The following is a 230,686-nucleotide window of genomic DNA, read 5'->3' on the forward strand; positions in this document are numbered from 1 at the left end:
TCGATCTTCATCAACATCGGGATGTGGTTTGAGCGCTTCGTCATCGTGGTGCCGTCGCTGTCACACGACGTTGAGCCGTGGCAGTGGAGCACGTATATGCCGACCTGGGTGGACTACGGCCTGCTAATCGGCTCGTTCGGCTGGTTCTTTATGTGGTTCCTCCTCTTCGTGAAGCAGCTGCCGATTATGGCCTTGGCCGAGATCAAGGAAATCGTGCCGCCGAAGCTGAAGAAGTCCCACGCGCACCACGGGGGGCACTGAGATGTTCCGTGGCATCGTAGGCGTCTTCCACGAGCTCGACTCGACGACCGACACGATCGAGGAGCTCAAGCACAAGAACATCGGCAAGCTCACGGCGTACTCGCCGACGCTGCGCCACGAGCTGGAGCACGCGATTGACCCGCCGATGAGCGGCGTGCGCAAGTTCACGCTCTTCGGTGCGCTGGCCGGCGTGAGCTTCGGGTACTGGCTGTCCATCTGGGGCTCGATGTACTGGCCGCTGGTCGTCGGCGGCAAGGCCATCGCCACCTGGCTGCCCTACACGGTGTTCGGCTTCGAAGTGATGGTGATGGTCGGGGCGCTCTCGACCGTCTTCGGGATGTTCTACCTGGCGGGGATTCCGCGGCTGGTCGACACCGTCGGCTACGACCCCCGCTTCAGCGCTGCCCACTTCGGCGTCTGGTGCGAGTGCGCACCGGAGCAGCAGGCCGAGGTGGAAGCCATTATGCGCCGCCACGGGGCGGTGGAGGTGCGCGGTGAGCGCTAAGGTCTCGATGCGCGTCCTCGCGGCGCTCGTCCTCCCGCTGGCCCTCGCGGCCTGCGACCCCAAGGACTGGATCACCGATATGCAGCAGCAGCCCTCGGTGAACACCTGGCAGAAGTTCTCGATGGACGCCGCCGCCGGCGACACCATCGCCTTCCGCGGCCAGCCGCAGGGCTCGGTGCCCGTCACCGGCGTCACGGTGGCCGAGTGGGAAGTGTCCTACACGCCGTCGATGCAGGCGGTGGACTCGCTCTCGCGTGTGCCGAACCCGGTGGCCGTCGACGCCCGTTCCATCGCCAACGGCTATCGGCTTTATCAGGTCAACTGCGCCGTCTGCCACGGCGACGCCGGCGACGGACGCGGCACGCTGGCCACGGTCTCCGGCATCGCCTTCGTGCCTGCCATCAACGGCGCCGCGACGCAGGCGCGCAGCGACGGCTACATCTGGGGAATGCTGCGCAACGGGCGCGGCCTGATGGGCAACTTCAACCGCATCCCGGAGCGCGAGCGCTGGGACGTGGTCAACTACGTGCGCGGCCTCCAGGGCCGGTACCCAGTCCCGACGGGCATCACCCTCAAGCCGGGCGAGGCGGCCGCCTTCAGCGGCGTCTCCGCGGTCGCTCCGAACGTGCCACACGCCTACGTCCGTCCTTCCACCGCCGGCATCGTCCCCAAGGCTCCCAAGGCCGCGGACGAGCACGACGATCACGAGGGGCACTGAGCTATGAGCCACCAGCACCATTACTCGCCGCCGCGCGACCAGTTCATCGACGTCCTCCGCACCAAGCAGATGCCGGATGGGCTCAAGAAGATCTCGCTCGGCTTGGCCGTCGCCGGCCTCGGCCTCTTCGCCTTCGGCGCCTTCACCGGCGAGTCGAGGGCCTGGCAGGCCTTCCTGATGAACTGGTTGTTCTTCACCGTGATCGCCTCGGCCGGCGTGATGTTCGTCGCCGTGCAGCGCATCGTCACGGCGCGCTGGTCGCGCGGAATCATCCGGTTCCTCGAAGGCTTCGTCGCCTTCCTGCCGTTCGCCGCCATCGGCCTCCTGCTGATCATCTTCTTCGGCAAGGGGCACATCTATCCGTGGTGGGACAAGGTCGGTACGGGCTATCTGATCCCCGAGAAGGAGCTGTACTTCAACCACGGCTTCTTCTACCTGCGGTCCATCGGCATCTTCGGCGCGCTGCTCGCGCTGCAGCTGTGGTACATCTGGACCTCGCTGCGCCTCGACGTCGGCGTGACGCCGGAGTACGGCGCCGCTTGGGCGGCCGGCCTGCGCGCCAAGATGCGCGCCGGCTTCGGCGAGGAGCGGCGCGAGCTGCACTCGACGCACTCGCTGCAGGGCAAGCTGGCCGTGACGATGGCGCTGGTGTTCGCCTTCGGCTGGTGCGTGCTCGCCTGGGACCACTCGATGTCCCTGGACTACCACTGGTTCAGCACGATGTACGGCTGGCAGTTCTTTATGGGCGGCTGGCTCGTGTCGCTGATGATCCTCGCCGTCCTCCTGCGCTGGTGGAAGGGCCAGTTCCCCGAACTGCCCGAGCTGATCACCGAGAAGCACTACCACGACGTCGGCAAGCTCTGCTTCGCCTTCACGGCGTTCTGGGGCTACCTGACCTTCTCGCAGTTCATCATCATCTGGTACGGCAACCTGGCTGAGGAGACGCACTGGTTCACGCTGCGGCTCTCGGGCGTCTGGAGCACCACCACGATGCTCGCGGCCGTGCTGACCTTCATCGTGCCCTTCGCCGGCCTGATGAGCGTCAAGGCCAAGCTTTGGAGCCCGACGATGATCCTCTTCGCGGTCTCGTCGTTCACCGGCCTCTGGCTCTCGCGCTTCATCGAGATCTATCCGTCCATCTACGGCAGCGGCGCCACGACCCTGCCGTTCGGCATCTGGGAGATCGGCATCTTCCTCGGGATGCTCGGGCTGTTCGCCTGGAGCTACGCGCAGTTTATGGACGCCTTCCCCAAGGCTCGCGTGTTCCTGATGACCTCGCCGTACCGCGACGAGGTGCAGGTCCCGGTCGATCCGGAGACGATGGAGCCGCTGCCGGCGCACGAGTAGCCGGACGGATGACGAATGACGAATGACGGAAGGGGTGCGAGCCAAGTCGCCCGCATCCCCTTTCCGCATCCGTCGTCCGTCGTCCGTGGTCCGTGGTCCGTCATCCGTCCCTAACCAAACCTTCCGTCTTCCGCCTTCCGTCTTAGTATTATCCGGTATGGGGCGTTAGCTCAGCTGGGAGAGCACCTGCTTTGCAAGCAGGGGGTCGCCGGTTCGATCCCGGCACGCTCCACTCCGTTTCGGCGTTCACTACAGGGTCGCGTCGGCAGTCGCCGATGCGACCCCGTGCCTTTCACCCGGAGTGCATTTCGATGTCCTTGACCGTCCCGGCGGTTGGCGCACCCGCCCCCGACTTTACGCTCGATGCCACCGACGGCTCGCGCGTCTCGCTCGCGGCGTACCGTGGCCAGCGGAACGTGCTGCTGGCGTTCTTCCCGCTGGCCTTCACGTCCACCTGCACGGCCGAGCTCTGCGCGTTCACCGACGACTTCGATGTCTTCGCCGAGCAGGACGTGGTCGTCATTCCCATCAGCGTCGACGCCGTGCCGTCGCTGAAGGCCTTCAAGGCGCAGTACGGGATGAAGGTCGAGCTGGCCTCGGACTTCAAGCGCGAGGCCTCGCGTGCCTACGGCACGTTGATGGAGCATACGTTCTTCTCCAACCGCGCGTACTTCCTCATCGACAAGCAGGGCATCCTGCGCTGGCGCTACGTCGAGGAGACGCCGGGCACGCGACGCGAGAACGCGGAAATCCTGGCGGAGATCGCGAAGCTGAAGGCGTAGTGACGGATGACGGATGACGGATGACGGAGGACGGAGGACGCAGGACAGGCAGCTTCCGTCCTCCGTCCTCCGTCCGGTATTACGCCTTCACCTCAATCCGCCGCGCCACCGGCACCTCGGCCTTCGGCACCGTCACCGTGAGCACGCCGTGCGCGAAGCGGGCCTCGATGCCGTCCTCGCGGACGTTGCTCGGCAGGCGGAAGCTGCGCTCGAAGCTCCCAGTCACGCGCTCCAAGCTGATCCAGCGGCCCTCCTGCTCGTCGCGGCGGGTGGCGGCCTTCTCGCCACGGATGCGCAGCACCTTCTGCTCCGCCGTGACCTCGACCTGCTCGGGGCTCACGCCCGGCAGCTCGAGCTCGAACTGCCACGCGTCCTTGGTCTCGTGGATGTCCACCGCCGGCGTCCAGCTGGCCGGGGCAGGGGCGGCGCGGAAGAACGCGTCGTCGAAGAGGCGGTCCATCTCGCGGCGCAGGGAACCGAGGGGGGCCAGAGTCGTGCGATACACCATTGTGCAATCCTCCAGGATGGGGCTCAGTCAGGGCGCGGGCACGGTCGCCCGCTCGCCCGCTCGCCCCTCCACTCGCGCAACGGTCGTGCCGCGCCGCTGATGCCGACCTGACCGGCCGCCCTGCCGCACCGACACGCAAGGCTGTCAGCTCGACGCGCGCCACTGGGGATTTCCCTTGTTCGACCCTCGGCCGGGCCGTAGCTTCCGTCCAACCAAACCCCATCCGTGTCCACCCCTCCTGCCCCCGAGATTACCGGCGAAGGCCGGGCTGCCCGCGCCCTCTCGGCCCTGGCGGGCATCAGCGCCGAGCTGGCCTCGGCGCGCGCCTTGGAGAACACGGTGGACCGCGCGCTGGCCACGTTACGCGGCTTTCTTGAGGGCGAGCAGGTGTCGCTGTGGCTGCACACGCCGCAGGGGCTGTCGATGTCCTGGTCCGCGGGCAAGGACACGACCAGTGAGGAGGACGTCCGCAAGGGCCTGCGCCTGGGCGACTCGCTGCAAGTGGTGCGCGATCTCGAGGTGGCCCCGATCATCCTCGGCGACCGCCGCGTGGGCGCGTTGGTCGTGCGGACCTCGCGTGCGCTCGGCGACGAGGAGCGGATGCTGCTGACGGCATTGGCGAATCTCTTCGCGCCGGAACTGGCGCACGCCGAACGCTCACGGCAGCTGGAAGTGGAGGTGGCGGCGCGGACGGCCGAGATCGAACGCGGGCGTCGCTTCACCGAAAAGATCATCGACTCGCTGCCGCTCGGGTTGTACGTGATCGATCGCGAGTACCGCATTCAATCGTGGAACCGCAAGCGCGAGACCGGGATGCAGGGCGTCTCCCGCGAGGAGGCGCTCGGGCGCACGATCTTCGAGATCCTGCACCGCCAGCCGGCCGAAATGCTGCGGCGCGAGTTCGACGACGTGTTCTCCACTGGGCGGATGCAGGAGTACCAGATGGAGTCGGTGGCGTCGGGCGAGGCGCGCACCTACCGCATCACCAAGATTCCGATGCGCCTCGGCGACGGGCCGGTGAGCCACGTCATCACGATCGGCGAGGACGTCACGGACTGGAAGGAGGCGCAGGAGCGCTTCTCGCAGGCCGAGAAGCTGGCGGCCATCGGGCAGCTGGCGGCCGGTGTGATGCACGAGATCAACAACCCGCTGGCAACGATCGCCGCCTGCGCCGAGTCGCTGGGGTACCGCATCGAGGACCTCGAGAAGAGCGGCGTGACGCTGGCGCCGGAGACGCACGACTTCCTCGGCATCATCGAGAACGAGGTGGTGCGCTGCAAGCAGATCGTGGACGGCCTGCTCGACTTCTCGCGGCCCAAGCAGGCGCGCAAGGAGCGGGTGAACCTCAACGACGTCGTCGAGCGCACGTTGTTCCTGCTCAAGCACCACGTGCGGTTCAAGAAGCTCACCGTGCAGACCGAATTGGATCCGACCATCGGCCGGGTGCCGCAGGCCAACTCCGAGCAGCTCGTGCAGGTGCTGATGGCGCTGCTGATCAACGCGATGGATGCGATGGGCGAGAAGGGCACGGTGCGCATCGTGACGCAGGCCGGCTCCGATCCGAAGCGCGGCGCCATCCTCGAGGTCATCGACCAAGGGCACGGGATCGCCAAGGGAGAAGTCGCCAAGATCTTCGAGCCGTTCTACACGACCAAGGCGCCGGGGCAGGGGACGGGCCTCGGGCTCTCCATCTGCTATGGCATCGTGCAGGAGCACGGCGGCGTGATCGAGGTGGACAGCACGCTGGGCCAGGGCAGCACCTTCCGTGTGGTGTTGCCGGTGGTGGCGCTATGAAGGTGCTGGTCATCGAGGACGATCCGACCGTGGGCCAGTTCGTCAAGCGCGGCCTCGAGGAGGCGCGGTGGACGGTGGACCTCGTCGCCGACGGCGAAGAGGGCGAGCAGTTGGCCAAGAACCAGCCCTACGACCTTGTCGTCCTGGACCTGCGCCTGCCGGGGCGCTCCGGGCAGCAGGTGCTCCGCAACTTGCGTGCGCGCGGCTTCGAGAAGCCGGTGCTCGTCCTGACGGCGCAGGACGCGGTGGATGCCAAGGTCGAGACGCTGCGCGCCGGCGCCGACGACTACGTCACCAAGCCCTTCGCCTTTGAGGAGCTTCTTGCGCGGGTCGAGGCCCTGGCGCGGCGGCCGCGCAGCATCGTCTCCCCGAAGGTCACGCTGGCCGACCTCGAGGTGGACCTCGATGCCCGCGAGGTCCGTCGCGCCGGCGAGCCGATCGAGCTCACGCCGAAGGAGTTCCTGGTCCTCGAGTACCTGGCGCGGCACGCGGGGCGCGTCCTGAGCCGCACGCTGATCACCGAGTACGCCTGGGGCTACCACTTCGATCCCGGCACCAACATCGTCGACGTGGTCATCAACCACCTGCGCAAGAAGATCGACGCGCCGCACGACAAGAAGCTCATCCACACGGTGCGCGGCGTCGGATACGTGCTCAAGTCGTGAAGTCCATCCGCGGGCGGCTCACGATCAGCTATGTGGTGGCCCTCACGGCCACGCTCGTGATCTTCGCGGGCATTCTCTGGAGCGCCACGCAGACCGCTGCGACACGTTCGCTGCAGCGCCGCGCCGACCTCGTCGCCGACCTGGCGACCATCGTGCTGCAGCAGGGCGCCTCGGACATCGCCGTCGTCATCACCGAAGACTCGCTCGTCGGCCAGAAGCTCGAGCCGCGCATCCGGCGTTCGCTGGACCTGCTGCCCGGCTACGTCATCATCGCGGACTCTGCGCGCGTGCTCTACACCAGCCCGGCCGTGGAACGGCTCAGCTTCAACGACCGCAACCGCCTGGTCAGCTCGGTGTTCCGCCGCACGCCGGAGCAGCCGGCGGCCAACGTGCGGATGGACTCGACCGCCAACGTCTTCATCGTGGCGCATTTCGAGCGCCCGAGCCGCCGCATCCCCGTGGCGCGGGTCGTGGCGGGTGAATCGGTGGCCGAACTGGCGTGGAAGGACAGCGCGCTGTTCCTCCCGATCCTCGTGACCTTGCCGCTGATCCTGGCACTCTCGGCGCTGGTGAGTTGGTTGCTGGCGGGCAGCGCCTTGCGGCCGGTGGACCGACTCATCTACGACCTCGAGGCCATCCAGGACGGCCGCTCGCTCCATCGGCGGTTGCACGTGGACGTCGAGGGCAACGAGATCGATCGCCTGGCAATGACGTTGAACGCGATGATGGCGCGCCTCGAGGGTTCGTTCGCCGCCCTCCGCCGCTTCACCGCCGACGCCAGCCACGAGCTCAAGACCCCGCTGACCGTGCTCCGGGCCGACATCGAGCGGGCGATGCAGTCCCCGCACGCCGCGGAGGACCAGTTGCCGGCGCTGGAGGAGGCCCTGGCCGAGACGCGCCGGATGGCGGACTTGGTCGATTCGCTGCTCACGCTCGCCCGGGCCGACGAGGGGCGCTACGACCTGCACCGCGAGCCGGTGGCCTTGGCCCCGCTCGTGGCCGATGTCGCCGAGACGGCCCAGATGCTCGGAGAAGCCAGCAACGTCAGCGTCGAGCTCGAGCGGGCGGATAACGTCACGGTGGAGGGCGACGTGGTGCGCCTGCGGCAACTCTTCCTGAACCTGGCCAGCAACGCCGTGAAGTACTCGGGGGCGCAGGGCAACGTCAGCATCGCGCTCGAGGACCGGGGTGACCACGTGGCGTACGTGGTGAAGGACAGCGGTATGGGCATCGCGGCCGCCGACCTGCCCTACATCTTTGACCGATTCTGGCGGGCCGACCGGGTGCGCTCGCGCACGGGGGAGCGCGGTGGGGTGGGCCTGGGGCTGGCTATCGCCCAGTGGATCGCCCACGCCCACGGGGGCTTCATCTCGGTGGGCTCTCGGTTGGGGCGCGGGAGCACCTTCACCGTGCAGTTGCCCCTGCGCCCGTCCGGGCGCCCCGGTCCCGGGCCAGCGAATCCTCACGGTCGGTTAAGCGAAACTTAATCTTTTCCCGATTCCCTCCTCACCCGAGGCGGGTACGTTCATTCACGGTGGACGCCGGAGGTTCCGGACGTCTTCACGCGATTGTTCACGTCTTGCGGAGTTTGCGCGTGTTCAACAACCTGCTCGAGACAAAGGCGGTCAAGCAGCGCTCCATCGGCGCCTCGATCTTCTCGACGGTCTTCCACGTGGCCGTCATCGCGGGGTCGATCATCGCCACGGCCAATGCCGGCAAGGTCGAGGAAGAGGAAGTCGTGCAGAAGGTGGACTTCGTCGAGGTGAAGAAGGACGAGCCGCCTCCGCCGGAGCCGGATCGTCCGCCCCCGCCGCCGGACGTCGTCGCGGCGCCGCCGCCGCCGAAGGGCTTCCAAGTGCTCTCGGCCCCGGTCAACATTCCGGACGTCATCCCCGAGATCGACCTGTCCAAGGCGATCACCAACGAAGATGACTTCTCCGGCCGCGGCGTGGCCGGTGGCGTCGCCTCGGGTGTCGTCGGGGGTACGCCCATTATGCAGGACCAGGCGTACTTCGACTTCCAAGTCGAGAAGCCGGCCGCCTCGGCGCCGGGTTCGCCGGGCCCGCGGTATCCCGACATCCTCCGCTCGGGCGGTGTCGAGGGCGAAGTCCTCGCCCAGTTCGAGGTGGACACCACGGGGCGCGTGAACGTCGCGTCGTTCCGCGTCCTCCGCTCGTCGCACGCGCTGTTCGAACAGGCCGTGCGCAGCTCGCTTCCGCAGATGCGCTTCCTGCCGGCGGAGATCGGCGGGCGGAAGGTGAAGCAGCTCGTCCAGCAGCCGTTCGTCTTCAATCTCGCTCGCTAGTCTCACCAGTGTTCGACCACTTCTAGGAGATTTCTCGCAATGGATATGTCCATCGGCTACATCTGGGAGCACAGCCCGCCGTTCGCCAAGGGCATCTGGCTCGTGCTCGCGGTGATGTCCCTGTGGTCCCTCTCGACCGCGTTCGGCAAGTGGTGGAACCTGCGCAAGGCCCAGAAGGAGACGCTCAAGTTCGCGCCCGAGTTCTCGCAGTTCCTCGAGGAGGACAACCTCACCGAGGCCATCAACCTGGCGCAGACGTACAAGAAGTCGCACGTCGCCCGCGTCCTCGGCGGCGCGCTTGACGAAGTCAAGCCGCTCATTATGGACGGCTCGGTCACGGTCAGCGACATCAACTCGGCCGAGCGCGCGGTGGAGCGCAATATGCTCGTCGAGATCGTCGCGCTGAAGCGCGGCCTCGCCATCCTCGCGACGGTGGGTTCGACGGCGCCGTTCGTCGGCCTGCTCGGCACGGTGTTCGGCATCATCAACGCCTTCGCCGCGATGGGCAGCTCCGGCTCGACCGGCATCGCCGCCATCACGGTCGGCATCGCCGAGGCACTGATCGCCACGGGCTTCGGCCTCCTCGTCGCCATCCCGGCGGTGTGGGCGTTCAACTACTTCCAGACCAAGATCGACAATCTCACGGCCGAGATGACGTACGTCTCCAAGGAGATGATCGACTACCTCATCAAGGGCGTCTCGGGCGAGTTCGGCCGCAGCCGCTTCACCCGCGAGTTCAACACGGCCGCCCAGAAGGGGTCGTCCCCGATCTCGCAGTAAGCCGCTGACCCCCTAGGAGGGCACGCGTATGGGTATGTCCGTAAGCACGGGGAGCGGCGTCAAGGCAGAGCCGAACGTCGTCCCCATGATCGACGTGATGCTGGTGCTGCTCATCATCTTCATGGTCGTGACGCCGGCGATTGCCGCCGGCTTCACGGCCGAGCCCCCGAGCGGCATCAACCTGAAGTCCCATCCGGAAGCGGATGAGGACCAGGTGCTCGGCATCGACAAGTACGGCAACTATTTCCTGAACAAGCAGCAGATCGCGAACGAGTCCCTGGCCCAGCAGCTCGAGGCCATCTACTCGGTGCGCACGATCGACCAGATCCTGTACGTCAAGGCCGACAAGAATCTCGAGTACGGGCGCATCCTCGAAGCGATCGACATCGCCTCGAAGAACGGCGTCCGGATGGTCGGCGCCATCACTGATCAGGTCCCGGGCACGGAATCCACCGTGGCTGGCGACGAGATCAAGAAGCCCTAACCGGAGCGACCTATGGGAATGAGCGTCGGCGGGGGCAGTTCCAACCTGAATAACGAGCCCAATGTCGTGCCGATGATCGACATTATGCTCGTGCTGCTGATCATCTTCATGATTATGCAGCCGATGATGCGGAAGGCCGTGGACCTGCAGCTACCGGACCCCACCCCCGCGGTGGTGACGGCGAACCAGGCGAGCGACCAGATCGTGCTGGAGATCCTGGCGGACGGTAGCTTCGCGATCAATCGTGAGCCGCTCACGCTCGATCGCCTCGGCGCGCGCCTGACCGAGGTCTACGAGAATCGCCCGGACAAGATCATCTTCGTCAAGGGTGACCCGACCGTGAAGTACCAGGATGTCATCCACGCGATGGACATCGCGCGTGGAGCCGGGGTGAAGGTCATCGGCATCCCGCCAAAGGACACGAAGTAAGCGTTTCTGGGGTATCATCACGGCGGGCGAACCTTTCGGGGCTCGCCCGCCGTATCCTTTCCTGTGACCGTGGCCCATCGCTTGCCTGACTTCGATTCGCAGCCGCCGCCGGCCAAGCGCCCCCTCCGACCCCTGCACGGGATCCCGGAGCCGGAACGGCGTACGCGTACTGGATGGGTGGCCTCCAGCCTCTTCCACCTGTTGCTTCTTGTGGGCCTGCTGCTGCCTCCCTTCGTCGGCAAGCTGCTTGAGGATCCTGGCGCCGCTGGGGCGGGGGGGGCCGGCCCGGCCGGCGGCGGCGGCGGAGGCACCGGGGGTACGGGGGGCGAGATCACTCCCGAGCGCATCCGCTATATGCAGGTGCAGTCGGCCCCCAGCGCGCCCCCTCCGCCGGCCGTCACGACTCCGACGCCCACTCCGGTGCCGCCCCCGCCGCCGGAACCCGAACCTGAAGTGGTCCCAAGCCCGGACGTGGCCGAAATTGCGGTGGCCGCGCCGGGCACGACCATTCCCACCCCGGGCACGGGCGGCGGCTCCGGCACCGACGGCTCGAGCGGTACCGGGCCGGGGAGCGGCGGCGGCGTCGGCAGCGGTGTCGGCACGGGACGAGGGTCCGGACTGGGGCCTGGCACCGGTGGCGGCGGTGACCAGATCTTCCCCCCGACGGTCACGAACCTGGCCATCCTGCCCATTCCCGTCCCGGCCCGCGTGCGGCCGTATCGGCTAGTCGCCCACTTCGAGGTGGACGAGCGCGGCAACGCGCGCCTGCTGGGCTTCAATCCCTCGCGCGACCGCGCCTACAACCAGAAGATCCGCGAGATGCTGAGCGAGGTGCGGTTCCGCCCCGCCACCCGCGCCGACGGCACGCCCGTCCGCGACACGGCCGTGATCACGGCCGAAGCGCCGTAGCGCACAGCGCTCGCGCGCCGAGCGCCGTAACCAGAAAGTCGCTGGCATCGCGACTGGTTCACCGCCCCGGCACGGGGTAGTTTCCGCAGAGCCTTTTCCCCCTATCTGCGCGCACGCCGTCTGTGCCGCGCCCGGCCACCGGCCGCGCCCCTTCGAGGACTGAGACCCCCCAATGGCTGAGTCGATCGGCAATTACGGCAAGGGAATGAAGCTGCACACCAAGATCCTCCTGGCGCTGCTGGTCGGCGCCACGGCGGGCATCACGGCCAACCTCACCCTCGGCGGCGACGACGGTCGCGTGGTCTGGGTGAACACCTACCTGGCCGGCCCGGTGGGGCAGGTATTCCTGCGGATGCTCTTCATGATCGTGATGCCGCTGGTCTTCTCGTCCATCGCGCTCGGCGTGGCGGGCCTCGGCGATCTCGGCAAGGTGGGCAAGGTCGGCGGCAAGGCCATCGGGTACTTCTTCACCACCACCTTCCTGGCCGCCACCTTCGGCCTGCTGGTCGTGAATTGGGTGAAGCCGGGGCAGGGACTGCCGGAGGAAGTGAAGACGGAGCTGATGGCCACCTACGCCGAGGACGCGGCGGGGAAGGTCGAGGCGCAGTCGACCGGCGGCTTCGGCATCAACACCTTCGTGAACATCGTCACGCGCAATCCGGTGAAGTCGGCCGCCGACACGGATATGCTCGGGATCATCTTCTTCGGCATCATCTTCGGTGCGGCGCTGACGCAGCTGCGCCCCGAACGTGCCCAGCCGATGATCAAGGTGCTGGAGGCGCTCAACGACGTCGTCATCGTCATCGTCGGGATGGCGATGCGGCTGGCCCCCTACGGCGTCGTGGGCCTGATCTTCGGGGTTACGAGCCGCTTCGGCTTTGCGCTGCTCAAGCCCCTGGGCGGCTACGTGTTCGTGGTGATGTTCGCCCTGCTGGCGCATATGTTCATCAACCTGTCGCTCATCCTGCGCTTCGTGATGGGCCTCAGCCCGCGCGTGTACTTCTCGCGCATCAAGGGCGCGCTGGTGACGGCGTTCTCCACCAGCTCCAGCTCAGCCACGCTGCCGGCCGCGCTGCGCGCCTCGCAGGAAGGCCTCGGGGTGCCGAAGCAGATCGCCGGCTTCGTCCTGCCGCTGGGCTCGACGATGTGTATGAACGGCACCAGCATCTTCGAAGGCATCACCGTCATCTTCCTCTGCCAGGTCTTCGGCGTGGACCTCTCGCTGGGCGGGATGGTGATCGTGATCATTATGTCGGTGATCACGGCCATCGGCGCCGCCGGCGTGCCGGGCGGCTCGATTCCGCTGCTGGTGGGCATCCTCGCGATGATGGGCGTCCCTGGCGAAGCCATCGCCATCGTGCTCGGCGTCGACCGCATCCTGGATATGACGCGCACCGTGGTGAACGTCGCGTCGGACATCTCGTCGACGACGTTCGTGGCCAAGAGCGAGGGGCTGTGGACCGCCGCCGACGTGCCGGCGGAGGCGCCGACGGCGGCTTAGGCCTTCAGCGCCGCCGTGGCCAGCTTCACCGCGCCACGGGCCGGCACCACGTCCTCGGCGTGCAGCGCCGCGCCGGGGACCGCCGACTTGAGGCGGTGCTCCACGAGACGCCGCAGGAAGCCCCCGCGCGCGAGCATTCCGCCCGCCAGCGCCACGGGCACGGCCGCGCGCTCGTCCACGAAGAGCTGACGCGCCAGCGTCCGCACGTGCAGCACCAGCTCCTCCGCCGCCACCGTGCAGATGGAGTTCGCCCGAAGGTCGCGGTCCGCGGCCAGCGTCGTGACGTGCGTCGCCAGCGCGGCCAGATCCTTGGGCGTGGCCTTCGCGGCCCAGGGGATGATGTCGTCGATCGACTCGAGCTCCAGCGCCGTCATCAGCGCGCCGGTCAGCCGCGACTCCGGCTCGCGCTCGTCGGCGCTGGAGGTCACCACGCTGAGGGCCCGGCGCCCGATCCACGCGCCGCTGCCTTCGTCGCCGGCCACGGGGCCCCAGCCGCCGCAGCGCCGCAACGTGCCGGTGGGGCCGCGGCCGAAGGCCACCGATCCGGTGCCCGCAATGAGCAGGATGCCGGCCCCTTCAGGGCCGAAGGCATCGGCCAGCGCCACCTCGGCGTCGGGCACGACGTCCACCTCCTCGGCCAGCGACTGGTTGCGCAGGGCCCGCAGCAGCGCCTTCTGCTCCTTCTCGCGACCCGTGCCGGCCACGCCCGCAACGAGCTGCTGCGGACGCTCGGTGATCTCGGCCTGCGTCAGCGCCTCACGCACGAGATCGGCGATGACCTCCGCCGAGGCGATGGCGCCGCCCGGCGTCACCGCGCTCGCGTCGCCGGTGACGGACGCGAGTTCCTTGCCACGCTGCGTGGCGACGATCACGTGGGTCTTGCTACCACCACCATCCACACCGACGACGTACTGGGCCATTGCGGGCGATTCGTTGCTGAAGGACGAGTCAGGGCGCGCGCGGCGCCGCCGCGTGCGTGAAGGACGATGCGATGCCCACGGCGAGCGTGACGCTGGTGCCGATGAGCACGAACCACGGCCAGGCGATGCCGGTCTTGCCGAACACCACGAGACCCATCGTAAAGATACCTACGCCCATCCCCAGCAGGGCATCCCGCTGCACGGCGCGCGGCCAGAGCATCGCGAGAAAGAACCCGCCGAGCAGTCCGCCGTACGTGAAGCTGGCGATGGACAGCGCGATCACCACCACCGGCGTGCCCTCGGCGCGGTAGAGCAGCGCGCCGCCCACGAGCACGACGGCCCACGCCAAGGTGAAGAGCCGCGAGAGGCGCAGGCTCCGCGCGCCGTCCGGCCATCCGCGCAGCGGCACGTAGAGATCGTGCAGCGTGGCCGCGGCCAACGCATTCAGCGAGCCCGAGACGGTGCTCATCGCCGCCGCGAGGATGGCGGCGATCACGATGCCCGTCATCACCGGCGGCATCTCGGCGATGATGAAGGCTGGGAAGATCCGGTCCGGGGCGGGGAAGGCCGCGCCGCCGTAGAACGACCACAGGCCGATGCCGATCATCAGGAACAGCGCGAACTGTGCGATGACTACCACGCCACTGCCGATCAGCGCGCGGCGCGCATCGCGCAGCGAACCAGCGGCCAGCAGCCGCTGCACGATGATCTGGTCCGCGCCGTGCGAGGCCATCGCCAGGAAGCCGCCGCCGAGCAGGCCGGCCAGCACCGTGTGGGGCCGGTCGAAGCCCAGGTCGAAGTCCACGAGCTTGAGCTTGCCGGCCGCCACCGCGTCCCCGAGGATGCGGGACCAGCCGCCCTCCACGCCCGCGCCCAGCAGCCAGAGCGCGCCGGCGCCACCCAGCAGATACACGCCCATCTGCACGACGTCGGTCCACACCACCGCGCGCATCCCGCCGTGGTAGGTGTAGATCAGCGTCGCCACGCCGAGCACGAGGATGGCGGCGGGCGCCGCGAACTGGCTCGGCAACACGCCGGCCAAGATCAGCGCCACGGGAATTGACGTCGCGAAGAGGCGCACCGAGTCTCCGAAGGCGCGCGTCACCATAAAGGTCACCGAGGCCAGCCGGCGCGTGCCGAGACCGAAGCGGCGCTCCAGCAGCGCGTAGGCCGTCACCAGCTCGCCGCCCACGTAGCGCGGGAGCAGGGTGTAGGCGATGACGATGCGGCCCAGCAGGTACCCCGTCGCCACCTGCAGGAACGAGAGGTCGCCGAGGTAGGCGAGGCCCGGGATGCTGATGAACGTGAGGGCGCTGGTCTCCGTGGCGACGACCGAGAAGAGCACGGCCCACCACGGGATGGCGCCGCCGGCCACGAAGTAGTCGCGGGAGTCCTTCTGACCGCGCCCCAGGCGCACGCCGAGGGCGGTCGTGCCCACGAGGTAGAGGACGAGGACCACCCAATCGAGGGCGGTGAACGCAGTGGCGACGTCTTGCATCGCGGCAATATGGCGGGAAAACAGAACGGGCGCCCCTCGGGGCGCCCGTCACTGTGCTGCGTGATGCCGAATCAGGCCGAGAAGCTGGACCCGCAGCCACAGCCGCCGGTGGCATTCGGGTTCTTGAACGTGAAGCCCGAGCCCTGCATCGAGGTCACGTAGTCGATCGTGACGCCGCTCAGGTACTGCATCGAGAACGGGTCCACGAAGAGGTTGAAGCTCCCCTGCGGCAGGACCGTGTCGTCGTCTGCGGGCTTGTCCTCGATCAGGAGGCTGTACTTGAAGCCCGAGCACCCGCCCGGCTGCACAGCCACGCGCAGGCCGCCGACCTCGGGGGCCACGTTCTCGGCTTGCATAAACTTCTGCACTTCGGCGCCAGCGGCGGGCGTGATGGTAACAAGGACTTCCGGCGTGTTCATCGTGCTCATCGGGATCCCTCCTGGGGTTCCAGGTCCGGCGGCGACCGCCGCCGCGACTGACTAATCCTGAATATAGGGTTCGGGGTTCCGGTTACAAGTCAGGGCGTTCCCCGCGAGGCGCTGCGGGCGGCGGCGGCCGCCCCGGTCGTGACGTCGGCGATGGTCGTGCGGACCGGCCCGATCCGGGAGTTGGCGCGGCTCGGATTCACCCGGTTCGTCAGGAGCAGCACGAAGATGTCGTTCGACGGGTCCATCCAAAGCGAGGTCCCGGTGAAGCCGGTGTGGCCCACGGCCGGGCTGCGCATCCGCGTGCCGGCGGAGTTGGTCCCGTTGGGCGTCTCCCAGCCCAAGGCGCGGTGCGAGATGGTGGAATCGGCGACGCTCGAGAAGCTGCGCAGGGTCTGCGGCCGTGCGATGCGCACGCCGCCGAGCGTGCCACCGTTGAGCCACATCTGCGCGAAGCGCGTGAGGTCGTGGGCGGTGCTGAACAACCCGGCGTGCGCCGAGACGCCGCCGAGCCGGAAGGCGTTCTCGTCGTGCACCTCGCCGCGCAGGTGCCGGCCCCGCCAGGGGTCGCGCTCGGTGGGAGCGATGCGCGCGAGGTCCTCCGCGGGCGGGTGATAGCGGGTGTCGTTCATTCGCAGCGGGCCGAACACCGCGCTGGCCAGGTAGGCGTCCAGCGACTGTTGCGCCACGCGCTCGATGACCCATCCGGCCAGCATCGCGCCGAGGTCAGAGTACACGTAGCGAGCGCCGGGCAGCGTATCGAGCGGCGTGGCCAGCACCAGGCGGCGCGCCTCCGTTTCCGTCTCACTCTCGAGCCACAGCGTGCGGTGCGCCGGCAGGCCGCTGGTGTGCGTGAGCAGGTGACGGACGGTGACGCGTTCCTTGTTGGCACCGGTCCACTCTGGCAGGTAGCGCTGTACCGGCGCGTCGAGCTGCACGAGGCCTTGCTCGACCATCTGCATCATCGCCGTGGTCATTCCCACGACCTTCGTCAGCGAGGCGATATCCCAGATCGTGTGCGCATCGGGTGCCGGGGCATCAGGCGTCCAGTCGAGCTTGCCGACCGCGACCTCGGCGACCACCTGCGTGCGCGTGCCGATGACGGCGATGGCGCCGGGGAAGACTGAATCACGGACCGCGCGGGTGAGGACGGTACGCACCGAGTCGGTCACGCGCGCGGCCCACGCCGGCAGCGGGCGCTCGTATGGCTGGCCGGCCGCGAAGTAGCCGGGCAGGGACGTCGGCGGCACGCCGCGGAAGGGGCTGCGCCCGGTGATGGCCCGTGCGGCGGCACGCTCCATCGCCTCACCGCGGCCGTAGGCCGCCACGAAGCCGGAGACGCGCGGAATCTCGCGGAGCACGTACGGGCTCGAGAACGCGACCACGTTGACTGGACGGAGTGCCGCGATGGAGTCGATCCACTTGGCCACCGGCTCGGCGATGGCGAAGCGGCCTTCGCCCTCGATGGTCCGCACGAAGGTTGCGATGACGACGCGCTCGGCGCCGTTGGCGCCGTTGCCGGCACGGAGCAGCGAATCGAGCCGGGAGCGCGGCGTGGCCGGCGTGATGCGCGCGCTGCGCATCGTGAGCAACGCGCTGCGCAGCTCCGCCGTGAAGGTCCGTCCGGCGAGGACGTCGTTCTCGCCGGCGTAGGTCAGGACCAGCGTGGGCTCGGCGGTGGCGAGGGGCAGGGCCCGCGCCGTGTCGCGTAGCAGCGTGATGGCATCCTCGGCGATGCTGAGCGCCCGCTGCCGGTGGGCCCTCTGGCCGACGATGTCGCGCAGCGAATCCAGCGGGACGATGGGCCGTTGGATGGCGCCGGTGCGCAGCTTGAGCGCGAGGATGCGCCGCACGCTCTCGTCGATGCGCGCGGCGGGGATGTCACCGCGGTTGACCGCGGCGACGATGGCGTCGATCGCCACGGGCACGTCCGGCGGCATCAGCAGCACGTCGGCGCCGGCCTGCACGGCGAGCACCGCGCTGCGGGCGTTGTCATAGCCTTGGCCCACGCCGCGCATATCCATCGCGTCGGTGACGACGAGGCCGCGGAAGCCGAGCGAGTCGCGCAGCAGGCCGGTCATAATCGCCGGGGCGAGCGTCGCCGGCGTGCGGTCGAGCGTCACGGCCGGCAGGGCGATGTGCGCGCTCATCACCGCCGCGACGCCGGCGTCGATGGCGGCGCGGAAGGGCACGAGCTCCAGCGCATAGAGCCGCTCGGGCGAGGCGTTGATCACCGGCAGCGCGTTGTGCGAATCGGTGTCGGTGTCGCCGTGGCCGGGAAAGTGCTTGAGCGTGGCCGCCACGCCGGCTTCCTGCACGCCCTCCACGAAAGCGGTGCCCATCGCCGCGACCAAGAGCGGGTCCTCGCCGAAGGACCGCACGTTGATGACGGGATTGGCCGGGTTGTTGTTTACGTCCACGGTCGGCGCGAAGGCGAGGTGGATGCCGACCGCGCGCGACTCCTCGCCGGTGATGCGGCCGGCCTCCCGTGCGTGCTCGATTCGCCGGGTGGCGCCGATGGCCATATTGCTCGGCAGCACCGTCGCGCTGCCGGCGGCCAATGTGCCGGGCGCGAATACGCCGCCCTCGAGGCGCCCCAGCCCGGGCTCCACGTCCGATGTCACGAGCAGGGGCAGGGACGACTGCCGCTGCAGCGCATTGACCTTCTCCGCGACTTCGATCGGCGAGCCCAGCGACATCACGACGCCGCCGACCCTGTCACGCCGGATGCGCTCGACGGCCAGGATGAACGAGGAATCGCTCGAGCTGGTATAATCCCCGAGCACCCAGATGAAGACCATCTGCCCGACGCGTTCGCGCAGCGACATCGCGGCGATGGTCGTGTCGATCCAGCGCTCGGCTTCGTCGGGCAGGGGCTCGGTCAACGACGGGCGCAGCGTGTGGATGGACCAGGGCACCGCCACCGGTTCCACATCCGGGACGGTGACACGCTCGACGACGCCCGGCGGCGGGGCAGCCGGAGTGAACGGGACGCACGAAACCAGGGTGAGGCCCAGCAGGGTCGCACGGAGGAAGCGGTGACGCATCACAGGGCAGGGCAGGTGGGAGTGAGGGCGATGCTGGTGCTGCTGGGGCTGGCGGCCTGTGCGCCGGCGCCTCGGGCGCAGGACGCGAGGCCCTCGCGGGCGGCGGCGGAGCGCGTGCGCCCCGGCGTCACCGTGCTGATGGAAGACTCGCTGGCATTGCTCGCAGGCAAACGCGTGGCCGTGCTCACGAACCAGACCGGTGCGGACGCGGAGGGGCGTTCCGTCGTGGATCTGCTCCACGGCGATCCGCGGGGGAAGCGAGCGAACATCACGGTGGTGCGCTTGTTCTCGCCGGAGCACGGCATCCGCGGGACGGCCGACCGGCCCGACCTGCCCGACGAGGTGGACGCACGCTCTGGCCTCACGGTGCACTCGCTGTACGCCCGCGAGACGATCCCGCCGCCGGACTCGCTGCTGCGGGACCTCGACGCGCTGGTCTTCGACCTGCAGGACATCGGCACGCGCACTTGGACGTATGTCGGCGTGATGGTCTATGCGATGCGCGCCGCGGCGCGCGTGGGAATCCCGTTCGTCGTGCTCGACCGCCCCAATCCGATCACCGGGCGGGTGGAGGGGCCGTTGCTGGATGCGGCGCTCGCCAACCCGGAGGACCCGACGCCGGAGCGGCGCGGCAAGGCTTACGCATTATACCCCGCGCCCCTGCGGCACGGTATGACGATGGGGGAGCTGGCGCAGCTGTTCGCCGGTGAACTCGGCATTCCGGTGCAGCTGCACGTGATTCCGGTGGCCGGCTGGCGCCGCTCGATGTGGTGGGACGAGACCCGCTTGCCGTGGGTGGTGCCGTCGCCGGCGATGGTCTCGCCGCTGAGTGCGCTGCTGTATCCCGCGCTGGTGGCCTTCGAAGGCAGCAACCTGTCCGTGGGCCGAGGGACGGACGCGCCGTTCCAACGCGTCGGCGCCCCCTGGCTCGACGCGCCCGCCGTGGTGGAGTTGCTGCGCGACCGTGGCCTCATCGGTCTGCGCTTCGAGGCCGAGCGTTTCACGCCGCGCGAGCCCACGGACGGCAAGTTCGGCGGACGGACGATTCCCGGCGTGCGCATCTACGTGGACGACCGCGACCGCGCCCAGATGGCGCGGCTCGGCGCCTCGCTGTTCTGGGCCATCGCGGAGGTGCACCGCGATTCCCTGCGACTCACCGCCCGGAGCTTCGACGAGCGCTTCGGCACCGCCCGCGTTCGCGAGTCGCTGCTTGGCGGCGGCGATCCGGACGAGGTCATCGACGCCTCGTTGCCGTCCGTGGTAGGCTGGCAGCAGGGCACACGGCAATACCTGATCTACCGCTGAGGCCGGCGATGTTCCTGCGCGTCTGGCACGCCATCCGCGAGGGCTACCTGCGGTTGACCGAGCCGTTGGCGGCGTGGTGCGTGCGAGTCGGCATCTCCCCGAACGCGCTGACGGTCGCGGGGACGCTGTGCTGTGCGGCGACGGGCGTGCTGTTCGGTGCCGGGTGGATCCGCGCCGCCGGCTGGACGCTGGGGCTGACGGCGTTCTTCGACGTGATCGACGGCGCGGTGGCCCGGCGTTCGGGGGCGGCGAGCGTGTTCGGGGCGTTCTTCGACTCCACGCTCGATCGCGTGGCCGATGCCTTCCTCTTCGGCGGCCTGGCGTGGTTCTTTGCCGCGCCGGGCCCGCATCGCTCGCTGCCGATGGTCGGCGTCGCGCTGGTGGCGCTGAGCGCCGTGCAGATCACCTCGTACACACGGGCCAAGGCGGATGCCCTCGGCGTGGACCTGAAGGGCGTCGGCGCGCTCGAACGCCCCGAGCGCATCACCCTGCTGGCGGCGCCGCAGGCCTTCTTCGGCCTGATGTTCGCGGGGTGGGTGCTGCGCGGGGTGGTGATCCTGTTGGCCGCCACGGCGGTCTGGACGGTGATCCAACGGGTGCGGCACGTCGCCCAGCGCGCGTAACCTCGCTATTTTGTTGGGGTTCGCGGTTTCCCCCGCCCTGAAGGAGCTCCGGATGTCCCTCGCCCGTTTCCGCTGGACCCCGATCCTGGCCGTCGTCGCCGCGGTGGCGCTGCAGGCCTGCGCCGCCCCGCCGGACGACCGCGGCCTCGTGCGTCTCTGGACCGACGACTTCGAGGTCCGCCTCAAGCCCGACGTCGTCCCGCCGCGGGCCCTGGAGCGCATCACGTACACCATCACGGTGCACGACAAGAACACCCGCGAGCCCATCGTGAACGGCGAGGGCCAGATCTTCGCCACCAACGCCGACCGCCACACGGTCTACAACGGTCTCGTCTACGGACCCGAGGCCGGCACCTATCGTGCCACCATCACCTTCATCACCGCCGGCGACTGGGCGATGGGCTTCCGCTTCCGCCGCGATTCCACCAAGGCCCTGCAGCGCACCGAGGATTGGCGCCAGCAGGTGAGGAACGAGGCGCCGCCGGGGCAGTGAGTTCTCGACGGATGACGGATGACGGATGCTACATCCGCGCCGGAGTCCACTTCGCAGTGCTTTCGAAAGCATCCCTCATCCCTCATCCGTCCTCCGTCTTAAGATGAAGCACTTCCACCGCACCTCCCTCCATCCCGACGTGATCCTCGCCACCGCTGACGCCTTCTTCCCGACCGTCGGGATGATGCCGGCCGCGCAGACGGCGCGTTCGCGGACCTTCAAGGGCTCGGTCGGCACGCCTGAGGTCCCGTCCACGCTCACGGTGAGCGTCCGGATGGAAGGCGGCCACTACGTGTTCGTCGAGGCCGAGACGGACCAGATGGGCGAGAGCCGCCTCGACCGCAACGTGAAGAAGTTCTTCGTGTCGTTGCACACCCAGGTGGACCCGACGCACACGTTCGCCCCGGCGTACTGAATGGCGCGCAAGGCGACCCGCCCGGCCAAGGGCGGGCCATCGGTGCATCTGGGGGAAGCGTTGCCGCTCAAGCGGAAGCTTGAGCTCTACTACTGGATGCGGCTCACGCGCACGCTCGAGGAGCGGCTCGTGGCGCTCTACCGCCAGACCAAGGTCGTGGGCGGGCTCTTCCGCTCGCTCGGGCAGGAGGCCGATGCCGTCGGGTCCTGCTACGCGCTCGAGCAGCGGGACGTGATGTCGCCGCTCATTCGCAACCTCGGCGCGATGCTCGTCAAGGGCGCCACGCCGGTGGAAGTGCTCAAGCAGTATATGGCCAAGGGCGACTCGCCCACGCGCGGCCGCGAGCTCAACATCCACTTCGGCGACATCGGCGAGGCCGGCACGACCCGTGGCTTCCTCGGCCAGATCTCGCCGCTCGGCGATATGGTCCCGGTGATGGCCGGCGTGACGATGACCTTCAAGATGCGCGGCGAGGATCGCGTGGGGCTCGTGTACGTCGGCGATGGCGCCACGAGCACCGGCGCCTTCCACGAGGGCATCAACTTCGCCGCCGTGCAGCGCCTGCCGCTGGTGGTGGTCATCGAGAACAACGGCTACGCGTACTCCACGCCGACATCCAAGCAGACGGCCGCCGCGCAGTTCGTCGACAAAGCGATCGGGTACGGGGTCACCGGCGAACAGTGCGACGGCAACGATGTGCTCGCCGTGTACGACTGCACGAAGCGTGCGGTGGATCGCGCACGGGCCGGCGAAGGCGTGCAGCTGCTCGAGCTGATGACCTACCGCCGCAAGGGCCACGCCGAGCACGACAACCAGTCCTACGTGCCCGACGGCGAGATCGAGCGCTGGGCGGCCGAGAACGACCCGATCGACCGCTTTGTGCGCGTGTTGCGTGACCGCGAGAAGGTCGCGCAGGCGACGTTGGATGAGATCGACGCGCGCATCGCGCAGGAAGTCGACGCGGCCACCGACGTCGCCGAGGCGTCGCCGTTCCCGGAGCCGCTGGATGCGATGATCGGGGTCTACGCCGACCCGCCGGTGGAGAAACCGCTGTGGTTCCGCGAGGGCGCCGACACCTCCTCCCTCGGCAAGGAGCGCGCCGAGGGCTGGGGCACCTGGGACGCCGCCAAGGGGGCGCCGTAGCGATGGCCGAGATTACCTATCTCGAGGCCATCCGCGAGGCGCTCGACGAAGAGATGGCGCGCGACAAGAACGTCTTCCTGCTCGGGGAGGACATCGGCGCCTACGGTGGTGCGTTCAAGGTCACCGACGGGCTGATGGCCAAGTACGGCGAGGAGCGCGTCGTCGACTCGCCCATCAGCGAGATCGCGATCGTCGGCGCGGCGGCGGGTGCGGCCCATATGGGGATGCGCCCGGTGGTGGAGATGCAGTTCATCGACTTCATCGCCAACGCCTACGATATGCTCACCAACTACGTGGCGACGGCGCGCTACCGCGCCTTCCTGCCCACGCCAATGGTGGTGCGCGGCCCCAGCGGCGGCTACGTGCGCGGCGGCCCGTTCCATTCACAGAACCCCGAAGCCGGCTTCATCCACACGCCTGGCCTCAAGGTGGTGTACCCGGCCACCGCCGAGGACGCCAAGGGCCTGATGAAGGCTGCCATCCGTGACGACGACTGCGTGCTGTTCTTCGAGCACAAGTACCTGTACCGCCGCGTGAAGGGCACGATGCCGGCGGGCGACCACGTGGTGCCCATCGGCAGGGCCCGCGTTGCGCGCGAGGGCCGGGATGTCTCGATCATCACGTACGCGGCGACGGTGCATAAGTCGCTCGAGGCCGCCGAACGCCTGGCGGCCGAGGGCATCGAGGTCGAGGTGATCGACCTGCGCTCGTTGGCGCCGCTCGACGACGAGGCCATCTTCACTACCGTGCGGAAGACCAACCGCGTCCTCATCGTGCACGAAGACACGCGCACGGGCGGGATCGCCGGCGAACTCACCGCGCGCATCAACGAGAGTTGCTTCGCGTACCTGGATGCGCCCGTCCTGCGCGTGACGGCGCACGACATTCCGCTGCCGTACGCGCCTGCCTTGGAGGATTTCGTGCTGCCCCAGACCGACGACATCGTCACCGCTGTGCGCCGGGTGGTGGCCTGGTGACGACACCCCCGACCCCCCCCGGCGGCTACGAGCCGCCGTCCACCGCCCGGCAGGCCGCCATCGGCTGCTTTATGGCCTTCATCGGGTTCTTCTCGGGTGGAATGATCGGCGTGCTGGTCAGCAAGGCGGTGGCTTTCTTCACGAAAGCCCCCCGCTGCGACGGCATCCCGACCTGCGACTGGTACATTTATATGTTCGTCGGTGGCGCCCTCGGCGCCCTGACGCTGCCGTGGCTCGTGGTCTCGGCGCTGCGCCAGCCGGCGCCGCCGAAGCCTGAGTCTCCTGACCGCAAGTTCTGACCTGAGGGTGATCGGATAATGGCCCGTGTTGACGTGATTATGCCCCAGATGGGCGAGTCCATTGCGGAAGGCACGCTGTCGCGATGGCTCAAGAAGGTGGGCGACGAGGTGAAGCGCGACGAACCGATCTTCGAGATTTCCACTGACAAGGTTGACGCGGAGATTCCGGCGCCCAGCGCCGGCGTGCTCGCCGAGATCATTGTGCACGAAGGCACGACGGTGCCCGTGAATGCGGTGGTGGCGCGCATCGAGACGGAGAAGGGCGCGGCGATCGCCCCGGCGGCGTCCGCTCCGGCTCCTGCCGCAGCGGCACCTGCATCGGCTCCTGCGGCTGCTCCTGCCACGCCGGCACCCGCCCCGGCTCCCTCGGCCGCAAGCCGTCCGGCGGCCGCAGCGGGCTCGTTCGAGGATCGCGTCCGCACCAAGTCGTCGCCGCTGGTGCGCCGGATGGCCGCCGATGCGGGCGTGGACATCAGCGCGCTCAGCGGCTCCGGCATCGCCGGCCGCGTCACCCGCAAGGATCTCGAGGCGCACCTGGCGAGCGGCGCGCAGCGTACGGCGTCGACGGGCGGCGCGATGCCGGCGGGACTGCCCTCCAGCATCGTCACGCCGGCCGTGGCCCACGGCATCGATCCCACCTTCCACCCGTGGCCGGGTGACGTCGTGGAGCCGATGTCCAAGATCCGCCGGCTCACCGCCGACCATATGCGCCAGGCCAAGCAGGTGGCGGCACACGTGACGAGCTTCTTCGAGATCGACCTCACCCGCATCGCCAAGCTGCGTACGCAGCAGCGCGCCGCGTTCGAGGCCGAGACCGGCCAGAAGCTCACCTACCTGCCGTTCATCATCCGCGCGGTGGTGGAGAATCTGCGCCGCCACCCGGTGCTCAATGCCACCGTCAGCGGCACGGACGTCATCCTCCGCAAGCGCTACAACATCGGGATCGCCGTGGCGCTGGAGCCCACCGGGCTGATCGTGCCGGTGCTCAAGGACGCCGACGGCCTCAACCTGACGGGCCTGACCCGCGGCGCCAACGACCTCGCGGCGCGCGCGCGCGGCAAGAAGCTCTCGCCGATGGACGTGCAGGACGCGACATTCACCATCACGAACCCGGGCGTGTTCGGCTCGCTGTTCGGTACGCCGATCATTCCGGTGGGCACGACGGCCATCCTCTGCCTTGGCGCCATCGAGAAGCGGCCCAAGGTGATCACCGGCGCCGATGGCGAGGACACCATCGCGATCCGTACCTGCGCGTACTTTTCATTGTCGTTCGATCACCGGGTGGTCGACGGGGCGGACGCCGACCGCTTTATGGCCGACGTCAAGAAGACGCTGGAGTCCGTTTCCGGCTGATGCCTCGGGCCCTGACCATCCACCGCAGTGTGGTCCCACCCGCCGAGCGCGCGAAGTACTTCGAGCGCCTGCGGGCCCGGGAGCAGCATTACGTCGGGATGGGTTGCCGCTTCTGGGTCTTCGAGGAGCAATCGTTGCAAGGGGCGTTCGTCGAGTTCTGCGAGGCGGACAGCGCCCAAGCCCTTTCTGCCGCACACGCGGCCGCGCCGGATCCCCTGCGGGATCCGTCGCGCATCTACACGCAGGTGGAGCTGACCTAATGCCGACGCGACGCATCGTGATCGAAGGCCGGACCTGGCAGGTGTATCCCTCGGGCTACGTGACGCAGTACGACGCCGACGAGTTCGGCCTGATCTTCGTGGCCGGCGCCGCCGACGAGCGCGAGGTGCGTCTGACGCGCTACTCGCCACCGGCGCGACGCGCGCGTGAGCAGGCGCTCGCCGAGCTGAGCGACGCCGACCTCGTGCGGCTCTTCGGCGAATCGCAACCGAGCGCGACGTCGCCCGAGGCCGGGTACTCGCGGTGACCGACACCGCGGACGCGGGCGCGCCCGCGTCCTTCGTGGACCTGCACGCGCACTCGACGGCCTCCGACGGCGCACTGCCGCCGACGAAGGCCGTCGAGGCCGCGCACGCGGCGGGCTTGGCGGCCTTCGCGCTCACCGACCACGACACGCTGGCCGGCATCCCGGAGGCGCAGGTCGCCGCCGATGCCTGTGGGCTGCGCCTCGTGCCCGGCGTCGAGCTCAGCGTGCACCTGGGAACGGAAGAGGTGCATCTGCTGGGTCTCCACATTCGGGACGTGGCGGCGCTGCAGGAGCGTCTCGAGATCTACCGCGGATTCCGCCGCCGCCGCGCGGAGGAGATGGTCACGCGGCTCGTCGCGGCCGGTGTGCCGGTGACCGTCGACGCGGTCCTCGCCGAGGCGGCGGGCGGCGCGATCGGGCGGCCGCACGTGGCGCGCGCGCTGCTCGCGGCCGGGCACGTGCGCGATATGCGTGAAGCCTTCGACAAGTGGCTCGGCGCCGGGAGACCGGCGTACGTGGACAAGGAGCGCCTCGACATCGCCGATGGCATTCGCCTCATCCACGAGTCCGGCGGCATCGCCGTCTGGGCGCATCCGGGCAACGACGGGCGGCGTGAGCAGGTGGAGCCCTTGGTGGCCGCCGGACTCGACGGCATCGAGGTGCGGCACCCCAGCCACTCGCGCGAGGATGAGCTGCGCCTGGCCTCGCTGGCGGCATTCTTCGGCCTGGTCGTCAGCGGTGGGTCGGACTGGCACGGGGCGATGCACGGCGGCCGCGTGCTCGGCGCGATGCAGGTGCCCTACAGCTGGATCGAGTTGCAGGACCGACGCGTCCGCGAACGCCGCGGCCAGCTGGGGCAGTAGGCGCGATGGCCGCCACGACGCGCGTCGCGCTGGTGACCGGCGCGGGGCAGCGGGTGGGCCGCGCCATCGCGGCGGCGCTGGCCGAAGACGGTTGGGCGATCGCCGCGCACTACCGGCAATCGCGCGAGGGCGCGGAGGAGCTCGTTGCGAGCATCCGCGCGCAGGGCGGGGAGGCCGAGGCCTTCGGCGCGGACCTCAGTGATCCCGCCGCCTGCGAACAGCTCGTGAACGACGCCTACGATCGCTTCGAGGGCCTGACGCTGCTCGTGAACTCGGCTGCGGGAATGCAGAAGACGCGTCTCGGACACACGACCGCCGCCGAGTTCGATGCCATCGTCGGCCTCAATCTCCGCGCACCGTTTCTGCTTGCGCAGGCCGCGGCGCGGTTGATGCCGGCCGGTGGCTGCATCGTGAACATCGCCGACCATATGGCGGAGGAGCCGTGGCCGGACTACAGCGTCCACGGCATCGCCAAGGCGGGTGTGATTGCGATGACGCGGCATCTCGCGGCGGCCCTGGCGCCGGACCTGCGCGTCAATGCCATCGCGCCCGGCTTCGTGCTGGCCCCGCCGGGGATGCCGGAGTCGGCGGTCCAGCAGTTCGCCGAGCAGACGCCGCTGCAGCGGGTCGGTGATCCGGCCGACGTGGTGCGGGCGCTGCGCTACCTCGTCAGCGCCACGTTCGTGACTGGCGAGACGCTCTTCGTAGACGGCGGTCGCCGCGTCCGCCCCTAGCGAGGCCGCGCCGCAGCGCTACGGCGATATCATCGTAGTCGGCGGGGGCTGCTACGGCAGCTACTACGTGCAACAACTTGCGCGGGCCCGCGACGCCGACGCCGTCACGTGGCAGCGGCTCATCGTGGTGGATCGAGATCCCGACTGCCGGGTCGCGGCCAGCAGCTCAGCCGTGCCCGGTCTTGAGGTGGTCGTCCGCGAGTGGGGTTCGTTCTTCGCGTCGTACCTCGCCGAGGCGAGCGCGGCGGCGCCGCGCACCGACGCGCCCGAAGACGCCATCGTCCCCTCGCCGCTGATGCCGCACCTGATGGCGCAGTGGGTGATGAGCCGCGCACGGGCGCGCTGGCCCGGCCGGCCGATGCGCTTCACGCCAGTGGGCGGCGGCGTCGACGTGCCGTGGCAGCGTGCCGGCGATGACGGCACGCACTATGTGAGCTTCGCGACCTGGGAGTGTCCGATCAACTGCATCGAGCCGCGGCTGTGCCCGCACACGCGCGGGCCGCGCGCGTGGAGCCTGCCGCCCACGGTGCGCGCCTTCGTCGAACGCGAACGCCTGCACGGCCGGCGAATCGACGGCCCGGCGCTGTTCCATTGCGTGCATCGCAGCTACGGCGTGGGGATGTTCGGGGTGGCCGATGTGCTCGCGGCCGACGAGCTGGTGGCGCAGGCTGCGGCCGGTCGCGGCGCGGCGGTGCTCGTCGGCACGGTCTCACACTGCCACGGCGCGCTGGCCGTGCTGGAACTCGCGCCGCCGGTGCCGGATACTTCGCGCGGACCCTAGATTTCCGCGATTCGACCCCGGAACCGAGGACAGGCAGTGGCGACGTTCGAGTACGAAGTGGTGATCATCGGCGCTGGCCCGGCCGGAATGTGCGCGGGGCTCTACGCCGGCCGCTCGATGCTCAAGAGCGTCGTGCTGGAACGCGGCTTCCCGGGCGGCGAGCTGCTCAACACCGAGGTCATCGAGGACTACATCGGCTTCGAGCACATCCTCGGCCACGAGCTGGCGACCAAGTTCCAGAACCACGCCGAGAAGTTCGGCGCCGAGATCCGCACCTCGACGCCCGTGGAGTCCGTGCAGAAGGCGGCTGACGGCCGCTTCGACGTGACGGTGGAGAACGGCGACGTGTACCGCGCGCCGGCGGTGATCGTGACGGCCGGCGGCACGCCGATCAAGCTCGGCGTGCCCGGCGAGCTCGAGTACGCCGGCAAGGGCGTGAGCTACTGCGCCATCTGCGACGGCGCGTTCTACAAGGGCCACACCATCCTTGTGGTGGGCGGCGGCGACGCGGCACTGGAGGAGGCGGACTTCCTCACGCGCTACGCCGAGAAGGTGTATCTGGTGCACCGACGCGACGAGTTCCGTGCGTCCAAGATCGTGCAGCAGCGTGCCTTCAAGAATCCGAAGATCGAGCTCATCACCGACACCGTCGTCGACGAGATCGTCGGCGCCGACGGCCTGATGACGCACGCCAAGATCCGCAACGTGAAGACCGGCGCCGCCAGCGACCTCGCGGCCACCGGCGCGTTCATCTTCATCGGCTTCACGCCGAATACGGGGATGATCAAGGAGCACGTGAGCCACGACAGCTCCGGCTACCTGATCACCGACGCGAATATGCAGACCTCGGTGCCCGGGCTCTACGCGGCGGGCGACGTGCGGGCGCAGCTCACGCGGCAGGTCACGACGGCGGTGGGTGACGCGACGACCGCCGCCATCGCGGTCGAGAAGTTCCTCACGGCGCGCAAGAACGGGCAGCCTACGCCGCCGCCCGTGCCGATGCTCGTCCCGCAGCCCGCGTGATCGACGTCCACGTCCGTGTCGTCGGGGCCTTCCAGGAGAACACCTGGTTCCTGCACGACGCGGCCGCCCGCGAGGTCGTGGTGGTGGATCCCGGCGCCGAGCCGCGCACGCTGGCGGCGGAGATCGAGCGACTGGGCGCGCGCCTCGCGGCCATCTGGATCACGCACGCCCACATCGACCACATCGGCGGCCTCGCGGGACTCAAGGTACTCTGGCCCGAAGCTCCGGTGTACGGGCATCCGCTGGATGCGCCGCTCTGGGAGCACGCGCCGCGCATCGCCGCCGGCTACGGCCTGCCCTTCGACGCCACCGAGCCGCCGGACCGCGCACTGGCCGACGGTGAGGTGCTCGAGTTCGGCGGGGAGTCGTTCGCGGTCTGGCACCTGCCCGGTCACGCACCAGGGCACGTCGCGTTCATCTCGGCCTCGCAGTGCTTCAGTGGGGACGTGCTCTTCGCCGGCTCGGTGGGCCGCGTCGACTTGCCGCTCTGCGATCCCGCCGCGCTGGAGCGTTCGCTGGCCAGGCTGACGGCGTTGGATGACGCCGTGACCGTCTTTCCCGGGCACGGGCCGCGCACCACGATTGGGCACGAGCGACTGCAGAATCCGTTCCTGAATGGCTCGTTGCGCCTGCGCGGCGCGGCTGCCGGGTGACACGTTCGCCCCGCGATTGGGTAGAATACCGGGTGTCGCGGTCTTCTTTGTCTCCGTTGAGATTCACTATGCGCTTCGTCCGTCCGGCCGTCCTCCTGCTCGCCACGTCGCTCACCGTCGGGTGTCTGGGCATCGATTCACCGTCCGCCGATCGCGTCGGCCTGCTGACGTTGCGTACGCACGATGGCGGGGGCAACGACGTGCTCCGCGCCGTGGGCATCTTCTACCACGTGCCCGGCCTCAGTGCCCGGCGTGTGCGACCGCAAGCCTGCGCCAACTTCGCGTACGCCCCGGATCCCGAGTCACCGGTTTCGACCAGCGTCGTCACACTCGACGCCGGCCTGGCGGTGGAGTTCACCACGAAGGGGGGTGGGGAAAGCGCGATTCGTAGCGCGACCGGCAGCTTCCTCGCGTACAACTTCCCTTCTGGCGCGTCCATCCCGCTGGTGCCGAACGATACCGTGACGGTGTCGATTCCCGGCGCGCTCGGCGGCTTCGAACCGATGCTGTTCCGGATGCCGGTCGCGGATTCGTTCACGGCGGCCGACCCCGCGCTCGACTACGTCCAGAACGAGGACTTGACCCTCACGTGGACGCCGCCCGTCCACGAGGGGTCGGTGATGGTGATCGGAATGCGCTTCAGCAACAACGCGGCCTCCATCATCCCGAACGTCGAACTGGCCTGCGTGTTCGTGGACAATGGGACGGGCGTGATTCCCGGGCAGACGCTCTTCAACTGGTCGCAGTCCAATCCGGACAGCCGGTCCTACTCGTATATGCGGCTGCGCGACACCGTCGTGAACTTCGACGAGCGCACCTACGTGCGGTTGCGCTCGCAGTATGAGGTGCCGCGACCGGCGTTCCCGGGCGCACCGTGATGCGGTCCTGATGGGCACGCGGCGCGAGGTCCGCATCGAGCGGGACCCGTTGGGGGACGTCGAGGTCCCCGCGGCCGCCCTCTATGGCGCGCAGACCGCCCGCGCGCTGGCCAACTTCCCGATTTCGGGGCTGCGCCCGGATCCTGCCTTCGTCAACGCCGTCGTGCGCATCAAGCGTGCGGCGGCGTCGGTGCATCGGGACACCGGGCGCCTCGACGCCGCCCGCGCCGACGCGATCATCGCCGCCGCCGACGCGGTCCTGGGCGGGGCGCACCGCGAGCAGTTCGTCGTGGACGTGTACCAGGCCGGGGCGGGCACCTCGCTGCATATGAACGTCAACGAGGTGCTCGCGACGCTGGCCTCTCGCGCGCTCGGCGGCACGACGGTGCACGCCAACGATCACGTGAATATGGCGCAGTCCACCAACGACGTGATCCCGACGGCCATCCGACTCGCGACGCTCGAGTGCCTCCGCGGCGCGCTGGCCGACGTGGAATGCCTCGCGGCGTCCTTCCGCGCCCGCGCCGCGGAGTTCGACGGGCTCGTGAAGGCCGGACGCACGCACCTGCAGGACGCGATGCCCATCCGCCTCGGACAGGAAGTCGGGGCCTGGGCTGGTTCCATCGAGCGCGGCGTGCGGCGCGTGCGCGAGGCGGCGGAGTATCTGCTCGACCTCGGCATCGGCGGCACCGCGGTGGGCACCGGCGTGAATGCCGAGCCGGTGTATGCCGAGCGGATGGTCGTCGAACTCACCGCCCTCACCGGCCTGCCGCTGCGCGAAGGGGCGGACCGAGTGCAGTTGATGCAGAGTATGGGCGACGTCGCCGCGGTCTCTGCCTCCTGGCGTGTGCTGGCACTGGACCTCGGCAAGATTGCCAGCGACCTGCGCCTGCTCGCGAGCGGGCCCCGCACCGGGCTCGATGAACTCCGCCTGCCGGCCGTGCAGCCGGGCTCCAGCATTATGCCGGGCAAGGTGAATCCCAGCGTGCCCGAGATGGTGAACCAAGTCGTATTCCAGGTCATCGGGCACGACGCGACCGTCAGTGCCGCGGCGGAGCAGGGCCAGCTCGAGCTTAACGTGATGATGCCGGTCATCGCGCACAACCTGCTCTCGGCCATCCGCATCCTCGGCAATGCGGCGCGCGTGCTCGACGAGCGCACGGTGCGCGAGATGCAACCGAACGAGGCGATGCTGGCGCATTGGGTGGAGCGCTCGGCCGCGCTGGCCACGGCATTGGCGCCGAGCATCGGCTACGCCGCGGCCGCGGCGCTCACGAAGCGCTCGGTCGAGACCGGCGAGTCGGTGCGGGACCTTGTCGTGCGCGAAGGTCTGCTCTCGGAGGCGGAGGCAAAGCGCGTGCTGGACCTGCGGCGGCTCACCGAACCGGGCGTGCCCGGTGCCGATGCCTAGCCGACAACGCTTGTCCCGTTAGCGTCGCGGGGCCATCTTAAGACCTATGCGAATCACGACCTGGGCCGAGTACGGCGTCATCTGCGCGCTGCACCTCGCGCGCCGTACGGACGAAGGGCCGGTCACCGGACGTGACGTGGCGGCCAAGGAACGCCTGCCGGGCGATTACGTGGAGCAGATCCTCCTGCGCCTGCGCCGTGCGGGAATCGTCCAGAGCACGCGCGGCGCCAAGGGCGGCTACGCGCTGGCCCGCCCTGCGACGGAAATCACGGTGCGCGAGATCATCGCCGCTGCCGAGCTCGTGACCTTCGACCTGCACTGCGAGACGCATCCGCTCGACTCCGAGCGCTGCGCACAGGCCTGCGACTGTAGCATTCGGCCGGTGTGGATGATGCTGCAGAGGCGCATCGACGAAGTGCTGGACTCGGTGCGCCTGGCCGACTTGCTCTCGGCGGAGGCTGAGGTGCGGCAGAAGGTCGGGCTTCCCGTGCTGCAGGGGTGAGGACGATGGCGCTTCCGTTCACGTCGGCGTGGCGCGCGTCGAAGGAGCGGGAGCGGCGTGCGCAGGCGGTGGCCGCCGGTCTCGGTCGCGAGCCGGAATCAACCGATGTCGCGTGGCTGGCCGAAGCGGCCGCCGGCGGCGACGAAGACCACGCCCGCTGGGAACTGCGCTATGCGCGCGCGGCCTTGGGCCTGTTGATGGCGCAGCGAGAGGCGCTCGACGACCGGACGGCGGCGGAGATTGCAGAGGCGATTGGGCGGATGCTCGAACGCGACCCCCGCATCGTGGAGGACCGCCGCGAGCTTGCGGTGCAGCAATTCAACGGTCGTCTGCTTGCGTACCGCGAGGCGATGAACCTGCGTGGGGGGCCGATTTCGGCGGCCGATGCGGTCGGGCGTTGCCTGCTGGCGTTCGCGAGTGATGGGGCGAGGACGGCGGGGGCGCCGCTCGGCTACGCGATTGAGTTGCTGGAGCGGTATGGGGGGGAGGCGACGGAGCTGTTGGGGGCGGTTTATGGGCGGGTGACGCTGCCGGAGGATGTGCCGCCTTCGGTTGTGAGGAGGGAGGGGGGAGGGGGGTGACGGCGGGGAGTCGGGAGAAGGGAGATGGTCGGGAGAAGGGAGGGGGGGGAGATGGGAACAGCGGTGCTGCAACGCGAAAAGGCCGCCCTATGGGCGGCCTTTCGCTTGTTGGTGCTCAGTGCAGTGCAGTGCGGTGTGGAGTGCCGAAGGGGGGACTCGAACCCCCACGGGCTTGCGCCCACTGCGCCCTGAACGCAGCGCGTCTACCAATTCCACCACTTCGGCTGGGAGCAGGAACCTACCGGAGGCCGATACCCAAGTCAACGCTGAATCGTCATCATTCGAGCAACGTGCGCACCACACCTGCCCCCGACGACGCGATCGAACCGATCGCGCGGAACAAGCGCGCCCGCCACGACTATGAAATCCTGGAGACGTGGGAGGCGGGGCTTGTCCTAACCGGGACCGAGGTCAAGGCACTGCGGGACGGACGGGCGCAGATCACCGATGCCTATGGCATCGTGAAGGACGGCGAAGTGTGGCTGCTGAACGCGCACATCGCGCCGTATGAGCGGGGAAACATCTGGAATCACGAGCCGACGCGGTCGCGCAAGCTGCTGCTGAACGCCAAGGAGATCCGCGCGCTGATTGGCGCGGTCGAACGGAAAGGGCTGACTCTGGTGGCACTCGACCTGTACTTCAAGCACGGACGCGCCAAGCTCAAGCTGGGGCTGGCGCGCGGCAAGAAGCTCCACGACAAGCGCGCCGACATCAAGGCGCGCGACGATGCGCGCGATGTGCAGCGGGCATTGCGGAGCGCGCGTCGATGAAGCTGCTGCTCGCGCTCACTCTCGCGGCCGCGCTCGGCGGCGCCTCGGGTGGCCCGGCGGCGAGCCCGCCGCCCGGCGATGCCATCCGGGTCCGCGGCGTCGCGGGCGATACGGTCGTGAACTTGCTGCCTAGTGGCGGCGGCGGTCGCGTGCGCCTCGACGTGATGGCCCGGCTGCTTGGCGGACGCCTCGACTCGATCGGCCCTGCGCGCTGGCGCCTGACGCTCTCGGAGGCCGGTATCGAGTTGCAAGAAGGGATGCCCTTCGCCGCGTACAACGGCTTCGCCCTGCCGCTCGTGGAATCGGTCATCGTCGCCGACGGCGCCCCGCACGCGCCGCTGCAGCTCTTCAGCGAGATCATTCCGCGCTTTGGTGTCGGCGTGCTGTGGGATCGCACACGCTGGGAGCTGCGCCTGTTCCAGAGCATCGCGCGGCAGGTGCCGGCACCGAGCGGCACGACGTCGCGTCCGGCGACTCCCGTCGCGCCGACGGCGAACACCACGCCTGCGGCGGTGCCGCAGGCACCTCGCGACACACCCCCCGCAGCGCCGGCTGTCGCAGCGCCGTCTCCCGGCGCCGCCTCGCCCGCTCCCGCCGCGACCACGCCGTCACCGGCCGCGCCCGTGGTGACGTCACGCCCAGCCGTGCCCTCGCCCGACGCGCCGCCAGGCCTGCTGCGCAAGTACGTCGTGGCCGTCGATGCTGGCCACGGCGGGCGCGATCCGGGCAACCCGGGTGTGGTCCTCAACGGCCGCCGCGTCAACGAGGCCTTGCTCACGCTGGCGATGGCCAAGCGGCTCGAGAGCGAACTGCGCTCGCGTGGGCTCGAGGTCGTGATGACCCGTGACGAGGATCGGCTGGTCCCGCTGGAACAGCGCGGCCCCATTGCCAACGGGCGTCGCGCCGATCTGTTCATTTCGCTGCACACCAACGCGGCCAATCCCAATTGGCGCAACGGCAGCGCCGTGCGCGGCGTGGAGACGTACTTCCTGGCGACGGCTCGCACCGAGGACGAGCGGCGCGTCGCCGAGATGGAGAACGAGGTCGTGCGCTTCGAGGTTGAGACCAGCCCCGACGCCGGCGATCCGTTGGGGTTCATCTTGAACGACATCGCGCAGAACGAGCATCTGCGTGAATCGGCGGACCTCGCCCAGTTGGTGCAGGGTGCACTGGCCGCCAAGCACCCCGGGCCGAGTCGCGGGGTGAAGCAGGCGGGCTTTATGGTGCTGTCCAAGGCCTTTATGCCGGCGGTGCTCGTCGAGGTCGGCTTCGGCACGAATGTCGACGATGCGCGCTGGATGGCGAGCGTGGCCGGGCAGCGCGAGATCGCCGAGTCCATCAGCGACGCGGTGTTCGAGTACCTGCGGCACTACGAGCGGCGCACCCGCACGGCGGGTCGTTGATGTCCGCGCGCCTCGAGGTCAGCGCCGCCGGCCTCAGCTTCCAGAATCCGATACTGCTCGCCGCCGGGACCGCTGCCTACGGGCGCGAGCTGGCCGATGTGATGCCGCTGGAGCGACTCGGTGGCCTCGTCACCAAGGCGGTGAGTCCCGAGCCGCGGCCCGGTGCGGCGGCGCCGCGCGTCGGCGACTTCGACGGCGGGATGATCAACGCCGTCGGGTTGGCAAACCCGGGGATGGACGCGGTCAAGCGCGAGGACCTGCCGTGGCTGGCGGCGCACCTGCACGCGCCGCGGGTTCTCGTGAACGTGGTGGGGAAGGTCGCGGAAGACTTCGGCACGGTGGTCGCGCACCTGGACGATGCTCCGGGCTTCCAGGGCTTCGAACTCAACGTGAGCTGCCCCAACGTCAAGCAGGGCGGGATGGAGTTCGGTGCCGACCCGCAGGCGCTGCAGGCGGTGATTGCCGGTGCGCGCGCCGCGACGACAAAGCCGCTGTTCGTGAAGCTCTCTCCGACGCTGCCCCAGATCGGCGACGTCGCGAAGCGCGCCGTCGACGCCGGCGCCGACGGCATCACGGTGATCAACACCATTCCCGGTTTGGTGGTGGATGTCGAACGCCGCCGCCCGTTGCTGGGCTTCGGCAGCGGCGGCGTCAGCGGCCCCGGCCTGCTCGCGGTCGGTGTGCTCGCGACCTGGCGCGTGCGGCAGGCTGTGCCGGTGCCGATCATCGGCGCCGGTGGCGTCCAACGCGCCGAGGATGTGCTGCAGTTCGTGATCGCAGGAGCCAGCGCCGTCGCCATCGGCACGGCCGCACTCGCCAACCCCAAGCTCCCCGCGCGCATCGTGGCGGACTTGGAGCGCTGGTGCGACCGCCACGCCGTCTCCCGCCTCGCGGACCTGGTCGGCACATTGGAGTGGCCAGCGAAATAGCGGAGTCCGACCGTCTCCCCTCTCTCCGCCATCTCCCGTCTCCCCTCTCCCCGCCGTCACCCGCCTCCCCCCTCCCGTCTCCCGGCCTCCGTGTGCGCGCCCAGCCAATTATCGCCCTCGACGTCCCCACCCTCGCCGCCGCCCAAGCGCTCTGCGCTCGGCTCGGCCCGCAGGCGGATTTCGTCAAGGTCGGCCTCGAGCTCTTCACCGCCGAGGGCCCACGCGTCGTGGAGTGGCTGCGCGGGGAGGGGAAGCGCGTGTTCCTGGACCTCAAGCTGTACGACATCCCGAACACCGTGCGCGGGGCTGCCCGCAGTGCGGCGCAGATGGGCGTGTCGCTGCTCACGGTGCACGGCTACGGTGGCGCCGCGATGGTGGATGCGGCGGTGGACGGTGCCGGCGCCGAGACTGGCATCCTCGTGGTCACCGTGCTGACCAGCTTTGACGCGTCGGCGTTGGGCGTGGCGCTGGGCCGCGAGGCCCCGGAACTCGGCGGGGAGGTGCTGCGCCTCGCCCAGCTGGCGGATGCGGCGGGTGCGCACGGCATCGTCTGCTCCGGGCAGGAAGTGCGCGCGGCCCGGGCGAGCTACCCCAAGCTGCGTCCCCTGGTGCCGGGTATCCGCCTGGCCGGCGGCGCCACCCACGACCAGGCGCGGATTGCGACGCCGGAGAAGGCCGCGGAGGATGGGGCGGCGTACTTGGTGCTGGGGCGGGCGGTCACGGAGGCCGCATCGCCGGCTGAGGTGCTCGCCGGGATTCTGGCGACGCTCAGGTAGCGGACGGACGACGGAGGACGGACGCTGGAACGGCGGTGGAGAGCCTCCGTCATCCGTCTTCCGTCATTTCCGTACACGTCAGTCATCCCCCTTGTGTCAAGGGGTTCGGCCCGCTATCCTACGGGTCTGCCCCAAAACGGGCAGTATCAACGATTTCCGTTCATCCGTTCCTGTCGGGGTCCCCGTGAAGGTTCGTAGCAGCGTCAAGCCGATCTGCGAGCATTGCAAGGTGGTGAAGCGTGCAGGTGTCACGCGCATCATCTGCAAGCGCAATCCCAAGCACAAGCAGCGTCAGGGTTAAGAGACTATGGCTCGTATTTCCGGCGTGGATCTTCCGCGCGACAAGAAGGTCGAGATCGGCCTGACCTACATCTACGGCATCGGGCGCGTGACTGCGCGCCGGATTCTCGAGGCGGCCGGGGTGAACCCCGAGCAGCGCATCCGGGATCTGTCGGACGCCGACGTCAACAAGCTCCGTCAGGAGATTGAGAAGTCGATGCGCGTCGAGGGTGCGCTCCGCACCGAGATCGCGATGAACATCAAGCGCCTGATGGACATTGGCTCGTACCGTGGCCTGCGCCACCGTCGTGGCCTGCCGGTCCGTGGGCAGCGTACGCACACCAACGCCCGCACGAAGAAGGGGCCGCGCCGCGCGATCGCGGGCAAGAAGAAGGTCACCAAGTAATGGCTATCGGGAAGAAGACCAAGCGCGTGGTGGACGCCGAGGGTGTGGCGCACGTCAACGCGACGTTCAACAACACGCTGATCACGATCACGGACGCCCACGGCAACGCCGTCGCGTGGGGCACGGCCGGCAAGGCCGGGTTCAAGGGCTCCAAGAAGTCCACGCCGTTCGCGGCGACGGTGGCCGCCGAGCAGTGCGCCCGCGAGGCGATGTCGCTCGGCGTGCGTCGTGTCCACGTGAAGGTCCAGGGCCCGGGTTCGGGCCGCGAGTCGGCCATCCAGGCGCTCGCCGCCGCCGGCCTCCAGGTCAAGTCCATCAAGGACGTGACCCCGATTCCGCACAACGGCTGCCGGCCGCCCAAGCGCCGGAGGGTCTAACCGATGCGTTATACAGGTCCCAGCTGCCGGCAGTGCCGGCGTGAAGGTACGAAGCTGTTCCTCAAGGGCACGAAGTGCTTCACCGAGAAGTGCCCGGTCGAGCGCCGTCCGTACGCCCCTGGCCAGCACGGCCAGAACACGGCCCGCCGCCGCAAGGTGAGCGAGTACGCGAAGCAGCTCCGTGAGAAGCAGAAGATCAAGCGCATCTACGGCGTGTCGGAGCGTCAGTTCCGCAACACGTTCGAGAAGGTGTCGACGCTTCCGGGCGTGACCGGCCACAACCTCCTCGCGGCCCTCGAGAGCCGCTTGGACAATATGGTCTACCGGATGGGCTTCGCCCCGAGCCGCAAGGCCGCGCGCCAGCTGATCCGTCACCGCCACATCGAAGTGAACGGCAAGTCCGTGGACATCCCGTCCTACGCGGTGCAGCCGGGGCAGGAGATCAAGATGCGCCAGGCCTCGCGCGAGCTCGTGCTCGTGAAGGAAGCGCTCGAGATCGCCGCCCGTGGCCAGGCCCCGACGTGGCTGGCGGTGGACAAGGACACCTTCTCCGGCCGGATGCTCGAGCGCCCGCAGCGGGCGATGATCCCGATCGCGGCGCAGGAGCAGCTGGTCGTCGAGTTGTATTCGAAGTAAGTAGTCGAGACTTGGGACGTGAGACCTGAGACGTGAGAGCAGCCTCTCAAGTCTCCCGTCTCAAGTCTCACGTCTGTAGCGTGGCTCCCTGACAGTCTTACGAGCGTACCGCGGGTCAGGGCCGGGGTACGGCGTCGGTGGCACGTGAAGCCATCGTGACTTTTCTCACCTAAGGATCCCAACGATGTCCCAGACGATCGATCTCCGCGGCCTTGTGCGTCCGCAGCTCGTCGAGATGACGAAGCGCGACGACAATGCGAACGTGGCGGAGTTCCGGCTGCAGCCGCTGGAGCGCGGCTTCGGCCACACGCTCGGCAACGCGATGCGCCGGATGCTGCTCTCGAGCCTGCGCGGCGCCGCCGTGTGGGGCTTCCGCATCGATGGCGTGCTGCACGAGCACCAGACCATCCCGGGCGTCGTCGAAGACGTCCATCAGATTATCGCCAACCTCAAGACGCTGACCCTCGCGCTCGATGACGACGTCGAGGACGCGATCCTGCGCCTCAAGGTGACCAAGTCTGGCGCGGTCACCGCGGGCCAGCTCGAGTTGCCCGGTGGCGCCCGTGTCATCAACGCCGCCCACCACATCCTCACGCTGCAGGACGATCGCGACCTGTCGATCGAGCTGTACGTGAACAAGGGCCGTGGCTACGTCGAGGCCGAGCAGCACCCGGCCGACCGCTCGCTGCCGGTGGACCTGGTCCGCATCGACTCGATCTACTCGCCGGTCAAGCGCGCCAACTTCGCCGTCGCCGAGACGCGCGTGGGCCAGCGCACCGACTACGACCGCCTCTCGATGACGGTCGAGACGAACGGCACGCTGTCGCCGGAGCAGGCGGTGAGCTATGCCGCCGCGCTGGCGCAGACGCACTTTCAGTACTTCGCGTCCTTCGGGACCCACACGGCCGCCGCGGTGGTGGTGCCGGGGGCCGAGGGCTCCAGCGACGCGGCGCGCCTCGCCGAGCTGCTGCGCACCCCGATCGACGACCTGCAGCTCTCGGTCCGCTCGGTGAACTCGCTCAAGAACTCGAGCATCCGCTCGCTCGGCGACCTGGTGCGGCAGACGGAAGCGCAGATCCTGCAGGTCAAGAATTTCGGCAAGAAGTCCCTCCAGGAGATCGCCGACCTCCTCGAGAAGGAAGGACTCAATTTCGGGATGCGGTTTGAGGAGTCGACGGATGGGGTGCGCGTGGCCGATTGGGGCACGCCGCCGAGCCGTGCGGCCGCTGCTGCGCCTGACGACGACGAAGAGGAATAAGCACGATGCGTCACCGTAAGGCTGGGCGGAGCCTCCGCCGCACGTCGGAACAGCGCCTCGCGCTGCTCCGCAACCTCGCGACCTCGCTCATCGAGCAGGGCGCGATCGAGACCACTGAAGCCAAGGCGAAGGAGCTCCGGCCCTTCGTCGAGAAGCTCATCACCAAGGCCCGCACGGGCACGCTGCACGCGCGCCGGCTCGCCGGCAAGCACGTGCAGAAGCGCGACGCGGCGGACAAGCTCTTCCAGGAGCTCGGCCCCAAGTTCGCCAAGCGGGCCGGTGGCTACACGCGCATCCTGAAGACCGGGCACCGCAAGGGTGACGGGGCTGATATGGCGCGCATCGAACTCGTCCAGGACTGATCCGATGGCCATCCAGCGCAATATCTGCTACGTCTGCTCCAAGGGCGTCGCCCACGGCAACAACGTCTCGCACGCCAACAACAAGACGCGTCGCACCTGGAAGCCCAACCTCCAGGTCGCCCGCATCGTCGAAGGCGGCAAGACGATCAAGATCAAGGTCTGCACGCGCTGCCTGAACGCGGGCAAGATCCAGCGGGCGCCGCGTAAGGCCGTCACGGCCGTTTGAGTCCGACCGCTCGATGAGTGTTTGGGCGGGGAGAGCGTTTCGGCGCTCTCCCCGTCTTGCTAGGGGACGGATGACGGACGACGGATGCTGGTTCCGTGCGCCCGCAACGTCCATCGCGAAGGACTAGCTTCCGTCATCCGTCATCCGTCCGAGTTCAGGAATGAAGACCGCCCTCATCACCGGCATCACCGGCCAAGACGGCTCCTACCTCGCCGAGCTCCTGCTCGCCAAGGGCTACCGCGTCGTCGGCATCGTGCGCCGCTCGTCGACCACGCCCTACGAGCGCATCGCGCACCTCGTCGACCGCGTCGAACTGCTCTCGGCGGACCTGCTCGACCAGACCTCGCTGATGGACGCGATGGACGAGGTGAAGCCGGACGAGATCTACAACCTCGCGGCGCAGAGCTTCGTGGCGACGTCCTGGACGCAGCCGGTGCTCACCGGGGAGTTCACCGCCATCGGCGTGACGCGCCTGCTGGAGGCGATGCGGCGCACGGTGCCGAAGGCGCGCTTCTACCAGGCCTCGAGCTCCGAGCAGTTCGGGAAGGTCGTCGAGACGCCGCAGAAGGAGAGCACGCCGTTCTATCCGCGCTCGCCCTATGGCGTGGCCAAGGTCTACGGGCACTGGATCACGGTGAACTACCGCGAGTCGTTCGGGCTCTACGCGGTGAGCGGCATCCTCTTCAACCACGAGTCGCCGCGGCGCGGCCTGGAGTTCGTGACGCGCAAGGTCACGGACGCCGTCGCGCGCATCAAGCTGGGCCTCGCCGACGAGCTGCGGATGGGCAACCTCGATGCGCGTCGCGACTGGGGCTTCGCCGGTGACTATGTGGACGCGATGTGGCGGATGCTGCAGCAGGACGCGCCGTCCGACTACGTCATCGGTACCGGGGAGACCTGGACCGTACGGCAACTGGTGGAGGAGGCCTTCGGCTACCAGGACCTCGACTGGCAGCGCTACGTGCAGCAGGACCCGCGCTTCAACCGGCCCGCCGAGGTGGATCTGCTGGTCGCCGATCCGTCGAAGGCCAAGCGCGAGCTCGGCTGGGAGCCGACCGTACGCTTCCGCGAGCTGGTGCGGATGATGGTGGACGCCGACCTGGCGCGGCATCGCGCGGTGCAGGCGAAGGGCTGACGGTGCGCGCACTCGTCACGGGGGCGGCGGGATTCGTTGGCCAGTGGACCTGCCGTGCGTTGCTCCGTGAGGGTTGGGAAGTGGTCGGCGTCTCGCTGGAGGGGGCGCCCACGGCGGGAATCCTGACGGCGCCCGAGCGCGGCGCCGTGCGCTGGGAGGCGATGGACCTCTCGCCGCAGGCCAGCGCGGGCTCGCGCGTCCTGGCCCTGCTCGACGCGGCGCCACCGGACGCCGTCCTTCACCTCGCGGGCATCGCCTTCCAGGCCACGGCAGCGGCCGACGTCGAACGCGCCTACGCCGTCAACGTCGGGGCGGCGACGGAGCTGCTGCGCGCCACCGCGGCCGCGCGCGCGGCTGGCACCGCCGATCCGGCGATCGTCATCGTGGGCAGCGCCGAGCAGTACGGCGCGCAACCGGCCGAGGCGATGCCGCTTGCCGAGACGGCCGCCTGCGAGCCCAAGACCGTCTACGGGGCCACGAAGGTGGCGCAGGAGCACGCAGCGCTCGGCTTTGCCCGCGAGGCGGGCCTGCGGGTGGTCTGCACGCGCTCGTTCAACCACTCGGGCGCCGGGCAGGCGGCCAGCTTCCTGCTGCCATCGCTGGTGGGGCGCGCCCGAGAAGCCCGCCGCACGGGCCAGCCGGTGCGCATCGGCAACACCGACGTGGTCCGCGACTTCCTGCACGTGGAGGACGTGGTCTCTGCGTATATTTCTCTGGTTTCGCGCGGGCACCCGGGCGAGGTCTACAACGTCTGCAGTGGGATTGGGGTCCGCGTGGGAGAACTGGCGGCCGAAGTGCTGGCCGCGGCGGGCGTGCGCGCCCCCCTCGAGGTGGATCCAGCGCTGCAGCGCGCCGTGGACGTCCCCGTGCTGGTCGGCAGCAATGCCAAGCTCCGCGCCGCGACCGGTTGGACCCCCGTGAAGTCCCGCACCGACATCATCTCCGACTTGCTCGATGCCGCGTCGTAACGATATCCATCGCATCCTCCTCATTGGCTCCGGCCCGATCGTCATCGGACAGGGTGCCGAGTTCGACTACTCCGGCACGCAGGCCGCCAAGGCGCTTCGCGAGGAGGGCTACGAGGTCATCCTCGTGAACTCGAACCCGGCGACGATTATGACGGATCCGGAAGTCGCGGACCGCACGTACATCGAGCCGGTGACGCCGGAGTACGTGGAGCTGATCATCGAGCGGGAGAAGCCCGATGCGCTGCTGCCGACGATGGGCGGCCAGACGGCGCTGAACGTGGCGATGGCGCTGCACGAGCGCGGCGTGCTGGAGAAGCACGGCGTGGAGCTGATCGGCGCGAACGCGCGGGCGATCGCGGTGGCCGAGGACCGCAAGCTCTTCGCCGAGGCGATGGCCGAGATCGGGCTCAAGTGCCCGGAAGGCAAGATCGCGACGACGTGGGAGGAGGCGCTGGAGATCGCCGAGTGGACGGGATTCCCGGCGATCATCCGGCCGGCGTTCACGCTGGGTGGCACCGGCGGTGGCATCGCGTACAACCGCGAGGAGTACGAGCGGATCGTGAAGTACGGGCTCGACCAGTCGCCGATCTCTCAAGTGCTGATCGAGCGCTCGCTGCTCGGCTGGAAGGAGTACGAGCTCGAGGTGATGCGCGACGCGCAGGACAACGTCGTCATCATCTGCTCGATCGAGAACCTCGACCCGATGGGCATCCACACGGGTGACTCGATCACCTGTGCGCCGGCGATGACGCTGTCGGACCGCGAGTACCAGGTGATGCGCGACGCGGCGCAGGCGGTGATCCGCAAGATCGGCGTGGCTGCGGGCGGCTGTAACATCCAGTTCGCGGTGAACCCGGCGGACGGCGAGATGGTCGTCATCGAGATGAACCCGCGCGTGTCGCGCTCCTCGGCGCTGGCGTCGAAGGCGACGGGCTTCGCCATCGCGCGCATCGGGACCAAGCTGGCGGTGGGCTACTCGCTGGACGAGATCCCCAACGACATCACCAAGACGACGCCGGCGAGCTTCGAGCCGGTGCTCGACTATGTGGTGGTGAAGGTCCCGCGCTTCGCGTTCGAGAAGTTCCCCGGTGCCAACACGACGCTCACGACGCAGATGAAGTCGGTGGGCGAGTCGATGGCGATGGGGCGCACGTTCAAGGAAGCCTTCCAGAAGGCCCTGCGCGCGCTGGAGACCGGGCGCGCCGGCTGGGTGGTCGGCGAGCGGCCGGTGGACGACCGCGTGGCCGACGACTCGCTCGATGCGGTGCGTGCGGCGCTGCCGGTGCCGGTACCTGAGCGGATGTTCCAGATCAAGCGCGGGATGCTGCTCGGGATGACCGTCGAGGAAGTGCAGGAACGCACGGGAATGGATCCCTGGTTCCTGCGGCAGTTCGAGGAACTGCTCACCGCCGAGCGTGCCTATGCCGCGGCTCAGCAGGTGGACGCGCGCCTGGTGCGGCGGATGAAGCGGATGGGCTTCAGCGACCGCCAGCTCGCGGCGCTGCGGGGCGAGACGGAGCAGCAGGCGCGCGAGCGCCGCTGGGCGCTGGGCGTGCGGCCGGCCTACAAGATGGTGGATACCTGCGCCGGCGAGTTCCCGTCGAACACGCCGTACCTCTACTCGTCGTACGACGAGGAGAGCGAGGCGCCGCGGACGGGGCGGAAGTCGGTGGTCATCCTCGGCAGCGGCCCGAACCGCATCGGGCAGGGCGTGGAGTTCGACTACTGCTGCGTGCGCGCGGCAATCGCGCTGCGCGAGGCGGGCTACGAGACGATTATGGTCAACTCCAACCCGGAGACCGTCTCGACGGATTACGACACCTCGGACAAGCTGTACTTCGAGCCGCTGACCTTCGAGGACGTGCTGGAGATCGTGGACCGCGAGCAGCCGGTGGGCGTGATCGTCCAGCTCGGCGGGCAGACGCCGCTCAAGCTGGTGAAGCCGCTCGAGGCCGCAGGCGTGACGATCCTGGGCACGTCACCGGAAGCGATCGACATCGCCGAGGACCGCAAGCGCTTCGAGCAGCTGGCGCGCGAGCTGGGCGTGCAGCAGCCGCCCAATGGCACGGCGACGAGCGTGCCGGAGGCGGTGGCGATCGCCGAGCGCATCGGCTACCCGGTGCTGCTGCGGCCCAGCTACGTGCTGGGTGGCCGCGCGATGGAGATCGTGTACGACGAGCCCAGCCTGCGCGATTACTTCCAGCGCGCCGTGCGCGTGAGCGAGGACCGGCCGGTGCTGGTGGACGCCTTCCTCGAGGACGCCTTCGAGGCGGACGTGGACGCGCTCAGCGACGGGACGACGGTGGTGATCGGCGGCGTGATGGAGCACATCGAGGACGCGGGCATCCATTCCGGCGACTCGGCCTGCGTGCTGCCGCCGTTCTTGATTGGCAAGGAGCACCAGGACCAGATGCGCGCGCACACCATCGCCTTCGCCAAGGCGCTGGGCGTGGTGGGCCTGATCAACGTGCAGTACGCCATCAAGGACGGCGTGGTGTACGTGCTCGAGGTGAACCCGCGTGCCTCGCGGACGGTGCCGTTCGTGTCCAAGACCATCGGGAAGCCGCTGGCCTCGCTGGCGGCGCGGGTGATGCTTGGCGAGACGCTGGAGCAACTCGGCTACACCGAGGAGATCGTGGCGCCGTTCGTGAGCGTGAAGGAGGCAGTGTTCCCCTTCACCAAGTTCCGCGAGTTCGACCCGATTCTCGGCCCGGAGATGCGTTCGACGGGCGAGGTGATGGGCATCAGCGACAGCTTCGGGATGGCGTATGCCAAGGCCGAGCTCTCGGCCGGCAACGGCCTGCCGCGCGAGGGGCAGGTGATGCTGACGGTGAACGACCGCGACAAGGCCAAGGCGGCGACGATCGCGGCGCGCTTCGCGAAGCTCGGATTCGGGCTCGTGGCCACGGAGGGCACGGCGCGGCATCTGGAGGGCGAGGGCATCGCGACGACGCGCGTGTTCAAGGTGAGCGGCGGCCGTCCCAACGGCATCGACCTGATGGTGAACGGCGAGCTGCAGTTGCTGATCAACACGCCGCTGGGCAAGCGGGCGCAGAAGGACGACTACTCGATGCGGCAGGCGGCGGTGGCCAACCGCGTGCCGTATACGACCACGCTGAGCGGCGCGAGCGCGGCCTGCGAGGCCATCGAGACGCTGCGCACGACGAAGCCGAGCGTGAAGAGCCTGCAGGAGTGGCAGGGGATGCGCGGATGAGCGCGCCCTTCGTGCACGAGTCGTCCTACGTGGATGACGGCGCGCAGGTCGGCGCGGGCACCAAGATCTGGCATTTCTGCCACGTGATGCCGGGCGCGGTCATCGGCAAGGACTGCAGCATCGGGCAGAACGTCGTGGTGATGAACGGCGTGTGCGTCGGGGACCGCGTGAAGATCCAGAACAACGTGTCGCTGTACGAAGGCGTGACGCTCGAGGACGATGTGTTCTGCGGTCCGTCGATGGTATTCACCAACGTCGTGAACCCGCGCAGCCACGTGTCGCGCAAGAATCAGTACCGGCCGACGTTGGTGAAGCGCGGCGCGAGCATCGGCGCCAACGCGACGATCGTCTGTGGCGTGACGCTGGGCGAGTACGCCTTCGTGGGCGCCGGTGCGGTGGTGACCAAGGACGTTCCCGCCTACGCCGTGATGACGGGTGTGCCGGCGCGGCGCAGCGGTTGGGCCTGCGCCTGCGGCGAGATGCTGCGTGGTACCGGGCCGACGTACCGCTGTGCCGCCTGCGGAACGGCGTACGAGCTGCGTGGCGACGCGCTGCAGCCGACGGGCCGATGAGTACGCCCATCCGCATCGCGCTCGTGGGCTGCGGCCGCATCAGCGCAAACCATCTCGAAGCCATCGGCAAGATCGACGGGCTGGCGCTCTCTGCGGTCTGCGACGTCGTGGAGACGCGCGCCCGCGGCACCGGCGAGCGCTGGAACGTGCCGTGGTACACGAGCTACGAGACGATGCTGGCCGAGGCGGACTGCGACGCGGTGGCCATCGCCACGCCCAGCGGGCTGCACCCGTCGCAGGGCGTGCTCGCGGCCAAGGCCGGCAAGCACGTCATCTCCGAGAAGCCGATGGCGATCACGCTGGCCTCGGCCGACGCGCTGGTGCAGGCCTGCGACGCGGCCGGCGTGCAGTTGTTCGTGGTGAAGCAGAACCGGCTGAACGCCACGGTGCAGCTGGTGAAGCGCGCCCTCGACAAAGGGCGCTTCGGGCGGCTCTTCCTGGCCAACACCACGGTCCACTGGGCCCGCCCGCAGGAGTACTACGACCAGGCGCCGTGGCGCGGGACCTGGGAGTTCGACGGCGGGGCGTTTATGAACCAGGCCTCGCACTACGTGGACCTGATGCAGTGGCTGGTGGGGCCCGTGGAGAGCGTGGTGGCCAAGACGGCGACCTTGGCCCGGCGCATCGAGGCCGAGGACACGGGTGCGGCGGTGCTCAAGTTCCGCAACGGGGCCTTGGGCGTGATCGAGGTCACGATGCTGACCTACCCGAAGAACCTCGAGGGCTCGTTCACGCTGATCGGGGAGCGCGGCACCGTGAAGATCGGCGGGACGGCGGTCAACAAGATCGAGCACTGGGCCTTTGCGGACGCGGACCCGGACGACGCCGAGGTGGACCGGGTGAACACCGATCCGCCGTCCGTCTACGGCTTCGGGCACGAGCCCTACTACCGGAACGTGCTCCGGGTGCTGCGGGGCGAGGCGGTGCCAGACACGGACGGGCGGGGTGGCCGGAAGTCCCTGGAACTGATCCTCGGGATCTACGAGTCGGCCAAGACGGGCCGGGAGGTCCCCCTCCCCCTGCGCGCGACGCTGTAGAGGGCCGGTTTCGGGGCGGGGGATTCGTTGACTATGTCGCGGCCCCAAGCGAACTTACAAGGCTCGCGCGGAGGTCCGCGCGGGCCTTTCTTCTGTCCCCAAGGTGCGATTCCGATGGCTGTCCCTCTTCTTGACCTGAAGGCCCAGCACGCGACCATCCGCGACGAGGTCGTCGCCGAAGTGATGAAGGTGGTGGATGCGCAGGCCTTCATCCTCGGCGAACCCGTGCAGAAGCTCGAGTCCGAGGTCGCCGCGCTGTCGCAGACCAAGTACGCCGTGGGTTGCGCCAACGGGACCGACGCGATCCTCATTGCGATGCGCGCGCTGGACATCGGCGCCGGCGACCAGGTGGTGACGACGCCGTTCACGTTCTTCGCGACGGCGGGCACGATCCACAACGTCGGCGCGACGCCGGTGTTCGTGGACATTGACCCCAAGACCTACAACATCCGCCCGGACCTCGCGGCGGCGGCCGTGACGGCCAAGACCAAGGCCATCATCCCGGTGGACCTGTTCGGACAGATGGCGGCCCTCGAGGAGATCCGCGCGCTGCTGCCGGGTATGCCGATCATCGAGGACGCGGCGCAGAGCATCGGCGCGCGCCGGAAGATCGGCGGCGAGTGGACGATGGCGGGGCAGGCGGCGACGATCGGGACCTTTTCGTTCTTCCCGTCCAAGAACCTCGGCGGCTACGGCGACGGCGGGATGATTGTCACGCAGGACGAGACACTGTTCAAGCGCTTGATGCGCCTGCGCACGCACGGGTCGGTGCAGACGTACTTCCACGAGGAAGTGGGCTACAACTCGCGGTTGGATGCGCTGCAGGCGGCGGTGCTGCTGGCCAAGCTGCCGCACCTGGCGGCGTGGAGCGCCAAGCGTCGCGAGAACGCGGCCTACTACACCCAGGCCTTCGCCGACATCGCGGACATCGTGCCGCCGCACATCGACCCGGCCAACGAGAGCATCTACAACCAGTACACCATCCGCGTGCCCAAGCGGGACGCCCTGAAGGAGCATCTCAAGGCCAAGGGCATCGGGCACTCGGTGTATTACCCGCTGCCGTTGCACCTGCAGCCCTGCTTCGCGTACCTCGGCTACAAGGCCGGGGCCTGCCCGGAGGCGGAGAAGGCGGCGGAGGAAGTCGTGTCGCTGCCGGTGTACCCTGAACTGACGCGGGCGCAGTTGGACGAGGTCGTGGCGGGCGTGCGCTCGTTCTTCGGCAAGTAGCACTCAACACATCCAAGATGACTGACACGAAGTCGACGCTGCTCCGCAAGATCGACGACCGCTCGGCCGTGGCCGCCGTCATCGGTCTGGGCTACGTGGGACTGCCGCTGGCGATGGAGCTCTGTGAAGCCGGGTTCCAGGTCGTCGGGTACGACGTTAGCCAACGCGTCGTGGACCTCCTGACGCGCGGGGAGTCGCACATCCAGGACGTGCCGAAGGCCCAGGTCGCCAAGCACGTGAAGAGCGGCAAGTTCGCGGCGACGACGGATGCGGCGCGGCTCACGGAGGCCGATACGATTTCGATTGCGGTGCCGACGCCGCTGGCGAAGACGCGCGACCCCGATATGTCGTACGTCGTCGCGGCTGCCGAGACCGTGGCCGCGCGCGCCCGCCCCGGCCAGCTCATCGTGTTGGAGAGCACCACGTACCCGGGCACGACACGCGAACTGCTGCAGCCGCGGCTCGAAGAGATGGGCCTGACAATCGGGGAGGACGTGTTCCTCGCGTTCTCGCCGGAACGCGTGGACCCCGGCAACCCGACCTGGCACACGAAGAACACACCCAAGGTCGTGGGCGGCATCACGCCGGCCTGCAACGAGGTCGCGGCGCGCTTCTACTCCTCGACCATCGACACGGTGGTGCCGGTGACGTCGCCGGAGGCGGCCGAACTGGTGAAGCTGCTGGAGAACACGTTCCGCTCGGTGAACATCGGCCTCGTGAACGAGATGGCCATCGTCTGCGAGCGCCTCGGCGTGGACGTGTGGGAAGTGATCGACGCGGCTGCGACCAAGCCGTTCGGGTTTATGAAGTTCACGCCGGGGCCTGGCATCGGCGGGCATTGCATCCCGCTGGACCCGCACTACCTCGCGTGGAAGATGCGTTCGCTGAATTACAAGACGCGCTTCATCGACCTCGCGAGCGAGGTCAACTCGGCGATGCCGGACTTCGTCGTCGAGAAGGTCGCGCACGCGCTCAACGAGGACCGCAAGGCGGTGAACGGCAGCCGCATCCTCGTCCTGGGCATCGCCTACAAGAAGGACATCGACGATATGCGGGAGTCGCCGGCGCTGGACGTGATGCGGCTGCTCGAGGCGCGCGGCGCCTTGGTGGTGTACCACGATCCCTTCGTGCCGACGTTCCGCGAAGACGGGCACGAGGCGTGGAGCGTGCCACTCAACAAGGACGAGCTGGCCAAGGCCGACGCGGTCGTCATCGTGACCGACCACACGGACTTGGACTACCAGTTCGTGGTCGATCACGCCACGCTGGTCGTGGATACCCGGAATGCCCTGGCCCGCGTGACGCCCTCGAAGGCGCGCGCAATCCCGCTGACGGCACAGCGCCGTCCGATCACCCCTGACCGAGCGAGTTCGTGAAGATCACCGTCATCGGCACTGGATACGTCGGCCTCGTCGTCGGCGCCTGCCTCTCGGAAACCGGCAACGACGTCAGCTGTGCAGACGTGGACCAGAACAAGATCGACGGGCTCAAGCAGAATGTCCTGCCCATCTACGAGCCGGGCCTCGAGGAGTACGTCGAGCGCAACCAGGCGGCCGGACGGCTGAGCTTCACGACGGACGTGCCGGCGGCGATCCGCGACGCCGAGGTGATCTTCATCGCCGTGGGGACCCCACCCGATGAGGACGGCTCGGCCGACCTCAAGCACGTCCTGGCGGTGGCCGACAGCATCGGCAAGCACGCGGCGCGCGAGGTGGTGGTCGTGACCAAGTCGACGGTTCCGGTGGGCACCGCCGAGAAGGTCGCGGCGGCCATCCGGCCGAACGCCACGGTGACCTTCCATATGTGCTCCAACCCGGAGTTCCTGAAGGAAGGCGCGGCGGTGGACGACTTTATGAAGCCGGACCGCGTGGTCGTCGGCGTGGAGTCGGACTTCGCCCGCGAGCGGATGGGCGAGCTGTACGCGCCGTTCGTGCGCACGGGCAAGCCGATCATCTTTATGGACATCCCCTCGGCGGAGATGACCAAGTACGCGGCGAACGCGATGCTGGCGACGCGCATCTCCTTTATGAACGAGATCGCGAATCTCTGCGAGAAGGTCGGCGCCAACGTGGACCTGGTGCGCAAGGGCATCGGCTCGGACTCGCGCATCGGTCCGGCGTTCCTGTTCCCGGGCCCGGGCTACGGCGGCAGCTGCTTCCCCAAGGACGTGAAGGCGCTGATGCGCACCTCGGAGGAGCAGGGCGCGCCGATGGGCGTGCTCAAGGCCGTGGAAGACGCCAACGAGAAGCAGAAGCACCGGCTGTCGGAGAAGGTCCGCGCCGTGCTCGGCGCGAACCTCAAGGGCAAGCGCATCGCGCTCTGGGGCCTGGCCTTCAAGGCCAACACCGACGATATGCGCGAGTCGCCGGCGCTGGTGCTGATCGAGGAGCTGCTGGCGGCCGGCGCGACGGTGGTGGCGCACGACCCCGCCGCGATGCACGAGACCGAGCGCCGGATCGGCAAGCGCATCGAATACGCGAAGACGAACCACGACGCGGTCAAGGGTGCCGATGCGCTGGTGATCGTGACGGACTGGAACGAGTATCGCTTCCCGGACTTCGAGCGCCTGAAGCGTGAGTTGAAGGCCCCGGTCGTCGTGGACGGTCGCAACCTCTACGATCCGGCCAAGATGCGCGCGTTGGGCTTCACCTACCGGTCCATCGGACGGGGCCGCGAGTGAGGGTCCTCATCACGGGCGCGGCGGGCTTCCTCGGTTCCCACCTCTGTGACCGCTTCCTTCGGGACGGTCACGAAGTGGTGGGGCTCGACAACTTCCTCACCGGGCATCCCGAGAACATCGCGCACCTGATGGGGCAGGAGCGGTTCCACTTCCTGCGGCACAACATCTCCGAGTACACGTACATCGCCGGCCACCTCGACGGCGTGCTGCACTTCGCCTCGCCGGCCAGCCCGGTGGACTATCTGCATATGCCGATCCAGACCCTGAAGGTGGGCTCGCTCGGCACGCACAACGCGCTGGGCATCGCGCTGGCCAAGGGCGCCAAGTTCCTGCTGGCCTCCACCAGCGAGGTCTACGGCGACCCGCTGATCCACCCGCAGCCCGAATCGTACTGGGGCAACGTGAATCCCGTGGGGCCGCGCGGCTGCTACGACGAGGCCAAGCGCTTCGCCGAGGCGATGACGATGGCCTACCACCGTGCCCAGGGCGTGGAGACGCGCATCGTGCGCATCTTCAACACCTACGGCCCGCGGATGCGCCCGCACGACGGGCGTGTGGTCTCGAATTTCATCGTGCAGGCCCTGCACGGCGAACCCCTCACGCTCTACGGCGATGGTTCGCAGACTCGCTCGTTCTGCTATGTGGAGGACGAGGTCGAGGGCATCTACCGCCTGTTCAACTCCGACGAGCGGATGCCGGTGAACATCGGCAACCCCAACGAGTTCACGGTGCGGCAGTTGGCCGAACTGGTCATCGAGCTGACGGGTAGTACTTCCACGGTCACCTCGCTCCCGCTACCGGCTGACGATCCCAAGGTCCGGCAGCCGGACATCACCCGGGCCAAGGGCATCCTTGGCTGGGAGCCGAGTGTCCAACTACGTGAAGGCCTCCAGCGCACGATCGAATACTTCCGCGGCCTCGAAGGCTCGCCGCGCCTGCAACCCCCGACGTAATGCCTCGCTTCCGCTCCACCCTGTTCCTGCTTCTGGTGATTCTCGCCGCCGGGGCCTGCTTCCGCAGCTTCAACGTCCGTCGCTACCCGACGGCGACGGCCCTGTTCGCCGCGGGAATGGAACGCTTCGAGAAGAAGAAGTACTCCGACGCGGTGCTGGCCTTCGAGCGCCTGACCTTCGACCTCCCGACGCGCGACACGCTGCTGCCCATCGCGCATTGGTACCTCGGGCAGTCGCGCCGCCTTAGTGCCGAGCGCCTGCTGGCGGCGCAGAGCTTCAATCGACTGGCGGAGCAGTTCCCGAATCACGAACTCGCGGACGACGCGATGTGGATGGCGGGTGTCTCCTACCGCGAGCTGTGGCGGCGACCGTCCCTGGACCCCCAGTACGGCATCCTGGCGCAGGCGCAGTTCCGCCTGCTGCAGGGCGTGTTCCCGAACTCGCCCTTCGTGGACTCCACCGTCATCGCGCTGGAGCAGCTCGATGAGTGGTTCGCCGCCAAGGACTACGAGACGGGAATGCACTACGTGCGGCGCAAGGCCTACGACTCGGCGATCATCTACTTCCGCGACGTGGTGACGAACTACCCCAACTCGGACAAGGCGCGCCAGGCGATGCTGCGGCTGGTCGAGGTGTACCGGTTGCCGGCGCTGAACTATCTCGAGGACGCCGAAGAGGTGTGCTCGGCGCTGCGTGCTGGATTCCCGACCGACGCCGATGTGCTGCGCATCTGCAAGATGCCGACAGCCGCGACGCCGGCTGGCGGGGCCTGACCGCGAGGCGTGGCCACGCGCATCGGCATCTTGGGCGGGACCTTCGATCCGCCGCACATCGGGCACCTGTTGCTCGCGCTGGATGCCGTCGAGGCCCTCGGATTGGACCAGCTGGTGTTCGTCCCGGCGGCGCGCCAGCCGCTGAAGCAAGGCGTGCCGATGACGGCCGCCGAGCACCGGCTGGCGATGGTGCGGCTCCTGGCCGCTGCCGACTCCCGATTCCACGTGGATGATTCGGAGGTCACCCGCGGCGGGTTATCTTTCACGATTGATACGGTGCGGGGCCTCAGGACCGCGCATCCAGACGCCGAGCTGTTCCTGCTGATGGGAGCAGACACGGCGGCGACCCTGCCACAATGGCGCGAGACCGAGGCATTGGCCTTGCTCGTGCAGGTGGCTGTAGCGGGACGCGGGGACGGACCGATGCCGAAGCCGGCGGGGTTCCGTGTCCAGCCGCTGCCGTCACGTCGCGTGGACATCTCCGCCACGGAGATCCGCGTACGAGTCGGGGCCGGGCGCAGCATCCGGGGCTTCGTGCCGGATGCCGTGGCCGACTACATCGCCGCCCACGGGCTGTACCGCACTACCACCGAGTGACGACAGAATGCTGAAGAAGCTTTTCGGGGCCGTGTTCGGGACCCGCCACGAGCGTGAACAGAAGCGCGTCCAGCCGATCGTGGACGAGATCAATTCCATCGGCGAGCGGCTGAAGGGGCTGCGCGACGAGGAGATCCAGGCGCAGACGGCCAAGTTCCGCGCGATGATCACCGAGCGGACGGCCGACGTGCAGGAGCGGATTGCCGAGCGCAAGCGCCAGAAGCACGAGGCGGCCGAGGCGGCCACGCGCGATGCCATCGACCTGGAGCTGGTGGGGCCGGACGGCCGCGGCGGCCTTGAGGGCGAGTACCGCGAGCTGCTGAGCGAGGTGCTGGACGAGTTGCTGCCCGAGGCCTTCGCGACGGTGCGCGAGGCGGCGCGTCGCCTGGTGGGCAGCACGGTCTCGGTGACGGGACACGACCTCACCTGGGATATGGTGCACTACGACGTGCAGCTCATCGGCGGCTACCAGCTGCACGTGGGGCGCATCGCCGAGATGGCGACGGGCGAAGGCAAGACGCTGGTGGCGACGTTGCCGCTGTACCTGAACGCGCTGCCGGGCCGCGGGGCGCACCTGGTGACGGTGAACTCGTACCTGGCGCGCCGTGACTCGCAGTGGATGGGCCACCTCTTCAAGTGGCTGGGCCTGACGGTCGGTTGTCTCGACGACACCGAGCCGGGCACGCCGCAGCGCGTCGCCGCCTACGGCTGCGACATCACCTACGGCACGAACAACGAGTTCGGCTTCGACTACCTGCGCGACAATATGGTGGTGGCACTGGACCAGCGCGTCCAGCGCGCGCACGTCTACGCCATCGTGGACGAAGTCGACTCGGTGCTGATCGACGAAGCGCGGACGCCGCTGATCATCTCCGGGCCGGTGGGCAACCAAGGCGACCAGGCCTACGCGCTGCACAACGCGGCCGTGTCGCGCCTGGTGCGCCGGCAGACGGAGCTGGCAAACGACCTCGTGGCCAAGGGCGAGAAGGCGCTGTCCGCCGGGGACCAGGACACGGCGGCGCTGTGCTTCTACAAGGCGCGGATGGGCAGCCCGAAGAACAAGCGCCTGCTGAAGGTGATGCAGGAGACGGGCGTCAAGCAGCTGATCCTCCAGCAGGAGCTGGCGCACCTGGCGGACCGCAAGCAGTCGGCGGCCAAGCAGCAGTTCCGCGACATCGAGGACGACCTGCTCTTCGTGCTCGACGAGAAGGGGCACGCGGTGCACCTCACCGACGCCGGCGTGGACTTCCTCTCGCCGTCGTCCCCGGACGAGTTCGTGCTGCCCGACATCTCCTCGGCGATGGGGCGCATCGACAAGGATGAGACGCTGGACGCCAAGGGCAAGCTCGAGGCGCGGCGGAACATCGAGACCGAGTACGCCGCCAAGAGCGAGAAGCTCAACATCATCCACCAGCTGCTCAAGGCGCACGCCCTCTACGAGAAGGACGTGAACTACGTCGTGCAGGACGGGCAGGTGCTGATCGTGGACGAGTTCACCGGCCGCACGATGCCGGGCCGCCGCTGGAGCGAGGGCCTGCACCAAGCGGTGGAGGCCAAGGAAGGCGTGCAGGTGAAGGGCGAGACGCAGACGCTCGCGACGATCACCATCCAGAACTACTTCCGCCTCTACGAGAAGCTGGCCGGTATGACGGGCACGGCGGAGACGGAGGAGGGCGAGTTCTTCCAGATCTACGGGCTGGAGGTCGCGGTCATCCCGACCAACCGGCCGATCGCGCGCGACGACCGGCAGGACCTCATCTACAAGACGCGGCGCGAGAAGTACAACGGCATCGTCGAGGAGACGCGGCGTCTGCACCAGCTCGGCTTCCCGGTGCTGGTGGGTACGGCCAGCGTGGAGGCCTCGGAGACGCTCTCGCGGATGTTCCAGCGCGCGGGCCTGCCGCACAACGTGCTCAACGCCAAGTTCCACCAGCGCGAGGCGGAGATCGTCTCGCTGGCGGGCCAGCCGGGCGCAATCACGATCGCGACGAACATGGCCGGCCGCGGCACGGACATCAAACTCGGCGAGGGCGTGCGCGCATCGCGTCCGTCGGTGGTGAAGGACCCGAACGGCCGCGACGTGGACGTGAGCGAACCGGGCGGTCTGCACATCATCGGCTCCGAGCGGCACGAGTCTCGGCGCATCGACCGCCAGCTGCGCGGGCGCGCCGGCCGCCAGGGCGACCCCGGTGCCTCGCAGTTCTTCCTCTCGCTGGAAGACGACCTGATGCGCCTGTTCGGGTCGGACCGCATCGCCCGGCTGATGGACGGCCTGGGGGCGCAGGAAGGCGAGGTGCTGACGCACCCGCTCATCACCCGCGCCATCGAGCAGGCCCAGAAGCGCGTGGAGCTGCAAAACTTCCAGCAGCGCAAGCGCCTGCTCGACTACGATGACGTGATGAACCAGCAGCGCGAGGTCATCTACTCGCTGCGCTCTTTTGCGCTCGAGGGCGGCGAAGAACTGAAGGGCGAGGCCGAACGGATGGTGACGACGGCCGTGGCACGGCGCATCGAGACCGGCCTGGCGGAGTACGAGACGCCGGAGGACTGGGACATCGAGCTGCTGCGGCAGGACCTGATGATGCAGTACCTGCTGCGGGTGCCGGGCTTCGAGGAAGACGGCCGTCGCGCCGCGACGTCGAAGGAGGCACAGGACGAAGGCGCCGCCGAGGCGCTGAAGGCCTTCCACGCCAAGGTCGAATCGCTCGGCGAGTTCGGCGGGCGCCTGCTCGCGCTAGTGATGCTCAGCGTGCTGGACGAGAAGTGGAAGGACCACCTCTACGACCTCGACCAGCTCCGCGCCGCGATCGGCTACCGCTCCTGGGGGCAGAAGGATCCGCTGGTGGAGTACAAGGCGGACGCGTTCTCGATGTTCGAGGACCTGATGCGCGACGTCCAGCACACCTTCGCGGAGCGTTTCCTGAAGGTGCAACTGGTGTTCGAGCCGCCGCCGCAGCCGCTGCCGCCGGTGATCACGTCGACGTCGGGGCCGTCGGAGTCGGCGCCGTCAGCGGCGGCGGATCCGTTCGGGGTGCCGCAGGCACCGCAGGCGGCGCCTGCTCCGGCGGCGAAGCGGGAGTCGGAGTATGCGAACGTGGGGAGGAATGATCCGTGTCCGTGTGGGAGTGGGAAGAAGTTTAAGAAGTGTCACGGGGCGTGAGAGAGGGAGAGGGGAGGGGGAGAGGTGGGTGAGGGCGGGGAGATGGGAGATGGGAGATGGTTGGGAGAGGGGAGATGGTTGGGAGATGGGAGATGGGTGGGAGAGGGGACAGGGTTGGGAGATGGACGCGGGGAGAGGGGAGGCGTGATTGCGCGCTTCTCCTCTTCTGCGTCTTGAGTGCGCGGTGCGCGTATCGGCAAGAAATCGGTGATGGGCTGTGTGGCGGGGCAGATATTCTCGCGGGATGACTTCCGTCCTCGACTTGCCTCCGCAGGACCGGCCGCGGGAGCGGCTGCGCGCGCTTGGATCGCAGGCGCTCACCACCTCTGAACTCCTTGCCCTGCTGCTCGGAACCGGCGTGGGCGGTCGGTCGGCGGCCTCGGCGGCGGAGGCGATACTGCAGCGCGCCGGAGGATCACTACGGCGGTTGGGACAACTGCCGGTGGCGACGCTCACCTCCGTGCACGGGCTGGGGGAGGTGCGGGCGCTGGCGGTGCACGCGGCGTTGGAGCTGGGGCGGCGCCTTGCCGCCGAGTCCAACGACGACGGCGAGCCGCTGCGCGGGCCGCGGGACGTGTGGCGCTACTACGGCCCGCGACTCGAAGGGCTGACGGTGGAGGAGTTCCACGTGGCCGTGCTCGATGCCCAGCACCGGTTGGAGCGCGATGTGCTGGTGACGCGCGGCATCCTCAACTCCTCGCTGGTGCACCCGCGGGAGGTGTTCCGGGAGGCGATCGCCGAGCGGGCGGCGAGCATCGTGCTGGTGCACAATCACCCCAGCGGGGACCCGACGCCGAGTTCGGACGATCGGGCGATTACGACCCAGCTAGTGGCGGCGGGGCGGTTGTTGGATATCCCGATTCACGATCACGTGGTGATTGGACGGGGAAGGTTCGTCTCGTTTGCGGAGATGGGGTTGTTGTGACGAGACGGAAGAGGGAAGACGGAAGACGGAGGTCAGAAGTCAGAAGCCGGGAAATGGGCGACCCACGCGCAACGATGCGTCGCGGACGTGGTCCTCTCAATCCGCCATCCTCTCATCTCCCGATCCAGTGCGTCCACTTCACCGTCACCACATTCGTCCCGGTGCTGCCGAGCAGTCCACTGCCGTGCGGAGAGAGACCCTGCTGCGTCGGGTCGCCGTCGTGGTCGCGGGCCTGGGTCCAGACCAGGAAGAGCGTTGAGCTGGGCCGGTACTCCCAGCGCAGTACGGCGTTGCCGCGGAACTGGGCGCGGCCAAAGCTGGGATCGGTGACCGTGACGGCGGAGCTGCCGCTGCCGAGTGTGACGCGCCCGTCGGCGTTGCGCTGCACCTCGGATGCAGGGTAGCGGCGCAGGCGGTCAGCCCAGGTACTCGCACGCGGCGCGACGACTTCGTCGAACGCGGCGATGCGTCCCGCGGCGACGAAGGGCTGCGCGTAGAGCTGCAGCGAGACGTTGGGCGTGAACGAGAAGTTCACGCGGGAGGTCAACGACAGTTGCCGCTGCTGCAGGTCGCCGACGACGGAGCGCTGGGCGCCATCGGCGGAGGTCGCGTTGCCGATGAATTGCCAAGGCAGGCGATTGCGGGCGATGAGCGTCCCAAGCGTGATCTCCGCGCGGGGGGACGGACGGAGGGTGACGTCGGGCGTAACGTTGTGCACGTATCCGTCGGCGCCGCTGGCCCGCAGGTAGAAGTGGCCCACCCCGAAGCTCGCGCGTTTGCGCGGGTCGCTGGCATAGCGGACGAACAGCGACTGACGGGTGGGGATGAGCAACGCGGGTCCGCCGCGCAGCATATGCGTGGCCAACGCCGAGCCGTCGAGTCCGTACTCCGCGGTGAGCGTGCGGAAGCTCTGGAACTGCGTGCGCCCGAAGAGCCTCGCCCCGCGCAGCGTGTTCTCGCCGGCCGTGGTGACCTGGTACCACGAGTTGAACCACAGCGAGCGCGTCCGCGTTCGGGGGGTCTGTTGTACGGATTCGTAGCCGAGCCATCCTCCCGTGTGGAGCATATCCGCCCGCGCCATCAGGCCGAGGTCGTTGGCCTCGAAGCCCGGCGTCTTGAGCGAGGAGCCGAGTCCGGCCCGGAAGTTGCCGCCGGCGGTCTTGGCGATGGAGACGTTCGCTGCGAGCCCGACGAGCGAAGTCGCGGACGAGTCCACGGCTAAATGCCGCGCGTCTGAGCGCTGGTACAGGCGGGTGATGCTGCGTTGTGTCGCGGTGATGGCGGTCGCGGTGCCGCGCACCTCGCTCCCCACGAACGCGCCTTCCACCTGCCAGCGTGCGCCCGCGAAGCGTCGGCGCATCGTGACGCCCCCCACGAGCGCCCCGCTACGCAACGAGGTGAGCGGCGTCCCGTCGAGTCGCCGGTGTGTGGACGTCGCGAAGAGGCCGACGGTGCCTTCGCCGCCGCTGACGTCACGCGCGAGTCGCAGCACGCCGTAATGCGTCATCGGTTCGATGACGCTGCTGCCCGGCCCGCCTGCGCCATCGACGAACTGCACGCGCGTTTCCTCGGTGAGCGCCGAGAGTGCCCCGATGGCCCAGCCATCCCGCGTCTTGCCCGAGAGCTTGAGCGCGCCGAGCAGTCGCGTGGCATCCACGCGCTCGCCGTGGGCGGCGTTGCCCGGCAGGCTGCCCTGGGGGCTGCGCCCGATGCGACGCGAGTAGAACAGTTGATCGCGGCCGGCGATCCAGCTCTGCGTGGAAATGTCCTGCTGGAAGAGGTCGCCGCCCTCGACAAAGAACGGACGGCGTTCGGCGAAGGCGACCTCGATGCCGCTGAGGTTCACGAGCCCCGGATCCGCCTCCACCTGGCCGAAGTCCGGGAGGATGGACGCCGAGAGCGTGAGATCGTTGGTGACGCCGAGCCTTACGTCGGCGCCCACGCTGCGCGCGACGCGATCCTGCCGGAAGAATGGGTTGCCGGGCTGGGCAGGCGCGTGGGTCAGCGAGCTGAGCGTGAACGGCATCAGCTCCACGCGGCGCATCCGCGACGGTGGTTCGATGCCGGTGAGCGTGCCGAACCGGGACACGAAGCCGCCGAGTGCCGGCGTGACGAGCGTCCACGACGAGCGCTCGGCGCGGCGCGCGAGGTCGCGGGCGAACTGGATGCCCCATTCACTCGTTTCGCGGCTTGCGTCGAAGCGCAGTTGCGAGAGCGGGATGCGGAACTCGGCCGTCCACCCGCTCGCGTCACGGCGCGCGGCGCCATCCCACACGGCATCCCACCCGAGGTCCTCGCTGAACTCGTTGTCGCCGGAGATGTAGGAGTCGCGCTTCACGCCGGCCGGGTTGAGCCCGAAGCGGAATGCCGTCCGTCGATCCTGATACGAATCGATGATGACGTGCACCCAGTCGGAGTAGCCGTTGAAGTCACGGCGGGCGAGCGGGGCGATGATGGAGTCGGGCGCGCTATCGTCCATCCTCAGCGCGACGTAGAGTGCCTGATCGTCGAAGAGCACCATCGCGCGAGTTGGTTGGGTCGCGGCGGCCCCGGGCTGCGGCGACGACTGCACGAAGTTCGTGGCGACGGCGGCCGTCTCCCACTCGGCGGCGTCGAGGACGCCGTCGATGCGGACCGGGTTGGCGCGTCGGCGTGCCGCGGTGCTGCGCCCTTCGATGGGGCTCGCCGCGCTGGCTGCCGCGCGACGCAGGTCGCGATCCGCCGCGCTGGCACTTACGAGCGTCGGCGATTGTGCGTGGAGCGCGACCGAGAGGACGAGCTGCATCGAGAGGGCGCTGACGGCGAGAACGGAGGGTTTCTGCACGGTGAACCGGAGGGAGATGAGTCTCCGGCATCGTACAGTCCGCCCGTGGCGTTGTGGTGGCCACCGCGCGAAGGGGCGGTGGGGAGGATGTCAGCGCCGTGTCAGCGCGCAGCGCTACAGCGCGAGGCGGTATCCGGCTTTCCGCACCGTGATGATGTGTCGTGGCTCGCCGGGATGCGCTTCCAGCTTGCGGCGCAGTTCCATCACGTGTGTGTCCACCGTGCGCGAGACGATGCTGGCATCGTAGCCCCAGACTTGGCGCATCAGGTCATTGCGCGAGACCACCGTGCCCGCGCGGTCGAGTAGCGCGATGAGCAGCTCGTACTCCATCGGCGCCAGCGCCACCGCCCTGCCGGCGCGTGTGACGGCGCGGGCGGCGCGGTCGACCTTCACGTCACCGAAGCCGTCGATGCCGGGAAGCTGGCCGAGTTGCGCACGCCGCAGCAGGGCCTCGACGCGGGCCATCAGCTCGAGCACGCCGAAGGGCTTGGTGACGTAGTCATCGGCGCCGGAGCGCAGGCCGAGCACTTTGTCGGATTCCTGGCCACGGGCCGTGAGCATCAGTACCGGGGCACGGAAGCCGGCGTCGCGGACGGTACGCAGCACGCGGTAGCCGTCCATCCCGGGGAGCATCAGGTCGAGGATGACCAGATCGGGTTTCCACTGGAGGATGTGTTGGACGCCGCTCGGCCCGTCCTCGGCGACGCGCACGTCGTAGCCTTCGATCTCGAGGTTATTGCGCAGGCCGAAGGCGAGGTCCGGATTGTCTTCGACGATCAACACCCGACCTCTCACGCGGCCGCTCCGCGACGAGGCAGTTCGACGACGAAGCGCGCGCCGCGTCCGGACTCCGGTGTCTCGATCCAGGCGCGGCCCTCGTGCGCAAGCACGAGCTCGCAGACCACTGCGAGGCCGATGCCGGAGCCGGCGACGGCGGAGTTGACGTCGCGCTCGAGGCGCTGGAAGGCCTTCCAGATGCGCACGCGATCCGAGGCCGGGATGCCCGGGCCCTCATCTTCGACGCTGACGCGCACCGCGTCGCCTACGCACTTCAGGGCGACGTGGACGGCTTGGCCGGCAGGGCCGTACTTCACCGCATTGTCGAGGAGATTCAGCACGATCTGTCGCAGCGCTGCGGGGTCTACCTTGGCGATGGCGTCCTCGGCGAGGGCCGACGTGACGCTCACCTGACGGGCGCGCGCCACGGGCTGGAAGACCTCCACCGTCTCGCGCAGGAGCGGCGCCAGCGGCTGCTCCGCGCGCGAGAGCACGACGGCCTGCCGCTCGGCGCGCGAGAACTGCAGGATGTTCTCCACCAGATGCGAGAGCCGACGCGCCTCTTGGTCGATGATCTCGAGCGAGCGTGTCCGTTCGGCGTCGTTGCGGACGCGGCCGAGCAACAGCGTCTCGGCGAACATCCGCAACTGGGCCAGCGGCGTGCGGAGTTCGTGGGAGACGGAGGCGATGAAGTCCGTGCGTAGCCGTTGCAGTTCGTCTTCGCGACGTAGGAGCATCGCACCGCCCAGCACGAGGGCCAGCGCCAGCGTGAGGGAGGCGACGACCAGCGGGAGGTTGGAGCGCGGGAGCCCTTCGGGGTACACCACTTCGGCGATGTCCGGGCGCAGCGTCACCCGCGTGTCGACGCCGCCGAAGGCATCGAGGAGGTGGCCGGCCACGTAGTCGCTCGCGTAGTGGCGGCGTGACTCCGCCACCAGGCCGCCGGCCGCGTCGCGGACGACGACGCTGAAGATCGAGTCGTTCGGCAGGCCCCGCGTGATGTTGGGCGGCAGCACGTGGCCCACCGAGATGATCTTCTCGTAGATCGGCCGAGCGATGCGCGCGAGGCAGAATTCCGCGCCGTAGGCCGCGAGCTGGTTGCCAGCCTCGTCCCACTTGACGGTCAGGATGATGCTGCGCCGCTCCCCGCTGACGCTTCCGCTGAGCGCGGAGTAGGTGAAATCCCGACCGTGGCCGGTCGGAGCGTAGGCCATCACCGTGTCCTTGATCCACGCGGCAAAGGCCGGCGTGAACGGGGGACCGGCGGTCTCGAGCCGACCCGAGCGAAGGTCCACGCGGAAGACCGACGCGTCGCTGTCCGGGTCGCAGCGGTAACTGGGCTTGAGCGTGCTGACCAAGACCTCGGCCCCCGGCAGCCGGGCGCCCGCCGGCAGCGGCGCCGCGGGGTTGACCGGGGAGAACATCCAGACGAACTGCGCGTACAACTGCTCCTTGACGGAAATCGCAATCTCCCAGGCCGCGAAGCCGGCATACTCGCGCAGCGTCTGGACGGCGTCCCAGCGCCGGCGGTGTGCGGCGTCCCAGGCCCGGTAGGCGAGGAACCCGGTCAGCCCGAGGCTGATGGCGAGGATGACAAGCAGGGGGCGCGAGTTGCGGCGCATACGTGAGGGAAACTAGCGCGGCAGGCGCCGGGTAGAGTCAGGGAACTGTCAAGAATGAGGAGCGAAAGGGAAGCGCGCGGCCGGGAGGAGCGAGGCGAGAAGGGTGGAGGGGTCGAGGGCGAAGCGTCCCCGCTCCTCCCCCGTGTTCCCGCACGCCTTCCGCCTCCCTCCTCCAGCCCCGCGCCTTTCCCTCGCTCTCCGCCCCTCTATTATTCGCTTGTGACCACCCCCGTCCTCTCCGACATCATCCCCGGCTGGGACCTGGCTGCCGACGCGGCGTCAGCGCGCTTGGACGCGGACCTGTTGGCCAGGGCGTACCGCTTTTCGGAGAAGGCACACGCGGGGCAGACGCGGCGCAACGGCGACCCCTACGTCACGCACTGCGTCGAGGTGGCCAAGATCCTCGCCGAGCTGCAACTCGATTCCATCACCGTCGCCAGCGGGCTGATCCACGACGTGGTGGAGGACACGGCGTACTCGGTTGAGGATGTGGAGCGTGAGTTCGGGCGCGAGGTGGCGCAGATCGTGGACGGCCTCACGAAGATCGGCCACCTCCCGCTGGCCTCGCGCGAAGAGCGGCAGGTGGAGAGCTACCGCAAGCTGCTGCTCTCGGTGGCCAAGGACGTGCGCGTGATCCTCGTGAAGCTGGCGGACCGGCTGCACAATATGCGTACGCTGGAATGGATGCCGGAGGAGAAGCGGCAGCGCATCGCGATGGAGACGCGCGACCTCTACGCGCCGATGGCGCACCGCTTCGGCCTCAACTCGCTGAAGGCGGAACTCGAGGACCTGGCCTTCAAGTGGCTGGAGCCCGACGAGTACCGGGCGCTGGCGAAGATGGTGGCGCAGACGCGGGCCGACCGCGATGCGCTGACGGCTGAGATGGCCGAGCCGCTGGAGCGGCGGCTGCGCGAGGCGGGCGTGGTCGTGTACGAGGTCAGCGGCCGCCCCAAGCATCTCTGGTCCATCCAGAAGAAGATGGAGAAGCGCGCGAAGCCGTACGGGGAGATCTACGACCTCTACGCCATCCGCGTGCTGGTGGAAAACATCCCCGAGTGCTACCACGCGCTGGGCGTGATCCACGGGGCGTGGACGCCGCTGCAGGAGCGTATCAAGGACTACATCGCCTCGCCGAAGAGCAACGGCTACCAGTCATTGCACACGACGGTGTTCGGCCCGCGCGGCACGCTGTTCGAGATCCAGATCCGCACTCGCGAGATGCACCGCACGGCGGAGTACGGCATCGCGGCGCACTGGGTGTACAAGGGCGATGCCAAGGGCGGCAAGGACCTGGATCGCCACCTGGCCTGGTTCCGGCAGGTGCTGGAACTGCAGCTCGACGCCGAGACGCCGGACCAGTTCCTCGAGTTCCTCAAGCTCGACCTGTACCAGGACGAGATCTTCGTCTTCACGCCCGGCGGCGACGTGATCCAGCTGCCGAAGGGCGCGACGCCAATCGACTTCGCCTTCGCGGTGCACACGCAGCTGGGCCTGCACACGCAGGGGGCGCGGGTGAACGGGCGCATCGTGCCGCTCTCGCGCGAGCTGCGGAACTCGGAGACAGTGGAGGTCATCCGCTCGCCCAACGCGCGGCCCAGCCGCGACTGGCTGGCGCACGTGCGCACCGGCCGCGCGCGGCACAAGATCCGCCAGTGGCTGCGCAACGAGGAGCAGAAGACCTTCATCACGGTGGGGCAGGAGATCCTCGAGCGCGAGCTGCGCCGCCGGAAGCACGCCAAGCTGACGGAACCCGAGCTGCAGCGCGGCGCCGAGGCGCTCAAGCTCAACGGGCCGGACCACATCCACGCGAGCATCGGATCCGGCGACATCACGGTCACGCAACTGCTGAAGGCGATCTATCCGGACCTGGACGAGTCCGAGTCGACGGCGATCAAGCCCAGCCCCATCGAGCGGCTAATCGACCGGATGCGCGGCCCGCGGCATTCCAAGGGCCTGCGCATCCAGGGCGCCGACGGCCTGCTGGTGCGCTACGCCCAGTGCTGCCAGCCGGTGCCGGGCGACTCGGTGGTCGGCTACGTGACCCGCGGGCGCGGCGTGAGCATCCATCGGCACGACTGCCCGAACCTACTCTTCCTCGTGCACGAGCCCGAGCGCCGGCTCGAGATCGACTGGCAGGAGACGGCGGGAGAGCGCTTCGTCGTGCGGCTGGCGATCGAAGGCAGCGACCGCCGCGGACTCTACGCCGACCTCGCGGCGGCCGTCAGCGGCACGGGCACGGACATCCGCTCGCTGGAACTGCGGACCACCGACGGCCGCGTCAGCGGCAGCGCCATCGTGGAGGTCGAGAACCTCGCCCATCTCGAGCGCATCATCAAGGCGGCGCGGCGGGTGAAGGGCGTGAGCGAGGTGGCGCGGCGGGAGCGCCTGTCGGCGGACGAGGACTGACGCTTTGGTGCGCTCCGGCGGAACGGACTGACGCTCCGGTGCGCTCCGGCGGAACGGACTGACGCTCCGGTGCGCTCCGGCGGAACGGACTGACGCTCCGGTGTGCCGGCGGGTTCCGGCGTACGCGCTACGCGGCCTGACCGCTTCGCGCACGGCCGCTACGCGCGCACGCCGGAGCCCGCCGCTCGGTTAACTTTCCGGCTGGCCCGAACGCAGATATGCGCACGCAGCACGCTTCCGTCCTCCGTCCTCCGTCTTCAGTCCCGAGCCCCCAATGCACAGCGCCCTCCTCCACAGCCACAACCTCCTTCGCTGGGTGGTGCTCGTCCTCGGCGTGCTGGCCGTTGCGCGCGCCGTCGCCGGCCTCGGCGGCACGCTGTCCTACGACCGCGCCCGGCGCGCCACCGCGATGTTTATGGGCAGCGTGCACCTCCAACTCCTGCTCGGCCTGCTGCTCCTGATGCAGAGCCCGCTCGTGAAGGCCGCGATGCGCGATATGGAGATGACGATGAAGGACGCTGCCCTGCGCAAGGTGGTCGTGGAACACCCCACCCTGATGGTGATCGCGGCCATCGTCGTCACGATCGGGGCCATCGCCGCCAAGAACCAGAAGACCGATGCCGCGCGCCACAAGTTCGGCGCGATCGCGATGACGGTCACGATGCTCATCATCCTGGCCGGCATTCCCTGGCAGCGCGCGCTGTTCCCGGGGATGTAATGAGGACGGATGACGAATGACGGACGCGACCAGCATCCGTCATCCGTCTTCCGTCCACTATCCGCATGGCCGTCTTCGACCTCAAAGCCCCCTTCTCGCCTGCTGGCGACCAGCCCCGCGCCATCGCGGAGCTGGTGGCCGGGCTGCGCCGTGGGGACCGCTTCCAGACGCTGCTCGGCGTGACCGGCTCGGGCAAGACGATGACGATGGCGAACGTCATCGCGCAGTGGGGGCGCCCCGCCCTGGTGCTCTCGCACAACAAGACGCTGGCGGCGCAGCTCTATGGCGAGCTCAAGGGCTTCTTCCCGAACAACGCGGTCGAGTACTTCGTCTCGTACTACGACTACTTCCAGCCCGAGGCCTACGTCCCGTCCTCGGATACGTACATCGAGAAGGATTCCTCGATCAACGAAGACATCGACCGGCTGCGGCTACGCGCCACGTCCAGCCTGATGGAGCGCGAGGACGTCGTCATCGTCGCGACGGTGTCGGCGATCTACGGCCTCGGCGACCCGGAGACGTACCGCACGAATATGGTGCAGTTGCACGTCGGACAGTCCATCGCCCGCGACGACATCCTCAAGGCGCTGGTGGCGATCCAGTACGGGCGCAACGACGTGGCCTTCGACCGCGGCACCTTCCGCGTGCGTGGCGACACGGTCGAGATTCTGCCGGCCTACGAGGAGCAGGCGGTGCGCATCGAGATGTTCGGCGACGAGATCGAGAAGATCAGCAAGATCGATCCGCTCACCGGCCAGACCATCGCGACGCTGCAGCGCACGGCCGTGTACCCGGCCAAGCACTTCGTGACCGACCGGCCGACGATCAAGCGCGCGGTGCAGGAGATCCGCGCCGAGCTGGCGGAGCGCCTCGCGGTGCTGAAGGAGGCGGGCAAGCTGCTCGAGGCGCAGCGGCTGGAGAGCCGCACGAACTTCGACATCGAGATGCTGCTGGAGATCGGCACCTGCCCGGGCATCGAGAATTACTCGCGCATCATCGCCGGGCGCCCGCCGGGCGCGCGGCCGGCGGTGCTCTTCGACTACTTCCCGGACGACTTCCTCGTGCTGGTGGACGAGTCGCACGTGACGCTCTCGCAGATCGGCGCGATGTTCAACGGCGACCGTGCGCGCAAGACGACCTTGGTTGAGTACGGCTTCCGCCTGCCCAGCGCGCTGGACAACCGGCCGCTGATGTTCGACGAGTTCCTCGGGCTGACGCCGCGGGCGATCAACGTGAGCGCCACGCCCGGCGACCTCGAACTCAAGCTCAGCGACGGCGTCGTGGTGGAGCAGGTGATCCGGCCCACCGGCCTCGTTGACCCGACGATCGAGATCCGGCCGGTGAAGGGGCAGGTGGACGACCTCCTGCACGAGATCCGTCTCCGTGAGCGCAAGGGCGAGCGCGTGCTCGTCACGACCCTGACGAAGCGGATGGCCGAGGACCTCGCGGACTACCTGTCGCAGGTCGGCGTGCGCGTGCGGTATATGCACGCGGACATCGATACGATCGAGCGAATGGAGATCGTGCGCGGCCTGCGCCTCGGCGAGTTCGACGTGCTCATCGGCATCAACCTGCTGCGCGAAGGCCTGGACCTGCCGGAAGTGTCGCTGGTGGCGATCCTCGATGCGGACCAGGAAGGCTTCCTGCGCTCGGACCGTTCGCTGATCCAGACGGTGGGCCGCGCGGCGCGGCACGTCGAGGGCAAGGCGATCTTCTACGCCGACCGCATCACCGGCTCGATGCAGCGCTGCCTCGACGAGACGGCGCGTCGCCGGGCCGCGCAGGAGGCCTTTAACCGCGAGCACGGCATCACGCCGGCGGGCGTGCACAAGTCTCTGGATCAAGTACGCTTCTCGACGCGCGTGGCTGACGCGCGCGAGGGCAGCGAGCAGCGCGACGCGGACCGTTCGCGCGGCAAGAAGCAGAAGAAGGTGGCCGAGGCGCAACGCGCCTACGGCACCGACGACCTGCCGGGGCTCGTGGCGCGCCTCGAGGACGAGATGCGCAGCGCCGCCAAGAACCTGGATTTCGAGACGGCGGCGCGACTGCGCGATGAGCTGTTCGACCTGAAGGTCGCGATGGGCGAGGGTGCCGCCAAGGGCGCGCGTGCCAAGCGCTGAGTTCACGCGCGATGCGCTGCGCGACTGGGGCCGCGCGCTCGGGGCTCGCCTGCGAGCGCCGACGCTGGTGACGCTCCGCGGCAATCTCGGTAGCGGCAAGACGACGCTGGTGCAGGCCATCGCTGAGGGACTCGGCGTCACGGACGACGTTACCAGCCCGACCTACGCGTTAGTGCACCACTACGCAACGCCGCAGGGGCCGGTGCACCACCTCGACCTCTACCGCCTGCGTGATGCTGCGCAGATGGCGCAGCTTGGCTGGGACGACTTGCTCCGCGCCGGGGGAATCATCCTCGTGGAGTGGTCTGAGCGCGGGGGCGACGCGGTTCCGCAGGCACAAGTGGCGCTTGAGCTTGCTCACGTGCCGGGTCGAGCGGACCTGCGGCGCCTCACGTGGGAGGAGCACGCGTGACGCTGACGCTCGCAATGGACGCGGCGGCGGGCCCGGGCAGCATCGCCGTGCTCCGCGATGCGGAACTGCTCGCCTCGCGCGATGTGGTGATGCGCAACGAGACCGAGGAACGCTTTTTCCCGGCGGTGCTCGACGCGCTGGCCGAGGCGCGCTGCACGCTGGCTCAGCTCGAGCGCCTCATCGTCGGGGCGGGGCCGGGCAGCTTCACCGCGCTGCGTGTGGTCGGAGCCACGGCGAAGGGAATCGCGCAGGCGCGCGGCATTCCGATCTATGCCGTGCCGTCGCTGTCGCTGATCGTTGCGGGCGATGCCGCCACGGCGCGGGAGGGCACGCGCTGGTTGGCCACGCTCGACGCGCTGCGCGGCGAACGCTATGCCGCGTTGGTGGTGGTCGGCGCGGAGGGCGCGATCCTGCGCGTGGAGCAACTGGGATTGGTTCCTGCAGCCGAGGTCGCGGTCCGCGCGGCCGAGCTCGAAGCGCTGCCGATCGGTCCGGACGAGGCGCACGTCGCCGTGCCGCACGTACGAGGCGTCGTGCGTTGCCTCGCCTTGGCGCTCGCTGGAGGAGCCGTCCCCTTGGCCAGCTGGGAGCCGATGTACGGGCGCCTCGCCGAGGCACAGGTGAAGTGGGAGGCCGCGCACGGGCGGTCGCTGGGATGAACGATCCGTCACCGCTGCGCATCCGCGCGCCGCGTCCAGGCGACGCCGCGCGAATGCACGAGATCGAGTTGGCCTGCTTCTCGGATCCGTGGCCGGCCTCGACGTTCGTGGCGATCTGTGCCGGCGAGGTGATGTCTTGCGGCGTCGCCGACACGGGCGCCGAGAATGCTCCCGGGGTCGCTGCGTCCGTGGCGGGTTACTGGGTCGGCCAGCGAATCGACGACGAGGCGGAGCTCACGAACCTGGCCGTGGACCCTGTGTGGCGCTCGCGACGCATCGGCCGCCAACTGCTCGAGCATTTTATCGAAGCGGTGGGCGGCACGCAGCGCACGACGATCTTTCTGGAAGTGCGCGCCAGCAATGCACCGGCGGTCGCGCTGTACCTGCACTTCGGCTTCGAGGCGCTCGATCGCCGCCGGGGCTACTACTCCAATCCGACCGAGGACGCGATCGTGATGGCCCGCCGTCCGCGCGCGCTGCCGATTGGCCTCGGCCGCCCGTCTCCATCAGGGGAACGCGGTGTTTAGATTTCGCGCGAAGCGCTTTGATGCCTGCAGTGTCGGACGTGGCCCCCAGATTGCCGCTCCCGACTGACCCATACCAGGAGGCCCCGTGAGCCGCAGTCTGAACAAGGTGACCCTGATCGGCAACCTTGGCGCCGATCCGGAGATCCGCACCACCCCCAACGGCAGCAAGGTCGCGCAGTTCTCCCTCGCCACCGGCCGCCAGTGGACGTCCGCGTCCGGCGAGAAGCAGGAGAAGACGGAGTGGCACAAGTGCGTGGCCTGGAACGCCAAGGGCCGCAACACCGGCCTCGCCGACGTGATCGAGCGCTACGTGAAGAAGGGCGACAAGCTCTACGTCGAGGGCGAGATCCAGTACCGCCAGTACGAGGACAAGGACAAGCAGACGCGCTACGTGACGGAGATCAACGTGCGCGAGATCCTGCTCCTCGGCGGCGGCAAGGGCGGCGACGGCGGCTTCGAGTCCTCGCGGCCGGCCAAGGCAGCCAGCGGCAAGGCCGCCGACAGCGGCTTCTCGGACTTCCCCGAGGCGATGGATGGGGACGACGATCTTCCGTTCTGAGTTTTCGGTGCAGTAGGGCTTGAGAGAGGAGAGAAGGGAGGGGGGCGGCGGTCGGAGCAGGGGAGACGGGCGGCGAAAGCCTTCCCACCTGCTGGCCGCCGCCCCCTCTCCCGTCTCCCCTCTCCCAACCACCCCTCCCCTCTCCCGTCTCCCCTCTCCCAACCATCTCCCATCTCCCAGCCGTCTGCCCTCTCCCCCAACCATCTCCCATCTCCCAGCCGTCTCCCCTCTCTCCCCCCATCTCCCCTTTCCCAGCCGTCTCCCCTCTCCCATCTCCCCGTCCTCACCCGCCTCCCCCCTCCCGCCTCCCAGCCCGCCCCCCCTCCCAACCCAGCCCCCCCTGTTGCACTTTCCCCAACAGTTCGTCCTCCCCTGAGATAACCCCGGCGCCCCCCAGGGCCGCCGGGTTGCCGTGCCGCGGTTGACTTCGGTCCTCCGCACCTGTCGTGTCTTCAACACGGTTCGGTCTATGCTTCCGATTCGACGTCTGCTTCCGGCCGCCCTTCTCGTGCTCACGCTCGCGCCCGCCTTGGCGGTGGCGCAGGGTGAGTCCCGCACGCATACCGTGCGCAAGGGCGACACGCTGTGGGACCTCGCGCAGCAGTATCTCGGCGACCCCTTCCGCTGGCCCGAGATCTACCGGCGCAACCAGTCCACCATCCAGGATCCAAACCTGATCTATCCGGACCAGGTCATCGTGATTTCGGGTGAGGTGGTGGCGACGGCCGGCACGCCAGCCGACACCACGGGCGGTATGCCGTCCGACACGGCCGCTGGCGGCGTGGGCGAGGTGCCGGGCGATACGACCGATATGGAACCGTTGCTGCCGCAGGTGCCGATGGCGCCGCCCGCGATGACGATCTTCAATCCGGCTCGCTACCGCGTGGTGCGCGGTGAGCGGGAGGCGCTGCGCATCCGCAGCTCCGCGCCTGCGGTGCGCCCTGGCGACTTCCTGCAGGCGCCGTTTATGTGGGACCCGAACGGCGTGGTCGGTGCCGGCACACTGGGTGAAGGCAGTTCCACCGATGGCATCGGGATCACCAAGACGCAGCGGCCAATCCAGTATATGGAGGAGGTGTGGGTGACGGTGCCGCAGGGGGCGGCGGGTGCCGTGGATGATCGGTACCTGCTCGTCCGTTGCGGTCCGGTAGTGGAAGGTCAGGGCCGGGTGGTCGTACCGACCGGCGTCGTGCGGGTGCTCCAGTCGGCGGCTGACGGACGCGCGCGCGCAATCTTGGTCGCCAAGTTCGAAGATGTGTTTGCCGGGCATCTGGTGATGCCGTTGGACACGCTTGAAATGGAGCCGGACGTGCGACCCGCACGGGTCGAGTTCGGTCTCGCGACGAAGATTTCCTATCTGTACGGCGACCCGGTGCTGCCGCCGGTGGGCCACCAAATCATCTTTGCGGCGACGGCGCGCGACGGCATCGTGCCGGGTGACCAGTTGACACTGCAGGTGCCGGCCAACACGTCTGCGGCCGGGGCGGTACTGCCGGCGCGGGATGTGGCCGTCGCGCAGGTGACGCGCGTGACGCCTTGGGGTGTCAGCGCAATCATTGTCTCGCAGACCGACGGCGGCATCAAGACCGGAATGGCGGCGCGCGTCACGGCGAAGATGCCCTGACGTGGTGGTGGGAACGACGTCCCCCTGCGGCTAACTTTGGGGGATGACCACCAAACGCGCCCTTGTGACGGGGGGAGCCGGCTTCATCGGCTCCCACGTCGCCGACGCCCTGCTCGCCGACGGCTGGCAGGTGACCGTGCTCGACGACCTCTCCAGCGGCAAGCGCACGCAGGTGCCCGCCGGCGCGGAGTTCGTGCAGGCCGACATTCGCTCGGCCGAGGCCTCGACGTTGGTGCGCAGCGGCCGCTTCGACCTGCTCTGCCATCTGGCCGCACAAATGGACGTGCGCCGTTCCGTGGCCGACCCGGGTTTCGACGCCGACGTCAACGTGCGCGGCTCGCTCAACCTGCTGGAGGCCGTGCGCGCGAGTGGGTTGCCGACGCGCGTGCTCTTCGCATCCACCGGCGGGGCCGTCTACGGCGACTTCGTCCAGCCGCCGAACCTCGAGACCTTCGAGAAGAATCCCGAGAGCCCGTACGGCATCGCGAAGTTCGCGGTGGAGCTGTACCTCGCGTATTACGCCCGCGTGCACGGGCTCGACTATGTGGCGCTACGCTTCGCGAACGTGTTCGGCCCGCGGCAGGACCCGCACGGCGAGGCCGGCGTCGTCGCGATCTTCTGCCAGCGCCTGCTGGCGGGGCAACCGCTGACCGTGTTTGGTGATGGCGGACAGACGCGCGACTACGTGTTCGTGGGCGACGTGGCGCGTGCGCACGTGCTCGCGGCGCGGCGGGCGGCGTTGCCCAGCGGGCGCGTGGACGAGCGCGGCATCAACCTCGGCACCGGCCGCGAGACCTCGGTGCTGGAGCTGGCGCAGGCGCTGATGCGCGCCGCCCGGCGTGAAGTCCCCTTGCAGCACGCCCCGCCCCGCGCGGGGGAACAACGTCGTTCCGTCGTGAGTATCGCCAAGGCAGCCTCCGTCCTCGGGTGGGCACCCGAGATCGGCCTCGAGGACGGACTTGCCCGCACCTTTGCCTGGTTCGCCACCCAGTGATGATCCTTTCCCTGCTGCAGATCCGTTCCGCGATCCCGTCGACGCGTTTCGAGCTGGTGCTCAATGCCAGCGACGAGACCAAGGTCGTGCTCGTCGTGCTCGTCGTGCTCTCGCTGCTGTCCTGGGCCGTGATGCTGGCCAAGTGGCTGGCCTTCAAGAAGGCCGAGGGCTCGGGCCGTGCGTTTATGGCCGAGTTCCACAAGTCGGGGAAACTCGAGGCCGTGGCCTCGCTGGCCAAGCGCTCCAAGCCCAGCGCGTACACGCGCGTGCTGCAGCGGGCGCTGCAGTTCCTGCAGGAGACGGGCCTGGTGCGCGGCGAGGACGGCCAGCCGGCGCAGCTCTCGGCGTCGCAGGTGCAGGCGCTGCGCCTCGTGCTCGACGCCGAGACGAATTCGGAGCGCGAGCGTCTCGGGACCTGGATCCCGACGCTGGCGATGATCGGCTCGGTCAGCCCGCTGCTGGGCCTGCTCGGCACGGTGCTGGGCATCATCGAAGCCTTCCTCGGCGTGGCGCGCGGCGGCTCCGGCAATCTGGCGGCGATCGCGCCGGGCGTGGCCGAGGCGCTGATCGCGACGGCGACCGCGCTGGCGGTCGCGATTCCCGCGTACTTCGGCTACAACATCTTCGCGGCGCGGTTGAATCGCTTTGACGGCGAGCTGGACGGCTTCGGCACCGAAGTGATCGCCCTGATGGCGCGCGAGGGCCGCCTCTAGGATGCGCCGCCGGGGCCGTGGGGAGCGCACGCCGCTGCAGGCGGAGATCAACGTCGTGAGCCTGATCGACGTGATGATGCTCCTGATGATCATCTTCATGATCACCGCGCCGATGATGCAGGGCGGGGTGGATGTGGAGTTGCCGCGCGCGGCGGCGCGTCCGCTCAATGCGCAGGCGGCGCTGGTGGTGAGCGTGACGCGCGACGGCCGCATCTTCGCCGACGACGTGCAGCTCTCGCTGAGCGAGTTCCGCGGCACGTTCCGCACCCTTGCCGACCAGGCGGGCCAGCGCGGCGTGTACCTGCGCGCCGACCAGGGCGTGCCCTACGGCCGCGTGGTGGAGGTGCTGGCGATTATGCGCGGGGCCGGGGTGGGGAACATCGGCCTCGTCGCCGAGCCGGAGGACGTGCGTCGGTGAGCGTGGCCAGGCGCCCCTCGGACGGGATGGGGTCGGCGCTGTTCATCAGCGTGGTCCTGCACGTCGCGGTGGTGCTGCCGTTCGTCGTGTGGAAGGCCGCGCCGAGCGCGCCGTTGCCGCCGATGTACAAGGTGGACTTGGTGGCGGCGCCGCCGGGGCCGCGGCAGGAAGGCGTGGTGCGCGAGACGCCGCCCACCGCCGAGCCCACGGCCAAGGCTCCGCCCAAGGCCGAAGCGCCGGATCCGGTGAAGACCGCGCCGATCAACCCGCCGACGCGTCGCGCGCCCACGCGCGCGACACCGAACATCTCGACGAAAGCCACCGAGCGCGTGGATGCGTCCAGGGCTCCCACCGCCGGCGGCGGCGAGACCGGCGGCACCGGAACCGATGTGGCGACCGTGCGCACGGAAGGAATCGAATTCCCGTTTCCGGGGTACCTCCAGAACATCGTGCGCCAGGTGGCCTTGAACTTCAATCCGCGGAATCCCGGGGCGCTCAAGGCCGAGGTGTTCTTCTTCATCCGGCGCGACGGCAGCGTCACCGGATTCCGTTTCATCACGAGCAGCGGAAACTTCGCGTTCGACGTCGAGGCGCAGGGCGCGGTGGAAGCCGGCTCGCGTCGCTTTGGCCCGCTGCCCGCCGACTTCACTGATGACATCCTGCCGGTGACCTTCTCCTTCGATCCCGACCGCCTGCGATGATGCGCCTGTTCCGACTGTTCGCCTCCGCCGCGGCGTTGCTCTGCTGCATCGTCCCCCACGCCGAGGCGCAGGAGCAGGGTGTGCGCATTGGCCTGACTTACAACGCGGGGACGCGTCCGGGGCTGTACATCCTGCCGCTGCAGGGCGCCTTCGGGGACTCGGTCCGGAGCATCCTCGCGCGGGATCTTGACTACGGCGATCGCATCTCGGTGATCGCGCCGGATTCGGGGGCGCCGGTGACGGGCGCGCTGAACTATCCGCTGTTCGCGCGGCTCGGCGCGGCGGCCGTCCTGCGCCTGCAGCAGACGATGGGCGGGGCCTGGAACGTAGAACTGCACGAAGTGGGCGCCTCGCGCATCCTGCATCGCAGCGAGGCGCGCTTCGCCGCCGACCCGCTGTCGCCGGCGTGGCGGATGGCGGTGCACGCCCTCAGTGACCAGATCGAGGAGTGGGTGACCGGGGTGCGCGGCGTCGCGGCCACGCGGATCCTGTTCAATCGCGCCGAGGGGCTGTGGATCGTGGACTCGGACGGCGCCAACGCACATCCCGTCGCGGGCGTGAGCAGCGCGTTGAGCCCGGCGTGGCACCCGAACGGCCGCACCGTCGCGTACCAGACGTACGAAGAGGACGGGTCGCACGTCTACGTGCGGGAGCTCAGCGGCGGGACGCCGCGACGTGTCTCGTTCGCAGTCGGTGTCAACATCACACCCGCCTTTTCGCCGGACGGCAAGAGCGTGGTCTTCTCGCACGGCAGCGATGCGACGGACCTGTGGCGCGTGGAACTCGCGGGCGGAGAAGGCCCGGTGCGCGTGACGGTCGGGCGCGGCTCGGAGAACCTCTCGCCGAGCTTCTCGCCGGATGGCCGACGTATCGCGTTCGCGACTGGGCGACTGGGGCGTCCGGAGATATATATTACGGACGCCGACGGGACGAATCCGCAGTGGCTTACGACCACGGGGTTCGGCGATCAGTCGTATCGGGCGGATCCGGCGTGGTCGCCCGACGGCCGCAGCGTGGCGTTCCAGACGCAGATCGAGGGGCGCTTCCAGGTGGCGACGATCAATTTGCGGGACCGCAGTGTAAAGCAGCATACGATCGAGGGGGCGAACGAGCAGCCGTCGTGGGCGCCGGACGGCCGGCATCTCGTGTTCACCTCCACCCGTGGGGGCTCACGGCAGCTGTGGGTCCTCGATACCGAGTCCGGCCGGATGCGTCAACTGACGCAGGGCAGCCCCGCCCGGATGGGGGCTTGGTCGCCCCGCCTGGATGGGACGCAATAAGGGGCTCAATCGTCTGTGCCGTAGTGTGACCCATCACGACTTCGATGCAGTCCGTTTCGCAGTTCTGACTTCCTTCACGAGGTACCTATGAACGCTCGTCTTCCGATGCTCGCAGCCCTGGCGACGACTGTCGTCGTCCTTTCGGCCTGCCCCTCGCCGCCGCCCCCGCCGCCGCCGGCGCCGGTCGTGAACCAGGACTCCATCGACGCCGCGAACCGTCGCGCCGCCGAGGAAGCCGAGCGCGCCCGCCGCGAGGCCGAGGAGCGTGCCCGTCGTGAGGCCGAGGAGCGTGCCCGCCGCGAGGCCGAGGAGCGCGCCGCCCGTGAGCGCGCCGCTGCCCTGGCCGCCGCCCGTGCCGCCTTCGCCACCGCGATCTACTTCGACTACGATCGTGCCGAGCTGAAGCCCGAAGCCCGCGCCACGCTGGACGCCAAGCTCCCGCTGCTGCGCGCCAACAGCCAGGTCCGCATCCGCATCGCCGGCCACACCGACGAGCGCGGCTCTGACGCCTACAACATCGCCCTCGGCCAGCGTCGTGCGGCCGCCGCGAAGGCGTACCTCGTGGCCAACGGCATCGCCGCCGACCGCATCGACGTGGTCTCGTTCGGCGAAGACCGCCCGGCCGCGATGGGCAGCAACGAAGCCGCGTGGGCCCAGAACCGTCGCGATGAGTTCGAGATCATCGTGGGTGGGGAGTCGCTGCGTCTCCCGTGATCGGGATACGGATCCTCCGTCTCGCGCTCGCGCCGGCCGTCATCCTGACGGCCGGCGCGTGCTTCGCGACCCGGAACGACGTTCGGATCCTGCAGGCCAACCTGTTGGACCACCGGATGGAACGACTGGCTGCCGACTCGGCGGCCACCGAGATGCTGGAACAGGTGCGCGAGGACTTGGCGCGCATCACGCGTGTACTCGCCCTGCTGGCCGATAGCGCCGATGCCCACAGCGCGTCGCTGAACCGGTTGCGGAACGACACCCGCGAGGACCTCCGGGCCATCCGGCAGCAGTTGATCATGATTCAGGAGCTCACCGGCCAGAGCCAGCGGCGCATCCAGGAGCTGCGTGCCGAGATGGAGGCGCGGCAGGCCGAGCTCACCCCGCCGCCGGCGACGACGCCTCCGGCGGACGGCACGCCGGGAACCCCGGGGACTGCGGCGGCTCCGGCGGCGCCACCGACCCCGGGCCCGGCCCAGCTCTACCAGATGGGGCAGGACCAACTCCGGCGCGGCAGCGTCAGCTCCGCGCGGGCCGTGTACCAGCAGTTGCTCGACCGGTACCCGACCTCCGACCTGGCGCCGGCGGCGCTGTATGGCGTGGCGGAGACCTGGTCCGACGAAGGGAACGGGAGCGCCGCTGACTCGGTATACGCATTGGTGGTGGAGCGGTACCCAGAGTCCGAGCAGGCACCCAACGCGCTGTACAAGCGTGCCAGCGCCGCCCGCAGCATCGGGCAGACTGAACGGGCGATGACGCTGTACCGGCAGATCGTGGCGGACTATCCCCGTTCCGACGCCGCCTTGCTCGCGCAGGAGTATCTGCGCGGCCGTCCGTAAGCAGGGGCCGGCACCGCCGGTCCCGGAGCCCGCAATGAGCAAGCAGGCCCCTTCGGGGGAAATGCCCTTCCTCGACCACCTCGAAGAGCTGCGTGTGCGGCTCTTCTGGAGCCTGGGCACGCTCGTGGTCTGTATGATGATCGCCTTCGCCTTGGTGTGGCAGTACGACATCGTCGGCATCGTCTCGGCGCCGATCAAGCCGTACCTCCCGGGCGGCAAGCTCATCTTCACGCATCCGGCGGACCCCATCGCCATCGTGCTCAAGGTGGCCTTCGGGTTGGGGTTGGCTGCGGCGTCCCCGATGATCGTCTACCAGATCTGGGCCTTCCTCTCGCCAGCCTTGCATCAGCACGAGAAGCGCATCGTCATCCCCGTGCTGATCGGCGCCTTCGTGCTCTTCCTGCTCGGCGTGGGGCTGGCCGTGCGGTTCGCGATGCCGGCGATGTTCGACGTGCTCTTCAGCTTCCAGAGCGCCTCACTCGAGCAGATGATCTCGGCGCGGGAATATGTGGGCTTCGCCGTGACGCTCTGTTTGGCGTTTGGCGGCACCTTCCAGTTGCCGATCGTCATCCTGGCGTTGACGGCGATGGGGCTGACCAACCCGCGCGCGCTTGGCCGGTACCGGCGGCACGCCGCCGTGGGCAGCTTCGTGGTGGCGTCGGTAATCACGCCCGGCGACCTGCTGGTGATGACGTTTATGCTCGGCGTGCCGCTGTATCTGCTGTACGAGGTGAGCATCGTGCTGAGCTGGTTCGTGCACCGGGCACGGGAGAAGCGGGTGCGCGCGGCGGCCGGCGACATCGGCAAGGCGGCGGCGTGATGCGGCAGCCGTGGCGATGGCTCGCCGCGGCACTGCTGTGCCTGGCACCCGCACTCGCGGACGCGCAGGCGCCCGGGACGCCTCGGCGCCCGCCGCCGACGGAACGCCCGCAGGTCCGCGAGCAACCGGCGCAGCGCGCCCAAGATGCGCAGGGCCGTGCCCTAGGTGATACGACCCGCCGGGCAGCCGGCGACAGCGCGCGGGCCGAGAAGCCTCTGATTGCCTGGATCCCCGACGACTCGATGATGGTCGCGCTGCTCCGGCGGCAGGGCTACCGCGTGGTGCGCTTCCAGGCAGATACCGTCGGCTTCGTGGCCGAGTCTCGTACGATGACCTTGGCGACCTCAGACTCCAGCAAGGCGGGCGTGGAGCGCGACGCCACGATGCTGGTGGCACGCCGCATCATCTACAACGACTCGACCAAGATGATGCTGGCCCGGGGAGACACCATCGTGATGCGCGATCCGGCGCGCGGCGAGGACGTGATCGGCCTGCAGGAGATGAGCTACGACGTGGAGCGCCGCGAAGGGCGCACGCGCGACCTCTCCACCGTGGCCTCCTCCGGCGCCGATTGGCGTGTGATGGCCCACCGCGCGACCTTCGCCACCGATACCGCCAGCGAGCGCAACACGCTCTACGGCCGCGACGGCATCATCACCTCCTGCTTGGACTCGCTGCCGCACTATCACTTCCAGGCCCGCGAACTCAAGCGCGTGAGCAACAGCGTGATCGTCGCGCGCCCGGCCATTCTCTACGTGCAGGACGTCCCGGTGATGTGGCTGCCGTTCATCTTCCAGGACATCCGTACGGGACGGCGCTCGGGCATCTTGACGCCCCGCGTCGGCGTTTCCGAAGTGGTGCGCAACTCGCCGACGTACCGACGCACGGTGGAGGATTTCGGCTACTACTTCGCGATCAGCGACTATATGGACGCGACGGTGCGGATGGACTGGCGCTCCAGCGCCCGCGCGACCGAGGGCGACCCGGGTTGGCTGGGCGTCGAGGCTGGATTCAATTACCGCTGGCTCGACCGCTTCCTTTCGGGCGGCGTCGGCGTGTCGCAGCGCTCGCTGTCCTCCGGGAACCGCAACACCGCGGTGAGCTGGTCGCATCAGCAGGAGTTCTCGTCGCGCACGCGCTTCACCGCCAATCTCAATTACGTCACCAGCACGACGATCCAGCGGCAGACGACGCTCAACCCTGCCGTCGCGTTGGCCACGATCGCGTCGCAGGCGAATCTCGTGCGGCAGCAGGGACCGTTCACGATCAACCTCGGCGGCACGCAGCGGCAGTACCCGGGCCGTGCGCAGATCGACCGTTCCTTCCCCTCGCTCAACGTGGCCTCGCGTCCGCTGACCGTTGGGGAGTGGCTGGTGGTCACGCCCACCCTCGCCTTCAGCGGCAACGACCAGCTCAACCTCGATGCCGTGGGCGACTTCTCCTGGCGCTATGTCCAGACGCCCGGCGGCCTCGACTCCACGCGCCTGCGCCGCAACTCCGGCACGCGCAGCGTCAGCCTCGGCTTGCCGTTCAAGGTCTGGGACTTCCAGGTCGCGGCCGATGTGCGGGCCAACGAGGTCGCCAACGACTTCCCCGAAATCAAGACCGTGCCGGACCCGATGAACCCGGGGCAGTTCATCGACCGCGTGTACGCCCGTACCTACCTGACCACTGCGGACTTCAACCTGAACGCCCAACTGCCGCAGTTCTTCAAGGGGAGCTGGAACCTCGCGCCGCAGGTCTCGCTGTCGAACGTGGACCCGGTGGGCAGCTTCGTGCGCTCCGAGCGCACGAACGGCGCCTGGGTCTCACAGAGCAAGCGCTTCAACTACGGCGCGGGCGTGTCGCCGACGTTCTTCGCGCTGGCGCCGGGCTTCGGGCGCGTGCAGCGCTTCCGCCACGCCGTCACGCCCACCTTCGGCTGGTCCTACTCGCCGGCGATGGCGGTGAACCCCGAGTTCCTCGCCGCGCTGGGCAAGTCGCCGCAAGGCTACCTCGGCGGCCTCACGCAGAACCGCTTGACCCTCGGCATCAACACCAACCTCGAGGCCAAGCTCCGCGCCCCGGACGACACCACGGATGCGGGGCAGAAGGTCCGCGTCGCCTCGCTGCAGTTCACGCCGCTGGTCTATGACTTCGAGCTCGCGCGCGTGACGGGACGGCCCGGCCTCGCCACCGACCGCTTCGGCTACACCTTCCGCTCGGACCTGCTCCCGGGCTTCGACCTCGGCGTGGACTACTCGCTGTTCCTCGGCTCGGTGCTCAGCGACACGGCCGAGTTCAAGCCGTACCGCGAGGCAGTGCGTTTCGGCTTCGAGCTCAACGGACAGTCGGCGATCGTGCGCGGCATCTCGCGGCTGTTCGGCGGAGTCGGCGAAGCGCCCGTGGATGATGCTGGCGAGGACCGCCCGGCCGGACGCAGCGCCGACGCGCTCGGCGGCGGTATCGTGTCGTCGGCGGACCCGCAGCAGCAGGGGCTGGGGGCCGTCGCGGGCTCGCGTACCCGCAGCCCGATCCAGGCGATCGACACCAAGGGCTTCCGCGCCAACTTCTCGGTGAGCCAGCAACGCACGCGCCCGCCCCGTGGTGGCCGCGTCCTCGATTTCGACCCCGCGCGCGAGTGCCAGAGCTTCATCGGCCTGCCCATCTACGAGTTCTGCCTGGCGCAGGCCGAGCTGGGTCGCCCGACCGATCCAAACCAGAACCGCGGCACCGAGGGCGGCACTGCAATCCGGTACCCGCCGCGTACGAACATCGCGCTGCAGACCTCGTTCAACCTCACGCCCAAGTGGGCGGCGGCCTGGAGCACCAGCTACGACGTGGAGCGCGGCGACTTCGCCAATCAGACCGTCACGCTGCAGCGCGAGCTGCACGACTGGCGCGCGGTGTTCGGCTTCAACCGGATTCCCACCGGCGCGTTCTCGTTTACGTTCTTCATCTCGCTCAAGGCGCAGCCGGAGATCAAGCTGCCCTACGAGAGCCGGTCGTTCCGCGCCCCGCCGAGCGGGTCGCTGCGCTGAACGGCCCCAGCCGTCCTCCCCTCGTTCCCACCGTCCGATGAGCGCCCCCCTCCAGCTCGATGGCCATTCCCTGAGCATCGCCCACGTCGCCGCCGTGGCAGACGGTTACCGCGCGGTGCAGTTGGCGCCCGAGGCGTCTGCGCGGATGCAGCGCAGCCGCGGCATCGTCGAGGGCCTGGCCTCCGCCGGCGCCGCGGTGTACGGCGTAACCACCGGCTTCGGCAAGCTGAGCGACATCGCGATCCCGCCCGACCAACTCGCGCAACTGCAGGTGAACCTCATCCGCTCGCACGCGGCCGGCGTGGGGCCGCGCCTGCCAGAGCGTGAGGTGCGCGCGATGATGCTGCTGCGCGCCAACTGTCTCGCCAAGGGCTTCAGCGGCGCGCGGGCGGAGCTCGTGGAACTGCTCTGCGCGATGCTCAATGCGAGGCTGTGGCCCGACGTGCCGGAGCAGGGCAGCGTGGGGGCCAGCGGCGATCTCGCGCCGCTCGCGCACCTGGCGTTGGCGCTGGTGGGCGAAGGCACATTGCGTCACCCGCAGGGGCAGGGCCCGGCGGCGGAGGTGCTGCGCGCCCACGGGCTGAGCCCCGTGGCGCTGGGGCCGAAGGAGGGACTCGCACTGATCAATGGCACCCAGGCGCATACCGCGGTCGCGGCCTTGGCGCTGGTGGAGGCGCGACGCTGCTGGGACGCCGCGCACGCCGCCGGGGCGACCACGCTGGAGGCGCTGCTCGGCACGCCGGTGGCCTTCGACCCGCGCATCCACGACGCGCGCGGGCAGCGTGGCCAGCAACTGAGCGCCGCGCGCTTCCGAGAGCTCCTCGCCGACAGCGAGATCCGCGAGTCGCATCGCCGCGACGATCCGCGCGTGCAGGACGCCTACGGCCTGCGCTGTATGCCGCAAGTGCACGGCCCGGTGCTGCAGGCCATCGAGTTCGCCGAGTCGCTGGTGACGCCGGAGCTGAACGCGGCGACGGACAACCCGCTGGTGTTCGACGACGGCACGATGCTCAGCGGTGGCAACTTCCACGGCCAGGCCGCGGCGATGGCGCTCGACGTGTTGGCCATCGCGATGACCAACCTCGCCGTGATGAGCGAGCGGCGCAGCGACCGCCTCACGCATCCCGACCTCAACGAAGGCCTGCCGCCCTTCCTCACGCCGACGGCGGGCGTGAGCTCGGGCTTTATGATGGCGCAGGTGACCGCCGCCGCACTCACCAGCGAGTGCAAGGTGCTCGCGCACCCCGCCAGCGTGGACACCATTCCGACGGACGGCAGCAAGGAAGACGTGGTGCCGATGGCGATGGGGGCCGCGCTCAAGCTGCGCCGCATCCTGCACAACCTGCGGCACGTGCTCGCGGTGGAGCTGATGTGCGCGGCGCAGGGACTGGAGTTTCGCCGTCCGCTGAAGGCCGGGGTGGGTGTGGAGCGCACGTATGCGGCGGTGCGCGCGCGGGTGCCGGCGCTTGCCGAGGACCGCGTGCTGGGGCCAGACATTGAGTCGCTAGCGGTTGGCGTCGCACTCGGGGAGTTTGTGTAGGGACGGATGACTGATGACGGATGACGGATGACGGAGGCTGCGAGGGGTGAGGCACGCTAACTTTCGTGCTTCACCCCTTTCGTCGTCCGTCCTTCGTCCTTCGTCCTCCGTCGTCCGTCATCCGTCCTATGCCCCAACCCATTCGCTCCCCCCGCGGCTCCACGCTCTCCTGCAAAGGCTGGCAGCAAGAAGCCGCGCTCCGAATGCTGATGAACAACCTCGATCCCGAGGTCGCAGAGCGGCCGGAGGACTTGGTGGTCTACGGCGGGACCGGCAGGGCGGCCCGCGACTGGCCGTCGTTCCACGCCATCGTCAAGGCGCTGCGGGAGCTCGAGGCCGACGAAACCCTGCTCGTGCAGAGCGGCAAGCCGGTGGCGGTCTTCCGCACGCACACGACGGCGCCGCGCGTCCTCATCGCCAACAGCAACCTCGTCGGGCGCTTTGCCACCTGGGAGCACTTCCGCGAGCTGGAGCGGAAGGGCCTGATGATGTACGGCCAGATGACGGCGGGCTCGTGGATCTACATCGGCTCGCAGGGCATCGTGCAGGGCACCTACGAGACCTTCGGGGCGGTGGCGCGTAAACATTTCGGCGGCAGCCTGGCCGGGCGCTTCGTACTCACTGCGGGGCTCGGCGGAATGGGCGGTGCGCAGCCGCTGGCCGCCACGATGAACGATGCCGCGATCCTCGGCGTCGAGGTGGACCCCACGCGCATCCAGAAGCGCCTCGAGACGGGCTACTGCGACAAGATGACCACCGACCTCGACGAGGCGATGGGCTGGATCCGCGAGGCGCAGGCGGCCAAGCGCGGACTCAGCGTCGGGCTCGTCGGCAACGCCGCGGAGGTGCTGCCGCTGATGGTCGAGCGCGGCATCATCCCGGACGTCGTCACCGACCAGACCTCGGCACACGATATGCTCAACGGCTATGTGCCGCACGGAATGAGCCTAGCTGAGGCGGCGGCGCTGCGGACGCGCGACCCCGAGGAGTATGTGCGGCGATCGACGGCCAGCGCCGTCGCGCACGTGCAGGCGATGCGCGCGATGCAGGACAAGGGCGCCATCGCCTTCGACTACGGCAATAACATCCGCACCGTCGCGTTGGACGCGGGGCTCGGCGACGCCTTCCGCATCCCGGGCTTCGTGCCCGAGTACATCCGGCCGCTGTTCTGCGAAGGGAAGGGGCCGTTCCGTTGGGCGGCGCTCTCCGGCGACCCCAAGGACATCGCGCGCACCGACGAGTTGGTGCTATCGATGTTCCCGCAGGACGCGCATCTCAAGCGCTGGATCACGATGGCGCGCGAGCGCATCCACTTCCAAGGCCTGCCGGCGCGCATCTGCTGGCTGGGGCAGGGCGACCGCGCCAAGTTCGGCGTGGCGCTCAACGATCTCGTGGCCAGTGGCGAGCTCAGCGCGCCGATTGCCATCGGTCGCGACCATCTCGATACCGGCTCCGTGGCCAGCCCCTTCCGCGAGACCGAGGCGATGCAGGACGGCAGCGACGCGGTGGCGGACTGGGCGATCCTCAACGCGATGCTCAACGTCGCCGGCGGTGCCAGTTGGGTGAGCTTCCATCACGGCGGCGGCGTGGGCATCGGCAACTCGCTGCACGCCGGGCAGGTGATGGTCGCCGACGGCACGCCCGAGATGCGGGTTCGGCTCGAGCGTGTGCTCACGAACGACCCGGGCATCGGCGTCGCGCGCCACGCGGACGCGGGGTATGAGATCGCGATCGCTGCGGCGAAGCGGGCGGGGATCAAGTTGCCGATGATTGGCTAACGGCGGGTCACCACAGAGGGCACAGAGAACTGCAATTCAACGCAGAGACGCAGAGGGCGGGGAGAACTGCAGTTCAACGCAGAGACGCAGAGGGCGCGGAGGACTGCGGGCACACTGCGACCGATAAGCTGGCGTGTGCGGTTGTTGTTTCCACAATGAATGTCTTACAGTACTGGGCTTTGTTGTGGCTGTTCTCTGCGTCCTCTGCGCCTCTGCGGTGAAAAGTCGTTGCAGCTCTCACTGCCTCTGCGGTGAGCCGTAGTTGCAGTTCTCTGTGTGCTCTGTGCCCTCTGTGGTGAACCGCAGTACCCTTCCGACTTCCGTCATCCGTCCTTTGCTCAGCACCCGCTTCAAACCCTGGGACCTGTTCCCGTTCTCCCTGAAGTACGCCAAGCTGCGCCTCGCCAAGCGCCCGGTCCTTGTGCACTTCGAGGTCACGATGCGCTGCAACGCGAAGTGCAGCTTCTGCGACTACTGGAAGACGCCGGCGGACCGCAAGGCACACGAACTCAAGAGTTTCGTGGACGCCGCGAAGCACTTCGATCCGATGCTCATCACGTGGACGGGCGGCGAACCGCTGCTGCGTAGCGACCTCGAGGACCTGGTCGCGGCGGTGGATGGGGTCATCCGCACCAAGTACACGACGCTGATCACGCACGGCGCGATGCTGAGCCTCGAACGCGCCCGTGGGCTGTGGCAGGCGGGGATCGGTCAGTTCAGCATCTCGCTCGACTATCTCGACGAGCGTCACGATGCCGCCCGCGGCATCCCGGGGCTCGCCCAGAAGATCCTCGGCGTCGCCGAGCGCATCCGCGCCGAGGGAATGACCGTGCGCTTCAACACGGTCATCAAGGACGGCAACCTCGACGACGTCCTGCCGTTGGTGCAGGCTGCCGAACGGATGCGCGTGGGCGTGAACCTCTCGGTCTACACCGACGCCAAGAACGGCAACCGCGCACACCTCCTCGGCCCCGATCACTTCGCGCGCGTCGAGGCGTTGGTGCAGGGCCTGCTCGCCTTCAAGCGCCGCCGTCGCGGCACGATCTCCAACTCGGATCATTACCTCGCCAACATCCCGCGCTACCTGCGCGGCGAGCTGACCGAGCCCTGTCTCTCGGGGCAAGACACGATTCACATCGATCCGTACGGCCACGTGCGCCGCTGTCCCGACTTTCCGGCAGACGGGCATTGGAGCACGTATGATGGGTACGAGCCGATTGCGTGCGACTTGTGTTACTACGCGTGTCGAGGGGAGGCGCAGGCGCCCTTGAGGCTGAACCGGTTCTTGGATTTGGCGTCTTCTCCCTAGTTGGGAGAAGGGAGGCGGAAGGCGGGTGAAGGCAGGGAGACGGCAGAAGCACGACGGCCGAGAGAGGGGTAAAAGGTCCTCTCCCGACCCTCTCCCCTCTCCCAACCATCTCCCCTCTCCCGTCTCCCCGCCGTCACCCACCTCCCCCTCTCCCGTCTCCCAACCTGAATTGCACACAATCTTCGTAAACGCCTCCGAGGCTGTCACCTGCGCCGGCCCCCCCGCCGCCCGCCGCGGCTCGGCAATGCGAGACGCCGCCGTCCGCCCCGGCCACGGCATCGCAGTTGACGCCGACGGTCGCATCGTCGCCGTCGCGCCGGACAAGGAACTGCTGGCGCAGTTTCCGGGTGCACACGAAGTGGACTGCGCCCGTGGCGTCCTGACACCGGGCTTCGTGGACTCGCACACGCACGCCATTTTCGGGCGCCCGCGGCACCCGGAGCAGGAGCTGCGCGCCGCCGGCGTGGGCTATATGGAGATTGCCAAGCGGGGTGGGGGCATCCACTCGTCGGTGCGTGACCTGCGCGAGCGCAGTGAACAGGAGCTCGTGGCGCTCGCCGCCGAGCGCATTCGGCGTCTCGCCGCGCACGGCAGCACGACCATCGAGGTGAAGTCGGGTTACGGCCTCTCGCTGGAGAGTGAGCTGCGCACGTTGCGTGTCATTCGCGCGCTCGCCCAGGAGCTGCCGGTGCGGCTCGTGCCGACCTTCCTCGGCGCGCACGAAGTGCCGCTGGAGTATCGTGAGGCGCCGCGCACGCGTGAGGAGTACATCGCGGTGGTGGTGGACGAGATGCTGCCGGCGGTCGCCAGTGAGGGGCTCGCGCGCTTCTGCGACATTTTCTGCGAACCCGGCGTGTACACGGCCGCCGAGGCGCGGCACATCCTCGGTGCGGCGCGCGGTCACGGGCTGGCACTCAAGCTGCACGCCGACGAACTCGAGCACGCCGGCGCCGCCGAGCTGGCCGCGGAGATCGGCGCGACGTCGGCGGATCACTTGGCGGCCGTGTCGGGACTGGGCATCAAGGCGCTGGCGGCGTCCGGCACCGTCGCCACGCTGCTGCCCGGTACGATGCTTTTCCTGGGGCGCAGCAAGCAGGCGCCTGCCCGTGCGATGCTCGACGCCGGCTGCGCCATCGCGCTGGCGTCGGACTTCAATCCCGGGACCAGCCCAACGGTGAATTTTCCGCTCATCCTGACGCTGGGCGTCAGTCAACTGCGGCTGAGCGTGGCCGAGGCGTTCGTCGCCGCCACGGTGAACGGAGCGGCAGCGCTCGGGATGGCGGATTCCATCGGGCAACTGGCCCGCGGATTCGCGGCGGACATCGCCCTCTTCGACGTCCGCGACCACCGTGAAATCCCCTACTGGTATGGGGATCACCGGTGCGTGGCGACCTGGGTGCAGGGGCGTCCCGCCCACCCGCGTTCGGGGTCCTGAGACTGGCAAGGCAAAGAGGGCCGCAAACGGGTCCGGAAAGAGTACCCGAATCGGAGGCGCTGCCGGCACCCGCAAAGTCGCCCAAACAGTTGTCTCAGCGAGGGTTCGGCGGGTAGCTTTCGGGTCGCTATGGCCGATATCCTCAAGCTCAAGAAGAAGGCGGCCGATCTCGAGGCCAAGAAGCAGCTCGACAAGGCGCTCGACGTCTATCGGGAGATTGTGGACGCCTTCGAAGCGGGAGAGGAGGAAGCGATCGACATCCCCCTCTACAACCGCGTCGGCGATATGCTCCAGAAGGCCGGTCATCTCGCCGAGGCAGTCGCGGTTTGGGAGAAGGCCGTGGACCGCTACGCCGAGGGTGGTTTCTACAATCCCGCCATCGCGCTCTGCAACAAGATCCTGCGGCAGTCGCCAGGGCGCACGGTGGTGTACTACAAGCTCGGAAAGATCCACGCCGAGAAGGGCTTCAACGGCGATGCGCGCCAGAACTTTCTCGAGTACGCCAGTCGGCAGCAGAAGTCCGGCAATCTCGACGAAGCCTTCCGTGCGCTGAAGGAGTTCGCCGACCTCGTGCCGGACCAGCACGATGTACGGCTGATGCTCGCCGACCAACTCGTGAAGGCCGGCCGCAAGGACGAGGCCATCCCACAACTGCAACTGGGGTATTCGCAGGCCACGGCGGATGGCAACGACGCCGCGGCGGACGAGCTCGCCGCGAAGATGAAGGAGATCGACCCGTCGGTGGAGCCGGAAGTGACCGAGGGACCCTCGTCGGGTGGCGGCGGCGGGCTGGTGTTCCTCGACACCGGTGACGACGCGCCGAAGAAGCGCTCGACTCGCCCGGTCAGTCAGGCGGACCTCAAGCGCGTGTCCAAGGCGGTGCAAGGGCTCGAGCTGCTCGAGCCGCCGCCGGAAATCGCTGCTGCGGGGCAGAAGCCTGCGGCGAAGTCCGCTCCCGAGCCAGCGGCACCAGCGGCACCAGCTGCACCCAAGGCCCCCGCCGTTCCGAAAGCCCCAGCCGCCGAGGCAGCGCCGACACCAGACCTGCTGATCGAACCGACCGACGTCGGCGCCGATGCACCGCCGCCGCCGCGCGGTTCCGTCGTCGGCCTCGAGGTCACGAACCTTGGCGACGAAGCCCCAGCGCCGGCGGCCGACCTGCCGCTGATGGAGATCGAGCCGACGGCTGCAGAGCCTGCCGCCGACCTGCCGCTGATCGAACCGGAGCCGCTGATCGAGCCCGAGCCGACGATTTCGCTCGAGCCCAAGGTCGCACCGGCGGACGCGAGCGCCGGCTTCGCCGACCTCGACCTGCTCGACGTGGAACACTCCGGCGCGGTGGACGCCCCGGTCTTCGACACGACCGCCAAGCCCGCTGCGGATCTGCCGCTGATGGACCTCGGTGGCGACGAGATCGAGCTGGTCGAGCCGGACACCGTCCCGTCGCCGACGGCTGAGCCGTCTGCGGACCTGCCGCTGCTCGATGAGGAGCCCGAGGCGCCGTCGGCGCGCGAGGTGGCAGTGCCCGTCTCCGCGCCCCTCTCGGTGGACACGCTGCGCGCCAAGGTCGAGGCCGCGCCCGAGGATTGGGGCGCGCATCGCCAGCTCGCCGAGGCCCTGCTCGAACAGGGCGACCGCGCCGGCGCGATGGCCGAGTTCGAGGCCGCGATGGCCGGCTTCGAGGCCGAGGGCGACCTCGACACCGCCGGCTCCATCGCCGAAGAGATCGTGCGGCTGGATCCGAAATCCATCCGCTCGCACCAGAAGCGCGTCGAGTTCGCGTTCCGCGCCAACGATCGCGCCAGCCTCGCCGAGGCCTACCTGGAGCTGGCCGACGCCCTGCTCGGTGACGGGCAGGCGCAGAAGGCCCGCGCGGTGTATCTGCGCGTCCTCGACATTCTCCCCGATGACCTGCGCGCGCAGGCGGCCATCGAGGCCATCCCGCTGGACGAGTCGCCGTCGGCGCCGCCGCCGCGTCGCTCGACCACTGCAGCGCCGGAGAAGCAGGCCGCGCCGGCGTCGACTCCCGCCGCCGAGGCGGAGGATGATTACGTCTCGCTCGGCGACTGGCTGCGCGAAGACGACGAGCCCAAGTCCACGCGGATGGTCGTCGAAGAGAAGGAGCCCACCGGCGACGAGGCGGCGGACTTCTCGGATATGCTGCGCAAGTTCAAGCAGGGCGTCGCCGACAACGTGGATGACGAGGATCACGAGGCGCACTACGACCTCGGCGTGGCCTACAAGGAGATGGGGCTCGTGGACGAGGCCATCGCCGAGTTCCAGAAGGCCTTGCGCGGCACCGCCAACCGGGCGCGTACCTTCGAGGCGCTGGGCAACTGCTTCGTGGAGAAGGGGCAGTTGCCGGTGGCCGCGACGATCCTGCAGCGTGCGCTCTCCGAGCCCGGTGTGCGCGACGAAGCCCTCGTCGGCGTGCTCTACCTGCTCGGCGCCATCGCCGAGGAGTCGCAGCAGTTCGCCGACGCCAAGCGATACTACGAGCGCGTGTTCGCCGTGGACATCCAGTTCCGCGACATCGGCGACCGCCTGAACACCGTGGAGCAGCAGCTTTCGTGAGCCTCGAGGCCCGCCTCCAACTGCCGGTGGCCGAAGCGCTCCGGGAGATCCAGGTCCCCATCCAGGACCGGCTGGCCCGCGTACCGGACGAGATGTGGCGCATCATCCAGGCCGATGTCGCCATCATCGAGGCGGCCAACGCCCATCTGCGCGGGATGCGCGGCAAACTGTTCCGCCCCACGCTGCTGCTGCTGGCCTCGAGCATCGAGGGCCAGCCCGAGGAGCGCGCCGTCCCGCTGGCCGCCGTCGCCGAGCTCGTGCACCTCACCAGCGTCGTGCACGACGACTCAGTGGACCACTCGGTGCTGCGCCGCGGCCAGCCGACCATCAATGCGCTCTTCTCGCACCAGGTCGCCGTGCTGATGGGCGACTTCCTCTTCGCCAAGGCCGTGGCCGAGCTCGTGCGCCTCGGTGATATGGAGCCGCTGCGGGTGTTCACGCAGGCCTCCAGCGAGATGACCGTGGGCGAGCTGCGACAGCTCGCGAGCTTCGACGCACTGGCCTTCACCGAGCAGGACTACCGCACCTTGATCCGCGCCAAGACGGCCTCGTTGGTCGGCGCGGCCTGCGAGATGGGCGCCCTCGCCGGCGCGCCGCGCTTCCGCACGCAGATGCGCACCTTCGGCGAGAGCATCGGAATGGCCTTCCAGGTGGCCGACGACCTCCTCGACTACACCGAGCAGGAGGCCGTCACGGGCAAGCCCAGCGGCAACGACCTCAAAGAGCACAAGGTCACGCTGCCGCTGATCCACGCCCTGCCGCGGATGTCCACGGCCCAGCGCGGCGTGGTGGATGCCTTGTTCGCCGACGCCACGCCGAGTGACGCGTCGATCGCCGAGGTCGTCGGCATCGTGACGGAGTGCGGCGGGCTGGAGTATGCCCGCGCCGAGGGCGAGCGCTTTGCCGCCGCGGCCGAGGGCGCACTCAGCGACCTGCCGGAGAGCGACGTGAAGCAAGCCTTGGCGGATGCCCTCGCCTACGTGATGGACCGCCGCGCCTGATGCCGCCGACCTCGCTCAAGGGATCGGCCAAGCACCGGCCGGGGTACCATCTGATGGTGCTGTCCATCGGCTTCGTGGTGGGCGGCTTCCTGACGCAGTTCGCGCGCCTGTTCCTGCCCGCCGGCGCCGTGAAGGAGTTTCTCACGACCGGAGTCACGCCGTCGATCGGCGCGCTGCCGATCGACCTCATCATCGTCAAGTTCGCCGTCGGACCCATCGCGCTCGACGTCTCGTTGCTGAGCCTTGTCGGGGTCCTTGGCGCCTATCTCATCGCGCGTTCGCTGTTCTAGGAGGCACGTATGCTCGGACTCGGCCCGACCGAACTCTTCATCGGTCTCATCATCGTCCTGTTGCTCTTCGGCGCCAAGCGCATCCCCGAGATCGCGGGATCGTTCGGCAAGGGCATTAAGGAATTCAAGAAGAATATGAACGAAGTGCAGGCGGAGATCGCCAAGCCGGCGGAGCGCGAGAGCCTGCCGCCGAGCTCGGCCGAACGCGCCCCAAGCCAGGAGAGCGAGCAGAAGGAGCCGAAGAGGTTGCTGTAGTACGGATGACGGATGACGGATGACGGATGAAACAGGCGCGGGGGTGAGCTCAGTGGCTCACCCCCGCGCTGTCGTTGCAGCTAGCGTCCGTCCTCCGTCATCCGTCCCCTACTCGACGACCTGCCGCCGCAACGTCGCATTCACCTCTCGGCGCTTGTCCTCGATCTTCGCCGACTGGCGCAGCTGCTCGAGGTACTGCCGGATGCGGGCCTCGCGGGCGTTGGGGAGTTGCTGCTGGCGCAGGATCTCCTTGATGAGCTCGAAGTCTTCGCGGTCGGCGGTGCTGCGGCGATTGGCCTGCAGCAGGATCACGGCGTCGACGGTCTTCACCAGCACCGGCGTGCCGAGCGGGGCGCCGAAGGAGGCGCCGATGGCTTCGTTGGCGAAGCCGAGGCCGGGGACGAAGTTGCGACGGGTGAAGGCAGCCGGTGTGTCCACGACGAGGCCGGCCTTCGTGGCCGCAGCGGCCAGTGACGTCGCCCGCGCGTCGGCGAGCAGGGCCTCGCCCTGCGCCACGAGGCCTTCGACGGCCTTGCGCTGCTTGAGCGCCGTGAGGATGTCCTCCTGCACGCTCTCGAAGGACTGCTTGCCGCCCTCGGTCAGCGAGTCGAGGCGCACCAAGTAGTAGCCGTCCTGGTCGTCGATCAGGTCGCTGGTCTCACCCGGGCGGACGCCGGTGAACGCCCAACCACTGACACCGCGCACGCCGCGGCCCTGATACACGGCCGCCTGGCCCTCGACCACGGGCACCTGCGTGACGAGCAGCGACAGCTGCTGCGCGGCGTCGTCGAACTTCTGCGGCTCCATCGAGCCCGCAGCGAGGCCTGCGAGGCGGTCGGCCAAGCGGTCCGTGGCCGTCGCCGCCGAGTCGCCTTGCTCAACGCGTAGCAGGATGTGGCGGAGGTCCAGCGTATCACCCTTGCGGTCCGTCACCTGGATCAAGTGCCAGCCGAAGTCCGTGCGCACCGGCTCCGAGATCTGGCCGGCGCGCAGGGCGAAGGCCGCGGTCTCGAAGGGCGCCACGAAGCGGCCGCGCGGGCCGCGGCCCAGGCTGCCGCCGTCCGCCGCCGAGACGGAGTCCATCGACTCGCGCGCGGCGACGTCCGCGAAGCTGCTGCGGCCACTCGTGATCTCGGCGCGCAGTTCACGCAGGCGCGCCACGGTGCGGGTCGTGTCGGCCGCCGTCGGGACGCGGCTGATGCTCACCATCGAGAGCACCGCGCGGCCCTGCCGCTCCCACCGATCGGCGTACTGCTGGTAGTAGCGGCGCGCCTCGGCGGTGGTCACCTGCGCCGCCTCGATCTGCGCCGGTGTCGGCCGCAGCGCCAGGAACGAGACCGCCGCCGAGTCGCGCTCGTCGCGGTACGTCTGCCACAGCATCTCATCACTCAGCCAAGTCTCCGACGCGACTTGACCGAAGAGCTTCGTGCGCGGAATCTCCGTGCGGTAATACTCCTCGAGCTGGCGCAGCAGACCCTGCTGACGCGCCACCGGCGAGGCCAGGAAGCGCTGGTACTTTTCGGGGTCGAAGCGGCCGTCCGTCTGCAGCTCCGGCGCGTTGTAGAACTGGGGCGGGGGAGAGAACCGTGCGGCGTTGACGATCTCCTCATCCGTGACGCGGATGCCGCGGCGCTCGTACTCCTGTTGGAGGAGGATGTCCGTGACGAGCTGGTCGAAGGCCTGCTGCTCCAACTGCAGGCGCTCGTCCGCCGTGACGGGCTGCCCCGACTGCTGCTCCTGCTGCTGCTGGAGCTGACGCGTCACGTTGTCCCAGGCGAGGTACGTGATCTTCGTGCCGTTCACCGACCCGACGGTCGTCGTGGCGCTCACGCCAGTCATCCCGACGAGGCCGGAGAGGTCGGCAAAGAGGAAGCCGCCCACGAAGGCGACGAACAGGAAAATCCAGATGAACTTGGCAGCGCCCCGCATCTGTTGCAGCACGGCGGAGAATCCTAGGCTTACGGGAGGAAGAGAGGCCGGCGGCACGGGGACTTCGCGGGACCCTCGGGTCCGGCGGAAACGCGCGCCGCTGGGGGGAACACCAAAGCCTCGAAACCTACCCGCCGAACCGACCTAAAATCAAGCCAGACGTAGACTTCTGATTGACGCTCGCTCCGGCCCCGTGGTATCTTGGCGCCGTGGCCTAGGCGGTCTCTTTTTCCTCCCAACTCCCCGCACGGATGGCCGACAACCCACGGATCGAGGACCTGCGGAAGCGCTACCACGAGAACCCGCGTCGGTTCTTTGCGCCGCTCGCCAATGAGTACCGCAAGTCGGGTTTCCTCGACCGCGCCGTCCTGCTGTGCGAGAAGCACCTCGCCGAGCAGCCGGAGAATATGAATGGGCTGGTCGTGTACGGGCAGACGCTCTTCGAGCTCGGCCGCCACGACGACGCCCGCGCGCCGTTCGAGATGGCGCTCAAGGTAGACCCCGAGAACCTGATTGCCCTACGCCACCTCGGCGACATCGCGCGCCTCGGCGACGACCTTGCCGCAGCCAAGGGCTGGTACGAGAAGGTCCTCGAATTCGACCGCCGCAACGACGACGTCCTCGAACTGCTGGAACAGATGAAGGGCGAGCCCGACGCATCGCCGCCGCGCGAGCCTCGCCCGCCCGACGCGGGTGGCCTCATCTCCGTGGCCGCGTCGGTCAGCGTCAGCACCGGACCTGACGACGGTACCGTGGACCGCGTCCCGCAGGCCGACCCCGTTGCGCCGCCGCCCAAGACGCCTGCCGGACCGGGCCGCACGGTGGTCATCAATGCGCAGGCCCTGGCGGCGCGTGACCGCCAGGAGGCCGACGCTGGCACCGTTGCCCAGCCGACGGACACGGTCGTGCCGCCGGTCGTCACCCCGCTCGCGGCCACCGAAGCGTCGGCGGTGCCCCGGCCGAGCAAGCGTGCGTCGCTGCTCGACATTCATTTCGACTTCTCCGAGATGCCCGGGGAGTTGAGCGCGTCAGACACCCCGCCCGCCCCTGCGCTAGGTGCCGAGGCGGCGGAGTACGGACTTGCCGACGCCGGTACCGACGCGTTGGCAATCGAGACCACGGACGACGGTGCTCCGCTGGGCTTGGAGCCGACGATGACCGAGCCACTGGCCGAGATGCCCGCAGTCACCGCCGGCGATGACTTCCAGTTGGCGGAGTACAGCGCCGACGTCTCGCCGCTCGCTGGACTCGAATCGGCGGAGTTTGAGGCGGCAAGCGTGGAGCCGTTGGATGGGTTGGATCCATCGTCGGTCAGCTCGATGCCGGCCTCGGTTGCGCCGCTGGAGGGCCTCGACCGAGTGGATGTCACCGCCGACAACGTCGAGTCGGTCAGCGGACTGGATGGAGTGGGACTGCCGGCCCCGGTGCCGACGACGATCGAAGCCGACGCCGATTCGCTCGGGCTGCCTTTGCTCGACGATCCGTCTGCCATCGTGCCCGCAGAGGAGCCGTCGGTGAGCCGGCCGAAGCCACGGATGACGAAGGCCGACCTCGCCTCGATTCCGCTGCTCGCAGACTTTGGTCTCGAAGACGATGCGCCGGCACCGCCGTCCCCTGCAGAGTCGATGAGCGAGCCGCCCTCGCCGCCGTCGCTCGACTTGCCGAGCGTCATCTCAGCCGCTCCGACCCGACCGTCCAAGGCCACGCCGGCGTTCGTTACCGAGACGATGGCGGCGCTGTACGTGCAGCAAGGGCACCTCGACGATGCCATCGGCGTCTATCGCCAACTGATTGCGCAGGCGCCGGATAATGCGTCGCTGCAGGCGAAGCTTGCGGAATTGGAGCGGATGCAGATGTCGGCCGCTGGGTCGGAGCCCGCGTCGCTGCACGGTGCCGCAGAAGAGATGCCGGAGTTCGAGGCACCCGCCGCCGACGCGGAGGAACCCGCTCCAGCGCCGGCCAACGCCGTGTTGGCCGACGTGTCCTTCGCTGGAGTGGGGCTGCGCGGGCAGTCCCCGGCGGCGCCGATCACCACGCCCGCAGTCGCAGTCGGTCCCTCGGCGCGCGAGTTCTTCGGCAACTTCGCGCGCCGTGCGGTCGCAGCGACGCCTGCCGCTGCTGCGCCGACGCCGGTCGCGGCCCCGGTCACCCTGGACGCGGCCTCCTCGCCGACGCCGGTCATCGCGACGCCGATCGTCGAGCAGGGCTCAGTCGCCGAGCCGGAAACGGCAACGTCCACCTCAGGCTGGCCGCTCGACGCGCTCTTCGGTGCCGCTGCTGACGTGCGCGACCTCCACGCCGCAGAGCAGATTGCCGGTGTCGGCACCTTCCAAGGCCCGGACGGCGGTACCGGTCTCGACGCGCTCTTGAGCGGCGGCGCTGCGGCCCCGGCCGCACGCAAGAGCGTACCGCGCGCCTCGGAGATGCTCAAGTTTGACCAGTTCTTCCAGACGCCGGCTGCACGCAGTTCCCCAGCGGAGGAGTCCGACCCCGCTGCCGCACCCGGCGACGACGATCTCGGGGAGTTCAAGGGCTGGCTCAAGGGACTCAAGCCGTGAGAGTCGCCGTCTTCAACGGGCCCAACCTGAACCTGCTCGGCATCCGCGAGCCGGAGATCTACGGCACCACCACGCTGGAGCAGATTGAGCAACGCCTGGAAGTGGTCGGTGCGGAGCTGGGGGTGACGCTGCTGTTCTCGCAGTTCAATGACGAAGGGCGGATGCTCGACGCCATCCACAACTGCCACGGCGTGGTGCAGGCCGCGTTGGTGAACGCCGGTGCGTGGACGCACACCTCGCTGGCCCTTCGCGACGCCTTCGCTGCCGTGCGCCTGCCGTACGTGGAAGTGCACCTGAGCAACATCTACGCCCGCGAGCCGGAGCGTCGCCATTCGTGGCTGGCGCCGGGTGCCATCGGCATCATCGCCGGCTTCGGGGCGGAGGGCTATGAGTTGGCGCTGCGGGGGCTGGTGTCGGCGGTAAGGACGGATGACGGATGACGGAGGAGTGAAGACGGAAGACGGAAGACGGAAGACGGAAGACGCAAGGACGCCGGCCGCACGAGTAGATTTCCGGCGTGCAGGATTCGCTCTTCGCCACTCCCTCCCACGCGCCCCTCGCGGCGCGCTTGCGGCCCCGCGCGCTCGATGAAGTCGCCGGGCAGCAACACCTGCTCGGCAGCGGCCAGGCCCTGCGCGTGGCCATCGAGCGCGGCGAGACGGGTTCCATTCTCCTCTGGGGACCGCCGGGCACCGGCAAGACGACCATTGCACGGCTGGTCGCGCGGCACGTGGACGCCGAGTTCGTGCCGTTCAGCGCCGTCACCGACGGCATCCCACGGCTGCGCGAGATCGTCGCCGACGCCGAGAAACGCCGTCAGCTCGGGCGCCGCACCGTGCTCTTCGTGGACGAGATCCACCGCTTCAACCGCGGGCAGCAGGATGCGCTGCTCCCGCACGTGGAGAGCGGGCTGCTCACGCTCATCGGCGCGACGACGGAGAACCCCAGCTTCGAGCTCAACGGCGCGCTACTGAGCCGCTTGCGCGTGTTCGTGCTCGAGCCGCTGGGCGCCGAGGCGCTCGGCGCCCTTGTGGACCGCGCCCTTGCGGACGCCGAGCGCGGGCTCGGCAAGGCGGGGCTGCGGCTCGACGCCGAGGCCCGCGCGCTGCTCGTGGAGGAAGCCGATGGCGATGCGCGTCGTGCGCTGACGGTGCTCGAAGCCGCCGCCGTGCTCGCTGCGGCGAGCCCCGCGCCCACGCAGCTCACGCGCGAGATCATCGCGCAGGCCCTGCAGACCCGGCTGCCCAGCTACGACAAGTCGGGCGAGCAGCACTTCAACCTCATCAGCGCCTATCACAAGGCCCTGCGCGGCAGCGACCCGCAGGGCGCGCTCTACTGGCTGGCGCGGATGATCGCCGGCGGCGAGGACCCGCTGTACATCGCGCGGCGCACCGTGCGCTTTGCCACCGAGGATATCGGTCTTGCCGACCCGCGCGCGCTCGAGCTCGCCATCGCCGCGCGCGACGCATACCACTTCCTCGGCTCCCCCGAAGGCGAACTCGCCCTCGCCGAGGCCGCGCTGTACTGCGCCACCGCCCCCAAGAGCAATCGCGTGTACGTCGCCTGGAAGGCCGCGCAGGAGGCCGCGCGCCAGACCCCCGCCGCCCCCGTCCCGCTCCACATCCGCAACGCCCCTACGGCCTTGATGAAGGACCTCGGCTACGGGGCGGGGTACCAGTATGCGCACGAGTTTCCCGAGGGATACGCGCCGCAAGACTATCTTCCGGATGGCTTACGGGAGCGCACATTCTATGAGCCGAGCGGATTTGGGGTCGAGAAGGAAATCGCTAAGCGGCTCGAATGGTGGCGCGGCGTGAGGCAAAGAATGCTTGCTGAACAGAGTGGGAGAAGCGAGGAGGGAGGTGGGTGACGGCAGGGAGGTGAGAGATGGAAGACGGCGGAGAGACGTGAGACGTTCCCCTCTCCCGACCATCTCCCCTCTCCCGACCATCTCCCCCTCTCCCCTCTCCCCGCCTTCACCCACCTCCCACTCTCCCGCCTCCCAGTCAGTCATCCAACACATTTCCAAGTCGAATGCGCCTCATCCTCCTCACGCTCGCCACCCTGTCTCTCACGAGCTGCCAGAGCTTCCTCCGCCGCGCCTTCGCCGCGCCGGAGGTGGAGGTCCGCGACGTGCGCGTCCGCAGCATCGGGCTGGCCGGCGGCACCATCGACGTCGTCCTCGATGTCGCCAATCCCAACGAGTATCGCATCGACGCCGAGAAGGTGACGTACAACTTCTACGTGGACACCACGCGCGTCGTCACCGGCGAGATCACGCAGCGGCTGACGATGGAAGAGAAGGGCAGGATCTCGCTGACGGTGCCGGTGACCTTCGACTTCGCGGCCCTCGGCGTGGCGCTGCGCTACTACAACCTGCACGGCGCGCTCGACTACAAGGTGGACGGCAACTTCACGCTGGTGACGCCGATCGGGCGCTTCACGCGTCCGTACCAGGGCCGCGGGCGCGTCGAAGGGATGCCGTGAGTCGCGACCTCATCGACCTCGCGCCGCCGCAGGAACGCGCCATCCTCGTCGGCGCGCCGGTGAAGCGCAGCAACGCGCGGCACCATATGCAGGAGCACCTCGAGGAGCTGGCGCGCCTCACGGACACGGCGGGCGCGGTGGTCGTCGGCACGCTCACGCAGCAGCTCGACCGCCCCGATCCCTCGACGTACATCGGACGCGGCAAGGTGGAGGAGCTCAAGCAGCTCATCACCGAGCAGGAGGCGACGGTGGTGATCTTCGACGACGAGCTCTCGCCGGCACAGGGCAAGAACCTCGAGGGCGAACTGGGCAAGCGCGTCATCGATCGCGCCGAGCTGATCCTCGACATCTTCGCCGTGCGCGCGCGCTCGGCCGAGGCGCGGATGCAGGTGGAGCTGGCGCAGCTCGAGTACTCGCTGCCGCGGCTCGTGCGGATGTGGACCCACCTCGAGAAGTTCCGCGGCGGCATCGGCGTGCGCGGCCCGGGGGAAACGCAGCTCGAGACCGACCGCCGCCTCGTCGGCCATCGCATCCGCTTGCTCAAGGACCGCCTCGCCGACGTGGCCAAGGCCCGCGAGGTGCAGCGCAGCGGACGGCAGGGCAGCTTCAAGGCCGCGCTCGTCGGCTACACCAATGCCGGCAAGAGCTCGATTCTCCGCGCCATCGCGCAGTCGCGCGAGGTCTTCGTCGAGGACCGCCTCTTCGCCACCCTCGACCCGCTCACCCGCGAGGTGGACCTCGGCGACCACCAGTCGGCGCTGCTCACCGACACGGTCGGCTTCATCCGCAAGTTGCCCCACCATCTCGTGGCCAGTTTCCGCGCCACGCTCGAGGAAGTCCGCGAGGCCGACTTGCTCTTCCACGTCATCGATGCGTCGCATCCGTCCTGGGAGGAGCAGCGTCTGGTGGTGGACGAGGTGCTGGCCGAGCTCGGCGTGGCCGAGACGCCGATGCGCTACGTGTTCAACAAGATGGACGCGCTGCCGCCGGAGCAGCGCGAAGCGCTGCGCGAGCGCATCGCCAACCTCGCCCCGGACAGCATCTTCGTCTCGGCGCGCGACGAAGAGGCCGGCAGCGGCGGGCTGGAGCCGATGCGCGAGGTGCTCCGCGCGGCCCTGCGCGCCCGCAAGCCGGAGGTGGCGCTGTTGATCCCGATGACGCACGGCAAGCTGCTCGCCGAGGTGCATCGGGTGGGCGAGGTCACCGCCAGCGAGCCCGACGAGGCCGAGGGCGTGATGGTCATCACCGGTCGCTTCGATCCGGCATCGCTGGCGCGGCTGGAGCGGGACGGGGCGACGCGGCGGTAGATTCCCCGCGTGCCGTCCGCTCCGCATCCCGACCGCCTCGCCCGCCTCCGCGCGTCGCTGGCCACCAGCCAGCTCGACGCGCTGCTTGTGAGCGCGCTGCCCAACATCCGATACCTCTCCGGCTTCACGGGCTCAAACGCGTTGATGGTCGTGACGTCGGATGACGCCGTGCTGCTCACCGACTTCCGCTACGAAGTGCAGGTGAAGGACGAAGTCTCGCCGGCGGTGCGCGTCGTGATCGAGCAGCAGTCGCTGTGGACGCGGCTGTGGAAGGAGCTGAAGACGCTGGCGGGAGTGGAGGTGCTGGCCTTCGAGACCGCGCACACCACGCACCAGGATGCGGCGCGTTTCGTGGCCGAGGGCGGGGAAGGCAGTCGCTGGCGCTGGCGGCCCGCGCTCAATCTCGTCGAGGTCCTGCGCGAGACCAAGGACGAGAGCGAGCTCGCGCAGATCCGCGCGGCTGTGCAGATGGCCGAGCACGCGCTTTCGCGCACCTTGCCCCAGGTGGGCGCGGGCCTGAGCGAGCTCGAGGTGGCCGGCCTGCTGGAGTTCGAGATGCGCAAGGCGGGCAGCGAGCGCACCGCCTTCGAGACCATCGTCGCCGCAGGTGCGCGATCGGCCCTGCCGCACGCCAGGGCCTCGGCGCAGCTCATCGAGAAGGGCGATCTGCTCTTGTTCGACTTCGGGGCCACCAGCGGCGGCTACGTCAGTGACATCACCCGGACGTACATCGTCGGGCAGGCGCCGGACGAGCGCCAGCAGGAGATTCACGGCGTTGTTCGGGAGGCAAACGGGAGCGCTTCGGCGGGTGTTCGGGCCGGAATGCGCGGAAGGGATGCCGACGCGCTGGCGAGAGACTACATTGAGCGCCGCGGCTTCGGGGCCGCGTTTGGGCACTCGACGGGCCACGGGATCGGGTTGGAGATCCACGAGGCACCTAGGGTGGCCAAGACCGCCGAGGCCCCGCTGCCGGCCGGATCCGTGGTAACCATCGAGCCCGGCATCTATGTGGAAGGCTGGGGCGGGGTGAGGATCGAGGACGACGTCCTGATCTCGTCGGAAGGGCCGGTGGTGCTCACGGGGTTTGAGAGAGGGCTGATTCAGCTGTGAATATGGGCGGATGACGGATGACGGATGCTTGCATCCGTACCGGCTTCCGTCATCCGTCATCCGTCATCAATCCGAGTATGATTGACCTCCGCTACGTGAAGAAGCTCCTCGAGATGCTCGACGAGTCCACCGTGGACTCGATGGAGATCTCGTCGGACAAGGGAATGCGCATTCGGCTGAGCAAGACGCCGGTGGCGCGCGGCACCGTGCAGTACGCGGCCGCGCCGGCGGCGGCTCCTGCGCCGGCCCCGGCGGCTGCGACCGCGCCCGCCGTTGCTCCTGCGCCGGCTGCCGTCGCCGCGCCCGCCCCCGCGCCGGCCAGCAAGGGCGTCGACGTGAAGTCGCCGATGGTCGGCACGTTCTACGGATCGCCCGAGCCGGGTGCCAAGGCCTATGTGTCCGTCGGGCAGACGGTCAAGAAGGGCCAGGTGCTCTGCATCATCGAAGCGATGAAGATTATGAACGAGATCGAGTCCGAGGTCGCGGGCAAGGTCATCGAGATCCTCGCGTCGGACGCGCAGCCGGTGGAGTACGGCCAGGTCCTCTTCCGCGTGGATCCCAATGGCTGACGCGCCGGCACCGAAGCCGGCCACGGCGGCGCCGGCGGCCGCACCCGCCGCCGCACCGTACAACTTCAAGCTCGTCCTGCAGACGATGGTCCAGCAGGGCGGCTCCGACTTGCACCTCAAGATCGGTCGCCCCCCGACGATGCGCCTCAACGGCGAACTCGTCGCGATGGACCTTCCGGCCCTCAGGCCGGAGGACCTGCGCTCGATCGGCGAGCAGATCATCCCGCCCAAGCAGCGCAAGGAATTCGACGAGTCCAAGGACGCCGACTTCGCCATCGGCGTGCCGGGCATCGGGCGCTTCCGCGTCAACGTGTACCAGCAGCGCGGCTCGCTGGCCTACGCCTTTCGTGCCATTGCCTTCCAGGCGATGACGATGGAAGAGCTGAACCTGCCGCCCATCCTCAAGGACATCGCGCTCAAGCATCGCGGCCTCGTGCTCGTCACCGGCATCACCGGCTCGGGCAAGTCCACCGCGCTGGCCTCGATGATCCACTACGTCAACGAGCACCGGCACGCGAACATCATCACGATCGAAGACCCGATCGAATTCCTGCACCGCGACATCAACAGCCACATCAACCAGCGCGAAGTCGGCACCGACACGGTCAGCTTCTCGCAGGCCCTGCGGCGCGTCCTGCGTCAGGACCCCGACATCATCATGATCGGCGAGATCCGCGACCTCGAGACGCTGGAGATTGCGCTCAAGGCCGCCGACACCGGCCATATGGTGTTCTCCACGTTGCACACGATGGACGCCACGCAGACGATCAACCGCGTGCTCTCGTTCTATCCGCCCAACGAGCAGGCTGACATTCGCTTCCAACTCTCCACCGCGCTGCAGGCCGTCGTCTCCCTGCGTCTCGTCCCGCGCAGTGACCGCCCCGGCCGCATCCCCGCCTGCGAAGTCCTCGTCAATTCCGCCGCCGTGCAGGACAACATCCGCGACGCCTCCAAGTCGCTGAGCATCCCCGACCTCATCAAGGAAGGCACGGTGCAGTACGGGATGCAGTCCTTCGACCAGTCGCTGATGAACTGGTACCAGCAGGGCGTCATCTCCTACGAAGCCGCGCTCGCGGCCTCCACCTCTCCCGCGGAGTTCGCCCTGCGCGTGCAGGGCATCGCCGGCACCAGCGACGCCAGCATCGCCGGGCTCTCGCAGGACGCACGGTAATCCCGATGTTCAAGCGTGTCCTCATCGCCAACCGCGGCGAAATCGCCTTGCGCATCATCCGTGCCTGCCGCGAACTCGGCATCGAGACGGTCGCCGTCTACTCCGAGGCCGACCGCGAGTCCCTGCACGTGCGCTTCGCCGACGACGACGTCTGCATCGGCCCGGCGCCGGCGCGCGAATCCTACCTGCGCATCCCGCGCCTCATCGCCGCCGCCGAGATCACCGGCGCCGACGCCATCCACCCGGGCTACGGCTTCCTCGCCGAGAACGCCGAGTTCGCCGAGACCTGCGCCGCCAGCAACATCACGTTCATCGGGCCCACGCCGCAGCAGATCCGCACGATGGGCGACAAGGCCGCCGCCCGCGCCGCGATGATCGCCAATGACGTCCCCGTCGTGCCCGGCTCGCCCGGCCCCGTCGAGGACGTGGACGAGGCCCTCGCCATCGCCAAGGGGATGGGCTTCCCCGTCATCATCAAGGCCGCGGCCGGCGGCGGCGGCAAGGGAATGCGCGTCGCCAACGACGCCGACGACTTCGCGCGTTCGTTCCAGCTCGCGCGCTCCGAGGCCCTCTCCGCCTTCGGCAACGGCTCCGTGTACGTCGAGAAGTACCTCACGCGCCCGCGCCACGTCGAGTTCCAGGTCTTCGGTGACACGCACGGCAACGTCATCCACTTGGGGGAGCGCGACTGCTCCGTGCAGCGCCGGCACCAGAAGCTCGTCGAAGAGGCCCCGTGCCCCGTGATGACGCCCGACCTGCGCCGGCGGATGGGCGAGGCCGCCGTGAAGGGCGCCAAGGCCATCGACTACGTGGGCGCCGGCACCATCGAGATGCTGCTCGACACCGATGGCTCGTTCTACTTTATGGAGATGAACACGCGCATCCAGGTGGAGCACTGCGTCACCGAGATGCTCACCGGCGTGGACCTCGTGAAGGAGCAGATCCGCGTCGCCGCCGGCCTGCCGCTGTCGGTCACCGAGACGCCCGAGCTGCGCGGCCACGTCATCGAGTGCCGCGTGAACGCCGAGGACCCGCAGCGCAACTTCCAGCCCTCCCCCGGCAAGGTCGAGACCTTCCATATGCCCGGCGGCAACGGCGTGCGGCTCGACACCCACGTGTATGCCGGGTACACCGTGCCGCCGTTCTACGACTCGATGATCGCCAAGCTCATCGTGCACGGCCGCGACCGCGGGGAGGCGCTGGCGAAGATGCGGCTGGCCCTCGACACGTTCATTGTCGAAGGGGTGACGACTACTATCCCGTTTCTGTCGACCTTGATGTCGCATCCGAACTTTGTGGCTGGGGATGTGCACACGAAATTCTTGGAGCAGGAAGGGTCGGATCTGTTTACTTGAGGGAGAGGGGAGAGGGGGAGGCGGGTGACGGCGGGGAGAGGGGAGAGGGGGAGATGGTTGGGAGAGGGGAGAGGGTCTGGGAGAGGGGTAACACAACTATGTGCGTTTCTCTGATTCCGATCTCGTGACCCAGCACCGGAGCACCTACTCCGACCTCCTGATCGAACGGCTGCGTCGGGCGACCATCGGGCGCTACGACATCTATGCGCAGCTCGGGGCCGGGGGGATGGCCACCGTGTATCTCGCGCTGGACTTGGCGCTGGACCGCAAGGTCGCGATCAAGGTCCTCGATCCCGCGCTGACCGCGGAGCCGGAGAACGTCGCGCGATTCAAGCGCGAGGCCAAGGTCGCCGCATCGCTGACGCATCCCAACGTCATCGCCATCCACGCCGTGGGGGACGATGCCGATGTCGCGTACTTCGTGATGCAGTTCGTCGAAGGGCGCGCGCTCGATTCCGTCGTGCGCGAGGATGGGGCGCAGTCCGTCACCTTCGTGCGCGGTGTCGTCGCGGCCGCCGGTTCGGCGCTGCACTATGCGCACAACCGCGGCGTCGTCCACCGTGACGTGAAGCCCGCCAACCTGATGCTCGACCGCGAAGGGCGCATCGTCGTCGCTGACTTCGGCATCGCCAAGCTCGAGGACGGCAAGGGGCTCACGATGACCGGCTCCGTCATCGGGACGCCGTACTATATGGCGCCCGAGCAGTTCCAGGGCCAACCCGTCACCGCCGCCGCCGACCAGTACGCGCTCGGCGTCGTCGCCTTCGAGTTGCTCACCGGTCGCCAGCCCTACGCCGGCGCCACCGTCGCCGAGGTGATGAAGGGGCATCTGTTCGATCCCATCCCCTCGGTGCGCAGCCTGCGGCCTGATGTGCCCGAGAGCATCGAGCAGGCCATCACGAGGATGCTCGCCAAGGAGCCCGCCGAGCGCTTCGCGTCGCTCGATGACGCGGTGAAGGCGTTCGGCTCCGTCTCGTCCACGCAGGAGCAGGAGTTGCGCACGCAGATCATCCGGCTCGCCCAGAGTGGGGTGATGGCGCAGCCGCAGATCAGCGTGCCGTTGAGTCCAGCGCCGGCCGTGCCCGCTGGGTCAGCGGCACGCGGTGGGGCCGCCGCACCTGCCGCACCCGCGGAGCCTGCCGCCGCACCGCGCAGCGGCGTGACGCATCACGCGTCGCGATATCCGTGGGTGCTCGCCGGCATCGCCCTGGTGTTCGGCGTCGGCATCGCGACGGCGATGCTGCGTCCCGACCTCGTGAACCGCGCGCGCAAAGCGCTCGCCGCCGGCAACGCTGACCTCTCCGACACCGGCGTCGTCATCGGTGCGGCTGATGTACCACGCGTGGCCCCGGCGCCTGGCGGTGACGCCGAGGCAGCCAAGCGGGCGAGGGAGCTGCGCGATTCGATTGAACAGGCGCAGGCCGCCGATCGCTTGCGAGAGCCGGCGCAGCGCCCCATCCGGGATAGCCTCGCCGCACTCGCGGCGGCGCGGCGGGAGCGGCTGGCCGCGGCGGGCGTGGACACCGCGCGCCCGTCCAGCGTGGGGCCGCAGCCGATTCCGGGGGCGATGGTGTACGCGCGCATCACCGTGAGTAGCACCTGCCCCGGGGCGCAGTACTCGGTGGATGGCGCCGCGTGGATCGCGCTGGGCGCGCGCGGGAGCCAGACGATTGAGCATCTGGCTGGGGACGTGCGACTCCGAGTGCGGTCAAGAGCCGGTGTGGTCTGGGATTCGACGTTCACCGTGGAGTCGGGCACGAGGCACACCATCGGCCCCCGACCCACAACCTGCAGGTAGAAGCCCAACTATCTCCCCCCTCCCAACCATCTCCCCCCTCCCAACCATCTCCCCTCTCCCAACCATCTCCCCTCTCCCAACCATCTCCCTCTCTCCCAACCATCTCCCCCTCTCCCAACCATCTCCCCCTCTCCCAACCCTCTCCCCCCTGCCATCTCCCCGCCGTCACCCCCCTCCCACCTCCCCTCTCCCACTCAGTATCCCGAACCCCTCCCGAATCGTCTCCATACCGTAGTGTCCCCAGACACCCGTGAGACGATGCCCCGCAAGCCGGCCCTCGACGAACTCCCCCCCGCCGATTCCCCCCTGGCGCCCAAGTCCCCACGACGCTCCCGCGTCCGCAAGGGCGACAGCGACGCCAAGAAGACGGACGCCGACAGCCTCCGTCCTCCGTCATCCGTCGAGCTCGCTACTGAAGCCCGCAAGCGCTACGTCGCCCGCGAAATCTCCGGCATCGCCCTCCTCCTCGGCGCCCTCTTCATCGCCGGTGCCCTGATCTTCGGCCGCGCCCCCGCCGCCACCGAATCCTGCGCCGCCGCCGGCGGCGCCTTCGGCCCCGTTGGCGGCTGCATCCGCTGGTCCGTCCTCGGCCTCGTCGGCGCGCTCGCCGCCGTCATCGTCCCGCTCATCCCGGCCGTCCACGGCCTGCGACTCCTCGGCCGCCTCGAGGAGAGCGAGGACCAGCGCTTCCTCGTCTTCACCATCGGCCTCGCCGCCATCATCCCCATCGCCGCCGGCCTCGCGCGGCTCGGCATCGTCGCGCCCGGCAGCCCCGACGTCCTCGCCGGCCTCTGGGGCGCCATCGCCGCGTACTACCTCACCGAAGTCATCGGCTTCGCGGGTGCGTGGATCCTCGTCGCGATTGGCTTCTCCGCGCTCGCCGCAGTCACGCTGGGGTGGAATCCGGTTCGGGTGCTCCTGAATATCGGGCGCAAGCAGAACGGTGATCAACGCAGAGGCGCAGAGGGCACAGAGAACGGCACTACGCTCGCCGAGGCCTTGGCGCCTGACGCGGCGGAGATGCCGAGTGTGGATCTCTCATTGATGGGGATCACGCCCAAGGCTGCTGCGGCTGCGGTACCCACGCGCGAGGAGCCCCGCATCGAGGAGCCGCTCGACACGCTGGTGGACGAGTCGGAAGACGACCCCCAGCTCGCGCTCAAGGGCAACAAGACGAAGACCGGAGGACTGAAGGGAAAGACCACGCCAGCCGAGCAGGATGCGGTTGCAGGTCGCATCCGTCATCCGTCATCCGTCCCCGTCCCCGTCCCCGGCTCCGGCTCCGTCCCCGCCCAAGCCCCCGACGCCCTCCCCAGCATCGACCTCCTCACCCCGCCCCCCGAGCGCAACGAAGCCCTCAACAAAGCCCAGCTCGACCAGATGGGCGCCAAGCTCATCGACTCGCTGGCGACCTTCAAGGTCAGCGGCACGCTCACCGGGCGCACCAGCGGGCCGACGGTCACGCAGTTCGAGATCGAGCCGGCGCCGGGCGTGAAGGTGCGGCAGTTCGCCAACCTCGCCAACGATCTCGCGCTGGCGATGCGCGCGCCGAGCATCCGCATCGTCGCGCCGATCCCGGGCAAGGGCGCCGTGGGCGTCGAGGTGCCGAACCCGACGCCGGAGATGGTCGCATTCCGCGAGATGCTGGAGTCCAAGGACTACCAGTCCAAGCCGATGGCCCTTCCCATCGGGCTCGGCCGCGACCTCGAGGGCAAGCCCGTCATCGCCGACCTCGCCAAGATGCCGCACCTGCTCATCGCCGGTGCGACGGGCTCGGGCAAGTCGGTCTGCGTCAACACCATCATCACGTCGCTCATCTACCGGCACACGCCCAAGACGCTGCGCTTCTTGATGGTGGACCCGAAGATGGTGGAGCTCAGCGTCTACAACGTGCTGCCGCACCTGCGACACAAGGTCGTCACCGACAACCGCGACGCGGCCTCGGTGCTCAAGTGGGCCGTGCTGGAGATGCAGGAGCGCTACGCCCTCCTCGCCGAGAACGGCGCGCGCAACATCCAGGACTTCAACCAGAAGGTCCGCGACGGCCAGGAGCTCCGGAAGCCGAAGGCCCCCAACGTTGGTTTCGAGGACCGCGACTACAAGGGCGGCGTCCTGCCGTACATCGTCGTCGTCATCGACGAACTCGCCGACCTGATGATGACCGTGGCCGCCGAGGTTGAGACGCCGCTGGCGATGCTCGCGCAGAAGGCGCGCGCCATCGGCATCCACCTCATCCTCGCCACGCAGCGGCCCTCCGTGAACGTCATCACCGGCCTCATCAAGGCGAACTTCCCGAGCCGCATCGCCTTCCGCGTGGCCAGCCAGATCGACTCACGCACCATCCTCGACGGGATGGGCGCCGAGAGCCTGCTCGGCAACGGCGATATGCTCTTCATCCCGCCCGGCAAGAGCGAGCCCAGCCGCCTGCAGGGCGCGTTCTTGAGCAACGACGACACCGAGCGCCTCGTGAGCTGGTATCGGGAGCGCAAGGAAGCGCGCAAGGCGGCGATGGAAGCCGAGGGCCTCATCGCCATCGACGAGAGCGCCGCCGAGGAGGACATCCTGGCGCGCGTGAAGGCGTTGGAGGCGCTGGAGGCCGGGGGCGGGGAAGAGTCCGTGGAGGACCCCAGCGACCGCGACAAGCTCTTCCGCGAAGCGGCGGAGGTGTGCATCCAGCATCAGGGCGGCTCGACCTCGCTCCTGCAGCGCCGGCTCAAGATCGGCTACGGCCGTGCGGCGCGGATCATCGACCAGCTCCACCTGGCGGGGGTGCTGGGGCCGCCGGATGGCTCGAAGCCGCGCGATGTGTTGGTGGGACTAGAGGACCTGGATCGGATCGCGGGGGATCGCGCGGCGTAGCGCAGGGCGAAGCTTGGTGTTGCGCTCGGCGAGGCGCGCGGCATCGCGCGCTGCACGAGTCCTTGATTATCCCGGCGGGATTCAGATGCTCGCCATCGCCGTGCGGCATCTGAGACTTGAGGATGTCTCGCGCCGGCCCAATCGTCTTCCCCGCGGGTGTTCTGAGTCACGCAGTGGGGAAGCGTCTCGGGTGGGGGCGGAGGCGATTGGTGGTATGGTTGCACAGCGACACGCTGCAGCACATCCAGCATCGCCGCGGGCTGATGGCTGCCGCCGTGCTGGGCATCATTGGGGAGGTACTGGCGAGCCCAAGCCTGTTGGGATTCGAACGCAACAGCCGCCGCCGATTGCTCGTCGTAGGCCCTGAAGGTGTCGAGAGGCAGTTCGCGGTCGCGGTGAAAGTCACCGCACGGCCGCCTGCGCCGCCTACGCTCTGGGTAAGCACGGCATTCCACGTCTCGATGCGATCCTTGCAGCGGTTAGGCCGAAGGCATAGCTTGTTCAGCAGCAGGTGATGTGCCACAAGGGCGGAAAGTCGCGCACCGCCAGGCGTCCGAAAGGACGCGACACAGATGCCACCCGGCGCGCAACGGCTGTGGCTCGTCACCAGCGAAGGGAGGCAGACCGTTTGACGGTCGCCTCCCTTCGTGTTAGCGGGATGGCGAATGTTCTCGTCACCACCCGCAATACGGCGGTCACACCGATCTCGCGGCGCGACCCTACTGTGCCGCCACGATGACCGCCCACAACCAACGCCTCGGCCACCTCGGCGAACGCATCGCCGAGCGCTGGCTCCGCAAACACGGCTACACCATCCTCGCCCGCCGCTTCAAGTTCGGCCGGCGCGACATCGACCTCGTCGCCCAACGCGACGCCACCGTCGCCTTTGTCGAAGTCAAGGCGCGCAAAGGCGACGAGTTCGGCGATCCGGTGGAAGCCGTACATCACCGCAAGCAGCGCGAACTCAGCAAGTCCGCGCGCGTCTGGATCGATCGGCACGGCAGGGACGGCGAGCAGTACCAGTTCGACGTCGTCGGCGTGCTCATCGCGCCGGAGCGCATCGCGGTCAAACACGTCACCAACGCATTCACGGTGTGAGCGCATCCCAGCAAAGCACGTCACCAACGCATTCACCGTCTAATCGCATCGCCAGAACACGGTACCAATCCCTCCGCAGTGTGACCTGCATCGCACGCACGCGGCGTGGGGAGGTAACCACGGATTGGCCACAAGTTCCGGTAACATCTCTGTGTCCCAGCCCGAAGCCCCGAGCAATGTTCCACACCGCCCCAGAGTGTGGAAAATTGTGGAAAAGTTGTCTCCGTGAACACGCTGTCCACAGGAAATAAATGTCACCGATACCACTTAAAGCATTACACAGAAACAGTTTGTCAGAAACACACAAATCGCTGTCCAGAAAATATCCGGCAACAAACTTTCTGGGGATTCACCCTTGACTGGCCCCCAGCGGCTTCGTAGTATCTTCGGTGTCCGACCGGTCCTCCCGGACCACCCGCTCCATTCGCACTTCCTTCGGGGCTAGCCCCCGACTCCCGCGCGGGTAGATTCCCTTTACCTCTCCGAGGTTCTCGATGGCTACGACGACGGCAGCACAGCAGGACGATCGCAAGAAGGCGCTGGGCCTGGCGGTGTCGCAGATCGAGAAGTCGTTCGGGAAGGGCGCCATTATGCAGATGGGGAAGGATGGCGCGAAGGTGCGGGTGGACGCGATTCCGACGGGAGCGATCAACCTCGATGCCGCGATTGGCGTCGGCGGATTCCCCCGGGGCCGCATCACCGAGATCTACGGGCCGGAAAGCAGCGGCAAGACGACGGTCTGTCTCCACGTCGTGGCCAATGCGCAGAAGGCAGGCGGCACGGCGGCCTTCATTGACGCCGAGCACGCGTTGGATACGGACTACGCCGCCAAGCTGGGCGTGGACGTCGAGAAGTTGCTGGTCAGCCAGCCCGATACGGGCGAGCAGGCGCTCGAGATCTGCGAGATCCTGGTCCGGAGCGGGGCGGTGGACGTGATCGTGGTGGACTCGGTGGCGGCGCTGGTGCCGAAGGCCGAGATCGAGGGGGAGATGGGCGACTCGCACGTGGGCCTGCAGGCCCGCTTGATGAGTCAGGCGCTGCGGAAGCTCACCGGCGCCATCGCCCGGTCGAACTGCTCGGTGGTGTTCATCAACCAGCTGCGTGAGAAGATCGGGGTGATGTTCGGCAGTCCCGAGACGACCACCGGCGGCAAGGCCCTGAAGTTCTACGCGTCGCTGCGGCTCGACATCCGCCGCATCGGCCCGGTGAAGGATAAGGAAGACGTGGTCGGCTCACACGTCCGCGTGAAGGTGGTGAAGAACAAGGTGGCGCCGCCGTTCCGCCAGGCGGAGTTCGACATTATGTACGCCGAGGGGATCTCGCATACGTCGCTGCTGGTGGACATCGGTGCCGACAGCGGGATCATCGAGAAGTCGGGCGCCTGGTACAGCTACGGCGACCAGCGGATCGGGCAGGGTCGGGAGAACGCGAAGCTCTTCCTGCGCGACAATCCGAAGGTGATGGCGGAGATCGAGGAGAAGGTGAAGGGGGTCCTGGGGATCACGAAGGTGGTGGCGGAGCCCGAGGCAGAGGAGTAAGTCGGACAGGAGACGTGAGACTTGAGACGTGGGAGCCATCCCAAGTCTCCCGTCTCAAGTCCCAAGTCTTGGATCGGGGGTGTGATCAACAGTGAGTCGTCGGGGCCCGGAATCCCCGCCGTTCCACTGAGGGTCCGCCCCCGATTCTGCTTTTCGCCAATCACAGCTGAACACGTCAATACGAGTATTGACAGGCGGCTTCACCCACCCTATCCTGGCGGATGACCAAGTCCACCTGGCTTCAGGTCCGGCTCACGTCCGCCGAGAAGGAAGCGCTCCGCGAAAGCGCGGCAAGAGCCGGCCAAGACATTTCCAGCTTCGTCATTCAGCGCACGCTCTGGCCGGCGGCGCCGGAGTTCGAGCAGTTGGTGCGCTGGATGCTCCGGTCCCCGGATTCCCACGTGCCGTACGCGGAATTCGCGGACTATCTCCACACGCTTCCGGCGGCGCGCGGGGCGGAGCTGGCGAGCAAGCCGGCCGGCTTCGACGAGCTGAGCGCGTACCAACAGAACAGCATTTGCGCGATGATCGAGCACCGCTGCGCGTTCTGGGAAGTGAACCCGCCACGATGGCTGCTGGAGGTGCCCTCGCTGGACGTCCCGCATTTTGCGGGCGGACTGATGTCCTGGCGCCCATACCTGCTGGTGATGTCGCCGCTGGTGTTTCGGCGCCGCAACCTGTTTGTGGAGCGCGGAATGGGTGGGCGCCTCGCGCCCATCACGCCGCCGGCCACGGCAGAGGAGGCGCTCCTCCTCTCGCGGGCGTTCGGCGACTCCGCCGCGGTCGTGCCGCGACGGCACGTCGCCGAGCAGTCGCCTACCTATGGCGATTCGCCCTCGCTCACGCGCGACAGGATCATCGCACTCTTCGAGACGCTTGACCTCGAGATCACGCGAACGGGCGTGAAGGCGGAGCTCCTCGTCGTCGGCGGCGCGGTGATGACGGTCGTGTTTCAGGCACGAGAGCAGACCAAGGATATTGACGCCATCTTCGAGCCCGCCGACATCGTGCGCGCCGCCGTGATCCGCATCGCCGAGCGAGAAGGGCTCGCGCCAGATTGGCTCAACGACGCGGTCGGCGGATTCCTTTCCCCGCGCGCGCAATTCGATCCCTACTTCGAAGGCGAATCGCTGCGCGTCTTCGTTGCGCGGGCCGACTACCTGCTCGCGATGAAGATTCTCGCGATGCGCAAAGAGCAGGAGTACCACGATCTCGACGACATCCGCTTCCTCTGCCGCTACCTCGGCGTCACCACCGCCGACCAAGCAATGCACATCGTCGAGCGCTACTACCCGGTCTCGCGGCTGCAACCGCGGCATCGGTTTGGGTTGGAGGAACTGCTTGGGACGGATGACGGATGACGGATGCTCACTGCGCGCGCATCTCTGAACTCCGCGAATCGGCGCGGCGGCCGGGGCGCTACGACGTCCGCCTAGAGCCGTCAGGCGAGAAGCTCCCGGTATCCATAGAACTCATCGCCCAGCTCAAGCTCAATCCGGGCCGCGAACTCAACCCCGCCGAGTACGCGCGCCTCGTGCAGGGCGCCCGCGCCGTCGCCTGCTACGACAAAGCCCTCGCCACGCTCGGCGCCCGCGCGCGCAGCAGCGCGGATCTCAAACGCTGGCTTAAGACCAAGGACTTCACCGACGCCGAGATCGCGCCCGTCACCGAGAAGCTCACCGCACTCGGCCTCCTCGACGACCGCGAGTACGCGCGCAGCTTCGCCCGCAGCCGCCTCGCCCCCAGCCGCGGCTTCGGCCCACGACGCGTCGCCGCGGAACTCGCGAAGCGAGGCGTCCCGCGAGCGATAGTGGACGAGACCCTCGCGGAGCACGCGAGGGAGCAGGAAGCCGAGGCCGCGGCCATCGCAGAGCAGGGAGGTGAGCCGCGGCTATCGGCCGTCGCGGCCGCAGCGGCGAAGAAGATGAAGGCGCTCGAGAAGCTGGAGCCTGAGATCAAGCGGAGGCGCCTCTATGGGTACCTCGCGCGCCGGGGATTCTCGGGTGCAGAAATCGGCGCCGTGCTGCGAAAGATTGGGAGAGGGGAGGCGGAAGGCGGGTGACGGCAGGGAGATGAAGAGAGGGGAGATGGCTGAGAGAGGGAAGACGCTCGGGAGATGACCCTCTCCCTTCTCCCAACCATCTCCCCTCTCCCCGCCGTAACCCACCTCCCCCCTCCCATCTCCCAACCAGCAATCGCTCAACCGTCAAGTACCGCCCGGACTGCCCGCTCAAGCGCTTCCAAACCGTACGGCTTAGAAATGAAGTGCCCCCCCTCCAGCCCGAACTGCTGCGCCACCGCGTCCCGCGAGTAGCCTGACGTAAACAGCACCCGCAGCCCCGGGATCCGCTCGTGCAGCGCCGCCGCCAGCTCCGGCCCCGTCATCCCCGGCATCACCATATCCGTGATGAGCAGTTCCACCTGCGGCGTGTCCGCTGCATCCACCAGCGCCAACGCCGCCTCGCCGCTGCCGGCTTCCAGCACGCGATAGCCGCGCATCGTCAGCACCTTCACCGCCACGCGGCGGATTGCGTCTTCGTCCTCCACCACGAGCACCGTCTCGCCCTTGTGGACCAGGGGGCCGCCGGCGGCGGGGGTGTGAGCGGCCAGGCCCTCGGCGCGGACCAAGGGCACGTCGCCGGCGTTCACTGCCGACAGCTTGGTGGGGCCCGAGGGACGCTCGACGATGTCTTCCGGCACGCGCGGGAAGAACAGCTTGAACGTGGTGCCGCGCCCGGGCTCGGAGTACACCCAGATGCTGCCGCCGATCTGCCGCACGATGCCATACGCCGTCGGCAAGCCGAGCCCGGTGCCCTTGCCGGCGGGCTTGGTGGTGAAGAACGGTTCGAAGATCCGGTCGCGCGTGACGGCGTCCATCCCGTGTCCGGTGTCGCTCACATAGAGGGCCACGTACTCGCCGGGCTGCACCGTGACGTGCCGCGCCGCCTCGGCGTCGAGCACCACGTTCTCGGTGCTGATGGTGAGCGTGCCACCCTCGGGCATCGCGTCGCGGGCGTTGACGCTGAGGTTCATCAGCACCTGCTCCAGTTGCCCGGCGTCGCCCATCATCTTCCAGAGCTGGTTGCCGGGCTGCACCGCGATGGTGACCTGTTCGCTGATCACGCGGGTGATCAGCGTGACCACCTCGCGCACGACCTGGTTGAGGTCCAGCACCTTGACCTCGAGCACCTGCTGTCGGCTGAAGGCGAGCAGTTGCCGCGTGAGCCGCGCCCCGCGTTCGCTGGCTTGCTTGATCGTGCGCAGGTCCTCGTGCAGCTCGCCGTCGGGCGGCACCTGGGCCAGCGCCACTTCCGCGGTGCCGCTGATGACCGTGAGCAGGTTGTTGAAGTCGTGCGCCACGCCGCCGGCGAGCCGCCCGATGGCCTCGATGCGCTGCGACTGCTGCAGTTGCAGCTCCAATGCGCGCCGCGCCGTGATGTCGCGCTTGATGGCGATGAAGTGCGTGATCTCGCCCTGCGCGTCCTTCACCGGCGTGATCGTCTGCTCTTCGGTGTACTCGGTGCCATCCTTCTTTCTATTGATCAATTCGCCGCTCCACACCTGGCCCGCGAGCAGCGTGTTCCACATCCGCTCGTAGAATTCGCGGCCTTGGCGGTTGGACTTGATCAGGTCTCGCGGATTCTTCCCCAGCGCTTCCTGCGCCGGGTACAGCGTCAGCGCGCAAAACGCCGGATTCACCCACTGGAAGTTGCCCTCGCGGTCGGTGATGGCGATGGCGTCGACTGTCGCGCTGAGCGCCGCCGCCTGCAGCGCGTTGCGCGCCTCGGCGTCGCGCTGCTCCGTGATGTCCACCATCAGGCCCTGCAGGCAGAGCGGCTCGCCGGCGTCGTCGTGCAGCACCTGGGCCGTGTCGTGCAGGATGCGATACGTGCCGTCGGCGCGGCGGAATCTGTAGGTGATGTCCACCGCATCGCCGCACGCGCGCTGCTCCTGTAGGCGCTCGAGCGTCGCCTCCCGGTCCTCCGGGTGCAGGCAAGCCACCCAGAGGTCCGGCGAGGCCGTCCAGGTCTCCACCGAGTAGCCGAGGCGCTGGATGGCCGGGCTCACGTACAGCGTCGTCGACTGCTCGTCCAGCGCCGCGCGGTACACGATCGCCGGCACCTGCTCCGTGAGCGAGCGGAAGCTCTTCTCGCGCTCGGCGAGCGCGCGCATCGTGGCGGCGCGATGCAGGCGGTCCTGCAGCAGCCAGCCGAGGAAGACCGCGGCGGCCGCGGAGGCTACGGGTAGCACCGGCGTGAGGTACCGGAGGTGTTGCCACGTCTCGTCGTCAAACTGCGAGCGCGCCAACCCCAGTTGCATCGCGCCGACCAGCGTCCCCAGCACCACGAACTCCACGACGTGCAACTCCTCAACCTTCCTCTGCCGCATTTCGCGCCACGCCAGCCCTAGCAACGCCGAGAGCACGATGAACGCAACGCCAACCGGCGCGAAAGCGCCACCTACCGCGAGCCGGTACGCCACGGCCATCGCCACCGCGACGCTGGTCGGCAGCGCGCCGAGGAACAGTCCGCTCATCACCAGCAGGATTCCGCGCGTGTCGAGGTACGCCCCCGGCTCAACTTCCACGCGCGCCAGCATCGCCCCGATTGCCAGCGCCCCGATCAGGAAGCCGAGCAGCAGCTCACCGCGGCGCCCGAGCCGACTCGTCGTGCGGCGAGTGAACAGGTCGACCACGACTGCGGCGGCGAGCAATAACGCAGCGTTCTGAGCGAACTCGCCAAGGAAGGCCATTCGGGATTCTCGGGTCTGTGCCGGGTTGGCGCAAGCGTGGGTTTTCGGGGGGCAGTGTGGCCTTCGGGTGGGAGTCGGGAGGGGGGAGGGGGGGGTGGCGGTGGGGAGACGGGAGGCGGGAGATGGCTGGGAGAAGGGAGATGCTCGGGACCAATGACCTAGGCCACTCGGTGTCTCAAAATGCCTCAGACGCGCCGGAGTAGGTCGCGCGCGAGTCAGTGTGCCGCACATTGTTCGATCTGCGCCACGGGTGGAGTGGATTTGGAGGCTGTCCGCCGTAGACTCCGTCGGTAAATTCGTCTACTATGGCCTCGCACTCAAACTCACTCGGCAGCGACTCCCGGATCGGTCCATTCACGCTAGCCCCGGAGGGCGCCGTCCTCTGCGCCAACGCGCCGCACGGTTCGCTGCGCATCCGCACCGGCTGGGGAGCCGGCCTGGATCTTCGCGATCTGCTCGCTACGCGCGTGCGCGAACTCACCGGCACAACAGACGAGCGGTTCCCGGTGTCGGTGTACCTGCGCGCGGGCGAGCGGGGAGACACGGTGCGGGCGGTGCCGCGCGACCATCAATCGGCCCGCGTGCTCGCCATCACCGCCGCAACGCAGGGGAGCACGGTCGCGGCGGGATGGACCGGCGCACGCTCCAGCGACGCGCTGCTCGCCGCCGCCAAGTCCGGCCGCCTCATCGAGTCGATGCAAACCCACAGCGTGGCGGCAGGCGACGCGCTCGCGCTGCCCGACGGCATCCTGTACTCCGTCGGCAAGGGTGTGCGTGCGCTCGACATCGGCACCGGCGACGCTGCGGTGCAGGTGCTGCCCGCCAGCGGTATCGGGACGGACCCCGGCGTGAACATCTCGGCGCGCCCGGATCACGTCCTGCGCGCCGAAGTCGCCAGCCAACCGTGCTTTGACGGCGCAGACCTCCGCGTCACGCGCCTCTCCGCCGGCATCTTCCGCGCGATCGACCTCGCTCACCCGGGCAAGCGCGACAACCACGGGCCGCTGGTGCTGGTACCCACGGGCCACGGTGTGCGTGTGCGCGCCAACGGCAGCGAGTACAACGCCGAGTTGTTCGAAGCGACCATCATCCCGGCCTCGCTGGTCTTCGCGGCCGCATTCGAAGTCGCTGCGGGCAGCGAAGCTTGGGCAATCGGCGTGCGCACCGGCGGCTGACGCGCCCTCCGGGCGTTGTGACGGCGGCCGCTAAGGCCTTATCATTCAAGGATATGCACGCCGCCGAAATCCGCCGCCGCTTCCTCTCCTACTTCGAGCGGCAAGCCCACGCCGTCCGCCCCAGCTCCTCCCTCGTCCCCGCCGACGACCCCACCCTGCTGTTCACCAACGCGGGGATGGTCCAGTTCAAGAAGGTCTTCCTCGGCCAGGAGCAGCCCCCCGAGGGCAACCGCCGCGCGACCACGAGCCAGAAGTGCGTCCGCGCCGGCGGCAAGCACAACGACCTCGAGCAGGTGGGCCACACTGCGCGCCACCACACCTTCTTCGAGATGCTGGGGAACTTCTCCTTCGGCGACTACTTCAAACGCGATGCGATTCGCTTCGCCTGGGAGTTCGTCACCGAGGAGCTGAAGATCCCGCAGGCGCACATCCGCGTCACGGTCTACAAGGACGACGACGAAGCCCGCCAGCTCTGGGTGAAGGAGACCGGCATCGACGCCAGCCGCGTCTACGGGCTCGGCGAGAAGGACAACTTCTGGCAGATGGCCGACACCGGCCCCTGCGGCCCCTGCTCGGAGATCTACGTCGACCTCGCCCACTTGGCGAAGGACTTCGAGTTCCCCGCAGGCGCCAGCGGCGAATGGACCGACCGCAAGCGCACGGACTTCTCGCAGGACGCCTTCGTCGAAGGCGCCGAGGCAGGGCGCTTCCTCGAGATCTGGAACCTCGTGTTTATGCAGTTCGACCGGCAGGCGGATGGCACGCTCATCCCGCTGCCGAAGCCCAGCGTCGACACCGGCGCCGGCCTCGAGCGCATCGCCGCCGTGATGCAGGGCGTCGCGAACAACTACCACACCGATCTCTTCACGCCGCTGCTCAAGCGCGTGGCCGAGATCACAGGCACGCCCTACGCCTACAGCAACGAGAACTCGGCGTCGTACCGCGTGCTCGCAGACCACGCGCGTGCGGTGAGCTTCCTGCTCGCCGACGGTGTGTTCCCGAGCAACGAAGGCCGCGGCTACGTGCTGCGCCGCATCCTCCGCCGCGCCGTGCGCCACGCCTGGCTGCTCGGCCGCCGCGAACCCACGCTGGTGCTCGTGGTCGAGACGCTGTTGGAAATGATGCAGGAGCACTTCCCCGAGCTCGCCTCGCGCAAGAAGCACATCCTCGACACCACGCGCGCCGAGGAAGAGCGATTCCTCGCCACCATCGAAGGTGGCCTCGACCGCTTCGAGCAGTTGGCGCCCAAGGGCAGCACGCAGGGCAGTTCGGCGATTCGCGGTACCATCGCAGGAGAGGACGTTTTCAAGCTCTACGATACATTCGGCTTCCCGGTGGACCTCACCGAGCTGATGGCCCGCGAGCGTGGTTATCTGGTGGACGTCGCTGGCTTCGAGGCAGCGCTGGGTGCGCAGCGGAAGCAGAGCCAGGAGGAGCGGAAATCGCGCAAGCTGTCCGTGGCGGCGGATGAACTGGGCGACCTAGCTAGCTGGACGGATGACGGAGGACGGATGCAAACGACTTCCGCTGGGCGGTTTGTGGGCTATACGGCCACTTCCGTCTCCACCGCTGTCGTGGGCATCAAGGAGCTGGACGACGGGCAGGTGGCGGTGATGCTTGCTGAGTCGCCGTTCTACGCCGAGTCGGGTGGGCAGGTCTCGGACCGCGGAGAGATCCGTGGCGAGAACTGGTCGGTGGACGTGACTGAGGTGCGCAAGATCGACGGCAAGGTGGCGGCGATCGGATTGCCCTCGGGGACGGTGCGCTTCGGGCTGGCGACGGCGACGGTGCCGGCGGACCTGCGCCGCGACACCGAGCGCAATCACACCGCGACGCATCTCCTGCACGCCGCCCTCCGCCACGTACTCGGCGAGCACGTGCACCAAGCCGGCTCGCTCGTGGCGCCGGACCGCCTGCGCTTCGACTTTACGCACCACGGTCCCATCGGCGCCGAGCAGTTGGCGATGATCGAGCAGATGGTGAACGACGGCATCTGGGCCAACGTGGAGCTGCGCATCGCCGAGAAGACATATCAGGAGGCGATTGCCGGCGGCGCGATGGCGCTCTTCGGCGAGAAGTACGGCGACGTGGTGCGCGTGGTGGAGATTCCGGGGCTCAGCACCGAGCTCTGCGGCGGCACGCACGTGAAGAACACGGGGACCATCGGCCTCTTCCGCATCGTGAGCGAAAGCGGCGTGGCCGCCGGCGTGCGTCGCATCGAGGCGCTCACCGGCCGTGGGGCCTTCGCGCTGCTGCGCGAGCGTGAGCAGACGCTGGCTGGGCTCGCCGAGCGTCTCAAGGTCAACGCACTCTCGGCGGACGTGATCGGGAAGAAGCTCGATAGCCTGCTGGCCGAGAAGAAGACGCTCGAGAAGCGGCTCGACGAGGCGCTCAAGGGCGGCGGGGCGCAGCAGGACCTGCTGGGCGGCGCGGAGATTGTGGGCGGCGTGAAGCTGGTGGCCAAGCCGGTGAAGGTGCCGACGATGAAGGACCTGCAGGCGCTCGGCGACGTGGCGCGCGAAGGGCTCGGCTCAGGCGCAGCTGCGCTGCTCGGCGAGTTTGAGGACGGGAAGCTCGGCCTGGTCGTGGTGATCACTGACGACCTGCGGGCACGCGGGCTCTCTGCGGGGGCCATCGTGAAGGCGCTAGGCGCCAAAGCCGGCATCAAGGGCGGCGGCAAGGAGCATATGGCCCAGGCTGGGGTGCCGGACGGTCGCGGTGGCGACGTGTTGGCGTTGGCCGCTGCCGAGCTGCGGAGTTTGCTCGGCTCTGGTGCGTGAGGTCGGCGCGGAGCGGGAACGCCGGAATGTTCCGCCACCAGCCGCGGTGCAGAGGTGTTGACGTGGTCGGCAGATGTTCGTAGTATTCGGGTGCCGCTCCGAATAGTATTTAATGGAGCGGTCTATTTAGGGAGCCCCTGCGGGGGCTCCCTTATTTTTTGCCCCTGGAGGGTCTATGGATCGTGTTGCCGTGTTTGTCGATGCCGGTTACGTATTTGCTCAGGGCTCCGTCCTTCTCAGTGGCCAGAAGCAGCCTCGTGGAGACCTCCGACTGCACGCTGTCGCTGCCCTGCAGGCCCTGACGGCGTTTGCCGAATCGACGGCGGCGCTGCCGCTACTTCGGATTTACTGGTACGACGGCACGTCAGTCGGCCCCACTGCTCAACACACCGCGCTGGCGCACCTTCCCTCAGTCAAGGTTCGCCTTGGCTTCGTGAATCGCGCGGGAGAGCAGAAGGGAGTGGATTCGTTGATTGTGACCGACATGATCAGTCTCGCACGCAACCGGGGGATGGCCGATGCCGTTCTCGTGTCGGGGGACGAGGATCTGCGAGTCGGAGTGCAACAGGCGCAAGAGTTCGGAGTTCGTGTGCACCTTCTTGGTATTGAACCGAGTCGCGGAAATCAATCGCAGTTTCTCCTGCAGGAAGCGGATACGTGCCACGAGTGGACGGCAAGCGATGTGGCCGCGTTTCTCGCGTACGTGCCACGCGACGCTCAAGCGAAGCACGCGACTCCAGTCCCTTCGGGGGTCGTCGCGCCACAGGGAAGCACGGGACACCCCTACGACGCAGTCATTCGCGAGACGGCGCTTGAGCTTTCGCGTGAGCTGCTGCCTCTCATTGTCTCGGGGTACAAGGCGGCCGCCCAGATTCCGCGCGAGGTCGATGCGAAGCTCCTCGCCCGCGCGCGCAGGGTGCTGTCCCGCGACTTGGAGCCAAGAGAGAAGAAAGACCTCCGCATTCGCTTCATCTCGTTCTGCGAGCGCCGGGTGACGGGCCCAGGCTAGTGCTCTGTCCCGGGCGCTCCCGCTCCTCGCCTCTCCATCAAGCTCTCGGCCGTACGCTACTTGCCGCGCGTCACGTGACGCGTTACAATCGCTATCAGGAGGAGGTGCTATGGCAATCGCGAATACCAAGGCCCGCGAGGCTCGGCCAATTCACCCTGGCGAAATTTTGCGTGAGGATTTCGTGCCCCAGTACGGCCTCACGGTGGCTGGGCTCGCTGCGGCTGCGGGTGTGTCGCGGCAGTCGATCAACGAGCTCCTGCGCGAGCGCCGGGCGCTGAGCCCCGAGATGGCCCTGCGCTTGAGTGCGCTTTTCGGGACAACGCCGGACTTCTGGCTCAACCTGCAGCGCAACGTGGATCTGTGGGATGCGGGCAGGGCGCTCAAGCGGTCAGGCACGAGGATCCGTCGGCTGCGCGTCGCCTGAATCGCTCGGCCACCGCGGAGTTGCGCGCCGTAGTCGCGTCTTCTGCGTGCTAGAGGCGCGGGGCGGGAGCGTCCGAAGGGGCCGTGCGCGAAGCGGTCAGGCCCCGTAGGACGCTCCCGCTCTGCGCCAACCGGATGACAGCAATAACCGGTATAAAAATACCAGTAAGACTGTTCAAAGCACCATAAGTGGTGTATATTTACCACATATGGACACTTCATTGAATACGCTCCCTCAGCGCATCGCCGAACGCCTGCGAGCGCGACGCCTCGCCTTGGGCTGGTCGCGCCGCACGCTCGCCGAGCGCGCCGCCGTAGCCCCCGAGACGCTGCGCGCCTTCGAGCGCAGCGGGCAGATCTCGCTCGCACGCCTTGTGCGCCTCGCGGTCGCCCTCGGGGTCGACGCCGAGCTCGAGCGGCTGTTCGTGGTGGCCCCGGCACCGCGCTCGCTCGACGAACTCGCGCCGCCGGCCCCGCGCCGCCAGCGGGGGCGCTGAGCCCGGTGGACGAGCAACTCCACGTCCTGCTCGCAGACGGGCCGTCCCCGCGGCGCGTGGGACGGCTGCGCGACGTGGGCACCGGCCCGCACTTTGAGTTCGATCCTGACTTCCTCGGCGAGGGCATCGAGCTCTCACCGCTGACGCTCCCGCTGCGCGCCGGCGTGGTCGGGCCAGGGCCTCGGCATTGGCACCGGCTGCGCGGACTGTTCGGCGATGCCATCCCCGACGGATTCGGGCTCAAGGTGCTGCACCAGGCGCTGCGTCGCGGCGGGCGCGACCCGCGCCGCGTGACGCCGCTGCAACTGCTCGCCGCCGTGGGCGATCGCGGGATGGGGGCGCTGTGCTACCGGCCAGCCGACGCGCTGTGGGGGGAGCCAGCGGAACTGCCGTCGCTGGCCGAACTCTCCGCCGAGGCCGCGCGGGTAGATGCCGGCGACATCGACGAGCTGCCCGACGCGCTACGGCGCGCCGCCGGTGCGTCGGGCGGCGTACGGCCCAAGGTGGCGGTCGCGCTGCACGCGGATGGGCGCGTGCGCGACGCCAGCCTGCCTCTGGCCGAGGGCTTCCGGCCCGTACTCGTGAAGTTCCGCGCCGCGCTGGATCCCGCGACGCAGGTGCCGGTGGAGGCGGCGTACCTCCAGATGGCCGCCGCTGCCGGACTGCAGGTGCCGCGGCAGGAGCTGGTCGCGTTGCCCGGCGGCGAGGCGGCGCTGGTGCTCGATCGCTTCGACCGCAGCGGGGATGGGCGGCTGCACGTGCAGAGCTTTGCGGCGCTGCTCGAGCTGGACTTCCGGGTGGATCTGGTGGACTACGACACCCTGCTCGACACGACGCGTCGCCTGACGCGCGACTTTGCGCAGGTGGAGCAGGCGCTGCGGCTCGCCGCGTTCAACGTGCTGGCGGGCAATCGCGACGACCACATCAAGAACATCTCGTTCGTGATGTCGCCCGACGGCCGCTGGCGGCTGGCGCCGGCGTACGACCTGACGCCGAGCGTCGGCGGCGGGTACCACGCGATGTCCTGCGACGGGGAGTCCGTACGGCCCACCGCCGCGCACGTCGAGCGCGTGGGCCTGCGGGCGGGCTTCGATCGCTCCCAGGTCCGCGCGGTGCTGGAGGAAGCGCAGGCGGCCCTCGCGCGGTGGGAGGAGTTCGCCGAGGCCAGCGCGGTACCCGCGCAGGTGCGGCGTGAGGTGGGGCGATCGCTCGGAGGGAGGGAGTCGCCGCGCCCGTAGGGGCCGTGCGCGAAGCGGATGAGCCCCGCAACTCGATGGTACAGGCGATCTGGAGTTGGAGGCCGATGATGCGTCAGCCTCGCCGCGGACACGTAGTGCTCTTGTGTCCTCCGCGGAGCGGTACGCCATTGACGTATACCACTCCACTCGGTACGTTACGTGCACATCATCGAGACTGCGGCGTTCTCGCGACGCGCGCACGACTTGCTCTCGGACGAGGAGTTCCGGCTGCTGGAGTCCGCTCTGGTGCGTCGGCCGCTTGCCGGAGTTCTGATTCCCGGGACTCACGGGCTGCGGAAGCTACGCTGGGCGCTCTCCGGCAGAGGCAAGCGCGGTGGCGCTCGTGTGATTTACTACGTCCGCACTGACGCGGGGCGACTGTACTTGCTCTACATCTACGCCAAGAACGAACGGGAAGACCTGACGTTGGCCGAGCTGCGCGACATTCGCGCCTACCTGTCCGCCGAGGACGAGGGGGACTGATGCGGAAGGAGATGTTCGAGGAACTCCTGCAGAGTATTCGGGAGATGAAGGAGATTGAGGCAGGCCGCCTAAAGCCCGCTCGCATCACGTCGAGCGAGGAGATCTTGAGCCGCGATGTTCGTGACGTGGCTGCCCTTCGTCAGCATTTCGGCCTCAGCCAGCGGAAGTTCGCCGCCCTCCTCGGCATCAGCGTCGGGACGCTGCAGAACTGGGAGCAGGGCCGGCGCCAGCCCGAGGGCCCGGCCCGGGTCCTGCTACGGGTAGCCGCCGCGCATCCGGAAGCCGTGTTGGACGTCGCGAAGGTGGGGCAGGTGAAGAAGGCGGGGCGGGTGAAGAAGGCGGGGCAGGTGGTGGGGCAGGGAGGGAGTCGCCGCGCCCGTAGGGGCCGTGCGCGAAGCGGTCAGGCCCCGTAGGGCGCGGCGGCTCCCGACCGAGCACGCCGATCCCAGAGCAGCCGTCGCGTTCCAACACGCCCTGCGCGTATCTTTCCAAAATGACCGTTTCCACGCCCTCACCCGCCGCCGCGTGGGTCGCCGCGCACTCGGGCGACGCCCCGCCGGCGCTGATCGCCCGGGTCCAGGACATCCTCGCCGCCGATGCCTCGGCCGCCGGGGAGTCCTCGGTAGCCGAGTCGCTGCTCAAGGCCGGAGAGACGCTCCTAGCCGCCGTACTCAAGGACGGCGAGGCCGGGCGGGCGGTGGCCCTCGACCTGCTCGCTGCGGACACCTGCGTGACCTGGGCCTTCGAGGCCGCCGCAGCCGAGCCCGGCACGCTGCCCGAGCGCGCGGAATCGGCGATGCGCCGCATCGCGGAGCTCGCCCGGTGAGCAAGCACACGGTGCAGTCCGCCGCGCAGCACCTGCAGGACCTGGCCGCGACGGCCGCGCGCACGGCCGAGGCGCTGGGGCCGCAGATCGCCCAGGCCACGCAGTGGACGCGGGAGTGCCTGGCGGCCGGCGGAACCTTGTTCTTCTGCGGCAACGGCGGCTCGGCGGCCGACGCGCAGCACATCGCCACCGAGTACACCATCCGCTACCTGCGGGAGCGGAAGGCGCTGCGGGCGGTGGCCCTGACCACCGACACTAGCGCACTTACCGCGGCCGGGAATGACTTCGGCTTCGACGAGGTCTTCAGCCGTCAGGTCGAGGCGCTGGGGCGGGCAGGGGACCTGCTCTTCGTGCACACGACCAGTGGCAACTCGCCCAATTGTTTACGCGCAATAGAGTCCGCGCGAGCCCTCGGGATGAAGACCGTGGCCCTGACCGCCAAGGACGGTGGCAAGGTGAAGGGGATGGCCGACCTGACGCTGATCGTGCCTACCACGCGGACCGACCGGGCGCAGGAGTTGCACCTCGCGATCCAGCACGCCATCTGCGATGCGGTGGACGCCGAGGTGGCGGGATGAGCGTGCCGGCGATGTTCTCGCTGAAGGGCAAGCGGGCGGTGGTGACGGGCGGCTCGCGGGGGATTGGCGGGGCCTGTTCCGAGCTGCTGGCCGAGTGTGGGGCGGACGTGTGCTTGGGTTACCGGTCGCGGGCGGCAGACGCCCGAGCGATGGTGACAAAGCTCACTGGCCTCGGGGTGCGATCGGTGGCACATTCTAGCGACTTGGGGACGGCCGCAGGCGCGGATTCGCTCATCGCCGCGGCCGTCTCGGCGTTTGGCGGGGTGGACATCGTGATCCACTCGGCGGGGATCTGGCCGGTGGAGGACGTTCCGGTGCAGGAGATGAGCGACGAGCGCTGGCATCGGACGATGCGGGAGAACCTGGATGCGATGTTCTTCGTTTCGAGAGCGGCTGCGCGCGTGTTGGGGGATGGCGGGCGGATCGTGCACATCTCGAGTACGGCGGGGCAGCGTGGGGAAGCGGGACACGCGGACTATGCGGCGACGAAGGGGGCGATGATTTCGTTCGTCAAGTCGCAAGCGATTGAGCTGGCGCGGCGTGGGATGACGGTGAACTGCGTGGCGCCGGGGTGGGTGGATACGGAGATGTGTGCGGTGCCGTATGCGGATGGTGGGAAGGCCCGCATTGAAGCGGGGATTCCGAATGGTCGAGTGGCGAGTCCGACAGATGTGGCGTGGGCGGCGGTGGCGTTGTGTGCGCCGGGGGCGCGGCATCTGGTCGGTGAAATCGTGAACGTCAATGGTGGGGCGGTGCTCTGTGGATAGTGCGATGAAGCTGAATCGGATTCTCACGGTGTGCGTGGCGGCGCTACTAACCGTACTGCCGTTGCGCTCTTACGGACAGGCGCCGACTGGTGAGCAGATTCGCTCGCGGATTCAGGCGTCTGGTTTGACGCCCGATCAGATTCGAGATCGACTTGCGAGTGCCGGATACTCGCGCACGCTACTCGACGGCTACCTAGGGTCTGTCGGCGGTGCCGCGCCAGCGCCCTCACAGGACATATTGGACGCGCTCTCGAAGCTCAGCCCTGAGGCAGTACGAGCCCAAGGCGTGACTGACGTGCCAGTCGAAAGCGGACTAGAGTCACGACCCAGGCCGCGCGACGACGGGGTGGTCGATGGGGTCAAGATCTTCGGTCTTGACGTGTTTCGTGCACGTTCGTCTCAGTTTCAACCGCTCTTAGCAGGCCCGGTTCCCGATTCTTACCGTCTCGGTGCCGGTGACCTGATGGTTCTTGTGGTCTCGGGGGACGTCGAACTCGTGCACAATCTCGAGGTGACTCGAGACGGCTTCGTCCTCATTCCTCAGGTTGGGCAGATCTACGTATCAAGTATGACGATGGCACAGGTCAAGCAGACGCTCAGGACACGTCTTGGAGCTGCTTACTCTGGCATTCGCACCGGGAGCACGCAGTTCGACCTGACGCTTGCGCGGCTCCGCACCAACCAAGTCTTTGTCATCGGAGAAGTCGTTCAGCCTGGCGCGTATCAGCTGGCCTCTGTAGCCACCGTCCTAAACGCCCTTTACGCGGCTGGTGGTCCCACCGAACGCGGCAGTATGCGTCAGGTGCGGGTTGAGCGGCAGGGCCGCACTATCGCGGTGTTTGATCTGTATGATTACCTGTTGCGCGGCGACACCAAGTCAGATCTCATGCTTGAGATGGGGGATGTGGTATTTGTGCCCGTCCACGGCGTCCGAGCGGCGCTTCAAGGCGCCGTCATCCGCCCGGCGATCTATGAACTCGCCAGTGAGCAGACTCTCACCGACTTGGTTGACGCAGCGGGCGGATTCTCACCGGAGGCCGCACTCCGAAGGATTTCAATTTCGCGAATTTTGCCGGCGGACCGGCGCGTACCTGGAGCACCTGATCGTGTCATTCTTGATGTTCCCGTTGAGCAGGTAGCCGGCGGGCGCGCGCCGGCTGTTCCGATTGCACCGGGAGACGAAGTCCACGTCTTCGAAGTTTCTACAAGCCGTCGGGCTATCGTGGAGTTGAAGGGGGCGGTGTATCAACCCGGCACGTTTGGATGGCGGCCCGGTCTCCGGATTAGTGAAGTCGTAAAGCTCGCGGGGGGAGTGAAGCCGGCCGTCCTCGCAGACATGGCGCACATAGAGCGACTCAATCAGGCGGACTCAACGCGCTACTTGATCCGCATTGGCGTGCCTGCCGACTCAACTCAGCCATGGCCCAATGATGTCGTGCTCGAAGAGTATGATGTCGTGACCATCTTTGGCCGGGAAAATCTGCGTCAGAATCGAACCGTCCATATAAGCGGCCTCGTTGACGCTCCGGGTACGTTCGAGTACACCGAGGGGATGACAGTTCGCGACTTAATATTGATGGCCGGTGGCCTGCTGGATGGCGCGTTGCTCGACACAGTTGAAGTTGCACGTCTCCCTCTCAACCGCAATAGTGGTCAGCTCGCGCGCATTTATCGGTTTCCGTTGGATTCGACGTATCTGTTTGAGCCGAAGGGCACAAGTTTTCGATTCCTTCCGGGGCCACCGGCGCGCGCTGCTGGTGCGACCGAAATCGTGCTCGAACCGTTTGACCGCGTGACGGTATTTCGGCAGCCTGAGTTTGAGTTGCAGCGCACCGTGCTGGTCGAAGGCGAAGTGGTTTTTCCTGGGACGTTCTCGCTTCTCAGCAAGACTGAGCGGCTGAGTTCGGTCATTCGGCGCGCCGGTGGGTTGTCACCTACCGCGTATGCGCGCGGTGCGCAGCTTGTGCGCGCCGCAGAGGACGCGGGAGCAGTGGACTTGAATCTCGAGGCTGCTCTCAGGGAGCCAGGTGGCCGGAGCGACCCGATCCTGAAGCCGGGCGATGTTGTCCGAGTCCCGGAATACAACGTTGTCGTGAAGGTTCGAGGCGGAGTCATCGATCCCGTTTCGGTGCAGTTCCGTCCCGGCGCCCGACTCAGCTACTACATCCGCGTGGCGGGGGGATACTCTCGGAGTGCTGACCGGTCAAGGGTGAGCATTCGCTATGCCAATGGTTCAGCAGACGTCAGGCGCAGGCAGTTGCTGCTGTTCCGAGTGGATCCGGAGGTGCAGCCAGGCGCTCTGATTACTGTCGGCGTGAAGCCGGACGCGGAGCCGTTGAACACAACCGCGTTCCTTGCGTCTCTAGCGCAGATTCTTGCTAGCACGGCGACGATCATTGTCATCATGAACCGATGAGCGGTGCTGTGGATATTACCGGCGTGCTTATGGGCAACACTCGCCCGCCCACGCAATGATCGAACTGTCGCTTGCGCTAGGTTCGATTGGCTGGATTTCATACTGCGTTTTCATCTATCCGATCATCGTCTCCATAGCTGGTCGGATGCGGCCGGTTGAGGTGCGCGCAGATTCGTTGTACATGCCGAAGGTCACTTTGATCGTGACCGCGCGGAACGAAGAAGCATCGGTTCTTCAGAAGCTCCGAAACGCGCTGGCTAGCGAGTATCCGGCGGATCGACTTCGCGTGCTACTAGTCTCGGACGGTTCCACGGACAGGACGGTTGAGCTCGCGAACGAGCTGAAATCTCTGAACGGCGAGAGGCTCGACATCTTGCCGTTCGCTGGCAGCCGAGGCAAGACCGCCGCGCTCATGGACGGTATCGAGCGCGTGCGACACTCATCCGACGTCATCGTGATTTCAGATGCGAACAGCATTTTCGCGCCGGATGCCGTGGCACGTTTGGTGGCGAACTTTGCCGATGAGCGCGTTGGCTGTGTGGCAGGCGAGCTAAGATACCAATCCAAGACCGGCGAGAAAGCTTATCGCGGTGTCGAGAACAAGCTGCGAGAGATGGAGAGTCGCATCGGAGTGTCGGTAGGTGCGGAAGGCGCGATCTACGCAGTCCGAGCAGCGGACGTTCCCACGATTCGAGGCGACTTGATTGACGACTTCACGATTCCATTGCTGATCCAGTCGCGCGGGAGACTGGTCGCATACGAGTCGTTGGCTGTGGCGAACGAGGAGTTCTTCCTCGATTGGCGGCAGCAGTACGCTCGAAGGAGGCGAATCGTGAATCGGTGCATTCGCTCCTCAGTTGTCGTTCCAGGGTTGTACAATCCATTTCGCACCCCCTTGGCGAGCTTCGCGTTCATATCGCATCGGCTAATGCGTTGGACAATCGCTGTGCCGTTGCTAACGTTGCTAGTCGTGGCCGCGTTGCAGGTTACCTCCGCATATCCATGGAATCTGATTGCCGTAACCCCAGCAATGTTCGCTGGATGGGTCGCATTAGGTACTCTCCTGCGCGATCAGAGTGGCGTCCCACGGGTGCTGAGCATGGGACTCTTCGGCACACTCGCAGTCACAGCAATGGCGCACGGGGTGTTCAGTGCCGTGCGGGGCGAGCGTGTAGTGCAGTGGAAACCACAACGGAGCTAACGGGCTTATTCGAGGCACCGGCGCGGCGTTGCGCGCTGAAGCCCTTCGCCTCTTTGCACGTGGCCATTGCTCGATGCCTGTCGTTGGCGCCGCGCTTGTGCGACTCGTCGGTTGAGTCCCTTGAGTGCGGTCATTGATCCAAAGCACCCAGTATGGGGGAAGTGGTATCGTGAAGCTTGCATTTGTTGGTTGCGGATACGTCTTCGATATCTATATGCGTACATTGCGCGCGCACCCAGAACTCGAGGTGTGTGGCGTGTTCGACATCGATGCGAATCGTCTTCGTGCTGTCTGCGATTACTACGGGCTGAGGTCGTATAGCTCGTATGAAGAGCTGCTACAGGATTCTAACGTCGCTGTTGTTGTCAATCTAACGAACATCTCGTCTCACTTTGCGGTCTCTCGTCAGGCGCTCTTGGCCGGTAAGCATGTCTACTCGGAGAAGCCGGTGACGACGAGTGTGGAGGAGACGCGCGAGCTATTTGCAATCGAGAAGGTGACAGGAGCAAAGCTGTATTCCGCTCCCTGCAATCTGTACAGCGATACGGTGCGAACAATCTTTAACGCCGTTGAGCAGGGGGAGATTGGGAAGCCACTGCTTGTGTACGCGGAGCTGGATGACAATCCGATTCATCTGATGGACTTTGAGAGCGTTAGGAGCCCGTCGGGAGCGTCGTGGCCGCTTCGCGAAGAGATCCTTGCTGGATGCACATTTGAGCACGTGGGCTATCACGTGTCGTGGATTTGCGCTCTGTTAGGTCCGGCTGTTTCCGTTGTCGCGTACTCAAACGAGTTGATTGACGACAAGACCAAGTCGCTCCCTGGTAAGGTAGGGACTCCGGACTTCTCGGTCGCGTGTCTTACGTTCGCGAACGGCGCCTCCGCACGCATCACATGCAGTGTGGTGGCTCCTCGCGATCACAGGATGCGTGTAATCGGCGAGAAGGGAGAGCTCTCATCTGACAGTTATCGGCGCTATCAGGCCGACGTGTACTTGGAGAAGTACACAAAGCGCAGTCTAACTGCGCGCAAGTTTCGCTCTCTGCGGGAACGGCCGGCTTTGGGGCGCCTGTTCGGAATTGGCGGGTCACGGCTCCCGCTAGTGCGGCATTGGAAGTCGCATGCCGTTGAGAGCAACTATTCGCGTCGGGCGGGTTTCGTTCAGCGCGCCGCGGATTGGGTACGGCGCCGCGAAGCCTACGCGCAGGACAAGATGCTTGGCATCGCGGAGATGGTGCGTGAACTGTCTACGGGTGCTGAACGCTATCTGACTTCAGGTTTCATCATGCACGTTAATGAGCTGACGTTGCTGATAAGTCGCGCAGGCACTCGCGGTACTGCAGCGGCTCCGACGACGACATTTCAGCCGATTGGACCTATTCCGGGATCTATCGTGCGGTGATTCGCAGTGTGTGGTGGCAGGAGTGCGCGAGTGGCTTGTCAGATGTCGTGCAATCCCGGGGTGCCGATAAACTGTTCTTCAACGCAGAGGTGTCGTTGTGCTTAAGTACACAGTCGTCGACGACCTGCGGCTCTCGTCGCTCGGACTCGGATGTTCGAAGTTTGGCTCCGTTCGTGGTGCCTCGCCAGCTGAAGTCGAACTCGTGGTCCGACGGGCACTGGACCTCGGAGTGACGGTCTTCGATACCGCATCGAGCTATGGCCAGGGAGATTCTGAGCGAATGCTTGGTCGTTTGCTTCGCGGCAGAAACGATGTCAGTGTCATGACGAAGGTCGGGAAGCTGGTGCCCCTCTCCGCAAGAGTGCTGCGGCCAGTAAAACCACTGATGCGGATGGCGGTCCGTCGGTCCTCGACTGCGGATTCTCTCGCAGTGACAGCGCGCGGGGACGCACTGCCGACATCCTTTGATGCTGGGCATTTGAATCGCGCGCTGGCGGGGTCGCTCCGGCGTCTCGGTCTATCGCGGCCTCCTGTCGTGATGCTCCACAGCGTTCCGACGGAAGTACTCGTGCGTGGGGAAGCCGTATCCGTTCTCGCCAAGGCTGCGGAACGAGGGGACGTTGGCATTGTTGGCGTCTCTGTCGATACTCCGGACGCCGCTGACGCGGCGCTCCGTGATTCGCGGGTGAGGATCGTGCAGGCACCGCTCTTCGGATCCGTTGATGCATTCATGAGCTGGTGTGCGAGGGCAAAGGCTGCTGGCAAGGTGGTTGTCGCGCGAGAGGTGTTGCACGGTATTGGCGGTGTTCCGGGTCCTGCGCGCGCCGCGTTCCTTAGAAGCGCCGTTCAGGGTGTGCTCCGCAGTGGCGGTGCAGACGTCTGCCTAGTGGGTACCTCCAAGCAGCAGCATCTTGCTGAGGCAGTTGGTGCAGTCGTCTAGGCTTGCGAAACCGATGGTGCTGCGAAGACTGCTCATTCTAGGAAGAGCTGCGGCGCGGCTCTCTGCGCGCATGTGGGCCTATCAGGTGAAGCGCGCTCTGCGCAATCGACTGTGCCGGATTGCGCCTACGATCTATGCGCGCCACATCGCTAGGGTCGCGCTTCAGAAAGTTCCGCCACTCAGTCGATTGCAGCCGTCAGAGCTCGCAGCGTCAGTCGCGGACTTCTATTTGGATGAGTATGCAGCCGATGTCGCTTACAGTGCTGCGGGGCGCATCACACTATTTGGTCGTACGGTAGACTTCGGAGACGTTTCAAGGATTGACTGGCACCAGACGATTCCCGATGAAACTGACCTGCACTTGTGGCGCATGAAGTTGGCGCATATGGGATTTCTGGCGCCAATGATCGCGTCAGGAAGCCCGGAATATCACTGGGCTGTGCAGCGGGCCATCGAATCGTTTCGGCTCCACTCACGGTTTGATGAGCCAGGCTGTTTTTCATCCTACTGGTTTCCATACAGTGTCTCACATCGGGTGCTCGCGGTTCTAAGTAGTCTGGTTGTCGGCATATCGCGGCATCCCTTGTCGGCAGATCTGGTGCGTCAGCTCGCGGAGTTCCTTCGCTGGAACGCAGCGTTTGTGCTCGCGAATATTGAGCACGAGTTGAACAACAACCACGTCGAGAGGAATCTCGCGGCCCTCTGCTTCTATTTCGAATTCTCAGATCGTCCTGGTGCGGGATTGTGCGCGCAGGTCGATGCGGAGGTGCGGCGTATCATGCGCGACACGATCTTGCCGGACGGGACGCAGATTGAGCGATCAAGTATGTACCAGGGCCTTTCGGTGATGGCTCTGAAGATATTCGCTAACGCGACGGTTCTCAGGGAAGAGACGAGAGCAACCGCGAGCGCTCTGTACGCAAAGGCCTCGAGGTCGTGGCAGACGATGTCTCACCCCGACGGTGAGATTGCGCTGTTCAACGATTCGTGGTGCGGCGAGGTGCCGAGTCCCGTGCGCATTCTGCGGGCGCGCCCGCTTCGTCAGTGTGAGCTGCTGCCGGATGCGGGATATGTACGCCTCGACTACGGCCCTTACTTTGCGCTATTCGACGCAGGTCCCATTGGCCCGAGCTGGAATCCAGCTCACGGGCACGCGGACTTCCTTTCTGTCGAGCTCGATGTTCTCGGCATCCGCTTCGTCGTGGACCCCGGTACGTACCAGTACTCGACGGGCGCGCGTCGTACGCGTGAAAGGGCAGCGCAGAGTCACAACGGACCTTGCTGGCAAGGCGTCGAGCCTGTCGAGTATTGGGGATGCTTCAAGGTGGGTCGGCAGGCAATCGCAGAACTCGGTAAGGTGGAGTGTTCCGAGCGAGATGCGCGGGCATCGGGAGCATTGGAGCTTCAAGAAGGTCTTGTGCGTCGGGAACTCCGCGTATCAGCGGAAGGTATCCGAGTTGCCGACTCGTGGCGCCGGCGATCTGCGGGTGCGCAACTGAGCGTGACGATCCAAGGTGAGTGGCTGCTTCAGCACTGGACGCCGCGATCTGCATCATTTTCTCGGGATGGAGTCCAGGTCAGACTAGACGTTGCGGCCGGGGCACTTGTCGATGCACGGGAAGGAGATTGGGCTTGTCGGTACTTGGAGAGCAGGCCCGCGACAGTCCTCATAATCGCACCAGAGTATAGCGGTGCGGAGGATGCTTCAGCTACCTGGAGCGTATGCGTTGAGAATGCAGCTGTGGTCTAGGATTCTGTGTCAGATCTCTTCTTCACGGACTTCTCGTAGTAGGGTCGATGCGCAGACGCAGAGGAAGGCGGTGAGCCCTGCGAAGTACGGAGCGAGCTGCCACGCAGAGGACATTGAGGAAATAACGAGAAATGCGACAAAGTAAGTGATGCCGCCGACGACGCCGCCGGATATAACGGTCCTGTTTCTGCCAGAGAACTGGAGCAGCAGACGGTTCCCGTACAAAGGGTAGTAGATCAGCATCGCGAAGGCAGCGACGATTACAAGATGTGCCGACTCTGCGTACGTTGGCCCAAGGTATAGCAGTGTTAGCTTTTTCGGGAGCGCCATCGCTCCTAGAACCACAGGGACCGCAAGAGAGGCAAACAGGACAAGAAGGAGCTGTCGTCGTTGAGCAAGTCGCTTCCAAGTGGTATGTCCTGAGCGGAAACCAGCCTGCATTATCGCTGAGACCACCAGCTCGCCGCGACCAAACAGCGACAGGAAGGCGATAAGAACGGAGTAGTCGACAGCGTCAACTCTGCCATGAAGTGTTAGTGAGGGTAATCTCGAGAAGCCAACGCCGAGCAAAGCCCCGATTGTCACTGGCACTGCCTCTCGTGCGTACTTCACCAAGTCTAGCGGAGCTTTGCGGTGCGTGTTGGGGTGGGGACGCACAAAGCGACGCGTGAGAAAGAACGCGGCAATTGTACGCAGGACGCCGAGACCGATAAGCAGCATGATCGCCGAAGTCGCCGTTAGCGGGCGCACGAGCGAAAATAGGTACAGGGCGACGATGCCTGTGAGGTACTCAGTGAGTATGAGCCAGAACTCAGTCTCCGCCTGAAAGTATCCGCGGAGCACGTTCATGAACACATCTCCCACTGGCATCGCAACGCCAAGCGCAAGTGCGATGAGGACGAGTCGAGTGTCCAGCGAGGGAACAACGAGTCCGATGAGTAGAACGACTACGGCCCAGGCGACGCTGGCGCCGAATTTCATCCAGAGTGCGGTTGCGACTCGGGATCGTACCGCGTGGGCGTCAAGAAGCTGTCCGCTTCGGAGCGCGCTAAACAGCGTAACATGCTGGCCGCCATCTGCCGCTTGCGAGAAAATCGCTGCGAGACTGTAGGCCAATAAGAAAGTCGCGAACTGCTCGGGTGCCAGAGCGCGACCGAGAAACGCGAACTGTAGAAGCACGCCAAACGGAGATGTAGCGCGTACTACTAGGTACTTTAGGAAGCGGTTGCCAAGAGCCAAGTCGGTCGCGTTCGAAGATGGACGCCCAGTGTTCAACAGTACCCAGCTGGAAGTGTTGGCGCGTGCCCGACCAGGTTAGATGTGCCGAGTCGTTCTGCTCAGGGAGCGTCTGTGCGATTAAGGCTACGGTTGCGAGCCTCTCGCCACGCGTTCAAGAACTCGGTAATGTCCGAAGTGCCGCTGTTGAGAGCTTGCCGAATGTGCACTTGCACAACGAGCCAGCCAAGACCGCCAGCTGCACCGACCACGAGCGCTACGATGAGACGAAAAAGGAGATAGATGTTGTCGGGTTCAGGGTCGACCGCTGGCCTTTCGACGAGACTAATGACCGGAGTGTTCCTGACCTCGGTGATGCGCGCTTGCTCAAACGATTGTGCCAGCGCCGTATAGACGCCCTGTCGCATCTGCACGATTCGTTGAAGCCTATCGTGCTCGAAAAGGAGTTCCGGTGAGGCCTGGAACGTGCGATTGCTTCTAAGAAACTGCTGCAGTTCGCGCTCTGCGCTGCGGAGTTCGTCCTCGGCAGACGACATCCGCTCGCCCACGAATTTGCGCTCCGCCGCCGCATCGGACTGACGTGTCTCGAGGTTGAATCGCGAGACTTCCTCCAGAACGCCGTTGATGATTGCTAGGGACAGGTCGGGCCACTTCGTCGTCGCGGAGAGTCTAACCACGCCAACGTCGAGACTCGCGGACGCCGAGACGCCTTTCTGCTTCAGCCATTCCATAGCAGCAAAGTTCTGCAGGTGCGGCTTCCTAGTCTCGAGCCGCAGGAGTTCAGCCAGGCTGCCGCTGAGCGTGCGGTTGAAGAAGATACCGAGCGTGTCAGCTACGGAGTATGGCCGAGCCGCAATGGAGCCAAGCACCTCGCGGGACTTCGCGAGTTCCACGTAAAACTGCGGCCCCGGCGCAGATGCAGAGGGTGACCCCAGGCTGACACCGAACTGGCCTGCGAGGCTTGCCAGCGACGACGATAGTTGAAGCTGATCGCCCTGCGGCATAAATGTGGCTCTGGCGGTCCACGTGCGAGGAAGAACCATGCTGACCACCAGCACCAGTCCCGCCAGGCCGAGCGCCGCACGCAGAATCGTACGGCGACCGCGAATGATCACGGTGCCGAGATTGGCAAGTGAGATCTCGGCATCGTGCCAACTAGGCACCGCATCAGTGCCAGCAGTTTCTGTCACGCGTTTCTCCAAGGGTGTCGTGCGTTCTGCAAATCTAAGCGTATTGACGTTGCTTGTCGTCAGATTGACGCACCAGAGACTGCGTGCTGAACAGCGGGTTCCCGACGAGGCCAAGTAGGAGCCAGAATGGGGGGTACGCCAGGGGGAAGCTCTGTGCCCACGTGTAGAAGAGCATCAGTGCGCACGCCCATTTCAGACGAACCGTACTCTTTGCAACCCGATGCGCGAGCATGAGCATGACCGAGACGCCGAGGATCCCATACTCAACAAGAAGCTGCGCAATGACGCTCGATGGGTTGGTTGCAAGAGTGCGCTCCATGGCAGTCGCGTAGTAGGCCGGCAAATTCAACTTCCCTGCTAGGCCGTACTCTGCGTAAAGCTGCGGGCCAACGGTCAGGAAACTGCCAGCGCCGAAGCCGAGTCCTTTCGACTCCATCACGGCGAGCACGCCGATCAGGTTGTGAACGAAGCGATATGAGAAGGTGGTGTGCAATAGGAGTTCCGGCGCGCTCAATGCGAGCATCAACAATGCCACGCCCCGATTGTTCTGGAGGAAGTTCGACGCGGTCGCTGCCGCAACAAGACAGGCGCCAACCAATAGAATCCAAAGCAGAGACCGTCGGGCGCTGCCTGTGTAGACCACGAAAATGGTTAGTGCGACCGTAGCTAGCGCAATCACCCCAGAGCCGGACTTCGATAGGAAGACGCAAGCGACCGCGGTTCCGGCCGCGAGCGGCATGAGACGCGTTACTTTGGAATCCCGAATGTCAGAACTGCGCACCAGCAACGCGAAGAGGAAGAGATACACGGCCGTGAAGCCAAAGTCGGTCGCTTCTGGCGCTAAGCTGGCGGCACCACGATCCTCTCGAATTGTGTCGCGGACGGGAACGAGTGGTGATACGATTGACCAGAAAGTTGGCTCCGACATGTATTGGAGCACGGCGAAGAACGCGTACACAGTAGTGGCCAAGAGCACCACCTTGCCCAGTGAGCGAGGGCGCACTCGCTGTCCGAGGAACACCAATCCGGTTCCGAGTAGAAACGCCGCACTCTTACGAATGTAAAAGAGCAGCGAGGCGTTGATTGCCGGGTTAACGTGTACCAGAAAGATGATCCCAAAGATGACAAGCGCGAGGTTCTCTCTGCGCATGCGCGGCGTGCGTATGCGTGTAATCGCCATCCAGGTCACGGTGGCCCAAGCGAGTAAGGGGGCCCAGGGTTGGACCTCTGCTGGAAACCGGATCAGCGGTGACACATACGGGAAGACAACTGCGAGAAGAATTACGAACTCCAATCCATTGGGCAGTCGATCAGCACTGTCCAAGTGAATGCCGACCTCAGGCCAGCGGCTGACACTGCCTCGAGCTTCTGACGGGAAGGGAGTCGCGTTGGCGGACATGTGGAGTTGAGATTAGACCGGTTGCCGCACCCAATACAGGGCCGCACTACACTCGTGTGGAGGCTGCAGCAAGCGTGCAATGGCCGTCAGTTTCCATCACTGCCTCGCGCGCCAGTCGCGGAAGGCGTCTTCTAACGTGAACTGCGGCTTCCACCCTCGGCTCACAAGTCGCTTTGTCGAGATGTTGGTGTCGTTGTAGAGCTTCTGGATGCGCCGCGGGTGGATTGCGAAACGACGGCCGAGTGGGTCGAACAGTGCGACGATGGACGCGAGAGCCAACGCGAGGCCGTACGGAACTGTCGGAGGCGATCTTCGGATTCCCCAGGCGTCCGCAATTGCCTGCACGATATCGCGAATGCTCGTTTCTTCTGGGTAGACCGCGTGCAGAATCTCGCTGCTCTCGCCTGCCGCGAGTGAACTGACAATGAGTTCGGCGAGGTCTGTCACGTAAATACAGCCTTTCTTCGTGTCGCTTCGGCCCATGAACGCAAAGGAACGGCGGCGAACAGCATGAACTAGGCGCGTCATATTTCCGTAGTCGCCAGGGCCGAACACCACTCCCGGGCGAATAATACTTAGTCGTCGACGCGGAGCGCTGGACTGCCACTGCAACAGAGAGCGCTCCGCGAGGAGCTTACTCATGCCGTACGCTGTGTCGGGGTCGCAGAGGTCATCCTCAGCGCGGCGTGACGGTCCTGCGGCAAACACCATCATCGTGCTTGTGAATACAATCGACCGGACGCCGCAATCGCTTGCTGCGTCTATCAGCCTGTCGGTTCCCTGAGCATTCACCCTGAAATAGTCACGCCAGGGAAACCCCGGCTCCTTGCACAGCGCTGCAAGGTGGACGATGTGAGTTACACCCTGCTCGCGGATTACACTTGCAATGTCGCAGTCGAGCAGATCCCCGCGCACTGCTACCGCGCAGCGGCTTGCAGGTGTTTCAGCGATGTCGAGACCGACTACGCGCCGATTAGGAAACCGCTGGTTCAGCAAGCGCGTGACATGTCCGGCGATGAATCCCGCAGAACCCGTAAGGAGAATGGCTCCGGGAGGACGAACTTCTTCGCTCACACACTACCTCGATGAGTGGATGCTGAACCTTGTCGTGCGCAGCGAGGCGGCCTGAAGGGCGCTGTGCGTGGAAGCCTCGCAGCTCTGCGACGTATTTCTGATTGCACGCGAGTGTGCAGTCGCGAAGGTGATTGCGTCGTGCGATAAGGGCACGTTGCTGTTGCAGCAATCACGAGCGCCACAAAGGCGCGAGGCCCCAAGCTTAGAATGCACCCCGACCGCGAAGGACCGCAGGGAGTGTCAACATCAGAATCCAGAGGTCAAGTGCCATAGACCAGCGCTCAATGTACTCACGATCCAGGCGCACGACTTCTTCGAAGTCCGTCACCGAACTACGCCCTTTCACCTGCCAGAGGCCTGTAATGCCCGGCTTTGCTCCCAGTCGCGCGAAATGGTGCTCGAGATAATCCTTGAGGTCGGCTTCGAAGAACGGTCGTGGTCCAACTAAGGACATATCGCCGATGAGAACATTCCACAGCTGCGGAAACTCGTCGATGCTCCACTTGCGGAGGAATCGGCCAAGCTTCGTGATTCTTGGGTCTCCGGGAATCTTGAAGAGTCGAGGATCTCCGCTCGCGTTTAAGTGCGCGAGTTGCTGCTTAATCTCGTCGGCGTCCGCTCTCATCGTGCGGAACTTGAAGACGCGGAATACACGGCCCGCGTATCCCACTCGTTCCTGCGAAAAAAGTACGGGCCCCTTGGAGTCGAGTTTGATCGCCACGGCCACGACTGCGAACAATGGCGAAAGCATGGTCAAGCCAACGAGCGATCCCGCAATGTCCACCGCGCGCTTCACAAACAGCTGCCAGCCGCGAAGGGCGGGTACCGTCAGCTCCACGAACGCGCTCCCGCCGTACCAGACGAGGTCCGTGCGCTCCTGAACCACACCGCTCACCCGCGGTACCGCCAACACACGAATACCAGACGCGATTCCCACCTCGACAATCGCCTCGAAGACGGCAGGGCTGTACTCACCGCACAAAACGAGGGTGTCGGCGTTCTCCGTGGACAGCGCATCGTGGACGACCGTCAATGCGTCCGCCGGCTCCAACTCGTTCGGATCCCCACGCTGCGGCAGGTTCACCCAACGTGTGTGCCGCCCGCGGTTCCGGCCGAGCAACAAGTCGTGAACCGCCCGTGCTTCCTCGTCGGTCCGATCGCCCACGAACACCATCGGATCGCCATCGGCCGGCGTCTGGAAAACCAGCTTCACCGCAGCATCGAAGGCCAGGCGCCCGATTGAAATCGCGCTCCACAGCAGGGCCAGGATCAAGAGGCCCTGCAGAAGCACCACGTGCGTGGTATCCACCCAGAGCGTCGCCCACAGCGAGAGCGCCACCGCCAGCGCGCTACCCTTCGCGATGCGCGCGACGTCGCGACGCTGGTCGCCGCGGCCATACGCGCCAAACATCATCAGCCCGAGCACCAGCGCCACGGAAAAGTTGACGCCGCCGAGGATCCCCTTCGGGAACACCGAAGCCAGCGACTGCGCCACCGCAGTGCCGTACACGGCCTCATCGCGAAGCAAACGCACCGCGCCGCGCAACATCACGAACACCCCGAGGTCCAGCGTCACCAGCGCGACGAGCCGCACCAACGCCCGCATCGCGTGCCGACGCGTGGACTCCGGCGCCCGCCGCTGCAGCATCAGCCGCGTCGGCATTGTCGACGACTCAAAGATGCGCGGGCCGGAGGACCGGCGCCGACGCCCAGAACTACGTCCCGTCGCGGGAGCTGAGGGATCAGCCATCGAGGTCACTTCCAGGGTCGAGCACCGCGCCAACGGTGCCGGCGAGAATCGCCAAGTCACTGCGCAGATCCCAACTGCGCACATAACGCAGCTCCATCTCCGCACGCGCCGGATACCCCACGTGGTGGCGGCCGTTCACCGCCCAGGCGCCCGTCATTCCGGGGCGCACCGAAAGCAAGAGGCGCTCGGAACCGCGATAGTGCTCCAACTCATCTTCCACCACCGGCCGCGGGCCCACCAGCGACATCTCGCCCACCAGCACGTTGAACAGCTGCGGCAACTCGTCCAGCGAGCTGCGACGCAGCAGCCGCCCCAGCCGCGTCACCCGCGGGTCTAGGTCGTCGGGCAGCTTGTAGTTGTTCTGCCGGTACAGCTGCTTCAGGTCGGCGTCAGCGGCCAGCACACGCTCGGCGTCGTCCTGCATCGTCCGGAACTTGAGACAGTCAAAGACGCGCCCGTTGCGACCGACGCGGCGATGGCGGAACAGGGCGGGGCCGGGGGTCTCGAGACGAATCAGGGCCGCAATGGCGAGCAGCAGCGGGGCTAGCAGCACAAGGCCGAGTGCTGCCGCCGTGCAGTCCACCGCGCGCTTGAGCGCCGACTGAAACCTGCTCTGCCGATGCTGCGCGAGCTGCACCAGCGGCGCCTCGCCCTCCCACACCACCCGCGGACGCTGCCCAGCGACCAGCTCGCTGGGCATCACGGCCAGCAGACGGCAGCTGTGCAGCAGGGACAGGTCGCCCACCGCGCGCATCGTCTCGACGCCGATCGGCCCGGCCACCATCACGATGCCGGCGTCGTGCTCGATGAGCAGGCCGTGAAGCGACTCGGCGTGGGCGCGCACATCCTCGTCTTCCTCGCCCACCGTCACCGCTCCCACGATCCGGAACCGCTCGCTCATCGCCGGGTGCTCCAACGCACGCGGGATGTCCGCCGCCTTCCCGACCACCACCACCGAGTCGTTACTCTTCAACGAATACACGGACCGACTGCGGACCACAGAAGGCGGGCGCGATACGGGCGTCTGCTCGGGTGTCATCGGGTGGGGTGGGTGGAGTCAAGAAGCGGACCCAGAAGGTACCAGTTAGCGCCCCCGGCGACAATAAGGAATGTTGCATAAGTGGTGTGACCTAGGACACATAGCTATCCTCGACCTGTGCTAGCCCTCGCTCTCCTCCTCCAGACGGGTGTTGCAGTCCCACCCGAAGCGCCTGACCGCGAGCCCCAGTGGCCGCGGCTTGAGGCGGTGTCGGCTCGGGTCGTCCAGAACAGCGACTTCCCTTGGGCGCCGGCAAATGGGCCGGTCTGGACGGGCCGAGGCACGACTGTCTCGCTCTCCGCCTCGGGATCCTGGCGCTGGCGCTGGCTCTCCGCTCGCCTGGCCCCGGTGCTCTGGCAGGCCCAGAACTCTGAGGTGGCCCTGATTCCCGGCGCGGGAACGCCCGGGAGCCCGTTTGCCGACCCGATGCGGCCCCGGGGCATCGACCTCCCTCAGCGCTTCGGTCCCTCCAGTGTGGGCCGGATTGACCCCGGTGAATCGGCCCTCGAGGCGCAGGCCTTCGGCCTCCGTGCGGCCTTCACCTCGGCGCAACGCAGCCTCGGGGTCTCGGACCACCACTCGATCCTGATGAGCCCCACGGCTCCGGGTTTTCCGCGCATCGAGCTGGGCACTGCGCGGCCCTGGGCGACTCCGTTGGGCGACTTTCAGGGCACGCTCGCTGCGGGAAGGCTCGCCCAGACGCCCTGGGCACCCCAGCGCCGAGTCGGCGCGCGCAGCGGGACCTTCATCGAGGGCCGCTGGCGGCCCTTCCGCTCGCCAAGGCTCGAACTCGGTGTGGCCCGATTCTACCACCAAGATTGGCAGGGCTGGCGGCTCGGCGATTTCGCCATCCCATTCGGCTCGCTGTTCTTTGACGACCAGCGATTCGGCAACGGCGCTCCGGACAACCAGCTCGCCTCGCTCTTCGGCGCGCTGCGCCTCGACGAAATCGGCCTCGAGCTCTGGGGCGAGTTCGGGAAGAACGACCGCTCGACGGACCTCCGCGACCTCGCCCTGGAGTTTGAGCACACCACGGCCTGGCTGGTCGGCATCAAGCGCAGCTGGGCCGGGGCGGGAGACCTGCGCTGGGAGTTCCACGCTACGGCCGCCTCTGGCAGGTTCCCGGCATCGGTGCTGTTCCGCCCACCGGTCGAGACGTTCTACGACCACAACATCCTCACGCAGGGGCACACGCACCGTGGACTGCTGCTCGGCTCGTACCTGCTCGAGCGCAACGGAGGAGCCGAGTTGCGACTGGATCGCATCTCCGATGCGCAGCACTTGACCTTCCGGCTTGCCTCCCGCGACCTGAATCAGACGCGTGGCGTGATCGTGCCCGAGGCGCGGCTCCGGCAGGAGTGGTCCGTCGTCGCGGACTGGACCCGCAAGCGCAGCGACCGCCTCGACCTGTTTGTCCGCGCAGGCCTCGTGGCGGACATCAACCGGCACCCCACGCGCGGCGACGCGTACAACGCCGTGCTCGCCACTGGGGTCACCTGGCGCCCCTGACGCCTACGCCGTTGCTGGGGACCCGCGGGGCAGGTTACGCTTGTCGGATGCGGATTCCCGTCTTCATCGCTGCGGCGCTGCTCGCCTCCGCGCCGATCGCCAGTGACGCCCAAGGCGCCCCCCTCCGCCCCGGCGACCGCATCCTCGTCACGCTCCGCGACACCTCCGACATCGCGACCGTCCGTCACGACGGCCGCGTCGTCCTCCCGATTGTCGGTACACTCTCCCTCGTCGGCCTCGCCCCCGCAGCCGCCGAAGACAGCATCACCCGCGCCTACGCCGCCTTCACCCGCCGCCCCGACATCCGCGTCTCCGCCCTGCGCCGCATCACGGTGCAAGGCGCAGTCCGCCGCGCGGACGTCCTCTACCTCGATGCCACGTCCGGCCTCGCCGAGGCGCTCGCGATGGCCGGCGGCGTTTCCGAGACGGGCCACCTCGGCAAGGTGGATCTCTTCCGCAACGGGCAATCCGTGGGCCGCTACGACGCCCGCACGCCGGCCACCACCGGCGTCGCACTTGAGAGCGGAGACCTCATCCTCGTCGGCGAACGCTCCTGGTGGAGCCGCAACCCGGGCGTGATCGTCTCCATCGTCAGCTCGCTGCTCACCGTCGCCGTGGTGCTCGCGCAATGACCGACGGCAGCGCCGACCTCGAGATTACCGACCTCTCCCGCGCGATCGTGCGGGGCGTGAAGACAATCGCGATTTGCGCCGGCGTGGGCCTCGTGGCCGCTGCGCTGGTGCTCGCGTTTGCCCCCGTGCGCTTCGACGGCCGCGCGATGATCCTCGCCCGCACCAAGCAGGCCTCGGTGGGCGGCGTGGTGCGCGAGCAGTTCGGCGCGCTGGCCCACCTGGCCGGCGATGCCCTCGGACTCGGCGAGGGCGGCGACCCGATCAAGACGGAAATGGCGCTGCTGCAGAGCCGCGCCCTGCTGGGGGATGTAGTCGATTCGCTGGCGTTGCAACTGCGGCAGGGGCGCGTGAATCCGCTCTCGCTGGGGATGCTGCCGCCCGCCGAAGGCCGCTTCGCCCCGCGCAAGATCAACGCCGGCGACGCGGGGATGGTGAAGGTGGTGGACCGCGAGGACGCGATCGACGACCTCCGCAAGCGTCTTACGGTGCGCATCTACGGCGGCGAGACGATCGAGATCAGCTATCGCTCGCGGGATTCGCTCTCGGCCGAGTTGGTGCCGAACCTCGTGGCCCAGCGCTATCTGGAGCGGCGGCGCACGGTGGACCGCGGGCTCAATCAGCGGCGGGCGGAGTTCCTGGAGGCGCAGGTGGATTCGGTGCGCCGAGCGCTGTCCGAGGCGGTGGATGTCGCGAGGCAGGAAGCGCAGCGTGGCGCGGGTGTGGCGGCGGAGGCCTACGAGGCCTCGGAGCTGGAGCAGCGCACGGCCTTGCAACTGCGCCTCGCCGAGACCCGCGCTGAGTTGGGCGCGCTGGAGGCACTGCTGCGCGACGTGGCCGCCAACGATCCGCAGCGCATCGCCGGCTTCCCGGCGCTGCTGCGCTCGCCGGCGGTGAACGAACTGGTGGCCGAGCTCGGCCGCCGCGAGACCGAGCGCACGCTGCTGCGCGCCTCGGCCACCGACCGCGACCCGCGGGTGCAGGCCCTCGGCGAGGCCATCGAGGGCCTGCGCGCCCAGCTCGTGCCGATGGCGCTCACTTACGCGGGCGCGCTCGCGCGTCAACAGGACGCCTACGAGCAGCGCATCGCCGAGTCCGAGGCGCGCGGTCGCGCACTCCCGGCCTCGGCGGCGCGGGCGCTGCTGGCGCAGGTGGAAGTCGAACGGCTCACCAAGCTGCACCTCGCCCTCGGCGCACAACTCCTCGAAGCCCGCCTCGCCGCCCTCGGCGAGGGCGGCGACGTGCGCATCGTGGACCGCGCCGTCGCACCGCGGAAGGTGAGCTTCCCGCGCCGCGGCATCACGCTCGCGGTCGGCCTCGCCGCCGGCCTCGCGCTTGGCCTCATCCTGGCCCTCATCCCGTTGATGGGAGCCCGGCCGGCGGAGAGCTAGGTGCGCATCGGCACGCGCGGACTGGCTGCCGCCGCGGCCATCGGACTGGCCTTGGGCAACCTGGGCCGCGTGCCGGGCATCTCGATCGGCGGGCGCGGCGGCGCGATCAGCCTGCTGGACCTCACGTTGATTCCGCTCTGGCTGCTGCTGCTGGTGACGCTGGGGCGGGGCACGCGGCGCTGGCGGCTCGATGCTTTCTCACTGGCGGGGCTGGCCTTCGTGAGCGTCGCCGCGCTGAGCACCGTGCTCGCGGGCCCCAAGTGGCAGCTCGGGCTGGGTGAGCACGCGGGCGTGGCGGCCTTCTTGCTGCGCTGGGTGCTGTATGCGGGCTGGTACCTGCTCATCGTCACCGACCCCGAGCCCGACGACGCCGGCCGCGCCGCCTGGGGGATGATGGAGAAGGCCGTCGTCGCCGTGCTCCTGTTCGGATTCTTCCAAAGCGCCTTCCTGCCCAACTTCGCGATGCTCACCGAGGGCATCACCGGCCTGACCTTCGACTACCAGGGCCGCCGCCTCGTGAGCACGATGCTGGATCCGCACTTTGCGGGCGGCCTGTTGATGATCCTCCTGCTGATGCGCGTGGCGCTGGAGGCCGAGGGCATCCGGACGAATCGCTGGCTGCTGCTGGGGCTGGTGCTGGGGCTGTTGCTGACGCTCTCGCGCGCGTCGTGGCTGGCGCTGCTGCCGGCGCTGCTGGTGATCGCGGCGGCGCATCGGTTCCGCGGGCCGTTGATGCGGCTCGGGCTTGTCGGCGGCGCGGTGACGCTCGCGCTCTTGCCGGGCCTGCTGTGGTTCGGCGGGCAGTTCAACAAGTTCGAGGTCGACGGCTCGGCGTTGATGCGCTTCATCCCTTGGCTGCGGGCGGGCATTCTGGTGCGCGATAACCCCGTGCTTGGCGTGGGATTCAATGCCGCTGGGCCGGCGCAGCGCGCGTACGGGTGGGAGACCTTCGGCGGCGCGAGCGTGTCGATGGACGGAGGGCTGTTGTTTATCGCCGTGATGACGGGCCTGCTGGGCCTCACGGCCTTCGTGTGGATGCTCTGGGCCTTCTTTGCCGCGGCGCGGCGGTCGTGGCGTTCGCCCAGCGTGCCGGCGGAGCGGCGGGCCTTCGCGCTGGGCGGCTGGGCGGCGATGGTGGCGATCCTCGTGCACTCGATGTTCGGCAACGACTTGCTCATTCCTTGGCTGATGCTGCCGCTGTGGATCGTGCAGGGTCGCGTGTTGGCGACGGCGCCGCGGGCGGTGCCGGCGGCTGGGCTGCGCTCTCTTGGAATTGTGCCGGCCGCGGGGCTGCGCGCGCCTGTGATGCTGCTCGTGCTGGCCGGCCTGCCATTTCTCGCCGCCTGTGATCCCTGCGCCGGTGTGGCCGGGTGCCGTGTGGAGGCGCAGCGCGGTCTCACCGGGACCATTGTCCGCGCCGAGGGGCAGACGCCGCGTGCGGGTGTGGCCGTGTTCGTCGGCACGCTGTACACCGAGACCGACGCCGCCGGCCGCTGGGTACTCAACATTCCTGGCGCCACCGACACCACGGTGACCGTCACCGTCGCCGCGCCCGGCGAGCCGCCGTATGAGATCGCGAATGTGGCCGTGCGCAGCTCGCGCGTGGCCGGCGAGGCGCAGGAGCTGGGGCTGTGGTACGACCGTCCCGTGGTGAACTACGTGGCCGGCGTGGCGCGGGGCAGCACGCTGATTCCCGGCGTCAACGTGCGCTTCACCACCGACTCCGCGCTGGGCGGGCACGTGTACGAGGGCAGCGCGCCGGGCGGCTACTTCTGGCTCAAGGGCCTTGCCGATGTCGTCGGCCCCGTGCGCGGCACGCTGCGCCTGCAGGGCGGGGGGCTGGGCACGCGCAACTATCCCGACGTCACCATCCTCGCCGACCACAAGGTGGAGCCCGAGCGCATCCGTGGCACCTTCCAGGTGGATGTGAAGGCGGCGTACGGCGGCAACGTGATCCATCGCGGCAATGGAACGACTACGCCAGGCGCCACCGTGCGCTTCACCCGTACCGGCGGTGTGCCGCTGGTCACGAGCCCCGTGACCACCACGACTGTGTCCAACGGGTTCTTCGTGATCGAGCTCGAATACCAGGGTAAGGGCGAGACCATCGGTACGCTCACCATCACGCCGCCCACCGGCACCGCCTACACCTACCCCGACTTCCGCTTCAGTACCTACGACTCCACCGCGATCCGCTACATCGGCCTCGTCGCGCACGGCCACCGCTGGGAGTACCTCGCCCGCGTGGCGCGCGAGAGCGATTCCACCGCCATCGCGTGGACGCCCTTCACGTTCACGCGTACCTCTGGCCTCGCGATCACGCCCAACACCTTCAACGGGATGACCAACGGCCAGGGTGAGTTCTTCATCAAGGCCAGCGTCAGCGGTACCGGCTCCGTGACCGGCACCGTGACGTTCAACCCCGTGGGGCAACCGTCGTTCTCGGGCGGCAGCTACACTCTGAGCACCTACGCCGGCGACGTGCCGCCGCTGCTGCCTGTGCGTTACGTCGCCGTGCCGTGAGGCGCGCCAAGCGCCGGGACGCAGTGACACAAGGCCTCGTAATTCGCTCGCCCCTTCGCGCGAGGATCCAATGAGGCGCGGCGTCGCGCTCAATGCGCTGGGTTGGGGCCTGCCCGCACTCGTGGCGCTGGCTTCCGTGCCCGCCCTCACGCGCACGCTCGGACCCGAGCGCTTCGGTCTCCTCGCCCTCGCCTGGGCCGCTGTCGCCGCCTTCGGTCAACTCGACCTCGGACTCGGCCGCGCCACCACCTTCCTCGTCGCCTCCAAGCGCCTGCCGCGCGACGCCGTCGTCGCCGGTTCTGGTGCCTGGGTGTGGCTGCTCTTCGGCCCCGTCGCGCTGCTCGGCTACGCGCTCGCGCCGTGGTTGGCAGCGTCGGTGCTCGACGTGCCCGCCGAGTTGCAGGATGAAGCACGCGGTGTGCTGCGCATCCTCGCACTCACCGTGCCCGTGGCCGTGCACGGTGTGGTGCTGCGCGCCGCGCTCGAGGGCGAAGCGCGCTGGGGCCTCGCCAACGCCCTGCGCGCGCCGATGGGGCTCGTCACTTGGGGCGGTCCGTGGCTGGTCTCGCTCGTCAGCAGCGACCCGCGCCATCTCGCGCTGGTGATCGCCGCCGGCCGCACGGCCTATTGGCTGGCGCAGTGGGGCGCGCTGGGCTGGGCCACCCGCGCGCCGGCGATGCGTCCGCTCCTCGAGGCCGGCGGCTGGATGACCGTCAGCGGCATCGTCGCGCCCGTGCTCAACCTCGCCGACCGCGCGCTCGTGCCCGCACTCGTGCCCATCGCCGCCGTCGGCTGGTACGTGGGAGCGGGGGAGGCCGCCAGCAAGCTGTGGATCGTCGCGACGGTGCTGCAGCCGGTGCTCTTTCAGGCGATGACCGCCGCCCGCAGCCGCGGCGAACCGCTCGGGCCGCTGCTGCGGCGCGGCCTGCTCTACACACTCGGGCCGCTGTCGCTGCCGGTGCTCGTGGTAATCGTCTCCGGCGAGCCGCTGCTGGCGATGTGGCTGGGGCCGAGCTTCGCTCCCGCGGCCGCGACGGTGTTCGTGTGGTTCACGCTGGCGGTCACCGCCAACTCACTGGCGTTGGTGGCGTATGCCGCGCTGCACGCGGATGGGCAGGCGAAGCCGGTGGCGGTGCTGCATCTCGTGCAGTTGCCGGTGTACGTGGCGCTGCTCGCGTGGGCGGCGCTGCACTGGGGCGCGCTGGGGGCGGCGGCGGCGTGGAGCCTGCGGCTCGTGCTCGATGCGGCTGCGCTGTGGTGGCTCTTGCATAGAACTGGAGCGCGCGCCTCGCACTAGGGCTCTCTTCTGGCAACACCCCTGAAACCTCGGTATCGTGACGTGCCGTCGCTGTCGCTCTGCGCTACATTTCAGGCATGATCGCTCCGGCTCCTTCCCGCTCCGATGTGCAGGCTCGCATCCAGGCTGTCCGATCCGAAATCTTCGGGTTGGGCGTCCGGCGCTTGGCGTTGTTCGGCTCGATTCGCCGAGACGCGGCGCGGCCCGACAGCGATGTCGACTTGCTCGTCGAGTTCGAACCGGAGCAGAAGACGCTCGCGCATCTCGTCGATCTCGGCGACCTGTTGGAATCGGTCCTCGGCCGACACGTGGAGCTCGTGACGGCGGAGGGCCTCTCGCCGTTCCTGCGCCCACACATCCTCGCCGACGCCGTGGATGTCGTACGAGCCGCGTGAGATTCTCCGGCACATTCTCGCCGAAGCCGATTTCCTGGTGGGGCTGCGCGCGACGTTGACGCGGCAGGCGCTCGAAGAAGACGAGATCCTGCAGCGCGCCGTGGTCCGGAGTCTCGAAATCATTGGCGAGGCGTCGAAGCGCGTGCCCGCCCAGATGCGCGACGCCAACCCCGCCGTCGAGTGGCGTGCGATGGCCCGCATGCGCGACCGGCTCATCCACGACTATTTCGGCGTGGACCTCGACATCGTGTGGGGCGTGCTGCAATCGAACATTCCCGCGCTCCAGCACGAAGTGCGACGCATCATAGACGCACGATAACGACGCTTGCTGCCGACAGCCGCGGGTAAGGATGCAGCAGCAGCACACGGTATACGGACGCCGCCAATTACGTGCGGACGAATCGAGCAAGCAGCTCTATGTTCCCCGCGTCTGCAGCCCGAAGTGCTCGCAGGTATTCCTGGCGCAGCTCCTGACTGTCAGCTTGCTTCGACGCTGCGCCCCAACTGAATGGGGGCCGTCCCCTTCTGCGAAGCAGTAAGTCTGTTGCCTCTCGGGCGTGTCGTCCAGCGAATCCAGCCTCCCGTCATAGGCTCCAGGCGTGGCATCGCCTGCAAACGCGCATCGAGCTGCCGCCGAAGCATTTCTCTCGAGTTCATTGAGCCTCCAATCGGCAATATTCAGCTATTACTTAACGATTCGACGAGTGCAATTAAGCGATAGCTGTATTTTCTCTTGTGAATATTTTTGCTATGACTTTATTGATGGTCGCTGTAATGACCGGAAGTCGTTATGTGACAACAGTGTATACACGTCTCGAAGCGTCGGAAGAAGTCACGCGCCGTTAGACTCTTCGTTCGCTGGAGGCTGGGAACCCTCGCTAGAAGACATCAGCCTCGCGTCAGGTTCGGCGTGAACCCCAGCCGACGTCGCAGCAATTGAATCACGCCGTCACTGAGCCGCGCGCCGAGCACGAACAGCATCAAGAACCACGCGTGGTACCACGCCGAGCGCCCCAGTCCGAACTCGGCGAAGGCTCTGTACGAACGCCACAGCGCCGCCCGCCCGTCCCGCGCAAAGTGGCTCAGCGTGTGGTACGAGTAGCGCGCGAAGTCGCGACGGATTTCCTCCGCCAGCCCCGGCAGCGCGTGCCGGCGCTCCACCGCCTCGGCGACCGCAAAGAACCCGCGCACCACCTGCACCTGTTGCGGCAGCGTGAACGTGCCCGGCGTGAAGTGTGCCCGCTCCGCCGCTGACGACCCGAACTCCGGCGTACCACCGCGCCTGAAGTGCGCGAGAATCGTCGGCAGGTACAGCGCCGGACGCTCGGCCAATCCGGCACTCGCCGCCCAGAGCTGGTAGAACACCAAGCCATCGTAGGCGTCCGTGGCCACCGCCGCGGCGGCGTCGCGATGCAACACAATGCCGCTCACTGCCACGAAGCGTCGGTAGCACGCGAGAATCGCCGCGCGTCCCGCCGGAATCACTCGCTCGCTGGGGAAGAAGCGGTTCACCTGCTCCGGCCGCGAAGGATCGTCGCGGAAGAAGGTGTACGCGCGCAGGATCGCCCCCACCTCACCGTGCTTGGCGATGCCCGCTGCCACCGCCGCAAACGCGCCTTCGGCGACGAGGTCGTCGTTGCCCATCAGCATCACGTAGCGTCCGGCGGCGAGCGCGATCAACTGACGCAGGTTGCCGTCGTAGCCGAGGTTCGTGGCGTTGGCGTGAAAGCGGAACGTGCCCGGATGCGCGGCGGCGTAGCGCTCCACCACTGCGCGAATCGCCTCACGCTCCGGCGAGCAGTCTTCGGCGACGATGCACTCGTAGTCGGCGAAGTCCTGCGCGACGATGCTGTCGAGCAGCGCCGGCAACTGTGCCGCGCGATTGTACGCCGGGATGCATACCGACAGCAGCGGGCGCGACGATTGCTCAGGCGCAGGCGGACGCGACATCCGCTAGCGCCGCCCGGCCGGGCTGACCGCCAGCGTGAACTCCACCGAGCGCGCGTCGTCCGTGCGATAGCCCGGGATGAAGTCCGCGTTCTGGAACAGGTAGTTGAGTCGCGTGCCGCCGCTGAGCGTGCCGTGGAAGCGCATCCCGATGCCTTCGAAGCCGCCGCGCAGGCCGGCTTGCAGCGTGACGTCGTGCCGCACGGGGTAGGGGAGGAACTGCCGGTACAGCGCGTCATCGTTCCATCGCACCCGCTCCACAAACAGCCCCAGCGCATTCGTGCCGCGCTCCCAGTCCATTGAGATGAGCTGCCGCTGCCCGCCCGGCCCCAGCCCGCTGCCCAGCGGCTCGCCGCGATGCGTCCAGCCGTGGATCACCGTCGGTGACGTGTACAGGTCTTGATCGACGCGGCCCACCCGCTGCGGCGGCATCTCCAGCCGCGCCGCCTCGAAGCCGAGGATCCACTTGGCGCCGTTGCGCTCGAACAGCACTTGGCTCATCCCGAGCCGGATCGCCAGGCCTTCGCCCGGCATCAGCGTGAGATCTCGGAATTCCCGCAGCGGCGCCTGACGCGCGACTTCCATCCACAGCATCGTGCCCGCCTCGGCGTGCGCGAAGCGCAGGTCTGCCGAGAGCATCTCGATTACGCTGTCGGTGCCCGCGCGGCCAAAGGGCAGGGCCGCGGCCGCCAGCGGCGCACGCGACGTGCGTCCATCCATCACCGTGCGCGAAAGCCCCACGCGCCACAGCGGCCGCGCGTAGCTCAGCCGCGCACCCGCCACGCCGCGGCGATTGTTGTCAGGGTCCGTGTCGAAGAAGCGGCTTTCGATCGCCGCGCCGCCGAACCAGCGCAGCTCCAGTGCACCGGCCAACAACGGCTGCCGCCACGACGCCTCCAAGCGTGGCAGGCCCGCCGAGCTTCGGCCTAGCACCAATCCTTCGCCGATGCCTGGGCCCCAGTCGGGCAGGGCAGTCGTTGCGCCCAGCGTCCACTGCCGGCCCGTGGCCCACACACCGCTCTCGCCCAGATCAAACTGCGTGATCGGACTCGTGCCGTGTCGGCTCGGTAGGTCCGCCGAGTAGTCGCCGAAGTACCACGGCGAGGACTGGCCGCTGCGCGTGGAATCGCCGGCCGGGAAGGTGAGGAAGGAGCCGTTCTGGGCCGAGCTGAGTTCCGGCGCGAAGCGCAGCGTCAGCCACTGCCGGCGCCACTCGAAGCCCGCGCGCATCTGCAGCGCCCGCCCGACGCCCGCCGGCGCCGCGCCGTTCCCGCGCCCGTCCGCCACGCCCGAGCGCCGCCCCGTGATGCCGACGGGACCGAGCGGCGTGAAGCCTTCGCGCACGCAGACGCTGTCGCGCCGCGTGTGGTGGAGCGGCAGTGTGAAGTCGAGCGGCGAGACGTCGGTGATGCAGCGGCGCTCCTGGGCGCCGGCGGGCGTGATGGCGATGACTGCCAACACCAGTACACCGCGCAGATTCGCCAGTGCTGAGGCGATCTCGCTGGCGACTCCAGTCGCGAGGCAATGGCGTTGGCGCGGCATCGTGGCGAACGTTCACCGATGCCTCCGTCGCCGACAAGGGCCGCCCCCGCAGGTCCTGCCGCCCCTGCTGCGCGTGCCGCCCCTCGTGTGCTGATCGTGAAGTTGGCCGCAATGGGCGACATCGTGATGGCGTCGACGCTGATCGGCGCCGTGCGCGACCGCTGGCCCGACGCCCAAATCACCTGGCTCACCGGCGACCAGTTCGCGCCGCTCGTGCGCCGTTTCGAGGGCGTAGATGTGGTGCGTAGTGTCGACGCCGAGTCACTCCTCGCCGGCCCCGCCTTCCGCGCCGCCCACCGCGCCCCTCACGCCGCCCTCAAGCGCGCCGCCGCCATCGCCAGCACCGTCCGCGCCATCGGCCGCCGCCCCTGGGACCTCGCCCTCGTCGCCCACAGCGATGAGCGCTACGCGCAACTCCTCCGCTTCGCGAAGGTGCGGGACTTGAGGCAGTTCAAAGAGCCGAGGAAGGACCGCTATATGGGCCTGGAGTACTCCTCGATGTTGGAAGATGCTGGACCTTCATCTCCCCTCTCCCCCGTCCTCTCCCCTCTCCCATCTCCCCGCCATAACCCACCTCTCCACCTCCCATCTCTCACTCAGCTCAACAAGCAACAACCTGCCCGCCGAGTCACTCTCGCCCCCGGCGGCGCCCGCAACCTCCTCCGCGACAACCCCCTGCGTCGCTGGCCCGTCGAGAGCTGGGCTGCGCTCGCGCGCGAGCTCAAGGCGGCCAACTGCGAGCTCACGATCATCGGCGCCGCGAGCGATCGCGCCGAGGCTGATGTGGTGCTCGCCGCCGTCCCCGACGCGCGTGACGAAGTCGGCAAGCAGGACCTCGACGCACTCCTCGCCGAGCTCGCCAGCAGCGATGTGCTCGTGACCCACGACTCCGGCCCGATGCACCTCGCGCAGCTCACGCGCACGCCGGTCGTGGCGCTCTTCGGCCCGACGAGCCCGACGCAGTTCGTGGCGCCGGGGGCGGACGTGACGGTGCTCAGCGCGGCGCAGCATCTCCCCTGTGCGCCCTGTTATGACGGGAAGGATTACGCGGTGTGCTCGGCGAATCTCTGTCTTAGCCGCGTTGGTCCGGAGATGGCCGCAGGCACTGTCCTGGCGGTACTGGCTGGGAGGCGGGAGAAGGGAGGCGGGTGAGGGCGGGGAGAGGGGGAGATGGTTGAGAGAGGGAAGAGGGTTTGGGAGATGGGTTTGGGAGACGGATGGGGAGGCGGCCATCTCTCGTCTCTCCGCCGTCTTCCGTGAGCCGCCTCCCCGCCGTCACCCACCTCCCGTCTCCCCCCTCCCACTCGCCCCAAGCACCTACCCATCCAACGAAAAAAAACCGCCCCACGAGCAAGTCGTGGCGCGGTCGGACAGAATGGGCGCGGAGGGACTCGAACCCCCGACCTCTGCTGTGTGAAAGCAGCGCTCTAACCAGCTGAGCTACGCGCCCTGAGTCTTGAAAGATAAATGACGGATGACGGAGGACGGAAGTGGCGGGGGCTGAAATCGCGCGCCGTCGCCGCTTAGGTTTGGAAGATGGGATTCGTGCTCGCGTGGATTCGTGGGGTCGCGGCGGCCGTCGTGCTGCTTACCGCCGGCGTGTTTTCGCCGCGGCTGCGGGGGTATCTGCGCCAGTTTGCGCGCGAGGTCGGTGTGGCGAAGCCGCACGTCGGGCCGTTTCCGGCGAAGCGTCCCGACTTTGTCGGCGATCCGACGCTGCCTCTCGCGCTGCCTGGCCTCGACGCGCAGGATGGCAACGTCTCGGCGCTCGAGCTGGCCGTGCTGGCGCGGCTCGTGAAGTCCCGCGCGCCGATGCTGCTCTGGGAGATCGGCACCTTCGACGGCCGCACGACGCGCGTCCTCGCCGCCAACGCGCCCGCGGGGGCACAGGTCCACACCCTCGACCTGCCCGCGGATGGCCTAGGCCGCACCGCCCACGCGCTGTCGCCGAGCGAGCGGGATTTGGTGAAGAAGCCCAGCTCCGGCGCGCGGTTCGCCGGCACGCCGGAGCAGGCCAAGATCACCCAGCACCTCGGCGATTCGGCGACGTTTGATTTCACGCCTTGGCGCCGGCAGGCGGACTTCGTGTTCGTGGACGGCTCCCACGCCGCGGCCTATGTGGTCAGCGACACCAACCGCGCCGGCCTGCTGACGGATGATCGGAAGGCGGTGGTGGTGTGGCACGACTACGGCGAGTGGCCCGGCGTGACGGAGACGCTGGATACCTTGGCGCCCACGCTGAAGGGCGCATATCGTGTCGCGGGGACGACGCTGGTCGTCTGGGAGCGGAACGTGTAGGGAATCGGGCCCATAGCTCAGCGGTTAGAGCGGCGGACTCATAATCCGAAGTGCGCAGGTTCGAATCCTGCTGGGCCCATCTAGACGGACGGGGAGAAGGGAGGGGGAGAGGGGGGTGAAGGCAGGGAGAGGGGAGAAGGGAAGGGGCTGGGAGAGGGCACAGGGTCGCCCCCATCTCCCCGTCCTCTCCCGACCATCTCCCCTCTCCCGACCATCTCCCCTCTCCCGACCATCTCCCCGCTCCCGACCATCTCCCCTCTCTCAACCATCTCCCCCCGCCCACCTCCCCGCCGTCACCCTCCTCCCCCCTCCCGTGTCCCGATTCCGGTTCGTGACCTAGCTCTCTTGACACCATTAGAGCCACCAACGAACTTCTGCCAGTTACCCGCCCAAGCCCCTTCGCTCCCTCTTCGGAGATTTCGATGCGCCGCATTTCCCTCGTTGCCCTTGCCCTCGTGTTCGCTCTGCCGTCCGCGCTTGTCGCGCAGGATCGCAACGCCTACAAGCTCGAAGTCCCGTCGATCGAGTATCTCGACCAGCGGATGGGGCGCGCGCAGCCTGGCGTGGCGGCCTCGTCGCCCGTCGGCTACGGCCCCAACAAGGGCGACATCTTCGCCGGCCTCGGCTACCAGGCCTCGACGGGCGTTGACGGGGCGCAGGACGGCGCCCTCTCCGTCGGCGGCGGCTTCCTGAACGCCAGCGAGATGGTCGGCATCGAAGCCGTGCTCACCTCGCTCTCCACGATCCGTTCCGGCTTCGGCTCGCGGATGGTCGGCGCGATCAAGGTCCACAAGATCGTGCAGGACTGGGGCGTCGGCCTCGGCGTCGAGGGCTTCTACCTGAACGGCAACGACTTCGACACCAAGCCGTCGGTGTACGTGGCCGCGACGCGCGGCATCGATGTGCGTCCGGGCGAGGAGTACTTCTCCAACGGCACCATCAACTTCGGCCTCGGCAATGGCCGCTTCCAGCAGATCGAAGACTTCCGCGACGGCAAGAACGGCGTGTGGTTCTTCGCCTCCAGCTCCATCCGCATCAACTACTTCTCGTCGGCGATCATCGACTACACCGGCGCGCAGGTGAACCTCGCGCTCTCGTTCTCGCCGCTCAAGAAGATTCCGCTCGTGATTACGCCGTCGCTCAACGACGTCGGTGGTGCCGTGGGTGACCGTGCGCGCCTCGCGCTCGGCGCTGGTATGTCCTGGAAGTACTAAGCCACCCACACCTCACTTAGGAGAATTCGAATGCTGCAGACGATGAAGCGAGTGGTGGCTGGCGCCGCCCTGTTGGTCGGTATCTCGGCGACGGCGCAGGCGCAGTTCCTCACGGACGCGGGCTCGCCGCTGGGCTCGGGCGGTGGCGTGAGCGGTGCCGTCGTGAACTACATCGGGTCGGTCGGTGCGGGCGGCGGCAACGCAGCGATTGCTGCGGTCCTCGCGCCCAGCGGGGGGGCGCCGGCGGTCCAAGCGCTGACCCAGGCGCTTGGCGGTGGCGCGGCAGCGGGCACGTTGGCCGAGGCCTTGGCCACGCTGGGCGCGACGCCGACTCCCACCGCTGCACGGAACGCGATGCTGGCGTACAACGCAGCCATCGATGCCGGCGTGTCGCCGACCTCGCCCGCGATGACGGCGGCGCGCAGTTTCTTCGTCAGTCTCGGCGCGAAGTAGTCGCGAATCGTGCGCCGACTCCTCGCCGCAGTCAGCCTCACACTCGCGGTCTCGACCGCGGTCGAGGCGCAGTTCCTCACCGACGCCGGCTCGCCCCTGGGCGGCGGCGGTGGGGCCAGCGGGTCCGTCGCGAACTATATGCGCGCCGGCGGGATGAACGCCGCCCGCGCCAACTTCCTCGCCGCGCTGCAGAATGCTTCCGGCGCGATGACGGCGACGAACCCCGCGACTGGTCAGCCGGTTGCCGTTCCGCCGGCCACCGCCGCGGCTATTGTCGCCATCCTGAATGGCACCGGCGGCGCGGGTCCCTTGGCGACCGCCCTCGGCGGTTCAGCGCAAGCCGGCACTGCAGCGCAGACCTTCGCCAGCTTCGTGCAGAACCCGACGCCCGCCACGCTCGTTGGCGCCATCGTCGCGTACAACAACCTCGTCGACGCCACCGAGCCGGGGAATCCGAGCGTGCTCGGCCTGCGCGCCGCGATTGTTGCGCTCGGAATGTTCTAGCGCGCGCGGCGCGCTGCGATTGCGCCGTCAGCGGCGCACCGTCAACACTAGTCGCTACGTCGCCGGCCGAGCTTCGCCTCGTGCCGGCGTCGCTAGTTTTCGCGCCGCGCCCAGACCAATCCGAGGCTGACCGTCAGGATCGGCGCGCCCGCGCCGGCGACCACGCCGTCTGAATAGCGTAGCTCGAAGGCCAGGTCCCGCCGCGGCGTGATCGGTGACTGATAGCCGATGCCCAGCACGTAGCCTGTCGACGCTTCCTTCCCCGGATCGCAGTCCGTCGAGTTCTGCCCCGACGCGCCGCAGACCAGCCGCCAGCTCGTCACCGGCCCGAGCAGTCCGTACACCCCCGTGAACGCGCCGCGCGGCATCGACGCACGCAGCAGTGCGCCGAGCTCGACGCTGTTCTCCGAGACCTGATAGCGATCCGTGCCGTCATCGCGCTGGTACTGCATCTGCACGGCCGTCAGCTCAGCGCGCCACGCGAAGGCGCCGCGCAGGTCGCGGTCGTAGCGGATGGCACCCTCGAAGCCCCGGCGGTCGTCGTCGGTGCTGCCCTCTGTGTCGCCGGCGAGGGAGCGGATGCCGGCGGAGAGGGCGAACTGGGCCTGGCTGGCGACTGGAAGGGCGATGAGGAGGATGAGGAGGCGGAGCACTCGTCTGGTGGGAGAGGGGAGGTGGAGAGGGGGGTGAGGGCGGGGAGATGTGAGAGGGGAGAGGGCGGGGAGAGGTGAAAGGAATTCTTCGTTCCTGCCGTCTCCCGTCATCTCTCAAGCTGCAGCGAGTTCATTCTCGTGCTGTGTCATTGCCTACCATCAACGCCTAACTGCGGTGCTGGTGTGCATCGCGGCGGCATCTTCCGTGCTACCCTCGATCGTACGCGGCGAGGTGGGCATTGCGGCGGAATTCTCCGTTCTACCCCCGATCGTACGCGGCGAGCACTTCCTCGCGGCTGACGCTGGCGGCGCCGGACTTTCCGACTTGGATGCCGGCGGCGTAGTTGGCGGTGACGGCGGCTTCGAGGGCGCTGCCGCCCGCAGCGAGCACGGCGGCGAGGTACGCGGTGACGGTGTCGCCGGCGCCCACTACATCGTACACCTCACGCGCGGTGGTGGGAATGCGCTCGACGGCGCCGTTGCGGCTGATCAGTGCCATTCCGTGCTCGCTGAGCGTGAGCAACAGGTGCTGCGCGTCGAGTTGGGTGAGGACGGCGGGCAGCGCGGCGGCGTCCTGCACGTCGACGGAGGCGCCGAGTGCGCCTTCGAGCTCGCGGCGGTTGGGCTTGAAGATGGTGCAGCCGCGGTACTCGAAGAAGTTGCGGAACTTGGGATCCACGACGATGGGCAGTTGCCGCGCAGTGGCGGCGGCGATGGCGGCGCGGATGACCTGCGGGATGAGCACGCCCTTATTGTAGTCCTCGAGAATGAGCGCATCGGCCACGGACACGGCGCGCGCGACGGCGTCGAGCAGGCGGGTGACTTCGTCGCCGGAGAGATCGGCGTCGACTTCTTCGTCCACGCGCACGACCTGCTGGTTGCGCGCGACGACGCGGGTCTTGGTGGTGGTGGGCCGGTCGCAATCGACGAGCCCGCGCGGTTCGGCGCCACGCTCGGCGAGCATCTCGCGGAGCTGCCCGCCGGCGGCGTCGCGCCCGACGGCAGCGACGAGTTCGCAGCGCGCGCCGATGGCGAGCACGTTCTGCGCCACGTTGGCGGCGCCGCCGAGGGCGTACTTGCGCTCGCGCACGCGCACGACGGGCACGGGCGCCTCGGGGGAAATGCGGTCGACGTCGCCCTTGAGGTAGAGGTCGAGCATCGCGTCGCCGACGACGGCGATCCGGGGCGGCTTGGTCGCAATGGATTGCAGGAGCTGCTGGAGCCGCGCGCGGTCGAGATGGGCCTTGGGCATCTGCTAAAGGTGTCGCTTCGCTCGTGGTTCAGGGAGGGGCTCGGCTTTCGTGCTTGGGTCGCGACTTTCGGTGCGCCGGCTTGGGGTTGGTGCGCCGGCGTGGGGTTGGTGCGCCGGCTTGGGATCACAGCACGCCCTTCGGGGCCTGACCTCTGCGCGCACGGCCCCTACGGGCGTGCTGTGCTCCCAAGCCTGAGTTGCTCTCGCCTGGCCGGAGATATTTCCTGCCGCCCCTCTCAAGCCTCGGCGCGGTGGGAGACCGCGGCGTCCGAAGGGGCCGTGCGCGAAGCGGTCAGGCCCCGCAGGACGTCGCGGGCTCCCGCCGCTCGCGCGAAAGCGAAAGCCCAGCCGTACAGAGCGGGCTGACCCAGCTCGCGCCGAGCGAGCGATGCGCCCAACTTGTGCCGATGCACGCCCAGCCTTCCAGGCAACTCGTCGTTGCCGTCCTTGCACTCGCGGTGCTCGGGATCTCCATCTCCGGCCCGCTCGCGCGGCTCGCCGACGCGCCACCGCTCGCGATCGCCGTGTGGCGCCTCGCGCTCTCGCTCTGCATCGTCGCCGTGCCGTTGCTCGGCACCGGCCGTTGGCGCGAGTGGCGCGGGCTCGCCGGGCGCGACCTCGCCATCGCGATGGGCGCCGGGGCCTTCCTCGCGCTGCACTTCTGGAGCTGGATCGCCTCGCTCGGCCTCACCAGCGTCGCCGCCAGCGTGCTGCTCGTGAACCTGCATCCTGTCGTCATCGTGATCGGCTCGGCGCTGTGGCTGCGCGAGCATCCGACGCGCACGCAGCTGATCGGCATCGGCATCGCCGTCGTCGGCGCCGCATACGTCGCACTCGGCGGCGCGGCGAGTGATGTGGCGCTCGGCGACGCGACGCTCGCCCGCGCCACTCTCGGCAACGGCCTCGCCCTGCTCGGCGCCGTCACCGTCGGTCTCTACTACCTCGCCGGCCGCAGTCTCCGCCAACGCCTCTCGCTGTGGCCGTACGTCGGACTCGTGTACGGCTGCTGCCTCGTCGTGCTGCTCCTGCTCGCCGCGTTCACCCGCACGGCGCTCTGGCCCTTCGCGCCGCGCGAACTCACGCTCTTCGCGCTCATTGCCTTCGGCCCGATGCTCGCCGGCCACACCGGATTCAACTGGGCGCTGCGGTATGTGCCGGCGTATGTGGTGAGTCTGTGTCTGCTGGCGGAGCCGGTGGGGGCGGGGCTGATTGCGGCGGTGATGCCGGGGGTGCGGGAGGTGCCGGCGGGGTCCGTCGTGGTGGGAGGGGTTGTGGTGCTCTTGGGGGTTGGGGTCGGGTTGTACGCTGGGAAACGGGAGGCGGGAGGGGGGTGACGGCAGGGAGATGGGAGACGAGAGAGGGCCGGGTCAGGGGAGAGGGTCGGGAGAAGGGCTCCTCTCCCGACCTTCTGCCATCTCTCAGCCATCTCCCCTGTCCCACCTCCCCGCCATCACCCACCTCACCGTCTCCCCTCTACCTTTATCGGACCAATGATTAAGCCTCCCGCCTCCGTGCAATCCCTGACGCGCACCCTCGAACAGGCCGGCCACGCCGCCTGGTGCGTCGGCGGCGCCGTGCGTGATGCCCTCCTTGGCATCGAGACGCTCGACTGGGATCTCGCCACAAGCGCGCGGCCGGAGCAGGTGCAGAAGCTCTTCAAGCGCACCATCCCCGTCGGCATTCAGTTCGGCACGGTCGGCGTGCTCGATCGCGATGGCGTGTTGCACGAGGTCACGACCTTCCGGCACGATGTCGAGACAGACGGCCGGCACGCGGTGGTGAAATTCGGCGCCTCGCTCGAGGAAGATCTCGCGCGCCGCGACTTCACCATCAATGCGATCGCGGTGCACGCCGAGCGTCTTGAGATGCGCGATCCCTTCGATGGGCGCGGCGACCTGGAGCGACGCGTCGTGCGCTGCGTGGGTGATGCCGCCGAGCGGATGCGTGAGGATCGGCTGCGCGCGCTGCGGGCGCTGCGATTCGCTGGGCGCTTCGACTTCAGCATCGAGCCCGCGACCTGGAGCGCCATCGTCGAGAGCGCGCCGCATCTCGGGCGGCTGTCGATGGAGCGCGTGAAGCAGGAGCTTGAGAAAGTGATGGAGCAGGTGGCGCGCCCCGCCGCGACGATAGAGCGCTATCGCGAGGCCGGCATCCTCCGTGCGCTGGTGCCCGCCATCGCCGATGCGCCCGCCGCGCGCTTCGCCGCGCTCGATTACCTCGCGCGCCCCGGCCTCACGCGGCGTCCCGACCGCCGGATGCTGCGTCTCGCAGCGCTGTTCATCGAACCCGGCGTGACGCCGCCCAAGCAGCTCGAGGCCACGCTCAAGGCCCTCAAATTCAGCAACGTCGAAGCCCGCGCCGCTGTGACGCTCGCCGAGGCCGCCGGCCGCGTGAGTCTCGCGCGCCTGCGCGAACTCGCGGCGGCGCTGCAGCAGTCCGCCACCGCGCCCACTAGCGAAGCGGCAGTCGAGCTGCGCAAGATCATCGCGCAGGCCGGTCGCCTGATGGTCCCCGGCCTCACGCGCATCCTGTGGGCGCGCGCCAAGGCCGAGGGCGCCACCGCCGCCGACGGACTCGCCGGACTCGGCCTCTACCGCCGCGCGCTGCGCAGCGCCTTCACCGACCCCCTCAGCATCGCCGACCTCGCCGTCGACGGCGAGGACCTGCAATCGGCAGGCATCCCCCCCGGCAAGCCACTCGGCGACGCGCTCAAGGCGCTGCTCGAGTGGGTGCTCCAGGACCCCTCGCGCAACCAGCGCGATGAACTGCTCGCGCGCGCGAGGGAACTCGCGAGCGCGAAATAGCACACCTGGGCGGGAGTCGCGCGAGCAAAGCAGCAGCAGCAGCGCGCGAAGGGAAGGAGTAGCCCACGACGAGCCTGCGGGCAGGGTAGCGTAGCGCCCAAGCCTGCAAGCGAAGGAGACCCCACGCCCGTAGGGGCCGTGCGCGAAGAGGTCAGGCCCCGAAGGGCGTGGGGTCTCGTGAGCGCCCAGCGCCGAGAAGTGGGGTCTCGTGAGCGCCCAGCGCCGAGAAGTGGGGTCTCGTGAGCGACCCCCTCTCCCCGCGCGCCGCATTACCTTGCGAGCAATGCACGCGCTCAGCCTCGATGTCGAGATCACCCGCGGCGAGACCGTCGAGTCGCGCCACCGCGTTCACGCCGCCGTGATCGGCGCCGACGACGTCCTGATCGCCGCCGCCCGCGACTCCGCGCTCGTTTCGATGTGGCGCTCCTGCGCCAAGCCCTTCCAAGTCCTTCCGCTGCTCGCCAGCGGCGGCTTCGAGCAGCTCGGCTGGGGCCACGAAGAACTCGCCCTCGCCTGCGCCTCCCACGGCGCCGAGCCCGAGCACGTTGCCGTCGCCTCGCGGATGCTCTCTAGCCTCGGTCTCGAAGAAGGCGACCTCGCCTGCGGTCCGCACGAACCTCTCTCGCAGCGCGGCGCCCGTCTGCTACGCGAGAGCGGCGCCGCACCGACGCGCCTGCACAACAACTGCTCCGGCAAGCACGCCGCGATGCTCGCGCGCGCCAAGACCGCCGGTTGGTCCATCAAGGGCTACGAGCAGAGCGATCACCCCGTCCAGCTCAGCTGCCTCGGCGAGGTCTCGGCGTGGAGCGGCATCCCGCTCGATGATATGCCGCTCGGCGTGGACGGCTGCGGCGTCGCGGTGATGGCGTTGCCGCTGGACCGGATGGCCCTCGCCTACGCGCGTTGGGGTCGCGCGGTGTACGCCGGCGACGAACTCCCGGCGCGCACCGCGGCTGCCATCCGCAAGCATCCGCACTTGCTCGGCGGCACCGATCGCTTCGACACCGTGATGCTCGAGGAGACCAAGGGCGGCGTGATCACGAAGGTCGGCGCCGAGGGCGTGCACTCGGTGGCCGTGCCGTCGCTGGGCATCGGGATGGCGATCAAGGTCGAGGACGGCGCGCAGCGGGCGCAGTATGTCGCGGTGCTGCGCGCGCTGCAGCAGCTGAGCGTGTTGCCGAGCGAGTTGCCGCCGCGTTTGGCGGAGTTCGTGGAGCGCCAGGTGAAGAATACGCGCGGGGAGGTCGTGGGCAGCGTGCGAAGCCGTGGGGCGACGGCGTGAGCGACGCACTCACGCCCGAGGTCGCCGCCTTGGTGCGCCTCTCCGCGCGAATCGCGATCGGCAGCGAGTTCGAGATCCGCGCCGGCTGCGCCGAGGTCGTCGCCGCCGAGGTGCCGACGCCGTGGGTGGAGGAGTGCATCCTCCAGAGCTACCTGATGGCCGGCTTCCCGCGCACGCTCAACGCGATGCGCGAGTGGCGCCGCGTCAGCGGCGTCGAGGCCCCGGAGCCTGAAGAGATTCCCGAGCCGAGCCTGTGGCGCTGGCGTCAGCAGGGAGAACAGACCTGCGAGATCGTCTACGGCAAGTTCTACACGAAGCTCCGCGAGAACATCGCGCATCTGCATCCCGCACTCGACGAGTGGATGATCGTCGAAGGCTACGGCAAGATCCTCTCGCGCCCGGGCTTAGAGCTCAAGCTACGCGAGCTCTGCATCGTCGCCGCCTGCGCCGCGATGGGGCAGGACCGGCAACTGCACTCGCATCTGCACGGCGCGGTGAACGCGGGGGCGACAGGCGCGGAGGTCGCGGGGACGCTCGCGGCGATTGAGGGGCTGGTCGAGGAGGCGCATCTGTTGCGCGCTCGACTGCTGTGGGCGCGGGTTCACGGAAAGGCTTGAACGGGCGGGGAGGAGGGAGGGGGAGAGGAGGGAGAGGGCGGGGAGAGGGGAGAAGGACGATGGCTGAGAGACGGCAGAAGGTCGGGAGATGGGCGCCCTCTCCCAACCATCCGCCCTCTCCCAACCATCTCCCCTCTCCCAACCATCTCCCCTCTCCCGTCCACCCGCCGTCACCCACCTCCCATCTCCCAGCTCCCAGCCGTCGAGCGCAACGAATCGATGCTGCCGCCGCCGTGAACCCGCTAGATTTCCCAGCCAATGTTTATAGACCTAGTGACCGCCCGAGTCACCGCCGGCACCGGCGGCTCCGGCTGCACGTCGTTCCGCCGCGAGAAGTTCGCGCCGATGGGCGGGCCGGACGGCGGTGACGGAGGCAAGGGCGGCGATGTCATCGTCCGCGGCGACGCCAACCTGAGCACGCTGCTCGACTTCACCTACCGCGACCACTGGGAAGCGGAGCGCGGCGAGCACGGGATGGGGTCGAACAAGACCGGCCGCTCGGGCAAGGATGTCGTCCTGCCGGTGCCGCCTGGCACGGTCATCCGCGACCGCGACACGGGACTGCGACTCGGGGAGATCCTCGAGCACGGGCAGGAGATGGTCGTCGCCAAGGGCGGCCGCGGCGGACGCGGGAACACGTTCTTCGCCACCGCGACGCACCAGGCGCCGCGCGAGTGGCAGCCCGGCGAGGAAGGCGAGGTGCGCACGCTCGAACTCGAGCTCAAGCTCATCGCCGACATCGGCCTCGTCGGTCAGCCAAATGCCGGCAAGAGCACGCTGCTGAGCGTCATCTCGGCGGCCCGCCCCAAGATCGCCGACTACCCCTTCACGACCCTCGCCCCCAACCTCGGCGTCGTGCAGCTATCGGATTCGCGAACGTTCGTGGTCGCGGACATTCCCGGAATCATTGAAGGGGCACATACCGGCAAGGGCCTCGGGCTCCAGTTCCTGCGGCACATCGAGCGCACGCGCATCCTCGCCTTCCTGATCCCCATCGACGCGATGGACTGGCAGGCCGAGTACGACCAGCTGCGCAGCGAGGTCCGCAGCCACTCCGAGGAGCTGGCCCGCAAGCCGCACTGCGTGGTCTTCACCAAGCTCGACCTGCTCGGTGAGGACTATGTACCTGAGATCGAGGCGCCGGAGGCGTTCGGAGTGTGGTCCATCTCCGCTGCCGGCCGGATTGGGCTGGACCAGCTCAAGGCCAACTGGTGGAGCCGGCTCCTAGAGCTCCGGAAGGCCGCCGGCCTAGTGCCCACCGAGGGCTGACGCGGTGCCTGCGGCGGCCCAGCGGACCCCTCGGTGGATCCCGGCTGCCGCCCTGCCTCAGCCCTTAAGCGATCTTTCGACACCACCGGCGGGATTGTGGTGCCTCGGGGACGCCGAGGGCGTCTTGGGCGAACCTGAGCGCCTCGTTTCGATTGTAGGGACCCGCGACGCCTCGGCCTACGGAGAGCGAATGGCCGCGCGGCTGGCGGCTGGGGCGGCCCGGGAGGGGCTCGTGGTGGTCAGCGGCTTGGCCCGGGGAATTGATGCCGTGGCGCACCGGGCGGCTATCGAGGCAGGCGGCCGGACTGTGGCCATCCTGGGTACCGGAGTCGACGTACCGTACCCAGCAGGTCATCGGGCCCTGCACGAGCTTGTCCAAGACAATGGGGCCGTGCTATCCGAGATGGAGCCCGGTACGAGGGCCTTCCCAGGCTGCTTCCCGCGACGGAATCGGATCATCGCGGCCCTGTCCAAAATGACCCTAGTGGTCGAGGCTGGGCACAAGTCCGGGGCGATGAACACGGCGAGGCTCGCCCACGACATCTACCGGACCATCGCGGCCGTCCCCGGGCAGGCCGACGACCCCCGGGCGATGGGCAGCAACCAGCTCCTGATGGACGGGGCCAGCCTTGTCCGGGATGTGGAAGATCTGTTGATTGCCTTTGGGTTATCCACATCGAGGCTGCACAAAGGAGATCAATTGGATGCCGACCGGGCTGGTGTAAGAATCCCCGTACACCCAGATGACCTCGTAATCCTACGAGCCCTCGGCGGGGCGGCGGTCCCGGCCCAAGCGCTCGCGGAAAGAGTTGGTATGTCAGTACGGCAGGTATCTGAGAGGCTGCTAAGGCTGGAGCTATGCGGCCTGGCCGTGGTGGAGGGTGGGGGCTACCGGGCCGGTGATCCGCGCGTCGCAGTAAGGCTACAGCAACACGCCAGCACTGGCGCGTGAGCTGTTTCGACTCGATCAAGAGGTCGGCGATACCTGCCCAGTAAGGCCCTCTGAATGACTCCACATATTATCGTAAGTATCGCATTAACTAACCACGTTAAGATATTGAAAAATAAGGATATGATAATTTACTTTAAGTTATTATCATTCCGTGGATTGGCGTCCAGTGCGAATGTCAGAGGGGTGGCGATGGCTCACCTGCTCCGGTCCGGCCGTTGACCTCCTGGCCTCACCTCTACCTGCACGTACCGTTCTGCGGGCGTCGCTGCTCCTACTGCGACTTCGCGATTGCCGTGCGGCGGGAGGTTCCGGTCTCCGAGTTCATTGACGCCATAATGGCTGAGTTCGTCACGCGCCGGATTTCGCTCAACGCCGGCCTACTCAGGACCATCTATTTCGGCGGCGGGACGCCATCCAAGCTCGGCGGAGAAGGAGTCGCCAGACTTCTCCACGGAATTCGCGAACTGGCCGGTGTTGGCAAGTTTTCCACATCCGTGGACGCCCTCGAGATCACCATCGAGGCCAATCCCGAGGACGTTTCGGCGGAATCTGCCGCGGCCTGGGTGGCTGCGGGGGTGAACCGGGTGTCGCTGGGGGTCCAGAGCTTCGAGCCAGCCGTGCTTCAATGGATGCACCGGGAGCACCCCCCGACCCGGGCCGCCGAGGCCGTCCGCGAGCTCAGGGCGGCTGGGGTGCAGGAGATCTCCGCAGACCTCATATTCTCGGTCCCGGAGGCACTGGGCAGAAGTTGGACAACCGATCTCGAGCGGGTCCTAGAGTTGGACGTCGAACACCTCTCCCTGTACGGCCTGACCGTCGAACCCAAGACCCCGCTAGGCCGTTGGACCGCCCGCGGCGAGGTGCAGGAGGCGCCCGAGGAGCGTTACGAAGCCGAGTTCCTCGAGGCCCACGAGCGCTTGGGCGAGGCCGGGTACGAACATTACGAGGTCTCCAACTACGCCCGTCCTGGCAAGCGGGCCCGGCACAACTCGGCGTACTGGACGGGGGCTTCGTATCTCGGGATTGGGCCCTCGGCGCACGGGTTTGACGGGAGGGAGCGGCGCTGGAACCTGCCGGCCTACGCGGAGTGGCTTCGGGAGGTGCGGGCGGGGCGGGATCCGGTGGGCGGGCGGGAGGTGCTCGGAGGTCAGAAGCTGGGCGGGGGGAAGGAACTGGCCGGGGGCCACGATCCAACCCTAGGAAAGGAGCCCGTCCGGACCGCGGGCTCCTCGCGTCCTCCCCAGACGGGTCTCGAACCCGCCGAGCGGATCTACCTCGGACTCCGCACAATCGACGGGCTGCCTATCCGTGAAAACGAACTAAAGAAGGTTACTTCGTGGATCGGCGAAGGCTGGGCTACTCTCGACGGCGACCGACTTCGGCTCACGCCGCGGGGCTGGCTACGCCTCGACGCGCTCGCCGCCGCGCTCCTCGACGCTTGACTTGTATGCCAAGTCCTTTCTAATCTTGGACTTATGGCCAACGCCGAGCTCTCCGATCGCGAACGCCAGGTCCTCGAGGCCGTGATTCGCTCCTACGTGGAGACCGCCGAGCCGGCGGGCTCCCGTACGATCAGTCGGCGCTTCGGGCTGGGCGTGTCTCCGGCCACCATCCGCAATACGATGGCTGACCTGGAGGAGAAAGGCTTCCTCTTCCACCCGCACACCTCGGCGGGCCGCATCCCGACGGACAAGGCCTATCGCTTCTATGTAGATGGGCTGATGCACCTGGACCGCCCGCTGCCGCTGCAGGAGCGTGAGCGCCTGGCGGAGGAGATCGGCGAGCGGGGCTCGGCGATTGAGACGATCCTCAGGCGCGCGGCCCAATCCCTGGGCGTGCTTACACAGGAACTCGGCGTCGCCCTCGGCCCGCGCCTCGACCAGACGGTGCTCACGAAGCTCGAGTTGGTGCGGATGAGCACGGAGCGCTTGATCTTGGTGCTGACGCTGCGGGGCGGGGCGGTGCGCACGATCTTCATCGAGATCGCCGGTGAGATCGCGGACAACGCCATCGCCGAAGTGCAGCAGGTGCTCAACGAACGCCTCGCGGGCCACTCGCTCGCCGAGATCCGCGCCAGCCTCGCCGCGCGCTTGCGTGACGTCGTGGCGCCGGGCGGCGCGACGGAGTTGCTGAACATCTTCGTGCAGGAGGGCGAACAGCTCTTCGACGTCGCCGCGGCGGCGGACGAGGAGAGCGTGCTGCTCGGCCAGGCCTCAGTGCTCGCGGAGAAGCCGGAGTTCGCGAGTGGCGATCGGCTGCGGCAGCTGATCGCGCTCACGGAGACGCGCACGCAACTGGCGGGGCTGCTCCGCCAGCGCGCGGCGCAGCCGGGCGTGTCGATCACGATCGGTGACGAGCACGGCGTGGGGTTGCTCGGGGGACTCACGCTGGTGACGGCGGAGTACCGGGCGGGGTCGCTGACGGGGGTGATTGGGGTGATTGGGCCGACGCGGATGCCTTATGAGAAGGTTATTGCTTTGGTGTCCCATACGTCTTCGTTGGTTACGGATTTGCTTGCTTAGATGGTGGGGGAGGGGAGATGGGAGGGGGGTGACGGCGGGGAGAGGGGAAAGGGGAGAGGGTTGGGAGAGGGGAGAGGGTTGGGAGAGGGGAGAGGGTTGGGAGAGGGTTTCTTATATCCGCTTGAAGTCGCGGTTGGTGGTGCGGCGTTGGCTTTCGATCAAGCGCAGGAGCATTGCGCGCACCTTCGACAGAAGGGATTGGCGGTGGGTGTGGTGCGCTTCGGGGATTACGTCGGCGGCGGCGATGTACCAGGTGATGGCCTCGCGGGCTGAGCCGAGGGCGTAGCTGAAGAATCGAATGCGATCGGCGCTGCCGGCGCGGCTGTAGCCCTCGGCGAGGTTGGCGCTCACGGAGCCGACGGCGCGCTCAAGTTGGTCGGCGATGCCGCCGCGATATCGCGCGCGCAGGGCGCGTGCGTCCTCCTTCGCGCAGTGGAGGATGAAGAGCGCGGCACGGTACACGTGCAGCTTCCATAGGAGATCCTGCCGCAAGGCCTCGGGGCAGGCGAGCTCCCACGCTTCCTGCGAGGGTGGCAGGTCGGTGTGGAACGAGGATTGCTTAGGCATAGCCGAGCATATCCCCTCTCCCCTCTCCCTGAATCATCTCCCCATCTCCCCCCTCACCACCATCTCCCCTCTCCCCAAATCATCTCCCCTCTCCCAACCATCTCCCCTCTCACATCTCCCCGCCGCCACCCACCTCCCCACCTCCCGTCTCCCACTAGTTTTACGCTCAAATGGCCGATTACTACGCAACCCTCGGACTCCCCAAATCCGCCTCCGACGACGACATCAAGTCCGCGTATCGGAAACTGGCGACCAAGTTCCATCCCGACCGCAACGGGGGCTCCAAGGAAGCCGAGGAGCAGTTCAAGGCGATCACCGAGGCCTACGACGTCCTGCGCGATCCGCAGAAGCGCGCGGCCTATGATCGCTACGGCGAGGCGGGCCTGCGAGGCGGGATGGGCGGCGCGGGGGGCTTCCACCACGTCGATCTGTCCGAAGCGCTGAACATCTTTATGCGCGACTTCGGGCTCGGCGACATCTTCGGCGGCGGGCAGGGTGGCCGGCAGTCGTCGGGGCCGCGCGCCGGCGCCGACGTGAAGGTGGATATGCAGCTGACGATACTCGAGGTGGCGACGGGCGTCACGAAGACGATCAAGCTGAAGCTGCTGGACCCCTGCACGCGCTGCACGGGCTCGGGCGCGGAGCCGGGGACGTCACCGTCGCGCTGCACGACCTGCAATGGCCAAGGCGAAGTGCGCCGCGCGCAGCAGAGCTTCTTCGGGCAGTTCGTGTCGGTGGCGCCGTGCCCCACCTGCCGCGGCGAGGGAGTGATGATCGCCTCGCCCTGCAAGGAGTGCCGCGGCGAAGGTCGCGAGCGCGGCGAGCACACGATCGACCTCAAGGTCCCAGCCGGTGTGGCGACGGGCCAGTATATGCACCTGCGCGGCGTCGGTAACGCCGGCGTGCGTGGCGGTCCGCGCGGGGATGTCATCGTGGTGTTCGAAGTGCTCGAGGACGATCGCTTCGAGCGCGACGGCGAGGACCTCTACTGCGAAGTCTTGGTCACGTACCCGCAGGCCGTCCTTGGCGCCGACCTCGACGTGCCCGGCGTGACCGGTCCGCTCACGCTGCGGATGCCCGAAGGCACGCAGAGCGGCGAAGTCTTCGTGCTCCGCGGCCGCGGCCTCCCGCGCGTGAACGCCAGCGGCGCCGGCGACCTGCACGTGCGCGTGCAGGTGTGGACGCCGGCGAAGCTCTCGAAGGAGGAGACGAAGCTGATCGAGCAGCTGCACGAGGTGCAGGCGCGACCGCCGGAGAAGCGCGAGAAAGGCTTTTGGGCGAAGATGAAGGAAGCCTTAGGGTGATGCTGCGAGACGGGAGGCGGGAGGTGGGTTAGGACGGGGAGATGGCAGGAGAGACACGACGGGAGAGACGGAACACGGCTCCATCTCTCCACCCTCTCCCAACCCTCTCCCCTCTCCCAACCATCTCCCCTCTCTCAACCATCTCCCCTCTCTCAACCATCGTCCTTCTCCCCATCTCCCTCCCGTCACCCTCCTCTCCACCTCCCACCTCCCAGCCAGTGACGAAGAGCTGGACCCGCGTTTCACTCCATCCCTCTTCAACGGGGAAGAAGCCAGACGTCTCCGCCGCAATGTTCCAAGCCGGCGCCGAGGGCCTGCACGAGCTCGACGACGCGCTCGTGACGCATCTGCCCGCGTCCACCGACGCAGACGCGTTCGTCCGCGCGGTGAAGGCAGCAGATCCGGCGTTGCGCGCGGAGATCAGCCCGCTCGAGGACACCGACTGGGCCGAGAAGTGGAAGGAGCGCATCACGTCGCATCAGCTTGGCGCATTGATGGTGACGCCGCCGTGGTTGGCCGCGGGGTGCGATCCGGCGACGACGATCGTCATCGAGCCGGCGATGGCCTTCGGCACGGGCGAGCATCCGACGACGCGCGGCGTCGTGCGCTTGATGCAGGGCGTGATCCGCACCGGTGATGCGGTGGCGGACCTCGGCTCGGGGTCGGCGGTGTTGGCGATCGCGGCGGCCAAGCTGGGTGCGGCGCGCGTGTATGCGATCGAGATCGATCCCGACGCCACGGGGAACGCCGAGGAGAACATCGCGCGCAATGGCGTCGGCGATCGCGTGGCGGCGCTCGAAGGCGACGCGTCGCTGTTCCTGCCGCTGGTGGCGCCGGTGCGCGTGATCCTCGCGAACATCATCTCGTCGGTGCTCGTGGACCTGCTGCCGCTGATGGCGATGACCTTGGCGGACGACGGCGTGATCATCCTCTCGGGCATCCTGCGCGAGGAGCGTGAACGGATGGTCACGGCGCTGCGCGATGGCGGCTGGCGCTTGGACGCCGAGGACGCCGAAGACCAGTGGTGGAGCGTGCGATGCACGAAGGCCGCGTGAGTGGGCTGACCTCTTCCGTCACGGCCGCGTGAGTGTGCTGACCATTTCCGTCACGGCCGCGTGAGCCTGCCGACCTTCTTCGCCGACGAGGCCTTCGCCGCGCCGTCGCAGGTGACGCTCGGCGAAGACGCGGCGCACCATATGCGCGTGCGGCGCCTGGAGATCGGCGCGCGCGTGCGGCTGCTCGACGGGCAGGGCACGCGCGGCGAAGGCGTGCTCACGCAGTTGGCGAAGCGCCACGCGACGGTGGCGGTGGAAGCAGCCGCGTATAGCGAGCCGCCGGCGCCGGTGCACCTGCTGTTGCCGGTGGCGGACAAAGATCGGATGCTGTGGCTCGCGGAGAAAGCCACGGAACTCGGCGTCGCGAGTTGGCGGCCGGTGCTCTACCGGCGCTCCAAGCACGTGAATCCGCGCGGCGAGGGGCCGGTGTTCCAGCAGAAGCTGCGTGCGCGGATGATCAGCGCATTAGAGCAGTCCGGTGGCAGTTGGTTGCCGACGATGTATCCCGACGCATCGGTGGAGCACGCGATCAGTGCTGCGCCTCAGGGCATTGCGCTGGTGCTCGACGCAGGGGCGCCGTCGGTGTGGGAGGTGCTCCGCGGTGCCGGAGGTGGGAGCGTCGGCTCGGGCACCGCGGCGGCAGCGGCGCCCGCGCAGGGTGGCATCAGCGTCGCGGTCGGGCCGGAAGGCGGCTTCGAACCTGCCGAGCGCGCCGCGCTCGAGGCGGCGGGCTTCCGGCCGGCCGCCCTCGGGCCGAACGTGCTGCGCTTCGAGACGGCGGCGGTGGCGGCCATCGCCGTCGCGCGCGCCGCGCTACCTTTCTGAGCCGCGCCCTGCGGCCGACACCAACTTCATCGGGTCCGTATGAGCACCGAGTGCCTCTTCTGTCAGATCGTGAAGAAAGAAATCGAGGCGACCATCGTCGCCGAGACTGAGCACGCGCTCGCGTTTCACGACATCGCGCCGCAGGCGCCAGTGCACGTGCTGGTCGTTCCGAAGAAGCACTACAGCTCGATGAACGAGATGCCCGACGGCTCGGTGCTCGGCGCCGTGGCCTCGTTGGCCAAGCAGGTGGCGAAGGACCTCGGCATCGCCGAGGGCGGCTATCGCGCGGTGGTGAACACCGGGGAGCAGGGTGGGCAGACCGTGCCCCACCTCCATATGCACCTCCTCGGCGGGCGCGCGATGAAGTGGCCGCCGGGGTGAGGGTCGCGCTCGTCCACGAGTGGCTCCTCACGCACGGCGGCTCGGAGGAGATCACCGGCCAGCTCTGCCAGCTGTTCCCGGACGCGGACCTCTACACGCTGATTGCCGACCCTGTCCCGTCGCTGCGCGCCCTGATCGGCAATCGCCGCATCCGCACCTCCTGGCTGCAGCGCATTCCCGGCGCCACGCGCCATCATCGTCGCCTCCTGCCGTTGATGCCGCGGGCGATCGAGTCGTTCGACTTCAGCGACTACGACCTCGTCATCAGCGTCAGCCACGCCGTGGCGAAGGGCGCACGCACGTCGGGGAGGACCGAGCACCTGAACATCTGTTGTTCGCCGATCCGCTACGCTTGGGATCTCGAGGAGCAGTATCTCGAAGAGGCCGGACTCTCGCGCGGCCTCAAGGGCGTCGCCGCCCGCGCGCTGCTCGCGCGCATCCGCGCCTGGGACCGTCGCAGCGCTGACCGTCCGACGCGCGTGCTGGCAATCTCGCGCTTCATCGCCGAGCGGGTGCATCGCGTGTGGGGCCGCGACAGCGAGGTGCTGTATCCGCCGGTGGAGACGGAGTACTTCGGTCAGCCCACCGGCGTGGCACGCGAGCACGACCTCTACGTGACGGCCTCGCGCTTCGTCCCCTACAAGCGCATCCCGCTGATCGTCGAAGCCTTCGCCCAGATGCCGACGCGGCGCCTCGTCGTCATCGGCGACGGCCCCGAGATGCCCAAGGCCCGCGCCGCCGCGACACCGAACGTGACGTTCCAGGGCCGCGTCCCGCGCGCCGAGCTGCGCGAGTGGCTGCAGCGTGCCCGCGGCTTCGTCTTCGCCGCCGAGGAGGATTTCGGCATCGCCCCGGTCGAGGCGATGGCCGCCGGCACCCCGGTGGTCGCGTACGGCCGCGGCGGCGCCCGCGAGACCGTGGTCGGAGAGGGAGAAGCCCGGACGGGCGTGTTCTTTGAGGCCCAGTCCGTTGAGGCGATCGTGGACGCGGTGCGGCGGCTTGAGGAGGCTGGCGTGCGCTCGACTGACTGCGTGGCGCGGGCGGAGCTGTTTTCGGTGGCTGAGTTTAGGCGGAGAGTGGTTGGCCTCACGAGTGGGAGAGGGGAGGCGGTAGGGGGGTGAGGGCGGGGAGGCAGGCGGGGGCAGAGGGCTGAGAGACGGGACACGGCGGGAGAAGGCCCCCTCTCCCAGACCATCGCCCGTCTCCCAACCCTCTCCCGTCTCCCAACCCTCTCCCGTCTCCCAACCCTCTCCCGTCTCCCAACCCTCTTCCGTCTCCCATCTCCCCGCCGTCACCCCCCTCCCCCTCTCCCCCCTCCCAGCTTGCCCAAACCCAAACCCCACCTTAACTTACACGGCTACCATCTTCGGGCGCTAATCACGCCACTCAAGGGGGGAAATCAGTTTGTCGGAAATCGTCATCCACGAAGACGAGAACTTCGAGCGCGCGCTGAAGCGCTTCAAGAAGAAGTGCGAGAAGGCCGGGATCCTCGCGGACCTGCGCAAGCATCGTCACTATGAGAAGCCGAGCGAGAAGCGGAAGCGGAAGCTCAACGCCGCGCAGCGCAAGAACCGTCGCACCCGCACGCACTGATGTCGGAGTTGGCGACGCGGCTGCAGGGCGAGCTGAACGTCGCCCGAAAGGCACAGGATAAAGATCGCGTCCTGCTGCTGGGCACCGTGTTGTCCGACATCCGCAATCACGAGATCGCGATCAAGCGCGCACCCACCGATGACGATGTCATCGACGTGCTCCGCAAGGCGATCAAGCGACGGCGGGAATCGGTGGAGATGTACGAGACTGGTGGCCGTCCGGAACTTGCGGCGGCCGAGCGGCGGGAGGCGGAGGCCCTTGAGGTCTACCTCCCCGCCGCCCCCTCGGACGATGAGATCCGCGCTGCCGTGCGCGCCGCCATCGCCGCCGGCGCCAAGCAGATGGGCGCCGTGATGGGCAAGGTGATGCCCGCTTACAAAGGCCGGGTGGACGGCAACGTCCTCAACCGGATCGTGCGCGAGGAGCTCGGGACGTCCCCGTGACGGTCCAGGCCCACGTGCTCGACGTCCTCGAATTCGCGCGACTGCTCGACTACGTCGCGGGGCACGCGTCCACTACGCCGGGCGCAGCACGCATTCGCGCGCTGCGCCCGACGCGCGTCGGGGGCACACACGTGGACCGCACCGAGGCCCTGGCTGCGCTGCACGCCGAGCACGCCCGTGTGGCGGCGATGCGCGCGCTCTGCGAGGCCGAGCAGCCGTTCCGGCCCGAAGCCATCCCTGAACTCGAAGCCGCCTTCGCGCGCCTGCGGGTCGCCGGTGCGAGTTGGAACGGCAGCGAACTGCGCGGCGGGTGCACGTTGCTGCGCAGCGCCCGCCTCACGCAGCAGGCCCTGCGCGACGAGGCCTCCCCGCCGGCCGCGCGTGCGCCGCTGGCCGCGCTGGCCGATCGTCTGATCGCGCTGCCGCAGGTGGAGCAGCAGCTGGACCGCGTCCTCACCGACGAGGGCGAGCTCAAGGACGACGCCTCGCCGGCGCTGCGCCGCATCCGCCGCGAGCTGCGCGCCTCCGAGGGCGAGATCGTGCGCCTGCTCGAACGCCTGATGGCCAAGCTGGAGCCGCATCACCGCGTGGACGACGCCTCGGTGACGCTGCGCAACGGGCGCTGGGTGATTCCGGTGCGCCGCGAAGGCCGCGTCGTCGTCGGCGGCATCGTGCACGACAGCTCGCAGTCGGGGCAGACGGTGTTCGTCGAGCCGCCGGCGGCGGTCGAGGCAGGGAATCGTATCCGCGAGCTCGAAGGCGAAGAGCGCAGCGAGTGCGAGCGCATCTTCGCCGAACTCACGGAACTGCTGCGCCCGGAGCGCGAGGCGCTTGCCGATGCCTGGGACGCGCTCGTCGCGCTCGACGCGCTGTATGGCCGTGCCCGCTACGCGCTGGCGGCAGTTTGCAGCCCGGCGGACCTCGCGCCGGCGCGCGAGGGCTGGCAGATCCGCGATGGGCGACACCCGCTGCTGCTGGCGCAGGGCGTGGACGTGGTGCCCTTTGCCCTCTCGATGGCGCCCGACGAACGCACGCTGTTGGTGTCGGGGCCGAACACGGGCGGCAAGACGGTGCTGCTCAAGGCGCTGGCGCTCATCGCCCTGATGATGCAGTGCGGCATCCCGGCACCGGTGGGCCTCGAGAGCACCGTACCGGTGTTCGACGACGTGTTCGCCGACATCGGCGACGAACAGTCGCTCGAAGCCTCGCTTTCCACGTTCTCGGCGCACCTCAAGCACCTCAAGGAGATCGTCGACCACGCCTCGGCGGATGCCTTGGTGCTCATCGACGAACTCGGCTCCGGCACCGACCCGCTCGAAGGCGCCGCGCTCGGCGGCGCGATCCTCGAGACGCTCACGCGGCGCGGCACGACGACGATCGCCACGACGCATCTCGGTGCGCTGAAGGAGCTGGCCAGCGAAGTGCCGGGCGTGGTGAATGCCTCGTTGCAGTTCGACGCCGAGCGCCTCGCGCCGACCTATCGGCTGATCAAGGGCATCCCCGGACGTTCGTACGGCCTGGCGATCGCGCAGCGCCTGCAGATGGACGCGGCGGTGATCGCGCGCGCCGAGGAGCGCGTGCCGACGATGGAGCGGGACCTGAGCGCGCTGCTCGCGGATGTCGAAGCGCGCGCCGAATCACTGGCGGCGCGAGAGCGCGAGGTCGCCGCGCAGCAGGCGGACCTGCAGCGTCGTGCGGGGCGTGTGGCCGAGCGTGAGGCGACGCTCACGGCGCGGGAGCGTGAAGTCGAGCGCGAGGCACGCAGCGGGGCGCGGAAGTACCTGCTGGAGGCGCGGCAGGAGGTCGAAGCGACGATCGCGCGGCTGCGGGAGCAGGCGGCGGCGCAGGCGTCGGCCTTCGGGGCGGCCACGGACGCATCGGCCCCTGCTACGGCAGTGGATGCGGCCGCCGTCGAGGCGCGGCGCGCGCTGGAGCGACGCGCCGGACGCGAGCGCGACGCCCTCGAAGCACTCGACGCCGAGGAGCGCGCGGCGCAGGAAGCGATCTGGAAGGCGCGCGAGGCCGCCGAAGCGGTGGCCGGCGCGGCGAGCGCGGCCGGCCGGGCGGGCGCAGATGGCGGCAAGGCCCGCGACAAGCGCGGCGCCGTCGTCGAACTCGGCGATGCCGTGGAAGTCGCCACGCTCGGCGGTAAGACCGGCAAGCTGCTCGAGCGCCGCGGCGACGAGGCCGTCGTGATGGTGGGCGCGCTGAAGATGACCGTGCCGTTTTCGGCGTTGCGTCGCCTGTCGGCGCGCCACACCAAGGAGGCGGCGGTCCCGCTGGCGATCGTGGACGTGCCGGACGTGGTCGCCAAGACCGAGGTGGACCTGCGCGGGATGCGCGTGCACGAACTGGACGACGCGCTGGTGCAGGCGATCGACGCTGCGCACCGCGCCGACCTGCACGCGTTGCGCATCATCCACGGCAAGGGCACGGGCGCGTTGCGCGAGCGGGTGAACGCGCTGCTCAAGGGCGACAAGCGCGTGAAGTCGTACCGCTTGGGCGCCTGGAACGAAGGCGGTGCCGGCGTGACGGTGGCGGAGCTCGCGTGATCCCCGACGAGGTGGTGGAGCAGGTGGTGCAGGCGGCGGACATCGTCGCCATCATCGGCGAGCACGTGAAGCTCAAGAAGACGGGCAGCGTGTGGCGCGGCCCCTGTCCGTTCCATCAGGGTACCAACGCCAACTTCTCGGTGATGCCGCGCGGCGGCTACACCTGCTTCGTCTGCGGCGAGAAGGGCAGCGTCTTCACCTTCGTGCAGAAGCGCCTGGGGATGAGCTTCGTCGAGGCGGTGAAGTACGTGGGCGCCAAGAGTGGCATCGAGGTGCAGGACGTGCAGCGCAAGCGCGAAGGCCCCGATCCGCGCGAACCCTTCTGGGAGTTGCACGGCACGGTGAGCGAATACTTCCAGCGGCAGCTGTGGGACGCGCCGGCCGGCGAGGCCGCCCGCGCCTACCTGCGCGAGCGCGAGGTTTCGCGCGACACCGCCGTGCGTTTCGGGATGGGCTACGCCCCGCGCGATCCGCAGGCGCTGCGTGCGCATCTCGAAGGGCTGGGCGTGCCACTGGAGCGGGCGGTGCAGGCGGGCATCCTGCTGCAGCGCGACGACGCGCCGGAGCCGCGCCCGCGCTTCCGCGACCGCCTGATGTTCCCGATTCTCGACCAGTCAGGCCACACGGTGGGCTTCGGCGGGCGTCTGCTCGGCCCCGGCGAGCCGAAGTACCTGAACTCCTCCGAGAGCGAGATCTTCTCGAAGGGCCGGCTGCTCTACAACCTCGGCGCGGCGCGCAACGCCATCCGCCGCGAGGACCGCGTGATCGTCGTCGAGGGCTACTTCGACGCGCTGCGCCTCGTGGATGCCGGCGTCGAGCACGTGGTCGCGCCGATGGGCACCGCGCTCACCGACGGCCAGGCAGACTTGCTGGCGAAGTTCACGACGCACGCCGTGCTGCTCTACGACTCCGACGGCCCGGGCCAGAAGGCCACCTTCCGCGCCGGCGATGTGCTGCTCGCCAAGGGCTTCGAGGTGCGCGTCGTGACGCTGCCCGACGGCGAAGACCCCGACACCTTCGTGCGCGCCAAGGGCCGCGCCGGTCTGGAGCCGATGATCGATCAGGCGATGGACATCTTCGACCGCAAGGTGCAGCTGCTGCAACGCGCCGGCTGGTTCAATGACCTCCAGCACAAGCGGCGCGCGCTCGACCGCCTCCTGCCGACGATTCGCGCCGCCAGTGATCCGATTACCCGTGACCTGTATCTGGCGCGCGCCGCCGAGGCGGCGGGCATCGCGCGCGAGGTGCTGCTGCAGGAGCTGCACGCGGTGCGGCGTGGGACGCGCACCAGCGGCCGCGCGCCTGGCGCGGCGGGCGTGCCGGGCGCGACACGGCCGCAGGGCGCAGGCTCGCGCGACGCCGATGCGCCACCGCCGGGCGACGACGCGTCACCCTTCGTTCCGAGCGGTCCGTACCGTTCGAGCGTAGTACAGGGGAATGCCGAACAGAGTCTCATCCGCGTGCTCCTCACCCAGCCGGTGTGGCAGGACTTCATCGCCGAGGAAATTGGCAAGCTGGAGATGGAGGAACTTCCCGACGGAGCCGAGGGCGATGCCCTCGGCGAGGAGCGGGGCGGGGCATTGCTCGATCCGGTGTACGCCGCGCTCTACGCTGCCGCGACGCGCCACGGCGCGGACGCCGACCCAGAACTGTTCACGAGCGATCTCGAGCCGCTGGAGATCTATGTGTACGAGACGCTACGCGGCGAGGCGGACGCGGTGGTGAACGCGAAGCAGACGGTGCACGATGCGATGCGCCAACTCCGCGGGCGTTCGCTCGATGCGCGGATCGCGTCGTTGAAGTCGATACTTCCGTTGGCGGATGACGCGGAGAAGGACGCGATCATCGCGCAGATGAATCGGTTGACGGAGGAGAAGCGCGCGGTTGGGGTACCGAAGTGGGGGGCGGTGCGGCGATGAGTGATCTTTGCGTGGAGACTGCGGGCGTTCGGCGCGTTCGGTGCGTTTCCGACGGCGCGGGCTCCCGCGACGCCCTGCGGGGCCTGACCGCTTCGCGCACGGCCCCTTCGGGCGCCGCGGGAGCCCTCTTCTCGCTCGGGAGCATCGGGAGCATCGGAAGCGCCGGTGGCCCTCTCCCCTCTCCCAACCGTCTCCCCTCTCCCGTCTCCCCGCCGTAACCCACCTCCCCCTCTCCCGTCTCGCACTTCCGGCTTTCACTCCAATCTTCCAATACTCGTGTCAGACATTAAGCAACTCCTAGCCCTCCAATCCGACGACCTCGTGATCCACGAGATCGAGACCAAGCTCTCCGGCCTCGCCCCCCGCATCGCCGAGCTCGACGCCCGCCGCAAGAAGTTGGCGGATGGCGTGGAGCGTCAGGCGGCGCTCGTGGCTGCGGAAGAGAAGAAGCAGGCCTTCCTGCGCGACAAGATCGCCGAGCATCGCCAGCTGATCGAGCGCAACCAGGCGCAGTTCGATTCGGTGAAGACGATGAAGCAGGCCACCGCGGCCGCCGCGCAGATGGAGCAGGCCAAGAAAATCGTGGCCGGTGAGGAGAGCGACCTGCTGGCGCTGAACCGCCGTCTGGAAGAAATGCGCGGCGTGCTCAAGGGCGCGCAGGACGACCTCACGGCACTCGAGGCCGAGCAGACGACGGCCCGCAGCGAAGTCGCCGAGCAGCGCGGCGCGCTCGATGCCGAGCTCGCCACGGCTTCGGCCAAGCGCGCCGAGACGGCCAAGGCGGTGCCGGCGACGCTACGCAGCCGCTACGACCGCCTGCGCAACAAGAAGCGCGTGCACGTCGTCGTCGCGCTCAACGGGCTGTCCTGCGGCGCCTGCGACACCGCCATCCCGATGCAGCGTCGCCACTCGATGCTCGCGACCGGCGCCATCGAGCTCTGCGAAGTCTGCGGCGTGATGATGTACCACGAGGCGTGAGCCGAGCGCGTCTCGGGGCGCGCTGGCGCGACGTCCCGGCCGTTGATGCGGGCGTCGTCGCCGAGCTGAGCGCCGGACTGCGGCAGCTCACGGCGCGGGCCGGCAAGCCGGACTTGCCCGAGACCCTGGTGCGCCTGCTCGCCGTGCGCGGCGTGCGGGCCGTGGACGACGCCGCGCGGTACCTGAAGCCGCAGCGCGAGCACCTCACGCCGCCGGAATCGCTCAGCGACCTGCGCCGCGCCGCCGAACGCCTGGCCGATGCCGTGCGTGCGCGCGAACCCATCCTCGTCCACGGCGACTACGACGTGGACGGCATTTCGTCCACTGCACTGCTCACGCGCGTGCTGCGCGCCCTCGGCGCAGTGGTGACGCCGTTCATTCCCGACCGGCGCAGCGACGGCTATGACCTCGGGCCGGCGGGTGTGCGCGCGGCGCGGGACTGCGGTGCGCGCGTGGTGCTCACCTGTGATTGCGGCACCACGGCGCTGCAACCGGCACGCGAACTGCGCGCGGCGGGCGTGGACCTCATCATCACCGATCACCACCGGCCAGGCCCCGAGTTGCCGCCCTGCTACGCGCTGGTGAACCCGCAGCGCGAGCCGGACGTCGACGTACGCGCCGACCGCCACCTCGCGGCCGTCGGCGTCGCGTGGAAGCTCGCGCAGGTGCTGGTGCAGTTGATGGGCGGCGAGCGCAGCGAGGGCGAACGCGCGGAACTCGCGGCGATGCTGGACGACCAGCTCGAGCTGGTCGCGTTGGCCACCGTCGCGGACGTCGCGCTGCTGGTGGGCGACAATCGCATCCTCGTGGCCGAAGGACTGCGTCGGATGGCCACGCCGCCCAAGCCCGGCCAAGCGGATCGGCGCAACCTCGGCCTGCGCGCGCTCATCCGCTCCGCCGGGCTCGACGACAAGCGCCTGACTGCGGGTCGGCTCGGCTTCGTCGTGGCGCCGCGGCTCAACGCGCTGGGGCGCATCCGCCAGGCCATCACCGGCGTGGAGCTGCTACTCGCCGAGGACCTCGGCCACGCGATGGACCTGGCCGCCGAGTGCAATCGCGCCAACGACGAACGCCAGCAGCTCGACCGCCGCATCCTCGACGAGGCCAAGGCCCTGCTGGATGGCCGTGACATTGACGCCGCGCGCGGGCTGGTGCTGCACGGCGACGGCTGGGAGCCGGGCGTGATCGGCATCGTCGCCTCGCGCATCGTGGAGCTCACGCATCGCCCCACGTTCTTAATCGCCGTCACCGACGATGGCAACCGACGCGTGGGGAAGGGCTCCGGCCGTTCGATTCCCGGATTCGACCTGCACGCCGCGCTCACGTCCTGCGGCGACCTGCTCGAGAAGTACGGCGGCCATCGCGCCGCCGCCGGGCTCACCATCGCGCCGGAGCATATCGGCGAGTTCGCCGAGCGCTTTGAGGCGGCCGCGGCTGCCGCGCTCAGCGAGGAACAGTTGGTGCCGGAACTGCGCCCGGACCTCGAGCTGCCGATCCACGCTGCTGACGATGCCTTGCTCTCGGCGATCCGCTTTATGGAGCCCTTCGGCGTGGGCAACGCGGGCCCGGTGCTACTCTCGCGCGGTGTGCCGCTGCAGGGTGGGGCGCGCAGCATCGGCAAGGACGGGCTGAAGCTGGAGTTCAAGACCGAGCGCGGCCCGCGCGAGGCGGTGGGCTGGGGAATGGCCGCGCGCGCCCGCGAGATCGCCCGCGACAGCGCCGTGGATATGGTGTATCGCCTGGAAGTGAACGAGTACCGCGGCGCGACGTCGCTGCAGGCCTCACTCCTCGACCTGCGTCCGACCGGTGTCTGAGCTGCGCATCATCGCCGGACAATGGCGCGGCCGGCGCATCGCCGTCCCGGCCGCCGGCGTTCGCCCGACGGCCGACCGCGTGCGCGAGGCCTGGATGAGCATCATCCAGCCGCACATCCCCGACGCCCGCGTGCTCGACCTCTGCGCCGGCAGTGGCGCGCTGGGCCTCGAATGCCTGAGCCGCGGCGCCGAACACTGCGACTTCGTGGAACAGGACCCCAAGGTGCTGCGCGTGCTGCAGGGGAACATCGAGACCCTCGGCGCCACCCCGCGTAGCACGGTGCACAAGGCCAGCGCCCCGACCTGGCTAGAGCAGCAGCTGCAGTCGCAGTGGCAGTTGCCGTCGCCGTTGCCGTCGCCGTTGCAGTTGCATCCGTCCTCCGTCATCCGTCCCTATCAGCTAGCCCTAGCCGACCCCCCCTACGCCTCCGACCTCGCTGAGCGCCTCGCGACCATCTGGCTCACCACGCCCTTCTCTGACATCTTTTGCATCGAGCACGCGAGCAGCCTCACGCTGCCCGCGCCCGCCGATGCCGCTCCCGACCGTCGCCGCTACGGCGAGACTGCCCTGACCATCTACCGCGCCCCCCGCTGATGCCGAAGACCGCCCTGTACGCCGGGAGCTTCGACCCGATCACCAACGGTCACGCCGACCTCATCCGCCGCTCGCTGCAGTTCGTCGACCGGCTCATCGTCGGCGTCGCGGTGAACGTGGCGAAGCAGCCGCTCTTCGCCGAAGAGGAGCGGGTGGCGCTCATCCGCGCCGCCGTCGAGGACGACCCGCGGGTGGAGGTCCGCGCGTTCAAGGGCCTGGTGGTGAACTTTGCGCAGGAAGTCGGCGCCAAGGTCATCCTGCGCGGCCTGCGGGCCGTGGCGGACTTCGAGTACGAGTACCAGATGGCGCTGATGAACCGGCATCTGGCGCCGGGCATCGAGACGATCTTTATGGTGCCCTCGCTCGAGGTCAGCTATCTGAGTTCGTCGCTGGTGCGCGAGGTGGCCCGCTTCGGCGGCGACATCGACAAGCTCGTGCACCCGGCCGTCGCCAAGGCGTTGCGCGGCAAGTTCTGAGCGTATCTTTCTTCCTCCACCCCAGCGCGAGTCCCGAATGCCCCTGCACGTATCCCGCCAAGGCGAGGTCGTCATCGTCGAGATCGAGGGCCAGCTCATCGTCAGCAACCGCCAGGAGCTCAAGCAGCGGGTGCTGGACGAAGCCGAGACTGGGGCCCGCAAGATCCTCGTCGACTTCGGCCGCACCGGATACATCGACTCCGCCGGCCTCGGCGTGCTGGTCTCGCTGGCCAAGCGCCTGCGCGAACTCGGCGGCGACATCCGCCTCGCCAACCTCAACGACGACCTGCAGACGCTGTTCGAGCTGACCAAGCTCGACACGCTGTTCCAGATCTCCGACAGCCGGGAACGCGCGCTCGAGACGTTCTGAATGGCCGGGTCGCGTTCGCTGGCCCTGCGCATCCCGAGCCAGCTCCAGCACATCGAAGGCGTGGTCGAGGCGGTGGTGCACCGCTGCGCGGGCGAGGCCTTTGACGACCGGCAGCTCGCGCTGAACCTGCCGGTGGCGCTCACCGAAGCGCTGTCCAACGCCATCCTCCGCGGCAACGGTGAGGACGCCGCCAAGGAAGTCCGCGTGCGCGTCGAGTTCACCGACGACGCGCTCATCGTCGAGGTCGAGGACGAAGGGCAGGGCTTCGACCTCGACGCCTGCACCGAGGATCCGACCACGGCAGAGAACCTCGAGCGCGAAGACGGCCGCGGGCTGTTCCTGATGCGCGCGCTGGTGGACCGCGTCGAGGCCTTCCGCGGGTCAGGCAACATCGTGCGGCTGACGCTGCGCCGCCGGGGTCACGCCGCGTGAGCGAGTTCCCGGCCGTCCTGCACGCGTTCTCCGAAGCCTATGGCGTCGGAGCCACGCTGTGGACGCAGGCTGCGCCCGGCGCCACGCTCGAGGTGGCCGCCACGTCGGGCGGGGACGTCACGCCGCCGGAGGGCTTCGCGCACATCGAAGGCGCGGAGCCGGTGCTGCGGGAGACGGCGCTCGGGCCGCAGCTCGTGCTCCGGGTGCCCGGTCGCACGCGCGCCTGGCTCGGCGTGGGCCCCGTCGCCGACGACGACGTTGAGGTGCGTAAGTGGATCCGCGTACTCGTGCCCCTGCTCGCCGGAATGCTGCAGTCGCGTTGGGAGGCCAGCCACGCCGCCGACGAACTGATGGAGCGCTACGAGGAAATCAATCTCCTCTATTCCATCAGCGAGATCCTCGGCCGCACGGTGACGCTGGAGGACGCCGCCAAGACCATCCTGCTGGAAGTCGCCGACACCGTGGGCGCGGATTATGGCGCGCTGCTGGTGCACGATCCCGCCGCCGGCCTGCTGCGCCCCGTGACCTCGCTGCGCGCCGTCAACGCACCGCCGGCACTCGCCATCCCCACCGACGACCCCATCGCCGTGTCGTCGCGCGTGTTCCGTACGCGGCACGCGCTGTTGGTGAACGCCGGCGTGCTCGAGAGCCCCTTCGAGGCGCCGTTCCGCTCGGGCGCGATGCTCTCGGTGCCGATCACCTGGACCACGCCGGAGGGCGGCGTGCCGCTGGGGGTCGTCTGCCTGAGCGGCCGACGCAGCGGCGAGAACTTCACGGCCGGCGACGAGAAGCTGGTCGCCGCCGTTGGCTCACAGATCGGCACGGCCATCCAGAACGCCCGCCTCGTGCGCGCCAGCCTCGACCAGGAGCGCCTGCAGAGCGAGATGCGCCTCGCGCACGACCTGCAGATGAAGCTGCTGCCCTCGGGTGAGGTGGTGGCGCCGGACGCGCTCTGCGGCGTGCGCGTGGAGCCGGCCGACGGAGTCGGCGGCGACTTCTATAACCTCTTCCACCTCGGCAACGGCCGCATCGGCGTGCTGGTGGGCGATGTGTCGAGCCACGGCTATCGTGCCGCGCTGATTATGGCGCTGGTAATGAGCGCCTCCGCCATCCACGCGCAGACCACCGCCGACCCCGCCGAGACGGTGACGGCGATCTTCGCGACGCTCGACGAAGAGCTGCGCGAGACGGAGATGTTCCTCTCGCTCTGCTACTGCGTGGTGGACCGCGAGGCGCGGACGATCCGCTGGACCAACACGGGGCATCCGCACGCTTTCGTCATCGGCGGGGACGGCGTGCCGCGGCGGCTCGAGGCCACCGACCCGCCGCTGGGCCTCGGCCCCGACGAACTGCACGTGAACGAGCGCGCCTGGGATCCGGCGCAGGACCTGTTGGCGCTGTTCACCGACGGCATCACCGACGCACGCAATGCGCGCGGCGAGGCCCTCGGCGAGGCCGCGGTGCTCGAGGTGCTGCGCGCGCGGCGCAAGGAAGTGCCCTCGCGCGTGGTGGACGGCGTGTTTGCGCTCGTGGAAGGGCATATGGGCCGCGCCCGCCCACACGACGATCAGGCCCTGGTGGTGCTGAGGCACGCGTGATGGGGCCGCCGTGAGCGACGCGCTCCCGCGCCCCAAGAAGCGCCTCGGCCAGCACTTTCTCACCGACCCGCGCCTGCTCGGCCGCATCGCCGACGCGCTCGCGGTCACCCGCGACGACACGGTCATCGAGATCGGCCCCGGACGCGGCGCGCTCACCGAGCAGTTGCTCACGCGCGCCGGACGCGTCATCGCCATCGAACTCGACCGCGAACTCGCGCCGATCCTCGCCGCGCGCTGGCGCGACGAGCCGCGCTTCACGCTCGTCGAGGGCGATGTGCTGGAGCAGGACTTGGGCGCGCTGGCCGGCGGGTCCTACCTGCTGGCCGGCAACGTGCCGTACAACATCACCACGCCGATTCTCTTTCACGCGATGCAGCGCCCGCGGCCGACGCGCGCCGTGTATCTCGTGCAGAAGGAGGTTGCCGACCGCGTGGTGGCCGCGCCGGGCAGCGAGGACTACGGCGCGCTGAGCGTGAACGTGCAGGCACTGGCCGAGGCGAAGCTGCTGTTCACGGTGGGCGCCAAGTCCTTCACGCCGCCGCCCAAGGTGGAGAGTGCGGTGATCCGCGTCGTGCCGCGCGCCACGCCGCTGCTCGAGGAAGGCGAGGAGGAGCCGTTCCGCCTGCTGGTGCAGGGCGCCTTCGGTCTGCGGCGCAAGCAGATGCGCCGCGTCCTGCGCACGGTGAAGGGCTGGGATGCGCCGCGTGCCGATGCCGCGTTGCTGGAGGCCGGCATCGATCCCGAGGCACGGCCGGAAACGCTCGCGCCCGTGGACTTCCTGCGTCTGCTACGCGCCGTGCGTTAGCGAATAGGCGAGGATCTCGAGCTCGGTCGCCATATTCACCGCGCGCAGCGTCACGCCGGCGGGAACCTGCAGCGGGGCAGGGGCGAAGCTCAGGATGGCCTGAATGCCGGCGGCGACGACGCGGTCCACCATCGCCTGCGCCGCTTCGGCCGGCACCGCGAGCACCGCGATGCGCGGCTTGTGCGTGGCAATGTCGGCCTCGAGCTCGCGGTCGTGCCGCACCGTCTGGCCTTCGAGTTGCAGGCCTGCCTTGGCTGGGTCGCTGTCGTAGACACCCACCACGTGGAAGCCGCGCGTGGTGAAGCCGCGGTACGTGGCGAGGGCCGCGCCGATCTTGCCCGCGCCGACGATGATCACCGGCCAGGGTTGTTCGAGCCCCAGAATCTCGCGGATGGAGGCGATCAAATCCTTCACGCCGTAGCCGAGGCCGCGCTTGCCGAAGGATCCGAAGAACGAAAGGTCCTTGCGCACCTGCGCCGACGTCGTGCCGCCGGAGCGTGCGAGCTCGCCGGACGAGACCGTGGATTGGCCGCGGGTCTCGAACTCCTCCAGAAATCGGAGATAGAGCGAGAGCCGGCGGACGGTGGATTCGGCGATATGCTTGGTAGGCGAGTGCATAGGTTTGTGAAATCTTTCACAATGTACTCTGCCTTGGCGCCCGACTCAATAGGGAAGACGGCACGGTTGTAACCCCCGTTGCCGCGCCGGCGTACGGCGCTCCGTCCCCTCTTTGGAGATTCCTTGTGCGTAAGCCGTCTGTGATGTCCTTGGTGCGCCGCGGCACGGCGCTCGCTGCGCTGGTCCTCGGCGCCGCGCCGCTGGCCGCCCAACAGCCGACCCCGACTCCCGCGCCGCCAGCGGCGCCTGCCGCCGCCCACGTGCCGACGCACGCCGAGGCCATCGCCCTCGGCCGCGCGACATTTCTCGCCGCGTTCACCGGCGCCATCGATTCGCTGATGGCGACCGCCGATCCGGCCTCGATGCGTGACGACCTCCGCAGCCGCCTCACTGACGGCATCGCCCAGATCTCGCTGCAGCTCGGCGCCGAGCGCCGGATGATCTCCGAGCGCGTCGTGCACGTGGAAGGGCGCTACGAGTACCAGCGCACGTCGGAGTTCGAGATGGTGCCGGTGCCGCTGGTGTTTCGCGTGATTCTCGGCGCGCCGGGCAAGTGGCGCGGCTTCACCGCAGCTCCGGAAGAGGCGACGCCGGTCGGCGAGGAACTGAAGCCCTAGCTCCCGCAGCGCCCGCTAGATTGCGGGATGGACCTGCACAGCCTCCCTTACGTCGTGGTGGACGTCGAGACGACGGGGGGACAGCCCGGAGGAGCGGATCGTGTGACCGAGGTGGCCGCCGTGCACGTGGACGGTGCGGCCACCTCGGTCGCGTTTCATTCCCTTGTGAACCCAGCGCGTCCGATTCCCTGGTACATCACGCGGCTCACCGGCATCGACGATGCGATGGTGCGCGATGCGCCGCGCTTCGAGGACATCGCCGGCGAGCTGGCGGCGCACTTGGTGGGGCGGGTGTTCGTCGCGCACAATGCGTCCTTCGATTTCGGCTTCCTCGACGCCGAGTTCGCGCGCGTGGCGCCGACGCCGCTCGGTGCGCTGGTGATGGGGCAGCTGTGCACGGTGCGGCTGGCGCGCCGGCTGCTCAGCCACCTGCCGCGGCGCAATCTCGACGCCGTGAGCGCGCACTACGGCGTCACGATCCACGATCGCCACCGCGCCAGCGGCGATGCGCTGGCCACGGCCGAGGTGCTGCGCCGCTTGTTGCGTGATGCCTCGCATCGCGGCGTCCACACCTGGAGCGAGCTGGATGAGCTGCTGGCGCGCCGCACGAGTCGCGCGCGGCGCAGCGCCTTGCCGGGCTTCAGCAACGGCGCCGACGGCGCCTAGTCAGTCGAGTGCGCGCAGTTCGCTGACGGTCTCGTCGGCGTGTTGGTCCGTGCGCCCCATCGCCGTCAGCGAGAAGTGGGCCATCCCATAGGCCAGCTCCCGTTCACCCATAATCACGCGTCCGACGTCGAGCTGGCGCAGGAAGTCGCGCTCCGCCTGCGAGTGCGTGCGTACCACCGTGTTGAGGTCCGGGCACTCGCGGCGCGCCGCGGCGACGATGCTGCGCGCCTGGTAAGGATCCGGCGTGGTGATGATGAGCAGGCGTGCCGTGCGGATGTGCGCCTGCTCCCGCACCGACTGCCTGGTGGCGTCGCCGTAGATGGCGGGCACGCCGAGCCGACGCAGCGAGTCCACGGCGCCGCGGTCCTGTTCGATCACCACGTAGGGGATGTCGGACTGCGAGAGCGCGTACGCGACGACCGAACCCACGCGCCCGTGACCCACCAGCACTGCGTGGCCAGTGGGACCGTCGTGCTCGGCGTCGGGGAAGAATCGCAGTGGATCGTGCTCGTCCACGCGCTCGAGGCGGTCCTGCAGCTTGGGCCGCGCGCGCACCCAGCGCTCGATCGGGCCGGCGATGGAGAATGCGACCGGGTTGAGCGTGATCGAGAACAGGGCGCCGGCCAGGATCAGCGACTGCGCATCGACGGGCAGGAGCCCCAGCGAGACGCCGAGGGCCGCGAGGATGAACGAGAACTCGCCGATCTGCGCCAGTGATGCCGACACGACAAGCGCGCGGTGAATCGGATGCCCGAAGGCCAGCACGATGGCGAAGGCCGCCAGCGATTTGCCGACGATGATGACGAGGATGACACCGAGCAGGCGGAAGGGCTGCTCGATGACGATGGAGGGATCGAACAGCATCCCCACCGAGAAGAAGAACAGCACTGCGAAGGCGTCTTGCAGGGGCAGGGCGTCGGAGGCGGCCTGATGGCTCAGGTCCGACTCGCTGATGACCACGCCGGCGAAGAAGGCGCCGAGCGCGAACGAGACGCCGAACAGCGCGGCCGCGCCCACCGCCACGCCCAGCGCAACCGCGAGTACGGCGAGCGTGAACAGTTCTCGCGAGCCGGTGCGCGCCGTGCGCTCGAGCAGCCAGGGCACCACGCGCCGCCCGACCACGAGCATCAGCGCGAGGAAGGCCACGACCTTCGCGATCGTGATGCCCACCGCCACCCAGACGTTGCCCTGCGCCGCGGAGGCTGCGAGTCCGGTCGGCGAGCCCCCCAAGGGGAGGGCCAGGGCAGGGAGCAGCACCAGCGCGAGGACCATCGCGAGGTCTTCGACGATCAGCCAGCCCACCGCGATGCGGCCGTCGGAGGTGTCGAGGGCGCCGCGTTCTTCCATCGCTCGCAGCAGCACCACCGTGCTGGCGACTGACAGCGAGAGGCCGAAGACCAGCGCCGAGCCCCAACTCCATCCCCACCAGTGCGCCATCACCGCGCCGAGCGCGGTGGCGACGGTGATCTGCACGACGGCGCCCGGCACCGCGATGCGGCGCACCGCGAGGAGTTGGTCGATGGAGAAGTGAATGCCGACGCCGAACATCAGCAGGATGACGCCGATCTCGGCGAGCTGCGAGGCGAGCCCGGCGTCCGCCTCGACGCCAGTCGCCGTGAACGGCCCGGCGACGATGCCCGCGGCGAGATAGCCCACCAGCGGCGGCAGCCTGAGCCGCTGCGCCAGCATCCCGAGGAGGAAGGCCAGCCCAATGCCGGTGGCGATGGTCCCGATCAGCGCGGTATCGTGGGGCATCGCCCCAAGCTAATGCGCGCGCTGCGCCCCGCGCGATGGATAGATTGCATCGATATGAGCGCCCCGACCCCCCTCCACGAGTCGCGCCGCCTCGGCGCCCTCACGATCCACGCCCTGCAGGCCGGCGGCCAGCAACTGGACGGCGGCGCGATGTTCGGCGTCGTCCCCAAGCCGCTGTGGGAGCGCCGCATCCCCGCCGATGAGCGCAATCGCATCCCGCTGGGGATGCGCTGCCTGCTCATCGAGCATCCCAGTGCGGGCCCGGTGCTCATTGACACCGGGGTGGGGAACAAGGAGGACGCCAAGTTCCTCGACATCTATGGCATCGAGAACAGCGTCCCTGGTTACCGGACGATGCTCGAGGCCGCCTTGGCGGCGGCCGGCTACGCGCCGGCGGACGTGCGCGTGGTCATTAATTCGCACCTGCACTTCGACCACGCCGGCGGCAACACCGCGCTCGAGGACGGCCAGGTGGTTCCGAGCTTCCCCAACGCGCGGTACCTGGTGCACGCCGGCGAGATGCAGTACGCCACGCACACCAACGAGCGCACGGCCGCCAGCTACTTCCCGCGCAACTGGGATGTGCTCCGGGCCTCAGGCCAACTGGAACTCGTGCAGCACGACGTCGAACTCGTGCCCGGCATCCGGATGCGGCACACGCCCGGCCACACGCCTTGGCATCAGAGCATCGTCATCGAGAGCGAGGGCGAGACGGCGGTGTTCTTGGCCGACCTCTGTCCGACCGCGGCCCACGTGCCGCTGCCGTGGATTATGGGCTACGACGTGGAGCCGCTGGTGACGCTGGAATCGAAGCGGACGCTGTGGGCGGACGCGGCGGCGGGGGGATGGTTGGTGGTGTTTGAGCACGATTCGCGGGTGCCGTGGGGGAGGATCGTACGGGGGGAGCGTGGGTTTTCCTTTGTGGAAGAGGGGAGAGGGGGAGGGGGGTGACGGCGGGGAGTTGGGACAGGGGAGATGGTTGAGAGAGGGGAGATGGTTGGGAGAGGGCCCTCTCCCGAGCTTCTCCCCTTTCACAGCGCATCTGCCTTTTCTCCGTGCATCTCCCCTCTCTCTGGTCCTCTCCCCCCTCCCATCTCCCTCCCGTCACCCGCCTCCCGCCTCCCCTCTCCCGTGCAGAGGCTTGACCCAACCCCGCATCCCACCTAGCTTTAGCACCGTTCAGCAACCAGCAAGCGCACCGGCAGGCGCCGGTGCCACCCTCTGGCCTCTCTCGTCACTGAGAGTTGAGCTGCAGGAGTCCGGACAAGCCACCCCGCGCGAGGCGACTCGTGCGGTTCGGTGTGTTATGGCGCGGACTCCGAATGCGGGGTTCGCGTTCTGTTTTCCCCTTCGTCAGGAGTCGTCGTATCCAGGATACCAAAAACCGCGGGCCCCGCATCAATCGGCAAATCCGAATCTCCCCGGTGCGCGTGATCGGCGCCGACGGGGCGCAGTTGGGGGTCCTCGAGGTGGATGTCGCGTTGAAGATGGCCGATGAGGCCGCGCTCGACCTGGTCGAGGTGGCACCGTTGGCTCGGCCCCCGGTGGTCCGGATTATGGACTACGGGAAGTACAAGTTCGAGATGGCCAAGCAGGCGCGGCAGGCGAAGAAGAAGCAGCACGTGATTCAGTTGAAGGAAGTGAAGTACCGTCCCGGCATCGAGAAGCACGACTTCGACACGAAGACCAATCACGCCCGGTCATTCATCGGAGACGGCAACAAAGTGAAGGTGACGTTGATGTTTCGCGGTCGGCAGATCGCGCACCCCGAGCTCGGTATGGCAGTCGTCGAGCGGGTGGCGCAGGCCCTGGCGGATGTCGCCAAGGTCGAGACCCCGGCCAAGCTCGAAGGGAAGGCACTCACCATGATCCTCACGCCGAAGTGAGAAAGGCGGATATATGCCGAAGATGAAGACCCACAAGGGCGCCAAGAAGCGCTTCTCCGTCACGGGGAAGGGCAAGGTGCGCCGGCTCAAGGCGTTCAAGAGCCACATCCTGACCAAGAAGACCTCCAAGCGGAAGCGCAACCTGCGCCGTCCCACGACCGTCGCGACCAACGGCGAAGCGAAGAACCTCAAGCGCCTGCTGCAGGCCTAAGGAGACCCGACTATGCCACGCGTCAAGTCGAATGTGGTGCGCCTTAAGCGCAAGAAGCAGATCCTCAAGCACGCCAAGGGCGCTTTCGGTGGCCGCTCCAAGCTGTGGAAGGCCGCGAAGGAGACCGTCGAGCGCGGGTGGGTGTACGCCTACCGGGATCGCAAGGCCAAGAAGCGCGACTTCCGCAAGCTGTGGATTATGCGCATCAACGCCGCCGCCCGGTTGAACGGGATGACCTACTCGACGTTCATCAGCGGCATCCAGGCCGCCGGCGTCGAAGTCGACCGCAAGATCATGGCCGACCTGGCCGTGCACGATGCGGCCGCGTTCACGGAGCTCGCTGACCGCGCAAAGAAGGCGCTCACGGCGGCGAAGTAGCGGACGGATGACGGATGACGGATGCGGGGGGTGGCCAGCTTGGTCGCCCCCCGGATCGTTTCTAGGCACCGAGGCCCGTCGCTCCGTCCCTGTCCGGCCGTTAGTTTTTTGCTTGCCGCTTCCGTCATCCGTCCTCCGTCCGCTAATGACCCTCCAGGAATTCCTCGCCCGCCTCAGCCAGCTCGAGCGCGAGGCTCCCTCACAGATCGCCGGTGCCGAGTCGAGTGACGCCCTCGCGGCCGTCCGCAACGCGCTCGTCGGCCGGCAGGCGGGCGCCGTGACCGGATTGCTCTCGGCGCTCGCGGAATTGCCCAAGGAGGAGCGACGCGAGGCCGGGGCCAAGGCCAATGCCCTCAAGGTCGCGCTCGAAGAGGCGCTGGACCTGCGCCGCGCGCAGCTCGCGGCCAAGGCGGCGGAATCCGGACCGAAGCTCGACCCCACGATGCCCGCCCGCGATCGCTGGCGCGGGACGGTGCACCCCGTCTCGATGGTCATCGACGAAGTGGCCGAGATCTTCCGCGAGCTCGGCTTCACGATCGCGCTGGGTCCCGAGGCCGAGCACGCCTGGTACAACTTCGGTGCGCTCAACTTCCCGCCCGACCATCCGGCGATGGACCTGCACGACACGCTGTACCTCGGCAGCGAGCAGGTGCTGCGCACGCACACCTCGCCGGTGCAGGTGCGGACGATGCAGCAGTATCCGCCGCCGATCCGCATCCTGGCGCCGGGCAACGTGTACCGCCGCGACTTCTTCGATCCCTCGCACGCGCCGATGTTCGCGCAGATCGAGGGCCTGGTGGTGGACGAAGGTGTGAGCTTCGCCGACCTCAAGGCGACGCTGTCGCACTTCGCGCGCCGCTACTTCGGGCCGCGCACCAAGACGCGCTTCCGCCCGAGCTACTTCCCGTTCACCGAACCCAGCGCCGAGATGGACGTGCAGTGCGGCGTCTGCGGCGGCGACGGCTGCGGCGTGTGCAAGCAGAGCGGCTGGGTGGAGATCCTCGGCTCGGGAATGGTGCATCCGGCGGTGCTCGAGGCCGCCGGGCTCGACAGCGAGCGCTATACCGGCTGGGCCTTCGGGATGGGCCCGGCCCGCACGGCCATCTCGCGGCACGGCATTCCCGACATCCGCATCCTCTACGATTCCGACGTGCGCTTCCTGGAGCAGTTCGGCAAGTGACGATCCTCCGCATCTCGCGCGCGGGAGCGCGCCGGTGAATCTCTCGCATCAGTGGCTGGCGCGCTTCGTCCCGCACGGCAAGACCGCCGAGCAGGTGCGCGACCTCCTCACCGCGCACGTCGCGACGGTGGAGGGCTTCGAGCGCCTGCGCGCCGACCTCGCGCCGATCGTCGTCGCGCAGGTGGTGGCCAGCGAGAAGGTGCCCGACACCAAGCTCAGCTTCAACAAGGTGGATGACGGCTCGGGCGAGTTGCTCGAGGTAATCTGCGGCGCCAACAACGTCGTGGTCGGCAACAAGTACCCCTTCGCGCGCAGCGGCACGACCATCCCCACCGGACTGAAGATCGAGAAGCGCAAGATCCGCGGCTTCACCTCCAACGGGATGCTCTGCTCGGCGGACGAGCTCAAGCTCGGCAGCGACCACGACGGCATCTACACGCTGGACACCGACGCCGCGCCCGGCACGCCCTTCCTGGACGTGCTCGGTCCCGGCGACGTGCGCCTCGTGCTCGACGTGCTGCCCAACCGTCCTGACCTGCTCTCGCACATCGGTGTGGCGCGCGAGCTCTCGGCGCTCACCGGCGTCAAGCTGGCCGGACCGCGCGAGCTGGCCGACCTGCCCGAAGTGCCGAAGGCCGTGGCGATGGGCGCGCAGGAGGCCAGCGGTGGCGGCATCAAGGTGCGCATCGACGACCTCCGCGACTGCGCGCGGTACACTGCGGCGGTCATCTCGGGCGTGACGGTGTGCCCGAGCCCGGTGTGGTTGCGCGAGGCGGTGGAGGCGGCGGGCGGCCGTTCGATCAACAACATCGTCGACGCCACGAACTACATCCTGCACGGCTTCGGCCAGCCGGTGCACGCCTTCGACAAAGCCAAGCTCAAGGGGCAGGCGATCGTCGTGCGCCGCGCGAAGGCGAAGGAGACCTTGGTCACGCTCGACGGCGCGACGCGCACGCTGGACCCTGAGATGCTCGTCATCGCCGACGGTGAGCGTGCCACGGCGTTGGCCGGCGTGATGGGCGGCAAGGACAGCGAGGTCACGGACGCCACGACGGACATCGTGCTCGAGGTGGCGACGTTCAACGCCCAGCGCGTGCGCGCGACGCGGCGCAAGGCGGGGCTCTCGACGGATGCGAGCTATCGCTTCGAGCGCGGCATTGACGACGCGATGCTGCCGCAGGCGCTGGCGCTGGGCGCGGCGCTGATCGCGCACGTCAGCGGCGGGCACGTCGAGGCCTTGCTGGCGGTGGGCCGCGATCCCGAGCCGCGCAAGGCGGTGGCGCTCAAGGTCGCACGCGTGCAGCGCGTGCTCGGTGAGGCCGTCCCGCGCGACGAGTGCGTGGCCTTGCTGGCGTCGATCGGTTTCAGCGTGACGGTGGACGGCGACCTGCTGAAGGCCGTGCCGCCTTCGTGGCGGCACGACGTGTCGCGCGACGTGGACTTGATCGAAGAGATCGCACGGCTGCGCGGCTTCGACCGCCTGCCCGATACGCTCAGCGGCCACCGCCCGGGCACCGTGCCCGACCACCCGATGTGGACGGCCTACCGCCGCGTGCGCGACGTGATGGTCGCCTCCGGCCTGCACGAAGTGCGGCCCCTCCCGTTCACCTCGGGGCGCGGCGAACGCAGCGCGACGGTGAAGCTGGTGCGCGTGCAGAACCCGCTGGCTGAGGACGAGCCGTTCCTGCGCGCGTCGATCCTCGACACGCTGGCGCGGCGCGCCGAGTACAATCTGAACCGGATGCAGGGCAACGTGCGGATCTTCGAGGTGGGCAGCGTCTTTGCCGCCCGTGCCGGCGGGACGCCCACCGAGGAAGTGCGCGCCGCCCTGCTGGTGATGGGCCAGCGCCGTCCGCCGCACTTCACCGAGTCGTCGCCGCCCGCCTTCGACGCTTGGGACGCCAAGGCGCTTGGCCGCCAGCTCGCCGAAGCCGCGTACCCCGGCGCGGAGGTAGACCTTGAGCCCGGTGAAGGGCCGGACCTGTGGCGCATCCTGATCGGAGCGGCCACGGTGGGCCGCGTGGCCAAGCTGAAGCTCGACGCCCCGGTCTGGGCGAGCCCCGCGTGGGGCGTGGAGTTGGTGCTCGGCGAGATGGCCTCAGCGGCGGTGGCGCCTTCGGGCCAGCACGCGCACGGCAACAAGCGGCGCAACAGCGGGGTGGTGTCGGCGGCGGAGGTCGTGCGGCGTGAGCCGCCACGCTACAAGCCCTTGCCGACGCAGCCGGCCTCGGAGTTCGACCTCGCGTTGCTCGTGCCGGATGCGACGCCGGCTGGCGACGTGGAGGAGCTGCTCAAGCGCACGGCCGGCGAGCTGCTCGAGCGCTGCGTGCTGTTCGACGAGTTCCGCGGCAAAGGCGTCCCGGACGGGATGCGCTCGCTGGCCTGGCGCTTGACCTTCCGGCATCCGGAGCGCACGCTCCGGGACAAGGAACTCGAAGGCCGTCGCAGCCAGCTCCTCAAGACCCTGGAGAGCCAACTCGGTGTCCGACCGCGCGCATCCTGATTCGCCGGCTCAGGCGGCCTTCGCCGAGTTGGAACTGCTGGTCCGGAACCTGGGCGAAGAACTCTCGGCCTTCCGGAAGCGCGCGCACGCCGCCGAAGCCCGGCTCAAGGCGCTGGGCGCCAACGCCCCCGGCGACGCCACGGCCGAGGAGCGCGTCTCGGCGCTCGAGGCGGAGAACGCCAAGCTGCGGGCCCGGCTGGACGAAGCGGCAGGCAAGACCAAGGCGATGCTCGACCGGGCGCGCTTCCTGCGGCAACAGCACGTCATCGGAGGGGAGCTATGAGCGTGCATTCGACGCGGGTGCGGATCGTCGGGGAGGAGTACACGATCCGTTCCGAGGTGCCGCCGGACGTGACCCGGGCGATCGCCGAGCACGTGGACGCGGCCATCCGGAAGGTGCTGGAGAACCCCGCCATCACCGACCCCGGCAAGGCGGCCATCCTGGCCGCGATGAGCATCACGGACGAGCTGTTCAAGGAGCGTGCCAAGCAGGCCGAGGTGGCGGAGCGGATGCGCTCGCTGTCCGGGGAGCTGCGGCGCTGGCTACCCCCCGCCAAGCGCGTTGCGATTTAGCGGAGCCGCCCCTAGCTTGCGGGGTGAGTGGGCATAACGGCCCGTAGGTGCAAGTCCGCTCGGAAGTTAGCCCGTCCCAACCCGCCCCCTACGTCGGTGCCGGTTCGGACGGTCCAGCCCCCCGAGATGGACTCGCAACGGCGAGTCGCTGGTGCTCTCCCTCCGGACGCGGCTGCAGGCAGGGCCGCCTTGCGCATACGAGAGACAAATGACCGTGCCGTTGTACGTGACGATCGCCCTGGGCGTGTTGTTGGCCGTCGGGTTGCCGATCGTGTGGGTGCAGGGGAAGAAGTCTGGGCGCGCTGCCGAGGACGCCGCCCGCCGCGCCGCTGGCGAAGCCGCCGACCAAATCGCCAAGAAGATCGTCGCTGAGGCTGAGCGCGAGGCGGATGCCGCCCGCAAGCAGGCCGTCCTCTCCGGCAAGGAAGAGGTGATGAAGGTGCGCGAGGCCTGGGAACAGGAGGCCCGCAACCGGCGCGTCGAGATCGAGAAGGAAGAGAAGCGCGTCGCCGAGCGCGAACAGCAGGCGGACAAGAAGTTCGAGGTGGTCGACGGCAAGGAGAAGGAAGTCGCCCGCCGCGCCTCGGAAGTCGGCCGCCGCGAGAAGCAGCTCGAGGAGCGCCAGGCCGAGCTCGACCAGCTGATCGGCGAGGAACGCCGCCGGTTGGAGCAGTTGGCCGGCCTTTCGGCCAGCGAGGCCAAGGCCGAGCTGATCCGTCGCCTCGAGGAAGAAGCGCAGGCGGATTCCGCCAACCGCATCCGCGAGATCCGCGACAGCGCCAAGCGCAACGCCGACCGCGAGGCCAAGAAGATCGTGGCCCTCGCCGTGCAGCGCATCGCCGCCGAGCACACGGCCGAGATCACCGCCAGCGCCGTGGCGCTGCCGAAGGACGATATGAAGGGCCGCATCATCGGCCGCGAAGGGCGCAACATCCGCGCCTTCGAACTGGCCACGGGCGTGGACGTCATCATCGACGACACGCCGGATACGGTCGTCGTGAGCTGCTTTGACCCGGTGCGCCGCGAAGTCGCGCGCCTGGCGCTGGAAAAGCTGGTCGCCGACGGCCGCATCCACCCGGGCCGCATCGAGGAAGTCGTCGAGAAGGCGAAGAAGGAAGTGGACGCCGGCATCGTCGAGACGGGCGAGCAGGCGGCCTACGAGGTGGGCGTGCACGGCCTGCACCCGGAGCTGATCAAGCTCATCGGCCGGATGAAGTGGCGCACGAGCTATGGCCAGAACATCCTCGGGCACAGCAAGGAAGTGGCCTTCCTCGCCGGGATGATGGCGGCCGAGCTCGGCCTCGACGTGGCGATGGCCAAGCGCGGCGCGCTGCTGCACGACGTGGGCAAGGTGCTCACGCACGAGCACGAGGGCACGCACGTGCAACTGGGCGTGGAGGTGGCGACCAAGTACGGGGAGAACCCGATGGTCATCAACTGCATCGCCGCGCATCACGACGACGTGCCGCACGAGAGCGAGGTGTCGGTGCTGGTGCAGGCGGCCGACGCCATCAGCGGGTCGCGCCCCGGGGCGCGCCGCGAAGCCTTCGAGACCTACGTGAAGCGCCTGGAAGGGCTGGAGAAGATCGCGGCGAGCTACAAGGGCGTGGACCGCGTGTTTGCGATTCAGGCCGGCCGCGAGGTCCGCGTCATCGTGGACCCCGAGAACGTGGACGATGCCCGGATGGATTCACTCACCGAAGAGATCGCGCGCCGCGTCGAGTCCGAGCTGCAGTATCCTGGACAGATCAAGGTCGTGGCGATCCGCGAGAAGAGGAGCACCAACATTGCCCGCTGAACGCATCGATGGCGTCGCCATCGCCGCCAAGGTCCGCGCCAAGGTCGCCGAGGACGCCGCCGCCCTGAAGGCCAAGGGTGTCACGCCAGGCCTCACCGTCGTGCTCGTCGGCGACGATCCGGCTTCCGCCTTTTACGTGGGCGCCAAGGAGAAGGCCTGCAAGGAGGCAGGGATGAACGGCGAGACCATCCGGATGCCGGCGTCCACGCCGGAAGCCGAGCTGCTCGCCGTCATCGACCGCCTCAACGCGGACCCGGCCGTGCACGGCATCCTCGTGCAGATGCCGGTGCCCAAGCATATGGATCCGCAGAAGGTGATCCGCCGCATCAACCCGATGAAGGACGTGGACGGCTTTCATCCGGTGAACGCGGGCAAGGTGCTGATCGGCGACGCTGATGGCTTTGCGCCCTGCACGCCGGCGGGCGTGCAGGTGATGCTGAACGAGGCCGGCGTCGAGACCAGCGGCAAGGAAGCCGTGATCCTCGGCCGCAGCACGATCGTCGGCAAGCCGATGGCGGCGTTGCTCATCCAGAGCGGCAAGGGCGCCGACTGCACGGTGACAGTGTGCCACTCGCGCACCAAGAACCTGGCCGAGCACACGCGCCGTGCGGACATCCTCATCGCGGCGATCGGCAAGCCGGAGATGGTGACGGCCGATATGGTCAAGCCGGGCGCGGTGGTGATCGACGTGGGCATCAATCGCGTCGACGATCCGTCGGCCAAGAAGGGCTACCGCATCGTGGGCGACGTGAAGTTCGACGAAGTCGCCGAGAAGGCCTCGAAGATCACGCCGGTGCCGGGCGGGGTGGGGCCGATGACCATCGCGATGCTGCTGGCCAACACCGTGCGCGCCGCGACGCTCTCGCTCGAGGGCGCGCGCTGACGTGACGCACCCCGGCGCCACCGCCGCGGAGGCCCTGTCCGTCCTCGAGCTCACGAGTGCGGCCAAGGACCTCATCGAGGGCGGGTTTCCGCGCCTGTGGATCCGCGGCGAGGTGTCGGGCTTCAAGAGTTATTCCAGCGGCCACTGGTACTTCACGCTCAAGGACGCCGACGCGTCGGTGAGCGCGGTGGTGTGGAAGGGCGCGTCGTACAAGATCCCCGCCAAGCCGCGCGACGGCGACCAAGTCACGGCCTTTGGCCAGCTCACGGTGTATCCGGCGCGCGGGGCGATGCAGTTCGTGGTTTCGCAGATGCTGGCCGACGGCGAGGGCCTGTGGCAGCGGCAGTTCGACGAGACCAAGAAGAAGCTCGAGGCCGAGGGCTTGTTGGATCCGGCGCGCAAGCGCGCGCTGCCGCGGATGCCGCGCACGGTGGCGGTCATCACCTCCAGCGAGGGTGCAGCGCTGCGCGACGTGATCTCGGTGATCGGGCGCCGGCATCCCGGCGTGCACGTGACCGTGATCCCGGCGCTGGTGCAGGGCGAAGGCTCGGTGGAGTCCATCGTGGCGGCGCTCGAGCGCCTGGGGCGCTGGGTGGCCAGCAATCAGGCCGTGGACGGCATCCCGGTGCCCGACGTGGTGATCGTGGGGCGCGGCGGCGGCTCGCGCGAGGATCTCTGGTCATTCAACGACGAGCGCGTGGCGCGCGCCATCGCGGCCTGCCCGATCCCGACGATCTCGGCCGTGGGCCACGAGACGGACCTGAGCATCGCCGACTTGGTGGCCGACCTGCGCGCGGCCACGCCGTCGGTGGCGGCCGAGCACGCGGTGCCGCTGCTCGCCGAGTTGCGCGACCTGGTGCAGCAGTTGGCCGGGATGATGGCCGACGGGCTGCAGGACCGCGTGGAAGTCGGGCGGCGCGAGCTGCAGCGGTGCGGCGAGGGGCTGGCGCAGCGCGCGCAGTTGGTGAGCGAGCGCCGGCGAGCCCGCACCGAACGCATCGCGCAGCGCCTGGCGCAGGCGGCGCCGCGGGCGGTGGAACGTCGCCGCGCCGCGCTCGCGCGGCTGGGCGCGGGGCTCGAGGCACGCTCGCCGCTGGCGGTGTTCCAGCGGGGATTCGCCGTCGCCCGCGACGATTCGGGTGCAACTCTCGCGACCCGTGCCGCGTTCGTCCCCGGACGAGCCTTTGAACTGCTGGTGCAGGACGGCCGCATCCGTGCGACGACGGACGCGGTGCACGCCGATGCCCCCCATCTGCGGACGGACCCGTGACCTTCGAACAATCCCTCGCGCGGCTTGAGCAGATTGCCGCCGCGCTCGACCGCGACGACCTGCCGCTCGAAGACGCGCTCAAGCTCTTCGAGGAGGGCATCACGCGCCTGCGGGAGGCCAGCGCAGCGCTGGCCGACGCCGAGGGCAAGGTGCGCACCTTGATCGAACAGGCCGACGGCGTGTTCGGGACCAAGGAATGAGCGCTGGTGTCACCCCGATCGACTTCGCCTCCGACCGTGCCGCGGTGGCGCGGGCGTTGGAGGCGTTGGCCGCACGGTACCTTGGCGGCAAGGACGGCGCCGTCGCCGATGCCATCCGCTACGCCTTGCAGGGCGAGGGCAAGCGCCTGCGCGCGGTCTTGGTGATGGCCTCGCACCGCGCCGCGGGCGGGACGCTCGACGTGAGCGGCCTCGCCGCGGCCATCGAGGTGGTGCACGCGTACTCGCTGGTGCACGACGACCTGCCGTGTATGGACGACGACGATAGGCGTCGCGGCCGCCCGACGGTGCACAAGGTCTTCGGCGTTCCTGCCGCCACCTGCGCCGGGATGGCGATGGTGCCGCTGGCGGCGCGCGCGGCGATGGACGCCGCGATGGCCATCGGCCTGCGGCCCGAGCAGGGCGGTGAGATCGTGCGGGTGCTGATGCGCGCCTCTGGGGCCACCGGGATGATCGGCGGCCAACTGCTGGACCTCGAGGGTGAGGGCAGCGCGCTGGACCTGGCCCAATTGGAGCGCATTCACCGCTCCAAGACCGGCGCCCTCATCCAAGCTGCGATGACCATCGGCGGCGTGGCGGCCGGCGCATCGCGGGCGCTGCTCGGTGTCTTCGCCACCTATGGGGCGTCGGTGGGCCTGGCGTTCCAGATCGCCGACGACGTCCTCGACATCACGGCCACCACCGACCAGCTGGGCAAGACGGCCGGCAAGGACGTGGCCTACCAGAAGAGCACCTACCCGGCGCTCCTCGGCGTGGCGGGAGCCAAGGCGAGGGCGGAGGCGTTGGTCCAGGAGGCCTGCAAGGGCCTGCAGGACCACGGCGCCCTGACGCCCGAGCTGGAGTTCCTCGCCCGCTTCATCGTCGCCCGACGCTCCTGACACTGGCGCCACACTCGGCGACAGCCCAACCTACGGCACCCCCATTTCCTCCGTCCTCGTTCCACTATGAGCCTTCTGGACCGCGTGCAGGACCCCGCTGACCTCCGGCGGATGACCCCTGCGGAACTCACGACGCTCGCGCAGGAATTGCGCGAGTTCCTGATTTCGACCTGCTCGGTCACGGGCGGGCACATCGGGGCGGGGCTGGGCGTCGTCGAACTCACCATCGCGCTGCACACCGCCTTCAACACGCCGGACGACAAGCTGGTCTGGGACGTGGGGCACCAAGGCTACCCGCACAAGGTGCTGACCGGTCGCAAGGACCGGATGCACACGCTGCGTCAGGAGGGCGGGCTCTCCGGCTTCCTCAAGCGCAGCGAGAGCGAGTACGACACCTTCGGCGCCGGCCACGCGGCCACGTCGATCTCGGCCGCGCTCGGGATGGCCGCCGCGCGCGACCTCAAGGGCGGTGAGAACAAGGTCGTCGCCGTCATCGGCGACGGCTCGCTGGGGTCGGGGCTGGCCTACGAGGCCCTCAACAATGCCGGGCACTCGGACCGCGACTTCGTGGTCGTGCTCAACGACAACGAGATGAGCATCGCGCCCAACGTCGGCGCGATGCACAAGTACCTGACGCAGGTGCAGCGCAACCCGATCTACAACCGTCTGCGCAGCAAGATCGGCGACATCGTGGACCACGCGCCGGGTCCGTTCAAGGACGCCGGTTCGCTGCTGCGCCGTTGGGAAGAGTCGGTGAAGGCCTTCCTCACGCCGGGCGTGCTCTTCGAGGAACTCGGCTTCCGCTACTTCGGGCCCATCGACGGCCACGACATCCCGCAGCTGATCGAGACCTTCAAGGCGGTGCGCGAGTTCAAGGGCCCGCGCCTCGTGCACGTGATCACCAGCAAGGGCAAGGGATTCCCGGCAGGTGAGCACGGCGAGAAGTGGCACGCGCTGCCGCCCGGCCACGACCCGCAGACGGGCAAGCAGCTGAAGGCGGCCGCCGGCAATCCGAACTACACGGCCGTCTACGGCAAGGCGCTGAGCGAGCTCTTCGAGGAGTATCCCTCGGCCATCGCCATCACGGCGGCGATGCCCAGCGGCACTGGCACCGGCACGGTGGCCAAGGCGCACCCGACGAGGTTCTTTGACGTCGGCATCGCCGAGGGCCACGGCGTGACCTTCGCCGCCGGGATGGCGGCCGAGGGCATCAAGCCGGTGGTCACCATCTATTCGACGTTCCTGCAGCGCGGCTACGACAACATCATCCACGACGTGGCGATTCAGTCGCTGCCGGTGATGTTCTGTATGGACCGCGCCGGTCTCGTCGGTGAGGACGGCGAGACGCACGCCGGGCTGTATGACATCGCGTATATGCTGGCGGTGCCGCATATGGTGGTGACGGCACCGAAGGACGGCACCGAGTTCGTCTCGCTGCTGCGCAGCGGCCTCGCGCACACGGACGGTCCGTTCTGCGTGCGCTACCCGCGCGACGTCTCGCCGGACGTGCCGGTGCACGCTCGCGAGATCCCGGCGGCGCCGCTGGGGACCTGGGAAGTGCTCCGCAAGGGCGAGGAGTTCGCCATCCTTGCTGTCGGCACGATGGTGCAGGAGTCACTCAAGGCCGCTGAGACGCTGGCCGCCGAGGGCTTGTCGGTCAGCGTGGTCAACTGCCGCTACCTCAAGCCCTACGACCGCACCACGCTCACGGCGCTGCTCGCCACGCACCAGCAATTGCTGGTGGTGGAGGAGGGCACGGTGGTGAACGGCTTCGGCGCGTATATGGCATCGGTCGTGAGCGCGATGGATCCGTCGGTGCGCGTGCACGCGCACGGCGTGCCGGACCGCATCATCTACGCGGCCTCGCGCGCCAAGCAGTTGGCGCAGGTGGGGCTGGACGCCGCGGGCATCGCGGCGCGCGTGCGCGCGCTGCACGAATCCGGCGCGCTGGCGGGGTGACGATGCGACTCGGCGTCGTCGGGCATCGGGACTACGAGGGACTCGATACCATCCTCGGGTTCCTCGCCCGCGAGGCGTCGTCGCAGGGATTCACGTTGGCCTACGAGGCCGACCTCGCGGCGCTGGCACCGAAGGGCGCCCGGCTCGGGCACCCGAGCCAGGTCGACGCGCTCATCACGCTCGGCGGCGACGGCACGCTGATCCGCGCCGCGCGCTTCCTGGGCGGCGCGGCGGTGCCGATCTTCGGCGTCAACCTGGGCAAGCTCGGCTTCCTCACCACCTGCCAAGCCGAGGAGTTCCCCGACCAGTTCCTGCGCTTCCTGCGCGGGGAGCACAACGTGCAGCGCCGGATGGCGCTCGAGGCGCGCACCTGGACGCCCGACGGCAAGCTCGGGATCCAACTGCGCGCACTCAACGACGTAGTCGTGCACAAGGCGGGCTACGCGCGCGTCCTGCGGATGCGCCTCTCCGCCGACGACCAACCGATCGCGCGCCTCGCGGCCGACGGCATCGTCATCGCGACGCCGACGGGATCCACCGCGTACTCGCTCTCGGCCGGTGGGCCGGTGGTCGTGCCGACGATCGATTCGCTGCTCCTCACGCCGGTGGCGGCGCACACGCTGGCCATCCGCCCCACCATCCTGCCACCGGAAGTCACGGTGCACGTGGCGATGGAGGACGAGGACGACGAAGTGCTGCTCACGGCCGACGGCCAGGTCGGCATCGCCATTCCGCCGGGGCAGCGCCTCACCGTCGCGCGGAGCCGTCACCCGGTGCTGCTCGTGCGCTTCAGCGACGTCACGTTCTTCACGCGCCTGCGCAACAAGCTCGGGTGGGGCGGCGGCCCGCTCCGCGACGCCTGACGTGCTCACCGAACTGCGGATCCGCAACCTCGCCATCATCGAGGCGGTGACGCTACCCCTCGCGCCGGGCTTCAACGTGCTCAGCGGCGAGACCGGAGCGGGCAAGAGCATCATCGTCGGCGCGCTGGGCCTGCTCATCGGTGAGCGCGCCTCGAGCGACCTCGTGCGCAGCGGGGCGGAGAAGGCCACCGTCGAAGGCGTCTTCGACCTGCACGACCGCAGGGACCTGCTCGCGATGCTCGACGCGCGCGGCGTGGAATGCGAGGATGGCATCCTCGTGCTGAAGCGCGAGGTGGCCGCAGGCGCAGGCCGCGCCCGCGCGTGGGTGAACGGTTCGCCGGTCACGGCAGGCGTGCTGGCGGACGTCGGCCGCGCTCTGGTGAATCTGCACGGGCAGCACGAGGCGCAGGCCCTGCTCGAAGCCGACGCGCAGCGCCACATCCTCGATGCCTTCGGCGAGTCCGAGCGCGAAGTGGCTGCCGTGGCGGACGCCTGGCGCGACGCCGAGCAGGCGCGCCAGGCGGTGGACTCGCTGCGCGCGCGGCGTGACGAAGCCACCAAGCGTGCCGACTGGCTGGCGCACGTGGCCAAGGACATCGGCGAGGCCCAGTTGCAGGACGGCGAGACGGAGCGCCTCGACGACGAAGCGCGCCGCCTCACGCACGCCGAGGAGCTGCAGCAGCTGGTGGCCGAGCTGACGACTACGCTTGATAGTGACGGCGTCGCGATGCAGGCCCTCGGTCACCTGCAGAAGCCGCTGGCTGCGCTGCAGAAGATCGACCCCGGCACGGCGCGCCTGCAGGAACTCTACGACAACGCCTGGTACGCGCTCGAGGAACTGGCGCGCGAGGCCGAGGCCTACGCCGGTGGCGTGGAGCACGACCCGGCGCGGCTCGATGAAGTCGAGCGGCGCCGCGACTTGCTGTTCCGGCTGATGAAGAAGTACGGCGGCTCGCTGGAGGCCGTGCTGCGCACCGGACGCGAGGCGCGTACGGAGCTCGACCTGCTCGACACCGCATCGCTGGACCTGCGCGGCCTCGAGCAGCGGGTGACCGACGCGGAGGCGGCGCTGCAGCGCGCGTCGGCCGCACTCTCGGCAAAGCGCAAGAAGGCGGCCGAGGCGCTGGCGAAGGCGGTGGAGGCGCGGCTGCCCGACCTCGGGATGCCAGACGGCCGCTTCAGCGTGCAGCTTACGACGCGAGCCGAACCCGGGTCGCACGGGGCGGAGGACGTGGAGTTCCGCGTTGCGCTCAACCTGGGGCACGAGGCGCGCCCGCTGGCGCGCGTGGCGTCAGGCGGCGAGCTCGCCCGCGTGATGCTGGCGCTCAAGACCATCCTCGCGCGGCTCGACAACGTGCCGACGCTGATCTTCGACGAAGTGGACGCCGGCATCGGCGGGCGCACGGGCTTGATGGTCGGCGACGCGATGCGCGACGTGGCAGCGCACCATCAAGTCTTCGCCATCACCCACCTGCCGCAGATCGCGGCGCGGGCGCACCATCACATCGTCGTGCAGAAGGCCGCCAAGGGTGGCGTGACCACATCCGACGTGGGCGTGGTGGTGGAAGCGGCGCGTGTGGATGAAGTCGCGCGGATGCTCGGCGGCGATGCCGAGAGCGTGACGAGCCGCGAGCACGCGCGGGAATTGCTGGCCGTGGCCGCCGCCACCGGCTCCGCGCGCCCGGCGCGCGCGGCCGCTCAGCGCCCGAAGAGACGCGTGTAGAAACGCAGGGCGACGCGGTCTTCCCAACGCCGCGGCACGATGCCGCGCGTCGATCCGACCGACTGCTCGTGCGTGTACACCAGCTCCAGCGGCAGGCGTGCCCGTCCGCGTGACTCGGCGCCGAGCGTCGTGTACACCACGTGCCAGGCCCAGCGATGCTCGTTGCTGTTGCTCGGCGTCTGCATCGCGCCGTCGCCGCTGGGCACGGTGAGGCCGGCGGGGGCCACCAGCGAGGAACCGATCGCCCGCACCTCGTCCTCACCGCGGGTGCGGAAGCGCCACTCGCCGCCGAAGGTGAAGTAGTCGTTGAGCCGGTAGCGAGGTGCCAGACGCAGCTCCAGCATACTCGCCGGCGTGATCCGCACCGGAAGTTGGCGCTGCACCGGGATCAGGTCGTCCCCTTGGCGCGTCGGGATGCGGAGGACGCGCTCGTGCGCCGCGCCGAGCGCCCAGGCGACGGTCACGGTGGCCCAGAAGCGATCGTTCAGCAGCACGTCCGTGTAGGAGTGCAGCGCGATGGCGTCGTGCCCGCTGCCCGTGCCGAGATCGATTAAATTGTCCGGCAGGTCGAAGTTGCCGCCGCCGAGCCGATAGGTGACCGCGACGCTCTGGCGGAAGCCCAATCCGCTGATGGCTCGGCGCGCCGAGTCGCTCGGGTACGCGTCGAAGAGCGTGAGCGTCAGTCCGACATCTACGTCCCCAAGATCCTGCCGCGCCGCGCGCGTGAGCGGCCGTGCCGCGAAGCCGTCGCCCTCTTCTGCTGCCAGCAGGCGAGCGAGTTCGCCCGCCGTCACCGGCGTCTGCGCGCCCAGCGGCAGTCCCGTGGACGCGGTCACGTCGTTCACGCCCCAACGCGTGAAGTCAGTGCGCAATCCGTCACCGATACCGACGAACAGCGCTTCGAGGCCCGAGCCCGCAATCGGTACGTAGCGCTGGCCTTCGCCGAGCCCGTCGGCGCCGTAGATGTTGGTGAGCGCCGTGGCGAACTGCGCGCCGCGCTGGATGGCGGCGTCCACCAGCGCCGCCTCGGCGTTGATCGTCGCGCACTCGGGGAAGGCGCCGGGATCCCCGGCGCAGGCGTCGCGGCGTGATGTCAGCGAGGCGACGGCGTTCTGGTAGGCATCCACGACGGCGCGATTGCCGACGGCCACGCCGCTGCCGGTGAGCGTGGGATTGAGGCCTGCGGTCGCGCCTTCCGGGTTGAGCCGTAGCAGGGCCTCGGTCCGCGCGCGCACGAACGGCGCCTGCACGCGCAGCGCGAGGCGGTCCGTGACGCCGTACTCAAAACCCAGACGCGTGAAGGCCAGTCGCTGGCGCAGGTCCACCTTCGTTGACCCGAGGCTGGGCGTGAGGTTCGTGCTCACGAGCCCGCCGACCAGCCCGTTGAGTGCGCCGAGCGCGATCACGTTATTGGGCCCCAGCGGTACGGAGAGCCCCGCGCCGAGTTCCTGGGCTGCACCGTCGGCCCAGCGACCGCGCAGCAGCACGTTCTCGCCGCTGACGGTGGTCCGGAGCACGCCGCGGCGCGGAGTGGTGGCGTCCTGGCCTGCGCCGAGCACGTGTTGGGCTCCGGCGAGTCGGGGCGGGAGCGTGCTGGCGGCGAGGGCCGCGGCGAGAATAAGTAAGCGCATATGCGAGAGGTCGGGTAATTTACCCCGCGACCCCCAGAACCACCTATGAGTCCTGATTCCACACCGCTGGATCCTTCGCTCGCCCCCCTGCCGGCAGTGCCGTGGCAGGTCACCGGCAACCACTGGTTGGCGCTCCCGTGCATCCATCCACACGACGGCGCCATCCACGCCGTCGGCCTGCTGCACCGCGGGGCGCGCTCGGCGGTGGAGTTCGCCGGCCACGCGGGCTTCGCCGATGGCGAGGGGCCGGCGCTGGCGCGGCCGGTGATCCGCATCAACGGGGAGGTCGCCGAACTGGCGCGCGCAGGTATCGCCTGGGAACGCGCGCTGCACTGGCTGCCGACGTTCACGTCATCCGTCGGCGACCTGGTGGTGCGCGGGACGGTCTTCGCGCCCTTCGGGCAGGACGCCGACATCGCCGGCGCCGTGTACACGCTGGCCTTCGAGAACCGCGGCAAGCGCCCGGTGCAGCTCGAGGTGGGACTCGAAGGCGTGCTCGGTCACCGGCAACTCCGCGTGCGGACGCCGCGCGCCGCTGAGGACGCGCACCGCGTGCGCGAGGCCGCCAACGGCGTGGTCCTGCTCGATGGCGTAGCCGTGCCTGGCATCTGCGCACTGGCCTTGGCTGCCGACGGCGATGCCAGCGTATCCGTCACCGACGGTGCTGCGCCGAGCTTCAGCATCACGCGCGCGCTGACGCTCGGGGCGGGGGAGCGCACCGAGCAGGCGTTCTACATTGCCGCCGGTCCGGAGCGCGACGGCGCCGAGGCCACCGTCGGCGTAATGCGCCGTCGCGGCTGGCGGTCGCTGCTCACCGTCACCCGCGACACCCTGCGCCTGCTCGAGCAGTCCACCGGGATGGAATCGCTGGACGCACTCATCACGCGCAACCTGTGCTTCGCGTACTTCTTCGGCGTGGCCCGCGCGCTCGACGACGCGCAATTCTACCTCGTGCGCAGTCGCGCGCCGTGGTGCGCCTGGGGCGTGACCGTCCGCGACTGGGAGGCCTTGGCCTGGACCGTGCCGGCCGTGCAACTGGCGGACGCGCCGCTGGCGCGCGAGCTCATTCTCCGCGCCTGCGAGATCCACGGCTACGCACCGGGACGCGGCGTGCACTACCTCGACGGCACGCTCTTCGAACCGGGCTTCACGCTGGAGGGCTGCGCCTCGTACGCCGTCGCCACGGAGCGCTACATCCGCGAGACCGGTGACGATCAGATCGTCGAAGAACTCGTGCTGGCCGACACGCTCTACGCCACCAGCGACGAGCTCGCGGCGCGGCGTGATGAGAAGCACCCGCTCTACCACACCGAGGTGACGCTGGACCGACGTCCCGCCGCGCTGCCGTTCACGCTGCACGGCAACGCCGTAGTCGCCTACGCGCTGGACGCACTCAGCCGCACGCTTGATGAAGAGGCCGCGCGCGACGTCCAGGATGCCGCGGCGGTGCGCGCCGCGCTGCGACGCCACTTCGCCGTCGGGACCGAGTCCAAGTCCACGCTGGCCGCCGCCGCCGATCTCGGCGGGCGTCACGACCTTGAGGACGACAGCGTCGGTTCGGCGCTCTGGCTCCCGATGTGGGAGGCCGCCGACCGCAGCGATTCGCTGTATCGCCGCACCGCCAAGCGGCTCCCTGAGACCGACCGCCTCGTGCGCCGCATCGCGCGGCTACTCGGCCCCGACGCCGCAGAGACGCTGGAGTGGCTGCGCGTGGCGCCGCTGCACCAAGGGCTCGCGGCGGAATCGGTAGACGACGACGGCGAGGCGCGCTCGCACGGTGGCGATGCGGCGCTGAGCGGACTGTTGGCCTACACCGTCTGGTACACGGTGCACGCCTTCGGGATCAGGCCCTAAGCACGTCCGTCAGCGCATCGAGGCAGCGCTGGAGGCCCTCCACCGAGTGGTCGCCCATATGCCCGATGCGGATCGTGGAGTCCTGGAGCGGGCCGTAGCCGCGACCGATGATGAAGCCCTTCGCCTTGAGTGCCGCCACCACCGGCGCGGCCTCGCGGTCGGGTGGCAGTTGGAGGCAACTCACACTCGGACTGCGCGCGCCAGCGGGTGATTGGAACGCGAGGCCGATGCCCTCGGCGTTCCGTGCCGCGACCCACTGCTCGGTGGCCGCCTGCATCGCCGCGTGCCGCGCCCAGCGGGCCTCGATGCCTTCGGCGGTGATGGCGCGCAACTGCTCGTCGGCCGCGTAGAAGAGCGGAATCGCCGGCGTCGTTGGCGTGCCGCCGCGCAAGGCAGACTCCTCGTACTCCACCGGATCGAGGTAGCGCCCGCGCTCCGGCACCACGCCGGCCTGCAGGATGTACGCCTCGCTTGCCACGCCGAAGGCCAGTCCCGGCGGCAGCGCCAATGCCTTCTGCGAACCGGTGAACACGAAGTCCACGCCCCAGGCGTCCGTCTCGATCGGCGCGGCACCGAGACTCGTCACGGCATCGGCGAGCACCATCACGCCGTAGCGGTGTGCCAGTTCTGTCAGCGAGCGGAGGTCGGCAAGCGATCCGGCGCTGGTCTCCGAATGCACGAGCGTCATCGCCGCGTACGGCGTCTCGGCTAAGTGTTGCTTGACCAGCGCCAGCGGATGCGTCTCGCCCCACGGCACCGAGACGATCCGCGCGCGGCGGCCACAGCGCTGCGCCACGCGCGCGAAGCGCTCGGCGAAGGCACCGTTGACCAGGGAGAGGACCGGGCCCTCGGGCGCGCCGCGGATCGCCATCTCCATCATCGCCGTGGCCGAGGCGCTCACCGAGTACACGGGACGCGCCGTGCGGAACGCCAACTGCAGCGCCGCGCTCAGGCGCGCGTACAGGGCGATGAACTCCTCGCTACGGTGCGAGACCATCGGGCGGCACATCGCCTGCAGCACCTCCGGGCGCACTTCCGTGGGCCCGGGCAGGAAGAACGAGCCGTTCGCGATCGTGGGCACGGTCAGGAGCGTGCGAGCGCGAAGCCGAGTGCGGCGGCGCCGACCGAGGCGACGACGCTCAGCGTCGCGTACGCCACCGCGCGCAACGGCGCGCCGGCGTGAAACAGCGAGACCGTCTCCAGCGAGAACGTCGAGAAGGTCGTGAATCCGCCCAGCAGGCCTACGCCGAGGAAGGCACGGAGTGCAGGTGAGGCGTCGGGGCGGTCGAATCCGGCGCCGGCCAGCGCGCCGAGCGCCAGCGAACCCAGCACGTTGATGGCGAGTGTGCTCCACGGCAGCGTGCCCGCCGCCACTGGCAGGAGGCGGCCGACGGAAAAACGGAGCAGCGAACCGAAGGCGCCGCCGCCGGCGACGCCGAGGAGGATCGGGAGGGAGGGCACAGGGGAAATATGCAACCGACGCAGGCACCGAGCGGCACTCCCGCGACGCTGCTGACAGCACGCTGGCAGGAGGGGGTGGCGAGCCTTCTGGCACCACAACCACCTGTTTCAGGAGAGGAGATATGGAGACGCTGTGCATCGAAATGGCCCCGTTCACGCTCGCGCCCGGAACCTCGGAGGACCAACTCCTGGCGGCGTCGGATCGCCTGGAGCGCGAGTTCCTCGCGACCGCCGACGGATATCTGGGGCGCGCGCTGTCGCGGCTGCCGGACGGCCGATGGACCGACGTGGTGCTCTGGCGCTCGCGAGAGGCCGCGTACGCGGCAATGGGGCGAGTTCACGGCAGCGAGGCCTGCAACGCATACTTCGGGTGTATGGTCGCCGAGCACGCCGGCGCACCGGAGAACGGGGTGACGCTGCTCGCCGCGGCCCGGACATTCGGCGTGCTCCGCGGGCTCTGAACATCCACTCCCGTTGCGGAGGAAGAGTTGCGCCGTGCCGATCGACTGTACCGCATCACCGAGTACCTCCGCGGCCGTCGGCTCACGACGGCCGCCTGGTTGGCCTCGCGGCTGGGGGTGTCGGTGCGTACCGTGTATCGCGACGTGGCGGACCTCTCTGCGTCCGGTGTGCCGGTCGTCGGCGAGGCGGGGGTCGGCTATGCACTCGCGCGGCGAATGGACCTGCCCCCATTGATGTTCACCCGCGACGAGTTGGAGGCGCTGGCGCTGGGCCTGCGCTTCACGCAGGCCGCCGCCGACGCGCCGATGCGAAGTGCCGCGGAGCGGGCCCAGGCCAAGATTCGCGCGGCGGTGCCGCGGGACCTCGCCGAGCGGATGCGCGAGACGCCGGCATTCGTCACGCGGCGCGACCCCGCGGTCTCGGCGCGACTGGCCGAGCTTCTCGCGGCGGTGGACGGCAGGCGGGTGCTGCGCCTCGATTACGCCGATGCCAAGGGTGCCGTCACGCGGCGGAACGTGTGGCCCTTGGCCGCATTGTGCAGTGCGCTCGCGTGGACGGTGGTCGCGTGGTGTGAGCTCCGCGCGGCCTTTCGCGCCTTCCGCCTGGATCGGATTCGCAGCCTGACCCCGCTCGCACGCAGCTATCCCGTACAGCCGGGGCGCACGCTCCAGGACTACTTCAACCGGATGCACGACGAGTATGGCCTCGCGCCGACCGACTTCGACCCCGAACGCTGAGCGCTCCGCGCCGGGGTATGGCGGCCGCTTCGTGGCGCCGCTGTTCCGCTGGAGCGAAGGCAAGGGCGCCTGGTACTTCGTCCGCGTGCCGGACCGCCTCGCACCGTCCTCGACCCACGGCTGGGGCCGTGCCCCGGTCACCGCGACCGTCGACGGCAGGACCTGGGAGACGAGCGTCTGGCGCGAGAAGTCCGGACGCACGCTGCTCGCCGTGCCCAAGCATATCCGGGGCGCCAAGGACGACGGCGATCGCGTGACGGTGACGCTGCGGTACGCGGCGCTCTAGCGCCGCATACCGCAGGGTTCACTCGATATAGAGCGAGTACGCCCCGCGCTCGCCGGCCCGGAACGACGTCGCGCCGACGTAATAGGTCCCGGGCACGAGCTTGACCGTCAGCCACGAGTCCGTGGCCTCGCCGCCGTCGTCATCGTCCGCGACGAGCACGTCCCACTCGTCGAAGAGCATCAGATAGGCGTCGAAGTCGTAGGACTCCATATAGAAATCCACCCACGTCGTGTGGTACACGCGCAGCTCGTAGTAGTCCACATAGCTCTGCGTGCCGTCATCCGTGGTGCAGTCCCAGGCGGTGAGCGCCGCGTGGGTCGTGGAGGGGCGCTGCACCCAGCGCGCGCGGCAGTCCGGCCCCTCGTCGACGATGACGGTCGACGGGCCGGTGAGGTCCACGCAGGCTGCGACCAGCGGCAGGGCGAGCGTGGCAAGAAAGGCGCGGAGTCGGGTGGCGGCACGCATCGGAGCGATCCTCCCCTTGGGGATGAAGTCGACTGCTCCGTGCTGCTAACCCCACCTGCGGGAAAGGTCCCTGGGGTTCCCGGGTTCCCGCGGCGGCCAATCCCGAGGGACGGGGCACCGCAATGCCGGGGGTGGGAATCGAACCCACACGGGGGTTGCCCCCCAAGGGATTTTAAGTCCCTCGCGTCTCGCCAATTTCGCCACCCCGGCAACGCAAGACGGGAGCGGCCCCGGAGGGCGCTCCCGTCAGTCCTGCGCTCGATGCTCAGAGCGGGAAACGGGACTCGAACCCGCGACCCCAACCTTGGCAAGGTTGTGCTCTACCAACTGAGCTATTCCCGCGTGCTGAACAGAATAGCCAGTGCGGGCGCAGGCTACAAGTCGCGTCAGAGGTACCGCGCCACCGACATCCCGACGGCGGCAAACGCCAGTAGCCAGATTGCCGAGGCCGAGGCCAGCCCGGCGCGCCGCTGGAGCTTGCCCAACTGCGCGCGGGTTCGCGCCGCGTCCTCCTCCGACATTCCGGGCAACTGCGCGGCCAGGCCCGCCGCCTTGAGGCCGGCCGGACGGGCAATCGCGAGCGCGACCAAGAATGCGACGATGCTCGCCAGCCCGGCGGCCGCATATGTGTGCCCCATCCGCGTGTGGAAGTAATGCGCCGAGAACCCGCCCGAGACGATCCACATCAGCCGGATGCCGCTGAGCATCGTCGCGACGGCGACCAAGGGCAGCACGGTGAACAGCTTCCGGCGCTGCATCTCGGCGAGGATCGGGCCGGCGGCCGGGCCGGCCTTGGCGAGGGCTGGCGTGATGAACAGCGCCGCATAGATGCCGCCGCCGGCCCAGAAGATGCCGCCGCAGACGTGGACGAGCCGCAGGACCAGCAGTTCGATGGACATTGTCTCGGGGGGAGGGGTGTGCTCTGCAAGAGTGGCGCAACAAAGAGTAACTTTGGGCGTCTATGACCGCATCTGCCGACGTCGTCGCGCTCGCCGCCGAACTGCTCGCCATCCCCTCTACTACCCGCGACGAAGGCGCGGCGGTGGACTTCGTGGCGCGCTGGCTGGTGGCCCGCGACTGGAACGTCACGGTGCAGGAAGTCACGCCCGGGCGCGGCAACATCTGGGCGTCGCGCAAGGGCGGGGGCGTCACGCTCTCCACGCACCTGGACACGGTGCCGCCCTACGTGCCGCCGCGCCGCGAGGACGGCCGGCTCTACGGCCGCGGCGCCTGCGACGCCAAGGGCATCGCCGCCGCGATGATGGTCGCCGCCGACCGTCTCGTCGCTGCGGGCGAGGAGCGCGTGGACCTGCTCTTCGTCGTCGGCGAGGAGCGCGGCTCCGACGGCGCGCGCCTCGCCAACCAACTGCCGGCCACCTCGAAGTGGCTGATCAACGGCGAGCCCACCGAGTCGGTGCTCGCCTCGGGCTGCAAGGGCGCGCTGCGCGTCATCGTGCGCACCACGGGGCGCGAGGCCCACTCCGCCTACGCGCACCTCGGCCAGAGCGCCATCACGCCGATGCTCGAACTGCTGCAGGAACTTCCCCAGCTCAAGCTGCCGGCAGACCCCGTCCTCGGTCCCAGCACCGTGAACGTCGGCATCATCCGCGGCGGCACGGAGGCGAACATCGTCCCCGGCGCCTGCGAAGCCGAGATGATGGTGCGCCTCGTCGGCGACGTCGCCGAGGTCAAGAAGATCCTCAAGCCCTGGGCCAAGGGACGTGCCGAACTCGAGTTCGGCTCGCACATTCCGGCGCAGCACTTTCACACCGTGCCCGGTTTCGACACCGCCCCGATGGCCTACACCAGCGACATCCCTCTGCTCGGCAACTGGGGCACGCCGCTGCTCTTCGGTCCCGGCTCCATCCACGTGGCGCACACGCCGGAGGAGCACATTGAGGAAGCGGAGTTGAAGCAAAGTGTTGAGAGCTACGTGAAGCTGGTGAAGCACTTACTCGACGGATGACGAATGACGGACGCGTGATACGCGAACGCGTCAGCCTCGTCGCGCCTGTCTAGCATCCGTCATCCGTCATCCGTCCGTACTCAAGTCTCCCGTCTCAAGTCTCCTGTCTCAACCGTGTCCGATCCCAGACTCCCCGTTGCCATCCTTGGCGCCACCGGCGCCGTCGGCCAGACCTTCGTCCGGTTGCTGGCCGGCCATCCGTGGTTCCGCCTGGCCGAGGTCGCGGCCTCGGACCGCTCGGCGGGCAAGCGCTATGAGGATGCGACGAAGTGGATCGAGGGCACGATGCCGGCGGAGGTCAAGGACCTCGTCGTTACCACTTGCGACCCCGCCGAGGTGAAGTCGAAGGTCGTGTTCTCGGCGATGGATGCCGTCGCGGCGGAGACGGTGGAGCCGGCCTTCGCGGCGGCGGGACGCTTCGTGCTCAGCAACACCAAGACCTTCCGGATGACCGAGGACGTCCCCCTCGTCATCCCAGAGGTGAACGCCAACCACCTCGCGTTGCTCGACGCGCAGCGGGCCCGCGGCTGGAGCGGCGGCGTCGTCACCAACGCCAACTGCGCTGCCATCGCCGCGACGATGGCGCTGGCGCCGCTGCACGAGCGCTTCGGCCTCACCGAGCTCTTCATCGCGACGATGCAGGCGGTGAGCGGGGCGGGGTACCCGGGCGTGCCGTCGCTGGACATCCTCGGCAACGTCATCCCCTACATCGGCGGCGACGAAGAGGGCAAGATCGAGCGCGAGATGCAGAAGATGCTCGGCACCCTCGAAGGCACGCGCATCGCCGAGGCGCCGTTCGTGGTGAGCGCGCACGCCAACCGCGTGCCGGTCGAGCACGGCCACACGGTGGTGATGTCGGCCAAGTTCCGGCAGAAGCCGAGCCCCAGCGAAGCCATCGCGGTGATCCGCAATTGGCAGGGCGAGGTGGCATCGCTCAGGCTGCCGAGTTCCCCAGCGCGTCCACTGGTGCTCGCCGAGCAGCCGGACCGACCGCAGCCGCGCCGCGACGTCCAGCTCGGCAACGGGATGACCGTCACCGTCGGCCGCGTGCGCGAAGATGCGATCTTCCATCTCAAGCTCGTCGCGATGGGCCACAACACCATCCGCGGCGCCGCGGGCGGCGCGGTGCTCAACGCCGAAGTGCTCGCGACCACCGGGCGCTTGGGCTGGACCCCGCCAGGCCGCCGATGATTGTCTGCAAGTTCGGCGGGACCTCGGTCGGCGACGCCGGCGCCATCGCGCGCACGGTGGGCATCGTGCGCAGCAAGCTGGAGCGCGAGCCCGTGGTAGTGGTCTCGGCGCTGGCCGGCACGACGAACCGCTTGATTGAACTCGCCGAGCAGGCGGCCAAGGGCGAACTCATCGTCGCGCTGGCGATCTGCGAAGAACTGCGCACGCGGCACCTCGAGACCATCGCCGAACTCCTCGGCGGCGACGCGGCGCACGATGACGTGGCGGCCGAGACGGCCGCGATGTTCGACGAACTCGCGCACCTCGCCGAGGCGCTCTCGGTGCTCGGTGACCTGACGCCGCGCTCGCACGACGCCGTCGCATCGATGGGCGAGCGCCTCTCGGCGCCGATCGTCGCCGCTGCGATGGCGAAGGCAGGCATACCCGCGGTGTACGTGGATGCCCGCCGCGTGATGGTCACCAGCGAGGACTTCGGCCGCGCCGAGCCGCTGGCTGACGACATCGCCATCGCCTGCCGCGCGACCATCGCGCCGCTGTTGCGCGAGGGCAAGGTGCCGGTGCTCGGCGGGTACATCGGCGCCACGCGCGCCGGCGTCACCAGCACGCTGGGTCGCGGCGGCTCCGACTACTCGGCCTCGCTCTTCGGCGCGGCGATGGAAGCCGAGGCCATCGAGATCTGGACCGACGTGGACGGGATGCTCACCGCCGACCCGCGCGTCGTGAGCGGCGCGCAGCTCATCGGGCACATCCGCTTCGACGAAGCCGCTGAGCTCGCGAACTTCGGTGCCAAGGTGCTGCACCCCAACACCATCGCGCCGGCCGTGCGCCGGGGCATCCCGGTGTTCGTGTTCAACTCGCACAAGCCGCAGGGCACCGGGACACGCATCACCTTCGACGCGCCGCGCACGCCCGTGCGCGCCATCGCCGGCAAGACGCGCACGGTGGTCGTGAAGATCCGTTCGCCACGAATGCTCGCCACCCCCGGCGCGCTGCGAAAGATCTTCGAGGTCTTCGAGCGCAACCGCACGTCGGTGGACGTGGTCGCGACCTCCGAGGTGAGCGTCAGCGTGACCGTCGACGACGACCAGCATCTCGACGCCGTCGTCGCACAGCTCAGCGCCTTCGGCGACGTGGCGGTGGAGCGCCAGCGCGGCATCGTGGCACTCGTCGGCGCCGGACTCGGCGAACACACCGCCACGATGGCCCGCGCCCTTTCCGCGCTCGGCGACCTGCGCTTGCATATGGTCTCGCTCTCGGCCACTGGCATCAACCTCACCCTCATCGTGGACGGCGACCAAGTGAACGAAGCGATGCGTCGCCTGCACGCGGCCTTCTTCGGCGGAGCGGCCTGATGACCAAGCTGGCGATCCTCGGGACGGGGAAGATGGGAGCATTGCTCGCCCAGCTTGCCCCGGCGCAGGGCTTCACTGTGGTGGCGCAGCTCGGCGAGACCGAGACGCGCCAGGGCCTCAGCGCGGCGCTGCTCGCCGGCGCGCAGGTGGCAATCGAGTTCACGGTCCCGACGGCGGCGGCCGGGCTCGTGCGTGCCTGCGCCGACCTTGGGGTTCCGGTTGTCAGCGGCACCACCGGCTGGGACGCCGAGCGCGCGACGGTCGAGACCTTCGTACGCAGCTCGCGCGGCGCGCTGCTCTGGGCGCCCAACTTCGCGCTGGGAGTGCATCTCTTTGCGAAGGTGGTGGAGGAGGCCGCACGACGCTTCGCCAACGAGCGCGCCGGCTTCGATGCACACTTGGTGGAGACGCATCACGCCAAGAAGCTCGACGCCCCGAGTGGCACCGCGCGGATGCTCGCGACCGTCGCGTCGCGCGCCCGCGGCAAGGACGTGCCGGTGACCAGCATCCGCACCGGGCAGGTGCCGGGCACGCACGAGTTCGTCTTTGACGCCGCCTTCGAGCAGGTGCGCGTGGTCCACGAGGCCCGCGACCGACGCGTGTTCGCGTCCGGCGCACTCGCCGCCGCGGCCTGGCTCGTCGGCAAGCGCGGCGTCTTCACGCTGGATGACTTCCTGGGAGACGTGATCCGATGACCGTAGCGCTCCGTGGCGCGATCACCGCGCTGGTCACCCCGTTCAACGCCGACGGCTCGCTGGACGAAGCGGCGCTGGCGAAGCTCGTTGAATGGCAGATCGCCGAAGGCATCCACGGGCTCGTCCCGGTCGGGTCCACCGGCGAAGCCGTCACGCTCTCCCTCGCCGAGCGCGAACGCGTCGTGCGGATCGTCGCCGAGGCGGCCAAGGGCCGCGTGCCGGTGATCGCCGGCGCCGGCTCCAACGACACCGCTGCCGCCATCGAGGCCTCGAAGGTGCTGGGCAAGGCCGGCGCCACGCACCTGCTGCACGTCTCGCCGATGTACAACAAGCCGCCCCAGCGGGGCATCGTCGCGCACTTCACCGCCGTCGCCGACGCCTCGCCGCTGCCGATCGTGCTCTACAACGTGCCCGGCCGCACCGGCAGCAATATGACCGCCGAGACGACCCTGGCTCTCGCCGAGCACGCCAACATCTGCGCAGTGAAGGAAGCCAGCGGCAACACCGGGCAGATCGACGCCATCCTCCGCGGACGCCCCGAAGGCTTCGGCGTGCTCAGCGGTGATGACGGCCTCACGCTGGCCGTGATGGCAGCCGGCGGCGACGGCGTGATCTCGGTGATCTCCAACGCCGTGCCGAAGCTCTGCGCGCAGCTCACCGACGCACTGGCCGCCAGCGACCTCAAGACCGCCAGCCTCATTCATCACCGGCTCGCGCCGCTGGTGGACGCCGCGTTCATCGAGAGCAATCCGATCCCGATGAAAGCCGCGCTGGCGATGATGGGCAAGATGCGCAACGTGCTCCGCCTCCCGCTGGTCCCGCTCGACGCCAAGCACGAGGCGCGGATGTCCGCCGCGCTGCGCATCGCGGGGGTGGCGCTGTGACGCTCAAGCTCACGCCGGAGCAGTTGGAGCAGCAGGTCGAGCGGCTCTTCCCGCTCGCCGCCGAGAAGCTGCCGCCAGAGACGGAGGCCGTGGTCGAGGCACTGCTCGAGGCGCTGGAGGCAGGCACCGTCCGCTCGGCCGTCAAGGACAAGAAGGGGAACTGGAAGGCCGTGCCCTGGGTGAAGCGCGGCATCCTGCTCGGCTTCCGCTCCGGGCGCGTCGTCGAGATGTCCGGCAAGGATTCACCGTTCCAGTTCTTCGACAAGCACACCTATCCGCCGCAGAAGCTCACGCTCTCGCGCGGCGTGCGTCTCGTGCCCGGCGGCTCGTCGGTGCGGCGCGGGGCCCACATCGCGTCCGGCGTGGTCTGTATGCCGCCGATGTACATCAACGTGGGCGCCTACGTCGGCGCCGGCACGATGGTCGATTCGCACGCGCTGGTCGGCTCCTGCGCGCAGATCGGCGAGCGCGTGCACTTGAGCGCTGCCGCGCAGGTGGGCGGCGTGCTCGAGCCGGTGAACGCATCCCCGGTGGTCATCGAGGACGACGTGATCGTCGGCGGCAACTGCGGCGTCTACGAAGGCACCGTCGTGCGCGAGAAGGCCGTGCTCGCCGCCGGCGTCGTGCTCACGCGCGGCACGCCGGTGTTCGACTTGGTGAACGAGGAGGTGCTTCGTGGCTCGGCCGATGCGCCGCTGGTGATCCCGGCGGGCGCCGTCGTCGTGCCCGGTGCGCGCGCCGTGAAGGGCGGCTTCGCCGCCAAGCAGGGGCTCTCCGTGCAGACGCCGCTGATCGTGAAGTACCGGGACGAGAAGACCGACCTCGCGACCGCGCTCGAGTCCTGGCTCCGCTAGGATGACGCGCGCGGCGAATCGTTCTGCTGCACTCCGGGTTCCCGGCGACAAGTCCATCTCCCACCGCGCGCTGATGCTCGCGGCGCTGGGCCGCGGCCCCTCGCGGTTGCGCGGGTTGCTGCAGAGCGCCGACATCGAGTCCACCGCGCAGGTACTCCGCGACCTCGGCGTCAACATCCCCGCGCTCGACGACGCGGAGGTGATCGTCGAAGGCCAGGGACTGCGCGGCCTGCGCGCACCCGCCGGGCCTCTCGACTGCGGCAACTCCGGCACGACGGCACGGATGATGGCTGGCATCGTCGCCGGCGCGGGACTTTCGGCGACCTTCACCGGGGATGCATCACTCAGCCGCCGGCCGATGCGTCGCGTGGCCGCCCCGCTGCAGGCGATGGGAGCCAGCGTCACGCTCCCCGAGCACGGTGGCCTGCCGATGACGCTCGGCGGCGGCGCGCTGCGCGGCATCACGTGGCGGCCCGAAGTCGCCAGTGCGCAAATCAAGAGCGCAGTGCTATTGGCCGGCTTGGTCGCGGACGTGCCCGTGGAGGTGGAGGAACCCGCCGCCACCCGCGACCACACCGAACGGATGCTCCGCGCGCGCGGCGTGGACCTGCGCGTCGAAGGCCTCAGCGTCGCGCTCAACCCGCGAGCGCGTCTCGATGCCTGCGACGTGGACATCCCGGGCGATCCCTCATCGGCCGCGTTCGTCGCCGGCCTCGCCGCGATGGGTGGCGTCCGTGGCGGCGCGCTGCGGGCCGAGAACGTGGGGATCAACCCTGCGCGGCTCGGCGGCTTCCGCGCGCTCCGCCGGATTGGCGCTGTCATCGAGCACGAAGACGTCACCGACCAAGGCGGGGAACCCGTGGCGACCCTCGTCTGCTCCGCGGCCACGCTGCGCGGCATCATCATCGCACCCGAGGAGATCCCCGGCCTCATCGACGAGCTGCCGCTGCTCGCCGCCGTCGCGGCCCGCGCCGAAGGCGAGACGCGCGTCACCGGTGCCGAGGAGCTGCGAGTGAAGGAGAGCGATCGCATCGCCGCGATGGTCGCGGGTCTCCGCGCCGTTGGCGCCGACGCCGAGGAGCTGCCCGACGGCTTCGTGGTGCGCGGCAGCGACCGCCCTCTGCGCGGGCGCGTGGTCACGCACGGGGATCACCGCATCGCGATGGCCTTCGGCGTCCTCGGCGCCTTGCCGGGCAATGCCATTGAAGTCGATGACCCTTCGTGCTGCGCCGTCAGTTGGCCAAGTTTCTGGGATGACCTCCGCGCCCTCACCCGTGACTGAGCGCCGCCGACCGCTGGTGGTGGCCATCGACGGCCCCGCCGCTTCCGGCAAGAGCTCGACCGCCAAGTGGGTGGCGCGGGAGCTCGGCCTCCGGCACGTGGACTCGGGTTCGCTCTACCGTGCTGCAACCGCCGCGGCGCTGCGCAGCGGCCGCGCGCCGGAGACTTGGCTCGAGCGGGACGTGCTCGCCGCAGCCCAGCCGCTGCACCTCGTGCCGGCCGAGACCACCTTCCACCCGTACCTCGGCGACGAGGACCTCGAAGCCGAGATCCGTGGCAAGGAAGTCACAGCCAACGTGAGCCTCGTGGCGCGGATGCCGGCCGTGCGCACGTGGGTGAACGCGCAGGTGCGCGCCGCCGCCGAGGGACATCCCATCGTGGTGGACGGCCGCGATATGGGCACCGCCGTGTTCCCGCAGGCGCGAGTGAAGGTCTTCCTCGTCGCTGACCCCTGGGAACGCGCGCGGCGCCGCCTCGTGCAGCGCCTGCAGCGGGCGCCCGATGACGCCGAGATCGCCGCCGAGGTCGAGGCGCTGGTGCAGCGTGACCTCAAGGACGAGGCGCAGACCCAGCAGGCCAAGGACGCCGTGCTCATCGACACCACCTTCCTCACGCAGGAAGAGCAGGTGCAGCGCATCGTCGCGCTGGCCCGCCAGGCGCTGAAGGGCGCGCCTTAGGCGATCTCTTCGCGGTTCAGCTCGATGTCGTGCCGCCGCAGCCAGCCCGAGTACAGCGAGTCCTTCTCGTAGCGGCGCATCACCGCCTTCGTCACGACGACGGCGAGCATCAGCGGCATCACCAGCTCGAAGTCGTGCGTCATCTCGAACACCAGCAGGATGCCGGTGATAGGTGCGCCCGTCGCGCCGGCGACCATCGCACCCATTCCGGCGAGGGCGTACAGCGCCGGGTCCACCTGCGCGCCGGGCAGGGCATTCTGGGCGAGCACGCCGAAGGCGCCGCCTGTCGTCGCGCCCACGAAGAGGGCAGGGGTGAACACACCGCCCGAGCCGCCGGTGTTCAGCGTCAGCGACGTGGCGACGATCTTGGCGATCGCGAGTCCGAACAGCGTCCACCACGGCATCCGGCCGAACAGGTCCAGCGGCGCCGAGAGGTGTCCGTCGCTGGCCACGGCGCCTTGGGTCACGAAGACGATGATGCCCACCAGTGCGCCGCCCAGCCACGGGAGCCACTTGGCGCTGATGCGCCCGCTGCGGACGAAGGCGTCCACGCCGAAGTAGGTGCGCACGAAGAGCGTGCCCATCAGCGCGCAGACCACCCCGAGGGCGGGCAGCAGCAGGCCAATCTCCCAGCCACCGAGCTCGCCGAGTTCGCCGGGCACCGGAAACGCCGGCCCCGAGCCGAAGATGCCGCGCGCCACGACGGCGGCCACCACCGCCGCGACCACCACCGGCGAGAAGTAGCCGCCCGCGAAGGTGCCGAGGATCTCCTCGAGCGCGAAGAACGCCCCGGCCAGCGGCGCGTTGAATGCGGCGGCGATGGCACCGGCCGCGCCGCAGGCCACGAGGACGCGCAGCCGGCCCGGCTTGAAGCGGAACATCCGCCCCAGCCAGGAGCCCAGCGTCGCGCCGATTACCACCACCGGGCCCTCGGCGCCCGCCGAACCGCCGCCGCCGATGGTGATGGCACTGGCCAAGGTGCGGCCCAGGGCCGGGCGCGGCGCGATCCGTCCGCCGCGGTGCTCCACCGCGGCTTGGATGTCCGGCACGTTCAGGCCGTCGTGCCCGCGGCCGATGACGCGCACCGTCCACGACGCCGTCGCGAAGGTGACGGCTGTGAGTAGGGGGCGGAAGGCCAGCAGCCCCAGCTCGGGCAGCACGAGGGCCGGCCAGACGACAAACGCCGAGTGGGCCAGCGCGATGCCCTTGTAGAAGGCCAGCACCCCAAGCGCCGCGCCAATGCCGATGATCACCGCGAAGGCGACGAGGGTGGGTTCTGTGCCGAGGCGCAGGGCGGTGAAGCGCCCCACCAGATAGTCGCGGCCCCCGCGCAGGGCGTGGAGCAGGCGCCGGCGACCCCGGCGCACCTGCGTCCTGACGACCCGGATGGACCGGCTCGACCGCCGCGCCGGAGGCCGCGCGTCGTCGGGGGGTGGGACGTTCATTCCGCGCAGAATCTAACCCCTTACACGGCAACGCGTTTGCCTTGACCTTCCGTCTTCCGTCTTGTAGCTTCAAAGGCTGTCCGGAAATCCCGGCCAGTGCGTACCCACTTAATCCTCGTCCGCGGCGAGCCGAACCCCCGCGTGTGGAGATGTCGCAATGACTGCCGTCGAACCCGAAACGCTGACCCCTGAGGAAATCGCGCGCCAGAAGCGCGATGCCCAGCGCGCGCAGCTCCGCCCCCTCGCCAACCGCCGCCCCGAGCTCTACGACGAAGACGAACTGTCGTCGGATGAGTTCGAAGCGATGATGGAGATGTACAACGGGACCCTCGCCTCCATCGAAGAAGGCGAGATCGTCAAGTCCCGTGTGCTCGAGATCCGCGAGAACCTCGTCGTCCTCGACATTGGATTTAAGTCCGAAGGCACGATCCCGCTCGAAGAGTTCAAGGATATGCCCGAGCTCAAGGTCGGGGACGAAGTCGAAGTCCTCCTTGAGCACCTCGAAGATTCCGAGGGCTCGGTCGTCCTGTCGAAGAAGAAGGCCGACTTTATGCGCGTGTGGGAGCGTATCCGCGTCGCGTACGAGTCCGACCAGCCGGTGACCGGCACGCTCGTCAAGAAGATCAAGGGCGGTGTGGTCGTCGACCTGATGGGCGTCGACGCCTTCCTCCCGGGGTCGCAGATCGCGCTGCGGCGCGTCCCGAACATCGACGAGCTCCTCGGCCAGACCTACGAGTTCAAGATCATCAAGCTCAACAAGCGCCGCCGCAACATCGTCGTGTCTCGCCGCGTCATCCTCGAGACCGAGCGGGCCGGCAAGCGCGAGAAGCTGATGAAGGAGCTCAACAAGGACCAGGTGCGGAAGGGCGTGGTCAAGAACATCACGGACTTCGGCGCCTTCATCGACCTCGGCGGCGTGGACGGCCTGCTCCACATCACCGATATGTCCTGGGGCCGCATCTCGCACCCCAGCGAGATGGTCCAGATCGGGATGGAGCTCGAGGTCAAGGTGCTCGACATCGATTGGGAGCGCGAGCGCATCTCGCTCGGCCTCAAGCAGCTCCAGGCCTACCCGTGGAAGGACGTGGCCGACAAGTTCCCCGTCGGCACGCGCGTCAACGGCAAGGTCGTCAGCATCACCAACTACGGCGCCTTCATCGAGCTCGAGCCGGGCATCGAGGGCCTCGTGCACATCTCCGAGATGAGCTGGACGCGCAACGTCCGCCATCCCTCGAAGCTCGTCAGCATCGGCGAGGCCATCGAGGCCGTGGTGCTCAAGGTCGATTCCGCCGAGGAGAAGATCTCGCTCGGGATGAAGCAGACCGAGCAGGATCCGTGGATGGTGCTGCCGCTCAAGTACCCCGTCGGCACGCGCCTCAACGGCAAGGTCCGCAACCTGACCTCGTTCGGCGCCTTCGTCGAGATCGAGCCGGGCATCGACGGCCTCATCCACATCTCCGATATGTCCTGGACCAAGCGCGTCCAGCACCCGTCGGAGGTCGTGAAGAAGGGCGACGCGGTGGACGTGGTCATCCTCAACATCGACGCCGAGAACAAGCGCATCTCGCTCGGCCTCAAGCAGGCGTCTGAGGATCCGTGGCTGCGCATCGGCGAGACGCTGCCGGTCGGCACCGAGCTCCCGGGCAAGGTCGCCCGCCTGATGGACAAGGGCGTCGTCGTGGACATCGGCAACGACATCGAAGGCTTCGTGCCGCTCTCGCACCTCAACCTCACCGGCCAGCAGGTCAACAGCTCTGCTGACGTGGCGTGGGAAGGGATGGCGATGAACGTGCGCATCCTCGAGGTCGATCCGATCCACCGTCGCATCGTGCTTGGCGTCGTCGACATTCCGGCGGGGCAGGAGCGCCCGGCGGAGCCGTCGAAGGTGCACACGGAAGATGAGGATAACATCCCGATTCCGGCGGATCTTGATGCCGTTGCCGACGAGGAGTAAGTCCTCGGCGTGGACGGATGACGGATGACGGATGCAAACGGCGCCCCGGTCGAGCGATGCTCGGCCGGGGCGTTGTGCGTTCGGCCGCTCGCTGGAGGCGGGCCCGCGCGATAACTTCGTGGGCGTGACCATCCGCGCCCGAGTCGCCTGAGTGCTGAACGATCGCGTCGACGTCGAGACGCCGGAACTCGTGGTCGTCTCGTACGACCTCGCCGGCGTGGGGAGCCGCATCAATGCGGCGTTGATCGACTACGCCATCTGTCTGGTGGCCATCATCGGAGTGTTCGCGTTCACAGTCGCATCGCTCCCCGATGGGTGGCGATCGTCGGTGGACTCCTCGGCTGCCGTCGGGTGGGCGCTGGCGATTATGACGATGGCGCAGTTCGTCGTGATGTGGGGCTACTTCGTGCTCTTCGAGGCGCTGGCGGATGGCCGGACGATCGGCAAGCGCGTGATGCGCCTGCGGGTGGTGCGCGAGGGGGGACTCTCCGTGACGTTCGGCGCGTCGGCGGTGCGCAACCTGATGCGCATCATCGATATGCAGCCGGGGTTCACGTATGCGGTGGGCATCGTATCGATGATGCTGCAACACCAAGGACGACGGCTTGGTGACCTCGCTGCCGGAACGCTCGTGGTGCGGGAAGAGCTCGTGCCACCGCTGGTGACGGAGGCCGGTGCCGGTGCGGCCGAATCGCTCCCGACCGCGCAGGCCGAGCTCAACGAAGCGGAGTTCCTCCTGCTCGATCGCTTCATCGATCGCCGCTCCGAGTTTGACTCCGAGCGCAGAGCCCAGTTCGTATCACAGTTGCGGACGCAGTTTGCGAGCCACCTGGTCCGCTTTGCCGGGTCGAGTCCGCTCGCGCAGTTGGTGCAGTTGCACGCGGCGGAGCGCGGAGCGCGTGCGCGCGGTGCCGCCGTGCGCCAGGACACGGGGGCCGCGCGCGAGCGCCACGCGATCGTGGCGGCAAACGCCACGCGCTGGAGCGCCTTTTCCTGGCGGCTCGCGCGTGCGCAGCAGAACGGGCTCCGCAGCTTGGGGGAGGAGGGCGTGCGCGACTTCGTCGCGGAGTACCGTGAGCTGACCGCCGACTTGGCGCGGCTTCGCGCGGCGACGCAGGGCGGGGAGAGCCGAGAGCTGTTCTACCTGAACCGCTTGGTGTCCGCCGCACACAACTTGCTGTACCGTCGCCGGACGATCCCGGTGACCGACGCCGTGCGCTTTCTCTTCGTCTCCGTGCCGCAGGAGATCCGGCGCTCATCCTCGGTGATCCTGTTGGCCGCGCTCCTGCTCTTCGTGCCAATGGCGGTGACTGGCGTGGCGGTGCTCCGCGACCCGGATGCAGCGGTGGCCTTCTTGCCGCCGGCGATGCTTGATCGCGCTGAAGAAGGCGTGGCGGCGGCCAAGCGCGGCGACGGCTATGTCGAGATTCCTGAGATCTATCGGCCGACGATGGCGTCAGGGATCATCGCCAACAACATCCAGGTCGCATTCCTCGCCTTCGCCGCCGGCATTACGGCCGGCGCGATCACCTGCGTCGTGCTGGTCAGCAATGGCTTCAGCATCGGCGCGGCGCTCGGGCTCTACGGCGCGAAGGGCATCTTCTCCCTGATCCTCGCGTTCATCGCTCCGCACGGCGTGCTGGAACTGGTTGCGATCTGCATCGCCGGCGGCGCTGGCCTGTTGCTCGGTGCGGCGCTGTTGATCCCTGGCGACCGGACGCGGCGCCGCGCGCTGCGCGAGAACGGCCAGCGGGCCATCACGCTGGTGGCTGGCGCGACGTTGCTGCTCCTCGTCGCCGGTGTCATCGAGGGGTTCATCTCACCGATCTCGTGGTGGCCGCTCGAGCTGAAGCTCATCGTGTCGGCGATCACGAGCCTGCTGCTGTACGGGTACGTCCGGCAAGGCGCCGTCAGAGCGAACCGCGCGCCTTGAGCTCGAGGTAGCGGTTGATGACGCTCGCGGTCATCACCTCCGGGCTGACGTCCAGCACCACGGCGCCGGCGCGCCGCATCCGCTCCAGCGCCTCCTCGCGCGACTCCAGCATCTCGGCCGCGGCGGCAGTGGCGTAGAGTTCGGTGTCGCTGGTCTCGGCGCGTGGGACGGCGAGCGCGTGCAGGGGATCGTTGCGCAGCGCGACGACCAGCACCAGATGCCGAGCGCTCGAACGCGAGACGTGGGCGATCAGGGCTCGCGATGCGCGGACGCCGAGCACGTCCGAGTAGAGCACGATCAGCGCCCGCCTCCGCTGCTGTGCGGCGAGAAAGCGAAACGCCGAGGCATAGTCGGGCTCGACGGTCGAGGCCGTGACCGGCACGAAGGCGTCGCGGACGTCGCGCAACGCGCCGCGACTGCGATGCGCCGGCACGAACGCGCGGACCTTGTCGTCGAAGACCATCGTCCCGACCCGGTCGCCGGCCATTACCGCGACGTCGGTCAGGATGAGCGCCGAGGCCAGCGCCTGCTCGAAGCGAGAGAAGTCGCCCGCGAGTTGCGTCATCCCGCGTCCGGCATCGATGAGCGTCAGGACGGTTTGGGCACGCTCGATTGTGTACTCGCGCGTGATTGGCTTGGACCGCTTGGCCGTCGCCTTCCAGTCGATGTGGCGAACATCGTCGCCCACGACGTACTCGCGAAGGCCGGCGAATCCCTGGCCCTCGCCGCGTAAGCGCTGGAGCCGGACGCCGGCAGTCTCGAGGCGGTGTTGCATCAAGAGGAGGCGAAACCGGCGCACGCCCGCAACGCTCGGCAGGACGCGAATGCGGTCCTCTGGCGTCGCGCGGATGCGCACGCCGACGAGGCCAAGCGATGTCGTCAGCCGCACGCCGACGGGCCCGAGCACGTCTTCTGCCCGCTTGATGCCGCGCAACGGGACCTCGACGCTTGTGGTGCTGTGCGCCGCCACCACAAGCCGTGTGGTGCCCAGTCCGCCGGCGACGCAGGGGGGAAGGCGGTCCTGCGCCAGGGCGCGCAACGGCATCGCGGTCGCGTTCGTGAAGCGGTAGCTGATCGCCGCGTCGTCGCCCAGTCCAGTGCTTTCCGGTGCCTCTCGCGCAATGCGGAAGCTATGACGGCTGGGGAGCCGGAACAGGTCGATCACCACGCCGAGCGCGATGGCCCCGAGGGCCGTCGCGCCCAGTAGCGAGCCGATGCCTGGCACAATCCAGAGCATGGCTGCGATCGCGAGCGCGACCGCGAGCCGCCGTTCCGGAACGAAGAGCGCCCGAGCGGTCATTTCGGCGCGGCGACGCGCAGGAGGATCTCGTCCAGCAACTGGTCGGCATCGCGGCCCTCGACCTCAAGTTCCGGCGCGACGACGACGCGGTGCCGCAACACCGACGGTACCCGCGCCTTGACGTCGTCGGGGAGGACGTAGCCGCGCCCGTCGAGCACGGCGGCCGCACGCGAGGCGCGCATCAGCGCCACGCTCGCGCGGGGGCTCGCGCCGAGCGCCAAGCCCGGCTCTTCGCGCGTCGCGCGCGTGATGTCGGCGATGTAGCCCTGCACCTCGGGTGCGACGCGCACCTCATCCGCCAAGGCACGGATGGCGATTGCCTCGTCCCGGTTCAAGACCGGCGTGACCAGCGCGGTCGCGCCACTGCGCTCGGGGTCGAAGCCGGCCTCGTGGGCCGCCAGCATCGCCATCTCCGCGTCGCGGTCCGGATAGCGCACCACGCTCTTGAGCAGGAAGCGGTCCAGTTGCGCGTCCGGCAGCGGGAAGGTGCCGTCGTGCTCCACGGGATTCTGTGTCGCCACGACGGTGAAGAGATCGTGCAGCGGACGCGTCACGCCGTCGGTCGTGACCTGCCGTTCGGCCATCGCTTCCAACAGCGCAGCCTGCGTCTTGGCCGGCGCGCGATTGATCTCGTCGCCGAGCAGCAAGTCGGTGAAGATCGGCCCGGCCTGAAACTCCCATCCGCGCGTGGCGTCGCGCATCACCGAAATGCCGGTGATATCGCTCGGCATCAGGTCCGGCGTGAACTGCACGCGCGTGAACCCGACGCCGAGCGCCGCGGCGAGCGCGCGCACGAGCAAGGTCTTGCCCGTACCCGGCACGCCTTCGACGAGCAGGTGGCCGCGCGCGAGGAAAGCGATGATCGCATCGTTGATCAGCTCCGGCTGTCCAACGATGCATTCAGCGAGCGTGCCCCTGAGCCGGCTGGCGTAGGCGGCACCCTGTTCGATGGTGAGCGTCATATCAAGTAGGTCGCGTGAGGGTGGTTTCGATGCGATGGAGCGCGGGGCCAAGCGTCGGCAGTTCGCGGCGGAGCAGGGAGTCGGCCTGCGCGCGTCGCACCAGCGCCACGTCCTCCGCAAGCTCGGGGTGCCGAGTGGCGACGAAACCCAGCCACGACACGTCGTCGAGGGCTCCGTCGTGGCGCGCGGCGGGCGCGAGCGCTCCGCGCGTCACCCGACGGCGTAGCCCGCGGAGCAAGCGTTGCGCGACGGTGCGGGTGGCGCCGACCTGGGCGTATGCCCGGGCCAGGGCATCCACGTGTTCCAGTGGAGACCGCCGCTCGATGCGCTGCTCGACCCGCGGGGCCACGATGCGGGGGGCGAACGCGACGAGCAGGACGAGCCCGGCGAAGGTCAGTTGAGTGAGCAAGTGTCCTGACGGGGAGTTCCGGAGGTACAAGGCGACCGCGGAGATGGTGCCGGGCTGCGCTCCGAACGCCTGATGGTACTCATCAAAGACGATCCGGCTGCGCGACACTGTCCCGCCCTCGCGCAGGAACTCGAGCGCGCGCACTGCCGCCACGTCCAGTCCGGTGAGGCAGTCCCGCATCGCGTCGGTGCGGAACACGTCCGCGTCCGCGGCGACGACCATGCGTCCCCGTCCGAGCGTGAAGCCCATCATCGTCGGTGCGACCCGCGCCGCCTGCTGCTGTGAGCGCTGCCGCGCGGACTGGATGAAGTGCACCACGTCCTCTGGGGGGGCGCCGCGCCAATCGAAGCTCAACATCTGGGGCGGGGAGCCGAACCACAGCGAGAGCGCTGCCGGGAGTTCGCGGCCCCTGCA

At 68.5% G+C, this 230,686-nt stretch carries 214 protein-coding genes and 6 tRNA genes (2 of these 220 running past the window's edge); 184 read left to right on the top strand and 36 right to left on the bottom strand.

The features are described from left to right. The 6 genes from nrfD to KF689_04705 form a co-directional block, all read left to right on the top strand. On the top strand, nucleotides 1-261 hold the 3' end of the coding sequence (gene nrfD / locus KF689_04680) for a polysulfide reductase NrfD (protein MBX3132665.1). It extends 1,143 nt beyond the left edge of the window; only the last 261 of its 1,404 coding nucleotides appear in the window; the start codon falls outside the window, past its left edge; it ends in the stop codon at nucleotides 259-261. Between the two features lies 1 nt (nucleotide 262). Further along, the gene (locus KF689_04685) at nucleotides 263-766 is read left to right on the top strand and encodes a DUF3341 domain-containing protein (GenBank protein MBX3132666.1); all 504 of its coding nucleotides are present in this window, start codon (nucleotides 263-265) and stop codon (nucleotides 764-766) included. Beyond that, nucleotides 756-1,484 (top strand): cytochrome c, encoded by a 729-nt coding sequence (locus KF689_04690; GenBank protein MBX3132667.1) that lies wholly within the window; start codon nucleotides 756-758, stop codon nucleotides 1,482-1,484. Before KF689_04685 ends, KF689_04690 begins: the two co-directional genes overlap by 11 nt. Nucleotides 1,485-1,487: 3 nt before the next feature. Beyond that, nucleotides 1,488-2,831 (top strand): hypothetical protein, encoded by a 1,344-nt coding sequence (locus KF689_04695; protein MBX3132668.1) that lies wholly within the window; start codon nucleotides 1,488-1,490, stop codon nucleotides 2,829-2,831. Between the two features lie 159 nt (nucleotides 2,832-2,990). Further along, nucleotides 2,991-3,063: transfer RNA gene (locus KF689_04700), tRNA-Ala, on the top strand. Nucleotides 3,064-3,142: 79 nt separating this feature from the next. Then, a complete protein-coding gene (locus tag KF689_04705; GenBank protein ID MBX3132669.1) occupies nucleotides 3,143-3,613 on the top strand; it encodes a redoxin domain-containing protein in 471 nt (156 codons plus the stop codon). A gap of 79 nt (nucleotides 3,614-3,692) precedes the next feature. Here the strand turns inward: KF689_04705 and KF689_04710 are convergent, their stop codons facing one another. Beyond that, entirely contained in the window at nucleotides 3,693-4,118 is a 426-nt protein-coding gene (locus KF689_04710) for an Hsp20/alpha crystallin family protein (GenBank protein MBX3132670.1), read from the bottom strand. A 228-nt stretch (nucleotides 4,119-4,346) separates the two neighbouring features. Between KF689_04710 and KF689_04715 the strand changes: the two genes are divergently transcribed. From KF689_04715 to KF689_04755, 9 genes are all read left to right on the top strand, one after another. Continuing rightward, nucleotides 4,347-5,915: a PAS domain-containing protein gene (locus tag KF689_04715; protein ID MBX3132671.1), complete on the top strand. Its 1,569-nt coding sequence runs from the start codon at nucleotides 4,347-4,349 to the stop codon at nucleotides 5,913-5,915. Next, complete coding sequence (locus KF689_04720; GenBank protein MBX3132672.1) at nucleotides 5,912-6,580, top strand: response regulator transcription factor; 669 nt, start codon at nucleotides 5,912-5,914, stop codon at nucleotides 6,578-6,580. Before KF689_04715 ends, KF689_04720 begins: the two co-directional genes overlap by 4 nt. Beyond that, the gene (locus KF689_04725) at nucleotides 6,577-8,067 is read left to right on the top strand and encodes a HAMP domain-containing histidine kinase (GenBank protein MBX3132673.1); all 1,491 of its coding nucleotides are present in this window, start codon (nucleotides 6,577-6,579) and stop codon (nucleotides 8,065-8,067) included. The genes KF689_04720 and KF689_04725 overlap by 4 nt, the downstream gene beginning before the upstream one ends. A gap of 107 nt (nucleotides 8,068-8,174) precedes the next feature. Next, nucleotides 8,175-8,885 carry a TonB family protein gene (locus KF689_04730; GenBank protein ID MBX3132674.1) on the top strand — a complete coding sequence of 237 codons (711 nt, stop codon included), beginning with the start codon at nucleotides 8,175-8,177 and terminating at the stop codon, nucleotides 8,883-8,885. Between the two features lie 45 nt (nucleotides 8,886-8,930). After that, on the top strand, nucleotides 8,931-9,665 hold the full coding sequence (locus tag KF689_04735; GenBank protein MBX3132675.1) for a MotA/TolQ/ExbB proton channel family protein: 735 nt from the start codon (nucleotides 8,931-8,933) through the stop codon (nucleotides 9,663-9,665). Between the two features lie 28 nt (nucleotides 9,666-9,693). Continuing rightward, nucleotides 9,694-10,149: a biopolymer transporter ExbD gene (locus tag KF689_04740; GenBank protein MBX3132676.1), complete on the top strand. Its 456-nt coding sequence runs from the start codon at nucleotides 9,694-9,696 to the stop codon at nucleotides 10,147-10,149. A gap of 18 nt (nucleotides 10,150-10,167) precedes the next feature. Next, nucleotides 10,168-10,578, top strand: coding sequence for a biopolymer transporter ExbD (locus KF689_04745; GenBank protein MBX3132677.1), 411 nt, complete (start codon nucleotides 10,168-10,170; stop codon nucleotides 10,576-10,578). Nucleotides 10,579-10,755: 177 nt separating this feature from the next. After that, nucleotides 10,756-11,487, top strand: a complete 732-nt coding sequence (locus KF689_04750) for a hypothetical protein (protein MBX3132678.1) — start codon at nucleotides 10,756-10,758, stop codon at nucleotides 11,485-11,487. A 172-nt stretch (nucleotides 11,488-11,659) separates the two neighbouring features. After that, nucleotides 11,660-12,988 carry a dicarboxylate/amino acid:cation symporter gene (locus KF689_04755; GenBank protein MBX3132679.1) on the top strand — a complete coding sequence of 443 codons (1,329 nt, stop codon included), beginning with the start codon at nucleotides 11,660-11,662 and terminating at the stop codon, nucleotides 12,986-12,988. Here KF689_04755 and KF689_04760 read toward each other — a convergent pair. The 4 genes from KF689_04760 to KF689_04775 all read right to left on the bottom strand — a co-directional run bounded on the left by KF689_04760 (nucleotide 12,985) and on the right by KF689_04775 (nucleotide 18,878). Continuing rightward, the gene (locus KF689_04760; protein MBX3132680.1) at nucleotides 12,985-13,908 is read right to left on the bottom strand and encodes a hypothetical protein; all 924 of its coding nucleotides are present in this window, start codon (nucleotides 13,906-13,908) and stop codon (nucleotides 12,985-12,987) included. The two genes, KF689_04755 and KF689_04760, sit on opposite strands and share 4 nt — an antisense overlap. Nucleotides 13,909-13,936: 28 nt before the next feature. Next, nucleotides 13,937-15,406, bottom strand: a complete 1,470-nt coding sequence (locus tag KF689_04765) for a sodium:solute symporter (protein MBX3132681.1) — start codon at nucleotides 15,404-15,406, stop codon at nucleotides 13,937-13,939. Between the two features lie 71 nt (nucleotides 15,407-15,477). Further along, the gene (locus KF689_04770; GenBank protein ID MBX3132682.1) at nucleotides 15,478-15,825 is read right to left on the bottom strand and encodes an iron-sulfur cluster assembly accessory protein; all 348 of its coding nucleotides are present in this window, start codon (nucleotides 15,823-15,825) and stop codon (nucleotides 15,478-15,480) included. Between the two features lie 98 nt (nucleotides 15,826-15,923). Next, complete coding sequence (locus tag KF689_04775; GenBank protein ID MBX3132683.1) at nucleotides 15,924-18,878, bottom strand: serine hydrolase; 2,955 nt, start codon at nucleotides 18,876-18,878, stop codon at nucleotides 15,924-15,926. A gap of 30 nt (nucleotides 18,879-18,908) precedes the next feature. Between KF689_04775 and KF689_04780 the strand changes: the two genes are divergently transcribed. From KF689_04780 to KF689_04870, 19 genes are all read left to right on the top strand, one after another. Then, a complete protein-coding gene (locus KF689_04780; protein ID MBX3132684.1) occupies nucleotides 18,909-20,183 on the top strand; it encodes a DUF1343 domain-containing protein in 1,275 nt (424 codons plus the stop codon). An 8-nt stretch (nucleotides 20,184-20,191) separates the two neighbouring features. Further along, nucleotides 20,192-20,806 carry a CDP-alcohol phosphatidyltransferase family protein gene (locus tag KF689_04785; GenBank protein MBX3132685.1) on the top strand — a complete coding sequence of 205 codons (615 nt, stop codon included), beginning with the start codon at nucleotides 20,192-20,194 and terminating at the stop codon, nucleotides 20,804-20,806. Between the two features lie 52 nt (nucleotides 20,807-20,858). After that, nucleotides 20,859-21,299: a hypothetical protein gene (locus KF689_04790; protein MBX3132686.1), complete on the top strand. Its 441-nt coding sequence runs from the start codon at nucleotides 20,859-20,861 to the stop codon at nucleotides 21,297-21,299. 103 nt (nucleotides 21,300-21,402) lie between these two features. Next, nucleotides 21,403-21,714: a hypothetical protein gene (locus KF689_04795; GenBank protein MBX3132687.1), complete on the top strand. Its 312-nt coding sequence runs from the start codon at nucleotides 21,403-21,405 to the stop codon at nucleotides 21,712-21,714. After that, nucleotides 21,715-22,857, top strand: a complete 1,143-nt coding sequence (locus KF689_04800; GenBank protein MBX3132688.1) for a thiamine pyrophosphate-dependent dehydrogenase E1 component subunit alpha — start codon at nucleotides 21,715-21,717, stop codon at nucleotides 22,855-22,857. A gap of 2 nt (nucleotides 22,858-22,859) precedes the next feature. Continuing rightward, on the top strand, nucleotides 22,860-23,834 hold the full coding sequence (locus KF689_04805) for an alpha-ketoacid dehydrogenase subunit beta (protein ID MBX3132689.1): 975 nt from the start codon (nucleotides 22,860-22,862) through the stop codon (nucleotides 23,832-23,834). After that, nucleotides 23,831-24,133 carry a hypothetical protein gene (locus tag KF689_04810; GenBank protein ID MBX3132690.1) on the top strand — a complete coding sequence of 101 codons (303 nt, stop codon included), beginning with the start codon at nucleotides 23,831-23,833 and terminating at the stop codon, nucleotides 24,131-24,133. The genes KF689_04805 and KF689_04810 overlap by 4 nt, the downstream gene beginning before the upstream one ends. 18 nt (nucleotides 24,134-24,151) lie before the next feature. Then, complete coding sequence (locus KF689_04815) at nucleotides 24,152-25,486, top strand: 2-oxo acid dehydrogenase subunit E2 (GenBank protein MBX3132691.1); 1,335 nt, start codon at nucleotides 24,152-24,154, stop codon at nucleotides 25,484-25,486. After that, nucleotides 25,486-25,746, top strand: coding sequence for a hypothetical protein (locus tag KF689_04820; GenBank protein ID MBX3132692.1), 261 nt, complete (start codon nucleotides 25,486-25,488; stop codon nucleotides 25,744-25,746). Before KF689_04815 ends, KF689_04820 begins: the two co-directional genes overlap by 1 nt. Next, nucleotides 25,746-26,012, top strand: coding sequence for a hypothetical protein (locus KF689_04825; protein ID MBX3132693.1), 267 nt, complete (start codon nucleotides 25,746-25,748; stop codon nucleotides 26,010-26,012). The genes KF689_04820 and KF689_04825 overlap by 1 nt, the downstream gene beginning before the upstream one ends. Then, nucleotides 26,009-26,875 carry a PHP domain-containing protein gene (locus tag KF689_04830; GenBank protein ID MBX3132694.1) on the top strand — a complete coding sequence of 289 codons (867 nt, stop codon included), beginning with the start codon at nucleotides 26,009-26,011 and terminating at the stop codon, nucleotides 26,873-26,875. Before KF689_04825 ends, KF689_04830 begins: the two co-directional genes overlap by 4 nt. A gap of 5 nt (nucleotides 26,876-26,880) precedes the next feature. Then, nucleotides 26,881-27,609, top strand: coding sequence for an SDR family oxidoreductase (locus KF689_04835; GenBank protein MBX3132695.1), 729 nt, complete (start codon nucleotides 26,881-26,883; stop codon nucleotides 27,607-27,609). Between the two features lie 67 nt (nucleotides 27,610-27,676). Further along, nucleotides 27,677-28,390, top strand: a complete 714-nt coding sequence (locus KF689_04840; GenBank protein ID MBX3132696.1) for a hypothetical protein — start codon at nucleotides 27,677-27,679, stop codon at nucleotides 28,388-28,390. A gap of 36 nt (nucleotides 28,391-28,426) precedes the next feature. Beyond that, complete coding sequence (gene trxB, locus KF689_04845) at nucleotides 28,427-29,413, top strand: thioredoxin-disulfide reductase (protein ID MBX3132697.1); 987 nt, start codon at nucleotides 28,427-28,429, stop codon at nucleotides 29,411-29,413. Beyond that, nucleotides 29,410-30,066, top strand: a complete 657-nt coding sequence (locus KF689_04850) for an MBL fold metallo-hydrolase (protein MBX3132698.1) — start codon at nucleotides 29,410-29,412, stop codon at nucleotides 30,064-30,066. Before trxB ends, KF689_04850 begins: the two co-directional genes overlap by 4 nt. 68 nt (nucleotides 30,067-30,134) lie before the next feature. Further along, the gene (locus KF689_04855; GenBank protein MBX3132699.1) at nucleotides 30,135-30,944 is read left to right on the top strand and encodes a hypothetical protein; all 810 of its coding nucleotides are present in this window, start codon (nucleotides 30,135-30,137) and stop codon (nucleotides 30,942-30,944) included. Between the two features lie 10 nt (nucleotides 30,945-30,954). Further along, complete coding sequence (locus KF689_04860) at nucleotides 30,955-32,355, top strand: aspartate ammonia-lyase (protein MBX3132700.1); 1,401 nt, start codon at nucleotides 30,955-30,957, stop codon at nucleotides 32,353-32,355. A 46-nt stretch (nucleotides 32,356-32,401) separates the two neighbouring features. Further along, entirely contained in the window at nucleotides 32,402-32,857 is a 456-nt protein-coding gene (locus KF689_04865) for an Rrf2 family transcriptional regulator (GenBank protein ID MBX3132701.1), read from the top strand. A gap of 5 nt (nucleotides 32,858-32,862) precedes the next feature. Next, nucleotides 32,863-33,438: a hypothetical protein gene (locus KF689_04870; protein ID MBX3132702.1), complete on the top strand. Its 576-nt coding sequence runs from the start codon at nucleotides 32,863-32,865 to the stop codon at nucleotides 33,436-33,438. A 141-nt stretch (nucleotides 33,439-33,579) separates the two neighbouring features. Here KF689_04870 and KF689_04875 read toward each other — a convergent pair. Then, nucleotides 33,580-33,663, bottom strand: a tRNA-Leu gene (locus tag KF689_04875). A gap of 65 nt (nucleotides 33,664-33,728) precedes the next feature. Here KF689_04875 and smpB point away from each other — a divergent pair. From smpB to radC, 24 genes are all read left to right on the top strand, one after another. Continuing rightward, nucleotides 33,729-34,208 (top strand): SsrA-binding protein SmpB, encoded by a 480-nt coding sequence (smpB, locus tag KF689_04880; GenBank protein MBX3132703.1) that lies wholly within the window; start codon nucleotides 33,729-33,731, stop codon nucleotides 34,206-34,208. Next, nucleotides 34,205-35,611 carry an N-acetylmuramoyl-L-alanine amidase gene (locus tag KF689_04885; GenBank protein MBX3132704.1) on the top strand — a complete coding sequence of 469 codons (1,407 nt, stop codon included), beginning with the start codon at nucleotides 34,205-34,207 and terminating at the stop codon, nucleotides 35,609-35,611. The genes smpB and KF689_04885 overlap by 4 nt, the downstream gene beginning before the upstream one ends. Continuing rightward, a complete protein-coding gene (locus KF689_04890) occupies nucleotides 35,611-36,540 on the top strand; it encodes a dihydroorotate dehydrogenase (protein ID MBX3132705.1) in 930 nt (309 codons plus the stop codon). The genes KF689_04885 and KF689_04890 overlap by 1 nt, the downstream gene beginning before the upstream one ends. Before the next feature lie 92 nt (nucleotides 36,541-36,632). Beyond that, nucleotides 36,633-37,316, top strand: coding sequence for an orotidine-5'-phosphate decarboxylase (pyrF, locus tag KF689_04895; GenBank protein MBX3132706.1), 684 nt, complete (start codon nucleotides 36,633-36,635; stop codon nucleotides 37,314-37,316). A gap of 184 nt (nucleotides 37,317-37,500) precedes the next feature. Then, nucleotides 37,501-37,617, top strand: coding sequence for a 50S ribosomal protein L36 (gene rpmJ / locus KF689_04900; protein MBX3132707.1), 117 nt, complete (start codon nucleotides 37,501-37,503; stop codon nucleotides 37,615-37,617). 6 nt (nucleotides 37,618-37,623) lie between these two features. Then, nucleotides 37,624-38,001: a 30S ribosomal protein S13 gene (gene rpsM, locus KF689_04905; GenBank protein ID MBX3132708.1), complete on the top strand. Its 378-nt coding sequence runs from the start codon at nucleotides 37,624-37,626 to the stop codon at nucleotides 37,999-38,001. Next, nucleotides 38,001-38,378, top strand: a complete 378-nt coding sequence (rpsK, locus tag KF689_04910; protein ID MBX3132709.1) for a 30S ribosomal protein S11 — start codon at nucleotides 38,001-38,003, stop codon at nucleotides 38,376-38,378. The genes rpsM and rpsK overlap by 1 nt, the downstream gene beginning before the upstream one ends. A gap of 3 nt (nucleotides 38,379-38,381) precedes the next feature. Beyond that, a complete protein-coding gene (rpsD, locus tag KF689_04915) occupies nucleotides 38,382-39,014 on the top strand; it encodes a 30S ribosomal protein S4 (GenBank protein MBX3132710.1) in 633 nt (210 codons plus the stop codon). Nucleotides 39,015-39,198: 184 nt separating this feature from the next. Then, nucleotides 39,199-40,272 carry a DNA-directed RNA polymerase subunit alpha gene (locus KF689_04920; GenBank protein ID MBX3132711.1) on the top strand — a complete coding sequence of 358 codons (1,074 nt, stop codon included), beginning with the start codon at nucleotides 39,199-39,201 and terminating at the stop codon, nucleotides 40,270-40,272. 5 nt (nucleotides 40,273-40,277) lie between these two features. Beyond that, complete coding sequence (rplQ, locus tag KF689_04925) at nucleotides 40,278-40,634, top strand: 50S ribosomal protein L17 (protein ID MBX3132712.1); 357 nt, start codon at nucleotides 40,278-40,280, stop codon at nucleotides 40,632-40,634. Nucleotides 40,635-40,638: 4 nt separating this feature from the next. Then, the gene (gene rpmB / locus KF689_04930) at nucleotides 40,639-40,860 is read left to right on the top strand and encodes a 50S ribosomal protein L28 (GenBank protein ID MBX3132713.1); all 222 of its coding nucleotides are present in this window, start codon (nucleotides 40,639-40,641) and stop codon (nucleotides 40,858-40,860) included. Between the two features lie 160 nt (nucleotides 40,861-41,020). Then, a complete protein-coding gene (gmd, locus tag KF689_04935; protein ID MBX3132714.1) occupies nucleotides 41,021-41,995 on the top strand; it encodes a GDP-mannose 4,6-dehydratase in 975 nt (324 codons plus the stop codon). A 2-nt stretch (nucleotides 41,996-41,997) separates the two neighbouring features. Continuing rightward, nucleotides 41,998-42,963 (top strand): SDR family NAD(P)-dependent oxidoreductase, encoded by a 966-nt coding sequence (locus KF689_04940; protein MBX3132715.1) that lies wholly within the window; start codon nucleotides 41,998-42,000, stop codon nucleotides 42,961-42,963. Next, nucleotides 42,950-46,177 (top strand): carbamoyl-phosphate synthase large subunit, encoded by a 3,228-nt coding sequence (carB, locus tag KF689_04945; GenBank protein MBX3132716.1) that lies wholly within the window; start codon nucleotides 42,950-42,952, stop codon nucleotides 46,175-46,177. The genes KF689_04940 and carB overlap by 14 nt, the downstream gene beginning before the upstream one ends. Then, nucleotides 46,174-46,749 carry an N-acetyltransferase gene (locus tag KF689_04950; protein ID MBX3132717.1) on the top strand — a complete coding sequence of 192 codons (576 nt, stop codon included), beginning with the start codon at nucleotides 46,174-46,176 and terminating at the stop codon, nucleotides 46,747-46,749. Before carB ends, KF689_04950 begins: the two co-directional genes overlap by 4 nt. Beyond that, nucleotides 46,746-47,786, top strand: a complete 1,041-nt coding sequence (locus tag KF689_04955; GenBank protein ID MBX3132718.1) for a Gfo/Idh/MocA family oxidoreductase — start codon at nucleotides 46,746-46,748, stop codon at nucleotides 47,784-47,786. Before KF689_04950 ends, KF689_04955 begins: the two co-directional genes overlap by 4 nt. Nucleotides 47,787-47,900: 114 nt before the next feature. Then, a complete protein-coding gene (locus KF689_04960) occupies nucleotides 47,901-49,013 on the top strand; it encodes a DegT/DnrJ/EryC1/StrS family aminotransferase (GenBank protein MBX3132719.1) in 1,113 nt (370 codons plus the stop codon). A 17-nt stretch (nucleotides 49,014-49,030) separates the two neighbouring features. After that, complete coding sequence (locus tag KF689_04965) at nucleotides 49,031-50,389, top strand: nucleotide sugar dehydrogenase (protein MBX3132720.1); 1,359 nt, start codon at nucleotides 49,031-49,033, stop codon at nucleotides 50,387-50,389. After that, the gene (locus KF689_04970; GenBank protein MBX3132721.1) at nucleotides 50,386-51,693 is read left to right on the top strand and encodes a UDP-glucose/GDP-mannose dehydrogenase family protein; all 1,308 of its coding nucleotides are present in this window, start codon (nucleotides 50,386-50,388) and stop codon (nucleotides 51,691-51,693) included. Before KF689_04965 ends, KF689_04970 begins: the two co-directional genes overlap by 4 nt. Then, nucleotides 51,690-52,646 carry an SDR family oxidoreductase gene (locus KF689_04975; protein ID MBX3132722.1) on the top strand — a complete coding sequence of 319 codons (957 nt, stop codon included), beginning with the start codon at nucleotides 51,690-51,692 and terminating at the stop codon, nucleotides 52,644-52,646. Before KF689_04970 ends, KF689_04975 begins: the two co-directional genes overlap by 4 nt. After that, the gene (bamD, locus tag KF689_04980) at nucleotides 52,646-53,419 is read left to right on the top strand and encodes an outer membrane protein assembly factor BamD (GenBank protein MBX3132723.1); all 774 of its coding nucleotides are present in this window, start codon (nucleotides 52,646-52,648) and stop codon (nucleotides 53,417-53,419) included. The genes KF689_04975 and bamD overlap by 1 nt, the downstream gene beginning before the upstream one ends. 9 nt (nucleotides 53,420-53,428) lie before the next feature. Then, nucleotides 53,429-54,016, top strand: a complete 588-nt coding sequence (nadD, locus tag KF689_04985) for a nicotinate-nucleotide adenylyltransferase (GenBank protein ID MBX3132724.1) — start codon at nucleotides 53,429-53,431, stop codon at nucleotides 54,014-54,016. A 7-nt stretch (nucleotides 54,017-54,023) separates the two neighbouring features. After that, entirely contained in the window at nucleotides 54,024-57,176 is a 3,153-nt protein-coding gene (gene secA, locus KF689_04990) for a preprotein translocase subunit SecA (GenBank protein ID MBX3132725.1), read from the top strand. Nucleotides 57,177-57,420: 244 nt separating this feature from the next. Further along, nucleotides 57,421-58,101, top strand: a complete 681-nt coding sequence (gene radC, locus KF689_04995; GenBank protein MBX3132726.1) for a DNA repair protein RadC — start codon at nucleotides 57,421-57,423, stop codon at nucleotides 58,099-58,101. 112 nt (nucleotides 58,102-58,213) lie between these two features. Here the strand turns inward: radC and KF689_05000 are convergent, their stop codons facing one another. From KF689_05000 to KF689_05010, 3 genes are all read right to left on the bottom strand, one after another. Then, entirely contained in the window at nucleotides 58,214-60,925 is a 2,712-nt protein-coding gene (locus KF689_05000; GenBank protein ID MBX3132727.1) for a carbohydrate binding family 9 domain-containing protein, read from the bottom strand. A 114-nt stretch (nucleotides 60,926-61,039) separates the two neighbouring features. Then, nucleotides 61,040-61,720, bottom strand: coding sequence for a response regulator transcription factor (locus tag KF689_05005; protein ID MBX3132728.1), 681 nt, complete (start codon nucleotides 61,718-61,720; stop codon nucleotides 61,040-61,042). Next, entirely contained in the window at nucleotides 61,717-63,324 is a 1,608-nt protein-coding gene (locus KF689_05010; protein ID MBX3132729.1) for a HAMP domain-containing histidine kinase, read from the bottom strand. The genes KF689_05005 and KF689_05010 overlap by 4 nt, the downstream gene beginning before the upstream one ends. 219 nt (nucleotides 63,325-63,543) lie before the next feature. Between KF689_05010 and KF689_05015 the strand changes: the two genes are divergently transcribed. The 25 genes from KF689_05015 (at nucleotide 63,544) to KF689_05135 (ending at nucleotide 92,030) form a co-directional block, all read left to right on the top strand. Further along, on the top strand, nucleotides 63,544-65,730 hold the full coding sequence (locus KF689_05015; GenBank protein ID MBX3132730.1) for a bifunctional (p)ppGpp synthetase/guanosine-3',5'-bis(diphosphate) 3'-pyrophosphohydrolase: 2,187 nt from the start codon (nucleotides 63,544-63,546) through the stop codon (nucleotides 65,728-65,730). A gap of 274 nt (nucleotides 65,731-66,004) precedes the next feature. Beyond that, on the top strand, nucleotides 66,005-66,448 hold the full coding sequence (locus KF689_05020; protein ID MBX3132731.1) for a hypothetical protein: 444 nt from the start codon (nucleotides 66,005-66,007) through the stop codon (nucleotides 66,446-66,448). Between the two features lie 65 nt (nucleotides 66,449-66,513). Next, on the top strand, nucleotides 66,514-68,568 hold the full coding sequence (gene uvrB / locus KF689_05025; GenBank protein MBX3132732.1) for an excinuclease ABC subunit UvrB: 2,055 nt from the start codon (nucleotides 66,514-66,516) through the stop codon (nucleotides 68,566-68,568). Next, nucleotides 68,555-68,980, top strand: coding sequence for a tRNA (adenosine(37)-N6)-threonylcarbamoyltransferase complex ATPase subunit type 1 TsaE (tsaE, locus tag KF689_05030; protein MBX3132733.1), 426 nt, complete (start codon nucleotides 68,555-68,557; stop codon nucleotides 68,978-68,980). Before uvrB ends, tsaE begins: the two co-directional genes overlap by 14 nt. Further along, nucleotides 68,977-69,639 carry a tRNA (adenosine(37)-N6)-threonylcarbamoyltransferase complex dimerization subunit type 1 TsaB gene (tsaB, locus tag KF689_05035; protein MBX3132734.1) on the top strand — a complete coding sequence of 221 codons (663 nt, stop codon included), beginning with the start codon at nucleotides 68,977-68,979 and terminating at the stop codon, nucleotides 69,637-69,639. Before tsaE ends, tsaB begins: the two co-directional genes overlap by 4 nt. Further along, entirely contained in the window at nucleotides 69,636-70,166 is a 531-nt protein-coding gene (gene rimI / locus KF689_05040) for a ribosomal protein S18-alanine N-acetyltransferase (GenBank protein ID MBX3132735.1), read from the top strand. The genes tsaB and rimI overlap by 4 nt, the downstream gene beginning before the upstream one ends. A gap of 85 nt (nucleotides 70,167-70,251) precedes the next feature. Next, nucleotides 70,252-70,725, top strand: a complete 474-nt coding sequence (locus KF689_05045) for a single-stranded DNA-binding protein (protein MBX3132736.1) — start codon at nucleotides 70,252-70,254, stop codon at nucleotides 70,723-70,725. A 469-nt stretch (nucleotides 70,726-71,194) separates the two neighbouring features. Then, nucleotides 71,195-72,349, top strand: coding sequence for a LysM peptidoglycan-binding domain-containing protein (locus KF689_05050; GenBank protein ID MBX3132737.1), 1,155 nt, complete (start codon nucleotides 71,195-71,197; stop codon nucleotides 72,347-72,349). A gap of 43 nt (nucleotides 72,350-72,392) precedes the next feature. Then, a complete protein-coding gene (locus tag KF689_05055; GenBank protein ID MBX3132738.1) occupies nucleotides 72,393-73,343 on the top strand; it encodes an NAD-dependent epimerase/dehydratase family protein in 951 nt (316 codons plus the stop codon). Then, nucleotides 73,343-74,056, top strand: a complete 714-nt coding sequence (locus tag KF689_05060; GenBank protein MBX3132739.1) for a MotA/TolQ/ExbB proton channel family protein — start codon at nucleotides 73,343-73,345, stop codon at nucleotides 74,054-74,056. Before KF689_05055 ends, KF689_05060 begins: the two co-directional genes overlap by 1 nt. Before the next feature lies 1 nt (nucleotide 74,057). Next, nucleotides 74,058-74,474, top strand: coding sequence for a biopolymer transporter ExbD (locus tag KF689_05065; GenBank protein MBX3132740.1), 417 nt, complete (start codon nucleotides 74,058-74,060; stop codon nucleotides 74,472-74,474). Beyond that, the gene (locus KF689_05070) at nucleotides 74,471-75,175 is read left to right on the top strand and encodes a TonB C-terminal domain-containing protein (GenBank protein ID MBX3132741.1); all 705 of its coding nucleotides are present in this window, start codon (nucleotides 74,471-74,473) and stop codon (nucleotides 75,173-75,175) included. The genes KF689_05065 and KF689_05070 overlap by 4 nt, the downstream gene beginning before the upstream one ends. Then, on the top strand, nucleotides 75,175-76,455 hold the full coding sequence (locus KF689_05075) for a PD40 domain-containing protein (GenBank protein ID MBX3132742.1): 1,281 nt from the start codon (nucleotides 75,175-75,177) through the stop codon (nucleotides 76,453-76,455). The genes KF689_05070 and KF689_05075 overlap by 1 nt, the downstream gene beginning before the upstream one ends. Before the next feature lie 87 nt (nucleotides 76,456-76,542). Beyond that, nucleotides 76,543-77,169: a peptidoglycan-associated lipoprotein Pal gene (pal, locus tag KF689_05080; GenBank protein ID MBX3132743.1), complete on the top strand. Its 627-nt coding sequence runs from the start codon at nucleotides 76,543-76,545 to the stop codon at nucleotides 77,167-77,169. After that, nucleotides 77,166-78,008, top strand: coding sequence for a tetratricopeptide repeat protein (locus KF689_05085; protein ID MBX3132744.1), 843 nt, complete (start codon nucleotides 77,166-77,168; stop codon nucleotides 78,006-78,008). Before pal ends, KF689_05085 begins: the two co-directional genes overlap by 4 nt. Nucleotides 78,009-78,042: 34 nt before the next feature. Next, a complete protein-coding gene (gene tatC / locus KF689_05090; protein ID MBX3132745.1) occupies nucleotides 78,043-78,828 on the top strand; it encodes a twin-arginine translocase subunit TatC in 786 nt (261 codons plus the stop codon). Continuing rightward, nucleotides 78,828-81,848 carry an LPS-assembly protein LptD gene (locus tag KF689_05095; GenBank protein ID MBX3132746.1) on the top strand — a complete coding sequence of 1,007 codons (3,021 nt, stop codon included), beginning with the start codon at nucleotides 78,828-78,830 and terminating at the stop codon, nucleotides 81,846-81,848. The genes tatC and KF689_05095 overlap by 1 nt, the downstream gene beginning before the upstream one ends. A 37-nt stretch (nucleotides 81,849-81,885) precedes the next feature. Then, a complete protein-coding gene (gene hutH, locus KF689_05100) occupies nucleotides 81,886-83,388 on the top strand; it encodes a histidine ammonia-lyase (GenBank protein ID MBX3132747.1) in 1,503 nt (500 codons plus the stop codon). Between the two features lie 128 nt (nucleotides 83,389-83,516). After that, complete coding sequence (hutU, locus tag KF689_05105; protein MBX3132748.1) at nucleotides 83,517-85,166, top strand: urocanate hydratase; 1,650 nt, start codon at nucleotides 83,517-83,519, stop codon at nucleotides 85,164-85,166. A gap of 334 nt (nucleotides 85,167-85,500) precedes the next feature. Beyond that, nucleotides 85,501-86,475: a radical SAM protein gene (locus KF689_05110; GenBank protein ID MBX3132749.1), complete on the top strand. Its 975-nt coding sequence runs from the start codon at nucleotides 85,501-85,503 to the stop codon at nucleotides 86,473-86,475. 244 nt (nucleotides 86,476-86,719) lie between these two features. Beyond that, nucleotides 86,720-87,910: an imidazolonepropionase gene (gene hutI / locus KF689_05115; protein ID MBX3132750.1), complete on the top strand. Its 1,191-nt coding sequence runs from the start codon at nucleotides 86,720-86,722 to the stop codon at nucleotides 87,908-87,910. Nucleotides 87,911-88,039: 129 nt separating this feature from the next. Continuing rightward, nucleotides 88,040-90,484, top strand: coding sequence for a tetratricopeptide repeat protein (locus tag KF689_05120; protein MBX3132751.1), 2,445 nt, complete (start codon nucleotides 88,040-88,042; stop codon nucleotides 90,482-90,484). After that, entirely contained in the window at nucleotides 90,481-91,485 is a 1,005-nt protein-coding gene (locus tag KF689_05125) for a polyprenyl synthetase family protein (GenBank protein MBX3132752.1), read from the top strand. Before KF689_05120 ends, KF689_05125 begins: the two co-directional genes overlap by 4 nt. Continuing rightward, on the top strand, nucleotides 91,485-91,775 hold the full coding sequence (locus KF689_05130; protein ID MBX3132753.1) for a DUF4321 domain-containing protein: 291 nt from the start codon (nucleotides 91,485-91,487) through the stop codon (nucleotides 91,773-91,775). The genes KF689_05125 and KF689_05130 overlap by 1 nt, the downstream gene beginning before the upstream one ends. A 9-nt stretch (nucleotides 91,776-91,784) precedes the next feature. Then, on the top strand, nucleotides 91,785-92,030 hold the full coding sequence (locus tag KF689_05135; protein MBX3132754.1) for a twin-arginine translocase TatA/TatE family subunit: 246 nt from the start codon (nucleotides 91,785-91,787) through the stop codon (nucleotides 92,028-92,030). Between the two features lie 108 nt (nucleotides 92,031-92,138). Here the strand turns inward: KF689_05135 and KF689_05140 are convergent, their stop codons facing one another. Beyond that, nucleotides 92,139-93,971, bottom strand: a complete 1,833-nt coding sequence (locus tag KF689_05140; GenBank protein ID MBX3132755.1) for a SurA N-terminal domain-containing protein — start codon at nucleotides 93,969-93,971, stop codon at nucleotides 92,139-92,141. A 239-nt stretch (nucleotides 93,972-94,210) separates the two neighbouring features. On the opposite strand from KF689_05140, the gene KF689_05145 reads away from it, so the two are divergent. The 15 genes from KF689_05145 (at nucleotide 94,211) to KF689_05215 (ending at nucleotide 113,871) form a co-directional block, all read left to right on the top strand. Further along, nucleotides 94,211-96,517: a tetratricopeptide repeat protein gene (locus tag KF689_05145; protein ID MBX3132756.1), complete on the top strand. Its 2,307-nt coding sequence runs from the start codon at nucleotides 94,211-94,213 to the stop codon at nucleotides 96,515-96,517. Then, entirely contained in the window at nucleotides 96,514-96,957 is a 444-nt protein-coding gene (gene aroQ, locus KF689_05150; protein ID MBX3132757.1) for a type II 3-dehydroquinate dehydratase, read from the top strand. Before KF689_05145 ends, aroQ begins: the two co-directional genes overlap by 4 nt. Before the next feature lie 68 nt (nucleotides 96,958-97,025). Then, complete coding sequence (locus KF689_05155) at nucleotides 97,026-98,387, top strand: replication-associated recombination protein A (GenBank protein ID MBX3132758.1); 1,362 nt, start codon at nucleotides 97,026-97,028, stop codon at nucleotides 98,385-98,387. Nucleotides 98,388-98,551: 164 nt separating this feature from the next. Beyond that, nucleotides 98,552-99,004, top strand: a complete 453-nt coding sequence (locus KF689_05160) for an LEA type 2 family protein (GenBank protein MBX3132759.1) — start codon at nucleotides 98,552-98,554, stop codon at nucleotides 99,002-99,004. Nucleotides 99,005-99,045: 41 nt separating this feature from the next. Continuing rightward, nucleotides 99,046-100,311 carry a GTPase HflX gene (gene hflX / locus KF689_05165; GenBank protein ID MBX3132760.1) on the top strand — a complete coding sequence of 422 codons (1,266 nt, stop codon included), beginning with the start codon at nucleotides 99,046-99,048 and terminating at the stop codon, nucleotides 100,309-100,311. A 9-nt stretch (nucleotides 100,312-100,320) separates the two neighbouring features. Beyond that, nucleotides 100,321-101,421, top strand: a complete 1,101-nt coding sequence (locus tag KF689_05170; GenBank protein ID MBX3132761.1) for an aminopeptidase P family protein — start codon at nucleotides 100,321-100,323, stop codon at nucleotides 101,419-101,421. A gap of 77 nt (nucleotides 101,422-101,498) precedes the next feature. Continuing rightward, nucleotides 101,499-101,990, top strand: coding sequence for an acetyl-CoA carboxylase biotin carboxyl carrier protein (locus tag KF689_05175; protein ID MBX3132762.1), 492 nt, complete (start codon nucleotides 101,499-101,501; stop codon nucleotides 101,988-101,990). After that, on the top strand, nucleotides 101,983-103,161 hold the full coding sequence (locus KF689_05180; GenBank protein ID MBX3132763.1) for a PilT/PilU family type 4a pilus ATPase: 1,179 nt from the start codon (nucleotides 101,983-101,985) through the stop codon (nucleotides 103,159-103,161). The genes KF689_05175 and KF689_05180 overlap by 8 nt, the downstream gene beginning before the upstream one ends. Before the next feature lie 5 nt (nucleotides 103,162-103,166). After that, on the top strand, nucleotides 103,167-104,516 hold the full coding sequence (accC, locus tag KF689_05185; protein ID MBX3132764.1) for an acetyl-CoA carboxylase biotin carboxylase subunit: 1,350 nt from the start codon (nucleotides 103,167-103,169) through the stop codon (nucleotides 104,514-104,516). A gap of 124 nt (nucleotides 104,517-104,640) precedes the next feature. Next, a complete protein-coding gene (locus tag KF689_05190; protein MBX3132765.1) occupies nucleotides 104,641-106,314 on the top strand; it encodes a serine/threonine protein kinase in 1,674 nt (557 codons plus the stop codon). A gap of 258 nt (nucleotides 106,315-106,572) precedes the next feature. Further along, the gene (locus KF689_05195; protein ID MBX3132766.1) at nucleotides 106,573-109,173 is read left to right on the top strand and encodes a DNA translocase FtsK 4TM domain-containing protein; all 2,601 of its coding nucleotides are present in this window, start codon (nucleotides 106,573-106,575) and stop codon (nucleotides 109,171-109,173) included. Between the two features lie 735 nt (nucleotides 109,174-109,908). Beyond that, on the top strand, nucleotides 109,909-110,271 hold the full coding sequence (locus tag KF689_05200) for a YraN family protein (protein MBX3132767.1): 363 nt from the start codon (nucleotides 109,909-109,911) through the stop codon (nucleotides 110,269-110,271). Nucleotides 110,272-110,765: 494 nt separating this feature from the next. After that, nucleotides 110,766-111,809 (top strand): recombinase RecA, encoded by a 1,044-nt coding sequence (recA, locus tag KF689_05205; protein ID MBX3132768.1) that lies wholly within the window; start codon nucleotides 110,766-110,768, stop codon nucleotides 111,807-111,809. A gap of 221 nt (nucleotides 111,810-112,030) precedes the next feature. Further along, the gene (locus KF689_05210; protein ID MBX3132769.1) at nucleotides 112,031-113,170 is read left to right on the top strand and encodes a hypothetical protein; all 1,140 of its coding nucleotides are present in this window, start codon (nucleotides 112,031-112,033) and stop codon (nucleotides 113,168-113,170) included. Continuing rightward, complete coding sequence (locus tag KF689_05215; protein MBX3132770.1) at nucleotides 113,167-113,871, top strand: RecX family transcriptional regulator; 705 nt, start codon at nucleotides 113,167-113,169, stop codon at nucleotides 113,869-113,871. The genes KF689_05210 and KF689_05215 overlap by 4 nt, the downstream gene beginning before the upstream one ends. A 137-nt stretch (nucleotides 113,872-114,008) precedes the next feature. Here the strand turns inward: KF689_05215 and KF689_05220 are convergent, their stop codons facing one another. Beyond that, a complete protein-coding gene (locus KF689_05220) occupies nucleotides 114,009-116,561 on the bottom strand; it encodes a PAS domain S-box protein (protein MBX3132771.1) in 2,553 nt (850 codons plus the stop codon). Nucleotides 116,562-116,866: 305 nt separating this feature from the next. Here KF689_05220 and KF689_05225 point away from each other — a divergent pair, with 305 nt between their 5' ends. The 16 genes from KF689_05225 to KF689_05300 all read left to right on the top strand — a co-directional run bounded on the left by KF689_05225 (nucleotide 116,867) and on the right by KF689_05300 (nucleotide 134,046). Then, a complete protein-coding gene (locus KF689_05225; GenBank protein ID MBX3132772.1) occupies nucleotides 116,867-117,736 on the top strand; it encodes a hypothetical protein in 870 nt (289 codons plus the stop codon). A 53-nt stretch (nucleotides 117,737-117,789) separates the two neighbouring features. Beyond that, nucleotides 117,790-120,516, top strand: coding sequence for an alanine--tRNA ligase (alaS, locus tag KF689_05230; GenBank protein MBX3132773.1), 2,727 nt, complete (start codon nucleotides 117,790-117,792; stop codon nucleotides 120,514-120,516). Nucleotides 120,517-120,691: 175 nt separating this feature from the next. Beyond that, nucleotides 120,692-121,525 (top strand): NYN domain-containing protein, encoded by an 834-nt coding sequence (locus tag KF689_05235; GenBank protein ID MBX3132774.1) that lies wholly within the window; start codon nucleotides 120,692-120,694, stop codon nucleotides 121,523-121,525. A gap of 109 nt (nucleotides 121,526-121,634) precedes the next feature. After that, nucleotides 121,635-121,949: a HigA family addiction module antidote protein gene (locus KF689_05240; protein ID MBX3132775.1), complete on the top strand. Its 315-nt coding sequence runs from the start codon at nucleotides 121,635-121,637 to the stop codon at nucleotides 121,947-121,949. A 220-nt stretch (nucleotides 121,950-122,169) separates the two neighbouring features. Then, nucleotides 122,170-122,445, top strand: a complete 276-nt coding sequence (locus KF689_05245) for a helix-turn-helix transcriptional regulator (protein MBX3132776.1) — start codon at nucleotides 122,170-122,172, stop codon at nucleotides 122,443-122,445. 5 nt (nucleotides 122,446-122,450) lie between these two features. Then, nucleotides 122,451-123,683 (top strand): type II toxin-antitoxin system HipA family toxin, encoded by a 1,233-nt coding sequence (locus KF689_05250; protein MBX3132777.1) that lies wholly within the window; start codon nucleotides 122,451-122,453, stop codon nucleotides 123,681-123,683. Nucleotides 123,684-123,842: 159 nt separating this feature from the next. After that, nucleotides 123,843-124,166, top strand: a complete 324-nt coding sequence (locus KF689_05255; GenBank protein ID MBX3132778.1) for a type II toxin-antitoxin system RelE/ParE family toxin — start codon at nucleotides 123,843-123,845, stop codon at nucleotides 124,164-124,166. Continuing rightward, on the top strand, nucleotides 124,166-124,579 hold the full coding sequence (locus KF689_05260) for a helix-turn-helix domain-containing protein (protein ID MBX3132779.1): 414 nt from the start codon (nucleotides 124,166-124,168) through the stop codon (nucleotides 124,577-124,579). The genes KF689_05255 and KF689_05260 overlap by 1 nt, the downstream gene beginning before the upstream one ends. A gap of 80 nt (nucleotides 124,580-124,659) precedes the next feature. Next, the gene (locus KF689_05265; GenBank protein ID MBX3132780.1) at nucleotides 124,660-124,992 is read left to right on the top strand and encodes a hypothetical protein; all 333 of its coding nucleotides are present in this window, start codon (nucleotides 124,660-124,662) and stop codon (nucleotides 124,990-124,992) included. Further along, nucleotides 124,989-125,570, top strand: a complete 582-nt coding sequence (locus KF689_05270; protein MBX3132781.1) for an SIS domain-containing protein — start codon at nucleotides 124,989-124,991, stop codon at nucleotides 125,568-125,570. The genes KF689_05265 and KF689_05270 overlap by 4 nt, the downstream gene beginning before the upstream one ends. Further along, entirely contained in the window at nucleotides 125,567-126,337 is a 771-nt protein-coding gene (locus KF689_05275) for an SDR family oxidoreductase (GenBank protein MBX3132782.1), read from the top strand. Before KF689_05270 ends, KF689_05275 begins: the two co-directional genes overlap by 4 nt. A 4-nt stretch (nucleotides 126,338-126,341) precedes the next feature. Further along, nucleotides 126,342-128,753, top strand: coding sequence for an SLBB domain-containing protein (locus KF689_05280; protein MBX3132783.1), 2,412 nt, complete (start codon nucleotides 126,342-126,344; stop codon nucleotides 128,751-128,753). Between the two features lie 55 nt (nucleotides 128,754-128,808). Next, nucleotides 128,809-129,954, top strand: coding sequence for a glycosyltransferase (locus KF689_05285; protein MBX3132784.1), 1,146 nt, complete (start codon nucleotides 128,809-128,811; stop codon nucleotides 129,952-129,954). Nucleotides 129,955-130,078: 124 nt separating this feature from the next. Then, on the top strand, nucleotides 130,079-131,356 hold the full coding sequence (locus tag KF689_05290; GenBank protein MBX3132785.1) for a Gfo/Idh/MocA family oxidoreductase: 1,278 nt from the start codon (nucleotides 130,079-130,081) through the stop codon (nucleotides 131,354-131,356). Nucleotides 131,357-131,453: 97 nt separating this feature from the next. Beyond that, nucleotides 131,454-132,296 carry an aldo/keto reductase gene (locus tag KF689_05295; GenBank protein MBX3132786.1) on the top strand — a complete coding sequence of 281 codons (843 nt, stop codon included), beginning with the start codon at nucleotides 131,454-131,456 and terminating at the stop codon, nucleotides 132,294-132,296. 13 nt (nucleotides 132,297-132,309) lie between these two features. Next, the gene (locus KF689_05300) at nucleotides 132,310-134,046 is read left to right on the top strand and encodes a heparinase II/III family protein (protein ID MBX3132787.1); all 1,737 of its coding nucleotides are present in this window, start codon (nucleotides 132,310-132,312) and stop codon (nucleotides 134,044-134,046) included. A gap of 9 nt (nucleotides 134,047-134,055) precedes the next feature. On the opposite strand, the gene KF689_05305 is transcribed toward KF689_05300, so the two are convergent. From KF689_05305 to KF689_05330, 6 genes are all read right to left on the bottom strand, one after another. Then, a complete protein-coding gene (locus KF689_05305) occupies nucleotides 134,056-135,027 on the bottom strand; it encodes a hypothetical protein (GenBank protein MBX3132788.1) in 972 nt (323 codons plus the stop codon). A gap of 356 nt (nucleotides 135,028-135,383) precedes the next feature. Next, complete coding sequence (locus tag KF689_05310; protein ID MBX3132789.1) at nucleotides 135,384-136,472, bottom strand: hypothetical protein; 1,089 nt, start codon at nucleotides 136,470-136,472, stop codon at nucleotides 135,384-135,386. Nucleotides 136,473-136,506: 34 nt separating this feature from the next. After that, nucleotides 136,507-137,661, bottom strand: a complete 1,155-nt coding sequence (locus KF689_05315; GenBank protein MBX3132790.1) for a hypothetical protein — start codon at nucleotides 137,659-137,661, stop codon at nucleotides 136,507-136,509. A gap of 306 nt (nucleotides 137,662-137,967) precedes the next feature. Then, nucleotides 137,968-138,945 (bottom strand): NAD-dependent epimerase/dehydratase family protein, encoded by a 978-nt coding sequence (locus KF689_05320; GenBank protein ID MBX3132791.1) that lies wholly within the window; start codon nucleotides 138,943-138,945, stop codon nucleotides 137,968-137,970. A gap of 202 nt (nucleotides 138,946-139,147) precedes the next feature. Next, complete coding sequence (locus KF689_05325; protein MBX3132792.1) at nucleotides 139,148-140,539, bottom strand: exopolysaccharide biosynthesis polyprenyl glycosylphosphotransferase; 1,392 nt, start codon at nucleotides 140,537-140,539, stop codon at nucleotides 139,148-139,150. A gap of 148 nt (nucleotides 140,540-140,687) precedes the next feature. Beyond that, the gene (locus KF689_05330) at nucleotides 140,688-141,677 is read right to left on the bottom strand and encodes a sugar transferase (GenBank protein MBX3132793.1); all 990 of its coding nucleotides are present in this window, start codon (nucleotides 141,675-141,677) and stop codon (nucleotides 140,688-140,690) included. Between the two features lie 174 nt (nucleotides 141,678-141,851). Here KF689_05330 and KF689_05335 point away from each other — a divergent pair, with 174 nt between their 5' ends. From KF689_05335 to KF689_05365, 7 genes are all read left to right on the top strand, one after another. Beyond that, the gene (locus KF689_05335; protein MBX3132794.1) at nucleotides 141,852-143,243 is read left to right on the top strand and encodes a hypothetical protein; all 1,392 of its coding nucleotides are present in this window, start codon (nucleotides 141,852-141,854) and stop codon (nucleotides 143,241-143,243) included. Between the two features lie 47 nt (nucleotides 143,244-143,290). After that, nucleotides 143,291-143,875 carry a polysaccharide biosynthesis/export family protein gene (locus tag KF689_05340; protein MBX3132795.1) on the top strand — a complete coding sequence of 195 codons (585 nt, stop codon included), beginning with the start codon at nucleotides 143,291-143,293 and terminating at the stop codon, nucleotides 143,873-143,875. Beyond that, entirely contained in the window at nucleotides 143,872-145,263 is a 1,392-nt protein-coding gene (locus KF689_05345) for a hypothetical protein (protein ID MBX3132796.1), read from the top strand. Before KF689_05340 ends, KF689_05345 begins: the two co-directional genes overlap by 4 nt. Continuing rightward, nucleotides 145,264-147,786, top strand: a complete 2,523-nt coding sequence (locus KF689_05350) for an O-antigen ligase family protein (protein ID MBX3132797.1) — start codon at nucleotides 145,264-145,266, stop codon at nucleotides 147,784-147,786. Between the two features lie 70 nt (nucleotides 147,787-147,856). Continuing rightward, nucleotides 147,857-149,083 (top strand): oligosaccharide flippase family protein, encoded by a 1,227-nt coding sequence (locus KF689_05355; GenBank protein ID MBX3132798.1) that lies wholly within the window; start codon nucleotides 147,857-147,859, stop codon nucleotides 149,081-149,083. Between the two features lie 77 nt (nucleotides 149,084-149,160). Beyond that, nucleotides 149,161-149,478 carry a nucleotidyltransferase family protein gene (locus tag KF689_05360; GenBank protein MBX3132799.1) on the top strand — a complete coding sequence of 106 codons (318 nt, stop codon included), beginning with the start codon at nucleotides 149,161-149,163 and terminating at the stop codon, nucleotides 149,476-149,478. Then, on the top strand, nucleotides 149,459-149,797 hold the full coding sequence (locus tag KF689_05365) for a DUF86 domain-containing protein (protein ID MBX3132800.1): 339 nt from the start codon (nucleotides 149,459-149,461) through the stop codon (nucleotides 149,795-149,797). Before KF689_05360 ends, KF689_05365 begins: the two co-directional genes overlap by 20 nt. Before the next feature lie 569 nt (nucleotides 149,798-150,366). Here KF689_05365 and KF689_05370 read toward each other — a convergent pair. Together KF689_05370 and KF689_05375 are read right to left on the bottom strand one after the other, a co-directional pair. Continuing rightward, nucleotides 150,367-151,428 (bottom strand): glycosyltransferase family 2 protein, encoded by a 1,062-nt coding sequence (locus tag KF689_05370; GenBank protein ID MBX3132801.1) that lies wholly within the window; start codon nucleotides 151,426-151,428, stop codon nucleotides 150,367-150,369. A gap of 3 nt (nucleotides 151,429-151,431) precedes the next feature. After that, nucleotides 151,432-152,967, bottom strand: coding sequence for a hypothetical protein (locus tag KF689_05375; GenBank protein ID MBX3132802.1), 1,536 nt, complete (start codon nucleotides 152,965-152,967; stop codon nucleotides 151,432-151,434). 87 nt (nucleotides 152,968-153,054) lie between these two features. On the opposite strand from KF689_05375, the gene KF689_05380 reads away from it, so the two are divergent. Then, nucleotides 153,055-154,119: a glycosyltransferase family 9 protein gene (locus KF689_05380; GenBank protein ID MBX3132803.1), complete on the top strand. Its 1,065-nt coding sequence runs from the start codon at nucleotides 153,055-153,057 to the stop codon at nucleotides 154,117-154,119. Nucleotides 154,120-154,343: 224 nt separating this feature from the next. Here KF689_05380 and KF689_05385 read toward each other — a convergent pair. Continuing rightward, nucleotides 154,344-154,417, bottom strand: a tRNA-Val gene (locus tag KF689_05385). 86 nt (nucleotides 154,418-154,503) lie between these two features. Here KF689_05385 and KF689_05390 point away from each other — a divergent pair. The 5 genes from KF689_05390 to KF689_05410 all read left to right on the top strand — a co-directional run bounded on the left by KF689_05390 (nucleotide 154,504) and on the right by KF689_05410 (nucleotide 157,436). Continuing rightward, a complete protein-coding gene (locus tag KF689_05390) occupies nucleotides 154,504-155,265 on the top strand; it encodes a class I SAM-dependent methyltransferase (protein ID MBX3132804.1) in 762 nt (253 codons plus the stop codon). Nucleotides 155,266-155,271: 6 nt separating this feature from the next. Then, a tRNA-Ile gene (locus KF689_05395) sits at nucleotides 155,272-155,344 on the top strand. Nucleotides 155,345-155,687: 343 nt separating this feature from the next. After that, on the top strand, nucleotides 155,688-156,479 hold the full coding sequence (locus tag KF689_05400; GenBank protein MBX3132805.1) for a hypothetical protein: 792 nt from the start codon (nucleotides 155,688-155,690) through the stop codon (nucleotides 156,477-156,479). 30 nt (nucleotides 156,480-156,509) lie between these two features. Further along, nucleotides 156,510-156,932 carry a hypothetical protein gene (locus tag KF689_05405; GenBank protein MBX3132806.1) on the top strand — a complete coding sequence of 141 codons (423 nt, stop codon included), beginning with the start codon at nucleotides 156,510-156,512 and terminating at the stop codon, nucleotides 156,930-156,932. Between the two features lie 9 nt (nucleotides 156,933-156,941). Then, complete coding sequence (locus tag KF689_05410; protein MBX3132807.1) at nucleotides 156,942-157,436, top strand: hypothetical protein; 495 nt, start codon at nucleotides 156,942-156,944, stop codon at nucleotides 157,434-157,436. Nucleotides 157,437-157,528: 92 nt separating this feature from the next. Here KF689_05410 and KF689_05415 read toward each other — a convergent pair whose 3' ends face one another. Both KF689_05415 and KF689_05420 read right to left on the bottom strand, forming a co-directional pair. Beyond that, complete coding sequence (locus KF689_05415) at nucleotides 157,529-158,089, bottom strand: hypothetical protein (protein ID MBX3132808.1); 561 nt, start codon at nucleotides 158,087-158,089, stop codon at nucleotides 157,529-157,531. A gap of 259 nt (nucleotides 158,090-158,348) precedes the next feature. Further along, nucleotides 158,349-159,341 carry a D-glycero-beta-D-manno-heptose-7-phosphate kinase gene (locus tag KF689_05420; protein ID MBX3132809.1) on the bottom strand — a complete coding sequence of 331 codons (993 nt, stop codon included), beginning with the start codon at nucleotides 159,339-159,341 and terminating at the stop codon, nucleotides 158,349-158,351. A 407-nt stretch (nucleotides 159,342-159,748) separates the two neighbouring features. Here KF689_05420 and KF689_05425 point away from each other — a divergent pair, with 407 nt between their 5' ends. The 8 genes from KF689_05425 (at nucleotide 159,749) to hrcA (ending at nucleotide 168,787) form a co-directional block, all read left to right on the top strand. After that, nucleotides 159,749-160,675: a DMT family transporter gene (locus KF689_05425; protein MBX3132810.1), complete on the top strand. Its 927-nt coding sequence runs from the start codon at nucleotides 159,749-159,751 to the stop codon at nucleotides 160,673-160,675. 156 nt (nucleotides 160,676-160,831) lie between these two features. Next, nucleotides 160,832-162,145 carry a hypothetical protein gene (locus tag KF689_05430; protein ID MBX3132811.1) on the top strand — a complete coding sequence of 438 codons (1,314 nt, stop codon included), beginning with the start codon at nucleotides 160,832-160,834 and terminating at the stop codon, nucleotides 162,143-162,145. Between the two features lie 283 nt (nucleotides 162,146-162,428). Beyond that, the gene (locus KF689_05435) at nucleotides 162,429-163,427 is read left to right on the top strand and encodes an asparaginase (protein ID MBX3132812.1); all 999 of its coding nucleotides are present in this window, start codon (nucleotides 162,429-162,431) and stop codon (nucleotides 163,425-163,427) included. Continuing rightward, nucleotides 163,424-164,044, top strand: a complete 621-nt coding sequence (locus KF689_05440; GenBank protein MBX3132813.1) for a carboxymuconolactone decarboxylase family protein — start codon at nucleotides 163,424-163,426, stop codon at nucleotides 164,042-164,044. The genes KF689_05435 and KF689_05440 overlap by 4 nt, the downstream gene beginning before the upstream one ends. Before the next feature lie 258 nt (nucleotides 164,045-164,302). After that, nucleotides 164,303-165,313 carry a GTPase ObgE gene (gene obgE / locus KF689_05445; GenBank protein MBX3132814.1) on the top strand — a complete coding sequence of 337 codons (1,011 nt, stop codon included), beginning with the start codon at nucleotides 164,303-164,305 and terminating at the stop codon, nucleotides 165,311-165,313. A gap of 4 nt (nucleotides 165,314-165,317) precedes the next feature. Next, nucleotides 165,318-166,265, top strand: a complete 948-nt coding sequence (dprA, locus tag KF689_05450) for a DNA-processing protein DprA (protein ID MBX3132815.1) — start codon at nucleotides 165,318-165,320, stop codon at nucleotides 166,263-166,265. 215 nt (nucleotides 166,266-166,480) lie between these two features. Further along, complete coding sequence (gene hemW / locus KF689_05455; GenBank protein MBX3132816.1) at nucleotides 166,481-167,707, top strand: radical SAM family heme chaperone HemW; 1,227 nt, start codon at nucleotides 166,481-166,483, stop codon at nucleotides 167,705-167,707. 33 nt (nucleotides 167,708-167,740) lie between these two features. Next, nucleotides 167,741-168,787 carry a heat-inducible transcription repressor HrcA gene (gene hrcA / locus KF689_05460; GenBank protein MBX3132817.1) on the top strand — a complete coding sequence of 349 codons (1,047 nt, stop codon included), beginning with the start codon at nucleotides 167,741-167,743 and terminating at the stop codon, nucleotides 168,785-168,787. Between the two features lie 111 nt (nucleotides 168,788-168,898). Here hrcA and KF689_05465 read toward each other — a convergent pair whose 3' ends face one another. Continuing rightward, entirely contained in the window at nucleotides 168,899-169,354 is a 456-nt protein-coding gene (locus KF689_05465; GenBank protein ID MBX3132818.1) for a four helix bundle protein, read from the bottom strand. A 170-nt stretch (nucleotides 169,355-169,524) separates the two neighbouring features. Between KF689_05465 and dnaJ the strand changes: the two genes are divergently transcribed. The 17 genes from dnaJ to rsmA all read left to right on the top strand — a co-directional run bounded on the left by dnaJ (nucleotide 169,525) and on the right by rsmA (nucleotide 186,494). Next, nucleotides 169,525-170,658: a molecular chaperone DnaJ gene (dnaJ, locus tag KF689_05470; GenBank protein ID MBX3132819.1), complete on the top strand. Its 1,134-nt coding sequence runs from the start codon at nucleotides 169,525-169,527 to the stop codon at nucleotides 170,656-170,658. 290 nt (nucleotides 170,659-170,948) lie between these two features. Then, nucleotides 170,949-171,713, top strand: a complete 765-nt coding sequence (locus tag KF689_05475) for a 50S ribosomal protein L11 methyltransferase (GenBank protein ID MBX3132820.1) — start codon at nucleotides 170,949-170,951, stop codon at nucleotides 171,711-171,713. Nucleotides 171,714-171,773: 60 nt separating this feature from the next. Next, the gene (locus KF689_05480; GenBank protein ID MBX3132821.1) at nucleotides 171,774-172,538 is read left to right on the top strand and encodes an RsmE family RNA methyltransferase; all 765 of its coding nucleotides are present in this window, start codon (nucleotides 171,774-171,776) and stop codon (nucleotides 172,536-172,538) included. 39 nt (nucleotides 172,539-172,577) lie between these two features. After that, complete coding sequence (locus KF689_05485) at nucleotides 172,578-172,919, top strand: histidine triad nucleotide-binding protein (protein ID MBX3132822.1); 342 nt, start codon at nucleotides 172,578-172,580, stop codon at nucleotides 172,917-172,919. Between the two features lie 215 nt (nucleotides 172,920-173,134). Beyond that, nucleotides 173,135-174,040 (top strand): glycosyltransferase, encoded by a 906-nt coding sequence (locus KF689_05490; protein ID MBX3132823.1) that lies wholly within the window; start codon nucleotides 173,135-173,137, stop codon nucleotides 174,038-174,040. Nucleotides 174,041-174,323: 283 nt separating this feature from the next. Next, complete coding sequence (rpsU, locus tag KF689_05495; GenBank protein ID MBX3132824.1) at nucleotides 174,324-174,512, top strand: 30S ribosomal protein S21; 189 nt, start codon at nucleotides 174,324-174,326, stop codon at nucleotides 174,510-174,512. A gap of 8 nt (nucleotides 174,513-174,520) precedes the next feature. Continuing rightward, a complete protein-coding gene (locus KF689_05500) occupies nucleotides 174,521-174,955 on the top strand; it encodes a GatB/YqeY domain-containing protein (GenBank protein ID MBX3132825.1) in 435 nt (144 codons plus the stop codon). Beyond that, nucleotides 174,952-177,507 carry a Smr/MutS family protein gene (locus tag KF689_05505; protein ID MBX3132826.1) on the top strand — a complete coding sequence of 852 codons (2,556 nt, stop codon included), beginning with the start codon at nucleotides 174,952-174,954 and terminating at the stop codon, nucleotides 177,505-177,507. Before KF689_05500 ends, KF689_05505 begins: the two co-directional genes overlap by 4 nt. After that, on the top strand, nucleotides 177,504-179,426 hold the full coding sequence (dnaG, locus tag KF689_05510; GenBank protein ID MBX3132827.1) for a DNA primase: 1,923 nt from the start codon (nucleotides 177,504-177,506) through the stop codon (nucleotides 179,424-179,426). Before KF689_05505 ends, dnaG begins: the two co-directional genes overlap by 4 nt. Nucleotides 179,427-179,702: 276 nt before the next feature. After that, nucleotides 179,703-180,404 (top strand): hypothetical protein, encoded by a 702-nt coding sequence (locus KF689_05515; GenBank protein ID MBX3132828.1) that lies wholly within the window; start codon nucleotides 179,703-179,705, stop codon nucleotides 180,402-180,404. After that, nucleotides 180,401-182,218, top strand: coding sequence for a single-stranded-DNA-specific exonuclease RecJ (gene recJ, locus KF689_05520; GenBank protein MBX3132829.1), 1,818 nt, complete (start codon nucleotides 180,401-180,403; stop codon nucleotides 182,216-182,218). Before KF689_05515 ends, recJ begins: the two co-directional genes overlap by 4 nt. Beyond that, nucleotides 182,211-182,813, top strand: a complete 603-nt coding sequence (locus KF689_05525) for an RsmD family RNA methyltransferase (protein MBX3132830.1) — start codon at nucleotides 182,211-182,213, stop codon at nucleotides 182,811-182,813. The genes recJ and KF689_05525 overlap by 8 nt, the downstream gene beginning before the upstream one ends. Beyond that, complete coding sequence (gene coaD, locus KF689_05530) at nucleotides 182,813-183,289, top strand: pantetheine-phosphate adenylyltransferase (protein ID MBX3132831.1); 477 nt, start codon at nucleotides 182,813-182,815, stop codon at nucleotides 183,287-183,289. Before KF689_05525 ends, coaD begins: the two co-directional genes overlap by 1 nt. Before the next feature lie 37 nt (nucleotides 183,290-183,326). Next, nucleotides 183,327-183,659, top strand: coding sequence for an STAS domain-containing protein (locus tag KF689_05535; GenBank protein MBX3132832.1), 333 nt, complete (start codon nucleotides 183,327-183,329; stop codon nucleotides 183,657-183,659). Further along, nucleotides 183,660-184,091, top strand: coding sequence for an ATP-binding protein (locus KF689_05540; GenBank protein ID MBX3132833.1), 432 nt, complete (start codon nucleotides 183,660-183,662; stop codon nucleotides 184,089-184,091). Next, nucleotides 184,088-185,689 carry a SpoIIE family protein phosphatase gene (locus KF689_05545; protein MBX3132834.1) on the top strand — a complete coding sequence of 534 codons (1,602 nt, stop codon included), beginning with the start codon at nucleotides 184,088-184,090 and terminating at the stop codon, nucleotides 185,687-185,689. The genes KF689_05540 and KF689_05545 overlap by 4 nt, the downstream gene beginning before the upstream one ends. A gap of 10 nt (nucleotides 185,690-185,699) precedes the next feature. After that, complete coding sequence (rsmA, locus tag KF689_05550) at nucleotides 185,700-186,494, top strand: ribosomal RNA small subunit methyltransferase A (GenBank protein MBX3132835.1); 795 nt, start codon at nucleotides 185,700-185,702, stop codon at nucleotides 186,492-186,494. Here rsmA and KF689_05555 read toward each other — a convergent pair. Then, entirely contained in the window at nucleotides 186,477-187,112 is a 636-nt protein-coding gene (locus KF689_05555) for a redox-sensing transcriptional repressor Rex (GenBank protein MBX3132836.1), read from the bottom strand. The two genes, rsmA and KF689_05555, sit on opposite strands and share 18 nt — an antisense overlap. Nucleotides 187,113-187,237: 125 nt before the next feature. Here KF689_05555 and KF689_05560 point away from each other — a divergent pair, with 125 nt between their 5' ends. Further along, nucleotides 187,238-187,729, top strand: a complete 492-nt coding sequence (locus KF689_05560) for a hypothetical protein (protein ID MBX3132837.1) — start codon at nucleotides 187,238-187,240, stop codon at nucleotides 187,727-187,729. A gap of 27 nt (nucleotides 187,730-187,756) precedes the next feature. After that, entirely contained in the window at nucleotides 187,757-188,395 is a 639-nt protein-coding gene (locus tag KF689_05565) for a 3'-5' exonuclease (GenBank protein ID MBX3132838.1), read from the top strand. On the opposite strand, the gene KF689_05570 is transcribed toward KF689_05565, so the two are convergent. After that, on the bottom strand, nucleotides 188,396-190,150 hold the full coding sequence (locus KF689_05570; GenBank protein MBX3132839.1) for a Kef family K(+) transporter: 1,755 nt from the start codon (nucleotides 190,148-190,150) through the stop codon (nucleotides 188,396-188,398). A 54-nt stretch (nucleotides 190,151-190,204) separates the two neighbouring features. Here KF689_05570 and KF689_05575 point away from each other — a divergent pair, with 54 nt between their 5' ends. The 16 genes from KF689_05575 to recN all read left to right on the top strand — a co-directional run bounded on the left by KF689_05575 (nucleotide 190,205) and on the right by recN (nucleotide 206,473). Continuing rightward, entirely contained in the window at nucleotides 190,205-191,101 is an 897-nt protein-coding gene (locus KF689_05575) for an MBL fold metallo-hydrolase (protein MBX3132840.1), read from the top strand. A gap of 371 nt (nucleotides 191,102-191,472) precedes the next feature. Further along, nucleotides 191,473-192,036, top strand: coding sequence for a translation initiation factor IF-3 (gene infC, locus KF689_05580; protein MBX3132841.1), 564 nt, complete (start codon nucleotides 191,473-191,475; stop codon nucleotides 192,034-192,036). 13 nt (nucleotides 192,037-192,049) lie between these two features. Then, a complete protein-coding gene (gene rpmI / locus KF689_05585; GenBank protein MBX3132842.1) occupies nucleotides 192,050-192,247 on the top strand; it encodes a 50S ribosomal protein L35 in 198 nt (65 codons plus the stop codon). 12 nt (nucleotides 192,248-192,259) lie between these two features. Continuing rightward, nucleotides 192,260-192,625, top strand: a complete 366-nt coding sequence (rplT, locus tag KF689_05590; GenBank protein ID MBX3132843.1) for a 50S ribosomal protein L20 — start codon at nucleotides 192,260-192,262, stop codon at nucleotides 192,623-192,625. Between the two features lie 145 nt (nucleotides 192,626-192,770). Continuing rightward, a complete protein-coding gene (gene pheS / locus KF689_05595; protein ID MBX3132844.1) occupies nucleotides 192,771-193,805 on the top strand; it encodes a phenylalanine--tRNA ligase subunit alpha in 1,035 nt (344 codons plus the stop codon). Nucleotides 193,806-193,839: 34 nt separating this feature from the next. Next, a complete protein-coding gene (gene pheT / locus KF689_05600) occupies nucleotides 193,840-196,308 on the top strand; it encodes a phenylalanine--tRNA ligase subunit beta (protein MBX3132845.1) in 2,469 nt (822 codons plus the stop codon). After that, nucleotides 196,286-196,591, top strand: coding sequence for a hypothetical protein (locus tag KF689_05605; protein MBX3132846.1), 306 nt, complete (start codon nucleotides 196,286-196,288; stop codon nucleotides 196,589-196,591). Before pheT ends, KF689_05605 begins: the two co-directional genes overlap by 23 nt. After that, nucleotides 196,588-196,881 (top strand): cell division protein ZapA, encoded by a 294-nt coding sequence (locus tag KF689_05610; GenBank protein ID MBX3132847.1) that lies wholly within the window; start codon nucleotides 196,588-196,590, stop codon nucleotides 196,879-196,881. Before KF689_05605 ends, KF689_05610 begins: the two co-directional genes overlap by 4 nt. 208 nt (nucleotides 196,882-197,089) lie before the next feature. Next, nucleotides 197,090-198,679 (top strand): ribonuclease Y, encoded by a 1,590-nt coding sequence (rny, locus tag KF689_05615; GenBank protein MBX3132848.1) that lies wholly within the window; start codon nucleotides 197,090-197,092, stop codon nucleotides 198,677-198,679. Further along, on the top strand, nucleotides 198,669-199,562 hold the full coding sequence (gene folD, locus KF689_05620; GenBank protein MBX3132849.1) for a bifunctional methylenetetrahydrofolate dehydrogenase/methenyltetrahydrofolate cyclohydrolase FolD: 894 nt from the start codon (nucleotides 198,669-198,671) through the stop codon (nucleotides 199,560-199,562). Before rny ends, folD begins: the two co-directional genes overlap by 11 nt. 1 nt (nucleotide 199,563) lies before the next feature. Beyond that, nucleotides 199,564-200,832, top strand: a complete 1,269-nt coding sequence (gene xseA, locus KF689_05625; GenBank protein MBX3132850.1) for an exodeoxyribonuclease VII large subunit — start codon at nucleotides 199,564-199,566, stop codon at nucleotides 200,830-200,832. Then, nucleotides 200,829-201,032, top strand: a complete 204-nt coding sequence (xseB, locus tag KF689_05630) for an exodeoxyribonuclease VII small subunit (GenBank protein MBX3132851.1) — start codon at nucleotides 200,829-200,831, stop codon at nucleotides 201,030-201,032. The genes xseA and xseB overlap by 4 nt, the downstream gene beginning before the upstream one ends. Further along, nucleotides 201,029-201,928 (top strand): polyprenyl synthetase family protein, encoded by a 900-nt coding sequence (locus tag KF689_05635; protein MBX3132852.1) that lies wholly within the window; start codon nucleotides 201,029-201,031, stop codon nucleotides 201,926-201,928. The genes xseB and KF689_05635 overlap by 4 nt, the downstream gene beginning before the upstream one ends. Nucleotides 201,929-201,994: 66 nt before the next feature. After that, entirely contained in the window at nucleotides 201,995-203,887 is a 1,893-nt protein-coding gene (gene dxs, locus KF689_05640) for a 1-deoxy-D-xylulose-5-phosphate synthase (protein ID MBX3132853.1), read from the top strand. A gap of 2 nt (nucleotides 203,888-203,889) precedes the next feature. Beyond that, nucleotides 203,890-204,750 carry an NAD(+)/NADH kinase gene (locus KF689_05645; protein ID MBX3132854.1) on the top strand — a complete coding sequence of 287 codons (861 nt, stop codon included), beginning with the start codon at nucleotides 203,890-203,892 and terminating at the stop codon, nucleotides 204,748-204,750. A 1-nt stretch (nucleotide 204,751) separates the two neighbouring features. Then, complete coding sequence (gene recN / locus KF689_05650; protein ID MBX3132855.1) at nucleotides 204,752-206,473, top strand: DNA repair protein RecN; 1,722 nt, start codon at nucleotides 204,752-204,754, stop codon at nucleotides 206,471-206,473. Here recN and KF689_05655 read toward each other — a convergent pair. Further along, nucleotides 206,449-208,104, bottom strand: coding sequence for a hypothetical protein (locus KF689_05655; protein MBX3132856.1), 1,656 nt, complete (start codon nucleotides 208,102-208,104; stop codon nucleotides 206,449-206,451). The genes recN and KF689_05655 overlap by 25 nt on opposite strands. Before the next feature lie 45 nt (nucleotides 208,105-208,149). Here KF689_05655 and KF689_05660 point away from each other — a divergent pair, with 45 nt between their 5' ends. Continuing rightward, a complete protein-coding gene (locus KF689_05660; protein ID MBX3132857.1) occupies nucleotides 208,150-209,958 on the top strand; it encodes a hypothetical protein in 1,809 nt (602 codons plus the stop codon). Here KF689_05660 and KF689_05665 read toward each other — a convergent pair. Both KF689_05665 and crcB read right to left on the bottom strand, forming a co-directional pair. Next, entirely contained in the window at nucleotides 209,948-211,039 is a 1,092-nt protein-coding gene (locus KF689_05665; protein ID MBX3132858.1) for an alanine--glyoxylate aminotransferase family protein, read from the bottom strand. The two genes, KF689_05660 and KF689_05665, sit on opposite strands and share 11 nt — an antisense overlap. Nucleotides 211,040-211,041: 2 nt before the next feature. Beyond that, complete coding sequence (gene crcB / locus KF689_05670) at nucleotides 211,042-211,419, bottom strand: fluoride efflux transporter CrcB (protein ID MBX3132859.1); 378 nt, start codon at nucleotides 211,417-211,419, stop codon at nucleotides 211,042-211,044. A 122-nt stretch (nucleotides 211,420-211,541) separates the two neighbouring features. Between crcB and KF689_05675 the strand changes: the two genes are divergently transcribed. From KF689_05675 to KF689_05685, 3 genes are read left to right on the top strand one after another with little or no spacing between them, the layout of a single operon-like run. Continuing rightward, nucleotides 211,542-211,880, top strand: coding sequence for a hypothetical protein (locus KF689_05675; GenBank protein ID MBX3132860.1), 339 nt, complete (start codon nucleotides 211,542-211,544; stop codon nucleotides 211,878-211,880). Nucleotides 211,881-211,907: 27 nt separating this feature from the next. Next, nucleotides 211,908-212,618 (top strand): YafY family transcriptional regulator, encoded by a 711-nt coding sequence (locus tag KF689_05680; protein ID MBX3132861.1) that lies wholly within the window; start codon nucleotides 211,908-211,910, stop codon nucleotides 212,616-212,618. Continuing rightward, nucleotides 212,581-212,904 carry a DUF1905 domain-containing protein gene (locus KF689_05685; protein ID MBX3132862.1) on the top strand — a complete coding sequence of 108 codons (324 nt, stop codon included), beginning with the start codon at nucleotides 212,581-212,583 and terminating at the stop codon, nucleotides 212,902-212,904. Before KF689_05680 ends, KF689_05685 begins: the two co-directional genes overlap by 38 nt. Nucleotides 212,905-212,922: 18 nt before the next feature. On the opposite strand, the gene KF689_05690 is transcribed toward KF689_05685, so the two are convergent. The 4 genes from KF689_05690 to KF689_05705 all read right to left on the bottom strand — a co-directional run bounded on the left by KF689_05690 (nucleotide 212,923) and on the right by KF689_05705 (nucleotide 214,268). Then, nucleotides 212,923-213,369, bottom strand: coding sequence for a hypothetical protein (locus KF689_05690; protein MBX3132863.1), 447 nt, complete (start codon nucleotides 213,367-213,369; stop codon nucleotides 212,923-212,925). 123 nt (nucleotides 213,370-213,492) lie between these two features. Then, a tRNA-Leu gene (locus tag KF689_05695) sits at nucleotides 213,493-213,579 on the bottom strand. A 59-nt stretch (nucleotides 213,580-213,638) separates the two neighbouring features. Next, nucleotides 213,639-213,711: transfer RNA gene (locus tag KF689_05700), tRNA-Gly, on the bottom strand. 44 nt (nucleotides 213,712-213,755) lie between these two features. Next, nucleotides 213,756-214,268 carry a hypothetical protein gene (locus tag KF689_05705; GenBank protein ID MBX3132864.1) on the bottom strand — a complete coding sequence of 171 codons (513 nt, stop codon included), beginning with the start codon at nucleotides 214,266-214,268 and terminating at the stop codon, nucleotides 213,756-213,758. A gap of 62 nt (nucleotides 214,269-214,330) precedes the next feature. Between KF689_05705 and KF689_05710 the strand changes: the two genes are divergently transcribed. The 8 genes from KF689_05710 (at nucleotide 214,331) to cmk (ending at nucleotide 222,269) form a co-directional block, all read left to right on the top strand. Next, on the top strand, nucleotides 214,331-215,335 hold the full coding sequence (locus KF689_05710) for a M20/M25/M40 family metallo-hydrolase (protein MBX3132865.1): 1,005 nt from the start codon (nucleotides 214,331-214,333) through the stop codon (nucleotides 215,333-215,335). 114 nt (nucleotides 215,336-215,449) lie between these two features. After that, on the top strand, nucleotides 215,450-216,526 hold the full coding sequence (gene asd, locus KF689_05715) for an aspartate-semialdehyde dehydrogenase (protein MBX3132866.1): 1,077 nt from the start codon (nucleotides 215,450-215,452) through the stop codon (nucleotides 216,524-216,526). Beyond that, nucleotides 216,523-217,878 carry a lysine-sensitive aspartokinase 3 gene (lysC, locus tag KF689_05720; protein MBX3132867.1) on the top strand — a complete coding sequence of 452 codons (1,356 nt, stop codon included), beginning with the start codon at nucleotides 216,523-216,525 and terminating at the stop codon, nucleotides 217,876-217,878. Before asd ends, lysC begins: the two co-directional genes overlap by 4 nt. Beyond that, complete coding sequence (locus tag KF689_05725; GenBank protein MBX3132868.1) at nucleotides 217,878-218,573, top strand: hypothetical protein; 696 nt, start codon at nucleotides 217,878-217,880, stop codon at nucleotides 218,571-218,573. The genes lysC and KF689_05725 overlap by 1 nt, the downstream gene beginning before the upstream one ends. Then, nucleotides 218,570-219,457, top strand: a complete 888-nt coding sequence (dapA, locus tag KF689_05730; GenBank protein MBX3132869.1) for a 4-hydroxy-tetrahydrodipicolinate synthase — start codon at nucleotides 218,570-218,572, stop codon at nucleotides 219,455-219,457. Before KF689_05725 ends, dapA begins: the two co-directional genes overlap by 4 nt. Before the next feature lie 23 nt (nucleotides 219,458-219,480). Further along, nucleotides 219,481-220,311, top strand: a complete 831-nt coding sequence (locus KF689_05735) for a 2,3,4,5-tetrahydropyridine-2,6-dicarboxylate N-succinyltransferase (protein ID MBX3132870.1) — start codon at nucleotides 219,481-219,483, stop codon at nucleotides 220,309-220,311. Nucleotide 220,312: 1 nt separating this feature from the next. Next, a complete protein-coding gene (gene aroA, locus KF689_05740; protein ID MBX3132871.1) occupies nucleotides 220,313-221,593 on the top strand; it encodes a 3-phosphoshikimate 1-carboxyvinyltransferase in 1,281 nt (426 codons plus the stop codon). Then, nucleotides 221,565-222,269, top strand: a complete 705-nt coding sequence (gene cmk, locus KF689_05745) for a (d)CMP kinase (GenBank protein MBX3132872.1) — start codon at nucleotides 221,565-221,567, stop codon at nucleotides 222,267-222,269. Before aroA ends, cmk begins: the two co-directional genes overlap by 29 nt. Here the strand turns inward: cmk and KF689_05750 are convergent. Continuing rightward, nucleotides 222,266-223,714: a chloride channel protein gene (locus tag KF689_05750; GenBank protein MBX3132873.1), complete on the bottom strand. Its 1,449-nt coding sequence runs from the start codon at nucleotides 223,712-223,714 to the stop codon at nucleotides 222,266-222,268. The two genes, cmk and KF689_05750, sit on opposite strands and share 4 nt — an antisense overlap. Before the next feature lie 157 nt (nucleotides 223,715-223,871). On the opposite strand from KF689_05750, the gene KF689_05755 reads away from it, so the two are divergent. Further along, a complete protein-coding gene (locus KF689_05755) occupies nucleotides 223,872-225,668 on the top strand; it encodes a 30S ribosomal protein S1 (GenBank protein ID MBX3132874.1) in 1,797 nt (598 codons plus the stop codon). Between the two features lie 151 nt (nucleotides 225,669-225,819). Next, nucleotides 225,820-227,601 carry a stage II sporulation protein M gene (locus tag KF689_05760; protein ID MBX3132875.1) on the top strand — a complete coding sequence of 594 codons (1,782 nt, stop codon included), beginning with the start codon at nucleotides 225,820-225,822 and terminating at the stop codon, nucleotides 227,599-227,601. Here the strand turns inward: KF689_05760 and KF689_05765 are convergent. The 3 genes in view from KF689_05765 to KF689_05775 are tightly spaced (at most 59 nt apart) and all read right to left on the bottom strand, a layout consistent with a single transcriptional unit that may run on beyond the window. Continuing rightward, on the bottom strand, nucleotides 227,579-228,838 hold the full coding sequence (locus tag KF689_05765) for a DUF58 domain-containing protein (GenBank protein ID MBX3132876.1): 1,260 nt from the start codon (nucleotides 228,836-228,838) through the stop codon (nucleotides 227,579-227,581). The genes KF689_05760 and KF689_05765 overlap by 23 nt on opposite strands. Before the next feature lie 59 nt (nucleotides 228,839-228,897). Then, entirely contained in the window at nucleotides 228,898-229,863 is a 966-nt protein-coding gene (locus tag KF689_05770) for a MoxR family ATPase (protein ID MBX3132877.1), read from the bottom strand. Between the two features lies 1 nt (nucleotide 229,864). Then, a protein-coding gene (locus KF689_05775) for a hypothetical protein (protein MBX3132878.1) crosses the window boundary here: on the bottom strand, nucleotides 229,865-230,686 show its 3' portion. 444 nt of this gene lie beyond the right edge of the window; 822 of the gene's 1,266 nt are visible here — the last part of the coding sequence; the start codon falls outside the window, past its right edge; the stop codon is at nucleotides 229,865-229,867.

The sequence above is a fragment of the Gemmatimonadaceae bacterium genome (assembly GCA_019637355.1).
Lineage (GTDB): Bacteria > Gemmatimonadota > Gemmatimonadetes > Gemmatimonadales > Gemmatimonadaceae > Pseudogemmatithrix.

Coding starts and splice junctions, on each gene's coding strand:
- dxs (MBX3132853.1), top strand. CDS start 201,995: ATGAGCCTTCTGGACCGCGTGCAGGACCCCGCTGACCTCCGGCGGATG.
- KF689_05705 (MBX3132864.1), bottom strand. CDS start 214,268: ATGTCCATCGAACTGCTGGTCCTGCGGCTCGTCCACGTCTGCGGCGGC.
- KF689_05660 (MBX3132857.1), top strand. CDS start 208,150: ATGAGTCCTGATTCCACACCGCTGGATCCTTCGCTCGCCCCCCTGCCG.
- KF689_05465 (MBX3132818.1), bottom strand. CDS start 169,354: ATGCCTAAGCAATCCTCGTTCCACACCGACCTGCCACCCTCGCAGGAA.
- KF689_05490 (MBX3132823.1), top strand. CDS start 173,135: ATGCCGCGGGCGATCGAGTCGTTCGACTTCAGCGACTACGACCTCGTC.
- rplT (MBX3132843.1), top strand. CDS start 192,260: ATGCCACGCGTCAAGTCGAATGTGGTGCGCCTTAAGCGCAAGAAGCAG.
- KF689_04800 (MBX3132688.1), top strand. CDS start 21,715: ATGGCGCGCAAGGCGACCCGCCCGGCCAAGGGCGGGCCATCGGTGCAT.
- radC (MBX3132726.1), top strand. CDS start 57,421: ATGACTTCCGTCCTCGACTTGCCTCCGCAGGACCGGCCGCGGGAGCGG.
- pheS (MBX3132844.1), top strand. CDS start 192,771: ATGACCCTCCAGGAATTCCTCGCCCGCCTCAGCCAGCTCGAGCGCGAG.
- KF689_04870 (MBX3132702.1), top strand. CDS start 32,863: ATGGCGCTTCCGTTCACGTCGGCGTGGCGCGCGTCGAAGGAGCGGGAG.
- KF689_05710 (MBX3132865.1), top strand. CDS start 214,331: ATGACCGCATCTGCCGACGTCGTCGCGCTCGCCGCCGAACTGCTCGCC.
- KF689_04740 (MBX3132676.1), top strand. CDS start 9,694: ATGGGTATGTCCGTAAGCACGGGGAGCGGCGTCAAGGCAGAGCCGAAC.
- KF689_04885 (MBX3132704.1), top strand. CDS start 34,205: ATGAAGCTGCTGCTCGCGCTCACTCTCGCGGCCGCGCTCGGCGGCGCC.
- KF689_05010 (MBX3132729.1), bottom strand. CDS start 63,324: ATGCGCCGCAACTCGCGCCCCCTGCTTGTCATCCTCGCCATCAGCCTC.
- KF689_05220 (MBX3132771.1), bottom strand. CDS start 116,561: ATGGCCTTCCTTGGCGAGTTCGCTCAGAACGCTGCGTTATTGCTCGCC.
- bamD (MBX3132723.1), top strand. CDS start 52,646: ATGCCTCGCTTCCGCTCCACCCTGTTCCTGCTTCTGGTGATTCTCGCC.
- coaD (MBX3132831.1), top strand. CDS start 182,813: ATGCCGAAGACCGCCCTGTACGCCGGGAGCTTCGACCCGATCACCAAC.
- rpsM (MBX3132708.1), top strand. CDS start 37,624: ATGGCTCGTATTTCCGGCGTGGATCTTCCGCGCGACAAGAAGGTCGAG.
- KF689_05055 (MBX3132738.1), top strand. CDS start 72,393: ATGACCACCAAACGCGCCCTTGTGACGGGGGGAGCCGGCTTCATCGGC.
- lysC (MBX3132867.1), top strand. CDS start 216,523: ATGATTGTCTGCAAGTTCGGCGGGACCTCGGTCGGCGACGCCGGCGCC.
- KF689_04785 (MBX3132685.1), top strand. CDS start 20,192: ATGTTCCTGCGCGTCTGGCACGCCATCCGCGAGGGCTACCTGCGGTTG.
- KF689_04825 (MBX3132693.1), top strand. CDS start 25,746: ATGCCGACGCGACGCATCGTGATCGAAGGCCGGACCTGGCAGGTGTAT.
- rny (MBX3132848.1), top strand. CDS start 197,090: ATGACCGTGCCGTTGTACGTGACGATCGCCCTGGGCGTGTTGTTGGCC.
- KF689_04765 (MBX3132681.1), bottom strand. CDS start 15,406: ATGCAAGACGTCGCCACTGCGTTCACCGCCCTCGATTGGGTGGTCCTC.
- rimI (MBX3132735.1), top strand. CDS start 69,636: ATGAACGATCCGTCACCGCTGCGCATCCGCGCGCCGCGTCCAGGCGAC.
- KF689_05425 (MBX3132810.1), top strand. CDS start 159,749: ATGCACGCCCAGCCTTCCAGGCAACTCGTCGTTGCCGTCCTTGCACTC.
- KF689_05420 (MBX3132809.1), bottom strand. CDS start 159,341: ATGCCCAAGGCCCATCTCGACCGCGCGCGGCTCCAGCAGCTCCTGCAA.
- KF689_05075 (MBX3132742.1), top strand. CDS start 75,175: ATGCGCCTGTTCCGACTGTTCGCCTCCGCCGCGGCGTTGCTCTGCTGC.
- secA (MBX3132725.1), top strand. CDS start 54,024: ATGCTGAAGAAGCTTTTCGGGGCCGTGTTCGGGACCCGCCACGAGCGT.
- rpsD (MBX3132710.1), top strand. CDS start 38,382: ATGCGTTATACAGGTCCCAGCTGCCGGCAGTGCCGGCGTGAAGGTACG.
- KF689_05375 (MBX3132802.1), bottom strand. CDS start 152,967: ATGCCGCGCCAACGCCATTGCCTCGCGACTGGAGTCGCCAGCGAGATC.
- KF689_05675 (MBX3132860.1), top strand. CDS start 211,542: ATGGAGACGCTGTGCATCGAAATGGCCCCGTTCACGCTCGCGCCCGGA.
- KF689_05180 (MBX3132763.1), top strand. CDS start 101,983: ATGGCTGACGCGCCGGCACCGAAGCCGGCCACGGCGGCGCCGGCGGCC.
- KF689_05345 (MBX3132796.1), top strand. CDS start 143,872: ATGACCGACGGCAGCGCCGACCTCGAGATTACCGACCTCTCCCGCGCG.
- recA (MBX3132768.1), top strand. CDS start 110,766: ATGGCTACGACGACGGCAGCACAGCAGGACGATCGCAAGAAGGCGCTG.
- KF689_04835 (MBX3132695.1), top strand. CDS start 26,881: ATGGCCGCCACGACGCGCGTCGCGCTGGTGACCGGCGCGGGGCAGCGG.
- KF689_05160 (MBX3132759.1), top strand. CDS start 98,552: ATGCGCCTCATCCTCCTCACGCTCGCCACCCTGTCTCTCACGAGCTGC.
- aroA (MBX3132871.1), top strand. CDS start 220,313: ATGACGCGCGCGGCGAATCGTTCTGCTGCACTCCGGGTTCCCGGCGAC.
- KF689_04955 (MBX3132718.1), top strand. CDS start 46,746: ATGAGTACGCCCATCCGCATCGCGCTCGTGGGCTGCGGCCGCATCAGC.
- KF689_05360 (MBX3132799.1), top strand. CDS start 149,161: ATGATCGCTCCGGCTCCTTCCCGCTCCGATGTGCAGGCTCGCATCCAG.
- infC (MBX3132841.1), top strand. CDS start 191,473: ATGCGGGGTTCGCGTTCTGTTTTCCCCTTCGTCAGGAGTCGTCGTATC.
- KF689_04755 (MBX3132679.1), top strand. CDS start 11,660: ATGGCTGAGTCGATCGGCAATTACGGCAAGGGAATGAAGCTGCACACC.
- KF689_05750 (MBX3132873.1), bottom strand. CDS start 223,714: ATGAACGTCCCACCCCCCGACGACGCGCGGCCTCCGGCGCGGCGGTCG.
- KF689_04960 (MBX3132719.1), top strand. CDS start 47,901: ATGGCTGTCCCTCTTCTTGACCTGAAGGCCCAGCACGCGACCATCCGC.
- KF689_05535 (MBX3132832.1), top strand. CDS start 183,327: ATGCCCCTGCACGTATCCCGCCAAGGCGAGGTCGTCATCGTCGAGATC.
- KF689_05340 (MBX3132795.1), top strand. CDS start 143,291: ATGCGGATTCCCGTCTTCATCGCTGCGGCGCTGCTCGCCTCCGCGCCG.
- KF689_05765 (MBX3132876.1), bottom strand. CDS start 228,838: ATGCTCTGGATTGTGCCAGGCATCGGCTCGCTACTGGGCGCGACGGCC.
- KF689_05305 (MBX3132788.1), bottom strand. CDS start 135,027: ATGAAATTCGGCGCCAGCGTCGCCTGGGCCGTAGTCGTTCTACTCATC.
- KF689_04855 (MBX3132699.1), top strand. CDS start 30,135: ATGCGCTTCGTCCGTCCGGCCGTCCTCCTGCTCGCCACGTCGCTCACC.
- KF689_05265 (MBX3132780.1), top strand. CDS start 124,660: ATGACCGTTTCCACGCCCTCACCCGCCGCCGCGTGGGTCGCCGCGCAC.
- KF689_05200 (MBX3132767.1), top strand. CDS start 109,909: ATGACCGCCCACAACCAACGCCTCGGCCACCTCGGCGAACGCATCGCC.
- KF689_04815 (MBX3132691.1), top strand. CDS start 24,152: ATGGCCCGTGTTGACGTGATTATGCCCCAGATGGGCGAGTCCATTGCG.
- gmd (MBX3132714.1), top strand. CDS start 41,021: ATGAAGACCGCCCTCATCACCGGCATCACCGGCCAAGACGGCTCCTAC.
- alaS (MBX3132773.1), top strand. CDS start 117,790: ATGCACGCCGCCGAAATCCGCCGCCGCTTCCTCTCCTACTTCGAGCGG.
- KF689_05575 (MBX3132840.1), top strand. CDS start 190,205: ATGAGCGCCCCGACCCCCCTCCACGAGTCGCGCCGCCTCGGCGCCCTC.
- KF689_05135 (MBX3132754.1), top strand. CDS start 91,785: ATGCTCGGACTCGGCCCGACCGAACTCTTCATCGGTCTCATCATCGTC.
- hutU (MBX3132748.1), top strand. CDS start 83,517: ATGCCCCAACCCATTCGCTCCCCCCGCGGCTCCACGCTCTCCTGCAAA.
- KF689_05235 (MBX3132774.1), top strand. CDS start 120,692: ATGGATCGTGTTGCCGTGTTTGTCGATGCCGGTTACGTATTTGCTCAG.
- KF689_04965 (MBX3132720.1), top strand. CDS start 49,031: ATGACTGACACGAAGTCGACGCTGCTCCGCAAGATCGACGACCGCTCG.
- KF689_05635 (MBX3132852.1), top strand. CDS start 201,029: ATGAGCGCTGGTGTCACCCCGATCGACTTCGCCTCCGACCGTGCCGCG.
- KF689_05050 (MBX3132737.1), top strand. CDS start 71,195: ATGCTTCCGATTCGACGTCTGCTTCCGGCCGCCCTTCTCGTGCTCACG.
- KF689_05130 (MBX3132753.1), top strand. CDS start 91,485: ATGCCGCCGACCTCGCTCAAGGGATCGGCCAAGCACCGGCCGGGGTAC.
- KF689_05280 (MBX3132783.1), top strand. CDS start 126,342: ATGAAGCTGAATCGGATTCTCACGGTGTGCGTGGCGGCGCTACTAACC.
- KF689_05685 (MBX3132862.1), top strand. CDS start 212,581: ATGGCCTCGCGCCGACCGACTTCGACCCCGAACGCTGAGCGCTCCGCG.
- KF689_05430 (MBX3132811.1), top strand. CDS start 160,832: ATGATTAAGCCTCCCGCCTCCGTGCAATCCCTGACGCGCACCCTCGAA.
- KF689_05755 (MBX3132874.1), top strand. CDS start 223,872: ATGACTGCCGTCGAACCCGAAACGCTGACCCCTGAGGAAATCGCGCGC.
- KF689_04780 (MBX3132684.1), top strand. CDS start 18,909: ATGCTGGTGCTGCTGGGGCTGGCGGCCTGTGCGCCGGCGCCTCGGGCG.
- KF689_04695 (MBX3132668.1), top strand. CDS start 1,488: ATGAGCCACCAGCACCATTACTCGCCGCCGCGCGACCAGTTCATCGAC.
- KF689_05065 (MBX3132740.1), top strand. CDS start 74,058: ATGCGCCGCCGGGGCCGTGGGGAGCGCACGCCGCTGCAGGCGGAGATC.
- KF689_05275 (MBX3132782.1), top strand. CDS start 125,567: ATGAGCGTGCCGGCGATGTTCTCGCTGAAGGGCAAGCGGGCGGTGGTG.
- KF689_05020 (MBX3132731.1), top strand. CDS start 66,005: ATGCACAGCGCCCTCCTCCACAGCCACAACCTCCTTCGCTGGGTGGTG.
- KF689_04860 (MBX3132700.1), top strand. CDS start 30,955: ATGGGCACGCGGCGCGAGGTCCGCATCGAGCGGGACCCGTTGGGGGAC.
- rplQ (MBX3132712.1), top strand. CDS start 40,278: ATGCGTCACCGTAAGGCTGGGCGGAGCCTCCGCCGCACGTCGGAACAG.
- KF689_04745 (MBX3132677.1), top strand. CDS start 10,168: ATGAGCGTCGGCGGGGGCAGTTCCAACCTGAATAACGAGCCCAATGTC.
- hrcA (MBX3132817.1), top strand. CDS start 167,741: ATGGCCAACGCCGAGCTCTCCGATCGCGAACGCCAGGTCCTCGAGGCC.
- KF689_05555 (MBX3132836.1), bottom strand. CDS start 187,112: ATGCACTCGCCTACCAAGCATATCGCCGAATCCACCGTCCGCCGGCTC.
- KF689_05645 (MBX3132854.1), top strand. CDS start 203,890: ATGCGACTCGGCGTCGTCGGGCATCGGGACTACGAGGGACTCGATACC.
- KF689_04890 (MBX3132705.1), top strand. CDS start 35,611: ATGTCCGCGCGCCTCGAGGTCAGCGCCGCCGGCCTCAGCTTCCAGAAT.
- KF689_04805 (MBX3132689.1), top strand. CDS start 22,860: ATGGCCGAGATTACCTATCTCGAGGCCATCCGCGAGGCGCTCGACGAA.
- KF689_05540 (MBX3132833.1), top strand. CDS start 183,660: ATGGCCGGGTCGCGTTCGCTGGCCCTGCGCATCCCGAGCCAGCTCCAG.
- KF689_05365 (MBX3132800.1), top strand. CDS start 149,459: ATGTCGTACGAGCCGCGTGAGATTCTCCGGCACATTCTCGCCGAAGCC.
- KF689_04685 (MBX3132666.1), top strand. CDS start 263: ATGTTCCGTGGCATCGTAGGCGTCTTCCACGAGCTCGACTCGACGACC.
- KF689_05570 (MBX3132839.1), bottom strand. CDS start 190,150: ATGCCCCACGATACCGCGCTGATCGGGACCATCGCCACCGGCATTGGG.
- KF689_05655 (MBX3132856.1), bottom strand. CDS start 208,104: ATGCGCTTACTTATTCTCGCCGCGGCCCTCGCCGCCAGCACGCTCCCG.
- KF689_05210 (MBX3132769.1), top strand. CDS start 112,031: ATGACCAAGTCCACCTGGCTTCAGGTCCGGCTCACGTCCGCCGAGAAG.
- hutH (MBX3132747.1), top strand. CDS start 81,886: ATGAGCGCCCCCCTCCAGCTCGATGGCCATTCCCTGAGCATCGCCCAC.
- KF689_05300 (MBX3132787.1), top strand. CDS start 132,310: ATGGTGCTGCGAAGACTGCTCATTCTAGGAAGAGCTGCGGCGCGGCTC.
- KF689_04735 (MBX3132675.1), top strand. CDS start 8,931: ATGTCCATCGGCTACATCTGGGAGCACAGCCCGCCGTTCGCCAAGGGC.
- KF689_04795 (MBX3132687.1), top strand. CDS start 21,403: ATGAAGCACTTCCACCGCACCTCCCTCCATCCCGACGTGATCCTCGCC.
- tatC (MBX3132745.1), top strand. CDS start 78,043: ATGAGCAAGCAGGCCCCTTCGGGGGAAATGCCCTTCCTCGACCACCTC.
- KF689_05120 (MBX3132751.1), top strand. CDS start 88,040: ATGGCCGATATCCTCAAGCTCAAGAAGAAGGCGGCCGATCTCGAGGCC.
- KF689_04820 (MBX3132692.1), top strand. CDS start 25,486: ATGCCTCGGGCCCTGACCATCCACCGCAGTGTGGTCCCACCCGCCGAG.
- KF689_05095 (MBX3132746.1), top strand. CDS start 78,828: ATGCGGCAGCCGTGGCGATGGCTCGCCGCGGCACTGCTGTGCCTGGCA.
- KF689_05215 (MBX3132770.1), top strand. CDS start 113,167: ATGACGGATGCTCACTGCGCGCGCATCTCTGAACTCCGCGAATCGGCG.
- KF689_05725 (MBX3132868.1), top strand. CDS start 217,878: ATGACCAAGCTGGCGATCCTCGGGACGGGGAAGATGGGAGCATTGCTC.
- KF689_05690 (MBX3132863.1), bottom strand. CDS start 213,369: ATGCGTGCCGCCACCCGACTCCGCGCCTTTCTTGCCACGCTCGCCCTG.
- dnaJ (MBX3132819.1), top strand. CDS start 169,525: ATGGCCGATTACTACGCAACCCTCGGACTCCCCAAATCCGCCTCCGAC.
- KF689_04865 (MBX3132701.1), top strand. CDS start 32,402: ATGCGAATCACGACCTGGGCCGAGTACGGCGTCATCTGCGCGCTGCAC.
- rpmB (MBX3132713.1), top strand. CDS start 40,639: ATGGCCATCCAGCGCAATATCTGCTACGTCTGCTCCAAGGGCGTCGCC.
- KF689_05610 (MBX3132847.1), top strand. CDS start 196,588: ATGAGCGTGCATTCGACGCGGGTGCGGATCGTCGGGGAGGAGTACACG.
- KF689_05195 (MBX3132766.1), top strand. CDS start 106,573: ATGCCCCGCAAGCCGGCCCTCGACGAACTCCCCCCCGCCGATTCCCCC.
- KF689_05175 (MBX3132762.1), top strand. CDS start 101,499: ATGATTGACCTCCGCTACGTGAAGAAGCTCCTCGAGATGCTCGACGAG.
- KF689_05400 (MBX3132805.1), top strand. CDS start 155,688: ATGCGCCGCATTTCCCTCGTTGCCCTTGCCCTCGTGTTCGCTCTGCCG.
- KF689_04790 (MBX3132686.1), top strand. CDS start 20,859: ATGTCCCTCGCCCGTTTCCGCTGGACCCCGATCCTGGCCGTCGTCGCC.
- obgE (MBX3132814.1), top strand. CDS start 164,303: ATGTTTATAGACCTAGTGACCGCCCGAGTCACCGCCGGCACCGGCGGC.
- carB (MBX3132716.1), top strand. CDS start 42,950: ATGCCGCGTCGTAACGATATCCATCGCATCCTCCTCATTGGCTCCGGC.
- KF689_04775 (MBX3132683.1), bottom strand. CDS start 18,878: ATGCGTCACCGCTTCCTCCGTGCGACCCTGCTGGGCCTCACCCTGGTT.
- KF689_05260 (MBX3132779.1), top strand. CDS start 124,166: ATGCGGAAGGAGATGTTCGAGGAACTCCTGCAGAGTATTCGGGAGATG.
- pal (MBX3132743.1), top strand. CDS start 76,543: ATGAACGCTCGTCTTCCGATGCTCGCAGCCCTGGCGACGACTGTCGTC.
- KF689_05225 (MBX3132772.1), top strand. CDS start 116,867: ATGGCCTCGCACTCAAACTCACTCGGCAGCGACTCCCGGATCGGTCCA.
- cmk (MBX3132872.1), top strand. CDS start 221,565: ATGACCTCCGCGCCCTCACCCGTGACTGAGCGCCGCCGACCGCTGGTG.
- KF689_04920 (MBX3132711.1), top strand. CDS start 39,199: ATGTCCCAGACGATCGATCTCCGCGGCCTTGTGCGTCCGCAGCTCGTC.
- KF689_05565 (MBX3132838.1), top strand. CDS start 187,757: ATGGACCTGCACAGCCTCCCTTACGTCGTGGTGGACGTCGAGACGACG.
- KF689_05435 (MBX3132812.1), top strand. CDS start 162,429: ATGCACGCGCTCAGCCTCGATGTCGAGATCACCCGCGGCGAGACCGTC.
- rpsK (MBX3132709.1), top strand. CDS start 38,001: ATGGCTATCGGGAAGAAGACCAAGCGCGTGGTGGACGCCGAGGGTGTG.
- rpmI (MBX3132842.1), top strand. CDS start 192,050: ATGCCGAAGATGAAGACCCACAAGGGCGCCAAGAAGCGCTTCTCCGTC.
- KF689_05475 (MBX3132820.1), top strand. CDS start 170,949: ATGTTCCAAGCCGGCGCCGAGGGCCTGCACGAGCTCGACGACGCGCTC.
- KF689_05405 (MBX3132806.1), top strand. CDS start 156,510: ATGCTGCAGACGATGAAGCGAGTGGTGGCTGGCGCCGCCCTGTTGGTC.
- KF689_05145 (MBX3132756.1), top strand. CDS start 94,211: ATGGCCGACAACCCACGGATCGAGGACCTGCGGAAGCGCTACCACGAG.
- KF689_05390 (MBX3132804.1), top strand. CDS start 154,504: ATGGGATTCGTGCTCGCGTGGATTCGTGGGGTCGCGGCGGCCGTCGTG.
- KF689_04770 (MBX3132682.1), bottom strand. CDS start 15,825: ATGAACACGCCGGAAGTCCTTGTTACCATCACGCCCGCCGCTGGCGCC.
- hutI (MBX3132750.1), top strand. CDS start 86,720: ATGCGAGACGCCGCCGTCCGCCCCGGCCACGGCATCGCAGTTGACGCC.
- KF689_05370 (MBX3132801.1), bottom strand. CDS start 151,428: ATGTCGCGTCCGCCTGCGCCTGAGCAATCGTCGCGCCCGCTGCTGTCG.
- KF689_04760 (MBX3132680.1), bottom strand. CDS start 13,908: ATGGCCCAGTACGTCGTCGGTGTGGATGGTGGTGGTAGCAAGACCCAC.
- KF689_05240 (MBX3132775.1), top strand. CDS start 121,635: ATGGCAATCGCGAATACCAAGGCCCGCGAGGCTCGGCCAATTCACCCT.
- KF689_04720 (MBX3132672.1), top strand. CDS start 5,912: ATGAAGGTGCTGGTCATCGAGGACGATCCGACCGTGGGCCAGTTCGTC.
- dapA (MBX3132869.1), top strand. CDS start 218,570: ATGACCGTAGCGCTCCGTGGCGCGATCACCGCGCTGGTCACCCCGTTC.
- KF689_05355 (MBX3132798.1), top strand. CDS start 147,857: ATGAGGCGCGGCGTCGCGCTCAATGCGCTGGGTTGGGGCCTGCCCGCA.
- KF689_05285 (MBX3132784.1), top strand. CDS start 128,809: ATGATCGAACTGTCGCTTGCGCTAGGTTCGATTGGCTGGATTTCATAC.
- KF689_04950 (MBX3132717.1), top strand. CDS start 46,174: ATGAGCGCGCCCTTCGTGCACGAGTCGTCCTACGTGGATGACGGCGCG.
- KF689_04705 (MBX3132669.1), top strand. CDS start 3,143: ATGTCCTTGACCGTCCCGGCGGTTGGCGCACCCGCCCCCGACTTTACG.
- KF689_05060 (MBX3132739.1), top strand. CDS start 73,343: ATGATCCTTTCCCTGCTGCAGATCCGTTCCGCGATCCCGTCGACGCGT.
- uvrB (MBX3132732.1), top strand. CDS start 66,514: ATGGCCGTCTTCGACCTCAAAGCCCCCTTCTCGCCTGCTGGCGACCAG.
- accC (MBX3132764.1), top strand. CDS start 103,167: ATGTTCAAGCGTGTCCTCATCGCCAACCGCGGCGAAATCGCCTTGCGC.
- KF689_05770 (MBX3132877.1), bottom strand. CDS start 229,863: ATGACGCTCACCATCGAACAGGGTGCCGCCTACGCCAGCCGGCTCAGG.
- KF689_05485 (MBX3132822.1), top strand. CDS start 172,578: ATGAGCACCGAGTGCCTCTTCTGTCAGATCGTGAAGAAAGAAATCGAG.